This window comes from Halopseudomonas sp., assembly GCF_036961105.1.
Classification (GTDB): domain Bacteria; phylum Pseudomonadota; class Gammaproteobacteria; order Pseudomonadales; family Pseudomonadaceae; genus Halopseudomonas.
Genome location: NZ_JBALWW010000003.1, coordinates 1 through 224563, shown reverse-complemented (window position 1 = coordinate 224563; position 224563 = coordinate 1). Strand labels below are relative to the sequence as shown.

Sequence of the window (224563 nt, the reverse complement as noted above, 5' to 3'; positions counted from 1 at the left end):
AATTGCGCCTTCAATTGGGTATTCATAACAATTCTCCTGTGCCGGACTGGCGTCACCCCGCAGCAACCCCAGTCCTTGGCCTTTTTGTTGTAGTGGGTCAGTCGTCGGCAAACTCATCGGCAATGCCGGCTTTGGTCTCAAGTGTGTCGCTGATCTCGACGTACTCCTGGACCTGGGCGTCGTATTCGGGATACTCGATGGCGCCCTCGACACTCGGGTTGCCGGTTTTGGCGAAGTTGGTCCAGATGGTGAGCATGCGGTCGATAACCAGGTCATCGGTCTCATCAAAACCGGCGGAGGCGAAAATATCTGCCGGATCCCCCGCCGAACCACTGACGCCGTTTCCGTTCAGATCACCGATAACCAGCGATCTGCCGGTTGCCGGGTCCAGCACCAGGCCCAACTGGTAATGGGTAATCACGCTTTCCGGCATGTTGAATACGTAAGCCAGCTCAGCTGCGTGGTAGGCCTGCACCCCGCGCTCCTTCCAGCCAGCGGGCTGATGGCTGAACAGCGTGGCGTACGTGGGAGCATCGCGCAGGGGCGCCATCCACGGAAAGACCTCCTTGACGGTGTTGATGGGGTCTATGGTGTCGTTGGTGTTGACCACAAACATGAAGGGCACATCATTATCGGCGCCGGTCTCGAAGCTCACGCGCTCGGTAGTGGGCTGATAATAGTTGTCCACGTTGGTGTAAGGCACCAGCGCCGCAGCTGCGGAAACGACCTCCAGCCAGCTCTTCTCGCGCATTTCTGCCAAGGATGCAGCGTTGAGGTTATTTTGCAGATCGCTGCCTATCGCCTCGGCGGACGCCAGACTGCGAGTGTCCGGATAAAGCGTGCCGCTCTGGCTGATCGCCTTGTGGAACAGACCCTTCGCCTGCGGTGACGACATCAGCGACAACACCTTGCGACCGCCACCGGACTCACCAAAGATAGTGACATTGTCTGGGTCGCCACCGAAAGCCTCGATGTTGTCCTGCACCCACTCCAGCGCCATCACCAGATCCATCTGGCCATAGTTGCCCGAGCCGTTGTAACCGCTCTCTGCGCTAAGTTCAGGATGCGCGATGTAACCAAACGGCCCCAGGCGCTGGTTAACGGCTACCTGCACCACACCGCGACTGGCGACCGCCTTGGGATTGTTGAACGGCACAGTGTTGCTGGTCAGCGAAGTGAAACCGCCGCCATGGAACCACACCATGACCGGTAGCTTCTCTGCATCCTTGGGCGCGGTGACATTGAGATAGAGCGAATCTTCGCTCATGCCGCCTTCACCAAAGCGCTCCAGCCCCGGATTCTGCGCTGCCTGATCGCTCCAGGCGATGGCATCACGCACACCTTCCCAAGGCTCGGGCTGCTGCGGCGCTCGCCAGCGCAAATTACCTAGCGGCGGCTTGGCGTAAGGAATGCCCAGAAACTGCCAGGTGCTCTCGTCAGCCTCAAAGCCACTGAGCTCACCTGCCTGCGTGCTAACGATCAAACGCGGGCTGGTGGAGCGCGCAAAATGCGCCTGTGCATCGGCAGCGCTGACCAGCACACGGGCGCGCGGATCTGTATCGGAAAAGGCGCCGTCGGTTTGCAATTCGGCCACCAGCGTAGTGAGGCTGGCGCGGAAGTCGGCCGGCGCCTGGTCCAGCGTCAGACTGGCGGCATTGAGCGAGACTTGTTCGCTGATCGCCTCGGTGATCTGGATACCATTGTTCAGGTTGCCGTCCGCATCCAGGCTCTGCAGCAGCACCAGCATGTTGCTCACGCGCTGATCGTCGACCCCGCTGGCGCCATCGATGATGCTCAACGGAGTGAGCATCTCGGCGCCTACCGCTTCACCCAGCGCCAGATCGCCAATGGCGAAGCTGACCGTCTCGCCGCTGGCGTAAGTGAACTCTCCCGTGTCACTGGTCTTGCCACTGGCACCCCCTGCGGTCTGGTAATCCAGTCCCGCCACGGCGCTGTCGACGAAGGTGCCGGTGCGCGTGTTGTCATCGTCATCCGAGCCCGAGCCACCGAGACAGCCGGCCAACGGCAGCAGCAAAGGGAACAGCGATGCGGTCAGCACGGCCGAGCGCAGAGGAATCTTGTGGGTTGAAGCTTTCATGCAGATCTCCGGTTTGTTTTTGTAATGGAGGCATTCATGGCGCCTGTCCGGCAGGCCAGAATCAGCCGCGTTGTGCGACTGATTCCTGCAGTGCATGCTGGCAAGCTGCGTACAAACTGAACGATCGATTGCCACAACAAGACCACCAGCAGCACTCGATCCGCCCAGAGCATAGACCTCGATTTGGCAAGCGAGCAAAGCAGAAATTGCCAGAAAAAACGGGGGGGGCAGCAAGAGACTCTCACACGGCAGGGAGACACTTCGGCAAAATGACCAGCTGGTCATATTCACGTTTATCGGCGCGCCTGCCTCACGACAATATGTATACAAGTGTACACACAGGCCGCGAATTTATTCGTGCAAAGGAAAAACCCCAAGGCGCCAGAAACGCTGAAAAACAGAAAGCTACCAGACAGGTTTCAGCCGCATAAATGAGACAGAATCAGCTGCGGCTAAACCGGTAAAAACACTTTGATGGAAAGTCATTCACATGGCTTATGACTCGATTCAGGCGACGGTAACTCCCTGGCGGCGCATCAAACAGGGGCAATCGGAAATGGCGGAAGGACATGGGAGTCGAACCCACCAGACACGCGTTGCGCATCTCACCGGAGTTGAAGTCCGGGCGCCCCACCGGGGACGATGTCCTTCCTATGCGGTACCGGCTTGAGGCTCAGCCAGCAGCAAGAAAACGTTGGCCACCTGCGAAGCGGGTGACGCCGACGCGGTCCAGATATTCCAGCACCTGAATGGTCAGATTGCGGCCGATGCCTGATGCGTCGCGGTACTGCGCCGCGTTGAAGCTGTCGGTCGGCGAGTCTGCCACCAATTGCCGGGCTACGGCTACCAGGTCATCGACCTGTGATGGCAGGTAATAACGATTGGGCGCCACGGCAATCAGCTCCCCGGCGCGCTGCATGCGGCGCAAGAACACCTTGAGTAACTCAAGCTCCATACCCAGCTGGTTGGCCAACTCGCCAACAATGGGTGGGCGCAAGTCATGCGGCAACAGCGCAGCGCTTGTCCGCGCCAGCAGCAGTTGATCCGCCGCGGTGAGCTGCGGTCTATGCCCTGGCAGGTGCAGAGTCCAGGCCCTGCGCTGCAAGCGCCCTGCCGCGATCCAGCGCTGCAGCAAGGCGCGGGCTACCGGCAGGGGCAACCGCAGACACTGGGCGAGGCCTAGCTGGCCTTCGCCCGGACCGAGCAATTCGGGGTGCGCCTGATGCCAGGCAAACAGTCTCTCCTGCAGGCGTTTCCAGAGCGTTTCGGTCACCTCTGGTGTCAGGGCAATCTGCTGCCCACCAGCGTGCAGCAGTGTCAACGTCTCTGCGGCGAGCAAGGCCTGTAGTGCCTCAGCAGAGAGATTGAGCTTGAGCGCTGTGGCCTGCAGATCAACTGCCCCTTGCTGCAGCAAGGCACTCAGTACTTGCTGCGGTGTGCTCGCCAGGCACCAGGTGGCCAGCAGGGCCAACCGCTCGGGCTTGCTCCGACCGCGCCGCATACCCTGCGGGTCGAGTACCCGGCCGCCGCCGAGCGTGAGATTGGACGCCGGATCGCGAAGGATCAATCGGTCGCCCCACACGGCTTGCACCGGCTGTTCCAACATCAGTTGGGCAAGCCCCGCTGCATCATCGAGCACAATCACCCGCACCGGATACACGGCGGTGCCCAGATGCAGTTGCAGCACACCACGATGCCATTGACTGCCAGGCAGCTGCTGCAGACTCACATCGAGCCGGTCACTGAACGGTAAGGCTTGCTCATTCAGCCAGTCGCCGCGCTGCGGGTGATCAGCAGACAGAGCACCGGTCAGATTCAGGGCGCAGCGTTGGCCGGCGCGTATCCCGGCCACCTCGCGCGAGGCCACCTGAAGGCTGCGCACGCGCAGTGCTTCGCCACCCAGCAGCAACGACTGACCGGTGCGTAGCTCGCCGCTGACCAAGCTGCCAGTCACCACGCACCCCGCACCGGCCACGTTGAACCGGCGATCGACCATGAATCGCGCCAACCCACCTCCGGGCTCCGCCTGCCAAGCGCCGGCCTGCGTCAGTAAGGCCTGACGCAGCGCATCGATACCCTCGCCAGTCTTGCTCGACACGTGCCACAGCGCCGAATCGGGCCAGCCTGACTCCGCTGCCAGCGACTGCACCTGCTCGCCAACCTGCTGCCGCTGCGCCGCTTCGACCAGGTCGCAACGGCTGATCACCAGGGCCAATTGGCGAATGCCCAACAGCTGTAAAATCGCCAGGTGCTCGCGGGTCTGCGGCATCACTCCATCGTCGGCCGCCACCACCAGCAGCGCCATATCCACACCGGCCACACCGGCCAGCATGGTGCTGATAAAACGCTCGTGCCCAGGCACATCAATAAACCCGAGGGGCTCGCCGTTCTCGACGGGCAGCCAGGCAAAGCCCAGTTCGATAGTCAGACCCCGGCGCTGCTCTTCCGCCAGGCGGTCGGTTTCCACCCCGGTCAGCGCGCGGATAAGTGCGGTTTTGCCATGATCCACATGACCGGCGGTGGCGATAATCATGCCTCGGCAGCCAGCACCGCGCGCAGCGCATCAGGCTGTTCCAGACAACGGCAATCAAGCAGCAGGCTATCATCGGCGATACGTCCGATCACCGGTTGTGAGAGTTGGCGCAAGCGCTCACTCAACTGTCGCAACTCGCGGCTGCGAATACGCCGATTGCCGCTACGGCTGCGCAAGCGCAGGGCCGCACTGGGCAACACTTCCAATGGCAAGGAGCCAGACCCGATCTGGCTACTGACCTGACAGACATCCACCACGAATGCCTCACCCGCCCAGCATTGTAGAGCGGCCTGCAGCGCTTGGCAGGTCTGCTGAATATCATCCTGCGCGCGGGTCAGCAGGCGCAGCGTCGGCACCCGTTGCACCAGGGTGTCCGGGTTGGCGTAGAGCCGCAGCACCGCTTCCAGCGCCGCCAGGGTCATCTTGTCGCAACGCAGCGCGCGCTTGAGCGGACTCTTGCGAATCCGCGCAATCAGGTCGGCTCGGCCGGCGATGATGCCGGCCTGCGGGCCGCCCAGCAGTTTGTCGCCACTGAAGGTCACCACATCCACGCCCTGCGCCAACACCTGCGCCACCACTGGCTCGGCGGGCAGACCCAGCGCCTGCAGATCAACCAGCGACCCCGAGCCCAGATCCACCACCAGCGGCACCTGATGCGCGTGCGCTATCTCGGCCAACTGCGCCTCGCTGAGCGCCGCGCTGAAGCCTTCAATACTGTAGTTGCTGGTGTGCGCCTTGAGCAGCAGGGCGGTGCGCGCGCCTATGGCCTCAATATAATCCCTGGGATGGGTGCGGTTGGTGGCGCCCACCTCACGCAACTTGCAACCCGCCCGCGCCATGATGTCGGGCAGCCGGAAGGAGCCGCCAATCTCGATCAACTCGCCGCGTGACACCACCACCTCACGGCGCTGTGCCAGTGCATTGAGCACCAGTAACACGGCGGCGGCGTTATTGTTCACCACTGTGGCGGCTTCGGCGCCGGTCAACCGACAAATCCAGTCTTCCACATGGTCATCACGGTCACCGCGTTGGCCACTGGCTAGATCGTATTCCAGGTTGCTGGCGCCCAGGGCCACAGCGTTCATCGCTGCGATGGCCTCTGGCGGCAGGGGCGCCCGGCCCAGGTTGGTGTGCAGCACGGTGCCGGTCAGATTGAACACCGGACGCATTGAGGGCGCCAGCCTGGTTTCTATCTGGCGCTGCAGCCAATGCAGCAACTGCTGCTCATCGTCAATCTGACCCTCACGCCAACGCTGCAGACCGGTGCGCAGGCAGTCGAGCACCAGCGTCCGACCATGATCGACTATCAACTGCCGTACCAGCGGCCAGGCCAGTGCCCTGTCGACCGAGGGCGGGCGTGTGACAAGAGGAAGGGCTTCGGTCATGCCGCCGCCCTCCTCTGTGCTTCAGTCGCTCGCGCTCTGCGGTTCGGCACGCAGCAGGCGCAGGATGTCCGCCAGAGCGCCATCGGCCAGCGCGCGCATTTCATCGTCGGTGCGGTCCTGAATCGGATGCGGCACGAAGACCATGGCCGGATCAAAGCCAAGCGCCTTCGACTGCATGGCCGCAGCTTGTACAAATTCACTGGAGGCAACCCCTACTCCTGGGATCTGGCGTGACTCCAGGTCTGCTATGTCATGCATACAGCACGACGTGCAAGACCCTCAGTCAGCCAGCCCTTCTACCAGCAGATCAACCTCGGCGGCCATTTTCTGCTTGAGTTCAGTGGGGGCAACGCGGGTGAAGGTCGGCTTGCTGTAGCGTTTTACCTGCACACCCATGGCTGCCAGTTGCTCCTCGATGCGATCGAGAAAAACATTGCCGCGCGGCTTGGAAATATCCAGCAGCCCTACCACCTTGCCTTCGAGGCTGGCGGGGCGAGCCAGGCGCGCGCGCTGTGCCGGCGCGAGTTCCGCGGTCGGGTCGAGCACTATGCTGTCGTTCATGAATTTACCTCTCGTGTTACCGGAGACGAACCAACCGGACCGGATGCGGCCCAGCCGGCAATAATGGCGGAAAACAGGCCGGCAGTGCCGCCAGCCCGCACAATCAACAAGCCGCCGGGACGGAATTTGGGTACGTGCTGATCCTTGAAACGGGCCGGAATACCTTCGGCAATACCGCCGGCGCCTGCTACCAGTTCGGCACCGGGCGCCAGCAGCAGTCGCTCCAGCTCTTCGCGCAGGCGCTGCTTCGACCAGCCCGCGTCGATGAATACCCGCGCGTGCTCGGGCGAAACCACCAATACCGCATCACCGGCCATCGCCAGCTTGGCGTGGTCGACGGTGCGTAGCGATAATGCGAACGAGCGCGCCAGCGACTCGGGATCGCGTGACTTCTGATCAACAATGCCTTGCACGCCTTCGCCCGGGAATATGGTCACGGCGGAGCGCCCTTGTTCGACGCCACGCTCCTGCGCCAAGGGCACCCAGTCACTGTCTTCGGCCTCGGCAAAGCAGAAGCTGTACTTGCCCGGATTACCCAAAGTAGAGCGGTCTATCTCGCCCGGACGGCCGCCGCCCACGTTACGGATGATCAGTTGCAAGGCGCGGCCTATGGTGGCGTTGGCCCGGTTACCCTGCCCCAGCGCATTGACGCCCGAGTTCATGCCGATAGCCTTGGCGGCGGGACCGTTGACGATAATCATCGGGCTGCCGAACATGGTGGTGCAGATCAGTCCGTGCAGACCAAACTCATCGCTAAGCGAAGCCTCCAGCGCGGCCAGCAGCACCGGCATGTATTCGGGTTTGCAGCCGGCGAGCACGGCATTGATGGCAACTTTCTCAACAGTGCAGGGCACCAGATCCGGCGGCATCAGGCCCACCACTTCATCGGGCTTACGCTCGGTGCCCTTGAGCATGCGTAGCACCCGTACCGGTGTGGGCGGCACTACCGGCAGGCCATCACTCCAGCCACGTTCGAAACAGGCCTCCAGCGGATCTTCCGCGCTGCCCATATCGATTTCACGTGAACTGAGCTTGATGTCGCCGAAGGCCAGTTCCAGCTCCTCGGCAATACCCGGTTCCAGGGTTTTTGAACCACAGCCCGGGCGCATCACGGGCAGGTCTTCACCCAGCTCGGCGTGGGCAGAGATTGCCCGCCAGTCTTCCTTGTGCCAACCGTAGGTACGCTCGACTTCCTGGCCGTTCTCAACGCGAATCAGGGTAGGCACAAACTCGATACCGAGACGATAGGAATGCTCCAGCGTCTGGTCATAGAGCGCACCCGGCAGATCAGCGGCATAGTCCCTGGAATCCTGTACGTAGATCGTCAGAGGTCCGCCTTGGGCCATCTCGCTGAGCAAGGGCTCAACCAGCCGGCAGGTCGGACAATCGGCCTTGGCCACGACAATCAGACCATCGGGCAATGCTGTGCTCATGGGACGCCTTTTGTTGTCTTGTGTCTCTTGAATGACACAGCATAGGCCCGCAGCCGGGGGATGCCAACCAGCGAGGGCCTGTCATGCGCCCGCTGATTGACCCGCTATCAACGGGGCCGAGTTTGACCTTGCCAGTTGCTAAAAGACCACTTTTAACGCACCCGATCCAGGCTCTGCACCGTCAGATCCAGCGCCTTGTACATGTCCAGCCGGGCAGAATGGCCCACGTCCGGGTTGTTGAGCTCATTGGCACGTTCCGACGGCAAGATGGGCGCGGTCAGATCGTCACCCTCGGTGGGCTCGAAGTCGTACTCCTCGCCAATGGTCATGGCGCTGCGGCGCAGCAACATGCGCAGTTGGTCGGGCTCGAGGTCCGGGTTGATCGACAGCATGGCCGCCAGCAGACCAGCGACCAACGGCGTGGCGTAGGAAGTACCACAGTGCACCTCGCCCTCTTCGCCTTCATTAGCCATAGAACCATGCACGCAAGCGGCTGCGGTGATATCCACGCGCATGTCGATATTGGAGGCTTTGCGCTTGGTCGCGTACCGCGAATCGTCGACCGGCACATCCTCATCGCTGCGTTCGTGGCCGCCGACCACAAACAGCTGGTCGGTCACGAAAGACGAGGGCAGCCGGTACTCGTCGCGCCCGGAGAACGAGGAGCCATTGCCGGCAGAATTAACCACCACTACATCCGGATGCTCCTGACGCAACCACAGGAAGAACTCCTCCAGCAGCTCTTCATAGCCGCTCATGGCGATGCCGGAGCGCACCAGCGAATCAATGGGATCGCCATTCACATCAATCGCGCCCACCCGATGTATCCCCCAACTCCAATTGATGATTCGCGCGCCATCCTCTACCAGATTCACCGAAGCGGCGACATTGGCGGTAATGCCAGCGTCGGAATCACGCGCCACTATCACATCAAATCCTGGGCCTACCTTGTCCAGACCACGCAGAAATCCGCTGTTGCCGCCCTTGTTCCACGCGGCGGCAAGAATCCCGCTGACGGTGCTGCCATGGCCGTCTGGCCGGTCGGCATCACGCGCATAAAGGCAGGTGCGCTGGCTGTCCTTACGGCAGTCGCCCACATAGTCGGCAAAATCCGGACTGTCGAAATCCACATCGCGTTCGATGATGCCGATGCGCACCGGATGGGTTTGCAAGCTACTGTCATCCTTTTGCAAACGCCGTTGATAGAAATTGACCGCGTCGAGAAAGCGGTTGGAGGCCCACTCCTCATTGTCGGCCGGCGGCCCTTTGTCGGCATCGGTCTCTAACGCCTCCTCAGCCCCAGACTCCTCGATCACCACCGCATCGACGCTGACCTCACCACCCAGGCGCAATACGGTGGCGTCCCGTTCATCCAGATTCTTAGCTGGCAGGCGCAGTTGATACGTATTGAGCGGCGGGATGGCGCCAACCACTTTGGCGCCGTACTTTTCCGCCAGCCGCTGCGCCTCTTTCGCGCCGTCGTAGTCTTCCTCCACAATGACGCTCACCAGGTCTACATAGGAGGTCAAGCCATCCATGTTCTTGGCCACCTCGTCTGCCGTGGCCGCGACCACATGGCTACCGCCGAGGGTCAACCAGACCGGATTGCTCTGGCGGCCTGCCTGTTCCAGCAGCAAGGGACCGCTGTGTTTTCCCTCCGCATCCAGGTGCCACTGCAGCTTGTTGCCATCGCGGACTGCTTGCTGGGTCGGCAGAGCCTCGCCATTCAGCGTAGCCCTCCATTCACCCGCCTGCAGGCCAGAAACACGCAGGCAGAACTGCTGCCCGCTGGTAGCAAGCAGATCGCCGCAGCGCTGAAGCTGCTGAATGCGCAGCGGTTCCGCTGCCATGATCGGGCCGGCCAGCAACAACAACACCGACATACCCAAGCGCTGGGCGGTAACAAAAAACGTCATGATGACTCCGTTATTTCCGGTCAGGCAATGCAGCCGAAGTGGGTGGGTTTCGCACTTCTTCCGACCCGCCGATTGGCAAATGTTTCCGCAGCACGCCAACACCGAGACAGCGCACGATCATAGCTGAACAGCTGACGATCTTCTCGACCCACTACCACGCCATGCTGAGCGGCAGGTGGCAGGGTCCCGCTGACAGCAAAACACCCTGCGCGCTTTGGCTCGCAGGGTGTTTTGCCAGGGCACTGTCAGCGCATTCAGAAGCTCAAGCGCGCGCCTACCGTCAGGTTGCGCCCGGGCAGCAATACGTCATCCTTGATGAAGGAGCTGTGCTGGCGGGCTTCTTCGTCAAGCAGGTTGTTGCCACGCAGATACAACAGGTAGTCGTTTTCGCCCAGTTGACCACGCCAGTTCAGACCGGCACCCAGCAAGGTGTAACTGTCTGTCTCGCTCTCATAATCGGCGGTTTGGTCCTGTCGCATGACCCGGCTGGTTTCCACCTCGGCCGAGAGCGCGTAAGTCAGGCGTTGATCCAGCAGTAAGCCAACCCGATCGGCAGGAATACGCGGCAGATCACCGCCGGACTTCAGCTTGCCGCGCACGGAATCGCCAAACAGTGTCAAGCCGGTATTGCTTCCAGCCTGCCAGCGTACGCTGCCTTCCAGACCGTGCAGCACGGCATCGGCCTGCTCATAAGCCACCTCGCGGTAACCCGCGCCCGGCTCGTTGCCGGTATCGGCGGCGTAAATGAAGTCCGCCACCTCATTGCGATACACGCTGAAGTCAAAAGTCCAGGGGCCGTTCAGACGGCGTACACCCAACTCCAGGTTCCAGGCGGTTTCTTCATCCAGATTCGGATCACCCAGTTCGATGGTGCGCGTGGCCGCGTGCGGACCATTGGCATAGAGCTCTTCCGCCGTGGGCAGACGTTGCGAACGGGACAGCGAGCCATAGAACGCCAATTGCGGGCGCCACTGCCAACTCGCCCCCAGCGAAACCGAGGTGCCACGGTGCTCGGCATCGTCGGCGTCGCCGTCCACCTCGATATCCTGCCACTCCTGACGCACACCCACTTCGTAGCGCCAGTCGCCGGCACGGTACTCTTCCAGCAGAAACAGCGCCTGCGTGTGGGTCAGAGTCGGGGGCACATAGGCCTCCTCGCCTTCAGCGACGAAATCGCGCCGTGTCAGCTGCGTGCCAACAACGCCGCGCCAGCCGGCGATGGGCGCATGGGTAAGCTCCACGCGGCCGTCAGTGCCACGGTTCTTGAACAGGGTGCCTACTTCATCGCCTTCCATCTCGACGTGTTCATAATCGGTGTCCGCTACGCGCACGCGCAGACGTTCAAAACCACTGAAGGGGTCGCGGTAGTCGGCACGCAGATCCCAGCGCCGTTGTTTCATCTCGATACGCGCGTCAGCGTGCTCGTGTTCCCCTTCATGACCCTCTTCATCATGATCTTCGTCTTCTTCCTCCTCGCCATGCTCGTGCTCTTCTTCCACGCAATGCCAGTCGGTCGGCCCGTGGGTGTGGCAGTCGGCGTGCTCGTGCGCCAGCAGCCCGTACTCCCGATCTTGTCGGCTATAGGCCAGGCCTACATAACCCTGCTCAGTGATCCAGCTCAGCCCGAGGGCAGCCGAATCAGTGTCATTGAAGGAGCCCTCCTGGTAATTGGATTCGCCGGGGATGCGGTAGGGGTCGGCCGTGCTTTTGGCGCCTTCAAGGCGCGCGGCAACCCGGCCAGCACCCAGCGTCAGCCCGGCAGCCCCGCTGCGCTCATCGGCTACCGTGTTACCGCGCAGGTCAAGCTCACCCTCATAACCCTTCTCGGGAATATAGGTGGGCACCCGGCGATCAATCAGATTCACCACACCACCAATAGCCCCCCCACCGTACAGCAGCGTCGCTGGCCCTTTGAGTACTTCTACTCGCTCGAGCAAAGCTGTATCGGCGGTGACGGCGTGATCCGGGCTGATGGTGGACGCGTCGAGCACATCTGCGCCGTCGCTCAGTACCCGCACCCGCGCGCCATCCAGACCACGAATCACCGGGCGGCTAGCGCCAGCGCCAAAGTCACTGGCGCGAACACCGGGCAAGCGTTCCAGGCTGGTCCCCAGCCCGGTTTCCCGCTGGCTGTACCATTGCTCGCCCTGCAACACCGTTGCCGGCCGAGTCATTTCACCAACGTCCTCTCCTAGCGCGCTGGCACTGATAGTAATGTTCGGCAACTCCACCGATTGCTGCGTTGCTGCCCATGATTCCCCGCTCCCCAGCGCTGCGGCGGCCAATGCCAGCGCCAGCGGCGTCCTGTTCAATTTCATAGCTGATCCCTTGGATGTTTTGTTGGTTGCGACAGCCTCCATCGCAGCGGCGCATAATAGTTGTTATAACGTAACAAATAAACCGATAGTTGATGTTTGTGTTAGGTTGCTTGCGCTGATAGGAGCTGGTGGCAGGGGAATGTCTGCGCCCTTAACAGAAAGCGTGCCGTGCGAGTCGAAGACCCACTGGGTGTGGCGCCGTGCGGGCTGGAACCTCGTCAGGGATTATTCGGCACTTAGCGCCTCTGCGCTGCTGGAGGGCGGGCCAGCATACCGGTCAGGCTGAGGGGCATCGACGGTGCCGCGATGTTGCCTGCCCTATTGAACCTGTTTGGCGGACCACATCCCGCCGCACGAGGAATGGCCTATTACATGAATGCTCATGCAGCAGACGCTTGAACAAGGTGATTAATGTGGGGCTTTTCGCCATTGCGGCCAGCAACCCAGCAGCCAGGCCCGCGCCAAACCAGGCTCAGATACTGAAACGCTTCAGCCTGGACGCCAGCGTCGTGGGCTTGACGCCCAGTAGCGCTGCAGCGCCGTCCTTGCCGAACAGTTTTCCATCGCATGCCGCCAATGCTGCCTTGAGGTTATCCCGCTCAAGCGTACGCAGCTGCGTTTCAGTGAGAACGCCAGCGACCTGCGCAGAGTCTGCCTTGTGCGGCCCTTCCTGGACAGCCTGGCCTACCGGCAGGTCCAGCAGCAGATCCCGTCCCTTGCTGGTAATCAGTGCGCGTTCGATGATGTTTTGCAGTTCACGAATGTTACCCGGCCAACTGTAGCCCTGCATGCGCTCGACATCCGTCTTGCGCAACCGCGCTGGAAGCCGCCCGAGACGTGAACATATCTGCTGAACAAAGTGGCTGGCCAACAGAGGAATATCCTCCGGACGTTCGCGCAGCGCAGGCGATAGAATGGGGAAGACGTTGAGACGAAAGTACAGGTCCTCACGGAACCGCTTGGCTTTGACCTCTGCCAGCAGATCACGATTGGTGGCGGTGACAATGCGCACATCGACCTTGCGCGTGCGCTCTTCCCCTACCCGCTCGAACTGACCCTCCTGTAGCACACGCAATAGTTTGCTCTGTAGCTCCAGCGGAATTTCGCCGATCTCGTCAAGAAACAGGGTTCCGCCATCAGCCAGCTCAAATCGGCCAACACGGTCCCGCAGAGCTCCGGTGAAAGCCCCTCTGACGTGCCCGAAGAATTCGCTTTCAAATAACTCCGCGGGAATGGCGGCGCAATTGACCCGGATCAGCGGGTTGTCGCTACGGCGGCTGGACTGATGGATGGCGCGGGCTATCAGCTCCTTGCCCGTGCCCGACTCACCATGAATCAACACGCTGGCGTCGGTAGGGCCGACAACATCAATCTGCTTGACGATCGTCAGAATAGGCTCGCTCTGGCCAACAATCTCGCGGTAGTGATGCTCAATCAGAATCTCTTCCTGTAGATAGGCATTTTGCTGTTCGAGTCGCTGCTTAAGTACGCGCAGTTCTTCCATCGCGCTTTCCAGACGCTGCTGGGTCATATGCCGCTCGGTAATATCGCGGAACACCACCACCGAGCCAATAATTGTCCCGCCAGAGATCACCGGTGTACTAGTAAACTCCACTGGAAACATGCTGCCGTCGCGGCGCCAGAACACTTCCTGCTGACCTTCATGCACCATGCCGTCGTGTACGGCCTTGTAGATCGGACAGTCCTCCACCGGGTAATGGCTGCCGTCGGCATGACTATGGTGATGAATGCGATGAATATTCTTGCCGATCATTTCATCCACCTGCCAACCCAGCATCCTGGCCGCCGCCGGATTCACGTAGGTCGCCATACCTTCACTGTTGATACTGTAGATCCCATCTCCTACCGCACTGAGCAGCAACTGATTCTCGCGCTCGCTCTCCTGAAACAGCGTGAGTATGTTCTGCCATTCGATAAGGCCGCCACGCATGGTCCGCGCAACACTGGCCTGACTATGTCGGTAGCGTTCCTCATCACGCTCGCGCAACACCAGTATCAGGTAGACCACACCTTTGAGCTTCAGCGTCGATGCGGACAGCTCAAGCTCAACTCGCTCACCGTCCTTACGTGCACAAGTCAATGAGTCCGTCCAACCCCTTCCTTCCTCAAGAACAGCCTGGGTGAAAACGATCAGCTCCGGCAGCGCGTGCCCAAACAGCTTGGTGACGGTCAGTTTGAGAATCTCATGGCGAGGGTATCCCAGCAGCTTGCAGGCCGCGATATTGATATCGACAAAGCGATTTCCCACCGGATCAAACTGCACGATACCGGCACCGCAATGCTCGAAAACCAGGTGCCGCGAAGGGTAGGCCATGCCCGACCACCCTGATAAATAATCGACATCGTCCATGCTCATGACTACGGCCTTTCGTGACTAATCCTACGAGTTATCGTAGTTATACGGCATTTCGTAGACAGGCGACAGGATCAGTTTTAGCAAATAACGCCATACCAAAAAATTAAATCCATACAAAACAAAAGCTTAACAAAAACAGAGAATCTCTGGCACGGGCGTTGCTCTGAACAGGTTAACCGCAGCCCGCTGCTGCGTCGTTAACCCAACCGGAGAGTCAGAATGCCCACAGTAGATACAGCTCACTACAAAGACGGTGATTTTCTCGTCAATTATGAAGAGAAGGTTTTCGAAGACGTCAAAGCCGAGCCCGGCGAAAAGGCGCTGATGACCTTTCATACCATAGCCTTTGAAGGCTCCATCGGACTGGTCAATATGCTGCAAGCGAAACGCCTGTTGCGCAAAGGCTTCGAGACCAAGATGTTGCTGTATGGCCCTGGGGTTCAACTGGGAGTGCAGCGCGGCTTCCCTACGCTGGGCGCCGAGGCCTTCCCGGGCCACCTCGCTGTCAACAATCAGATCAAGGCCTTCATGGAAGAAGGCGGCGAAGTCTATGCCTGCCGCTTTGCCTTGCAAGCCCTCTACGGCCAGACAGAGAAAGCCCTGATTGAGGGCATTCGCCCGATCAACCCGCTGGATGTCATGGACTTGCGTCTGCTGATGCGCCGCGAAGGCGCTCTGATCATCGATACCTGGACCGCCTGAAACCCTGCCCTCCCGCCACCGCGGAAGGGCACCTCTCCTTTTTCAGCCCTTCCAGCCGAGGAACCGGTATGACCATCATCAAAGCCGCCGCCGTTCAGCTAAGCCCCGTGCTCTACAGCCGCGAGGGCACTGTCGAGAAAGTCTGCCAGACCATCGCTGAACTGGGCCGCGAAGGCGTTCAGTTTGCGGTATTTCCGGAAACGGTAGTGCCCTACTACCCCTACTTCTCCTATGTACAGCCGCCCTTCAAAATGGGCCAAGAGCATCTCAGATTACTCAATGAGTCTGTGGTGGTTCCTTCAGCGACCACTGCTGCCATCGGCGAAGCCTGTCGGCGCGCGGCAATGGTGGTCAGTATTGGCATAAATGAGCGAGACGGTGGCACCCTCTACAACGCGCAACTCTTGTTCGATGCTGACGGCACCCTGATACAGCATCGCCGCAAAATAACCCCCACTTACCATGAGCGCATGGTCTGGGGCCAAGGAGATGGCTCAGGTCTGCGAGCTGTGAACACCCGAGTCGGCCGGATTGGCTCACTTGCCTGCTGGGAGCACTACAACCCTCTGGCGCGCTACTCCCTGATGGCTGACGGGGAGCAGATCCACGCAGCCATGTTCCCCGGCTCGCTGGTAGGGCCGATCTTCGCCGAACAGATGGAAGTCACCATCCGCCACCATGCACTGGAGTCAGGCTGTTTTGTGGTGAACTCGACCGCGTGGCTCGACCCCGATCAGCAGCAACAGATTATCAGCGACACGGGCTGTGAGCTGGCGCAGATCAGTGATGGCTGCTTCAGCGCCATCGTCAGCCCCGAAGGCAAGCTGCTGGGTGAACCGCTGCGATGCGGCGAAGGTGTAGTGATCGCGGACCTGGATCTGACCCTGATCGACAAGCGCAAACGCATGATGGACTCGGTCGGACACTATAGTCGGCCTGAACTGCTCAGTCTGCTGATTGACCGACGCCCTGCCCCGCATGTGCATGAACGCAGCCTCGACTCCGAGAACGGCAGCCCGTTGACGACCGAGGAGTCTGACTATGCAAGCGTCTGAACTCGCCGCCAACCAATTGATCGTCACCGATCTGCTCAGTGAGCTGCAGTGCCACGGTGTGCGCTGGCACGACGACACCGGCTTGTCACGTCAAGGCGGCGCCGGACCCTCCGACCACAAGGCGCTGACCGTCGGTGAGCATACGGCCATGATCCCGATACTCAACCGGGCCTCTTTGAGCTCTCCCTACCTCGCCCGCCCGTCAGCGAACGGCAACGCAACAGAGATTCTGCGCGATGGCCAGATAGTTGGTCAGGTTAGCCTACCCGGAGTGCCCAACTTTTACGCCCTGACCACCGCGGACGGCACGCCCTACTGGAAAATCGCCACCCTGCACAGCAAGGACGTGCTGGCGACTACTATTCTGCAACACTGCGTACGCATGAATGACACCTCCAACGCGTGTCAATTTTGCGCCATCGACCAGTCACTCAAGAACGGCAAAACCATCGCCCGCAAACGGCCAGCGCAACTGGCCGAGGTGGCCAGAGCTGCAGTCGAGCTGGATGGCGTAAAACATATGGTGATGACTACTGGCACCCCACAAACCGCAGACCGGGGTGCGGCCATTCTTTGCGACTCAGCAGCAGCTGTTACCGCCGCAGTCGATTTGCCGATTCAGGCGCAATGCGAACCACCTGACGATGACCATTGGTTCCAGCGCCTTCGAGACAGTGGCGTGGTTTCGCTCGGCATGCACCTGGAGGCAGTCACTGACGAGGTTCGCGCACGCATCATGCCCGGCAAGGCCGAGGTACCGCTGGCACGCTATTTTTCAGCCTTCGAGGCCGCAGTCAAGGTGTTTGGCCGTGGCCAGGTCAGCACTTATATCCTCGCCGGCCTGGGCGACTCGGAAGACGCCATCGCCGAGGCCAGCGAACGGCTGGCGAGCATGGGCGTATATCCCTTTGTGGTGCCATTCGTCCCTATCGACGGGACGCCTCTGGCCAACCATCCAAAACCGAACAACGACATGATGCAGCGCCTGTACCCAAGAATAGGTACAAGCCTGCGACGCCACAAATTGCATTCAGATGACATCAACGCCGGTTGCGCCAAATGCGGCGCCTGCTCGGCACTGAAGCGACACGAATGAGGAAATGACCATGGCCGAACATTCCTTTGTCCTCACAGAAGACAGCTTTCCGGACTATCGCGCGGACGATGTTCTGGTCAAGGTAGCCAGCGAAGCCTGGGAAAAGGCGGAGTACTTCGGTTTGCGCCGTCAGGTCTTTTCCGCAGAGCAGCAACTGCTGCAGCAAGACAAGGATGAGCACGACTTTCAGGCAATCCCCATCGTTGCCCTGGCCAGTCAGTGTGGCATGCCCAATGCGGTCGTCGGCGCCGTACGTATCTATCAACCAGAACCGGGGCTGTGGTATGGCGGCCGACTGTGCGTTGCCCCAGCCTATCGACGCCATAGCATGATCGGAACCGCGCTGATTAACGAGGCCGTTTCACGCGCCAGGGACATCGGTTGCGACCGCTTTCTGGCCACGGTGCAAATATGCAACGAAGACTACTTTCGGCGTTTGCACTGGAATACGTTGGAGCATATAGCGCTACTTGGTCAGCCCCATGCGGTGATGCAGGTCTCGCTGCAGCACTATCCCTTTATGCCACGGCAAGTGTCCCTGCTGCCCCTGCGGGCTCGCCAACATGGTTAATCCAGCACAACTGCCTGTCGGGCAAGATCTGCACGCGCTGCTCGATGCATTGCGCGATACACCGGCCATGCGCTCAAAAATGTCCATTCAGACACCCGCCAGCAACCTCGATTTAGCGCGGCCAGCAGATCAGGACGCGTGCTACGCACTGCCCGGTGACGATACCGCAGCCATTCGCTGCGGTGATCACTATCAGTTGTTGGCCATCGAGGGGATGATTCCCCGCTTCGTTGAGCAAGCCCCATGGTTTGCAGGCTGGTCTGCAGTCATGGCCAATGTCAGTGACATCACGGCCATGGGTGGACGTGCCGTCGCCGTGGTCAATGCCTACTGGCACCACGATGCCGCCTGCGCAGCTCAAGTGCTCGCTGGTATTCGCGCAGCATGCAAGACGTACGGCTTAATACTGGCCGGCGGCCACACCAGCCAGACACCCGGCAATCCAGCGGCACTGGCAGTGGCGATCACCGGCATCGCCAGCCGCCTGCTATCTACCCTGCACGTAGCGCCAGGCCAGACCCTGGCGCTGGCGGTCGATCTGAACGGCCAGTGGCACGCCGATACCCCCTACTGGAGAGCCTTTGATCAGCACGCTGATGAGGTGCTACGGCGCCAACTTGAGGTGTTGCCATCTCTGGCAGAGGCCGGACTGCTGCACGCGGCCAAGGACATCAGCAACGCGGGCCTGCTCGGCACCTTGCTGATGCTGCTGGAGCCTACTGGTTGCGGGGCGGAGATCAACCTCGACTTATTGCCACGGCCGCCGGACAACGATTTGTTGCGCTGGCTGCAGGCCTTCCCCAGTTACGGCTTTTTGATAACCCTCAACCCGCAAGACTGGGAGTCGGTGCAAGCAGCCTTTGCCGCACAGCATTTGAGCTGCTCGCGCATCGGCAGCATCAATACCAGTGGTTGTCTGGATGTTCGTCAGGACGACCAGTTCAACACCTTCTGGGATCTGGCCTGCACCCCCTTTACCGGTTTCACCTACCCAGCACAGGAGCATTGATATGCCCGCTGTCACGTTCAGAGTTCGTTGGCCCGATGGCAACGAGACGCCCGGCTACTCGCCCTCCACAATCATCTATAAGCATCTGGAGCACAACGCCTCCTACGCGATTGACGATTTCCTGCAACGCGCGGAAGCCGCACTCAACGCGGCCTCTGAGCGGGTGCGGGAGGTAAAAGGCTTCTACTGCAGTGCCGCAATGGACACCCTCACCCAGCTACGCCAGACCTCTCAATCCTTCAGTCAGGGCGAAGTGCGCGTGAACTTCACGCCAGCCCCCTGACCCATACATCTGCTCAAAGGAGTGCATCATGACTTCAGCAACAAAAGCGCCGCACTACAGCGTGATCATCGTCGGTGGCGGACAAGCAGGCCTTTCCGCCAGCTACTACCTGCAGCAAAATGGCATCGACCATCTGCTGCTGGAAAAAAAAATCCTTACCAACGCCTGGCGCACGCAGCGTTGGGACGCCTTCAGCCTGGTTACGCCCAACTGGCAATGCACGCTGCCTGGTTACCCCTACGCGGGCGATGACCCTCAGGGTTTCATGAAAAAGGGCGAGATCATTGCCTACCTCGACGGCTTCATCGACATGGTCAAGCCGCCCGCCAAAACCGGCGTCACGGTCCTGCGAGTCAAACCCCGCCCCCAGGGAGGCTACCTGATCCACACCAACGATGGCGATTTTACCGCCGAGCAGGTGATCATCGCGTCAGGCGGGTACCAGGTACCGATCATCCCGCGCCTGGCCGAACGCGTTCCTGTCGAGATTCTGCAAATCCACTCCGAGCAGTACCGCAACCCAGACTCGCTGCCTGCAGGCAATGTTCTGGTCGTCGGCTCAGGACAGTCAGGCGCGCAAATTGCCGAAGACCTTCATCTGGCGGGCCGCAAGGTCTATCTGGCGGTAGGCGATGCGCCACGTTGCGCACGCTTTTACCGGGGCCGGGATGTGGTTGAGTGGCTGCATGATATGAACTACTACAACATCAGCGTGGAGAGTCACCCGCTTCGCGAAGGCGTGCGTGACAATACCAACCACTATCTCACTGGCCGCGACGGAGGGCGTGATATCGATCTGCGCCGCTTCGCCACTGAGGGTATGGAGTTGTTTGGCCTGCTTACAGAGCTGGAAGGTACTACCTTGCGGTTCGCCCCGGACCTGACCGCCAAGCTGGACGCAGCCGATGCCGTGTACGAGCGTATAAACCGCAGCATCGACAACTATATCGAAGAAAACGCAATTGCAGCGCCTTCCGGCACCGCTTACCGGCCGGTATGGCAACCAGAGGCCGAACGCGAAGAGCTGGACCTGCTGGCCGCCGGAATAACCAGCATCATCTGGTGTATCGGTTTTGCTCCGGATTTCCGCTACATCCAGGCCAGCGTTTTCAATGGTGAGGGGCATCCGGTTCACAAGCGCGGAGTCACCTCCCAGGAGGGTCTGTATTTTCTCGGCCTACCTTGGCTGCATACATGGGGATCAGGCAGATTTAGTGGTGTAGCCCAAGACGCAGAGCACATCGTCAGCTGCATCCTCCAGGCCAAACAGCTGGCAAAGACCGGCTGACAGGTAACAGGCGTGACACGGAAACGAGGTAGGCATGACGCCGTGCAAGCGGAGGCTCCGTCAGGGATTATTCGGCGCGTTGCGCCTCACCCTTCGGGCCGCCGTCGCTGCGCTCTGGCGTTCCTTCGCCTGCTGCGCAGGCTCGGTCGAACGAGGGTTCTCACCAAGAGCTCACCGAATAAAGCAAAAAGCCCAGCTAGGCTGGGATTCCGTGCAGGCTGCGCCTCCGTCAGGGATTATTCGGCGCGTTGCGCCTCACCCTTCGGGCCGCCGTCGCTACGCTCTGGCGTTCCTTCGCCTGCTGCGCAGGCTCGGTCGAACGAGGGTTCTCACCGAGAGCTCACCTGATAAAGCAAAAAGCCCAGCTAGGCTGGGCTTTTTGCTTTATTGGCGGAGAGTCAGGGATTCGAACCCTGGGTACGGTCGCCCGTACAACGGATTTCGAATCCGTCCCATTCGACCACTCTGGCAACTCTCCAAGTCGGTGCGCATGGTAGCAGCTTTCGCTGGTCTGGCGGAAGCTGCCGGTGCGCTTAAGGCAGTTCTACGCCGAGCCGCTGGGCAACTTCTTCGTAGGCTTCGATCACGCCGCCGAGACCTTGGCGAAAGCGATCCTTGTCCATCTTCTTGCGGGTTTCCTTGTCCCAGAGGCGGCAACCATCGGGGCTGAACTCGTCACCGAGGACGATCTCGCCCTTGAACAGACCGAACTCGAGCTTGAAATCGACCAGCATCAACCCGGCGTCATCGAACAGACTCTTCAGCACGCCATTAACCTGCAGCGTGAGCTCTTGCATGCGCGCCAACTGCTCGGCCGTGGCCCAGCCAAAGGTAACCACGTGAGACTGGTTGATAAAGGGGTCGCCCTTGGCGTCATCCTTCAGAAAAAGCTCGAAGGTGGGGGGTGTGAGCGCCATGCCCTCTTCCACGCCAAGGCGTTTGACCAGACTGCCAGCGGCGTAGTTGCGCACGACGCATTCCACCGGAATCATGTCGAGCTTCTTGACGAGGCATTCGGTGTCCGAGACCAGAGTATCGAACTGGGTCGGGATGCCGGCGTCCTGCAGTTTCTGCATGATGAAAGCGTTGAAACGGTTGTTGACCATGCCCTTGCGGTCGAGCTGTTCGATCTTCTTGCCGTCGAACGCAGAGGTATCATTGCGAAACAGCAGTATCAACCGATCCGGGTCATCCGTGGTGTAAACCGATTTGGCCTTGCCACGATAAAGTTCAGTACGTTTTTCCATTATCGGCTCCCGCTTTGCGCGCAATGGTGATGGGATAATCCCGAAATAGTCTGCCAGGGCAGCCCCTGATTCTGTTCCGCCAACAAGAGTTTGCCGGCCCACTCCGCCAAAACGCCATGCAATGCATCGCGTGCCAATTCCGGCCGGTTGTTCTTTTCGCTGATGTGGGCAACTGCAATATGTTGCAATTGCTGCAGATCGATCATGCCCAACAGGCCAGCGGCCTGTTGGTTACTCAAATGTCCGAGATCACCACCCACACGAGCCTTTAAAAAGCCCGGGTAGGGCCCGCTGGCGAGCATGTGCGGATCATAATTCGCTTCCAGAAAGAGTGCATCCAGGCCGGCGTACTGATTGACGATCCAGGGCGTGATGGTGCCGGTATCCGTCAGCACGCCAAGGCGTTGTTGGCCGTTATCAAAAATGAACTGGCAGGGCTCTCTGGCATCGTGCGGCACCGCCACCGGCGTGACCTCGAGCTCGTCGATTACCATGCGGCTATGCAAATCGATCCAGCGCAGATCCAGACCCTCGCCCCGCAGTGCGTAACCGGTACCCGGCGTGAGATAGACCGGCAACTGGTAACGTTTTGCCAGCTTGGCAACACCCTGAATATGGTCGGAATGCTCATGAGTAACCAGGATAGCGCTCAGCTGCTCGCCGCTCACGCCAGCCTGGCGCAAACGCTGTTCGGTGGAGCGCAGGCTGAACCCGCAGTCCACCAGCAGGCGGGTATCACCCTGCTCGATCAGCGTGCCATTGCCCTTGCTGCCACTACCTAGGGAGCAGTAGCGCACCGCCTTCCGGTCCTTCGTTCAGGTTGCTCTGAATCTTCTGCAGCAGGTCGTGCGCTACGGTGCGGTCCGCGGCGGTTTCTATGCCAGCATCCACGGTGACTTCAACGCGGTTGGACACCGGCGTCAAACGCACCTGAATCGGGCTTTCGTCCGCAGAGGCTTCCTCTTCCTCATCGTCGCCACCAAACCAGCCGGAGAAGAAGCCCGGCTCTTCCTTCTCACTACGGGTCTGGTCAAGATCGACGTAATACACCCCGGCGCTGCGGTTGAAGTCGGTCACCAGTACGTCGCCGCGCGACAGCGCATCGCCTACCTCGACCCAGGCACGGTTGAAATCGGTGCTCATGCTCAACACGGTATTGCCCGCGCCATCCTGCTCCAGCGTGGTCTGGGTGGGTCCGCTGTTGGCAAGACTGGAACCCTGGCCGCCGTTCTGGTTGGCAATGCTCTGGTTGAGATAGGTTTCCAATTCGGCCAACAGACCACGCTCAAAGCCGGCAATGTCGGAGCTGGCTGGCCATTCGCTGTCATCATCACCCAGATCACGGTTCTGATGTAGCACCCGTACTTCACTGGAACCGGTGTTCACGCCAGGCTCCAGACGTACGCGAAAACGCTGTTCTTCATCATCGATGCCACGCCCTTCTTCCAGCGTCGGCATGACACGGCGTACAAGCGGATTGCCTGGCACCTTGGCGAAGTCGATCCACTCAGTGGCAAACTGGCTCAGCGCGCGATCACTCTGCGCCAGGGGGATCTGGTAGTCAGACCAGAAGCGCGCCAGCAGTGGCCATACATCGGAGGCGGGCATCTGCGCCAGCAGCCAACGCTGCTTGCCATCCTGCTGCAGGGAAAACGCGGCCGTATCAGCGCTGGCCAGCAGCGGCTGAGGGCGCGGCGTTTCAAAGCCATCTTCAGAGACCGAACCGGCGGAGACCTGACCCGGCACCGGCAACAGGTCGCCAATCGGCTTGCTGCGCAGATCTTCTGGGACCGTCATGCGTGGCTCGATGCGCGCGTCCTGATAGTCACTGCCGCGATCACGGAAATAACCTTCATCGCCAATCAGATAACCACAGCCGCTGAGGCTGGCCAGTACACCCAGAGTCAGTGCGCTAAGCACAGGCTTCATAAACGTTTCCTTGGTAAACAGGTTTCCGGTTTGATCAAAGCAGCCCGCACTGACGCAAGGCTTCATGAACCGTATCGTGGCAGCGGGGGCTGAGGGGGGTCAGAGGTAGACGAATGCCATCGGCAATCAACCCCATCTCCAGCAGAGCCCATTTCACCGGAATGGGGTTGGATTCGATAAACAGTGTTTTGTGCAGCGGCATCAATGCTTCGTTCATTCTGCGCGCAGCATCCTGATCGCCTCGCAGGGCCGCAGCGCAAAGCTCATGCATGGCACGCGGAGCCACGTTCGCAGTGACCGAGATGTTGCCTTTGCCGCCCAGCAATATCAATTCGGCGGCGGTGGCATCGTCACCGGAATAAACCGCCATGCGATCGCCTACCCGTTCAATGACCTCGGCTGCGCGTTGCAGGTCCCCGGTCGCTTCCTTGATGCCGACGATATTGTCGATATCCGCCAGACGTTCAACAGTCTCCGGCAGCATGTCGCAAGCGGTGCGGCCGGGCACGTTGTACAGAATTTGCGGGATGGCAACGGTTTCGGCGATGTACTTGTGGTGCAGGTACAGGCCTTCCTGAGTCGGCTTGTTGTAGTAGGGGGTGACCAGCAGAGCGGCATCTGCCCCGACGCTGCGGGCGGCTTCGGTCAGCTCGACCGCTTCACGGGTCGAGTTGGCGCCAGTACCGGCGATCACCGGAATGCGCCCTGCCACCTGCTGCACTACACGGCGAATGGCCTCTTTGTGCTCGGCCATGTCCAGCGTGGCCGATTCCCCGGAGGTGCCCACGGCGACAATGCCGTCGGTGCCATTTTCCAGGTGGAAGTCAATCAGGCGTTCAAGCGCCTGCCAGTCCAGGCCCCCGCGTGAATCCATCGGTGTTACCAGCGCCACCAGGCTGCCTGAAATCATGCAACTGCTCCACTTGAAACATTAAACGACAATGGTACTTTCGCCATGCAGCCAGCACAAGGGACGCTCACACCCAAATAGCAGATGTGGGCAGCTAAAAACTGGCAGTTGAACCGCTTGGGTCAGACTGTGACAATAGCCGCTGAGTTTTGCGGCGCCATACGGCGCTTGCCGCCCCCATTTTCGAGGAACATCATGTCCAGTACCCCGAGTCAGCGCGACCAGTATCTGGTCATCAACGTCATGGGACAGGAAACCACGGCGCTGGCCAGCCTGCTTACGCGCCTGTGCACGGAACAGCGCTGCACCATTATCAACAGCCGGATGAGCCGACACGGTACCTGCGCCGTGCTGTTGCTACAGGTCAGCGGCAGTTGGGATGCCCTTGCCCGGCTCGAGACCCTGCTGCCGCCCCTGGCCAAGCGCGAGCACTTTGTACTGTCGATGCGCCGTAGCCAAAGCCTGGAAGAACGCCCCCAGGCGTTGCCCTACAACGTTTTCGTGACCGCCGCACAGCGCCCCGAGCTGGTCGGCGAACTCTGCACCTTTTTCCAGCAGCTCAGTATTGACATCGAAGACCTGCAAAGTTTCACCTACCTGGCGCAACATACCGGTACACCCATGCTCAACCTGACGCTGACCATCGCCATTCCAGCGCAGACCCAACTGAGTTGGCTGCGTGAGCAGTTCCTGGATTTTTGCGACGAATTGAACCTGGACGCCGTGATCGAACCCTGGCGCCCGCTGCACTGACCTGACGAGGCAAACATGCAAGTCGAAATCAATCAGCCCCTTCCCCCTTTCAATGCCAGCGCTACGGGCGAACAGTCGATAAGCCCCGATACCCTGGCCGGTCAAAAGGTGGTGTTGTATTTCTACCCAAAGGACAATACACCCGGATGCACCACTGAAGGCCAGGATTTTCGCGATCAATTCGACGCGTTCAGTGCTGCCGGCGCGGTGATTTATGGCGTTTCGCGAGACAGCCTGCGCACGCACAGCAACTTCAAGGCCAAACATGAGTTCCCCTTCGAGCTGATCAGCGATCCTGAAGAAGAACTGTGCAAGCTGTTCGATGTGATCAAGCTGAAAAAGCTCTACGGCAAGGAGTACGAGGGCATTGAACGCAGCACCTTCCTCGTCGATGCCAAAGGCGTGCTGCGTCAGGAGTGGCGCAAGGTCAAAGTCCCCGGCCACGTGGCCGAGGTACTGGCAGCGGTTCAAGCACTGGATTGAATCTGCCGGGTTACCCCGCCCGATTACTGCGGGGTAACTATCTGGCTTTTGGCAGGCGAGCTGTCCACCTCAAAGCCTCTTGGCCAGGCGTAGAGTACAGCCTTGAACAGCGTTGCCAGCGGAATGGCGAAGAACACACCCCAGAATCCCCAGAGCCCGCCGAAGATGAGCACCGCTGCAATGATGGCAATGGGATGCAGATTCACTGCTTCAGAAAACAGCACCGGCACCAGCACATTGCCATCGAGCATCTGAATCACCCCATAAACCACCATGAGCACCATGAACTCATTGCTCAGACCCCATTGAAACAGCCCGATCATGGCCACGGGGATGGTCGCCACAGTCGCGCCTATGTAGGGCACCAGCACCGAGAGACCTACCAGGACTGCCAGCAAGGCGGCGTAGTTGACGCCAAGAATGGCAAAACACACATAGGTCGCCGCACCCACGATCAGGATCTCGATCGCCTTACCGCGAATGTAATTGCCAATCTGCTCGTTCATCTCCAGCCAGACACGCTGCATCAGCCGCCGCTCGCGCGGTAGATGGCTTACCACCCAGTTGGTCAGTTGCTGGCTGTCCTTCAGGAAAAAGAACACCAGAATCGGCACCAGCACCAGGTACACCAGCATGGTGATGATAAAGGGCAGACTGGAGAGTGATTGCGACAACACCCACTGCCCGAACTCCCCCACCTCGCCATTGACCGAGGCAATCAGGCGTTCAATCTGAGTTTCAGTGACTATGGAAGGATAGAGTTCAGGCAGATGCATCAATTGCGCCTGCCACTCGCCAATCATCCGCGGCGCTTCGTTGAACAGATTCAGCATCTGCCGCCAGACCAGCGGCAAGACCACTCCCAGCAGGGCAGCCAGGGCACCGAGAAACACGAGGAAGACCAGCCACACTGCCATCCAGTGCGGCAAATGCCAGCGCTGCAGTCGCGACACCAGGCCCTGCAGAAGATAGGCAAGCACTACGCCGGTCAATAGTGGCGCCAGCTTGCCGCCAAAAGTGATGATGATGGCAAATCCGAGCGCGAGGACGACTGCCAGCACCACCGCCTCTTCATCAGAGAAGTAGCGTTGAACCCAACCTTGAAACACTTTTAACATGATGATTAATCTGCTTTGCGCAACCAATAATGGAATTCGCCGTCCAACTCGCGGGAGGCCAATAGCTGATGACCAGAGAGCTCGGCAAAGCGTTGAAAATCTCGCTTTGAACCGGCGTCGGTAGCCACCACATGAAGAGTCTGTCCTGCTAGTATGCTGTTGAGCGATTGCTTGGCCTTGAGCAAGGGCAAGGGACAGCTCAAACCCCGCGCATCGAGATAACAGTCAACAGGCAGGTTTTGTGTCGCCAAGATCATGCACCCCCTCCAGAACGAATGGGCGACAGTATAGCCTTGTCGACAGGCCGACAGACAACTTGTACTCATGGGTATGAAGCAAAATATGACAAGCACAAAAATACCCGCAGCGCGCTGGCTCTGTGCAGCGGTATTGGGCGCCGCCCTGGTAATGCCGGCGCTGCCGATCCAGGCCGATGACGGCTACAATCTGCCGACCCTGGGTGATACCAGTTCCTCCATCATGTCACGCGAGCAGGAATACCAGATGGGCCGCACCTGGCTGACCATGTTGCGCGGCGCCGTACCCACCCTGGATGATCCGCAGCTCAAGAGTTTTGTCGAAAGCCGCGTCTATGCGCTGGCCGAAACCAGCCAGTTGACTGATCGCCGACTCGCCTTCGTATTGATTGACAGCCCTCAGCTCAACGCCTTCGCCGCACCGGGCGGCGTCGTGGGGGTCAACGGCGGTCTGTTTCTGCATGCGCAAACCGAGGCCGAGTTTGCCTCGGTCATGGCTCACGAACTGGCGCATCTCTCACAGCGCCACTTTGCCCGCGGCCTGGAACAGCAGCAGCGCATGCAGGTGCCCTTCATGACCGCGATGCTCGCCAGTATCATTCTGGCGGCAGCCGGGGGCGGCGACGCCGGTTTTGCCGCCCTGGCATCAACCCAGGCGGCGGCCATCCAGGAGCAACGCCGCTTCTCCAGACAGAATGAACAGGAGGCCGACCGTATCGGCCTGACCAACCTGGTCGCCGCTGGCTATGATCCGCTGGCCATGCCCAACATGTTTGAACGCCTGGCACAGCTCAGCCGCTTCGACTCCAACCCGCCCGAATTTCTGCTGACCCACCCCGTCAGCCAGTCGCGGATGGCCGACACCCGCAACCGCGCCGCGCAGCTACCCAGCGGCGGGGAGGACGATACCCTGGAGTATCAGATGATGCGCGCGCGGGTGCAGACCTACTATGAAAGCAGCCCGGGTTTGTCGGCCAAACGTTTTCGCGCACTATTGGACGAACATGATGGCGACCACAAGGCGGCCCGCTACGGGCTGGCCCTGGCATTGACGCGCAGCGGTCAACACGACACCGCTGAGCAGACGCTGGCGCCATTGCTGGAGCAGCAACCTCACGACCTCACCATAGGCCTGGCTCAAGTCGAGATTGATAACAACCGCGGTCGCCTGGCCGCAGCGCTGACGCGCACCCGCAAGCTGATGCATCATTACCCTGGGAACTTCCCGTTGCAGTTCACCGAAGCCGACCTGTTACTCAAGCAACAGGACTATGCGGCCGCAGAAAAAGCCATCAACCGACTGGCTGCCAGCCGCACCGAGGATCCCGACGTATGGTATCTGGCTGCGGAAATACGCGGCCTGGCGGGTAATATTCTGGGTGTGCATCTGGCTCGTGCCGAATACTTCATGCTGACCGGCGATACCGAGCAGGCAGGTGAACAGCTCGAACTCGCGCTCAAGCGCACCAATGGCAACTTTGTAATGAGTTCGCGCATTCGTGAACGGCAGCAGGACTTATCACGCATGCGCAAGCAGATTGAGTCTTTGTAGTAGCTAGAGCGCAGCCAGAGCGGCCCAGCCGCCAGGCCGCAACAGATACCGCCAGCCGAGCCCCCGGCGACGACTGGAACGGCGCCGGGCCAGGTCCGGCCTCAGGCGTTACCCTTCACCGCCATGCTCGCCAACCGCGTGAAGTCGAGCATACGGTCCAGCGGCTGCACCGCACGCGGGATCAGCTGCGGGTCAACCAGAATCTCATCGGTACCATGCTCCAGGCTCTGCAATACCCGGGGCAGCGTATTCATCGCCATCCAGGGGCAGTTGGCACAGCTGCGGCAGGTAGCCCCGTTACCCGCCGTCGGCGCATCGATCAACAGGCGATCAGGCGCAGCCTGCTGCATCTTGTAGAAAATGCCGCGATCAGTTGCCACGATGAATGTGGGGTTAGGCAGCTCCTGCGTGGCACGAATCAACTGACTGGTCGAGCCAACAACGTCGGCCAGCTCCACCACCGCTTGCGGCGATTCCGGATGCACCAGCACAGCAGCTTCCGGATAAACCTTGCGCAGGTCTTCCAGCGCCTTGGCCTTGAATTCCTCGTGCACTATGCAGGAGCCCTCCCACAACAACATGTCTGCGCCTGTTTCGCGCTGAATGTAGTTGCCCAGGTGCTGATCCGGTGCCCACAGGATTTTTTCGCCCTTGTCCATCAGATGCTCGACAATCGGCAGTGCACAGCTGGAGGTTACTACCCAGTCGGCTCGCGCTTTGACCGCCGCCGAGGTATTGGCGTACACCACCACGGTGCGATCCGGGTGTTGATCGCAATAGGCTGAGAATTCGTCGATCGGGCAGCCGATGTCGAGCGAACAGGTCGCCTCGAGCGTGGGCATCAGCACACGCTTTTCCGGGCTGAGGATCTTGGCGGTTTCGCCCATGAAGCGCACGCCGGCCACCAGCAAGGTACTGGCCGGATGGTCACGACCAAAGCGCGCCATTTCGAGCGAATCGGAGACGCAGCCACCGGTTTCCTCGGCCAGCTCCTGCAGCAATGGATCGGTGTAATAGTGTGCGACAAGCACCGCATCGTGCGCCTTCAAGGACGCCGCTATGCGCGCCTTGTAGTCGGCCTTCTCGGCCTCGCTCAAGGGCGCCGGCGCCTTGGCATCCAGATGTGCCTGCACCAGCAGGCGTTCAGAAATCTGCGACATATTCTCATCCACTCAGAGAACAATAGTAGGGGCGCATTGTAACACGGCGCGCGCGCGCCCCAAGTCCAGCAGCAAATGGACTGAACTTGGCTTGGCTCTGGCTAGTCAACCGATTGCAACACAATGAATATTCAAGAAGAGGGCCTGACATGCTGCATTTGATCCCAGGGCTACTGACTTCACCTTCCAGCGGATGGAGCCCGATCCGAGATTACGCCGACCGCCATCCGTGGGGATTTGTGCCTTTTCTGGCGCTGCTACCCCTATTGCCGGCCCTCTGCGCCTATTTTGGCGCTACCAACGTGGGATGGGACCTCTTTGGCTCAGCACAAGAGCGTCGTTTGAGCAGCGCCAGTGCTGCTTCCCTGGCACTCATGCTCTATCTTACTTATGTAACCAGCGTGCTGGTCATGGGACTGGCGGTTCGCTGGGTGCTGTATCGCACGCCGCAACGGCCGGCCTATTCGGTAGCTACCACTTTTACGGCTGTACTGGCCGCTCCCTTGGCGCTGGCCGGAATAGTCACCGTGTTTCCCCTGCGCTGGTTATTGCTGCCAGCCCTTGCTCTGGGCGCGCTCTGTACCGTCCTGCTGCTGTATCGCGGCCTGCCCGCCTACCTGCACCTCAAGCGCAATGACCAGGAGCGCTTTTATGCTACCTGCATTCTGGCTGCCGGTATTCTGGTGGTGCTCACGCTGGCATTCTTCTTTATGGAATTATGGTGGCAGCCGCTGGACGGTGGCGGCTATGTTGCACCCGTGGAGTAACTCTTCGAGCCTGCGTGCTCTGCGCCGCCACTACCGCACCGTGAGACAGCCAGCACGAGTTCCGGATGTACGCGCGCAGGCACGGGTGAGCAATAAATAGGTGAGCAATAGGTGAACAAGCAATTCAGTATGGGAAGCTACAGACAGCGTACTGCGGAGGGGTAAGAAACGAGGGAGTCCAAAATGGTGGGTCGTGTAGGATTCGAACCTACGACCAATTGGTTAAAAGCCAACTGCTCTACCAACTGAGCTAACGACCCGTTTGGACGCGCGCTATATTACTGATTTATCTCTGAAACTCAAGCTTTTTTTGTACCCGAAGCAGCCCCCACTTGGGTGCGCTCAGCGGTATCTTGTGGGATCTGCCAGGCCGGCACCAGCAAAACCGGCGGCGCGCAAACGGCAGCTGTCACAGTCCCCACAGGCGAGGCCCTGAGCGGTAGCCTGATAGCAGGACACTGTCTGGCTATAGTCCACACCGAGCTTCAGGCCGGCCTGAATAATGTCGGCCTTGCTCATGTGCTGCAACGGCGCCTGAATATGAAAACGCTGCCCCTGCACACCCGCACGCGTCGCCAGGTTGGCCAGTTGCTCGAAAGCACTGACAAACTCTGGCCGGCAATCTGGATAGCCGGAGTAATCCACCGCGTTGACGCCGATAAAGATCTGCTGGGCACCCACCACCTCGGCCCAGCCTAGTGCCAGGGCAAGAAACACGGTATTGCGTGCTGGCACGTAGGTGATAGGGATACCTTCCTGCGCTTGCTCGGGCACAGCCAGAGCGGCGTCCGTCAAAGCCGAGCCACCAATGCCGTCCAGATCAAGCCGCACCACTTTGTGTTCCACCCCGGCCTGGCGAGCCAGGCGCCTGGCCGCATCCAGCTCGGCGCTGTGACGTTGGCCATAATCGAAGCTCATGGCATGGCACTGGTAGCCCTGCGCCTGAGCCATGGCCAGCACGGTTACAGAATCCAGCCCGCCCGAAAACAGCACTATGGCCTTGCCGGGATGGTCAGCGGTTGTCATGGCGATTTGCACCTGATTGAGTAGAACCGGCATAGGCTTGAAATAGCCCGTGCGCGCCGATGTAGCTCAGACGCGCCGGCCGGATATGACGACAGGCGCCAGCGAAAGGCAGAGCTGCCAGCGAGTGATGCAGTTGATTCAGTTCAGCGTATTCAGCTCGCGACCGGCCAACTGTGCAGCGGACGAATCCGGATACTTGCTGACGACTTGCTGAAACAGGTCGCGTGCCTTGTCATTGTGACCCAAGCGGCGCTCGACCTCACCCAGCTTGTACATCGCATCCGACTCCTTGCGATGATCGGGGTAACGACTGATGACCTGAGCAAAGGCTTTGCCGGCAGATTCCAGGTCGGACTGCACCAGATACACCTCACCGAGCCAATACTGGGCATTGCCAGCATATTGACTGTCGGGGTAACGACGCAAAAAAGCGGTGAAGGCCTGAGCGGCCTTGTCAAAATCGCGCGCCTTGACCAGATCAAAGGACGCGTCATACAGCAGTTTCTCGCGCTCCGGGTCTGCCGGAGCAGCGCCCTGGGAGGGAGTGGCACTATCAGCAGGCGGCGTTATCGTCTCGTCTGAAGGAGCAGCACCGTCGACCGGATTGGCCGAGGATGGAGAAGAATTCTGACTGGACAGCCTACGATCGATATCCTCGTAGCGCTCCAGTTGGTCACGTTCCATTTGTTTCAGCTTGTAGCCCTGCTCTTCCAGCAGGCCACGCAGCATGGATACTTCCTGCTGCAGCTGATACAGCTGTTGGTACAACTGGCCTTCACTGGAAAGGCCAGCCGTGGTCTGAGGGGCTACAGAGGAGCCCGGATAGTTGGTGCCGGTATTAGCCGAACCACCTTCTGACACCGGCACCTGTGCCATCGCTCCAATGGGCGCCAGCAAACAGGCGAATACAACTCCTCTGAAACCTTTCATAAGACCTCTTTTATTACTTGCGCAGCTCTACGCGACGGTTCTGAGCCATGCTGTCTTCGCTGGAACCCATGGCAGCAGGCTTCTCTTCACCGTAGGAAACCAGTTCCAGTTGGGCAGGAGAAACGCCTTGCAGAACCAGGTAGCGTTGAACGGCAGCAGCACGACGCTCGCCCAGAGCCATGTTGTATTCACGGGTGCCACGCTCATCAGTGTGACCTTCCAGAACAACGCGGTTGCCGGCAGACTTCAGATCCTTGGCGTGAACGTCCAGGGAGCGCATGGCTTCCTGCTTCAGCTCAGAGCTGTCGTATTCGAAGTAGAAAGTGGTAACGGCACGCAGAGCGGCTTCTTCGCTGCTCATGCCATTGTCCATACCTGCGCCAGAGGTGCCTGCGCCGTAACCGGCGTTAGGATCAACCGCGCCAGTGCCGGAAGCGTCGCCGCCCTTGGACGAACAACCTACAACAACGCCGAACGCGACAACCAGAGCAGCCATTTTACCGAACTTGATAACTTCCATCATGAACTCCTATTAACCCCATATGGTTTAGTGTTGGTGCGCCCTATGGCAGGTATGGGGACCATGACGGTACGCGCAAGTCTGTGAACTGCGTCGGAATCTCCGAACGTGCACGACCGTTTGTCGATACCAGCATGAGTACGCCCCGTCCCTGTTGACGGGTAGCATAAATTAACATAACGCCGTTGGGCGAGACAGTAGGTGACTCGTCCAACGACGTTTCTGTTAAAACCCTCAGATTGCCCCGTTTGAGGTCTTGAGTAGCAATCTGAAAATTACGGTAACCTTCCTGGCGATGCACCATGACCATGGTGCGTCCGTCGACGGAAAGTTTTGCGTTGGCGTTGTAGTTGCCAACAAAAGTCAGGCGCTCGGTAGAGCCGCCATTGATGTTCTGCTTATAGATCTGCGGCTTGCCACCACGATCCGAGGTGAAGGCGATGGTGCTGTCATCCATCCAGCTAGGCTCGGTATCGATAGAGAAATGGTTGGTGACTCGCTTCAACTGCTTGCTACCCAGGTCCATCACATAAATCTCGGGGTTACCGTCACGCGACAGCACAAAGGCTAGCCGATTGCCGTCCGGCGACCAGGCTGGCGCTCCGTTCAGCCCTTCAAAGCTGGTAATACGCTCGCGGCGCCCGGTCTGGATGTAGTGCACATAGATTTCCGGGCGTCCCGATTCAAAGGATACATAGGCAATACGTTGACCGTCCGGAGCGTAGGAGGGGCTCAGAATCGGTTCACGCGACTGCAGCAACGTCGATTGACGAGCACCATCGTAATCTGAGCGCTGTAGCGTATAGCGCGTGTTATCGGCAGAAAACCGCTCCGCCGCAACATACAGCAGCTTGGTATTGAATGCGCCCTGGATGCCGGTAATCTCCTGGAACACCTCATCAGACAGATGGTGCGCCATGTCGCGCAGTTGAGCCTTGGTTCCGCTCACTGTCTTGGCCAGCAGCACCTGCTCACGCAGAATGCTGTACAGACTGTAGGTCAGGTCGTAGCGATCGGTGCCAGGTTGATTGCTCACCTGCCCCACCACCACATAATCCACGCCGATCATCTTCCAGTCACGGGCGTTTATTTCTTCGCTGCGCACCGGGTAGCTCAACATGTTATTGCGCTCCATAGGCGCGAACATGCCGGTATTGCGCAGATCGTTGGCGCTGATTTGCGCCATGTCTTCCGACAGCGGCGTGCTGCCCTGCCAGCCAAAGGGCACTACGGCAATGGGGGTCGCCTTGTCGCTGCCCTTGGTGATTTCGATTGCTTCCTGTGCCAACGTCAGTTGCGCGGCGCACAGTGCAATCACTGCGATCAATGCTTGCGTAAATCGTTTCATCAGAATGCCAGATCCTCTGGTTTGAAGCGCAACAGCCGTTGTCTGTACATACGGTCGAATGCTGCAGGATTATCGCGTGACAGCGTTTGCATTTCCGGGATTCGGCCCACATTTCGTACAGCCTGCACCGCAGATTGATCAAACCCGGGGTCGCCGCTTGAACGCGTGACCACCACGTCGGTAATTTGCCCCGTAGGCAACATGCTCAACTGAACCTCAACCACCATGCCGTTACGTGCCGTCGGTGGCCTGCGCCACTGCTCGCTCACATAGCGACGAATAACGTCGTCATAACTGGCCGCGACCTGATCACCGGGCCGATCTGCCTGGGCTTGCTGATACTGGGTATCGTCCGCCAGCAGATCTGCCAGCGCCTTGGCCTTGGCATCTTCCTGCGCCTTACGCGCGGCGTCGGCTTCGGCGCGTTTCTTCGCTTCCGCTGCCTCGGCGGCCTTGCGCTTGGCATCGGCTTCGGCCTGCGCCTTGCGCTTGGCTTCCTCTTCCGCTTTCTTGCGCGCGGCTTCTGCCTCGGCGCGCTTTTTCGCCGCTTCTGCTTCGGCGGCCTTTTCGGCCTCTTCGCGCTTCTTGGCGGCTGCCACTTCGGCGGCCTTGCGCTGAGCCTGGGCCTTCGCCTCGGCTTCGGCTTTTGCTTCTGCCTCGGACTTGGCTTGTTCCGACGCTGCGGCTGCGGCGGCTGCAGCAGCAGCTGCCTTCTGCTCTTGCGCCTGCTCTGCCGCAGCGCGCTGCGCCTCTTGGGCCTGCTGTTGCTGCTTCTTGCGCTCCAGCTCTTCGGCCTCATGGCGCTGCGCGGCCGTGCGCTGCGCTTCACCGGCAATCTTCTGGTCCGTCTGCGTGGTCGCAGGACTCATGGAATCCAGCTGTACCAGCGTCGCCTGCACTATGGGCCGGGCCGGTTCGAACTTGGGCGCCGTCGCAAAGGAGGCAAACAGCAAGATGGCAATTGCCAGATGCACCGCCAGGGCCTTGAGCAATGGCGCTGAGTAACGCCCGGACGTATCTACCCGCCGGCGGTTCTCTGGTGTATTCACGGCGCCTCTGTGATCAGGCCAACGTTAGGCACACCGGCCTGCTGCAGAGCCCCCATCGCGGTCATGATGACGCCGTAGTTCGCGGCCTTGTCACCGCGGATGTACACCAGCGTATCGGGTTTGGCCCGCATGATCTTGGTAACCCCGTCGGTCATGGCCTCCAGCGACACTGCGCTATCGGTCTGATTCTCGGTATCCACCGAATCACCAAGGTTCCAGTAATAAGTACCATCTGCCAGCACAGACAGGGTCAGCACCTGCTGGTTGCTGTCCGAAGGCAGCACTTCGCTGGAGACCTGAGGCAAGTCTACTTTCACGCCCTGATTCAGCATGGGTGCGGTCACCATGAAAATCACCAGCAGCACCAGCATCACGTCGATGTAGGGTACGACGTTCATCTCGGCAACCGGCTTGCGCTTCTGACGACGGCCATGCATACGCATCGACATAATTATTCCGCCTTACTCATCGCGCGAGTGAACGCGGCGATGCAGGATGCTGGAGAATTCTTCAGCGAAAGTGTAATAGCGGCCAATCAGCATTTCCGAACGAGCGGCGAAACGGTTGTAGGCAACAACAGCCGGGATCGCAGCAAACAGACCTATTGCGGTCGCGATCAGGGCCTCGGCAATACCCGGCGCCACGGTTGCCAAGGTCGCCTGCTGCACGGTGGCCAGACCCCGGAAGGAGTTCATGATGCCCCAGACCGTCCCGAACAGGCCTACATAAGGGCTGGTTGAACCCACGGTCGCGAGAAAGGACAGGTGCTGCTCCAGCTTTTCTTCCTCGCGGGAGATGGCCACGCGCATCGAGCGCTGCACGGCGTCCATGATGGCATCCGGATCCACTCCAGACTGCTGACGCATGCGTGAAAATTCCTTGAAGCCGGCACGGAAAATCTGCTCCAGCCCCGAATCCTCGTCGGGCGAGCCAGTCACCTGACGGTAAAGCTGCGACAGGTCGACGCCAGACCAGAAACGATCCTCGAAATCATCCAGCGCATTCTTTGCCGAACGCATGAAGCTGCTGCGTTGAAAAATCATCACCCATGAAACTATGGATGCGGTCAACAGCGTCAGCATGACCAGTTGCACCAGTACGCTGGCGCCGGAAATCAGGTGCCACATCGACATTTGATCAGCTTGCACGCTTTACCACTCCTCGCTTACTCATGGGTTCCCTACATCAGTATCGGCTTGCGCCCAGTTTTCAAAGGCGGCGCGCATGCTCTCAGGTATCGCACGGGGCCGGTAGCGGTCAGCACTGACGCAGGCCACCAGAACTTCCCCTTCACACAGCAAATCATCTTCCGCCCGCATGACCTGCTGGCGAAAGCGAATACTTGCACGCTTGGTTTCCAAGACAGCCGCAGAGACGACAAGTTCATCATCGAGTCGAGCAGGCGCGTAGTAGCGTGCCGTCACAGAGTGCACAACAAAGATGACGTTCTCTCTTTGCAAGGCACTTTGATCGAACCCCAGAGTGCGGACCAGCTCCGTCCGCGCACGCTCCATAAACTTAAGATAATTGACGTAGTAGACGATGCCACCGGCATCGGTATCTTCAAAGTAGACGCGGGCTTTCAGCACGAATGGCGGCCCTGGACGTTCAACGCGCATAATGTAGAGCCAAGTCGGCGTTTTGCATAGTGGGCAACCTCGCTAAATGCAAAATATTTTTCAAGGCGAATCCGGCGCCGCCGGGTCGTCGAACAGATCGGCTGACAAGGAGACCATGCGGCTGGGCAGGTTCAGGCCGAAATGCAGGTAGGCATGCCGGGTGACGACGCGTCCGCGGGGCGTGCGCATGATGAAGCCCTGTTGAATCAGATAGGGCTCGAGCACGTCTTCAATGGTATGCCGCTCTTCGCTGATGGCCGCCGCCAGATTGTCGATCCCTACCGGGCCGCCGTCGAACTTGTCGATCATCGTCAGCAACAGCCGCCGATCCATATGATCAAAGCCCTGCTCGTCCACATCCAGCAAATTCAAAGCCTTGTCCGCTACCTCGCGGCTAATCACGCCCTGACTGCGCACCTCGGCAAAATCACGCACCCGGCGCAACAGGCGATTGGCTATACGCGGCGTACCCCTCGAACGGCGCGCAATTTCGCGGGCACCGGCCGGATCCATTTCAAGACCGAGAATGCCGGCCGAGCGGCCGACGATGGTGGCCAGATCATCCACACCGTAGAACTCGAGCCGTTGCACAATGCCGAAACGGTCGCGTAGCGGATTGGTCAGCATGCCCGCGCGGGTAGTCGCGCCCACCAGGGTAAAGGGCGGCAGATCCAGCTTGATGGAGCGCGCCGCCGGCCCTTCGCCGATCATGATGTCGAGTTGATAGTCCTCCATCGCCGGATAGAGAATTTCTTCCACCACCGGCGAGAGACGATGGATTTCATCGATAAAGAGCACGTCACCGGCTTCGAGATTGGTCAAGAGTGCAGCAAGATCTCCGGCCCGCTCCAGTACCGGCCCGGAAGTGCTTTTGATCTTGGCGCCCATTTCCTGGGCAATGATATTGGCCAGGGTAGTCTTGCCCAGACCGGGCGGGCCGAAGATGAGCACGTGATCCAGCGCTTCGCCGCGCCCCTTGGCGGCCTTGATGAACAACTCCATCTGCTCGCGCACCGCCGGCTGGCCAATATATTCAGCCAGCTTGAGCGGGCGAATCGCCCGATCTATTACCTCTTCCTGTTGCCGCGGGGTCGCGGCAATCAAACGGTCTTCTTCAAGCATGCGGTGTCCATCGTGGTATGACGTGCGAGCTGGTTACACCATGCCCTTGAGTGCGCGACGAATCAACTCTTCGCTGGAAAGCCCTTCTTCATCTACTGCCGCCACTGCCTTGCTGGCCTCCTGGGGCTTGTAACCCAGGGAAATCAGCGCACTGACCGCATCGACACTGGGCTTGGCAGTTGCCGTGGTAGCGGACGAAGAGGCTGCGAGCGGCACACTGCCGGGCAACGTTTCCCACACCTTGAAACGATCACGCAGCTCGATCAGCAGGCGTTCGGCGGTTTTCTTGCCGACACCGGGAACCCGCACCAGGGCGCTGACATCCTGATGCTGCACCGCCATAACCAGCTCGTCGACATCCATGCCGGACATCAGCGCCAGCGCCAGCTTGGGGCCAACGCCATTGAGCCGGATCAGCTCGCGAAACAGCTGCCGGCCGCGCTTGTCGGCAAAGGCATACAACAGCTGCGCATCTTCGCGCACCACCATATGTGTATGCAGGGTGACCCGCTCACCCAGGCCCGGCAGTTGGTAAAAGGTGCTCATGGGCGCGTCCAGCTCGTAACCCACGCCATGCACGTCCAGCACTATATGGGGCGGCTGCTTTTCCAGCAGCACTCCGGTCAGTCGGCCTATCACTCAGCTAATCTCCTTGTTTCAACGTCGGCGCAGACGGCCCGAGCGCATGGCCAGTGCAGCGTTGCCCATCTGCTGCTGCACGCCGCTGAAATGCGCATGGCACAGGGCGATCGCCAGGGCATCGGCGGCATCGGCCTGGGGCGTTCCGCCCAACCCCAGCAATTGCGTCACCATGTGCTGCACCTGCTTCTTGTCCGCCGCGCCTGTACCCACTACCGACTGCTTCACCTGTCGCGCACTGTACTCGTTCACCGCCAGACCGGCGTGCACCGCCGCCACAATGGCAGCCCCCCGCGCCTGCCCCAGCTTGAGCGCAGAGTCCGGGTTGCGCGCCATGAATACCTGCTCGATGCTGACCACCTCGGGGTGGTACTGAGTGATCAGCTCGGACAGATACTGAAAAATCTTCTGCAGGCGCTCGGGGAAGGGTCCATCACCCAAGCGAATGCACCCGGACGTTACGTATTCGGACCGCCCGGCCTGATGCCGCACTATACCGAACCCGGTAATCCGCGAGCCGGGGTCAATCCCCAAAATCACTGCCATTGCGCTGCTACCTTCACGGCCTGAGATGGCTATAAAAAAGGGAGGCACCAGCCTCCCTCGGGGTCGAGTCTACGCCAGGTTCACCCCAGCTGCTCGATGATTTCGTCACTGATCTCGGCATTGCTGTAGACGTTCTGCACGTCATCCAGATCTTCCAGCATATCGACCAGCCGTATTATCTGTTCCGCCGTATCCAGATCCAGTTCAGCCTGGGTTGAAGGAATCATCGTGAGGTCGGCGGACGCCCCAACAAAACCGGCCGCTTCCAGGCCATCACGCACCGCACCAAAATCGGCAAAGCTGGTGAAAACATCGAACGAACCGTCTGCGTTGGCGACCACATCTTCCGCACCCGCTTCCAATGCCGCCTCCATCAGTGCGTCTTCATCCGCGCCAGCGGCAAAGCTGATCTGCCCACGCCGGGTGAAAAGGTAGGCCACAGAGCCATCGGTACCCAGGTTACCACCACACTTGTTGAAGGCGTGGCGCACCTCACCGACGGTACGATTGCGATTGTCGGTCAGTGCCTCGACCAGAATGGCCACACCGCCAGCGCCATAACCTTCATAGGTCAGCTCTTCCATGTTGTCGGCATCATTGCTGCCGGCACCACGGGCTATCGCGCGATCTATGGTATCGCGGGTCATGTTGGCAGCCAGCGCCTTGTCTACCGCTGTGCGCAAACGCGGATTGTCCGCCGGACTGCCACCGCCTACCTTGGCCGACACGGTCAGCTCACGGATCAGCTTGGTGAAGATCTTGCCGCGCTTGGCATCCTGCGCGGCCTTGCGGTGCTTGATATTGGCCCATTTGGAATGACCGGCCATAAACCCTCGACTCCAGTATCCGGAATGCCTTGCCCTGCCCCGCCAGGGCGGGGCAGATATTGCCCGTTACTCTACCTTGGTCTGCTCGCGCAGACGGATGCTCAGCTCGCGCAGCGCCTTGTTGTCGACCAAACCTGGCGCCTGAGTCATCACACAGGCCGCACTCTGGGTTTTCGGGAAGGCGATGACTTCACGGATTGACTGCGCGCCAGTCACCAGCATCACCAGACGATCCAGACCAAAGGCCAGCCCCCCGTGCGGCGGCGCGCCGAACTTCAATGCATCAAGCAGGAAGCCGAACTTCTCCTGCTGCTCCTCAGGGCTGATACCCAGAATATTGAATACCGCCTGCTGCATTTCCTTGCGGTGAATACGAATGGAACCGCCACCCAGCTCGGTGCCGTTGAGCACCATGTCGTAGGCGCGCGACAGCGCAGTGGCCGGGTCGGCCTGCAGTGCCTCAGGCGAGCACTTGGGCGCAGTAAACGGGTGATGCAGCGCCGAGAGCGAACCGTCATCGTTTTCTTCAAACATCGGAAAGTCGACCACCCACAGCGGCGCCCACTCGGAAGTCAGCAATTCAAGATCATGACCCAGCTTGATACGTAGTGCGCCCAAAGCCTCGGACACGATCTTGGCCTTGTCGGCGCCAAAGAAGACAATGTCGCCATCCACCGCGCCAACGCGGTCCAGAATCACTTCCAGATTGTCTTCCGGAATGAACTTGACGATCGGTGACTGCAGACCCTCGAAGCCCTTGGCGCGTTCATTGACCTTGATATAGGCCAAACCCTTGGCACCGTAGATGCCGACAAACTTGGTGTAATCATCGATCTGCTTGCGCGGCATGCTCGCGCCGCCGGGTACGCGCAGCGCAGCAACACGCCCCTTGGGATCGTTGGCCGGACCGCTGAACACCTTGAACTCGACGCCGGCCAGCTGATCAGCCACATCGATCAGTTCCAGCGGGTTGCGCAGGTCCGGCTTGTCCGAGCCGTAACGACGCATGGCCTCTGCAAAGGTCATATGCGGGAACTCACCCAGGTCCACGTCCAGCACCTGCTTGAACAGCTGACGGATCATGCCTTCGGTCAGGCCCATGATATCGGCTTCATCCAGGAAACTGGTTTCGATATCGATCTGGGTAAACTCGGGCTGACGGTCAGCGCGCAGGTCTTCATCGCGGAAGCACTTGGCGATCTGATAATAGCGATCAAAACCGGCGACCATCAGCAGCTGCTTGAACAGCTGGGGCGATTGCGGCAGCGCGAAAAAGTGGCCGGGATGGGTGCGACTGGGCACCAGATAGTCGCGCGCGCCCTCAGGGGTGGCGCGGGTCAGAATCGGTGTTTCCACATCCAGAAAGCCGTTCTCGTCCAGATAACGACGGATGCTGCTGGTAATTTGCGAGCGCAACTTGAGCTTGGCTGCCATTTCCGGGCGGCGCAGATCGATAAAGCGATAGCGCAAACGGGTCTCCTCACCAACATCGGAGTACTCATTCAACGGAAACGGAGGTGTATCCGCCTGATTGAGCACTTCCAACTCATAACCCAGCACCTCAATGGCGCCCGATGCCATGTTGGGATTCACCGCGCCGGCAGGGCGAGCGCGGACCTTGCCGCGAATCCGCACCACGTACTCGCTACGCACACTGTCAGCCAACGCGAAAGTTGCTTCCCGATCCGGATCGAAAACCACCTGCGCCAGGCCTTCACGATCGCGTATATCCAGAAAGATCACTCCACCATGGTCGCGACGACGATGAACCCAGCCGCAAAGGGTGATTTCCTGATCCGCCAGCGTTTCGTTCAACTGGCCGCAATAGTGGGTACGCATCATGGTGAGGTGCTTCCTGTGATCGACAAATGGGTATCCGACGCTGTCGGCGTTTAGCGCTGGAACTGGCGCCCGGATAAAAACGGCATAATATACCCGAAAACCGAGCCTCGGGGGGAGACAAAAGCGCACCATTTCAACGGCGTGGCGCGCAGGCTGGCTGCCTGATGCAAGCCAGACAACTGCAGGCGCATCGCCCCTCCAGCTGCCACGACAACAATAAGGTGCACAGCTATCGTCCCGGCGGCAGCACAGCCGGCGTCAGCTCTACAAAACGGCAGCAATATCGGAACTGACGCACATTTTACTGATCTGAGTGGTAGATTAGTTTCTACATACAGCTCTGCCCTGCGGTATACCGCAGGCACGGCGAGTCAAACTGAGTCCAATCAAGGAGCCATGATGAAAATTGACATCGGCATTACCGAAAATGATCGCGCCAAAATTGCTGACGGCCTGTCGCACCTGCTGGCCGACACCTACACGCTCTATCTGAAGACCCACAATTTTCACTGGAACGTCAAGGGCCCGATGTTCCAGACCCTGCACCTGATGTTCGAGACCCACTACAACGAGCTTGCGCTGGCAGTCGACGACATCGCCGAGCGCATCCGTACGCTTGGCTTTCCGGCCCCAGGTACCTACAAACAGTTCGTCGACCTCAGTTCAATCAAGGAAGAGGATGGCGTACCCGAAGCCAAGGAGATGATCAAACTGTTGGTAGAGGGTCACGAGGCCTGCGTACGCACGGCGCGCTCTATCTTCCCGATCTGCGACGAAACCCACGACGAACCTACGGCTGATCTGCTCACCCAGCGCATGCAGACCCATGAAAAAACTGCCTGGATGCTGCGCAGCCTGCTGGAGAGCTGAGCACCGCGGGTTGGCGGCTGTACGGCCGCCAGCCTCCCCTGATATACCTTGGTAGCCATGCTGATTTCAGGTTAGAGTGCGCCGCGGCCAAACCAACGATCCGGCCGCTCCATCGACCTCACGGCATTTACCATCTAAGTATTCAGGGTGAACATTTTGAAAATCCTTCGTTACCTGCATTTGATCATCGGCCTGGCAGCTCTGCTTGCCGGCCTCTATAGCATCGTTCCCTTCCTTACCGAATCCAGCCCGATCGACCATATGGGCCTGCTCGCCCTATTGACGGGGCTGATCAACCTGCAACAGTACAATCAGGCTGAGCAGACCAACCAGGGCCTCTCTGGCGCGGTAGCCTTGCTGGCGTCAGCGTTACTGATAATCGCCGCCTGCGTCCCCTTTAGCGCCTTGCTGGTCGACAGTCGCATTGCTCCATACGCTACCTGGGCGCTCAGCTTCAGCATTGTTGGCGTCTGCCTGCATACCCTTCTCGTATTGGGTTGCCAACTGAAAGCCATGGCCGCGCGGCGTGCCGCAGCAGCGCCAACCATCAAGACCAAAAGCCCCAAGGCACCAAGGGGAGAGAAGCGCGAGAAAGGCACCGTCAAGTGGTTCAACACCAACAAGGGTTTCGGCTTTATCTCCCGAGACTCCGGATCGGACATCTTTGTCCACTTCCGTGCCATCCAGGGTGAAGGGCATCGTTTTTTGCAGGAAGGACAACGTGTCAGCTACGTGGTAGCAGAGCGCGAAAAAGGCCTGCAAGCCGAACAGGTCGAAGTTCTCGACTGAGGCCCAGCCAGGGTTGCCGCGCCAGCACCGCAACCCGCCATCTTTCTCGCACGCAAGCTGGCGAATCTTGTCTGCCGGGGTTCGCCAGTACTGCCTGGCAGCATTCAAAAGCCGCCCCGATGCAGTGCTATGACCTCTAGTAATGTGGAGGCGGCTGATCGTCGCCTTCGTCCCCCGGCATCAGCGCGACCATATCGGCCTGCCGCTTGGCAACCAGTTCGAGCGAGCGCCGCATGCGGTCCAGCGCAATCTGTTGCTGCCCCAGGGCATCATTCAGGCTTTGGATGGTGTCGTCCTGGAACGCCAGGCGCGTTTCAAGCTCATCCAGGCGCGCCCGAATCATTTGCACTTCATTGGTGCTCATGACGAGACTCCGACAAACTCGATACCCTCTTCCAGCGCCACGTGCACAGTTTTCAACACTTTTGCCAACCCCTCATTACTATAAGGACTTGCCGGCACCTTGCCCCAAACAGGTGCAGGCCAGGCAATATCATCGCGATAGCGGATGATGTGATGAACATGCAGCTGGCTGACCATATTACCCAGCGCCGCAACATTCAATTTATCTGCGTTAAATATACGATGCAGTATCCGCGACAAGTGCACCGACTCGCGCCCCAACTGCAACTGGTCCTCCTCGGTCAACTCGAACACCTCGGAGATGCCCGCGCGACGCGGTACCAGCACAAACCATGGGTAATGGGAATCGTTAATAAGTAGCAGCCGACTGAGCGGAAAGTCACCTACGCTAATGCCGTCTTTTGCCAATTGGGGATGCAACTCGAACATCGGGAACTCCACTTTAGTCTATGAACTAATCCTGAATGCGTCTCAGCAGACACACAGAAAGTCCAAAAGCATGAAATTAATTACAGGCCGTTCACAAAGATGAACGAAAAATGTCGATTTACCGACTCTTATGCTTTATAAAACCAACGCGACAAGGTACTGTTTTTCAAGCGCTTGCTTTCGCATACTATACTTCGATGCTTTAATGTATTGCGGAAAACATGTACCTGAGGCCAGCCAAGAGCCTAACGGTTATTTTTATCAAGGAGCACACCAATGAAAAACGCAGTTAAATGGAGTTCCCTCGCACTCGCAGTAGCCGCCGGTAACGGCATGCTGGCCAGCAGTGCCATGGCGGAAGGCGAAGGTTTTGTAGAAGGCGCGTCTGCCACCCTGTACAACCGCACCGTTTATTTCAACCGTGACTTCCGTGACCCCGGCCAGGGTCAGAGCAAGGCTGACGAAACTGCAACCAGCTTTTTGATGAACTTCGAGTCCGGCTACACCCAGGGCCCTATCGGCTTCGGCGCCGACGTAGTTGCCATGATGGGCGTCAAGCTGGATAGCGGCCGTGGCCGTTCCGGAACCCGCCTGCTGCCTGTTCGCGAAGACGGCAGCGCTCCGCCTGAGTACTCAGAGATCCGCGGCGCGGTAAAAATGGCCGTACTGGATGACACCGTTCTGCGTTACGGTGTGCACTTCCCGGAAAACCCGGTCGCGGCCTATGACGACGCTCGCCTGCTGCCTAACCACTATGAAGGTTATAGCATCACCAACAATTCCATTGATGGGCTGTTCGTTGAAGCCGGCCGTCTGACCGACCGTAGCGAGATGAACGGCTCTGGCGAAACCGATGGTGCGGTGCTCCCTGACGAAGATTTGACCTTTGTAGGCGGCACTTACGCCTTCACGGACAATCTGAGCACTACGCTATACGGCGCTAAAAGCGAAGATTCCTATAATCGTGGCTTCTTCGGTCTGGATTGGACGCTCCCCCTGAACGAAGGCTTGAGCCTTAACACGAACGTTGCTTATTACGACACCAGCGATGAACAATCTGGCGATACCGAGTTTGACAACCAAGCAGGCTCGCTGGCATTCACTTTGAACGCTGGTCACCACGCATTTGGCGTTGCATACCAGCAGATGGAAGGTGATGGTCGCTACGAATACCGCGATGGCGACATATTCATTGCCAACTCGGTTCAGTATCTCGACTTTAATGCCAAGGATGAAAAATCCTATCAAGCGCGCTATGACTATGACTTTGAAGGCTTGGGCATTCCTGGTTTGAGCTTTATGACTCGTTATATCGCCGGTTCCGATATCGATACAGCGTACGAAACAGCGTATAACGGCGGCACTACTGTTAGCCGTGACTCCCGCTGGGAACGCGACAGCGAACTGCAGTACACCGTACAAAACGGCACACTGGAAGGCCTGAACATTCGCTGGCGTAACGCCACCATCCGTCAGGATGCGGCGATTGACGGCGGCGACGTAGACGAAAACCGTCTGATCGTCGGCTACACCTGGAACCTGCTCTAAGCAGACCAGTAGTACCGCGAAAAAACCCGGCTTCGGCCGGGTTTTTTTATTCTCAGCCATCAACTGATCAAGTCTGCCGGGCAGGCTGTACGCCACCTCGGCACAATCGTACAATACCGCACATATCTGCCCGCAATTCCAGGACAAGCCCCACCCATGCGTACCAGCCAATATCTGATTGCCACCCTGAAGGAAACCCCTTCCGACGCCACCGTCATCAGCCACCAGCTGATGCTGCGTGCCGGGATGATCCGCAAGATTGCTTCCGGCCTCTATACCTGGCTGCCCATGGGGCTGCGCGTATTGCGCAAGGTCGAAGCGGTGGTCCGGGATGAAATGGACAAGGCTGGCGCGCTAGAGGTGCTGATGCCCGCCATACAGCCAGCCGAGCTGTGGCAGGAGTCGGGCCGTTGGGAGCAGTACGGGCCTGAGCTGTTGCGCCTGAAGGATCGCCATGACCGCGAGTTCTGTGTCGGCCCCACCCATGAAGAGGTGATTACCGATCTGGCGCGCAACGAGATCACCAGCTACAAGCAACTGCCGCTGAACATGTACCAGATCCAGACCAAGTTTCGTGACGAAATCCGCCCACGCTTTGGCTTGATGCGTGGCCGCGAATTTCTGATGAAGGACGCCTACTCCTTCCACCTGGGCCAGGAGTCGCTACAACAAACCTACGACGACATGTACCAGGCCTACTGCAATATCTTCACTCGTCTGGGCCTCGACTTCCGCCCTGTGGTTGCCGACAACGGCTCCATTGGTGGCGAGGGCTCGCACGAATTTCACGTGCTGGCCGAATCCGGCGAAGATGCCATCGTATTTTCCGACAGCGGCAGTTATGCCGCCAATATGGAGAAAGCCACCGCACAATTGCCCCAGGGCGAGCGCGCCGCACCAAGCCAGGCAAAGACACTGGTCGATACACCCGAGCAGTTCACTATCGACGCAGTGAGCAGCTTCCTCAAGCTACCCGCCAGCCAGTCGGTTAAAACGCTCATCGTGCTGGCCGCAGAGGAAGAGGAAAAGCCGCAGGCGCTGGTAGCGCTGGTGCTGCGCGGTGATCATGAGTTGAACGAGATCAAGGCCGAGAACCACCCTGCCATCAAGTCCCCCCTGACCTTTGCCGCAGAGAGTCAGATCATTGAAGCCATCGGCTGCAAACCCGGCTCCATCGGCCCGGTCGGCATGGACATCAAGGTAATCGCCGATCACAGCGCTGCCCATCTGGCCGATTTTGTCTGCGGCGCCAATCAGGACGGAAAGCATTTTACCGGCGTCAACTGGGAGCGCGACGCGCACTTTGATGAGGTAGCCGATCTGCGCAACGTGGTGGAAGGTGATGCCAGCCCCGATGGTGATGGCACACTGGTGATCAAACGCGGTATAGAAGTCGGCCACATATTCCAGCTTGGGCAGAAATACAGCCAGGCCATGAACTGCACCGTACTGAACGAGCAGGGCAAAACCGCCACCCTGACCATGGGTTGCTACGGTATCGGTGTATCGCGCGTGGTAGCGGCAGCCATTGAACAGAATTACGACGAGCGCGGCATCCTCTGGCCGGACGCGCTGGCGCCTTTCCAGGTAGCGCTGATCCCGCTGAAGCTGGAAAGCTCCGAAGCCGTGCAACAAGCGACTCAGGCGCTCTACGAAGGCTTGCAGCAGGCAGGCATCGAAGTACTGCTGGATGACCGGGACAAGAAGGTTTCCCCTGGCGTCAAGTTCGCCGACATGGACCTTATCGGCATTCCACATCGGGTAGTTATCAGCGACCGGGGCCTGGCTGAAGGTCAGCTGGAGTACAAGTTCCGCCGAGACCAGGAACCCACCACCGTCGCCGTTGATACCATGCTGGACCACCTGCTGGCCAGACTGCGGAAAGCCTGATGGACGCCGCCGTTAGCGTTATCAAATATGCGCGTATAGCCTGGGCGGGTGCAACCCTCGCACTGCTGCAGGCATGCGCCAACCAGATACCCGCCACCGAGCCGACCAGCGGCCGGATGGAGCGTGAACTGGTCAGCCATAGTTTGCATATAGACGTTGGCGAACCGCGTGTGCTCGCCAGCCCGCATCGCAGCATCAAGGTAACAGAAAGCCGCCTGTTCACCCTGACCCAATTCGACTCCGCCGGTAACCAACTCGACCAGCAGGATCAGTTTCAAAGCCTGCCCTGGGCCAATCAGCAGGTCGAGCTCGTAGTCGGCAAGGTACGCGTCAGCCGGCAGACGGATCAAGACGGCCAGTTACGCCTGAATTTGCTGGATGAGGATTTTGTTGGCCTCGACTTCGACGAGGTTCGTATCATTACCTTGAGTGTCAGCGCCGGCCCCGGCGTGCAAACGGACGCTACGCTGCTGGTTGGCCGCGAGTTGCGCAGCAAACTGCGCGAGGCCGAGCAACTGATCTACGACAACCTGGAAGAAGACGACGTCAATCAGTGGGTTTATCGCGTCCAGCGGCTCGCCGCGCTGGGCCTCGATGAGGAATCCAGTCAGCTGGAAAACATGCTTATTCTGTTGACCACCGGCGATCCGCAGCTGCAGGGCGATTTCATTCAGGCGCTGGGTGAAGCCACCACCCAAGAGTGAGCCAGATGATCACAAGGACAGTGATACTGCTGCTTCTGCTATTGCTCGGCAATCAGGCACGAGCCGCCGAGCAGGTAGATCCCGAGCTCAAGGCCGCGCTCATGCGCACCATAGCTCAGGCCGATAGCTTTCAGGACAGGTTTGATGCCGAGGTATGGCTGCTCGACATGTCTACCCGGCTCGCGCCCTTCATCAAGGATGAGAACGAGCGCCTCACGCTGCTTCGCCTGGTGCACCAGCAAGCGCGCCAGGCCAAGCTCAAACCTGATCTGGTCATCGCGGTGATGCACGCGGAAAGTCTGTTTGATCGCTATGCGCTGTCGAGCGTGGGCGCCCAGGGCGTCATGCAGGTAATGCCATTCTGGAAGGCGGAACTCGGTCGCCCGGAAGACAATCTGATCGACCTGGCCACCAACCTGCGCTACGGCTGCGCCATCCTGAAGTTTTATCTCGACAAGGAACAGGGCGACCTGCGCCGGGCTCTGGCGCGCTACAACGGCAGCCTGGGCAGCAGCCGCTATCCCGACAAGGTACTCGATTACTGGTATACCTACTGGTACGTCAACGAGTGATCACAGTTGCACAAAGCCAGCTATGTCCTGCCAGGCACAAGCGCTGATTTCGACCTGGTCTACCTCGGCTTTCGCCGGCCCCTTGCCCAGCCATGACACCATGGCCTCCACTGCCTCGGTATCACCGCACAACAGCGCACTGACACTACCATCGTCCTGGTTGCGCACCCAGCCATCCACCGAAAGCCGCGTTGCCTGCCGCACCGTGGCCTGCCGGAAGCCCACGCCCTGTACCTTGCCTGTCACCTTCACCTGCATGCAAATTGTGCTCACAAGCACCTCGCTAACGGAATCTCAATGGGTTGTACTCAAGAAGGGCGCGAGATCCTGGTAATGTTGCGGCCCGCGCAATGTGTGCAGCACCTCGCCCTGTTCATCCAGAATGTAAGTGGTAGGTAGCACCTCGGGTTTGGCCAGCCCCTTGGCAGCGGCAAAATCCGCTCCCAGCACCGCAAACTCGATATTCATCTGCTCGGTCGCCGCCAGCAACTCCTCGCCCGTGGCGCCGTCAAAGTCGATACCTATCACTCGCGCCTGAGGAAAATCACGCGCCAGGCGGTTCAACTCTGGCAGCTCATCCCGGCAGGGCCCGCACCACTGGGCCCAATAGTTGACCACAACCCGCTTGCCTTCAAGGTCTTGTGCCAAGACCTGGTTACCATGCTGATCTGGCCAACCCGCAGGACCACAAGCGCCGAGCAACAAACAAAAAGCAAACAGAAGCACACTGCGACAGAAAAACATCAGCCCCCCTCGACGGTCGAATTTTCCGGTTCGGTGGTGACCGACGGCGGGCCGATCAACCACTGTTTCACGCTACCCTTGAGAGCGCTACGGCGCTGCTCGTCCGCCTCGGCCAGGGCCTCGCTGAATGCTGGAAACCAGTCGCCAGCACCAACCACAGCGGCGGGCAACTGTTCATTGACCAGCATGGGCTCGGGCATGCGTTCAAGCAAGGTAGCCAGCTCCATGGCTCCCATATCGCGGCAGAGCACGTAACAGCCCTGCTGCGTGCGAGTAATGATGCGCTCGGCCTCAAGCCACTCGGTCAGACGCACCCATTGCTCTTCGTGCAAGATCCATCCCGCATCATTGACGCGCACCAGGTCCACCTGCTGACCTTCACGCTGGGCCTGCAGAAACACCCGCATCACTACCAGCAGATTGATCATCCAGGGGTGATCGGGACGCCGCCAGGCCGAACCGCTACCCAAATTACTGACCACTTCCGCGCCAAGCAGGATGATCATCCAACTGACGTAGATCCACAGCAGAAAAATCGGCACCGCAGCGAAGGCGCCGTAGATCAACTGATATCCGGGAAAGAGTTTCACATAGAGTGCAAAACAGGCTTTGGCTCCTTCAAACAGCAAAGCCACCAGTACCCCTCCAATCAAGCCGTGGCGCAGGGGTACCCGGGTATTGGGTACGGCGACGAACAGCAGGGTGAACGCGGTAATACTCAATAGCAGCGGCAGCCAATAGAGCACCGCCTGCCAGGCAAACTCCAGCACCACCCCTTCACGCAGAAAGGACATGGACGCGAGGAAGGTGCTGATGACGAAACCGGCGCCCAGCAGCAATGGTCCCAGACTGAGCACCGCCCAGTACAGCAGGAAACTCGACAGGCCGCGCCTGGGCTGCCGAATACGCCAGATCGCATTGAACGCCTTCTCGATGTTCACCAGCATCATCAGCGCGGTGATCATCAGCAGCGCAACACCAACGCCGGTCAGCTGTCGAGCCTGATTGGAAAACTCACCGAGATACTCGCGCAGCGCAGCGCCAGTGGAAGGTACAAAATTGTCGAAAATGAATGCTTCAACCTGCCCACCTACCTGATCAAACGCCGGGATGGCGGCGAGCATGGCATAGGCAACGGTCATTACCGGTACAACCGCGAACAGGGTTGTGTAGGTCAGCGCTGCGGCATTCTTTACACAGTGATCTTCACTGAAGCGGCGCAGAAGGTGGCGACAAAAGTGAAGAAACACATTTAGGTGACGCGACATTCAAGCTCCCTGACAGCCCGGTGCATTAACGCTTAGAATAAACCCCATCATTCGCTTAGACCATCGGCGTCAGGCTACAGCGTCTTCAGCCAAGGAGAAAAAAGCATGTCTCAGGTTACCATCTACCATAACCCACGCTGTTCCAAATCCCGCCAGGCGCTCGAGTTGCTGGAAAACCAGGGCGCCGACATTCAAGTCGTGCGTTACATCGAAGAGCCATTAAGCAACGCTGCCCTCAGCGAGCTGCTACTGATGTTGGACATCAGCGCGCGCGAGTTGATGCGCAAGGGTGAAGATGTTTACCAGGAACTGAAGCTGGACAATCCCGAGTTGAGCGAAGCGCAGCTGGTCCAGGCACTGGCAGATTACCCGCGTCTGATAGAGCGGCCGATCGTGGTACGTGACGGCAAGGCAGTGATTGGACGGCCACCGGAAAAAGTACTGGAGCTGTTCGCATGAGCGCGGCTTTGCCTTATGTACTGGTGCTCTACTACAGCCGCCACGGCGCGACCGCAGAGATGGCCAGACACATCGCCAACGGCGTGGAGCAAAGCGGTCTGGAAGCCAGGCTGCGCACAGTCCCACCGGTGGCAGCGGAAACCAGCAGCAGCCTGCCGCAGGTGCCCGCCGAGGGTGCTGTGTATTGCACCGAAGAGGATCTCAAACACTGCGCTGCGCTGGTGCTCGGCAGCCCTACCCGCTTCGGCAACATGGCCGCGCCACTGAAATACTTCATCGATGGCACCAGCAATCTCTGGCTGGCCGGCAGCCTGTGCAACAAGCCTGGCGCCGTGTTCACCTCCACGGCCAGTCTGCATGGCGGCCAGGAAGCGACGCTGCTGTCCATGCAGCTGCCGCTGCTGCATCACGGCATGCTGCTGGTAGGCCTGCCGTATACCGAGGCAGCCCTGACCGAAACCCAGGGCGGCGGTACACCTTACGGCGCCAGCCATCACGCCGGCGCCCAGGGCAACCGCAACCTCGACAAGCACGAAACCGGGCTGTGCGTTGCCCTGGGCAAGCGGGTCGGCAGTATCACCCGCCAGCTGGCTGCGGGGGCATCCAGTGGCCAGTAAAGACAAACCCTTGCCGCCCTTGCACTACCTTCAACCGCGCATTCGGATCAGCCGCTTAATCGCGCTGGCTGGCTATCTGGGCCTGATGCTCGGCATGCTGGCCTATAATCTGTTGGTGGCCGATATGCACGGCGCCAATCCCGTGATCATCATCGGCGTTCAGCTTTTTCCCTTGCTGATCTTTTTGCCAGGCATGCTTACCGCACACGTGCGTACCCATGCCTGGCTGTGCTTCGCCATCAATCTCTATTTCATTCAGGGCGTATTGATCTGCTTTCAGCCGGGACGGCTGTATTACGGGCTGTTCATGAGTGGCTTCAGCGTGCTGTATTTTCTTGCCGCGCTCTACTTCGTGCGTTGGTCATTTCAGGCCCAGCGCGTGCAGCTGGGCGAGACGACCCGCTGAATCACCAACCCATCTCGCGCTTGACGAAGGGAATCGTCAAACGGTGCTGGGCTTGCAAGGAGGCTTGATCCAAACGTTCCAGCGCGGCAAACAGCTCCACCATGCCGCGGGCGCCACGGCTGAGGATATAGCGCGCCACCTCATCGTTGAGCTGCAGGCCCCGTTGGGCGGCGCGCAACTTGAGCACTTCCTGTTTGCCCTGGTCGTCCAGCGTCTGCAGCTGAAATACCAGTCCCCAGCTCAACCGCGAGGCCAAGTCAGCCAAGCCCAGCGCCAATGCCCGAGGCGCGGCGCCAGCGGCAATCAGCAAACGGCCACCCTGCTCGCGCAGGCGGTTGTACAAATGAAACAGAGCTTCTTCCCAATCGGGGCGACCGACCACGGCGTCCAGTTGATCAATACAAAGCAGTTCGACCGACTCCATGCCTTCGAGCAGCGCGGGAGACTCATCAGCCAGTTCGTCCAGCGGCAGATACATAGCCAGCGCACCGGCGTCGGCCATCGCGTGGCAGGCGGCCTGCAGCAGGTGCGAGCGACCGGAACCCTCCGCGCCCCAGAGAAACAGACAATTGTCCTGCGGCTCGATCTGGGGATCAGCGAAGCTGCGTACGGCGGTCACCACCGCCTGGTTAGGGCCATGGAAATAGTTTGCGAAGGTCGCCTCATCGCGCAGCTTGATACCCAGGGGTAATTGTACCGGTTGCCCACCTGCCATTACTTCTGTTCCACCTCGTTGGTTTCCACATCTTCAGCCACATCGGCCGCGACCGGTATATGGCCGTACGCGGCCGATTCACGGTAGCGCTGATAGAAGTAACGCACCAACACCATCGCAACTGCTGCCAGCGGCAGGGCGAGCAGAATACCAACAAAGCCGAACAGCTGTCCGCCGGCCAGAATAGCGAAGATCACCGCTACCGGGTGCAGGCCAATGCGATCGCCCACCAACAGTGGCGTAAGCACCATACCTTCGATCATCTGCCCCACGCTGAATACCGCGACCACCGCCACGAGATGAAAGATGTCGCCAAACTGGAAGATGGCCGCGATCAACGCTGCCGCAATGCCGACAAAGAAACCGAGATAGGGAACGATGCTGGCCAGCCCGGCCAGCAGCCCGATCAGCAGTGCCAGCTCCAGACCGACCATCCACAGGCCCAGCCAGTAGATAACGCCCAGACAGGTCATCACCAGCAGTTGACCGCGTATGAAGGCTCCCAGAACCTCGTCGCAGTCGTGCATCAGCCTGACTACCAGTGGCTCGTGGTGACGCGGAATCATGTCGCGGCAGCGCGCCACAATCAGATCCCAATCACGCAGCAGGTAAAAGCCGACGACCGGGATCATCACCAGATTGGCAGCCAGGGTCAGCAGGGCCATGGTTGACTGAGTCGCCTTGGCCACCACCATGGCTACGATACTGGTGGTTTGACCCAGATGTTCCTTCAGCCCTTCCTTCACGCTATCCAGACGAAAATCACTGACACTGATGCCCACTCGCCCTTCTACCCAGGGCAGAGCGCTATTGTGAAACCAGTCGATCATCGCCGGGATGTTATCTCGCAGCGTGGAAATCTGATGCCCCAACATGGGAATCAGAATAATCAGAGCGATTACCAGCACGCTGGTCGCCACCGCAAAGACCACCACCACTCCGAGCGTGCGCGACAGACCCTTGTTCTCCAGACGATCAACAATGGGATCGCCGAGGTAAGCCAGCAGCATACCGATCAGAAATGGCGAGAGAATGGGCTGCAGAAAGTAGACCAGCGCCAGAAACGCGGCCAGGCCAGCGACCCAATACCACCGATAATCAGAAGTCATATTCCATCCTTAGCAACTGGTCGAGAACCCGAAATCCGCTTGCACGTGCGGCATTGCCCGGCAGAATAACCTATCGCCAGCGGTAGTAAAGTGACTTGCGGTTATCCGCTGGCGCCGCCGGGACCAAATCCTGCGGCTTGTCTGCGGCAGCATTCTGCGCGGCCAGCGGGGCGTCCGCATCTGCGGTTTCGGGCGTGGCCGTTTGCGTCGCAGACTGCTCCATCGGCTCGCTGCCAGTCTCCGCGGCTGCTGGCCCGGCAGGTACAGCAGCATTGGTCATAGGTATTTCTGCCGGCTGGGCCGGGGGCTCGACCGATACCAGGCGCTGGTCCAGCATCAACATGCGTTGCAATTGAGACTCGTCGCCGGGGAAGTCGAAGGTGAAAATCACCTCATCGCCGCGCATCGATACCAGTTGCGGGGTGGCCTGGGTGCCCATCTGCTGCAACATGCGCTGCAGCCGCGAGAACTGCTCCAGACTGTTCACGCCACTGATATGCAGGCGCCAACCGGTGAGTTGATCGCTGGGCAGGCTGGTCACCGCGTACTGCTCGAAAACCGCCTGGGCCAATGCCTGCATCAACTCGTCCGCCGCTGCCCAGGGATCAGCCGCCTGCGCCTTGCCGGTTGACGCCTTGTCGTTCAACCAGAAGGTCCACTGCAGAGCCCAGGACTCTTCGCCCTGCTGAGCCTGCAAAGCCAACACACCTTCGGCCGGGTAACGTTTGCTGGCCTCGCTTAGCACTGTCTGGTCGGCCTTGAGAATGTCCGCCTCGGCGACGCTGGTGCGATCCTGCAGATCCGCCAGCGGTTGCGTCAGGGCCACACCACGGTAGGCAGCAGCGGCGCGCAGGGCTTGCCCCATTTCACCGCCCGATGACAAAAAGTCTTCGCCCAGGGGGCTCGTCTGCACTGCCCAAACCAGGACGCCAGGGCGGTTACGGCCCAGCATCGGCACATCCGCCTGAGCCAGCGCATCGCGCAGCAACACAGGGTCGAACTCCACCCGCATACCGCCCTGGTCGTCGAGGGCCCCGATCTGCCGGGTAACTTTGCTCGGCTCGGCCATGATTGCCGCCAGAGGACCCTTGTCCAGCACCACATCAGGGCCCGCCAGCCGTTGCAGCATGACGCGGGTAGCGGTATCCAGCTGGACGGATTGCTGCGCGCCCTCGGCAGGCGGCACCTGCACCTGATAAAGCGACTCCAGCACCGCCGCATGGGTACACAGAGGCAGGGCAGAAAACAGGCTGATCAGCAGGGTTCGCAGCAAAGGCATGGGGCAATTCCGTCGAAGTGGCAATGCGCCGGCAGTGGATGGTTCCGGCGGTTTCAAACAGCCTACATTAAACAAGGCCGGGTAGCGCAGCAACCACAGCGCAGAAACTCGCGTCGGCATGGCTCTGACCTGCATGAATTGCTAAACTAGCGCGCTATCCCGGCCCAAAGGCGGCAATCCCCGCCTCGGCCTCTTTTTTTGCCCAGCTTGAGACCACGCCATGAGCAGCCAGACGCCGTCCAAACCTTCTATCAGCTACAAAGATGCCGGCGTGGATATCGCCGCTGGCAACGCGCTGGTTGACCGCATCAAGCACGTCGCCAAACGCACTTCAAGGCCGGAAGTCATGGGTGGCCTAGGCGGCTTTGGCGCGCTTTGCGAGATCCCCGAGGGCTACCGCCAGCCGGTGCTGGTATCCGGCACCGATGGCGTGGGTACCAAACTGCGCGTAGCGATGGATTTGGGCGTCCACGACAGCATCGGTATCGACCTGGTGGCCATGTGCGTCAACGATCTGATCGTCTGCGGCGCCGAGCCGCTGTTCTTCCTTGACTACTATGCCACCGGCAAACTCAACATCGATATCGCGGCCCAGGTAGTCACCGGCATCGGTGCCGGCTGCGAGCTGGCTGGTTGCGCGCTGGTCGGCGGTGAAACCGCCGAGATGCCCGGTATGTATGAAGGTGAAGACTACGATCTGGCCGGTTTCTGCGTCGGCGTGGTGGAAAAGGCCGAGATCATCGACGGCAGCAAGGTTGCCGCCGGCGATACTCTTATTGCGCTGCCCTCTTCCGGCCCGCACTCGAACGGTTACTCGCTGATTCGCAAGATCATCGAAGTGGCGGGCGTCGACATCAACAGCACCAGCCTCGACGGCAAGCCGCTGAGCGAGCTGCTGATGGCCCCTACGCGCATCTACGTCAAAGCATTGTTGCAGCTGATCAAGCAAACCGGCAGCGTCAAGGCCATGGCGCACATCACCGGCGGCGGGCTGTTGGAAAACATCCCTCGCGTGCTGCCTGCCGACAGCCAGGCCTGTATCGATCTGGATAGCTGGCAGCGCCCTGCCGTGTTCAACTGGCTGCAGGAACAGGGCAACGTGGATGAAACCGAGATGCACCGCGTGCTCAATTGTGGTGTGGGCATGGTCATCTGTGTAGCCGCCGACGCCGCGGACGAGGCCCTCAAGGTACTGCGTGATGCCGGCGAGCAGCCGTGGGTCATTGGCCGTATCGAAGCCGGCAAAGAGGGCGGCGAAGCCGTCGTACTGCAGCGCGGTAACTGAACCGGTGAGCTGCCGTATCGTGGTACTGATCTCCGGATCGGGCACCAACCTGCAAGCCTTGATCGACAATCTGGCCGTCCCCGACTCGCCCGCGCGCATCGTCGGGGTGATATCCAACAAGGCTGATGCCTACGGCCTGCAGCGCGCCGGCGCAGCAGGCATCCCCTTCGACACCTTGAATCACCGCGATTTCATCGATCGCGAGAGCTTCGACCGCGCCCTGCAGCAGCAGATTGATGCCTTCCAGCCGGACCTGGTACTGCTGGCCGGCTTCATGCGCATTCTCACGCCCGGTTTTGTCACACATTATCGTGGCCGGCTGTTGAACATTCATCCTTCTCTGTTGCCCAAGCACAAAGGTTTGCAGACTCACCAGCGCGCGTTAGACGCTGGCGATGCCGAGCATGGTGCTACAGTGCATTTCGTTACCGAAGAACTGGACGGCGGCCCCTTGATCCTGCAAGGCCGCGTGCAGATCACGCCCGGCCAGGAGGCAGCCAGCCTCGCAGCCGAGGTTCAGCAACTGGAATATCGCCTGTATCCGCTGGCCGCTCGCTGGTTCGCCGCGGGCCGTTTGCAACTGAATGACGACCGGGCGTGCTTCGACGGCAACCCGATACCACCCAGTGGACTAAGACTGGAAGACCTTGAATCCGGCATATGAGACGACACTGATGCATCAAACTCCCGCTTTTTCTCGCCGCCTCTCCCGCTCGCTGCTGGGGCTGGCTCTGGCTCTGAGCGCCGGCTTCGCCAGCGCTGCACAACTGGTCCCCTTCAGCGCCAGTTATGCTGCCGACATGAAACGCATCCCAGTCAACGGTGAAGCCGTGCACAGCCTGGAAGCCAATCCCGATGGCACCTGGCACCTGTCTTTCACTGCCAGCATGTTTGTCGCCAAGCTGGTTGAGCAAAGCACCCTGCGCCAGCGCGATGAGATGATTCAGCCTCTTAGCTACCACTATGAGCGAAAGGGCCTGGGCAGCGGCAAAGAAATCCGCCAACGCTTTGACTGGGAACAGGGCCTGGTCAGCGGTACCTACAAGAAAGAAGCCTTTGAGCTACCCACCGAACCCAACCTGCTCGACAAAACCACCTATCAGCTCGCGCTGCAACAGGACCTGATCGCCGGCAAGCAGGACATGCACTACCGCGTGGTGGATGGCGATGAGGTAGAGGATTATCATTTTCGCGTGGTGGGCGACGACCGGGTGACCACCCGTGTCGGTCAGTTCGACGCAGTTGAGGTGGAGCGTGTGCGCGAAGCCGATGCCAAGCGCGAGACCACACTCTGGTTTGCCAAGGACTGGAATTACCTGCTGGTGCGCCTGAGCCAGATCGAAACCGATGGGCAGCAGTATCAGATCATGTTGAAAGAAGCCACGGTCGACGGCCAGAACGTAGTGGGCACGCCGGTCAAGGCTGACTGAGCAAACCGCATTCAATGCCGCCCGGGCAAACACCCGGCATGAAAAAACCGCATCAAGCCTCAGGCCTGATGCGGTTTTTTTTTGCCCAGGGATCAGGCTTTGGTAAAGCGTCCGCCGGACTCGGCCAGCTTGACCAGACCGGCCGCCGGCTTCCAGAACTCGCCGCGCTCGGCTTCCAGCGTACGAATCTCGGCCAGCACCTTGTCCAGGCCCAGGCTGTCAGCGTAAGCCATCGGACCACCGCGCTCGGCCGGGAAGCCGTAGCCGAAGCGGTAAACGCGGTCGATATCTTCAGCAGACTCGGCGTAGCCTTCATCCAGAATGCGCGCGCCTTCGTTGACCAACGCCAGAATGCAGCGGGTGACGATCTCGTCGGCGGACACGTCGCGCGCGGTGTAACCGGCTTCTTCGGCAACTTCGCGGGCCATCATGTCGGTTTCCGGATCGTGGATCGCCTGACGGCTGCCGGCTTCGTACTTGTAGAAGCCATGGCCGCTCTTCTGACCGAAGCGCTCCATTTCACACAGCTTGTTGTCCAGCCAGACAATCGGCTCGCCGCGACCGATACCGGCCAACTGACGTGAACGCCAGCCCAGATCCACACCCACTACGTCGTACATGCGGTACGGGCCCATGGCCATGCCAAAACCCTGGAGCGCCTGATCCACTTCCCATGGCGTGGAACCTTCCAGCACGACTTCACGCGATTGGCGCGAGTATTTTTCCAGCATGCGGTTGCCGATGAAGCCATGGCAGTTGCCGGCCAGTACGGCCTCCTTGCCGATCTTCTTGCCGACCGCCAGACAAGCGTCCATGACGTCCTGGGCAGTGGCTTTACCACGGACTACTTCCAGCAGCTTCATGATGTGCGCAGGGCTGAAGAAGTGCAGGCCCAGGACCTGAGTCGGGCGCTGAGTCGCCGAGGCAATCTCGTCGATATCCAGGTAAGAAGTATTGGTCGCCAGAATGGCTGAAGCCTGCACTGCCTGATCCAGCTCGGCGAAAATCTTCTTCTTCAGGTCCATATTTTCGTAGACCGCTTCTACCACCAGATCCATCTCGGCCAGATCGGCATAATTCTGGGTAGTGCTGATGCGACCGATGCGTGCCTGTGCTTCGGCATCATCAAAACGCTCTTGAGCCACCGAGCGCTTGTAGACGCTGGCGATGTCGGTCAGGCCTTTTTCCAGCATCTCGGCGTTGACGTCGAGCCAGGTAACGGGATAACCCGCATTGACGAAGTTCATCACGATACCGCGGCCCATGGTGCCCGCCCCGATAACGCCAACCCGCTTGATACCCTCAAAAGAAGCCATCGCAGCTACCTCCAAAATGAAATGAATGACCGCCTGGCGGTCCGAATGTGCGACCCGTGGGTCTGTTTTCCGAGGAGCGATACATTACGCAAAATATCGCCCGATTAAAAACCCTATACGCTGATGTGCACCATTCACAGAATGAATCGAGGCGACTCCTACCGGAGGTCGCCTCAAAGTGCCGGCAGCGGCGTGTTCAACTGCCACTGCGCCGCCGCACGCTGCGCTTCAGCCAATTCTTTCTGGCTCAGGCGCTTGCTCATCAAATCCCGCGCTTCACGGGCGTCCGGTAGCCCCTGCGCGGCACACAGCGAAAATAGCAGATAGGCCATCCGCGGATTCTTGCCGACGCCCTCACCGTTCATGTACATGATGCCCAGATTGAACATGGCGCTGGGCTCCCCCTGCTGGGCGGCTGCGCTGTACCACCTGATCGCGCTCTGGTTGTCTTCGCGCGTACCTTCGCCCTCGTCAAACATGATCGCCAGGTTGTACTGGGCGTCCTTGTGGCCTTGCTCGGCGGCCGCGACATACCATTTTATCGCGCTCTGGTTGTCTTCCTCGGTGCCCTCGCCCTCGTCGTACATCAGCGCCAGATTGTATTGCGCGGCCGCATGCCCCTGCTCTGCTGCAAAGGCGTACCAGTTGAGCGCCTCGGCGTCGTCTCGGGCTACGCCTTCGCCTTCGTCGTACATCAAGGCCAGATTGTATTGAGCATCCTTGTCGCCCTGCTCGGCAGAGCGGCGATACCACTGCGCGGCGAGCTGGTCATTCACCGGCACGCCTTCGCCCTCGTCGTACATCAGGGCCAGGTTGTACTGCGCTGTCGCATCGCCCTGTTCGGCAGCGGCGGTATACCAGCGCACCGCTTCAAGGTCATCTACCGGCGTGCCCTCACCCATGTCGTACATCAGCGCCAGATTGAACTGCGCATCGGCGTGACCCTGCTCAGCCGCGCGGTGATACCACTGCAGCGCCTTCTCGTCGTTGACTGGCACACCCTCACCCTCGTCGTACATCAGGGCCAGGTTGAACTGGGCATCGGCGTGCCCCTGTTCGGCGGCACGCCAATACCAGTCGATCGCCTTCAGGTCATCTACCGCCACACCCTCGCCGACGTCATACATCAGGGCAAGGTTGTATTGAGCGCCCGCGTGGTTCTGCTCGGCGGCCTGGGTATAGAGCGCTATCGCTCGAGTGTCGTCCAGTTCAACACCTTCGCCTTCGTCGAACATATAGCCCAGCGCAAACTGGGCCACGGCGTCGCCCTGCTCCGCCGCCCTGGCGTACCATTTGGCCGCTTCGGTGAAGGATTTTTCGACGCCCTCACCATCGTAATAGCGGTCTGCCAGTTCACGTTGTGCCCCCGCGTTCCCGGCCTCGGCTTTGGGCAGCAGCTGGGCGGCAGTGGCGCCGCTGGTAGGGTTCTTGGCATGTTCGGCTGCATGCACCGCCGTCAAGCTCAGGGCACTACTGAGCAGAGCGGCGACAAACAGTGAGGTTATCTTCATAAAGGCAAATCCCTGTGACATGTTCAGTAAGCGCCCGGCGAACCACGCCGGGCGCCTGCGGATAATAACGCAGCAAGTCGCAGAATGAAGCCTGCGCGCCGCACGCGCTCAAGCAAACCGCAACTGGCGCACCTTGCACCCGGCAACAGGCAGCGGCGCTTGCGCCACCGCCTCACGCCACTCACCGCCCTTTGGCGCGGTCGTTGCCCATGCCAGCGCAAGGCAGTGATCATCCAACAGGGGGGGGTGCGCGAACTGCCAGCAGCGGCTGTCGGAGTACGGGCTGGCGCGCAGGGCGATGCCGTTGGCTTGCAGACCAAACGAGAGCGCCGGCAGGTCCGCCGCGATACCGCGCCCCAATGCTTTGAGATACGCTTCCTTGAGGGTCCAGTGGCGAAGGAAGGCCTGCTCTGGCGAAGCCTGCCCGAGGCACCAGTCGGCGTCATCCTTGCTCATGCAGCCAGCGAGCAATTGCTGCAGCCGCAAGGGTCGCGACCAGGCTTCGACATCTACGCCTATGGCCTGTCCGGCGGGCGCCAGCGCAACTGCGACCAGTCCTGCGGTGTGGCTAATGCTGAGATTGATCTGCTCTGCGTTGCTGCGCAGCAACGGCTGACCGCCCCGCTGAACTACCAGTGCCCAGTCTGACGCGCCTGTAAGCAGTTGCTGTGCGGCGCGCTCCAGCAACAGGCGACTGAGCGCAAACTGGGTGCGCACTGCGGGTCTGGCGAGCTGTTGCAAGCGCTGCTGCGCCTGCGCGTCAGACAGTTGCCAGCCACCACAAGGCTCAAGCTCGTGCGCCGTGGGGTATTCGCACAACAACACAACCGGAGCTGCCAGCATTTCAGCCGATCAGCTCATAAACGTGCTCATCCGCGCCAGGCCCGGCCACCGGCTGCACGTCCCAGGCCTTCAGCGGGCGGCCATCACCTGAGAGCACCTCGGCGCCATGAATGGGTTGGCCGGTGGTTTTTTCCAACAGCAGCATCCGCTGGCCACGATCGTTCGGACGCCACTTTTCACCCCACTGCATCAGGCCAATCAGCACCGGATAAAGATCCATTCCAGCCGGTGTCAGGCGATACTCAAAGGAGCGCTTGTCTTGACTGCAGGGAACTTTTTTCATCACTCCGGCCTCGGTCAGTTTTTTCAGCCGGGCACTGAGAACGCTGCTGGAAATCTCCAGCTGCTTTTGAAAGGCATCAAAGGTGCGCATGCCGTGAAACGCATTGCGCAGAATCAACAACGACCACCACTCGCCAACGATATCCAGCGTCTGAGCGACGCTGCAGTCCATATGATTAAGCGGTGTTCGGGACATGTGTTTCTCCAGCAGAGCCTGTGGTGAGCAACCAGCCCACCACAGGTCGGTTTAGCCGGGCGGTTGTTACAGCATGCCAGCCAGGCGCGCGCGAATAATGTCTTCCGCCTGGCTCATGATGTTGTCAATGAGTTGCTGACAGGTCGGCACGTCATGAATCAGGCCGGCAACCATACCGCAGGACCACGCGCCCAGCTCCATGTCACCATCCTTCATGATCTTGGGGTAGACCCCGGCCACTTCATCAATGATGTCGGTGAACTTCAGATCCTTGCCCAGGCGCGCTTCCTTCTCGAGGATGCGTTCGACTGCAGCGTTGTTCAGCACGCGCTCGGTGTTGCGCAGCGGGCGCATGACCAGGCGGGTATCCAGCTCGGAGGCAGCAACAATCGCCTGCTTGACGTTCTCGTGCACCGGCGCTTCCTGAGTGGCGATAAAGCGCGTACCCATGTTCATGCCTTCCGCGCCGAGCGCCAGGGCTGCAACCAGTGAGCGACCGTCGGCCATGCCGCCGGAGGCCACGAAGGGGATTTCCAGCTCTTCAGCTGCGCGCGGCAGCAGAATCATGTTGGGGATGTCATCTTCGCCCGGATGACCGCCGCACTCGAAACCGTCGACCGAGACCGCGTCGCAGCCGATGGACTGGGCCTTGAGCGCGTGGCGTACCGAGGTGCACTTGTGAATCACCTTGATCCCGGCATCCTTGAGTGCAGGCATGTACTCCTGCGGACTGCGCCCAGCGGTTTCCACGATCTTCACGCCGCCCTTGATGATGGCGTCGATATAACCGGGATAGTCAGGCGAGTTGACCGTGGGCAGGAAGGTCAGATTGACCGCAAAGGGCTTGTCGGTCATCTCACGGCACTTGGCGATTTCATTGGCCAGGTCCGCTGCGGTGCGCTGGGTCAGCCCGGTAATGGTGCCCAGACCACCGGCATTGGACACGGCCGCAGCCAGCTCGGCAAAGCCGACAAAGTGCATGCCGCCCTGGATGATCGGGTGCTGAATGCCGAAAAGTTCTGTTATGCGGTTTTTCACTGTGGTCCTGCCTCTATTAATGGAAAAAGCATGGCAACTGCCCTGCAGAAATAGCTTCGGATAAAGAAGCTAATTTCTAACAAGGTTAATTGCAAGTCTGGTAACAATTTATGTCGCAGCTTCACCTAGTACCGCATCGGCCGTCGTCCCCGACCCAGCCGGCTCAAATACCTGCGCCAGAGCCGTAGGACCCTATATCGCGGCAATCTGCCGCGACGTACCGAAGGCCCCCGCCCGCGTGCCGCCGGTAGCGCATGGCCTGGGTCATCCGAATAAAAGGTGAACTCTGCGGCATCAACATGCCTCTACAGAAGTGCACCCTCATAAAGGAGAAGTTGCAAATGAATATGCATTTGAAATTGTTGAGCACTGCCCTTTTTTCCGTTGCGCTGCTGGGCGCCCTGCCCGCCTCTGCCGGTGACCATGGCGATGAGCACAAAAAGGGATATGAGAACGGCGTCAACACCGGACAGCAGGGTGAAGACAAAACTCACGAGCGCCTGCCAACCCAACGTGACGGCGGCGATGAAGTCGAAGCTGGCACTGTAGGCAGCGACAAGGAAACCAGCCCCAATAAGCGCCCGGATGCAACCGTTGACGGCCCCGACGGCCCGACCGGCGGCGGCGCTACCGCGCAATAAGTGCTTCCGTAACTCCATGCCCGCCTGTGCAAGCAGGCGGGCATAGTGTTTTAGCCAATCCTAGTGTTTTAGCCAAACATCTTGTTTTCGAATGAACCAGCACGGAATTTGTCCGCAAGGAGAACACCATGGCCTCATCCCATCTTCTTAATCCACTGCGAGTACCCGCTACGGCCCTATTGCTCAGCATCGCAGTAAGCACGGCGCATGCCGCCGAAAGCGCTGAAACGGAACGCATGGTGGGTGGCGATGACCGTGTCGAGCAGAGTGGTCCAACCGGTTTGCCGGGTACTACGGGTAGTGGTGGCAGCGCCGACACCAAGGGCACATTCAGCGACTCTGGTGCCGAAATGGGAGTGGGCGTAGAGACTTTCTTCAGCCAAGCCAGCGCGCAGAATCTGGCAGAAATCGAAGCCGCCGAACTGGCTCTTGAAAAAGGCTCGCCGACCGTGCAGAGCTATGCTCGCATGATGCTGGACGAGCACACCGCCAGCAATCGCAAACTGACCGAACTCGCCGCTGGCATGCAGGTGAAAACAGAAGAAGATCCAGAACTCAGCGCTCAAGCCAAACAATGGATTCTTGAGCTGCGCGATGGCGAGGATTTTGATGAGGCCTATCTGAATAATCAGATAGTGGCGCATCAGCAAGCCATCGAACTTTACACTCGTGCAGCGCAAATAAAAGAAGACAGGATTGTCAGCTTCGCCGAAAAGACCCTTCCCAAGCTGCAAGAGCATCTCGCTCAGGCGCAAAAGCTCGCTGGGCGCACCCCTGAACAGCCCAAATAACTTGTTTTCTTCAGCATGGCCGTTAACTGCCTGACCGCTCGTTTCGGCTGCAGGGCGTCTTACCCCGGCGCCCTACGCAATACACTCGGCGCGACAGCGCGTGTTCCTTTCAGCGCTGCATCTCCACCCGTTACGCCATTGTGTAACCCTTCTGCCCAACAAATCCCTGGATCCGCGCCCAGGTCTGTACCGCCACATCATCTTTGGCGCTGCGCTGCCACCAGCAGGCAGCAGACCTCCGGCCATTTCAATCAGGTGTGCAACGCCGCAGCCAGGCAGCCAGGGAGAGCAGGCAAGCGCTCAGGGCCCGGGCAATGCACGGCCTCAAGGGGCTGGATGGATACCCCATCCGGGTCGGCTGATTGCCTACGTGCCGTTTGGTATCGGCGCGCTGTAACGCTCTCATCAAACGTTCATCTATATTTTTTTTGACCCCTTACCCGTCGCTCCACGGCATGCGAACATGCCTCGCTCGACTCCCCATCGTACCACCTTACGAGATCACCGCATCATGGAATGGCTCTCAAGCCCGGATATCTGGGTAGCTTTTCTTACGCTAACGGCCCTGGAAATCGTCCTGGGCATCGACAACATCATTTTTATCTCGATTCTGGTCAGCCGCCTGCCCCAGGAGCAACAGCCACGGGCCCGCTTCATTGGCCTCGCTCTGGCCATGGGCACCCGTATTCTGTTGCTGCTGAGCATCGCCTGGGTCATGCGCCTGACCGCCGACCTGTTCGAGGTGATGGACGAAGGTGTCTCCGGCCGCGACCTGATACTTTTCTTTGGCGGCCTGTTCCTGTTGTTCAAGAGCACCACGGAAATCTGGCACAGCATGGAAGGACCGGACAACGAGGGCCCCGCTGCCAATCCCAAAGCTGCCGGTTTTCTCAGCATAGTGCTGCAGATTGCGGTCATCGATATCGTCTTTTCGCTCGACTCGGTGATTACCGCAGTAGGCCTGGTGGATGAAGTGTCCGTGATGGTCGCTGCCATCGTGATCGCCGTCGGCGTGATGATGCTGGCGGCTGGCACCATAAGTCGCTTCATCGACAAGCATCCCTCACTCAAGGTGTTGGCGCTGTCGTTCCTGATGGTAGTGGGCACGCTGCTGATCGCCGAAGCCTTTGATGTGCATGTACCCAAAGGGTATGTTTACTTTGCCATGGCATTCTCGCTTGCCGTCGAGGCGATCAACATTCGCGTGCGCACTGCAGCGCGGCGCAACAGTGACGCCCCGGCTGATCAAACACATAACTAAGGAGCCGGACCACTGTCATCGCCAGACCAAGTGCACCCGTTTCTCCAGCACAGCCGCCTACCAATTCGGGACGGCGATTGATGTCCGCGCTGGTGAGGTTTGGCTGGCGCCTGCTGGCGCTCCTGTTTGTCGCTCTCGGGATCATTGGCGCTGTGCTACCTGCGATCCCCACCACCGTTTTCATGCTGCTGGCGGTGTGGGCCGGTGGCAAAGGTTGGCCACCACTGGCGGCCTGGTTACTGAATCACCCCCGCTTCGGTCCGCCGATTCAGCAATGGCAGCAGCACCGCGCCATTTCCAGGCGGGCCAAATATCTCGCTGTGGTGGGCATGCTCTTCAGCATGCTGATCATCTGTGTGACAGCTCCGAGCCCTTGGATACAGTGGTTGGTGCCCGGCGCCATGACGCTGGTATTGCTATGGTTATGTACTCGGCCAGAGCCCCCTCGCCCAGGCATTTGAAACACCAGAGCGCTGCGTAGGCAAGCACCTCAGGGCAGTACATCTGATAGCTGATCGCGGCATCAAATGGCTCTATCTCGGGCGTTATGTCACGATCTGGCGCGCTTAAGAAAAACCCTCACCGCAACAGGAACGTCACACCCCGGCACTATCCTCACTCGCTCCGGGCGGGCTGATTAAGGCTTTCGCCGCAGAGTTTCGCCCGGCACTCACCCTTCTAACGTTCCTGGATGAAGCGAGACTAGCATGCATTCTTATCAACAAGCGGCCGCGCTGCCGATGCGCCTGGCGCTGGCTGCAGCCATTGCTCTGGCCCTGGCTGGCTGCAACGACAGCAGCTCCGATAAAGACGACTCTGCTGGCAACCCCGTTATCGAAAAACCGGCAAAACCGGCTGGCCTTGGCAGCGAACAGACCGTAGCGGTGCCTGAAGCAGCCTACCCTGCGCCGGTCATTGTCAATGCAGAGAACAACGCCGACGGCACTCTGCGCTGGGTACTGGATGACAACCCCGTCGCCTATCTGCTGCGCGACATCAATCAGATCTGGAAAGGCACGGCAGACAGCTATCAGCAAGGCGCCTCCGGTGACGGCCCAGCTGACTATCTGGATGATCCCATCGTGGATGCCGCAGCCTGGAAATCCAACATCGGCTATGTGATTGACGTAACCAAAGAGCGTACCGATGATAAGGCCATCCTCGCCTTTCTCGATGATGTACGTTCCAAGAATTACAGTGTGATCGACGGTTATGGCCCACTGTCCGAAGCCTATGTCGCCAGCTCGGGCGCTTACGTGGATGTACCTGTCCCAACGGTCAATCAGGTACTGCAGGACGTCAACTTCAAAGCCGGCAACAACGACGGCATCGCCTGGGCCGGCAGCAAGACATCCGAACTGGGCGCTGTGGTTACCCTGGTCGATGCCTTTCGCCAGCGTGCTCCAGCCTCGACCAACGCCGCCAAGTACATATTCTCCACCCCGCGCCCCTGGCGCATGGATGACAACGGCGCCATCGATTTTCTCGGCACCGCCAATCACAACTGTTACGACGTTAACGGTAACCTGACGGTGCAACTGACCGATCAGTACACCACCAGTGTCAGCCTGGTACCGGGTCTGACCTGCGCGCAGCGCCCGCATAGTAACGGCGATCACGACAAGGGCCTGTACACCGAGAACGGCGAGAACCGTCGCAAGGACGGCGGCTATCCCAGTGGCCACACCAACGCCGGTTACCTTGCCGCAATGGCCTACGCCTATGCCCTGCCCCAGCGCTACGCGGAAATGCTCACCCGCGGTTCGCAGCTTGGCGAAAACCGCATCGTTGCCGGCATGCATTCGCCAGTGGACGTGATCGGCGGACGCATCCATTCAATGATGGTCGCCAGTGCAGCCTTGGCCCGTCCGGAGATCCTGGATGAAGCTACCGCCGCCTATAACCAGGCGCAGGATTTCTTTGGTCGCCTGGCCGAACAGCAAGGTACTGACCTGTACAGCTTCGCCCATGAGCCTGTGGCGAGCGAGAAGGGCTTGATCGATGGCAGCATGATCAACACCCAGGTCTACAACACCAGCCAGTACGATGATCATGCGCTGAACAAGGAACAATTCGCTTCCGCATGACTTACGGCCTGCCGCAGGACGAGTCCAAGGCGGGTCAGGACCCAATCGTCCCGGAGGGCGCCGAAGCCCTGCTCGCCAGCCGCCAGCCCTACCTGAGTGCCGAGCAGCGCCGCGCTGTGCTCTACACCACCTCGATCGATTCTGGCTACCCGTTGCTGGATGGAACCAACGGCTGGGGCCGGCTGGACCTCGTCACCGCAGCTGATGGCTACGGCGCCTTCCTCGGCGATGTCGCCGTCGAGATGGATGCCAGCCAAGGCGGCTTCAACGTACAAGACTGGTGGAGAAACGACATCAGCGGTGAGGGTATGCTGACCAAGACCGGCAGCGGCCACCTGAGCCTGACCGGTGAAAACACCTACACCGGCGGCACTCTGGTGCAGCAAGGTGTACTTGAAGCCAGGTCTGCGGCTGCTTTCGGTGAAGGCGACCTGTATGTCGAGGGCGGTGGCGTGTTGGTTGACGTCGAGGGCGCATTGCAGTTGCAGGGCAACCTGACCATTGAAGGCGGTACCCTGGACCTGCAGGTCGAAGAACAGGCAGCGCAAGTGACCATCGCCGATACGCTGTATATCGACGGCGGCGAGTTGAAGCTGGGCTTCTCCGACTTCACGCCGGCAAGCGGCAGCACGCTAACGCTGCTCACCGCCAGCAACCTGAGCGGCACCTTCGACAGTGTCGACTCTGAAGTAGCGGTAGAGCTGGTCTACAACAACAACAGCATCAGCGCGGTCGTTCAGTAAGCAGGCAGTTTATCGATAACAGAGCCCAGTGCTCTGTTATCGATCCCAGCAAGCAACGCCCGCAGCACGCTTACCTCGCCCTTGAAAAAAGCTGCACAAGTAGCCATTCCTCCGCTGCGCCTACGTATATAACACGAGCTCAACTTACACTCTTGGCCCAGCCGGCTATTGGGAGCGCTCATGGCGTTGCCGGCGGCGAGCATCCATCAAATGCCACAGCCCCGCCGCAGTATTGACGCCCTTCGGCCGCCCCGCCCGACCAGACATGCGCTGAAAATCCGCCGATCCTGGCTCTCACCTGTCAAACCCGCTGACACCGCAGGCATCTGGTTATAACCATAGGCGGATAAAGATTTTTACGGCATGAAGCGCGGCAGGTAAACTAGCCTGCTTTTCCGACCTGGGTTAGCGGGTCGCGCCGCGCAGACTGGATGGTTATTCGTGATTGATTTCAAGCAGGTTCACAAAGCTTATCGCGTAGGTGGTCGCTCAGTGCCAGCGCTGCAGGCGACCGACCTGCATATCGCCAAAGGCGAGGTGTTCGGCATCATCGGGCACTCCGGCGCCGGCAAAAGCACCTTGCTGCGCCTGATCAATCGTCTCGAGGAGCCTTCCAACGGCAGCATCGTGATTGATGGCGAAGACGTCACCCGGCTTGATGCCAAGGGCTTGCGACGCTTTCGCCGGCAGGTTGGCATGATCTTCCAGCATTTCAACCTGCTGTCGTCCAAGACCGTTGCCGATAACGTGGCCCTGCCGCTGAAGCTGGCCGGTGAATTGAGCCGCGCCGAGATCAGGCAGCGCGTGACCGAACTGCTGGCACGGGTGGGCCTGAGTGACCACGCCGACAAATACCCCGCGCAATTGTCTGGCGGGCAGAAGCAGCGCGTGGGTATTGCCCGCGCCCTGTCGACCAATCCCAAAGTGCTGCTCTGCGATGAAGCCACCAGCGCGCTCGACCCGCAAACCACCGCCTCGGTGTTGCAACTGCTGACGCAGATCAACCGCGAACTGGGCCTCACCATCATCCTGATCACCCATGAAATGGACGTCATTCGCCGTGCCTGCGACCGCGTGGCAGTGATGGATGCCGGCGCCATTGTCGAGCTGGGTGCGGTCACCGATGTCTTTCTGCATCCCCAGCACGCCACGACCAGACGTTTTGTGCGTGAAGATGAAGCGCTGGACGAAGGTGAGCAAAGCGCGGACTTTGCCCATGTTGATGGGCGCATCGTGCGCCTGACCTTTGCTGGTGAGTCCACTTACACGCCGCTGCTGGGCAGCGTGGCCAGAGAAACCGGCGTGGATTACAGCATCCTGGCCGGCCGTATCGATCGCATCAAGGATACGCCCTACGGCCAACTGACCCTGGCCCTTACCGGTGGCGATATTGCGGCCGCCATGGGCTGCTTCGAGCGCGCCGATGTACACCTGGAGGTATTACGCTGATGGAGGCTCTGCTGCCGAATGTCATCTGGCCGGAGATCTGGCAGGCCACCCTGGATACGCTCGCCATGCTCGGCGGCTCGATGCTGTTTACCCTGCTGCTGGGCTTGCCGCTGGGTGTGCTGCTGTTTCTCACCGCGCCCCGGCAAATGTTTGAACAGAAGTGGTTCTATCAGTCATTGTCGCTGCTGGTGAACATCTTCCGCTCCGTGCCCTTCGTGATTCTGCTGATCGTGATGATCCCGGTGACCGTGGTAATTGCCGGCACCTCATTGGGCGTAGCCGGTGCGATTCCACCGCTTGTGATTGGCGCTACGCCCTTCTTTGCGCGGCTGGTAGAAACCTCCCTGCGCGAAGTCGACCGCGGCATCATCGAGGCTACCCAGGCAGCCGGCGCCACCCCGCGCCAGATAGTGACCAGCGCGCTGCTGCCCGAAGCCTTGCCGGGCATCATCGCCGCCATCACGGTCACCGCGATCACGCTGGTGTCCTACACTGCCATGTCGGGCCTGATTGGCGGCGGTGGGCTGGGTGATCTGGCGGTGCGCTATGGTTACCAGCGCTACCAGCCGGATGTCATGGTGGTTACCGTGGTGCTGTTGTTGATTCTGGTGCAGGTGCTGCAGAGCACCGGTGACCGGCTGGTAGTGCACTTTTCGCGCAAATGATGTTGAACGCAATAAAAGGCAGGCTGCCGGCTATCCGCCGCACGCCTGCGTGTAATCCCACAAGGAGCCTCAAGATGAAAAAATTACTGACTGCCTTTGCTGCCGCTGCGGTGCTGACCTCTCTGCCCGCCTTCGCCGCCGAGAAAATCTCCGTCGCAGCCACTGCCGTGCCGCACGCCGAGATTCTCGAGTTTGTTAAACCAACGCTGGCAAAAGAAGGGGTCGAGCTGGATGTGCGCGTCTTCACTGATTACGTGCAGCCGAATATACAGGTTGCCGAAAAACGCTTGGATGCCAACTTCTTCCAGCACCTGCCCTACCTTGAAGAATTCAACAAGAGCCGTGGTACTGAGCTGGTCAGCGTCACCGGTGTGCACGTAGAGCCCTTCGGCGCTTACTCCAGCAAGATCAAGAGCCTGGACGAGCTGCCTGAAGACGCCAACGTAGTGATCCCCAACGACGCCACCAACGGCGGTCGTGCTTTGCTGCTGCTGCAAAAAGCCGGCGTGATCACCCTGAAAGATGCAGGCAACATTCTGTCTACCCCGCGTGATATTGCCGAAAACCCCAAGAGCATTCGCATTCGCGAGCTTGAGGCCGCCACCCTGCCACGTGTACTGAACCAGGTAGACCTCGCGCTGATCAACACCAATTACGCGCTCGAAGCCGGACTGAACCCGAGTGAAGATGCGCTGATTATTGAAGGTGCCGACTCACCTTACGTAAACATTCTGGTCGCCCGTGCCGACAACAGCGAAAGCGATGCGATGCAGAAACTGGCCGCGGCGCTCAATAGCCCTGAGGTGAAAGCCTTTATCGAAGAGAAATACCAGGGTCAGATTCTGCCTACCTTCGAATAAGCAGGGCGCAGGCTTGGCTTGCACCGCTTTACTGTTACCCCAAAGCCCGGCGTATTGCGTCGGGCTTTTTCGTTTCTCGCGCCGCGCTGGACGCTATATCCGCACTGACCGGGCCCAACCACCGATCAGATACAAAGACGCCGGGCGGGATTTGCCAGCCGCGCACCTTGGTGCGTGCGCCGGTCATATACAGAAACGACCTGTCACCTACCCACCGCGGTGGCGTTGTTATACTCCAAAATCAAACCGAAAACGCACCGCCAGGGCCAACACCGTGGCGGCAAGCCAAGGAGTCCCGCTGTGCACAAATTCGCCCTTGTTTCCCTCTGCGCCAGTTTGTTACTGCCCGCTGCCAGCCTGCATGCCGATACCTCCGTCAACTACGGGCCGGAACTGCAAGGCTTCGAGTATCCCTATCCGCTTGAACGCTTCGCCTTCAGCTCGCAGCAACAAGACCTGGAAATGGCCTATATGGACGTCAAACCGACCGGTGATGCCAACGGCCGTACGGTCGTGCTGCTGCACGGCAAGAACTTCTGCGGCGCCACCTGGGAGCAGAGCATCAAGGTGTTGAGCGAGGCGGGCTACCGGGTGATTGCGCCTGACCAGATTGGTTTCTGCAGCTCCACCAAACCACGCGGCTATCAGTTCAGCTTTGCGCAACTGGCCGAGAACACCCGCGAGCTGCTGGAAGAGCTTGGCGTGGATAAAACCACCGTCATCGGCCACTCGATGGGCGGCATGCTGGCGGCGCGCTTTGCCCTGCAATTTCCTGAACAGGTCGAGCAACTGGTGCTCGCCAACCCCATAGGGCTGGAGGACTGGCAGAAAAAAGGCGTGCCCTACGCCACCATCGACCGGCTCTACCGCGGCCAGTTGAAAACCACCTACGATGGCATCAAGAACTACCAGCTGAAGTACTACTACAACGGTGCATGGAAGCCCGAGTACGACCGCTGGGTCGAAATGGCCTACGGCATGTACGCCGGTCCCGGCAAAGAGATAGTCGCCTGGAATCAGGCGCAGACCGCCGAGATGCTGTTCACCCAGCCGGTGGTGCACGAGTTCCCGAATATCAAAACGCCTACCCTGCTGCTGATTGGTGGCAAGGATCGCACCGCCCCCGGCGCCAACCGTGCGCCCGAGGCCATCGCCGAGCAGTTGGGGCACTATCCGCAGCTGGGCCGCGCAACCGCCGAGGCGATCCCCAACTCCACCCTGATCGAGTTTCCGGAGCTGGGGCACTCGCCACAGGTCGAAGCGCCGGAGCAGTTTCATGATGCCTTGTTAAAGGGCTTGTCGAAGCTGAACCCGTAACGCAGTTCACCAATAGCATTCTCATCCGGGGCGCCGCCGGCGCCTCCTTCAAGGCGACGAAGACCCCAGCAACACGTCTCTACCCGTCTGGCTCATTGTTCAGGCGGGCCGCGCGCGGGTATCATTTCTGTCCGGTCCCGCCAAAGCCCTACTTACCACTGCACTGCTGCGCGGCAGGATCCAAACAACAAAAGGGACAAAGCAGGCGTGCCCTGAGCTGACGCCTGTCAGGAGCAACGGATCAATGCATTTCCGTAATCACCTGTACGTCTGGGACGACCGTTTTCTCTACGTCACGCCCGGGATGATCTCCGACCTCACCCAGCGCCATACCGTGACCTTGCTGGTTGCGCTTGACGAAGCCGGGTTTGTGTTGGGCGATACCGACGGCCAGCAGCAGCGCTATCAGGCGGCATTGATTGCCAGGCACTGCGCCCGCTCGCTGGATGCCAGCCAGACGCGCCTGCTGTCACTCAACTTTGATCCGCAAAGCTACGAGCACCATGGGCTCAGCCATTTTCTGGGCGAGCACCCGGTGCGTTCGGTCATTCTCACACCGAATGCATTGGATGCCGACTGCATAAGCAACCTCGGTGCCGGCCAACTGGACGGCGCCGCCCTGTTCAAGCTCACCACCCCCCTGCCGCGCGCCATCAGTGGTTATCGACCCATAGCGCTCAACCTCGACATGCGCGCCATGCACGTGGCGCAGAAGGTCAAGAAGGAACTGCCACTGACCAGCACTGTCGCCGAGCTGGCCAGCGACGTGGGGCTTTCGCCTGATCGCCTTTCGCATCTGTTCTCAGCCAAACTGGGCATTCCCATCAAGAGCTATATTCTGTGGGCACGCATGCGCCGTGCGGTACAGTTGATTGCCGAAGGTGAGCCGCTGAGTTCGGTCGCCTACGACGCCGGCTTCTCTGACTCCGCTCACTTCACGCGCACCCTCAAACACTTTTTCGGGCTGACGCCCTCCTTTATCGTCAAGGACGTAACACTGCGCATGCTCTAAAAAGAGCGCAAATAGCCGTTACGTTCAATCACCTCTCCTTGTCGTTGACCTATGCTGTCTGCTGATCACCCAAACGGGTGGCAATACAACAATAAGAGGAAAGCATCATGCAGCAGCTATTCCAGCGCCGCGGACTCAGCCAACTGAGCCTGCTGGCCCTTGCCCTGACACTCAGTGCCTGCAAGATTGGAGGCGGCGGCAGCGACAACGACGACGCCCCAGCCCAGGCCAGCTACAAAGCCACCATCGAACGCACCAGCTTTGGCATTCCGCACATTACCGCCGACACCATGGGCGGCGCCGGCTACGGCCACGGTTACGCCATCGCCGAAGACAATCTCTGCGTACTCGCCGATGCCTTTGTGACCTTCAATGGCGAGCGTTCACGCTACTTTGGCCCAGAAGCCTCAGCCGCCGTGATGGGCACCTTCGGTTCGCCGCCGAACCTCGAGGCCGATTTCTTCTTCCGCTTGCTCAACAACCAGGACGCCGTGGATGCCTTCAAGGAAGACCAACCCGCTGACCTGATGGAACTGACCCGCGGGTTTGCCGCCGGCTACAGCCGTTACGTTGAAGAGATCAAGGACGGTGAACACCCTGACCGCCACGCCGATTGCCGCAACGCCGAGTGGCTGCAAACCATTGATGAAGACGACGTCCTGCGCCGTCTGATCGCCTTAAATCTGGCCGCCAGCAGCGCCAACTGGGTCACCGAAATAACCAGTGCCCAACCACCCGCGCCTGCAGGAGCCGCTGCGGCCCGCACGCTCAGCGCGCCGCTGGCAACGGACAACGACGAACTCACCACAGACCGCTTTGCCGTGGGCCGCGAAGAAGGCATCGGTAGCAACACCCTGGCCTTTGGTGCAGACAGCACCGAGGATGGCCGCAGCCTGCTGTTCGCCAACCCGCACTGGTATCTGCTGGGCGTGGATCGCTTCTATCAACTGCACATGACCGTGCCCGGCGAGCTGGATATTTCCGGTGCTTCCATCATGGGCGCGCCCATGGTTCTGATGGGCTTCAACGATAACGTGGCCTGGGCGCACACCGTTTCTACTGCGCGTCGCTTCACGCTGTACCAGCTACAACTGAAATCCGGCGACCCCACCACTTACATAAAAGATGATGAAGAGAAGTCCCTCACGCCGCATGAGATAACCGTGCAAGTGAAGGGTGAAGACACCAACCTCAGCGAGGTAACCCGCACGCTTTACACCTCCGAGTACGGCCCCATGATCAACCTCAGTGGTCTTGGCCTGCCAGGCTGGAGCAGCGCTGCAGCTTATACTCTGCGCGACGCCAACCTGGAAAACACCCGCGCCTTCCAGAACTTCTTTGCCTTCGACAAGGCCGATTCGCTGGAAGACTTCTATACCAGCATCAAGGAGTTAGTCGGCATTCCCTGGGTGAACACCACCGCCATTGGTCGTGACGACGGTCGCGCGCTCTACTCCGACATCACCGTAGTGCCCAACGTGCCGGACAGCATGCTCGCCGGTTGCCTGGTGCCCGGTCTGGGGCAGGCGGTACTTGGGCTCGTTCCTGGTTTGCCACTGCTGGACGGCAGCCGCGCCGCCTGCGACTGGAAAACCGATACCGACTCGGTACAGCCCGGCGCCTTTGGCCCCACCAATCTGCCCAGCCTGCTGAGCACTGATTACGTCGCCAACATGAACGACAGCTACTGGCTGAGCAACCCCGAGCAGCCACTGACCGGCTACGACGGCATCATCGGCCGTGAAGACTACGCCCAGAGCCTGCGCACCCGCATGGGCCATACCCTGGCACGTGAGCGCCTGCATGGCACCGACGGCCTCAATGGCTTCCAGGCCAGCAGCGAAAACATCCGCGACATTACGCTGAACAGCCGCAACTACAGCGCCGAATTGCTCAAGACCGAAGTGCTGGCTGAGGTCTGCAATCCGGCACCGGTAGGCGCTGAGCTGCAGGCTTGCCAGGTACTGACCGCCTGGGACAACACCGGCAATCTGGATGCCGTCGGCGCGCATGTGTGGACGGCGTTCTGGGAAGCACTGCTGGCCAAGCTTGAGGAACAGCCGGCGCTGAACCCCTACGCGGTCGCCTTTGACGCTGCAGACCCTATTAATACCCCACGAGGCCTGAGCAACGACGCCACCGTACGCAACCTGGTGCAGGATGCCTTCAGCGAAGCCGTTGCCCAGTTGCAGAACGATGGCATAGCGCTTGATGCCCGCCTAGAAGAGGTGCAGTTCTACCTCAAGCCCGGCGAGCAGATCTCGCAGTTTGGTGGCGAAGGTTACGAGGGCTATTTCACCGTGCTGCGCAATAGCTACATGCACGTGGTGGACTTCCCTGAAGGTGAGCCGGTACGCGCCTACACCTTCCTGACCCACTCCCAGTCCAGCGACCCGGCCAGCCCGAATTACTCGGACTACACCAAAGCCTATTCGCAGAAACAATGGCACCCCTTCCCCTTCACCCGTGAACAGATCGAAGCCGATCTGGTTTCCGAGATCGAGATCAGTCAGTAATACCGCGCAAAAGTCGCGAAGAGCATGGCCCCGGGTGCAGCATTGACCCGGGGCTTTTTCTTGGCCGCCAGCCTGAGAGTGGCTCACTTGCCTGTGCCTGCACCTTGCCCGGCAAAGAAAAGCGAACCATAAACCACATGAATACATCTTTATGGCGCTGCTTCTCGCCCCAGAACAAAATCGATTTATGTCCCTTGCCCGCCTTGATACTCGCCCTCGCCTGTTCAGAGGTGGGCAGCAACCGAGATAATCACAACGCTGAAGTATACATACGTATACGCATTTTCTCGCCGCCCGGCTTTTGTCCAGGAAGCATAAGCCGTTCCGTGACCTGCGGGTCACTTCAAAAAATTGTCTTCACCACGAGCCAGCAGGTTTCGACAAACGACGCCCTTTTCAGCGGCCTTTGTCGCTTGGCGAGCTGCCCCCGTGCGCCCTATTCTGGCGGCGATGACGATCACAGTCACTCGCACGAACGGCCCTGAACGGCTCGGGAAACGGCGCCTGAAGAAGGCCGCCATAACGGGCGAATACTTTGAGCAACCGGGCCACACCAGTTCATTCCAATAACAAAAGGTGGAATATGAAACAGCGCCAAGGCAGATTGGCAAGGCAGCGTAACCCTCTCCCGCTCATCGCCCTGAGCGCCCTGATGCTCGCTGGCATCAGCGGCTGTAATGACGGCGATAGCAACGATGACAATAACCAGGCACCCGCCACCCGTACCGGCGTCTTTACCGACAGCCCGGTGGCAGGCCTGGGTTACCAGACCGAGACCCAAGAGGGTGTGACCGGGGCAGATGGCAGCTTTCAGTATCAGGATGGCGAGCAGGTCAGCTTTCACTTGGGCGAGCTGGAGCTGGGTAGCGCGCTGGCGGCCGCACAACTAAGCCCACTCGATCTGGTTGAGGGGCCACCCTCACCGATAACGGCGTCACCAACCGTCTGGTACTGCTGCAAAGCCTGGACGCAGACCGCAATCTCAATAACGGCATCCAGATTTCCGAGGCCATCGCCGAGGCCGTGTCGGTCTGGGCCAGCGCCATCGTGTTTGATCAGGACCCCACCAGCTTCGCCAGCAGCACGCCGGTTCAGTCACTGCTGGCAGACCTCAACGCGGCCGAGCCGCCGGTCTTCACTGAGAGCGATCCGCGGCCACGCAAGCTGCGTAGCGCAGGCGATGCCCGTGAGCACCTCGAGAACACCCTGAGTGAACGCAAGATTGTCAGCACGCAAAGCGGCGATGTGGCCGGTTTCTCACCGGATGACGACGGCTGGGCCTGGTACGGCATTCCTTACGCCAAACCACCAGTGGGGGAGCTTCGCTGGAAGCCACCCGTCGCGCCCGAGCCCTGGGAAGGCGTGCGCGAAGCCACTGCCTGGGCTGACCAGTGCGCGCAGCCTTCCTACCTGGAAGCCTTCGGCAAAGGCAGCATGAGTGAAGATTGCCTGTACCTGAACGTAGTCGTGCCCAAGGGTTATGAAGGTGAAGCGCTGCCGGTGATGGTCTGGCTGCACGGCGGGGGTTACGCCATCCTGACCTCCAACAGCCTGTCTTACAACCACACGGCCCTGCCCAGCCAGGGTGTCATCGTGGTGACGGTGAACCATCGTCTTGGCGCCTTTGGCTACATGGCACACCCTCAGTTGACCGCCGAGTCGGAGCACCAGTCCTCCGGCAACTATTCACAGCTGGACCAGATAGCGGCGCTGGAATGGGTACGTGACAACATCAGCGAATTCGGCGGTGACCCGGATAACGTCACTATCTTCGGCCAGTCGGGCGGCGGCATGAAGGTCATCTCGCTGCTCAACTCGCCGCTGGCAGAGGGCCTATTCCATCGGGCGGCCATCATGAGTGCGGCGCCACCACCGGACGATACCATTCGCCCGATCTACAACCCCCTGGCCACCGAAGAGCAAGGCGGTATCTCACTGTCGGAGCGCCTGGGGCTGCAGGACGAGCCAGATGTCATCGCGGCCATGCGTGACGTGCCCTGGGTTGACCTGGCCAATGTTGCCAGCGGTTATGGCGTGGACTTCTTCAAGCCCAACGTCGATAACTGGTACGTCAAAACCGATATCCGCGAGAACGGCTTTCACAATGACGTGCCGATCATCCTGGGTACGCCGCGCAATGATGCCGAATGGGTCATTCGCGGCATGAAGTGGTACCTCCCCTTCCTGCAGGAAAATAACGAGTCGGACGTATTCGCCTACGTTTATGACCACGTGCCCGAGAACTGGGCCAACCGCGGCGTGGGGGCTTACCACAGCATCGAGCTGACCTCGGTCTTCGGCTATCCGGACACTTACTACAACCATTACGTGCTTGGTTTGACCGGTCTGCCCAATGCCAACGCTGGTAACTACGCCGACAACCTGCCCGGCTATGGCCCGATCGACCAATCGATCGCGGATGACAGCATGGCGTTGTGGGCGCAGTTTGCCAAAACCGGCAATCCCAGCACCGACGAAATCACCTGGCCCGCCTACAGCAATGCCGGCGAGGAATTCCTGCTGATGAATTACGACATGCAGACGCGGGATGATTTCATGAGCTTTTTCCCCGACTAAACCATTCTCCCAGCTGGCTACCCGCAGCCAGCGAACACACTCAAACCCGGTGACCTGCAAAGGTGCCGGGTTCTTTTTACCCCATATCCCGCAAAACTATTCTGTGTACTGGCAGAAGCCGGCAGCGCTCAACATCGCACTGGATATTGCCATCAGCGGTGCCATCACGCTTAATAGTACGTATCTATTTCATTGTCGCGCGCTGGACTAGCCTGCTGAGCATCAGAACTCGGCGGCCCGGCCGCTCGTTTTCTTATCCGAATTTGGACGCCTATGAACACGCCAGACGCCGCAGATAGAACACTGCAGGCAGAAGAACGTTACCGCTTGCTGGTCGACGCCATCATCGACTACGCCGTCTATATGCTCGACCCCGACGGCACAGTCGTCAGCTGGAACACCGGTGCGCAACGCTTCAAGGGTTACACCGCAAACGAGATCGTCGGCTCGCATTTTTCACTGTTCTACACCGACTCCGATCGCAACGCCGGATTGCCCGAACGCGGACTGAAGAACGCGGCCGAAAAAGGGCGCTTTGAAACCGAAGGCTGGCGCGTGCGCAAAGACGGCACGCGCTTCTGGGCACACGTGATCATCGACCCGATTCGCACCGCCGAAGGCACCCTGCTTGGCTTCGCCAAGGTTACCCGCGACCTGACCGAAAAACGCGCCGCCGAAGAAACCCTGCGTCAGAGTGAAGAACAACTGCGTCTGCTGATTGAGGGCGTGACCGATTACGCCATTTACCTGCTCAGCGCAGAAGGCTGCGTCACCAACTGGAATGCCGGCGCGCAGCGCATCAAGGGCTACGCCCCGCAGGAAATCATCGGCGAGCATTTCTCGCGCTTTTATACCGATGAAGACCAGGCCGCCGGCCGGCCCAACATCAATCTGGCCCTTGCCGCCCGTGAAGGGCGCCTGGAAGAGGAAGGCTGGCGCGTACGCAAGGACGGCACCCGGTTCATGGCACACGTGGTGATCGACGTCATCCGCGACGATAACGGTCGGGTCACGGGATTTGCCAAGGTCACCCGCGACGTGACCGAACGCTACGAAACCCAGAAGGCACTGGAGCAAACCCGCGAAGAACTCTTCCAGGCACGCAAGATGGAAGCCGTCGGCCGCCTCACCGGCGGCGTGGCGCACGACTTCAACAACCTGCTCACGGTCATCCTCATCAGCCTGGAGCTGGCGCGCAAACGCCTGCCCGGCTCGCCGGTGCTCGAGCTGATCGATAACGCCATACAGGGCGCGGAACGCGGCGCCTCCATGACCCGGCGCATGCTGGCATTCTCCCGCCGGCAGCCTCTCAAGCTCGAAGCCGTATCAGTGCCGGAACTGGTGTTGGGCATGCACTCGCTGATCAAGCAGTCGATCGAAACCAATATCACCGTCAACACCCACTTTGCCCTGGGACTGCCGCACATCAAGGCCGACGCCCACCAGTTGGAGTCGGCCCTATTGAACCTGGTGTTCAACGCCCGCGACGCCATGCCCGAAGGCGGCACCATTACCCTCTCCGCCCGCCCCACCAACCCAGCCGACCTGCGCAAAAACGAAGCGGCCACCCCCAGTGTATTGCTGGAAGTGACCGACACCGGCGAAGGCATGGATGCAGACACCCTGGAAAAGGCCATAGACCCCTTCTTTACCACCAAGGGCGTGGGCAAAGGCACCGGCCTTGGCCTGTCCATGGTGCACGGCATAGTCGAACAACTGGGCGGCAAGCTGCGACTGAAAAGCATCAAGGGCAGCGGCACCACCATACAACTCTGGCTACCGATAGCCGACGCGCCCAGCGGCCACACACCTGAAACTGCCGAGCAACCCGACAACCACCCCGAGCTGGCGTCACTGCGCATTCTGGTAGTGGACGATGACGAACTGGTACTCATCAACACCTGCGCCCTGCTGCAGGAACTGGGGCACCAACCCCTGCGCGCCGCTTCTGCCGCCGGCGCACTGGCCATACTGCAAACAGCCGAAGTAGACCTGGTCATCACCGACCACGCCATGCCGGGCATGACCGGTAGCCAACTGCTGGCAGAACTGGCCAAAACCCACCCCACCCTCCCGGTCATCCTTGCCTCCGGCTACGCCGAAGTCACCGACGGGGATGCGACTGCGGTGCCAACCTTGGCCAAGCCGTTTGATGAGCGGGGCTTGTCGTTGGCGATTCGGCGGGCTATGGGGTGAGGCCGTCTGGCAAGTAATGGGGTGGGACATGTGACGGGCGATATGACTTTGACCTGGCTCTTGCAGCCAGCATAGCCACGCGTTACGCGGCCAATAAAAGGGGCTTTCTGGCCCCTGCCACTCAGGGGCACGCTTGCTTGCGACGCGCGCTTGGACACACCCCACGGCCTGCTTTATGCTTCAGCCCACCAGGGATGCAGTCATACCGGCAACGGAGTACCTGCCCCGCATTTTTCAGCCCCTCGCAAAGCCGAATTACATGAGCAAGCAAGCAGCCAGCAAGAAAACAAGATCCTTCGAACAGACCCTCTGGGACACCGCCGACAAACTCCGTGGAAGCGTTGAGTCCTCCGAATACAAGCACGTAGTGCTGAGCCTGATCTTCCTCAAGTTTGTCAGTGACACCTTTGAAGTACGCAGGCAAGAGCTGCTCGACCAAAGCATGGGCGACTACGTGGACAGGGCCGAGTTTTACACCATGCGCAACCTGTTCTATCTGCCAGAGAAATCGCGCTGGTCGCACATTCAAAAGCACGCCAAACAGGATGACATCGCGGTAAAAATCGACACCGCGCTGCACACCGTAGAGAAGCACAACCCCTCCCTGCGCGGTGCCCTGCCGGACAACTACTTTTCCCGTCTGGGGCTGGACTCCGCCAAGCTGGCCGCGCTGATCGACTCGATCAACAACATCGACACCGTGGTAGCGCGGGAAGACGGCGCGGCCAGCGAGCAGGATATTGTCGGCCGGGTCTATGAATACTTTCTCGGCAACTTTGCCGCCACCGAGGGCAAGGGCGGCGGCGAGTTCTATACGCCCAAGTGCGTGGTCAACCTGATTGCCGAGATGATCGAGCCTTACCAAGGCAAGATATATGACCCCTGCTGCGGCTCGGGCGGCATGTTCGTGCAGTCCATCAAGTTTATCGAGAACCACCAGGGCAACAAGAAAGACATCTCCATCTACGGCCAGGAGCAGACCGCCACCACCTACAAGCTGGCCAAGATGAACCTGGCCATTCGCGGCATCGCCAGCAATCTGGGCGAAGTACCGGCCGATACCTTCTTCAAGGATCAGCACCCGGACCTGAAGGCCGACTTTATCATGGCCAACCCGCCCTTCAACCTGAAGGAATGGCGCGCCAGCACCGAGCTGACCGATGACCCGCGCTGGGCCGGGTATGAAGTACCGCCCACCGGCAACGCCAACTACGCCTGGATTTTGCACATGCTGGCGAAGCTCAGCGCCAACGGCGTGGCCGGTTTCGTCTTGGCCAACGGCTCCATGAGCAGCAACACCAGCGGCGAAGGCCTGATTCGCCAGAAGCTGATCGAGAACGATCACGTCGATTGCATGATCGCCCTACCCGGCCAGCTGTTCTACACCACACAGATTCCTGTGTGCCTGTGGTTTATTACCAAGAACAAGACCGAGCAGCACTTCCCCGATGCGCGCGAGCCGTTCCGCAACCGTAAGGGCGAAACCCTGTTTATCGACGCACGTAACCACGGCAGCATGGTCGACCGTACCCACAAGGAACTCACCACTGACGATATCGCCGAGATCGCCCGCACCTACCATGCCTGGCGGGGCGAGGCGAAAGACGGTCGCTATGAAAATATACCCGGCTTCTGCAAATCCGCCACCCTGGAAGAGATCAAAGCCAACGACTACGTACTCACGCCCGGCCGCTATGTCGGTGCGGCGGAGGTGGAAGATGACGGCGTGCTCTTTGAAGAAAAGATGGCCGAACTCAGCCAGACGCTGTATCGACAGATGAAGGAATCGGCGGAGTTGGATGCGGTGATTCGGCGGAATCTGGAGGGGTTGGGTTATGGGGAGTAGAGACTCTACGTTCTCGTTGGATGATATATGTCTGGGTGTGTTCGACTGCCCTCACTCCACGCCGCAGTTATCGGATGAAGGCCCATTCATGGTGCGAACTCAAGATATTCGTGGTGGATACTTTGATACTTCTTCAGCCGTTCGTGTAGATGAAGAAGTGTATGCAGAGAGAACGAAGCGAGTAGAGCCAACATCCGGCGATGTGCTGTTCAGCCGCGAGGGCACCTATTTTGGTGACGCTGCAGAAGTGCCTAGCGGCATCCGCGTCTGCCTCGGGCAGAGAATGGTCCTTATTCGTCCAGACCCCGAGAAAATAAGATCGAGTTATCTCCGCATGCAGATTAACTCCGCCGAGTTTCAATCGATGCTTCGACAGTTTCGGGACGGCACAGTTGCGGAAAGGCTAAACCTCCCTGTTATCAGGTCTCTGCAGTTGAAGGTGCCGTCTCTGTCAGAACAGGATTTCATTGTTAAAAATATCTCATCCATAGAACGGAAAATCGAACTCAACCGCCAGATAAACACAACGTTCGAAGCCATGGCCCAAGCGCTGTTCAAAAGCTGGTTTGTGGATTTCGATCCGGTGATCGACAACGCTCTGGCCGCCGGTAACGAGATTCCGGCAGAGCTGGCCGCCCGCGCCAAACGCCGTGCCCAGGTCGCGCAATCAACAGCATCAGAACAAACCCACACCCTCCCCGCCGCCATCCGCCAGCAATTTCCGGATCGTTTTGTGTTTACCGAAACCATGGGCTGGGTGCCGGAGGGGTGGGAAGCAGTTTCGCTAGAGGATGTGGTCGAGCTAATTGGCGGTGGCACGCCCAAAACCACGACAGAAGAGTACTGGGGTGGCGATATTCCATGGTTTTCAGTGGTTGACGCGCCAGCGAAGTCAGACGTTTTTGTACTCAAAACGGAAAAAAATATAACGGAACTTGGTCTTTCGAATTGCTCGACCAAGCTCCTACCAGAGGGTACTACCATCATCAGTGCACGCGGCACAGTGGGCAAGTGTGCTCTGGTAGGAAAAGCGATGGCCATGAACCAGTCATGTTATGGCATACGAGGTAAGTCCGGCATCGCTGACTACTACGTGTATTACACGATATTGCTACGGGTATCTGACCTACAGCAGCGTGGCCATGGTTCTGTGTTTAATACAATAACCCGGGACACTTTCAAGTCCATATTAACTCCGCGCTGTCCTGCAAGCCTGACTGCTATTTTTCATACTCAAATCGGCGATTCGTTCTCAAGAATACGTGCGAATAATCACCAAAACGACAGTCTCGCACACCTCCGCGACACCCTCCTCCCGAAACTCCTCTCCGGCCAACTGCGCATCCCCGACGCCCAAGCCGCTGTAGACGAAGCTATGGCTGAAACATGATCCAGCTGCATTGCACACAAAAGCTCTACGCCAAACTGCCGGTCAACACTCAGGGGCGGCTGCCGAATACCCGAGCACGTCCGGTTGCAGCCAACGACCCAGCCGAGAGTCTGCTGAGCGGCTGGCATGCCAACCTGGTTACCCTGCAGCGGCGCAACTGCGTGCTCTTTGTGCACAGCGCCACGCGCTTTCCAGTGCTGCTCACCTGTCTGACCAAGCCTGACTTTGCCGAGCTGGATTATCATTTTCAGGATGGCCTGATGAATACCCTGCTCAAGGCCGGCGCCAATCAGGCGCAGCTGGATGCTGCTGCCAACGCCCTCACGCCACTGCACTGCGATACCCAATGCAACCGCTCTGTGCAAGGCACCCTGAACCACATGAAGCAGGACCTGGATCACCTGCTCTGGTATGACCAGCTGCCCATCACTGACCTCGCCCCCTATAGCGCCAGTGCCTGGCTGGCGGAAAGACCCTGCATGGCCAAAGGCGTTAAAGGCTGCATCTGGCCAGTGCGCGCCATGCTTGCCTTGCTGGACAGCGCCAACCAGTCGCCCCACTTGCCCGCCTCCGACGTCTGAGGGCAGCCCTCGCCGCTTTTGTTACCGTAATCAGCCGGTTTAATTTATCTAGATTAGTCATACCCACAGGGTTGCTATTGCAAATACTACAAACCAATGCAGAAAACGGGGTCAGATGACTGGTTCGATCCGCACGGCGGTAGCGCCTATACGCTAGCCAGCCGATCAACCATATCAGGGTACTGCTCCACCAATTTAATCAGCAACGCCGCCTGAGCGTTGGGCTTGGCCTTATTCTGTTCCCAGTTGCGCAGGGTTTCGACACTGGTTCGTACGCGCATGGCAAAGACCTTTTGCGACATCTTCATTTTCTTCCTCAGGGCGACGATTTCATCAGCCGTTACCTCGGGCGCGGGCCGGCTCTCGACCGTCACTTGGCGCAGGGTGATCTTGCCCTCCCGCTGAGCCGCCATCTCGTCGATGCCCTGCATCATTTCGTCGAACAAATTGCGCTTGCTCATTTGGCACCTCGCTTATTCAACTCAACCATGATCGCCTGTTTGAGTTGTTTCTCTTGGTCGGCAGTCAGATTTTCCATTTCGTCTTTATCGTAGATCGAAAACATCCAGAATTGACCGTCCCCCATCAGCCAGTAATACACCACGCGCAGACCGCCGCGCTTTCCTTTCCCTCTTCGGCTATCAGCCCAACGCAATTTACGAAAACCACCCGTTCGAGGCATCACGTTACCGCACTCAGGGTTCGCCAGCATCTCAATCTGCAACTGCCGATACTGGTCGTCCGTCAGATAGTTGCCGACCCGTTCGGTGAAAATAGTGGTTTCAATGAAGAGTCCTTTCATGGCATGAAGTGTAGGCATACTGCCTATACTTTTCAAGCAATGGCAACCCCGCCAGGCGGCTCTCTCTAGTCCAAGGGATGCCTGGCAGCTACTGCGGCTTGAAGGGCGGCAAGGGCTTTATTTGGCCAATCAGGACAATGCTGGCACTATTGGACCAGATGGCTGGAAGAACCTGATAGTGCGGGATAAGGGAGTACCCAATGAGCTTCAACGAAGCCAAACTGGAACAAGCGATTATCGAGCTGCTGGGGCAGCAGGGTTACCCGCACTTTACCGGCGATAGCCTCAAGCGCGGCAGTAACAGCGAGGTGCTGCTCAAGGATGATCTGCGCCAGTTTCTAGCGGCGCAGTATGCCGCCGACAACATCACCCCCGGCGAAATCGAAGCCGTTATCCAGCAACTGGAAAGCCTGCCCGCGCTGGACCTGTACGACTCCAACAAGACCATTCACAAGCGCCTAGCCGATGGCTTTCTGCTCAAGCGCGAGCACTCCCAACAAAGCCAAAAAGACCTCTACATACAGCTGATCGATTACGCGGGGCTGCCAGAGCAGCGTGTGCCGGCCGCTGACGAGGTTGAAACACTGGTGGTGGAACCTGCTGCCGCTTACCACACCGGCAACATCTATCGACTGGTCAATCAACTGGTAATTGAAGGTACGGAAACACGCATCCCAGACGCCATTCTGTACGTGAACGGTTTGCCGCTGGTGGTGTTCGAGTTCAAGAGCGCAGTGCGCGAAGACGCGACTATTTATAACGCCTGGGAACAGCTCACTATCCGTTACGTACGCGATATCCCGGAGTTGATGAAGTACAACGCCCTGTGTGTGATCAGCGATGGCGTGAATTCACGCATGGGGTCGCTGTTTGCGCCTTACGAGTATTACTACACCTGGCGGAAGATCACCGGTAACGAAAGCATCGAGCAGGACGGCATCAACGCTCTGCATACGATGATCGAGGGCTTGTTTCATCCGGACCGGCTGCGCGCGGTTATTCGCCACTTTATCTACTTCCCGGATGTGTCGCGCAAGGAGGATAAAATCCTCTGCCGCTACCCACAGTTTTACGCGGCCAACAAGCTGTATGACAACATCCTCCAGCACCGCAAACCGTTGGGCGATGGCAAGGGCGGCACCTATTTTGGTGCCACCGGCTGTGGCAAAAGCTACACCATGCTGTTTCTCACCCGCCTGTTGATGAAGAGCGTGGCGTTCGAGAGCCCCACCATTGTGCTGATTACCGACCGCACCGATCTGGACGATCAGTTGGCTGGCCAGTTTACCAACGCCAAGGGGTATATCGGCGACCAGACGGTAGCCAGCGTGGAAAGCCGCGCCCAGCTGCGCGAGCTGCTCAAGGGCCGCAACAGCGGCGGTGTATTTCTGACCACCATTCACAAGTTCACCGAAGACACCCGACTGCTCACCGAGCGCAGCAACGTGATTGTGATATCGGATGAGGCGCACCGCAGCCAGGTGAACCTGGACCAGAAAGTACGGGTAACCGACAAAGGCGTAAAACGCACCTTCGGTTTCGCCAAATACCTGCACGACTCGCTACCCAACGCCACCTACGTAGGCTTTACCGGCACGCCCATCGACGCCACTCTGGATGTGTTTGGTGAGGTAGTGGACAGCTACACCATGACCGAGTCGGTGAAAGACGAGATCACCGTGCGCATCGTTTACGAAGGCCGCGCTGCCAAGGTGCTGCTGGATAACGACAAGCTCAAAGAGATAGAGGCCTACTACGCCAAGTGCGCGGAAGACGGCACCAATGAATATCAGATAGAAGAAAGCAAAAAAGCCAGCGCCAACATGACCGCCATCCTGGGTGACCCGGATCGTATCAAGGCGCTGGCCATCGACTTTGTGCATCACTATGAGCGGCGCATCGAAGAGGGCTCAACGCTCAAGGGCAAAGCCATGTTCGTGTGCAGCAAGCGCGAGATTGCCTACGCCTTCTGGCAGCAGGTTATTGAGCTAAGGCCGGCGTGGAACGAGGTGCTAGCGGCTGAAGCCGGGGTGGAGCTGACCGAGCAGGAGCGTAAAGACATAAAGCCGATGCAACGGATCAAGATGATCATGACGCGCGGCAAGGATGATCCCAAAGCGCTCTACGACATGCTTGGCAGCCAGGAGTACCGCAAGGAACTGGATCGCCAGTTCAAAAACGCAAAGTCCAACTTCAAGATCGCCATCGTGGTGGATATGTGGCTGACCGGTTTTGATGTGCCCTTTCTCGACACCCTGTATATCGACAAGCCGATCCAGCGCCATAACCTGATCCAGACCATCTCACGCGTCAACCGCAAGTTCGAGGGCAAGGAAAAGGGCCTGGTGGTCGACTACATCGGCATCAAGAAGCAGATGAATATGGCGCTGGCGCATTACAACAAGGCAGACCAGCAGAACATCGAAGAGATAAACCAGTCGATCGTGGTGGTCAGGGATCATTTGGACCTGCTCAACAAACTGTTTCACCGCTTTGATGCAACGCTCTATTACTCCGGCACGCCCTTGCAGCAGTTGAACTGCCTGAACATGGCAGCTGAATATGCACAGATTACCGATAAGATCGAAAAGCGCTTTATGGCATTGGTTAAACGCTTGAAAGCTGCCTACGACATTTGTTGCGGCTCGGAGGCCGTGAGCCAGAACGAGCGTGACCAGATTCACTTTTATCTCGCCGTGCGCTCTATCGTGTTCAAGCTCACCAAAGGCAGCGCGCCGGATATCGCCCAGATGAACGCCCGCGTGCGTGAGATGGTGGCTGAAGCGCTGAAAGCTGACGGCGTTGAGGAAATCTTCAAACTGGGCGAAAGCGGCGCCGGCGAGATGGATATCTTCGATGATGACTATCTGGCCAAAATCGAGAAGATCAAACTGCCCAATACCCGAATCAAACTCTTGCAGCAGTTGCTGGCCAAGGCAATCGAGGATTTCAGAAAGACCAATAAAACCAAAGGCGTCGATTTTGCCAAGAAATTCAAAGCGCTAGTAGAGCATTACAACGAGCGCAATGAAGACGATGTATTGGTGAGTAACGTGCTGGAGGATTTTTCCGATGAGATTGTCGATTTGATCCAGGCGTTGAAGAAAGAACGTGAGTCCTATGCTGATCTAGGCATTGATCTGGAAGAAAAGGCCTTCTACGACATCCTGAAAGAGCTTGCCGTAAAGTACGATTTTACTTACCCCGAAGACAAACTGCTCACCTTGGCCGCTTCGGTGAAAGTCGTTGTGGACGACAAGGTTCAGTACACAGACTGGAGCCAACGAGCCGACATCAAAGCCGAGCTGAAGGTAGAACTCATTCTGGTCCTGGCCAAATACGGCTATCCGCCGGTAGACCGTGATGAGGTGTACAAAGAAATTTTCGAGCAGGCGGAAAACTTCAAAAAACACAGGCAGCCTGCCCCAGTTCCTGGGTGAATGAGGGCACCATTGGTGCCATCAAGTGCTTTCGCGCCTAGTCTCCTCGGAGCTTCCTCCGCAGGGCGGCACAAACAAAACAAAACAAAACAAAACCATTGACCTTCAAGTTCGCTTCAACCTTACCGTCATCTCGCGCTGATCGTCCCATACCTGACGGGACCAGGAGTGTCAGTCGCACCACTCTCAATTGGCGGAGACATGACAAAAGTGAAGACCTTGAAAGCCACTGCATTGTTTGCAGTACTCATCCTTGGCACGCCCATAGCGCCAACTCTGGCCGACCCTAAAAGTCAGACCAACGAGGTCACCATCGACCTCGCCGGCCACAAAGTACCTGTGGTCGCCGGCGGTCTGTATGACCGCTACCACTCCAATCCGCCACTGAGCGTGATTGCTGAGGAAGACCCAAGCCTGGATCTGAGCTGGTTCAAAACACTGGACAAAACCCGGGTAGACATGGGCTTTGAGTCCTATTCTCCCAACTTCTACTACCGCAACAGCCGCGTGACCCTGGTGTTTACCGCCGACATTGATCGGCTCACCGCGTTGATGCCCGCCGAGGTGCTGGCGCAGGTGCAACCGCTGCAGATCTGGCCCGGCCGTGGCCTGATTGCGCTCACCGCTTACGCCTATCACTACTGCGATAACGACAGCTATAACGAGATTGCCCTGTCGGTGGTGACCAGCAAACCGGGCAGCGCCAACCTGGGGCCCATCAGCCTGATTGGCCAGTCGTTGTCAGCTGATCTGTGGGGCTATGTGTTCAAGTTGCCGGTTGATACCGAGCTGGCCCGCGTGCGCGGCGTGGTGGGTTACAACCTGCCGAAGTGGCTGACCAGAATCGACTACCGTGAGGACGTTGAAGCCCTCAGCTTCGATGTGTACGACAGCGAATCCGGTGAGCTGGATTTCACCCTGCGGGCCAATCGCCTGGAGGACGTATCAACCGAGCCAACGCTGGTCACCAACAGTTTTACCAATCTGGATCACGCAGGTCAGCTCAGTTGGGGGCACGCGGTTTCCCGCCAGTTGCGCCACGCCTCCACCTCCGACGCGGACTCTGCCACCCTGACCCTGGGCGATGGCAGCCTGTCGAACTTTATCCGTTCGCTGGACCCGGGTCGCATGATCAAATACGAGTATGTACCCGAGTTTCAAGGCGCTCTGTATGCGCCCGAGCCGCTGGCGACGCTGTTAAGCAAAGAGTGATAACGCGTATTTGATCAGGCTTCGAGCTGGCCAGACGTGCTGCGGCCGGCTCGGTAGCTGCAATGCTAAAGTGAACACAAGTTAAAAGACCGGAGCAGATACCCATGAAGATTGGCGAGCTGGCAGAGCAAACCGGGCTGGCGCCCTCGCGGATTCGCTTCTATGAACGCATCGGTTTGCTGAAAACGGTGCGGCGCCTGGCCAATGGGTATCGCAGCTATCCGCCCGAAGCCGTGACGGCGCTGGGTATGATTACGGCGGCGCAGAAGGCCGGTTTCAGTCTGGATGAGTTGCGCACTCTCCTACCGTCGGACCTTGCCCAGTGGAATCACCAGGCTCTCACCGACGCACTGCGGCAGAAAATCCACGATATCAACCTCATGCAGCAACGGTTGGCCGACAGCAAAGCCCAACTGCAGCAGGTGCTCGATCAGGTGGAAGCCAAACCGGACGACATCGACTGCGCCACCAACGCCAAACGCGTCTGGTCAAAATTCAGCCTGGCTGAAGCAACAACCACTGATGCGCCACCTCAGCATAACCAAGACCTGAACCGGTAAGCAGCGGGCCAACGCGCGCCATAGCTCATAAGCTTGGGCAGAGACTTGACATTCAATACAGCTTCAACCTTAGCCTGAGCATCCAACACACATCCGGCCCCCGGCCGTAGAGGAGAGACCCGATGCAGACCATCCTTGGCGCCAGCGGCCAGATTGGCGAAGAGCTGGCCCGCGCGCTGCATAAAGACTTTACCAGCGACATCCAGTTGGTAAGCCGTAACCCGAAGAAGGTCAACGAGAGCGACCAGCTGTTCAGTGCCGACCTGCTCGACGCCCGCCAGACCCTATCTGCCGTTGAGGGCGCGCGCACCGTCTATCTGACCGCGGGCCTGCCGATGGATACCCAGCGCTGGGAGGCGCAATGGCCGGTGATGATGCACAACGTGATTGAGGCCTGTTCGGCCCAGGGCGCGCGCTTGGTGTTTTTCGACAACACCTACATGTACCCGCAAACCAGCGAGCCGCAAACCGAAAATGCGCCTTTCAAGCCCTACGGCCCCAAAGGCAAGGTGCGGGCGCAGATCGCCACGCAACTGCTGCAGGCCATGGATCAGGGCAAGCTTGAGGCGATGATCTGCCGGGCACCGGAGTTCTATGGGCCCGGCAAAACCCAGAGCATCACCAACGCCACCATCATCAACAATGTAAGAAGTGGCAAGACCGCGCGCGTTTTCCTGCGCGACGACACCCTGCGCAGCCTGATCTATACCCCCGATGCCAGTCGCGCCATGGCGCTGCTCGGCAACACCGCAGACGCCTGGGGCCAGACCTGGCACCTGCCCTGCGATGATCAGCGCCTTACCTATCGCCAGTTCATTGCACTGGCAGCAGAGGTGTTTGGCACTCAGGGGGACTACAAGGTGATCAAGCAATGGCAGATGAAACTGGCCGGGCTGTTCAACCAGACCGCACGTGACGCTGCAGAGCTCCTGTCCCGCTACAAGGTGGACAACATCTTCGTTTCCGACAAATTCAAGCAGCGCTTTCCAGAGTTTGCGGTTACGCGTTATCGCGAGGGATTGCTTGCCATGCGAAATGAATGATGCAAAGCGCACGGCGAGCCACCGCTGGCTTCACCCGTAGGGTGCGCAACGCCGCAGGCTTGCGCACCAGAGCGGCCTCCGCTGATACACGCCTCGACCCAAGAGAAGCAAAGAAATAGCGAATATCCCCCACCCGAACGCAACAGCAACTTCGGGTTGAATTCCCAGCGAAACGGCACTGGTTCACACTTTGAGCGGCTGCCCAGGGAACTTATTTTTTGCGCGATAGGCATTAGGTACAATTTGGGCGAGGTATTTAACGGAATATCAATAATTTAAGGAAAGCGACAATGTCTAAAGGGGCTGCAAAAGGCAAAAAATCCACCTCGCTCGCCGACGAAGCGGTCGAAAAATACACCAAGAACCGTTCAGTCGCCTCTTCCAAGCAGACGGAAGAAAGCGCAGTTTCCAGTCAGTTTTCCCAGATTGAAAGCAATCCGTTTCACCAGATCGTCGTGCAGTCAGACGCTTCGCCTACGGAAAAGAAAGACGCCGTTGCCAGAGCCCTGGCCTATAGCGAGGCTGAATCCAAAGAAGAGAACGAAGCGAGACTTGCCTCCTTTGAAGAGTTCAAGGAATACCTGATGGCGTACCGCAAGGAGATGTCGAAAGAGATCATCCGCCTTGCCGACACTGAAGCCTTTTCCGAGCTACAAGCCGTGTTTGCCGACATGAACTCGGCCTTGCTGGATTTTGAGACACAAATCACCCCCCTTATTGAAATTATTGACGCCGTACATCGCCTCAATATGGCCAGTGATGGCGCCATGTACGACGTATTCAAGGAAATTCAGGAAGACAAGGAAGAAGAAGAGCGCATCAAACAAGCTCGCGCCGAGCAGGAAGCGGAACTGAACGCGCTTGAAGCCGGGATTCTGGAGCTGAACCAGGATATCGCAGCCTTGAACGAAGAACGTTCATGGTTCGGCTTGGGCGGAGTCAAGACAAGCGCCTTGCAAGACATCGCACGCAAGGAAGTGCTGATTGAAACCCGCAAAGGCGAGATTTCTGCACTGCGTGAAAAGATAGAAAACACGACCTTTACCCGAGAGTCCCGGTTTGCCGAATTTGCGGCAGAAAAAGAGCAGCTCCGCGAACTGCTGGATATCACCTCTGACGAACACAAGGACCGTCAGGAAAGCCTGGTGAAAGCTGCGCTCAACTTTGTGAACACGACCGACGAGCGCACCGGCTCCGTTCTGGGCCGCATGGATAAAATCAAATCGCAGATCAAGAATGTCGATACCGTAAACGGCAACATGAAGCGCATTTTCGCCGTGGTCAGCGACGGCATAAAAGATGCTGAAGTCAGCAACGCCGATCTGTTAAACAACTTCAATGTCGCGCCCGAGGCCGAATCGACCCTGGCGCAGTATGAGCGCGAAGACAAGATCGAAGCGGTGAATGAACATATCGAGGCGCTGACCGCCTCCAAGGTCGACACCTTGAGCACCTTGGGCGAACTGCAGGAAGAAAGCATGAACATCAAGTCCATGCGTGACACCAACAATCAGCAGATCAGCCACACCCGCAAGATGCACACCAGCGGCACCGCTGGCATCGCAAGCCGCCTGAGCACCGTGTTGACTGCGGTCTCCTCCGCCGCCTTGAACGAGGCGCGTACAACAACGCAAAACACCCTCAACAACATGAACACCATCACGCATGAGATTGCTCAGAACGAAGCCATCAAGAATGCGACCAACATGCACCTGCAAAATGACGAGCTGTCCAAAGCCATTGAGCAGTTGGCTACCTACAAGGACATCAGCGATAAGGCCACGGAAATTACGCGCTCAGCACTGGAAGAGCAGAAAGTGTTGCAACGTGAAATTGAAGAAACGGCGACAAACCTGGCCAACTCTATCAAGAAGGCAAAAGGCGTCACCGCCGAAGTGATGAACGAAGGCGCAACGAGCCACACTGATAACGTCGTTGACATCCCGCCCAAGGACCTCAAAACGCCTTTCTCTGATTTTAAAATCTGAGTTCAGCAGAGCTATCCCTCAGCAACCCCTGCATCGTGCCTTAACCATTGCATCCGCTCTGGTTAAGGCACCTGCCAGATAAAAGCGCGCGAGCTGACATTCGGGTCAGCGACTGCAAAACGGACGCGAGATTCCAATGCACGGACAGCCCAATACCCCGATACACGACCACCTGATACGCGGCGATGCCTACCTGGCACAACGCCCGGAATTCTCGCTGGTTGGCCGCACAGACACCATACAACAGCTGACAGCTATCCTGACCAGGCGGCACGCCAACAGCATCCTCCTGGTCGGTTCCGGGGGCGTAGGCTGCTCGGCTTTGTGCCTGGGCCTGGAGGAGCGAAAGTCAGCCCAGGATGCACCCTACGACCTGATCAGCAAACGCTTTTATTGGCTCGATAGCGATGGTTTGTTCGCATCAGGCAACCCCAGCATCATCAATGACAGCTTTCAGAAAACCTTAAAGATACTTGCCCGCACCCCCGACAGCGTACTGATCATTGAAGACATGCGGGACTTCATCGAGGCGTCCCGAAGCAACGGCGCTTCCAACCTGATCAACGCGCTAATGCGCGCTGTGCGCAAAAAGGACACCCAGGTTATTCTGGAAAGCCGGGATGCAGATCTGAATATCGTTCTGAGTGCCCACTCGGACATGCGCGAATGCTATACCGTATTCGACCTGGGGGAGCCTGCTGCCGATGAATTGAAGGCAATAGTCGAGCAAACCGCCCGCCGCCGGTTGGAGCCGTTTCACAAAATCCGCATCGCCGATTCGGCAATAGCCACGGCGCTTGACCTCACTGAAAAGTACCGTGTGCGTGACATGGGCTTGAACCGGGCGCAACCGGAACGCTCGCTCACCTTGCTGGATCGCGCATTAACCAGCTATCGATTACGCGCGCACTCCAAAGATCCGAAATTGGTCGCGTTGGAAGCCGAGCTCGAATCACTAACCAAGGAAGAGGCTAGCTCTGCACGTATCGATACGCTGAAAGCGAACATTCAGGCCACCGCCGAGAGCTGGCAAGCACGACAGCACAGTATCAAAACGCTGTTTCAGGAATTGCGTGGCGGCGAAGAGGGTATTCGCCGGTTGGAAGACGAGCTGGAAACGCAGCTTGTAAAGGAAGCTGAAGCCAGACAGAGCGCGGCCGGTGACCAGGAAGCCAAAAGCAGCACCTCTGCAATGAATCGATTCATGCTCGACACGGTGAATCTCGACTCCGAGATTGTGACGCGCATCAAACAGAAGATGAATCAGTACGAAGCCCTGGTAAAAGAGAAGAAAGCCGAATTTGAAGCCCAAACCAGGGAAATCAACGATCAGCTTGAGTTGCAACAGGAACAGGTGCTCATTGAATTCAGCGCCATTTCCCGAATACCGGTAACCAAACTCACGCAGGATGAGCGCAAGAAACTGCAGCACCTCAACTCCCAACTGGCCAAACGTGTGTATGGTCAAGAGGTCGCCATTACCAAGCTCGCCAACCAGGTGCGTGTTGCCAAAGCGGGATTGCAGGCGCCGAACAAACCGCAAGCCTCTTTCCTGTTTTTAGGCCCATCGGGTGTCGGTAAGACCGAGATCGCGAAAGCATTGACCGCAGAGTTGTTCGACGACGAAAACGCCTTGCTGCGCTTCGATATGTCCGAATACATGGAGAAGCACGCTGTTGCCAAGCTGATTGGCGCCCCTCCGGGTTATGAGGGCTACGAAGCGGGCGGCATTCTCACCAACGAGTTACGCAAGAATCCCCGCCGCATCATTCTCTTTGATGAGATTGAAAAGGCACATCCGGATGTTTTCAATGTGTTTCTGCAGATCCTGGACGACGCACGGCTGACCGACAACCGCGGGCTGACGGTGTCGTTCAGAGACACCATCATCCTCATGACCACGAACATTGGCACCCAGCATTTCCTGGGCGAAGACAATTTCTCGGTGGCAGAAGAGCTGGCGCTGGAAGACCTTGAAAAACAATATCGCCCTGAGTTTCTCAACCGCTTCAATGGTCGGCAGAACATTGTCTGCTTCAACACCCTCGGCCTTTCGATCATTGAAATGATTGCGACGCGGGAAATCAGCAAGCTCAATGAAATGGTGCAAAGAACCCTGCCTGGTCTAACCATTGAGATGAACCATACCGCGCTGGCTGCCATGTGCCGCGACCACTACAAACCAGTCAACGGCGCACGGGGCATTACCGGGTATATCGAGGGCGTCATCAAGCCCGAGATTGCCAATACCGTACTCTTCGCCGAGCAATCAGATGGCACCATTACCATCGGTTACGATGAGGCACAGCGCCGCGCAGTGATGAGTTTGCCGGAGAGTGCAGGTGCTGAATAACCAGCAGGTTGGCGGAGCGTGACGATGCCAGAACAGGATCCTTTGGTTGAACGGGCACGTAGACTGGAAGCAGCAACCAGTAAGCGAACAAATACAGTGGATACCCGACCTGCATGGGTCGGCAGGCTTGACCGCGCACTCAAGCTCAACGGCGGGCTGATCAAAACCTACGATGCGTGCGCCTTTGTTCTGAGCAAGCTGGCGCTGCTTCTGACCTCTGTATTCAGCTTCATCTCCCGCCTGTTCAAGTGGGCCGCCTACGAGCGCGAAGACGGCAAAGTGAAGCTACAGGCAGACGGCAGGCCAATGTATTCAGCCAAGCGATTGAGCATTCGCTTGGCTGCTTTTTTTGCACTGGCCTGGCTGCTGCACATTTCACTCTCTGCGGTGTACTTCTACTCAACCACCTTCGAAGAACTGGTTTACACCACCGGCAAGCAGGAAATACAAAATGGCGAGCTGTACCAGTTTACCGGCTGCACCTCGCTACCCTGCAGCACCGCGTTGGAGAACGGCAAGTTCTACCAGATCAAGGAAAGCTGGTATTTTCCGTACCTGGTGTATCCGGAAGAAAACGTGTTTGCCAACATTCCCCAGCAGGATGCCGCTTGCCTGGTAAAAGGCTACGGCCTTTATTTTCGTCGGCTGAAGTTCATTCACCGCGGGCTGCAGTGGTACCAGAACGTGTTCAGCGTAGCTTGCCGACCTTATACCGATGAAGAAAAGCAAAGGGCCATAACGTCAGGGCAGGTTAGTTCGGTGACTGAATAGGGGGAAGTGATTTGCAAGCCTATGCCAGGGGGTCGGCGCATCATCGCGCATAAACGGTTCCTGTGCGGGTAATGTCCTCCAGCAAGCCCGCTCGCGCCTCATCCAGGGCGGTTTTCGCACTGAGGATGAAACATTCATACAGCCCCGGAGCGATGCCCTGTGCCCACAGGCGCTTGCCAGTGGTGATAACTTGGTATTGCATTACGGTAGAAGCAGCCCGCAGATCGAGCAGATCTACGTCGCAACCGGCAATATCCGCGAGCTGCCCCGCCAGTTCCCACAACCCCACAGCATCTGGCGGCGTATCTGCAAGAATCGCCAGGTCCAGATCGCTTCCTGGCCCCGCCTGCCCGCCAGCTTGACTACCGAACACATAGACGGCGGATAAGCTGGGGATGGCGTTGAGCAAGAGATCGAGGATGGCTTGGATGTTCATGTTGGCTTTCTGCGGCGTTACGAGAATCTCAGAGTATCGTTGTCGCTGACAGCGGGCTAGCAATGCACGAAGCAGAATAGCTGTCTTTAACGGCAGTGAGAACGTCGATGATTTGTGGACGGCTTTCCCGGAGAGCTTTTCGACACTTTTTCGACACCTTGCGAATTGGCGGAAAAAGACCGCACCATCGAATGCTTTGCGCTGAGATGTAAACTGCCCCGCGAGAGGATTATTCGGCGCTGCGCGCCTCACCCCTTCGGGCTGGGCCGGCGGCAGTCCGGCCGTCGGCATGAATGCCGACGTTCTTCGCCTGCTGACGCAGGCTCGTCGAACCGCGAGGGTTCTCAGCCGTCGTTTCACCGCACAAATGAAAAAGCCCCAGCTTCGGGATGCACCTTGCATGCTGAGACTTCGAGCGGGATTATTCGTCGCTGCGCTCCTCACCCCTTCGGGGCCGTTGTCGCTTTGCGACAACGTTCTTCGCCTGCTGGTAGCAGGCTCGTCGAACCGTGAGGGTTCTCGTCCGTCTTTCACCGGACAAAGAAAAAGGCCCCAGCTTCGGTATGCACCTTGCATGCTGCGATTCCGAGAGGGATTATTCGGCGCTTTGCGCCTCACCCCTTCGGGGCCGTTGCCGCGTTGCGGCAACGTTCTTCGCCTGCTGGCGCAGGCTCCGGTCGAACCGTGAGGGTTCTCGTCCGTCGTTTCACCGCACAAATGAAAAAGCCCCAGCTTGCGCTGGGGCTTTTTCATTTGTCTGGCGGAGAGAGAGGGATTCGAACCCGTTTTTCCGGGTGCTGGTTGTTCCTCTATGTTCCGCAACACATTGATTTTAAAGGCCGCCAGCAATTAAAAACGCTTGGTTGTTCCGCTACGTGCCGCTACGTTTTCGACACTTTATCGACACTAGCAGTTTTCATTGACCTTCCTATTGTTTTCTTCTGATGGATTGATTTTTCTTTGGTCAATCCAGAATCTGCATCTGTCGCTGTTGGCTCTTTCTTCCTGTTGGTATTGCTTTCTTCTTTCGGTATCTCTCGCCGCCTGCGCTGCTCGCGCTGCTTGCCTTTCCGCCTCGACCTGCCGCTGGCGTTCTTGCATTTCCCTTATTTCGTACTGTAGTGCCATTTTTGTCAGTACTATCCTCGTGCCGTCGTGCAGTAGCCCCCCAATCAGCACACCTATTGAGATTATGATTACCCAGCTTGTTCCGCTCCTACCAGCTCTTCTCCTGGGGCTTCTGATTACATCTTCTTCATCTACTCTCATCGGTCCTATTACTCTCCCTGTTTTCGGGCGTACCAGCGCCTAGTGACTTCCGTTGTGATCGCTATCCCGCGTTGTGATTGGTCAAGTTTCGGTTGGCTTCGTCGTATTCGGGGCTTGTCTGTCCAGTTGCAGGCATTACTTCGCCAGTCATTAGCCACCATCTATAAGCTGGAAAAACTTTTCCAAGGATCTCTATTTCTTCCGCACCTACCCTCGCCCTGCCGCGCTTGATGTTTGTCCATCGCGGATAGTCGGTGCTTCCTGCTCTGGCTAGCTCTGTAATGCCTGCCAATCCAATCAATAGCATCGCTCTATCAGTAATGCTCGCGCTCATTGAAAAATTCAACTCTCTATACTATGTACAGGCACATAGTATACCTGTAGTATTTGTACATAGGGCAGATACATAGTATCCGCCAATTAACGGCTAATTAAACAGGAACATACAGGCGCAACGATGGAACAACAAGCCCCTATAGCCCCGGTTGCTACCCCTATTCCCCCGCTTATGCCATGGCGTGAATTCGCCGATTGGATTCGTATGCCTCAGTCGATTGTTCGAGGTTGGCTTGAGTCGGGTTATCTGCCGTTTGAGCGCATTGGTAAACACAAGCTTGTGAACGTCGCGCTTCTATCCAAGCAGCTGCTTGAAAGGGAGACCTACTGATGAATCAGCTTTTTATAGCCCGTTTGGTTCATGCCCTGTGGCTTGTTCGGAGTTCTTCTGATTACGACATCATGAAACAGAATTGGGAATTTGCCCTTGGCATGATTGAAGGTGCTGCTGCGCTGGGTGTTATCACTTGGAATCAGTCCTCTGATCTTCAGCGTCTTGCTCATAGTGCACTGCTCTCAAGCCGATCCGTTTACGTTGGTCAGTACATATGAGTGGCAATCGTAACGAAGTCGAGTTCTTGAAGGGGTTGGAGTGCATTAAGCGCCGTCACAAGCCTTTCTGTTCTTGCTGTCTGTCGCAGTCGGTTGCGGACGCTATCGAGTCTTCTCTTTTGGCCGTTCGCTCTGCTACTGACCTCGATGACCTGCAATTCCGTGCTGGTATCGCCTTTGGCGCACTCGAAGCCTATGTGCACGTTGGGGCTATCAGCACTGCGCATAGCCTTAATGCTCACCGGTTGCTTGAGTCTGCTTTTAATTTTGCGCCCGCGCGGGTGGCCGCATGAATGCCATCCGCAACTACAAGCCCCGTCATGAGCCTGGCTGCAACTGTGCTGTCTGCACTACGGCTGAGTACGTCGCCAAGATGCGCACCCGCGCTGAGATTCGCCGTCAGCGCTGCCATGAGATTTTGAACAATCCCTTTGGCTACCGCCGGGAGTCGAGCGGCTGGATGGAAGAACGCCCAGCCAAGCCCATTGATTACCGCAAAGCCTCTGAAGGTGAGGTGTAACCATGACCTGCAACAGCGACCGCCAGCTAACCGATGGCTATGTGCTCTGCCAAGAGTGCGGCCACGTTGAGGAATACACGGCTGACCGGGCGGAAGGCCGTGAAACCTGTATTCGTTGCAGTGCCAAGTTCTGCGGTTGCGAGTGCTGTAACGGTCTGGCCCGGCTGAATCTTCAGCTGAAAATTCATGAAGCTAATGATGGTGAGGGTTGATTAGATGGCTGCGATTGGTATCGCCGTATGCTTTGTTAGTGCCATGTTTCTTGTCTACGTGGTTGCTTGCTTCGTGGCCCCGTATTTAGCCGCTTATGTCGTGTCGCCTCAGCCGGCTCATTCAACTGGCAAGCCCGCTGCGCTCCCAGGCTTTAGGTTGGCGCGCTATCTGGCCCGTCTTTTATGGCATTGGACATTGCCTTTCGTATTCGGCGTCGTCGCTGCCTCTGTTGTGTCCCTGTACGGAATCCAGTCCAGCGTTGAAATGATTGATCACGCCCTTGACGCCTCCATGCAGCGAATGATCGATAGCTGTGCCAATCAAGCTCCTGAGACTGAGGAAATTAGCGAAGCGAAGCGAAGTCTGTTTCCTCCGGCTCGGGGGCCAACAAGCCCAAAGGGCGCGTTAGCTGCGCACCCGCCGGAAACACAGTTTTAACGCATACAGCCCGCGTAGTGGCTGAAACGTAAAACCCCTGCAGTACCGAGAAGCGCCCCTCAGGCGGTTGGCGAAAGATGGGCTGTCTGTTGGGATTCGTTCGGCCTGCAGAAAGGTAAAAACCGCGCAATCAAGCGCACCACAACTGAGGTAATACCCATGGCACGTACCACAATGGAAGTCGCGTTTCTGAGCACACAAAAACTGGAGTTCACCTCCAATGGCAACCACGTCAAACAGGTAAAGCTTTTCTACGGTGATGAGCCAGACGGCGAAACCGAGAACGGTCTCTCTATCGTCAGCATGGATGTCCCCTTGGAGGTGGCAGATGAAGTGTTTGCTGCTGGGGCTAATTTCGCCCCGCTCGAACAGGTTCGCATCAGCTTTGAGGTATCACGGGCAGGTAAGCAGAAAGGCAACAACCTCTGTATGCATGTTGAATCCGTCAAGGCTCGATCCGACAAGCCAGCAACCGCTGCACCCTCAACCGCTCAACCCAAGCCATAAACAGGACGGGCCTAGATAGTGGAAACCTACCTTTCACAAGTCACCCTGGGTGATATCTGGGCCCTGATGTTTATTCAGAACTCCATTCTGATTATCGCCCTCGGGCTTATTCACGGACATCAGCGATGAACCCAGATGACTCTTTCTTTGGTCCAGATACTGACCGCGTGCTCACTCGCAGCTACATGCTGATTCTTCGGGCGTTGGTCCACATCCTGATCCCTGTTTGCATGTTGGTCGGCTTTGTCTTGGGTGGTCACTTCGATGGGCATCTTGGTCTAGCTGTGCTGTTCGGTTTCTGTTCCCTGTTGCTGTCGGCCTGCCTATTTGTGGCATTTGAAGATGCGGAAGGGCGCTTCTGATGGCCTTCGCCTGGACAACCTATCTCTACATCGCCGGGGCGTCCCTCGGCTGTCTTGGCCTCGGTATTTCGTGGGGTCAGTTCCGCCTCGGCTGGAAGGAAATTATAGACGCGTCTGCATAGCGTCCCGTCTCTTGATGCATTTGCATCAGAGCGCCTCGCGGTTATCGGTGCCGCTGCGGGGTTGCAATCAAAGGCACTCTTTACTGGAGACACGATCATGAATCGTAAAACCCAACTGGCCGAAGCTGTACAGCTCGGCTCCGTTACCGGGCAGCAAGACACCAGTGTCGGTAAAGCACTGGGCGGCAAAGCTGCTGTTGTTATGGCTGTTGCGAGCGGTACTGCAATGTCCTCGGGCATGGCCAATGCGGCCATCACTGTTCCGCCTGAAATGCTGGAAGTGTTCGTTGATCTGGCGACTGCCTTCGGAACCCTGATGGCTGCTGGTGCCGTGCTGTTCGGCGTCATCCGTGGTGGTGTTGCGCTGTTCAAGATCGCCAGCCGTATCTTCTCGGCTGCTGGGGCGTAACGGGCGGCGGGCAGGTGGTATTTACTGCCCGCTGTTTTGGTTGGTCTGGCAACAAGGTCGGCCAGTACCAATAACGACTAAGGGGCCTTCGGGTCCCTTTCTAGTTTTGGTGTCTCTATGCGTAACTTCTTGCTGTTTTTTCTTGTCTTTGCTTCTTCTGCTTATGCGGAGGATTATTATTTTATTTTGCAGTCTGATCCAACTAATACGCGATATCCGTCTGCACCTGCGGCTTGCCTTTCGCTGGGCACTGTCAATGGGTCCACTACTATAACTGTATATACAGGGGGTGTTCGCAAAGACGGGCCTGTTAATTTTTTTTGTGAGGCTAGGAATTCTCCCAAGCCGCCTGGAACCTGGGCACCTTATTATGCTTATTCAAAGCTTGTCTATGGTTATGGCGATTCCTGCCCAAATCCAACCGATGCCTATAATTCTGAGACTGGCGCGTGTGAAGTTGATTGCTCCACCAAGTCTGGTCAGTCTGTTTCGTGGGCTGTAACTGTTCCGGGCTTTGTCTCTTCGGGTAATCACGGCCTTTTAGAGTTTGGTTCTGTCGATGGTTGTCGTGTTGATCTTGGCACGTTTTCTTGTGGTGCTGCTGATAATGGTGAGGATGTCGGTTATTGCACTGGTACCGGTTCTTTTACTGGTACTTCTCCTTCTACCGGTGATACTTCTCTCGGTGTTTCTGAGCCTACTGATCCAGTTGACCCTACTGATCCGACCGACCCGACCGACCCGACCGACCCGACCGATCCCACTGATCCCACCGATCCCACTGATCCCACTGATCCCACTGATCCTACCGATCCCACTGATCCTACCGATCCAACCGATCCCGGTGGCGGTTCTGATGGTGACTCTGATGAGCCTTTTGATCCCTCCGGTATTGAGGATCGTATAGATGAGTCGAACCGGTTGCTGAAAGGTGTTCGCGATGCCGTCGAGGGTATCAAAGAGTCTCTTGGTGATCTGGCTGAGGGGTTGTTCGGTGATCCTGGTGAGGGCGATAACACTGGGCCTGAAGGCGTTGAGGCCGGGTCTCCTGATGGTGATTTCGGTGATGAGGATGCGTCCGGGCTTGGTAGGGGTGTCGGTGATGAAGTCTCTGAGTCCGTTACTGATGCGATAGACGCTCAGGTTGAACAGGAGCTTGAAGAACTTAGTTCCTTGCTTGATGAGTTGCCAGATGAAGTTGAACAAGCCTTTGACACTCCGAAGTTTAATGATGTCAGCGGTTATTTGGATGATTTGTTGCCTCGTAGTGCAGGTTGTTCTGCTTTCGTGTTGCCTATAAGTGCTATGGGTTACAGCTTTGTTCTCAATCTCGATTTCTGCATTCTTTCCCGATTAAAAGTTCTCCTTGAGTGGATGATCTGGGTTTTTACCGGCGTTGGCGTGTGGCGAATATTCTTTTCTGGGCTGCGTCTTGAAGATGTTAAAGCCGCTAAAGGAGGCTTCTGATGCTTGTGCTTATTAGGCTTTGTCTTTCGTTCCTTCGCGCTATTTTTAAGTGGCTATTTAGTTTTTTTCCTGTTTTTTTTAAGCGTCTATCTGCCTGGTCCAGTGGTTTTCTTACTGCCATGCTTCCAGGCTTGTTGGTTTCTATAAAGCAACTTTTTTCCGGTCTGGCCAAGTATATGCTCGGTGTGGCCGCAATCTTTGTTGCGATGACGGCGTTTATATCCGCTATTCACTTCATATTGGGAGGCCTTATCAGAATGTCTGTTCCGGCTGATTTGATTCAGATTGGCGCTATGTTTCTGCCCTCAAACTTATCAGCCTGCATCAGCGTTCTTATTGTTGCTCGCATCAAGTCCCTTGTTTTCTTTTGGGTATCGAAACTTTCTTCTGAGATGGCCAAGGCCTAATGGCGGTCTATATCGTTACCGGCAAGCTCGGGGCAGGTAAAACCCTGCTGTGCATCATCAAGATACTGGAGTACCTGAAAGCCCGTCGCCGGGTCGCCGTGAACGTCGATGTGTTCATGGACAAGCTGTGCAAGCCCAATAACAAACACTCTCGCGTTGTGCGCCTGCCCGATCTGCCCACCGCTGATGATCTGCTGGGCTTGGGCTTCGGTCACGAAACCTATGATGAAGAACGGTTCGGCGGCATCTTCCTTGATGAGGGCGGGGTGTGGCTGAACTCGCGTGACTGGAACCAAGGTGGCCGCACCGATCTACTGAAGTTCTTTCTGTTCCTCAGAAAGCGCCGTTGGGATCTGTGGCTTTGCGTCCAACACGTGGGCGTGATCGACAAGCAGGTCAGGGAATCCATCGCGGAACACGTGGTGTACCTCAACCGCTGGGACAAAATGAAAGTCCCCTTTCCCTTCGGCCTGCTCGGCCGCATCTTCTCGCTCGGTTTCTACAAAGGGCGCCTGCCAAAGCTGCATCAGGCGGTAGTGAAATACGGCGCCAAGTTCAACTCGCCCAAGGTGGAAGATATCTTCTACCGCGGCGAGCAGTACTACAGCTATTACGACACTACTCAGGAATACAACAAGGATTACGACAAGGGTTCGTACTCCATGCTGCCGCCTGGCTACTGGCGTCGCTCCCTTCCTCGTGCCCCGCGCAATCTGAGGTTCTACATGCGAACAACCAAAATATTCTTCCGTCGCTTCCGCATTGTTAACGCCTTCTTTCTTGGTGGGGCTGTGGCTGCGGTGGTCGCGTTTCCTGTCTTCGCTGCTATCGCCTTTATTGCCCAGCCTGATGCGCCTGCTGTCGTGGCTGAGGCTAAAGCAGCTGAGACCATATCGCCTTTCGAGGCATTAGGTCCGCTGCAGATCGCGGGCTATATCCGCACACCTGATGGCGTCTCTTACTCCTTCACCGACAAGGACGGTCGGCGCATTCGGGGCTCTGACCTTGCCGCTAAATCCATTGAGGTGGTCGACCACGGCCCAACTGAGGCGGTGCTGCAGTCCGGCCCGCATTCCATCACTGTTTACCGTTGAGATACCGCCATGCTGACTGAAAAGCACTATCTGCGGTTGTTCTACGCGCTACTTCTGTTCTTTCTTATTACCTTTGCCATGGCGCTGTTCGGCTCCCGGCAATGTTCCGCTGTTGAGCGTGTCGAGTTTTACGATGCCACTTTGCAAGACTTCGTTGATTTCGCCTCAACCCAGCTAAACAAGTCGATAGTGGTCGGTGCTGAAATTGGGCAAACGCCTATTTCGGTGTTTGCCACCTATGACTCACCGGCCCAGCTGGAACGCTTGCTGGCTGACTCTGTGGTGTCATCGGGTCTTTACTTCTCGGCCACCGCTTCAACCCTGCGTATTAGCGCCGCGCCTGTCATAGAATCGCCGGAAATTGCTACCCGCGTGTTTCAGTTGCGCCACCTGCAGTCCGACTTTGCCTATCAGGCGGTGCGTGATGTGTTGACCTCTCGTACCCAGGGTGCTGAGTCTGCCAATGTTTCAACGGTTACGCCTTCGCCGACCTCTAACGCCGTTATCGTCTCCGGCACGGAATCCCAGTTGGAAACGGTCGCGGCAGTACTGGCTGAGATAGATCGGCCGAGGCGCCAGGTGCTGATAACTGCAGTTGTCGCTGAGCTCGCTGATGACGACTTTGAAGCGCTTGGCCTGAATGTGGGGCTTGATGGCAGCCGTACCAGTATCGCCGGCACGACCGTTAGAAGCTCCGACCGATCCGACCTTGGCTTTAGCGTTACGTTCTCCGGGCCGACCTTGTCCGCGTTCCTCCAGGCGGTGAAATCCACTGGCCGCAATCGCATTCTGTCGACGCCTCAGCTGCTTACGCTGAACCGGGAAAAGGCCTCTATCGTCGTCGGCCAGAATGTCCCGTTCGTGACCGGCCAGACCACCAGCGGCTCGACTCCGGCCAGCGATCCCTTTCAAACCATCGTGCGTCAGGATGTGGGCGTAACCCTTGAGGTCACCCCCTTCATCACGCCCGCCGATGCCATAGAGCTGCAGGTGATGCAGTCGGCCTCTACGGTCTCCGATGACACCACCGCTGCCGACATCATCACGAATACCCGCAAGGTGGCCACCCGCATACAGCTGCAGGACGGCGACGGCGTATTGCTTGGCGGTCTCCGGTCGCAGCAGACCGATAGAAGCGTCTCCCGCGTTCCTATCCTCTCTGATGTGCCTTTTATCGGTCGGGCCTTCCGCAGCACCTCTGAGCGCACCCGAACGACAAACCTTGTCGTCCTGATCAGTGCCCGCATCCACACCGAGGCAAACCCGGTCGGAGCCGATGTGCTTGATGAATACGGTATGGGCGCAGGCGCGACCGGCGAGGGTTTCGGCGCAGCCGGTGCGCTCGCCGGTAGCGCTGCGCGCTGACGTCCCTGTAGCACGTCAGATAAAAGTCATCAAAAACAGTTGTTAGACCATCGTTAAGGGTTCGTTATGTCAAAGCCGGTTTTTCAGAGTCGTGTTGATTTTCTTGGTTTGCCTGCTGATCAGGGGCGAGTATTTGTTTGTCCTCAAACTTCGGCTATCACTGATCTCTCTTGCCTGCGTGTTCTCCATTCTGGCGTTGATACGGTCCGTCAGTTGTACCGTGGCAAGCTGCGCGCTGGCATTCTCTCCATGTTTGAATCTACCAAACTTCTCACTTTTGCCGGGTATCAGTGGTTCCCCGGGCGTGTAGGTCGTGATTCGGGTTATCAGTACCGTTTGCAGAATAATGACCTTGGCCTGATCCTGCTTATCAAGAATTTCAACGTTTCTGAATACGATAACGGGCCTCATCTGAAGATTGAGGCTTCGCCTCACCTCATCGGTTCTATCGCTCCTACCGAGCTTCAGACGCTGATGAATACCTTGGCGATCGACATTCTTGAGGATTTGCAGCCCAATCAGTGCGCTGTTCATCTTGCCGTTGACCTTCAAGGTTGGGTTCCACCTTCTGACTTCATTGATCGCATGCATTGCCGTTCTCGTAGAACGCGTGATACCTCTGGCATTTCACAGATAAATTGGGATTCTGAATCGACCGTTTACGGTCGTGGTCAGTCCTTCCTTTTTGGGTCGGCTTCTTCTGTACAGCTCGCTATTTATAATAAGACTCTTCAAGCCAGAGCTATCGACAAGCTCGATTACTGGCAACGTGTCTGGCGTCAATCTGATAACCCTTTTGATGATGCCGATCCTCTGAATTATGACCCTTTGCAGGACGTCTGGCGGATTGAGATTCGATATCATCATTCCGTGGTCAACCAGTTTGCTAGCGGCTCCGTTGACCTTTCTACTAGTGCTCCCATTGATACCAGCATGTTTAACCAGATCGCTCCGCACCTTGATGGTCTCTGGCGCTACGGCCTTACCGCATTCAAGATGCTCGATGTTAACCAGGCCCGATCTACCAAGGTCTATTCAGCTATCTGGACCTTGCTGTCACAAGATGTCTATTTTTTCAGCTCTACTGCTCTTCACGACACTGACTACCGCCGTGCTTATAAAACTGCGGGGGGCTTCTCTGGTAAGAATGTAGAGCTGTTCATGGGGAATATGGTTAGCCTTTTGGCTCGGGAACGTATCGGAGCAAAAAAAGCGTTTGACCGTCTCAAAGAGTGGGAGTGCTGGCCGGTCATCAGTGAACATTTCAAGAACAAAGGCAAGTCTGAGCGTGACGTCTATCGTTGGCTTCGAGACAAGCTTGCCGAGCGTACTATTCGTTATGGTGTGGCTGTCTGATGCCAGTCCAGTTAATGCCTAATGGCCGCTGGAAGGTCGATATAGAGCCTGTCAAAGGTCGGCGCTTTCGTAAGTCATTCAAGACGAAGTCTGAGGCCCAGCGTTTCGAATTGGCTTGTCGTGCCAATGTTGCCTCTGACTCATCATGGTCTCCCAAGCCTAAGGACAAGCGCCGCCTGCTGGAGTTGATCCAAGTCTGGTTTGATATGCACGGTGCATCGTTGTCAGATGGTAAGCGTCGTCATGCCATCTTGATCACTGCAGCTAATCAGCTCGGTAACCCTGTCGCCCTGTCTGTCTCTGGTTCGAGAGTTGCAAGCCTGCGCGCTAGCTGGCTGCAGTCTGGCGTTTCTGGCAAAACTGCTAATAATCGCTTGTCCTACCTCAAAGCTGTTTATAACCAGCTTCATCGCCTGGACGAGATTGATTACACCTGTCCTTTTGATAAGGTGCCTTCTCTCAAGTTGCAGGAACGCCCCCTCTCCTACCTAACCAAGCCTCAGATCGTGGAATTGCTCGCCGCTCTTGATGCTCGCTCGACATCACCTCACCCTGCGATGATGGCCCGTCTCTGCCTTGCTACTGGGTGTCGTTGGGGAGAGGCGCAAGCTGTTGGCCCGGATCAGGTTCGAGGTGGTCAGGTCACCTTTCATAACACCAAGGGGAAACGTGTCAGGGTTATCCCTATTTCCAAGCTTCTGGAATCTGAACTACTTAAACACTGGCGTCATCATGGGCCTTTCACAAATTGCCTTATGACTTTTTGCCGGGTGCTTGAATCGACGTCTATAAAGCTACCGGCTGGGCAGGCTTCGCATGTGCTCCGGCATAGCTTCGCCAGTCACTTCGTTATAGCTGGGGGTAACATTCTCGTTCTGCAGAAGATATTGGGGCATGCGTCGCTGGCTATGACCATGCGCTACGCTCACTTAGCGCCAGATCACCTGCAGGATGCTCTAGCGTTCAACCCTTTCGACACTTTATCGACACTTCCTTGACCCATAAAGCAAAAACCCCTGAAAACTTTAACGTAATCAGGGGTTTAGCTTAACTGTCTGGCGGAGAGAGAGGGATTCGAACCCTCGATACGGATTAACGTATACACACTTTCCAGGCGTGCTCCTTCAGCCACTCGGACACCTCTCCGGAACCGCTATGCGGCTTGATGGCTGGGCGTAGCCCGGCTACCAAGGCGCGCTAATTTACAGAACAAGCCGGTGTTTGGCAAACGCTTTTTCGGCTTTGTGCCATGCTGATTCAGTTCTGCACGCAAGACTCGTCAGTCAGTATTAAGTTGATAAACTGCGGGTTTCCCCGGCCGGCCCTGCCGCCTGACTTTGATATAGAGGACTGCCTCATGAGTGACCTGGTTTCCTATCGTTTTGCCGACGGCGTGGCCCACCTGGGCATGGACAATGGCAAGGTCAATGCCGTTTCGCCGGACATGGTGGTGGCGTTGAATGCGGCGCTGGATCAGGCTGAGAAAGACCGCGCCGTGGTGGTATTGAGCGGCAAGCCGGGAATTTTGTCTGGCGGTTATGACTTGAAGGTGATGACGTCCAGTGCGGATGCGGCCAAGGCATTGGTGGCCTCCGGCTCGACCCTGGCGCGGCGTATGCTGTCGCACCCCTTCCCGATCATCACGGTGTGTACCGGGCATGCGGTGGCAAAGGGCGCATTTCTGCTGCTGTCTTCCGACTACCGGTTGGGTGTTGAAGGGCCGTTCAAGATCGGTTTGAACGAGGTGCAGATCGGCATGACCATGCACCATGTGGGTATTGAGCTGGCCCGTGCGCGACTGACGCCCAGCGCCTTCAACCGCTCGGTGATCAACGCCGAGATGTTTGATCCAGCCGATGCGGTGGATGCCGGCTTCCTCGACAAAATAGTAGCTGCTGAGGAGCTGGAGGCCACTGCCCTGGCAATGGCCAAACAACTGGCCGGGCTGAACATGACCGCGCACCGCAACACCAAGCTGAAGACGCGCAAGGCCCTGCTGGAGCTGCTGGATGCCTCCATTGAGCTGGACAAGCAGCACAGCCTGAGCTGAGCCGCGCGGCCTTCGGTAACAATGCGAATCGATTGCGCCGTGCTCTGCACGGCGTTTTTGCATTAGGCTGTAGGGCTGCAAAAATGCCGGAGTAACTGCGTTGGATTCAGTAACCCAGATAGTGTTAGGCGCCTCTATTCAGGGCGCCATGCTTGGCCGTTGGCAGGGGCGCAAGGCGCTGGTATATGGCGGCCTGCTTGCCACCCTGCCGGATATGGACGTGCTGCTGGACTACGGCGACGCCGTCGCCGACATGACCTATCACCGCGGCTTCAGCCATTCGCTCTTTGTGCTGGCGGCATTGGCAACGGCGATGGCGCTGGTGATTCGCCGCTTTGGTCCATCGGTGGCCTACAGCGGCCGACGATTATGGCTTACCTTGCTGCTGGTGCTCTGCACCCATCCGCTGCTGGACAGCTTCACCAGCTATGGCACTCAGCTGTTCTGGCCGCTGGATACGCCGCCGGTAGCTATTTCCAGCATTTTCATTATCGACCCGCTCTACACTTTTCCGCTGCTGGCGGCGATGCTGGTGGGGCTGTGCATTGGCCTGCAGCGCAGCGGCATGCGCTGGCAGTACGCGGGCTTGGCGCTCAGCAGCCTGTATCTGGCCAGCACCCTGGGTGGAAAATGGATGGCCGAGTCGCAGCTCAATAACGCGTTGCAGGCGCAGGGGATTGAAGCGCAGCACACCTTCAGCTCACCCACGCCATTCAATACCCTGCTGTGGCGCGTGGTGGCGATAGACGGCGACCAGTATTACGAAGGCCTGGTCAGTTGGCTCGACAGCCGCCCGCCGGAGCTGGAGGCCCTGCCGCGACATGCCAGCGCCGCAGCTGCAGTGCTGGCTGGCTCGACCCAGTACGAGCGGCTGCGCTGGTTTACCGAAGACATGCTGCGCTTTGATCTGATTGATCGGCAGTGGGTCGCAACCGATCTGCGTCTGGGCATGACGGGCTATCACCCTTTCCGCTTCGCCCTGGCGGAACAGGTGCCCGGCAGTGATGGCACTCGCCTGATCAATCACACCGAGCTCTGGCCCACCCCGCCGGCCAATATAGCCAGCCTGCGCGCATTGGGCGCCCGCGCGCTGGATGCACATTACAATATTTCGCTGGCGGAGCTGGCCGCGCCGCTGTCACTGCCGCCCCATCAGCAGCAGTGATGCAACAACCATCACCCCTTGGGGGTGGTTGTTTGCGATAATGCCGCTCTTTCAATCAGCGGGAGCAGAACATGGCCGGTGCAAGGCAGACCTCAGGGGCTACGGATAGCCGCACAATGGCGATGTCGGCTGCGCTGATGGCCATTTTCACCACCATTTTTGCCTCCAACCTGCCTACTCCGCTGTATTCGGTGTGGCAGGCGCAGTGGGGGTTCTCCTCTACCGCGCTGACCGCCGTATTCTCGATTTACGTGCTGGGGGTCGTCAGCACCCTGCTGACACTGGGCGCGCTGTCCGACAAGCTGGGCCGACGGCAGATGATGATTCCGGGCCTGCTGTTTATTTTCGCCGGAGCAGTAATGTTCTATCTGGCGACTGATATCTACGCCCTGGGTGCAGCGCGCGTGCTGACCGGCATTGGCACCGGCATTGTGACCGGCGCCTCATCTGCCGCATTGGTGGAACTGGAGCCCAACGAGAACTGGACCCGCGCAGCAACCCTCTCGGCACTGTTTTTTACGCTGGGCGCCTTTGCCGGCCCGACGGTCAGTTCGCTGGCGCTCAAATGGGGTGCCAGCAGCGCCCTGGGCTGGCCCTTTATCGTGGTAATGATACTCACGCTGGCAACCATAGCGCTGCTGTTGCGAGCGCCCTGGCCTTCACACATCGGTCAGCGTCACCCTGAGTTTCGCTGGCGCGCCTGGCGGCCCACACCCGTCAAGGTGCCGCGCGAGTTGCTGGGTGCCTTCGCCTTTGCGGCGGCCGCGATTTGCCTGGCCTGGTCGACCGGTAGTCTGTATGCCTCGCTGGGCCCTTCGCTGGCAACCAAGCTGATCGGCATCAGTGATCGCGCCACTGCGGGTCTGTTTGCCGCTGCCTGGCAGTTGATGGCCGGCTTCAGCCAGTTTGCGTGCCAGCGCCAACCGGTGAATCGTTTGCTGATTGTCGGCCCCATGACGCTGATCATCGGGCTGGGCGTGATGGCGGTGGCGGTGGTGACCAGCTCGCCGTGGATGTTTGCCCTGGCTACCATGGCGACCGCCAGCGGCGCCGGCGCGACCGGGGTGGTGGCCATTGCCTCGATCAGCAACGTGGCGCCGCCAGAACAGCGCGGCGGGATTATCTCGGCGTTTTACCTGATGGCTTATCTGACCATGGCGACTGTGGTGTTGGGCGTGGGCTTTGTCAGCGATCTGATCGGTTTTGCCTCCACCGTTATCGGCTTTACCAGCATCATTTCGGTGGCGGCGCTGAGCCTGCTGATTGTGGCGATCCGTACCAAGCGGGTCTCGCTCTGGTAGCCAAGCGTCAGCCCAGCAGCCAGCGCCAGAGAAAAAACACCAGCATGCTGCCAAAGATGGTCGCCAGCAGGTTGCGCGTAAGCGCCGCAATCAGCATGGCCGCCAGTCCGCCCAGCAGATAGGCGTTGTGCCACGTCAGCTGCCAGCCACCGTCGCCCGGCATCAGCATGGCTGGGGCGATGATGGCGCTGAGCACCGCCACCGGCACATAGGTCAACGCGCGACTTACCAGCGGATTGAAGTGCACCCGGTGACCGACGGCAAAGAGCCCGTAGCGAATGCCAAAAGTGATCAGCGCCATGCCGCTGATCAGCGCAATTTCAAACGCACTCATTGCTGCCTCCCGGTTGCGAACTCCAGCGCTCCGCCCACACCGCCACGCTGACGCCAGCCAGCGCCGCGAGCATCAGCCCCAGTTTGTACGGCAGAGCGTGCGCGGCCAGTGCTACGGTCGCCGCGACCGCCGCAGCCAGCAGCATGGGCCGGGTGCGCAATAGCGGCACCACAATGCCGACAAAGGTGGCGACCATGGCAAAGTCCAGGCCCCAGCCAGCCATGCCCGGCAGCGAACTGCCCAGCGCCGCGCCTATCAGGGTGCAGAGAAACCAGTTGCTGTACATCGCCACGCAGGAACCCAGAAAATACCAGTGTTTGTGGGTGTTCGCTGTCTGCACGTCCAGATAGTGTCGATGCACCACGGCAAAGCTTTCATCGGTCAGCCAGAACGCCAGCGGTACTTTCCAGCGTTGCGGCAAATGGCGCACATAGGGCAACAGACTGGCGCTGTAGAGCATATGCCGCAGGTTGACTACCAGGGTGGTGGCCAGCAGCACCACCAGCCCGGCGCCGGAGGCAATCAGGCTGACTGCAATGAATTGCGCCGAGCCGGCAAATACCAGCGCCGACATCAGCAGCGTGGCCGGCAGCGAGAGGCCGGCGGCGATCGCCAGGGTGCCGAAGATGATGCCGAATGGCAGCGCGCCCAGCAGCATCGGCAGGGTGTCGCGGGCGCCGCAGGCAAAGGCTTTGAATTGCGCCGACATAGGCAGATAACTCGTTGACCGGCCGCATCGCAGCCAGGATAAAAACCGGCACACTACGCTGTGTCCGGCGGCCCCACAAGATACAGTTGTGGGGCAACAGTTGCGCCCTGGGCGGCATCAACCCAGGGTGATGTGACGGCTGATCAGTGCCCGTAGCGCTGCGGGTTTGACCGGTTTGGGCAGATATTCCAGACGCGCCAGCTCGATCTGGCTGATCAGCTCCTGGCGCCCATCGGCGCTGATCACCACGCCCGGCAAGTCGGCGCCCAACTGTTCACGCAGCCACAGCATCAGCTGCGTACCGGTATCGCCGGCGTCTAGGTGATAATCCACCAGTACCAGTTGCGGTACGAAGCCTTGCGCCAGCACGGCCCGCACCTCCTCGCGGTTGCGCGCCACAGCGACCCGGCACTGCCAACGCCCCAGCAGACTTTGCATACCGGTAAGAATGCTGCTTTCGTTGTCGATACAGAGCACGGTTGCACCCTGCAAGCCGGGTTGGCTTTCGGCCGGAACCTCGGCTGGCCGTTGCTGACGGCTTTGCTGGGACAAAGGCACGGTGACACTGAAGACGCTGCCCTTGCCCGGCCAGGAACGCACGTTGAGCGGATGCCCCAATACCCGGCACAGCCCGTCAGCGATCGCCAGGCCCAGGCCCAGGCCCTTCTCGGCCTGGGTTCGATGGCTGTCCAGGCGCTGAAACTCCTCGAAGATGACCTTGAGCTTGTCCTGCGCGATGCCAGGCCCCTGATCCCACACCTCAAGCCGCACGGCGCCCTGCTGCAGACGCACGCCCAATACCACGCGCGCCGAACTGGCATAGCGGAAGGCATTGGTAAGGAAGTTCTGCAGCACCCGGCGCAGCAGGCGGATATCCGACCGCACGCGCAGATGGCTCGGATGCACGCGCAGGTCTACGCCCTGTTCCGCCGCCATGGCGCTGAATTCGATGCGCAGGGGTTCGATCAACTCACTCAAGGTAAAATCGGCCAGCTCCGGTGTGACCCGCCCGGCTTCGATCCTCGAAATATCCAACAGGTCGGTAATCAGTTCTTCTGCCGAGCTCAGAGCGCTGTCGAGATGGCGCACCAGTTGCGGCGCTTCGCCACTCAGCCCTGGCTGGTGCGACAAGGACGCGGAGAATAGCCGCGCGGCGTTCAGCGGCTGCATCAGATCGTGGCTCACGGCGGTAAGAAAGCGGCTCTTGGATTGGCTGGCGCGCTCGGTCTGAGCCTTGGCCTGCAGCAGCGCCTGGTTCAGTGTGGAGAGCTCCTGGGTGCGCTCTATCACCCGCTGCTCAAGACTCTCATTGGCATCCTGCAGGGCCCGCTCGGCGTTACGAAAATCCGAAATATCGGTAAAACTCATGACAAAGCCGCCGCCCGGCATCGGGTTGCCGATGATCTCGATCACGCTGCCGTTGGGGAACATGCGCTCGGAGCGATGCGCGGTACCTTGCTGCATCCAGGCTATACGCTTGTTCACGTGCGATTGCGGATCGCCCGGACCGCAGAGCCCGCGCTGAGCGTTGTGCAAAATGATGTCGGCAATCGGCCGGCCAATGGTAATCAGCCCCTCGGGGTACTCGAACATCTCCAGATAACGGTAATTCCAGGCAACCAACCGCAGCGACTTGTCGACCACGCTGATGCCCTGGGTAATATTCTCGATGGCACCCTGCAGCAGCCCGCGGTTGAACTGCAACACCTCGGACGCTTCATCGACAATGCGCACCACGTCATCAAACTGCATGTCGCGGCCTTCGATAGCCGCCTTGACCACGATACGCGCGGAGGAGGCGCCCAGCACACCGGCCAGCAGGCGCTCGGTCAGGGTTATCCAGCCGGAGTCGGCCGTGTGGCTGCCGACAAATCCGTTTCCCTGACTGCGCGCATAGGCGTCAAAGCTGGCCTCGGCGCGCTCGCTACCCACAAAACGCGCAGCCAATTCCAGCAGATCGTCCAGGCGCACCCGCAGCAGAACTCGGCTGGGACTGTCGCTCCAGGGCTGCGCGTCCTGGCTGACAAAGCGGCTGGCCTGCCAGTGCTCCAGGACGCGGGTGCGGCTGAACAGCGAGCCGGCCATGAAAGCGGCGAAGTTGCAAGCCAGGGCCAGCAGACTGCCCAGGGTCAAGACATCCAGGTCCCAACGCAGCGCGGCCTCGCGCATGCCCTCGACCAGCGGCAAGCCCTCCACATGCCAGTTCAACCCGGCGCCGACCAGGGGCAATACCAGCAAATAGAGCCACAGGCAGACGCCGACCAGCAGGCCGGCCAGCACACCTGTGCGGTTGGCCTGCTTCCAGAACAGCGCGCCGAACATGGCTGGTGCCAGTTGCGCGATGGCCGCGAAGGCCACCTGGCCAATGCTGGCCAGGCTGGTGTCCGAGCCAATCAGCCGATAGACCACATACGCCAGCAACAGGATGATGAGGATGCTGGTGCGCCGTACATTCAGCAGCCAGCCGCGAAACTGCTCGTAGGAGTGTTCCGGCCGGGTCTTGCTGCGCAGCAGCACCGGCAGCACCACGTCGTTGGATACCATGGTACTAAGCGCAATGGCCGCGACAATCACCATGCCCGAGGCCGCAGAAGCGCCGCCCAGGAACGCCAGCAGCGCCAGTTCGGGATGCCCCTGCAACAGCGGCAGACTGATCACGTAGGAGTCGGCCGACAAGCCCGAGCCCAGCGTCATCTGTCCGGCCAGGCTGATGGGGATGACAAAAAGCGCGGCCAGAATCACGTAAACCGGAAATACCCAGCGCGCCAGTCGCAGGTCACCCGGCTCGCTGTTTTCCACCACCGCAACCTGAAACTGGCGCGGCAGACAGATGAAAGCCAGCATGGCAATAAGGGTCTGGAACAGCAGGCTAAGCACCGGCGTATCGCGCTGCCAGTAGCCGGCCAGTGCGGCGTTGTTGCGCGCGTCGGTAAACAGCTCGGCAGCGCCACCGAAGAGGCCGAAGGTGACAAAGATACCGACCGCAAGAAACGCCAGCAGCTTGACGATGGACTCGAAGGCGATGGCCAGCATCATGCCGCGATGGTGTTCGGTCACATCCAGGCTGCGGGTGCCGAACAGCACGGTGAAGAGCGCCAGTACCAGGGTGACTACCAGGGCGGTGTCTTCCGCCCCCACCGCGTCGGTGGGCACACCGCCCACCAGAGGCGCCGCGCTGAGCAGGTTGTAGCCCAGCACTATGCCCTTGAGCTGCAGGGCAATATAGGGCAGCACGCTAACCAGGCAGAGCAGGGAAACCACCACGCCCAGGCTCTGGGATTTACCATAGCGCGAGGCAATGAAATCAGCGATGGAGGTGATGTTTTCCTGCTTGCTGATGGCGATCATGCGCGCATACAGGCGCCAGCCAAACAGAAACAGCAGGACTGGGCCAAGGTAGATGGGCAGAAAGCCCCAGAGCTGATCGGCAGCCATGCCCACGGCGCCGAAGAAGGTCCAACTGGTACACCAGACCGCCAGAGACAGGCTGTATACCCACACCCGCAGGCGCGGGCTGAGTTCGGTACGGCGACGGTCACCCCAGAAGGCAATGACAAACAGCAGCGCCATGTAGAGCAGAAATATCAGGGCGACCAAACCGCCGGAGAGCATCATTGCAGGGTAATCATCTCATCTCTTGCCTGAGCTGCAGTCTGGCAGCGCGCTGCGGCTTTGCCCAGCGCAAGAGGCTCAGACTTCAGTCGTAGAGCTGTAGTCCAGAGCCCGCTCAGCCAGTCCTGCTGAGCTCCATCTGCTGCAATGCGAGGGCTGCCTGCGTGCGAGTGCGCACCTCGAGCTTGCGAAAGATGGCGGTAACGTGAGCCTTGACGGTGGCCTCGGACACGTCCAGCTCGTAGGCTATCTGCTTGTTGAGCAGACCGTCGCAGACCATGGTCAGCACCCGGAACTGCTGCGGCGTGAGGCTGGCCACCCGCGAGCTGATCTGCTGCTCTTCACTGCTCATGCCCTGAGGATCATCCAGCCCGGCAGGCCAGCAGACGCCACCTTCCAGCACCGCCTGTACCGATTGCTGGATGGCCTCCAGCGTGGCTGATTTGGGAATGAAACCGCTGGCGCCAAAATCCTTTGATCGGCGCACGACCGATGGTTCTTCCTGGGCGGAAATCATGATGACGGGAATATGCGGAAACTGGCCGCGCAGCTGGGCCAGCCCGGAAAAACCGTAGGCGCCAGGCATGTTCAGATCCAGCAGTACCAGATCCCAGTCTGCGCGCGTGGCCAATTGGGTCTGCAGGCCCTCAATGCTGCCAACCTCATTAAGGCTGATGGCATCGCCCAGACCGGCATGCAAGGCCTGACGCAGGGCACTACGGAACAGCGGGTGATCGTCAGCAATCAGGATGTCGTAGCTAAGACCCATGCGTGTTGTCCCAAGGAGTCGTTATTCTTATGGTTTTTGTATCAGACTGAGACTGCCAGCCGTCGCAGTCGCCGTCAATGCGACTTTGGCCAAGGCAGCACAGTAGGCGCGCTCAACTGTATCTGGCTTTCGCCCGCGCGGAAACAGGATAATGGCGGTTTTTCCTCTCGAGTTTCCCGCATGAACCTTCGCCACTACCGCGCCGACGCCCTGATGCTCCTGACCGCCATGATCTGGGGCAGTACCTTTGTCGCGCAGCGACTGGGCATGGACCATATCGGCCCCTTCCTTTATACCGGGCTGCGCTTTCTGGTCGGAGCACTGGCGGTCATGCCGCTGATCTGGCTGTTGCGCAAACCCGTCAAGATCGGCGAGCCAGGGCGTTTGAGCAAACCCATGCTGCTCGGCAGCCTGGTGCTGGGCTGCGTGCTGACCCTGGGCATCAACCTGCAGCAGATCGGCCTGATGTTCACCACAGTGACCAACTCAGGCTTCATTACCGGTCTCTATGTGATTCTGGTGCCGGTGTTCGGGTTGTTTATCGGCATGCGCACACAGAAAGGTACCTGGGCTGGCGCCCTGCTGGCTTTGGTCGGCATGGCGCTGCTCAGTATCGGGCCTGGCTTCAAGGTGGCTTCCGGTGACTGGCTGCAATTGATCGGCGCTGCCTGTTGGGCCGTGCATGTACTCATGGTGGGCGCGCTCGCCAGCCGATACGACGCCATCCTGGTGTCTTTTATCCAGTTTGCCGTTTGCGCGGCAATCAGCCTGGCGCTGGCAGCCGCGCTCGAGCCCATCCAGTGGCCGATGGTGCAACAGGCATTGCCAGCGATTCTGTACGGCGGCGTATTGGCCGTCGGCGTAGCCTTTACTCTGCAGGTGGTGGCGCAGAAGGATGCGATCACCTCGCACGCTGCCATCATTCTAAGCCTGGAAGCGGTCTTCGCTGCCCTGGCCGGCTGGCTGATTCTGGGCGAAACCCTGAGCCCACGCGGCTTGCTGGGTTGCGCGCTGATGCTCGGCGGTATGCTGATTGCGCAATTGGTGCCTATTTACCTGGAGCGCCGCAAGCAACCGGCGCCAGTACAGCAGGAGCCAGCCGGGCACCATTGATCATTCCTCACTTGTTCGCAGTCGAATGGCGCGCAGGTAGGCATCGCTGAACAGTTCGAAATACTCATTCAACTGCGCTGCCGCCAGCTCCTCCCCAGCCAGGACCAGGCAGGCCGCAGCCACCTCTACGGTGCACAGATGTTCCTCACGCTGGGAGCGACGCAGCCGATAGCGGGAGAGCTGTGCGGTTTCCAGACTCAGAACGGGCAAATCACTCAGATACGGGCTCTTGCGAAACATCTTGCGCGCCTGAGTCCAGGTTGCGTCGAGAATAATCAGCAGCGGCCGTCGCGCCGAATCCTTAGGCAATTCACGGCACACCTGCTGACTCGCCAGCGCATACTCACCCGGAAACACCACAAAGGGCTGGTATCGCTCATCAGCCAGAAGCGCCAGCAACGCCGGATCCACTTCGGTTCTGGCCCAGACAAAAGCCTGGGTATCAGGCAGGCACTCGGCAATCAGCCGTCCGGTGTTGGTCGGCTTGAGTGGCTCCAGAGAATGCATCAGCAGGCAGAAGCTCACCTCGGCGTGTACCTCTGGCCGTTGCTCGCAGATACAGGCTGTCAGGGCCAACTGACAGGCCGCGCAACGCTTGACGCGCGCACCGCGAGCCAGAAAGGGCCGGGTGGATCGGGCTATGGCTGCCTGACGCAGCCGCTGTACCGCATTGTCTTCTGAAGCCGCCATCATTTTTCCTGCCTGTCTTGTATATCTTGCTGCGCCGCTGCGTCGCCATCGGTTGATTGTGTGGCATTCTAACTGCGCGTCGGGCTAGCGCTAAGCGAAGATATTCCGCTGCCGGCGAACCTGCGCCGAGCTGCGCGGTCAGAATCCCTGAGTCAGGACATATCGTCATCTGAAATGGAGAATTTACATGCGTTGGTTACCCCTGCTAATTGCCTTTTTTCTGGCTGCCCCCGCCGAAGCCGCGTCGCTGCGGGACATACAACTGGAAGAAAGCCTCAAACAGGTTGCCAAGCAAAGCAGCGAGGGGACGCCGCGTGCGATCAACGAATATATTACCGATCTGGGCTTTGAAGCCCAGGGTGAGGAGCTGATCAACCGGCTGGCAGTGGATCCGGCCTATGCCGAGCGCATGCAGGAAGATCCGCTGCTGATCCGCAACCAGTTGCAGGCCAGCGTCTGCGCCGATTTGCGCTTCCGCAGGCTGCTCGACATGGGCGCGACCCTCACCTATCACTTCATCATCAAGGATAGCGAGCAGCCGGTGGTCACCCAGAGCTTCATCGCCGAGCACTGCCAGACCATGTAGCCGGTGAGGTACAGAACCCAGCCATGAATGAGGATATAGAGCCGGCTGACTACCTTTCCAGTCATTGGCAAACCGGCAGCAGTCAGATTCCCGACAAGGTAGAAGAGCTGGTTCGACTCTGCGCCGGCAGCAGCGAGAACGCCCAACTCTACCGTGACATGCTGCTGGAAGTGATTCGCATGGCGCAGGCTGACCGCAACCGCTGGGATGCCAAGATTCTCTTGCAGACCATTCGCGAACTGGAACGCAGCTTTGCCCGTCTGGCCCTGTTCAAACGACGCCGCAAGGTAACCGTTTTTGGCTCTGCCCGCACCGCCCCCACCCATGCCTTGTATCACCTGGCCAAGAGCATGGGCCAGACACTCAGCCGAAACGACTACATGACCATCACCGGCGGTGGCGCGGGCATCATGGCCGCAGCGCATGAGGGCGCTGGCGTGGACAACAGCCTGGGTTTCAATATCACGTTACCCTTCGAGCAGCACGCCAACACCATTGTGCGCGGTACCGAACACGAGCTGGGGTTCAAATTCTTCTTTCTGCGCAAGCTGTTTTTCGTCAAGGAAGCCGACGCACTGATCCTCTGCCCTGGTGGCTTCGGCACCCTGGATGAGACTCTGGAAGTGCTGACGCTGATTCAAACCGGCAAGAGCCCACTGGTACCCGTTGTGCTGCTGGATGAGCCGGGAGGCCGTTACTGGGAAAGCCTGCTCAACTTCTTCCGCGAGCAGCTACAAAGCGCTGGTTATATTCGCGCTACCGATTTCCACCTGCTCAGGCTGGCCAAGAGCAGCGAAGCTGCCATGCAGGAAATTCTCGATTTCTATCGCAACTTCCATTCGGCGCGCTGGCTGGGGCAGGACTATCTGCTGCGCCTCAATCAGCCGTTGCACCAGCAGGCTTTACAACAGCTGCAGACGCGCTTCGCAGACGTGTGTCGAGACGGTGGGTTTATTCAGCAGGAGGGAGACCGAGGGGACGAAATGCAGGAGCCCGATGCGGAGTTCAGCCATTTGCCGCGGCTGCGCTTCAGGTTCAACGGCCGCGACCATGGCACCTTGCGCACTTTGGTCGATTTTATCAACCAGCCTGAAAACCTGAAAAACCCCGGTACTGCATGAACCGTTGCTGCTTGGCGCGACCAAGAGCATCGCTGGCCTGTCCCTCAGGGAAGCGCTTACAAAAAGCCTTGCGCGCCAAGGCGGGCCAATCCCATTCCCCGGCTGCGAGCGTTTCCTCAACCAGCGACTCGGCAACGCCACGCTGACGCAACTCTTCGCGCAAGCGCACAGGCCCATAACCCCGCTGGCTGCGTGCGTGAATATAGGCTTCGCAAAAACGCTCATCGCTGAGCAGACCATCGTATACCAGGCGATCGAGCTCAATCTCGGCGGCCGCGGTAGTCGCACCGCGCTGGCGCAGCTTGCGCAATAACTCGGCATAGCTGTGCTCACGCCGCGCCAGCAGATCCATGGCTGAGCGGCGTATAGCAGCAGGGGTTTCCAGCTGAGTTCGCGAAAACATACAGCCTGGAGATTAGCCTTCCAGCTCGGCGTCAGCTTCTGCTTCAGCCTTGGGCTTGCTTGGTTTGGCCAGCAGCTTGTCGCGGATGGCTTTTTCGATCTCATCGGCAATCGCGGGATTCTCTTCCATGTACTTGGCGGCATTGGCCTTGCCCTGACCAATCTTGTTGCCCTGATAGCTGTACCAGGCGCCGGACTTCTCGACCAGGCCAATCTGCACACCCAGATCAACGATCTCGGCGTTGTGATAGATGCCGGCGCCGTACAGAATCTGGAATTCGGCCTGACGGAACGGCGGCGCCACCTTGTTCTTGACGACCTTGACGCGGGTTTCGCTGCCAACTACCTCATCACCATCCTTGACGGCGCCAGTGCGGCGAATATCCAGACGGACCGAGGAATAGAACTTGAGGGCGTTACCGCCAGTGGTAGTTTCCGGGTTGCCGAACATCACGCCGATCTTCATGCGAATCTGGTTGATGAAGATCACCAGGCAGTTGGCGTTCTTGATGTTGCCGGTGATCTTGCGCAGCGCCTGTGACATCAAACGGGCCTGCACACCCACGTGGTGATCGCCCATCTCGCCTTCGATTTCTGCCTTGGGTACCAGCGCAGCCACCGAGTCGACGATGATCACGTCCACGGCGTTGGAGCGTACCAGCATGTCGGTGATTTCCAGCGCCTGCTCACCGGTATCGGGCTGCGACACCAGCAGGTCGTCCACATTGACGCCCAGCTTGCCGGCGTATTCGGGATCGAGCGCGTGCTCGGCATCGACGAAGGCGCAGGTGGCACCGCTCTTCTGCGCCTGGGCGATAACCGACAGCGTCAGCGTGGTTTTACCGGACGATTCCGGACCGTAGATTTCAACGATCCGGCCCTTGGGCAGCCCGCCCAGACCCAGAGCAATATCCAGTCCGAGCGAGCCGGTGGAAATGGAAGGAATCGCCTGACGTTCGTGATCGCCCATGCGCATGACCGCGCCTTTGCCAAATTGACGTTCAATCTGACTCAAAGCAGCGGAAAGCGCCTTTTTCTTGTTGTCGTCCATTGTGCATCCTCTTTGGCTAGGCGGGAGCCGCGGCGCCCGATAAGTGAAAGTACTGTATATTTGGTCAGTATTGTTCCACAGAAGTCTCCCCTTGCCTACCCCCTTTTTGGTTCAGAGTGATAACCGGTTGGCAGCCTGTTTTTCCGCTTCGGCAACCAGCCGCTCAAGCGCGTGCAACACGGTCTGGGCACGCACCTCGCGCCGTCCCCCGTGAAAACGCTTGCGCTCGGTCAGCACCTGGCCATCGGCCAGTGCCCAGCCAAACCAGACCGTTCCTACCGGTTTCTCCACACTGCCACCGTCCGGCCCGGCAATACCACTGACTGCCACCGCAAACTGCGCGTCGGCCGCCGCGCGCGCGCCAATGGCCATCGCCTGCACCACAGGTTCGCTTACCGCGCCGTGCTCTGCCAGCACCCCCGGCTCCACTCCCAGCCAGCGCTGCTTGCTGCTGTTGGCGTAGGTAACAAAACCGGTCTCGAACCAGGCCGAACTGCCCGCCACGCGGGTGATGGCCTCAGCTATACCGCCGCCGGTGCAGGATTCAGCCGTGCTTACCCGGCCACCAAGGTGATCCAGTACACGACCCAGGCGGGCAGCTGCCGAGTCTATAAGGGGGTCATAGTGCGACATGGGTTACCTCGTTGATTGATGAAAACAGCCTGCCATTGACCGAGCACGCTACGCACTCCTGGGACCACGGCTGCCCGGCTTGGTGCCGCGACCTTGTAACCGCACGAATAGCAGGAAAAATTGGCGCGCCACCTGCTGCCGCCCGGGTCAGCATGATAACCTTGCTGCCATTCTGCGCCCGGGCCAAACATAGTTGCCAAACGCTGTTCTGGCCGTGCCATTCGCTATTGATGAACAAGCTATACATTCGATGAAAAAAGATAAAGCCGCCGCCAACCAGCACACCCCCATGATGCAGCAATTTTTCGGCATCAAGCAGCAGCATCCGGACCAGTTGCTGTTCTATCGCATGGGGGATTTCTACGAGCTGTTCTACGACGATGCGAAAAAGGCCGCGCGCCTGCTCGATATCACCCTGACCGCACGCGGCCAGTCCGGCGGCCAGCCCATCCCCATGGCGGGTATTCCCTACCACGCGGCTGAAGGCTATCTGGCCAAGCTGGTCAAGCTGGGCGAGTCGGTGGTGATCTGCGAGCAGATTGGCGATCCCGCGACCAGCAAGGGGCCGGTCGAGCGTCAGGTGGCGCGGATCATTACGCCGGGCACCGTAAGTGACGAGGCACTGCTGGACGAACGCCGCGACAATCTGTTGGCTGCCCTGGTGGGTGGCGAGAAGTGTTTTGGTCTGGCCACGCTGGACATCAACAGCGGTCGCTTCGTGGTCATGGAGCTCGGCGGCTGGGAAACCCTGCTGGGTGAGCTGGAACGTTTGGCTCCGGCTGAACTGCTGATCCCCGACGACTGGGAAAGCAACACACCCATTGAGCGCCGCCGGGCAGTGCGCCGCCGCGCACCCTGGGAATTTGATCAGGACAGCGCGCACAAGGCGCTCACCTCGCAATTCGGCACCAAGGATCTGGCCGGTTTTGGCTGCGCCTCACTACGCCTGGGTCTGGGCGCAGCAGGCGCGCTGCTGAGCTATGCCAAGGAGACTCAGCGTACCGCCCTGCCGCATATTCGCGGCATCGCCCAGGAGCGCTTTGAAGACAGCGTGATCATCGATGGCGCCAGCCGCCGCAACCTGGAGATAGACCAGAACCTTGGCGGCGGGCGCGACAATACGCTACTGGAAGTGCTGGACCACAGCGCAACCGCGATGGGCAGCCGTCTGCTGTGTCGCTGGTTGAATCGCCCGTTGCGCGACATGCAGATTCTCAGTGCGCGACAGGCCAGCATCAGTACTCTGATCGACCAGCAGTTTTATCTCGACCTGCAGCCGCAACTCAAGGGCATTGGCGATATCGAACGCATTCTCGCCCGCGTGGCCTTACGCTCGGCACGTCCGCGTGATCTGGCCCGTTTGCGCGACGCGTTGCTCGCCCTGCCCGATTTGCAGGCCTGCATGCAGGGTTTGGAATCCGCCCACCTGGTGGCGCTGGCGCAGCAGATCAGAACCTATCCCGAGCTGGCAGAGCTGCTCAATCGCGCGGTGATCGATAATCCGCCTGCGGTACTGCGTGACGGCGGCGTGATCAAGGCCGGCTTTGATGCCGAACTGGACGAGCTGCAGAACATCAGCGAGAACGCCGGCCAGTACCTGATCGATCTGGAAACCCGCGAACGCGAGCGCAGCGGCCTCAGCAGCCTGAAGGTCGGCTACAACCGTGTGCATGGGTACTTTATCGAACTCTCACGCAGCCAGGCCGAACAGGCACCGGCTGACTATATTCGTCGCCAGACGCTCAAGGGTGCCGAACGCTTTATCACGCCAGAACTGAAAACCTTTGAAGACAAGGCACTTTCGGCCAAAAGCCGTGCATTGGCGCGCGAGAAGCAATTATACGAAGAATTGCTGGATCGCCTGAACCAGAATCTGGCCGAGCTGCAGACCACCGCCGCCAGTCTGGCTGAGGTCGATGTGCTCAGCACGCTCGCCGAGCGAGCCAGCACCTTGGGCTACAGTCGCCCGCGCTTTGTCGAAGACAGTCGCCTGGAAATCCAACAGGGTCGTCACTCGGTCGTCGAGCAGGTGCTGGAAACACCCTTTGTCGCCAACGATCTGACGCTGGACGACGACACCCGCATGCTGATCATTACCGGCCCTAACATGGGCGGTAAATCCACCTACATGAGGCAGACTGCGCTGATCGTATTACTGGCGCATATCGGCAGCTTTGTGCCGGCGGCCGAGGTCGAGCTCTCCTGTGTCGATCGCATCTTCACGCGTATCGGCTCCAGTGATGACCTGGCCGGCGGGCGTTCCACCTTCATGGTGGAGATGAGCGAAACCGCCAACATCCTCAACAACGCCACCGCCGACAGCCTGGTGTTGATGGACGAAGTTGGCCGCGGTACCAGTACCTTCGACGGCCTGTCGCTGGCCTGGTCGGCGGCGGAATATCTGGCCAGGGTGCGCGCCTTCACTCTGTTTGCCACTCACTACTTCGAACTCACCGGCATGGCCGATACCGATCCGGGCGTAGCCAACGTGCACCTCAATGCCACCGAGCACAACGAACGCATCGTCTTCCTGCATCAAGTGCAGCCTGGCCCGGCCAGCCAAAGTTATGGTTTGCAGGTGGCGCAACTGGCTGGAGTGCCGCGCTCGGTTATCCTGCGCGCGCGTGAACATCTGGCCAAGCTTGAACAAAGCAGCCTGGAACAACACAGCGGCGCCCGCGCGCGGAATGAGCAACCGGTGCAGAACGATCTCTTCGCCAGCGCAGCTCATCCCCTGGTGGAGCAGCTGCAAGCCCTGCAGCCGGATGAATTAAGCCCCCGCCAGGCGCTTGATCTGCTATATCAGATGAAGAAGGAGTGGTTGTAACGGCGGCACTTGGCCGGTAAATGATACTTATTTTCATTAAACGTGCAGCAATCACCGCTTAGTTTGCGCAAACCTCTGGCGCGCTCTGTACCGAGGCGCAAAAGCTGATAGACTACGCGCCAGATTTTGTTCGCCTGATTCTGATGGAGACCCCACCATGACTTTTGTTGTTACCGACAACTGCATTAAGTGCAAGTACACCGATTGCGTTGAGGTCTGCCCGGTTGACTGCTTCTATGAAGGCCCGAACTTTCTGGTCATTCATCCGGATGAGTGCATTGATTGTGCGCTGTGTGAGCCAGAGTGCCCGGCCACCGCCATCTTCTCGGAAGACGAAATCCCGGAAGACATGCAGGAGTTCACCGAGCTGAATGCCGATCTGGCGGAAGTCTGGCCGAACATCACCGAGAAGAAAGACGCCCTGGCCGACGCCGAAGAGTGGGATGGCGTGCCAGACAAGCTGCAGTACCTGGAGCGCTGAGTTGCGCGAGCGATCCAATGCTGCAAAAAAACCGGCCCAGCGCCGGTTTTTTTATGCGCGAAGTAGCGGTAACTGCTACGCAGCGCAGAACGAAGACTTGAGGTTGAGGCTTTTTTACTTAGGGCTTGAAGCTTGAAGCTAAATTTTAGACAAAAAAAGGGGCGAGTAAACTCGCCCACTCTTTAGTCCGTTTGCCATCCTTGTCCAGCCGTCCTGGCTTTATCATCCTGAAAATCCCTGGCTCAAGCTCCCTGCCGAGCAGCGCTGTCCGTTGCGCATGGGTGTATCTTACCCAATCGCCTGGCGCGTGCAACTGGCCAACCTTGCTTCCTGCACATTCGGCGACAGATTAAAAACCTTTAAATACAATAGACTAGCTATTAACCCAGTACAAAACACCCATTCCACCCACAGCCTCATGTGCGAATCACTTACATAACCTGCAGGCGATCTCTTACAAAACTTCTGCAAAATAGCGCGGTCAAAGCCGCTCCTTTACCGCAGATATAAAAAAACCCGGCTACCAAGAGCCGGGTTTCGGTACTGCTAGTGCCGTGGAGGCAGCGGCCTTACATCATGCCGCCCATGCCACCCATACCGCCCATGCCACCCATATCAGGCATCGCCGGAGCGCCGCCTTCTTCTGGCAGGTCAGCGATCATGGCTTCGGTGGTGATCATCAGGCTGGCTACCGAGGCAGCTGCCTGCAATGCAGCGCGAGTCACCTTGGCCGGATCGAGAATACCCATTTCGATCATGTCACCGTACTCACCGGTAGCAGCGTTGTAACCGTAGTTGCCTTCGCCCGCCTTCACGGCTTGCAATACGACTGCAGCTTCGTCACCCGCGTTGGTAACGATCTGACGCAGCGGCGCTTCAACGGCGCGACGCAGCAGCTTGATACCCACGTTCTGGTCTTCGTTGTCACCCTTCAGGCCTTCGATAGCGGCCAGAGTGCGAACCAGAGCAACACCACCGCCAGGTACCACACCTTCTTCGACTGCGGCACGGGTAGCGTGCAGCGCGTCTTCTACGCGGTGCTTCTTCTCTTTCATTTCCACTTCGGTGGCAGCGCCCACCTTGATCACGGCAACACCGCCAGCCAACTTGGCCAGACGCTCTTGCAGCTTCTCACGGTCGTAATCGGAAGAAGTATCTTCAACCTGCTTGCGGATCTGGGTAACGCGCGCTTCGATGTCAGCCTTGGCGCCAGCGCCGTCAACGATGGTGGAGTTGTCCTTGTTGATCTGTACGCTCTTGGCTTGACCCAGGTGCTCCAGGGTTGCGGTTTCCAGGCTGAGGCCGATTTCTTCGCTGATGACGGTACCGCCGGTGAGTACAGCGATGTCTTGCAGCATGGCTTTACGACGGTCGCCGAAGCCCGGTGCCTTGACGGCAACCACCTTGACGATACCGCGCATGTTGTTGACAACCAGAGTCGCCAGCGCCTCGCCTTCAACGTCTTCTGCCACGATCATCAGCGGACGCCCAGATTTGGCGACAGCTTCCAGGACCGGCAGCAGCTCACGAATGTTGGAGATTTTCTTGTCAACCAGCAGGATGTACGGCTGATCCAGATCGGCAGACATCGTTTCTGGCTTGTTGACGAAGTAGGGAGACAGGTAACCGCGGTCAAACTGCATGCCTTCTACAACTGACAGCTCGTTGTCCAGGCCGGAACCTTCTTCAACAGTGATCACGCCTTCTTTACCAACACGATCCATGGCTTCTGCAATGATGCTGCCGACAGACTCGTCAGAGTTGGCGGAGATGGTGCCTACCTGGGCAATCGCCTTGGAGTCGGCACAAGGCTTGGCCAGGTTTTTCAGCTCGGCAACGATGGCGATTGTAGCCTTGTCGATGCCGCGCTTGAGGTCCATCGGATTCATACCGGCAGCAACCGCCTTCAAACCTTCGGTGACGATGGCCTGAGCCAGCACGGTGGCAGTGGTAGTACCGTCACCAGCGTCGTCGTTGGCACGTGAGGCAACGTCTTTAACCAGTTGGGCGCCCATGTTCTCAAACTTGTCTTTCAGTTCGATTTCCTTGGCTACGGATACACCATCTTTGGTGATCAGCGGCGCGCCGAAGCTGCGCTCGATCAATACGTTGCGACCTTTCGGTCCGAGAGTTGCCTTGACGGCATTGGCAAGAATATTGACGCCGTCCAGCATCTTGTTGCGACCAGAGATACCAAATTTAACTTCTTTAGCAGCCATTTTTGCTTTCCTTCAAATGAGTTCGTAAGGGGTACGAGGCGCAGCCGTATCAGGCTTCCAGCACACCAAAGATTTCGGTTTCGCTCATGATCAGCAGATCTTCACCATCAACCTTGATGGTGTTGTTGCCGGAGTAAGGACCGAAAACAACCTTGTCGCCTTCTTTGACGGCCAGCGGACGCACTTCGCCGTTGTCCTGCAGACGCCCGGTACCTACAGCAACGATAACCCCGGTGTTCGGCTTCTCGGCAGCCGAGCCGGGCAGAACGATACCACCAGCGGTCTTGGTCTCTTCTTCGCTGCGACGAACGACTACGCGATCGTGTAACGGACGAATTTTCATCGTTAGGTGTCTCCCAATAGGTTAAGTCAATTGCCGAAAAATTCGGCTATTCCAAGTTAAAACGAGCCCTTACCGGACCCGAAGGACGGGCCAGAAGCCGCGTCACTGTTCTGTAGCTTCCCATCCGGGGAAGCGCGTCAAAACCGGTGCAATCTAGATGGGGCCCGCAGTCGCCATTTCAAGGGCCATGTACAGATTTTTTTCATTGACGGTCGATGCGTTGCTCGAGTTCTACCGGCTTCTCTTCACCCGGCTTCCACTCCCCTTCGATGATGGTATTACCCCCTCGTTGGTAAACGCCGGGACCGCCCGGCTCACCCGGAGCTGGACGACCCTTGTTGAGCAACGCCATGATCAGACAGGGAACCGCCAGGGCATCGGTGATCAGGCCTGGGATCATCAGCAGCACCCCGGCCAGCAGCCACCACATGCCAGTCTTGAGCACGGCGAAGGGGGAGCGATTCTCGGCCATTTTCAATTGCAGTTGCTGCAGCATGCTCCAGCCCTGACGCTGAATCAGCAACAAGCCCAGCACCCCGGTGCCCAGCACCCACAACAGGGTTGCGCCGACGCCAATCTGGCCGCCAAGCACAATCAGCGATGCCAGCTCAAGCAGCGGTAGCGCCAGCATCAGTAAACGTAACAGGGGCATGCGCACCTCTCATAAAAATGTCTGTCCTGACTATATGGGTATGACTGGACAGAGTTTCAAGTATCTGCGGCAGGAGAGCAGCACGACCCGGAAGATGAGTCAGATAGTGACCGGCATACTCCGGGAGGTATTCAAAAAACCCGCAAACTCGGGCATTCTTGCGCTCGGATTTCTCTATTCATCTTTCCGAGGAGCACCTCATGCAGTTGAAAGACAGCGTTATCATCATTACCGGTGGCGGCCAGGGTCTGGGTCGCTCCATGGCTGAATTCCTTGCTGCAAAAGGGGCCAGGCTGGCGCTGGTAGACCTGAATCAGGAAGCTCTGGACAGCGCTGTGGCAGCGTGCAAACAGGCCGGCGGCGATGCCCGTTCCTATATTTGCAACGTGGCCAATGAGGAACAGGTAACCCACATGGTTGCACAGGTCGCCGAACACTTTGGCGCCATTAATGGCCTTATCAACAACGCCGGAATTCTGCGCGACGGTCTGCTGCTCAAGGTGAAGGATGGCGAAACCCAGAAGATGAGCCTGGCGCAGTGGCAGTCGGTTATCGACGTCAATTTGACCGGCGTATTCCTGGGTACCCGTGAAGTCGCGGCAAAGATGATAGAGCTGGGCAATCAGGGCCTGATCATCAATATCTCCTCCATTTCTCGCGCGGGCAACGTGGGCCAGTCCAACTACTCCGCTGCCAAGGCCGGCGTAGCCGCCCTGACGGTCACCTGGGCCAAGGAACTGGCACGTTACGGTATCCGTGTTGCCGGCATCGCCCCCGGCTTCATCGAAACCGAGATGACCGGTAGCATGAAACCCGAAGCGCTGGAGAAAATGACCTCCGGCATTCCGTTGAAGCGCATGGGCAAGCCTGCGGAAATCGCCCACTCAGCTGCCTATCTGTTTGAAAATGACTATTACAGCGGCCGCGTGTTGGAGCTGGACGGCGGTCTGCGCCTCTGATGCCAGAATCGGAACAAAAACGGGCGCCAGCGGCGCCCGTTTTTTTTTGCGGCGAAAACTCTACCAGCCTACGCCCAGACCCATGGTGTAACGGGTGTCCCGATAACCCGTGTCGTCTGATGTATTCAGGTAATCCAATTCGGCTTTCAGGCTAAGCGCTGCCCAACTGGTCAGGCTGTAGCGCACCCCGGCTTCGGTATCGATCTGATAACGCACATTGGGATCGTCCGGAATCTGGGTTTCAGCCTTGTGAAACAGCTCAAAGCGCTTGCCGACGAGGAACCTGCGGTAGTCCCACTGCAGACCCAATGCGTTGTACTTGTTCTTGTTGCCACTGCGCTCCTCGGTCCAGATGCGATCCAGCCGCGCAGAGGTTTCAAAGCGCCCGAGCGAGTTGTTCCACCACTCATAACCCGGACCCATACCAAACTGTTTCTGTTTGGCGATTTCATTCAGATAATCACGCTGATAACGAAAGCTGGTCATCCAGAACCAATTCTCGGTCAGGAAGCGGTTGATATCGTAATCGGTCTCCCAGGCGTGCCGGCTCTTTACGTCGTCGCGGTAGTCGCGCTCGTAATCCAGCGCCAGGTCGTGGCGCCAATCACCGTGGCGCAGGCGCGTGGACAGGTCCAGGTCAAGATCTTCGGTTTCGGTGCCAGAGGTATCCTTCAACTCCAGCGCAGCGGAGGCATCGCCCTCCCACACCATGTCCTGAATCACCGGCTTGGGCACCAGCAGTTGGCTAATCTGTTGGACTGGCACGGAACGGTTCTGGCCGCCCGATTGATCATCTTGCTGATCAAAAGCCAGAGTGACCTGGCCTTTTTGCTCGGAAGCCTGCAGGCGAGTGATATATTGCGCCTTGTCACCCAGCTTGAGCAGCAGGGGCTCCCCGGTTTCAAAGGTAACCACCCGATCCGTTTTGACCGTTATCAGACCGGCAAACTCGGTCTTGATCGACATTTTTCCAGCTTCGAGAAATTCGATCTTGCCGGTAATGCGGTCGCCATTGTCCAGCCATAGCGTATCGGCGAAACTGCTCAGCGGTATCAATGAAAGACTTAACGCCAGCGCTTTGCGTGCAAACAGCATGCTTTTACCTTCCATAAAGAGCATCGGATAAACGAGTGATTATCCATGAAAGACCCACAGAAGGCAGCTGCGTTCCCAAACGAAGCTGCAAAGCTTGGCCAAAACGTACACAAAGAAGCCTTTTTTCAGGTACTGGCGAGCATCCCACCCGGCCGCGTCACCAGTTATGGCAAGGTGGCAGAGCTTGCCGGCATGGGACGTGGCGCGCGTCTGGTAGGGCGTTGGCTCGGGCAGCTACCCGATGGCACCCGCCTGCCCTGGCATCGGGTGCTCAATAGCCAAGGCAAGCTTTCATTGCCGGCAGACAGCCCAAGCGGCGCGCAACAGCGCGCGCGGCTACTCGCAGAGGGCGTTCTGGTGCGCGACGGCCGGGTCAATCTGCGACAATATGGCTGGCCATGAGCCGCACACTTCCCTTACTCCAAGGACATTCATGAGTTCGTCGTCCCCTGCCCCACAGGGCCAGAGTCAATCCGAAGGCCTGAAGGTCTATCTGCAACCCCGCGTCATCGGCATGCTGTTTCTCGGCTTTTCCGCTGGCTTGCCGCTGCTGCTGGTGGGCGGCACCTTCAGCGCCTGGCTGCGCGACCTGGGAGTGGAGCTGGCTGCAATCGGCTTTCTCAGTTGGGTGGGTATGGCGCACTCCATAAAGGTGCTCTGGGCACCGCTGATAGACCGATTGCCCGTGCCCGTGTTGACGCGATTGCTGGGCCGGCGGCGCAGCTGGATGCTGCTGGCCCAACTGGTGATTGCCGGTGGTCTGTTCGGCATGGCCATGACCAATCCACTGCAGCAACTGGAGCTGGTGGCACTCTGGGCAGTATTGGTGGCCTTCGGCTCCGCCACTCAGGATGTAGCGATAGACGCCTATCGCGTCGAGGCCGAAGCCAAACACCGTCAAGCTGCCATGGCCGCTACTTACGTCACCGGTTACCGGGTAGCCATACTGGCGGCTGGCGCGGGAGCCCTGCATATCGCCGCACTGGATAGCTGGAGCCTGGCCTACACCGGCATGGCCGCGCTCATGCTGGTGGGCCTGGTCACCACCTTGTGCATCGCCGAGCCTAAGGTGCATATCACCAGCGATACGCTGGCGCAGGAGGAGCGTCTTACCCGCTTCCTCGGTCAATCCCGCCACCAGGGCTGGCGTCTGGGATTGTCGAGCTGGTTTTTCAACGCCTTCGTGGCGCCCTTTACCGAGTTTTTCGAACGCTACGGCATGACCGCGCTGGTGATCCTGCTGTTTGTGGCCACCTTCCGGATCAGCGATATCTTCATGGGCACCATGGCCAATCCTTTCTACCTGGATATCGGTTTCAGCAAGGAGCAGATAGCCAATATCGCTGCCGCCTTCGGCCTGGCCATGACGCTATCTGGCGCGGCGCTTGGGGGCCTGCTGGTCGCGCGGTTCGGTATTGCGCCCATACTGATACTCACGGCCTTCATGGCACCGGCGACCAATCTGGTGTTTGCGTGGCTGGCACACATCGGCCCGCAACCGGATGGCCTGATAATCGCGATCATTGCCGATAACATCACCGGCGGCCTGGCCATCTCGGTGTTTATCGCCTATCTCTCCAGCCTGACCAACACCGCTTACACGGCCACACAATATGCGCTGTTCAGCTCCTTGATGACGCTGCCGGGACAATTTGCTGCGGGCTTCACCGGCTTGTTGGCCGAGCGCGTGGGATGGGAAGAGTTCTTTATGCTGACGGCCCTCACCGGGCTGCCGGCAATCGTGCTGGCGTTCCTGCTTCTGAAGCTTGCTCACCCGGACCGACTGAGACGCCCCGGCATTGATTGAAGTTGACCCGCATCAGGTAGCAGCGGGAACCGCACGATTCAGCAAAGGGACAGGTAGAAAGATTGCGGAGAAACAAAAAAGCGGCGCCCGGGCGGGCGCCGCGATCCGGGCTCAGTAGTTGAAACCGACACCCACGCTGTAGAAGATAGCGCCGTCGTCATAGTTGTCGCTGGCGCCGTCACCATTCTTGAACAGGAACTGGTATTCCATCATACCGGTGATGAAAACGTCATCCTTGACCCAGTACTTCAAACCGACTTCCGGACCAGCCATGAAGCTGTCGTCCACGCCGTCACCGTAGATGCCACCAATGCTGGCACCGATGAAGGGCTTGGCCGGACCACTACCGAAGTGGTAGTCGTAGAATACGCGGGTCGAACCGCTGAAATTGGTGCTCTCACCTTCGGAATCGGAAACGCCGACGCTCTGGCGCAGGCCCCACAAGGAAGAGTCACTCAGGTACTCGCCCCAGCTACCCTGGAATGAAATGTTGTTGTTGTCGAAGTCATTGTCGCTGGCCCCGGCACCGCTCAACGTGATTTCGTTGTCGCCAGTGGATGGCGCGGCCATACCGATAGCCGGCACCATGGCGGCAACGAGCAGGGAGGTTCTCAAGACGTGCTTCATAACGTTCACCTTCATGTAGTTGGTTAAGTAACGCACCTAAGGGTGTGCTGCCCATACATAACGACAAGAGAGAGTGCTGGTCGTTCAAGTTTCCTGACCACTGTGTCCGATAACTGCGACCTGATCGACGCAAGCAACGGCCTGAGACAAAAAACCCGGCATCGGCCGGGTTTTTCTGAGCCCACAGGGAACTTATTCTGCGGATGATTCCTGCGCCGCCTGCGTGACCACATGCACGGTGCGCTGCGGGAAGGGAATGCTGATGCCCTGCGCATCGAAGGATTCCTTGGCCTGTTCCTGCAGATCCCAGAACACGCCCCAGTAATCTTCGGTCTTGGTCCACATGCGCAGCGACAGGTTGACCGAGTTGTCACCCAGAGATACCAGCCAGACCACCGCAGCCGGATCCTTGAGCACACGGCTGTCCGCTTCTGCCAGCCCCAGCAGGATAGAACGCGCCAGTTTGACGTCATCGCCATAATCAATGCCGATGTTCAGGTCCACACGGCGGGTTGGCTGACGGGAGTAATTGATGATGTTGCCATTGGACAGGCTGCCATTGGGAACAATCACCGTCTTGTTGTCCGGGGTTTTAAGAATGGTATTGAAAATCTGGATGCTGTCGACCGTGCCCGAGACGCCCTGCGCCTCGATATACTCACCCGCTCGAAACGGACGCAAGAACAGGATCAGTGTACCGCCGGCAAAGTTGGCCAGACTGCCCTGCAACGCCAGACCCACCGCCAGACCGGCAGCACCCAGCACGGCAATAAAGGAAGTGGTTTCTATGCCGATCATGCCGGCAACGCTGATCACCAGCAGAATTTTTAGACCAATGCCCACCAAGGTGGCCACAAAGCCGTGCAGGGTGGGCTCGACGTTGCGCTTGTGCATGACCTTGTTCAGCGCGGCAATGATTCGACCAATAACCCACCAGCCCACGGCCAGCGTCAGCAGCGCCAGCAGCAACTGGCTGCCGTATTCGATTACCAACGGCAACCAGGCCTCTTCCAGCCCTTCCATCTTTGCCATCAATTCGTCCATCCTGACCCCCAATTGGTTGTAAATAGTTCAATCACGAAAGTTGTTGAACTGCAGCGGCATATCCAGTGAACTGCCACGCAGCAATGCCATGACTTCCTGCAGGTCATCGCGCTTCTTGCCGGTTACCCGAACCTGCTCACCCTGAATGGCGGCCTGCACCTTGAGCTTGGCGTCCTTGATCAGGGCAACGATTTTGCGTGCCAGTTCCTTATCTATACCTTCCTTGAACACCACATCCTGCTTTACTTGTTTGCCCGAGGCAAATGCGTCCTTGATTTCAAGACACTGAATATCGACCTGCCGCTTGACCAGCGAAAGCTTGAGAATTTCGAGCATCTGCTCCAGCTGAAAGTCGGCCTCGGCGCTGATGGTGACCTGCAGCGCCTTCTGATTGAAGGTGAAGTCCCCCTTGCCGCGCAAATCGTAACGCCGCTCCAGTTCTTTCGTGGCATTATCCACAGCGTTGGTTACTTCATGTTTATCAAGCTCGGAGACAACGTCAAAAGATGGCATTGGGATAACCTCAAACAAAACTTAAAAATTATGATGTTCAATACAAAACAACAGTATAACCTCGTGGCATTATAACGGCAGTCAGCCAACGAACAGCAGGGAGCACCTTCTATGCCAAACCCCCAACTCAGCATTATGGTGGTGGACGATACGAAGTTCAGCAGCGCCGTTATCGGTCACACGCTGAGTCAGGCCGGGTACAACGACATTCGTTTTGCCAGTTCCGCCATGGATGCCCTGCGCATGCATGAAGAGCGGCCAGCCAGCGTCATGGTGGCCGACTGGCTGATGCCCGAGATGGACGGTCTGGAACTGACCACCCGCATCCGGCAAATGGACGAGCAGGACGACCACTACACTTATGTGGTGCTGCTGACTGCCCGCGAAGGCGACAATGTGCTCAGCGAAGCCTTCGACCGGGGCGTCGACGACTTCATCAGCAAATCCTCCATGAACGAACAGTTGCTGCCGCGCATCTTTGCCGCTGACCGCACCTCGCAACTGATCAATCGCCTGCTGGATGAAAACCACCTGCTGGCCAATAACAATGCCCAGCTCGAAGAATGCAATCTGGTCGACACCCTCACCGCGATTGGCAACCGTCGCTATCTGCTGCAACGCTTGAGCGATGCACTGCGCAATGTCGACTCGCGCGGCGGTGCCTGCTGCGTGGTGGTGCTCGGCGTGCAGAACCTGGCTTCACTGGGCGAGCGCTTTGGCGAGGCGGTCCAGCAAGAGGTATTGCGCGGCACCGCGCGCCGTCTGCAGCAGTTGGTACGACCTACCGATGTGATAGCACGGGTAGGCAGTAATGCCTTTGCGGTGGTCACCCTTGCCGATGATGCCAGCGACTGCAAACCCAACAGTTTCCGCCGCCTGCACGACGGTTTGAACCTCAAGGCATTCAAGACCACCGAAGGTTATCTGTCGATCCGTGCTGGCATGGCGCTGAGCACGGTCACCAACAAGCACGACCTGCCCAGCCCCGAAGCGCTGCTCGAACTGGTGGAAGAGCACCTGCAGGAAGCCTACGAAACCAACCTGATCACCGAAGTGCGCGCCAAGTAACCCTGGCATGCTGCATGTCCTGGGTGCCGGTAGCCTGGGCCTGTTGTGGGCGGCACGCCTGCAACAGGCAGGCCTGACGTGCCAACTATTGCTACGCGACGCCAGCGCACTGCAGGCCTGGCAGGATGCCGATCAGCAATTGCTGTTCGAACAGGCGGGCAAACCCACCAGATTGCAGCTTGATACCGAGATAGCGCACAGCAACACCTGCGCAATAGAAAATCTGATAGTCGCAACCAAGGCCTACGCCGCCATGCCAGCAGTGGAATCGGTGCGCCATCGTCTGCGCCCCGGCAGCCAGATCCTGCTGCTGCAGAACGGCCTGGGTGCCCAGCAACAGATTGCCGACGCCTTCGCCGATCAGCGTGTTCTCTTTGCCAGCGTCACCGACGGCGCCTGGCGCCCGCAACAGCGGCATCTGATCTGGGCCGGCCGCGGTCTCACCCTGATCGGCGACCCACAGCGCCAGCCACCGCCAGATTGGCTGACACAACTGAATGATGGCATCCACTGGCAGTGGGACGACGACATCATGGCGGTGCTGTGGCGCAAGCTGGCGGTCAACTGCGCGATCAATCCTTTTACCCTGCTGTTCGACTGCAACAACGGCGCGGTGCCAGAGCGCGCAGGCAGCTGGTTGGAGGACTGCATCGGTGAGCTGCAACTGTTGCTCGCAGCCCAACGGCTGCCCGGCACCGACACATTACACGCGAGCATTCATGAGGTGATCCGGCGAACGGCGGACAACAGTTCCTCCATGCGGCAGGACTTGCACGCCAGACGCCGCACCGAAATTGATTACATACTCGGCCATGCCTGCCGCGAAGCGCAGCGTCAGCAGATACCCACGCCAGCCCTGACCCGGTTGTGGCTGGCCAGCCAACAGCGGCTGCGCGAGTACGACTTGCCCGTGGACTGAGCGGCCGCTTGTCGCTAGCATCTGCGCAGTCAGCCATAGCTGCCGTCATATCTTCACCACAGCAGAGAGCACGCAACCATGGGCTACCGCCTGAGCAAAGTCTATACCCGTACCGGCGACCAGGGCGAAACCGGCCTGGCCAACGGCGAGCGCATTGCCAAGGACCACCCGAGGGTGGCTGCCATGGGCGATGTCGATGAGCTCAATTGCCATCTGGGCTTGCTGATCACCGAGCTCACCGACTACCGCCTGCACCCGCTGCTGGCGACGCTGACACCCATCCAGCATCGCTTGTTCGACCTCGGCGGTGAACTGGCGGTGCCTGGGTACGACATTATCGACGCGGGGGACGTGTCCCTGCTGGAGCAGGCGATAGACCAATTGAATGCCGAGCTGGAGCCGCTGAAGAATTTCATCCTGCCCGGCGGATCGCGCGCCATAGCGCAGGCCCATCTGGCGCGCAGCGTGTGTCGGCGGGCAGAGCGTCAGTACCTGAGTCTGGCCAAGGAGGATGAGGTAAATCAGCAGGCGCTGATCTACCTCAATCGGTTGTCGGATCTGCTGTTTGTGATGGCGCGGTCCATTGCCCGCCTGGAAGAGACGCCCGAGGTACTCTGGGCGCCCAAGCCCAAGCCCGCGGCCTGAGCCCGAGCCTGAGCGGCACCAACTGCCTCAAACCTTGAATGCGCTGATGATCCCCTGCAGCGTCTGCACCAACTGAGCCATACGGCCGCTGGATTCCTCGGCCTGACGCGCGCCGGCAGCGGTACGCTCGCCGGAATGGTTGATCTCGACGATATTCTGATCAATATCGTGGCTGACGGCGGTCTGCTCTTCCGCCGCCGCAGCGATCTGCTGGCTCTGATCCACAATGTGGGTCACCGCCTTGAGAATATTGTCGAGGCCTGCCTGCACCTTGAGCGAGGCCTCCACGGTTTCCGCGGTCATGCTGTGGCTGCTGCCCATGGCTTTTACTGCCGCACCCACGCCATCCTGCAGCCGCACTATCATCTGCTCGATCTCTTCGGTGGACTGTTGAGTCCGCCGTGCAAGGGTGCGCACCTCGTCTGCGACCACGGCAAAGCCACGACCCTGCTCACCCGCACGAGCAGCCTCGATGGCCGCATTCAGCGCCAGCAGGTTGGTCTGCTCGGCAACGCCCTTGATCACATCCAGCACCCGGCTGATCGAAGAGCTGTCATCCGCCAACTGATTGATGACGCGCACCGAGTTCTCGATCTCGCCGGAGAGTCTCTCGATACCGTCCACCGAGGATTCCACCAGACGCCGGCCATTCAGCGTCTGGCTGTTGACCTGTTCGGCATTGGTTACCGCCAACGCCGCACTGCGCGCGACTTCCTGCGAGGTCGCGGCCATTTCGTTCATGGCGGTGGCTACCTGCTCGATCTGGCTGCGCTGCGAAGTGGCAGCATGACTGCTTTCGGTGGCAATGCTTTCCACCTGGCGAGACTGCTCCTGCACCTGGTCCGAGGTGGCGCTGACCTGGCGAATCAGCTCGCGCACCTTGAGCACGGTATTATTGAAATCGACCGCCAGATCGCCCAGCTCATCGCGGCTGTCCACGTCGATCTGTACCGTCATGTCACCGCCGGCTACCTGACCCATCAGCGAAGACAGGCGTTTGAGCGTGCGCCGCGTGGCCATGTAGAAGCCGGCGTACAGATAGATGATCAACAGGCCGACCAGTGACAGTGAAACGATCAACACCAGCATTGAGCGCTGGTTTTCACCCAGGCGGTGACTCAGACGATCATCCAGGGCATTGAAGACAGCTGTGTTAAGCGCGTAGGTCTTGTCGATTTCTGCGGTGAGCCGCTGGAAGTAATCGTCCCACTGGCCTTCGAGCGAATTGGCCATGATGATTTCTTCATCAAATATGGTCTGCGCGATGTCCAGGCTTTCGAGGCTGGCATCGGCGGCCGGCTTGATGCTCTGCAGGTCGCTGCTGGCGAGCGTTTGCTGCAACACCTGCGCGTAGTTGCTGTTGAGTTTCTGCAACAGCTCGAACAGGTCATCCATTACGCGGCTGGCATCGGAGTTGATAAAGCCCAGCCCCATCGAATAGGCACCCACCGCGCGGCCTTCGCCCAGCGCCGAGGTTACCTGCGGAGTAACCCCGATCAACAGTTCGGTCAGTTGGCGCACGTCACGGTCAAAGTCCTGCGGCAGACCAGCATAGGCGGCGCAGAAGTTGAGCAGCGTGGTTGCTTCAGCCAACCCCTGCACCGCAAGCACCTGCTTGCCGCTGACCGACTCGTTCGCCAGGCCTTCATACAAGGCAACCAACTCATCCCGCTTTGCGATTACATCCTTGGCTGCCTCGTCGTCGGCATCCAGCGGCAAGGCGCGCAGCTTTTCCAGCGCCTGCTTGCGCAGCTCGGCACCACGCGCTTCCAGCTCGGCGGCAAACTGACCCTGGCCCAACAACGCATTGACCTGCTCCATATCGCGGATCAGCTCGGCGTCGCGCACGATATCGGAGGCGGCACGTACCAGCGCCAGGTTATCCTGAGCGTGCTGCGTTACCTTCACGCGTTCGTAGGCCTGATGCACGACCATACTGCTGACAATGCCCAGGGGTACGAAAAAGAGCACACTGATCAGACAGAACTTCATGCCATAAGTGAGGCGGTTCATCAAGGCAATGGCAGGCGCAAGAAGACTATTCACCCAGTTGTTCTCCTAATAAATAGTTGGCCTGCAGCGGGGCCTATCAGATCGCCATTACAACGACCCTTGTTTTATTTTATGTGTCTGCCGCGTTCGGGAGCTGGATCCTCGTCAAGCTCCCTTGTCTCATGCTGATTCTATCGGCCAAGCCAGAGACAACTTTACCGCTCGCGCGAAATCTACCCGAGTAAAGCCAACAATGCCACGGGTACCGCCCACACCAGCATGGCGCGAAACAGTAGCGCACGGATGGGTGCCAATACCGTCTCATCTTCACCGGGCTGCTCTGACGTCGACAGCGCTGCTTCAGCAGCTGTCACCAGTAGCGGCTCGATAGCCGAATCCCAATCCCCCCAGAGACCACGCAGTGCGCCAAATACCTGGTCAAAATGACCTACCAGCGCAAAACTGGCAGCCAGCAAACGCGCCGGCAACCATTCCATGGCGTGCACCAGACTGGTGATGTAGGTGCGGTCATCCGCCGGTAGGCGTTCTACAAACAATCTTAGTAGACGGTAGCCCAGTGCGCCCAGCGGCCCCAGCAGCAAAAACCAGAGCACTGGCACAAAATAGCCCCTTAGCGCGTCCGTCAGCATGCGACCTCTGACGCGTGCCAGGAGGCTGACCTCGTCTTCGGCCAACAGGCCCATCTCGTTTTCCGCCACCATGGCCGCCGCTGCCTTGTCGCCGCGCGCCCAAGCCTGCTCGAAACGCTGGCCAAAGCTGTGCAACAGGTCATTCCCGCCCAGACCCAGCAACAGCACAAATACTCCCAGCAGCAGTACAAAGAAGCCATGGGCCACGCCATTCAGCAACCAGAATGCCAACTCCAGCGGCACCAGCGGGAGCAACAGCATTGCCACCCCAGCCCAGCCGGGCCGGCGCTGGGCCAGGGCTGCACTGTAGGTAGCCCAGAGTCGCGCCGGGTCGGGATGAATGCCGCGACGCAGCGGCGTAAAACGAACCAGCAGAGCAGTCACCAGGAGAATCAGAAAACGCATTGGCGGGCCTTCAGTGGTTGGAGAGGGGCAGCAGGCTGCGCAGATAGCGGTGCCAGTCGAAGGCTACACCAGGATCGGTCTTGCGCCCCGGCGCGATGTGTTCGTGACCTGTCACCCGGCAATTGGTAATGGTCGGGTACGCTGCCTGCAAGGAGCGGGTCAGCTCACCGAGCGCGGCGTATTGCGCATCGGTGTAGGGAGTCTCATCTGTGCCTTCGAGCTCCACGCCAATCGAGAAATCATTGCAGTTGTCGCGCCCGGCGTAGCGGGAAACTCCAGCATGCCAGGCGCGCTGTTCGCAGCTGACAAACTGGGTGACAGCGCCGTCGCGCTCAATGAAAAAGTGGGCAGAAACGCGCAGTGGGGCAATTTCCGCAAAATAGGGATGCGCAGAAACGTCAAGCTGGCCACAAAAGAAGGACTGCACATGCCGGCCACCGAACTCGCCGGGCGGCAGGCTGATGTTGTGGACCACGAGAAGCGAAACAACCTCACCCTCTGGGCGGGCGTTGCAATGCTCTGAGCGGCAGATTTGCGCACTCTCCAACCAGCCCTGTTGCAGGCGCATGGTGCCCGCCTCCCCTCAGCAAAAGGCCTATGCTAACAGGAGCGCTGGCCGCGCGACTACTGCATCACTCAGGGCTTGCCGGCCTGCAGGCGACGCAGATTGCCGATGACCGACTCCAAGGCGCGGTCAAACAACTGGTTTTCGTCCAGCAGGGTAATCAACCCCTGCTCGAAGCGCTGTGCCAACTCGGTCTTGCCGAACTCGGCGACTTTCATGCCGCCGCGATTGACGAAAATGTACTTGCCGCTGAAGCTGATAATGGCGGCCAGCTTGCAGCGCTGCTCGGGCTGCCCCTCGGTGGCGCCGAGCTGGAACCAGCAACCCGCGCGCAAGCCTTCGATCCAGCGCAGCGCGCCCACGCTGGGCAGATCCTCCACTGTCTCTACTACAGGCTCGGATTCCGCGACCTCCAGTACCGGCGCCTGTATGTGCACCTGCTCAATCGGCTCGACGCCGGGAGCGGCGTTCTGAGTTGCCAAGGGCTCAGCCGCGCTCTCTGCTGCTGTCGGCTGTGCATCGGCCTGCCCGGCATCCGCTGGGACGGTGTCCTCCGGCACTGGCGCAGGCGGCTCCGCAGCTGCCCGCTCTATCGGCAGGGGAGCGCTCTCCACCGACGCCTCAACTGCGGGTATATGCACTCGCTGCTGTGCGCTCGCCTGCTCGGCACGCGCTGCGTGCTGTTCGTCGAGCAGGCGCTGCGCCGCCGCCTGCTTCTGCGCCACCATCAATACCGCCAATTGCGGCTTCGCCAGCAGCGCCACCTGTGCGGCCACCGCCGAGGCGTCCAGCCCGAGTGTTTCCAGCCCGGCACGCAAAGCATCCCGCACGGCGTCATTGCTGCTTTCGCGCTTCGCCCGGTGTTCTGGCGTCACCGGCTCGACACTTTCGATCATCTGTTGCGCGGTCAGCATGGTCTGCGTCCACGCGGCAGATTCACTGCCCTCGCGAAGACACACCATCTGCAGTACCTGACTCCAGCCATCACGCAGCAGATCCACCAAGGTCACCGGCAGGGTACGACCGGCCAGTAGACTGTTGATCGCCCGAGCGACATCATTGCGCGCCGCCTGCATGCGCGCGCGACCTTCCTCGGCGTCGCGGGTACGCTGCTCGATGCGGTCCGAGCGGCGCTGCTCATTGCGCAGAAAGTCCGTCAGCTCGGCGTACAGTGTCTCGAACAGAGCATCCTGCGGCTCGCTCACCGCCAGCAAGCGCTCCACGATATCCTGCAGCAAGGCGTGCAACTGGTCGCGTCGCAGGTCGTCCTGGTCATTCCAGCCCATGGTGGCACGGGCCAGCTCATTCAATAGCCGGCGTGCCGGGTGAGATCCCCGGCTGAAAAAACTCTTGTCGGCGATGGCTACCCGCAAAATGGGTAACTGCAAGCGACCAATCATCGCCTTTACCGCTGCGGGTAACGCCGGATCCTCGAGAATAAAGTCGAACAACATGGATACCAGGCTGATGACATCGTCATCCACCCGGCCAAGCATCTTTTGCTCACCCTCTCCCTGATGACTCTGCTGCCTCAAGGCGTGCTGAATACGTTGCCGCATTCCGGGCAAACGATCACCCGCTGCGGTATCTGAAGCCTCATCCATGGGCAGCTCGGCTAACACCTGGAGCAACTCGTTGCTGCGCAGGGGTCTGCCACCGCCGCCGGTCAATCCGGACAGCGCCATATCACCGCTGGCGTGACGCCAGTTGCCGATCAGCTCGCTGAACATGCTCAGCACTTCCTGCTGATCGGCAGCCGAGGCAGGAGTACCGCGCGAGCTGTCAGCAGAGCCGGAACCGGTACCCGCCGCAGGCGCCCGGCGCGGCGCGGCAGTCACTTGCGCCAGACGCAGATCAGGCATGACGCCGGCGTCTATCAACAATTTATTGAGCGCCTCGTATTCGGCATCGATGCCATTGAAGACATAACGCTCGAATAGTTTGAGCACAATCAGCCGCACCTTGATTTCCAACGCCAGGGGTTTCAGCGCCTCGGCGAAATAATCTGCCAGTGCGGCGGGCGCCAGCGGGTTGGTGCGCTCATCCACCAGCCCCTTAACCAGACTGTTGCAGCGGATAGCCAGGTGCATCAGCGCCTGCTGATTGCGACTGTTAACACGGCTGATCATGCCATCCAGCGCCACCGACTGCTCCAGCTCGTCCGGCTGCACCAGGGTCAGGCTGTCGAGTTCGAAGGCAACATGGGCAGATGCTACCGGGACAGGGTTATCGCCGTTCAGACGCTCGGTAGCCTGCAGAAGGCTTTGGCTGATGCTCTTGAGCATGGCGCCACGCTGCAGACGAACGGTGCGCATGGCTTCGAAGAAGAGGGTTTGCTCGGCATTACTGGATGCGCGATCCGCCATCTCGAAGAGGTTATCGTCGGCGTTGTCGAAAAGACTGTTGAAGGCGGTGTCCAGGTACCCTTGCAGATGGTCACGCACGCCGACCAGAGGCACCGGCAACAACGATGCAGCCGCGCTCGTGACCGGCTTGCCGCGGGCCGCGAGATTCGGTTTGATCGATACCACCTTCGGGTCCTGGGACATGCTACCTCTCCTGATAAGCCGAGCTTATCGCCTTCAGTGCCTGGGGTGCTTATCCTGCTGGAACATCAAGCCTTCCTTGGGTTAAAGCGCAGCCTTGGAGCTGCGACTATTTTTTGGCGTCAAAATTTTTCATCAGTATACCGATTTTACTCTCAAGCGCATCCGTACCGACCGCTTTTCTTGACGTGCTTCACATTTTCGATAGTGCTCGCAGATCAAGGTTCCTGCCACCCCTTCCGGGCAAACGGCTTTGGTTATCACGCAAATGCCAATACTGGTATATCCTGACCCTGGACCAGCCCAAAAGGCACTCTAATAACAGTGATGTGCACCAATCACATCAGAAAAAAACTGCAGGAGCAGCGTCAAATGGAAGCAATCATCAGCCTGATCGGCGATATCAACGGCGTAGTCTGGGGGCCGGCAATGCTGGCACTACTTGCCGGCACCGGCCTCTATCTCACACTAGGCCTCAAACTCATCCCGCAACGTAAGCTGTTCTACGGTTTCAGCATGCTCTGGCGTGGTCGCAAGAGTACCGAAGAGGGCGATATCAGCCCCTTCAACGCGCTCATGACCGCCCTCTCCGCAACCGTAGGCACCGGTAACATTGCCGGCGTGGCCACCGCCATTTTCTTTGGCGGGCCCGGCGCATTGTTCTGGATGTGGGTCATCGCCCTGGTGGGCATGGCCACCAAGTTCGCCGAGGCGGTACTGGCGGTGCGCTTTCGCGAGAAAGACGCCCTGGGCAACCACGTTGGCGGCCCGATGTACTACATCAAGAATGGCCTGGGCACCAAGTGGAAATGGCTGGGGATCCTGTTCGCCATCTTCGGCATGCTGGCCGGCTTCGGCATCGGCAACACCATTCAGTCCAATTCGGTCGCGGACGCGCTGAGCAGCAGTTTCGGCATTCCGCCGTTGGTGACCGGCATCATCATCGCGGTACTGGTTGCCCTGGTGCTGCTGGGCGGCATCAAGCGCATCGGTGAGGTCGCCGGCCGCCTGGTACCCATCATGGCGCTGTTCTACGTCGGTGGTGGTCTGATCATCCTGATCATGCATTTCGACCGCATTCCGGCTGCCTTCGGCGACATCCTCTACTACGCCTTCAATCCTGCCGCTGCGGCGGGTGGCTTTGCCGGCGCAACCGTCTGGGCCGCCATGCGCTTTGGTATTGCCCGCGGCGTCTTCTCCAACGAGGCGGGTCTGGGCAGTGCGCCCATCGCCCACGCCGCCGCACAAACCAACAACCCGATCCGTCAGGGAACGGTCGCCATGCTGGGCACCTTTATCGACACCATCATCATCTGCTCGATTACCGGCCTGGTGATCATGGTGACCGGCGCCTGGCAAAGCGGCGAGAACGGCGCACCGCTGTCGGCACTGGCCTTCAGCCAGGGCCTGCCGGGTGGTTGGGGGCAGTACATAGTGAGCATCGGGCTGGCGGTATTCGCCTTCACCACCATCATCGGCTGGAGCTTCTACTCGGAAAAGTGCACCCAGTTCCTGTTCGGTGAGCGCTCCAATGTGCCTTTCCGCGTACTCTGGATCATTGCTGTACCGCTGGGCACCCTGCCAGGCATAGACCTGGGCAGCCTGTGGCTGGTGGCCGACACGCTCAATGCCATGATGGCGATTCCCAACCTGATCGCCTTGCTGCTGCTGAGCCCGGTAGTCTTCCGCCTGACCCGCGATTACTTCAAGGATCCGGCGAATTACCTGAACAAATAAAGCCGCACGGCAGTCGTAACTTGCAGGACCAATACCCGCCTCCCCGGCGGGTATTTTTTTAGCGATGGGGTATACTCGCGCCCATCCAGATTGACTGTCAGACCTGCCGGAGCCAGCATGCCAAACCTCACCCTCGACAGCCTGCAAAGCATCATAGTTGACGACGTACGCCGCGCCCTGCACGAAGATGTTGGCGATGGCGACATCACCGCCAGCCTGATACCCGCCGAACATCAGGCCGAGGCCAGCATCATCACCCGCGAGCCAGCCGTCTTCTGCGGCCGCGCCTGGGCTGATGAAGTAGTGCGCCAGGTCGATGCGCAGATACAGATCGAATGGCTGGTCAAGGATGGCGACAAATTGAGCGCCGACCAGACTCTGTGCCGCCTGCGCGGCCCGGCCCGCGGCCTGCTGACCGCCGAGCGCTGCATGCTCAATTTCATCCAGACCCTGTCCGCCACGGCCACCCGCAGTCATCACTTTGCCGAACTGGTGAAGGACACTTCGGTGAAGCTGCTGGACACGCGCAAGACCCTACCTGGCCTGCGCATGGCGCAGAAGTACGCGGTAACCTGCGGCGGCTGCCACAATCATCGTATCGGGCTGTTTGATGCTTTCCTCATCAAGGAAAACCACATTGCTGCCTGTGGCAGCGTCGCCGCCGCCATTCGCGAAGCCAAGCACATCGCACCCGGCAAACCGGTGGAAATAGAAGTAGAGAATCTGGATGAGCTGCGCCAGGCACTGGCCGCGCATGCCGATATCGTCATGCTGGATGAGCTCAGCCTGGAAGACATGCGCACCGCCGCGGAGCTCGCCATGGGCAAGGCAAAACTGGAGGCATCCGGAGGCATCAATGAGAGCACCCTGCGCGAAGTCGCTGAAACTGGCGTCGACTTTATCTCGATCGGCAGCCTGACCAAGGACATCAAGGCAGTGGACCTGTCCATGCGCCTGCGCTACCAGGCGCGCTGAGCGCAGATTCAGTAAAGCGCCAGCAGCCGCTGGCAATCCGCCGCGTACCAGTCGGCCAGCTCAGGCCACTGATTCTGCGCATGAACCAGGCAGGTGCGGCTGCCGGCCGCCCTGCCCGCTTCCAGATCAAAACGAAAGTCCCCTACCATGACGGCTTGAGCCGGCTGCAATTGCCAGCGTTCCAGCAACAGGTGAATGCCTTCCGGGTGGGGTTTGGGCGCCGCTTCTTCGCGGCCCAGCACATCCTCTGCGGCAAAACACTCGAGAAGCCCCAGATGTGCCAGCGTCGACTGCGCCACAGCCTGCAAATTGCGGGTTAGGATGCCCAGCCTCAACCCGCGTTCATGCAGATGCCGAATCAGCTCGACGGCCCCCGGCGCAGCCTCTACCTGCGCCGCCAGACGCAGCTCGATTAAGTCCAGCTCGGCCTTCATCGCCAGACGCTCATCATCCGGCAAGGCCGCCATGCAAGTCAGAATGTCGGCCTCGGCGGGCACACCCAGCTCGCGGCGTATCGCCGGAAAATCATGCTGCGCCAGCGTGAGAGTTCCGTCCAGGTCGAACACCCAGCCCTGCAGATGACGCATGCTCAGCTCTTCATCTTGCGCATGAGCGATTCCTGCGCCACAGATGCAACCAGCTCGCCCGCGCGGTTGAAAATCTGTCCGCGTGACATGCCACGTGAGCCCGCCGCCGACGGGCTGTCCATGGCGTACAGCAGCCAATCGTCCATGCGCAGCGGGCGGTGATACCAGAGCGCGTGATCCAGACTGGCCACCTGCAGCTTGGTCGACCAGCTGGAGATCGCGTGCGGCTGCATGGCCGTGCCCAGCAGGTGGAAATCCGAAGCATAGGCCAGCAGATAGCGGTGCACCTGAGGGTCGTCCGGCAACTGACCATCGGCGCGATACCACATGTAGCGCACCGGCTCGGATACCTTGGGCTCGAAGGGATTGAACTCACCAACCGGCCGAATCTCGATCGGCTTGCCGCAGAGCACCTTGTCGCGCACCTTCTCGTGAATCAGGTGCTGGTACTTGCGCGTCCAGTCGGTTTCATTCGGTAGATCTTCAGGGCCGGGTACGTCTGGCATTTGCACCTGGTGATCGTAACCCTCTTCATCACCCTGGAAGGAACAGATCATGGTGAAGATCGGCTTGCCCTTCTGAATCGCCTGCACCCGCCGAGTGGTAAAGCTGCCGCCGTCGCGCAGCGGGTCGACCTGATAGACAATAGGATGGGTAGCATCGCCCGGACGCAGAAAATAGCCATGCACCGAATGCACGTGCCGCTCAGGGTCGACCGTCTGGCTGGCAGCCGAGAGCGACTGCCCCAGCACCTGACCACCAAACAGCTGCTTGAAGCCCAGATCCTGGCTGCGGCCGCGGAACAGGTTCTCTTCGATCTTTTCCAGCGCCAGCAGGTCAACCAGATCATCCAGCAATTGGCTCATATTCCTTCCTCACAATCGGCGCGACCACGGCTGTCGCTCTACTTCGGTTCTGCGGCAGCGATCCTGGTCACCACCATAATGGCGGCAAGTTTAACCCGGATTGTCCCAAGTTAGCAGGTCAGCGACTGCCTGATTCACCCGTGAGACTTGTTCGCGCAGCAACGGCTCCAGCATACTCGGACTCTTCGCACAGCAAGGGGAAAGCAGGTGGACCTGCCACTGGTATATCACCCCGACTACAGCTTTGCCTTCCCGGCGCCGCATCGCTTCCCGATGGACAAGTTCGTGCGTCTGCATGACCATCTCAGCGCGAGCGGGCTGCTGCACTCGCGTAACCTGCATCAACCGCAAGCCGCCAGCCATGAGCTTCTGCTACTGGCGCACGATGCGGACTATGTCTCGCGTTTCTGCCACAACGAACTGGACGCCGCTTCGCAGCGCCGCATGGGCCTACCCTGGAGCGAACGCCTGGTGGCTCGAACCAAACGCGCAGTCGGCGGCACCCTGTTGACCGCCAAGCTGGCTTTGCAACACGGACTGGCCTGCCACCTGGCCGGGGGCACCCACCACGCGCACTACGACTTTGCCTCAGGTTTCTGCATCTTCAACGACCTGGCCATCACCAGCCGCTACCTGCTCGCCGCTGGCATGGCACAACGCGTACTCATCTTCGACTGCGATGTGCACCAGGGCGACGGCACAGCGCGCATCCTCGAGCAGGATGATGAGATCATCACCGTGTCACTGCACTGCGAAAACAACTTCCCGGTGCGCAAGGCGCACAGCGACTGGGATATCCCGCTGCCGCGCCAATTGGGCGATGCCGGCTATCTAAAGGTAGTCGCAGATACCCTGGATTACCTGCTGCCGCTGTATCAGCCGGATCTGGTGCTCTATGACGCCGGGGTGGATGTGCATGCCGCCGATGCGCTCGGCCATCTGGCGCTGAGCGATGCCGGTATTGCCGCGCGTGACAGCCAGGTGATCAACGCCTGCCTGACCCGCGATATTCCCGTGTGCGCGGTAATTGGTGGTGGCTACGACACGGACCGTGATGCCCTGGCCAGGCGCCACGGCATACTGCATCACAGCGCCGCGCAGATATGGCAGGCGCGGGCTTTGGGGTAAACTGCGCGGCTTGCAGACCAGGGGCAACGTGATGACCAAGCAACAGCCGTACACCGACAGCATTGCCGTGATAGGTGGCGGCCCTGCCGGTCTGATGGCCGCAGAAACCCTTGCCAATGCGGGTTACCGGGTAGACCTGTTTGACGCCATGCCCTCGGTTGGGCGCAAGTTTCTGCTGGCCGGCGTCGGCGGCATGAACATCACCCACTCCGAGGCCAAGCCTGATTTTCTCGCGCGCTATCGCGAGGCAACTCCCTGGGTCGGCGACTGGCTTGATGAACTGGATGCGGACCAGTTGCAGGCGTGGATTCACGGGCTGGGGATAGACACCTTCGTCGGCAGCTCCGGCCGCGTCTTCCCCACCGACATGAAGGCAGCGCCCTTGCTGCGCGCCTGGCTCAAGCGCCTGCGTGAGGCCGGTGTGCAGCTGCATACACGGCACCGCTGGCTGGGCTGGACGGCAGAGGGCGCACTGCGCCTGAAAGGCACTCAAGGTGAATTCCAGCTAAGCCCCAAGGCCTGCGTGCTGGCCCTGGGCGGCGGCAGTTGGCAGCGCCTGGGGTCCGATGGCAGTTGGGTCGAACCGCTGCGCGCGCAGGGCGCTGCGGTGCGCGACCTGCAGCCAAGCAACTGCGGCTTCATCTGCGACTGGAGTGCCTTTCTCAGCGAGCGCTTTGCCGGCCAGCCATTGAAACCCGTGATCGCAAGCGTATCGGACAGCGACGGCCCACTGATCAGCCGCCGTGGCGAATGCGTTCTTACCCACGATGGACTGGAAGGCAGCCTGATTTACGCTTTGTCTGCCCCGCTGCGTGAGCAACTCAGTCAAACAGGCGAAGCCCGGCTGATGCTCGATCTGGCCCCCGACCGCAGCGAAGCCCAGCTAGTCGCCGCCCTGAAAGACAGTCGCAAGGGCCAGTCGCTGGCGACCTTGCTGCGCAAGAAAGCCGGACTGGATGCGCTCAAGGTGGCGTTGTTGCACGAATGCTTCGATAAAGGCCAACTGGGTAGCGCCGAGCAACTGGCCAGCGCGATCAAGCAACTGCCGCTGAGCTTCCACGCCACCCGCCCGCTGGATCAGGCGATCAGCAGCGCCGGCGGCGTGCAGCAGCAAGCTCTGACTGCAGACCTGATGCTCAAGCCGTTGCCCGGTGTTTTTTGCGCCGGTGAAATGCTCGACTGGGAAGCCCCCACCGGTGGCTATCTGCTCACTGCTTGCTTTGCCAGTGGCAAACGCGCCGGCGAAGGGGTTATTCGCTGGCTCGCGTCGGCTTGACGCCAGACAGCCGGGGCACCATCCAGCGCTCGAACAGGCGTGGAAACAGCCGCGCCACCAGCCGCGCCTGCCAATCCACGTTCGACAGCACCAACAGACGCTTGCGCTTGCACGCACCCTGGTAGATGGCGTCCGCTACATCCGCTGGCGAAGAGACCTTGAACGGCAGATTGACCGTGCCTTGGTTGATCGAGCCATCACCCACCAGAGCATTCTTGCGAATGTCGGTGGCGGTAAAGCCGGGGGTCACCAGCATGACGTTGACGCCCTGCTCACGCACCTCCATGCGCAGGGTCTCGAACAGCCCGTGCAACGCATGTTTGCTGGCGTTATAGGCACTGCGATAGAGCAGCGGCGCAAAGCCGGATAGCGAGCTGAGCACTATTACCTGGCCGCCCCGCGCCAGCAGGCTGGGCAAGGCGTGACGCGTACAGTTGAGCGCACCGAAGTAGTTGACCGCCATGATGCGCTGGAACACTCCAGCATCAGTTTCGGCGAAGGTGCTGCGGTGGGTGATGCCGGCGTTGTTGATCAGCAGATCAATGCCGCCAAAGCGCTCGACCACCTGGCTGATGGCCTCGGCGCACTGTTGATCGTCGGACACATCGCAATGGATCGCCATGACGTCGGCATTGAGCTTGTCCTGCAGCTGCTGGCGAAAGGCAACCAGAGACTCGTCCTGAATATCCAGTATGGCGATATGCGCGCCCGCCTGGGCAAAGCGCAGTGCCAGTGCCCGCCCAATGCCGGCACAGCCTCCGGTAATCACCACCACTTTCTGCTGAAAGACTCGCCGGCCCATAGCGCCTCCTTGTTAACCGCTTTGCTTCAGCCTAAAGCCAGCGGTGCACGGCGGCAAGCCCATTAAGCTGAGGGCTCAGGGCGCCAGACGTTCGCGCACCCATTGACCGTCCTGCAGGCGATAGCGCAGACGATCGTGCATGCGACTGGAGCGGCCCTGCCAGAACTCGATCAGATTGGGAATCAGCCGATAGCCACCCCAGTGCGGCGGGCGCGGCGGTTGCTCCTCGGCATATTGCACCTGCAGCGCAGCCAGGCGCTGGTCCAGCACCTCGCGACCGGCGATCACCTGGCTTTGCGGTGACGCCCAGGCGCCCAGCCGGCTGCCTGCGGGCCGGCTATGGAAGTAAACGTCGGACTCCTCGTCGCTGACCCGTTCCACCTGCCCTTCAATACGCACCTGACGTTCCAGGTCGTGCCACCAGAAGGTCATGGCCGCCAGCGGCTGAGCTGCAAGCTGTTCACCCTTGGCGCTCTGGAAATTGGTAAAGAACACAAAGCCGCGCTCATCAAAGCCCTTGAGCAACAGAGTGCGCAAGTGCGGCTGGCCCTGCTCATCCACCGTGGCCAGCATCATGGCATTGGCTTCGGTGGTTTCAATTTCCACTGCCTGGGCAAACCAGGTGGCGAAAAGCAGATGCGGCTCGTCCGGCGCCTGGGCTTCGGTCAGCCCGTCGCGGGTATAGTCACGCCGCAGGTCGGCAATGGTGGGTTTCATCAGCGTCGCTCCTTCAAACCTTCAAGCCAGTCATCTATAGGCCAAGCCTAGCATTCCCTGTTACAGACACCTTGACCTGCAGCAGTGTTCAGTCCAGCTCGCGCAGGCACTCATAGACCGCGTTGCTCAAGGCCAGCGCGCGTGGGTCCATCAGCACATAGGGACCCATGGTGTTGGTAACGTAACCAAAGCCGACGCGCGCCTCCGGATCACAGAAGCCCAGCGAGCCACCCGCACCCGGATGACCAAAGGCGTGCGGCCCCATACCGAAACCACCACCCGGAGTGCCTTGCTCCAGCATCACGCCGAGACCAAAACGCGTGGGACACAGCAAGGTGCGATCCTGACCCTGGCTGTGCTCCTGCTGCATCAGGGTCACCAATTCGTCATCGAGCAATCTCACCCCATCCAGCTCACCGCCGTGTGCCAGCAATTGCCAGAAGCGCGCCAGCGAACGGGCGTTGCCGGTGCCGTTGGCCGAGAGGATTTCCACCTGCTGCCATTCGCGTTTATTGGTGCTGGTCATCATGCTGGCCGGGTTGCCAAAGGCCTTGGCGGTGAGTGCTTCCGGTTCGCCCATGGCAGCAAACAGGGCGCGGGCGCCTTCGTCACCGTATTGATTGCGCAGGCGCGAGACATGCGCCACACGCTCAAGATCCTGATCCGGCACGCCCACATAAAAGTCCATGCCCAGAGGCGCGCAGATCTGCTGCTGAACATAGCGGCCTGGGCGCTCTCCGCTGAGCCGCGCCAGGGGTTCTCCCAGCAGCCAGGCGTAAGTCACCGGCGCATAGCCATGGGCAGTGCCCGGCGGCCACCAGGGCGCCTGTTCGGCCAGGGCGTTGCTCATGGCAGCCCAGTCGAACAGCGCCTCCGGAGGCAGAGATTTGGATACGGCAGATACGCCGGATTGATGGCTGAGCAACTGGCGCAGGCTGATGTTCTGCTTGCCGGCCTGGGCGAACTCCGGCCATACCTCGGCGATAGGCGCATCCAGCTCGATACGCCCGGCAGCAACCTGCTGCAACAACGCCACTGCGCCCAGCGGCTTGGTGCAGGAGAACACATTGACCAGGGTATCCTGCTCCCAGACCTGCTGATTTTCCTTGTCCATCACGCCCTGCCAGAGATCCAGTACGGTGTCGCCACCCACGGTCACGCAGAGCGCGGCGCCACGGGCCTGCTCATCCTGTTGCTGCTCGGCAAAGAGCTCGCGTACCCGCTCGAAGCGTGGATCAAAGTAGCCCTGCACATTGCTCATGGAAGTTGTCCTTGGGTCAGTGTCTTGTTGTGTTGCCATTGAATCCTGTCGCGCCATCGAAAGCAGCGACCATAAGGCGCTGCGTCAGCGCAGTATCGAGCAGACTGATGACACTAGTCGATCTGCTGTCGAAATGGCGGCAGCGCCTTGAGGATCGCCTTGCCGTAGCGCTGGGTGACCAGCCGGCGGTCCAGCACCGTGATGGTGCCGGTATCCTGCTCGGTGCGCAGCAAGCGTCCGCAGGCCTGGATCAGCCGCAGGCTGGCGTCCGGTACGGCAATTTCCATAAAGGGGTTGCCGCCGTTCTTTTCGATCCACTCGGCCAGCGCTGCTTCGACCGGATCATCCGGCACGGCAAAGGGGATCTTGGCGATCACCACGTGCTCACAATACTTGCCGGGCAGATCCACACCTTCGGCGAAGCTGGCCAGGCCAAAGATCACGCTCTGTTTGCCGTCGTCCACCGCGCTGCGATGCTGGCGAATCAGTTCCTGTTTGGACAGATCGCCCTGCACCAGCACCCGCGTGCGAAAGGCTGCCGGCAAGCCAGCGTAAACCTCCAGCATTTGCTTGCGCGAAGAATAGAGCACCAGGCTGCCGCGCTCCTCGGCCAGAATCGCGGGCAGGTGTTCGGTAATGGCCGCCGTGTGGCCGGCGCTGTCACGCGGATCGGCGCCGTGGTTGGGCACGTGCAGCAGCCCTGCTTCGCCGTGTTTGAATGGGCTTGGCGCCAGGGTGCAAACAGCGCTTTTCGGCAGGCCGGCACGGTGGCTGAAACGATCGAACTTGCCCAGCGCGGTCAGCGTGGCCGAGGTGGCCAGCGCGGCAAAGGCGCTATGCCAGAGATACTGGCGCAGGGTATCGGCGGCCAGAATCGGGCTCACGTGCACTTCGATGTCGTTGGTATCGGTCAGGGTCAGCCAGCGCGCGGTCGGCGGCCGGCCCTCCGGGTCCTGCAGGCAGAACTGGGTCCAGAGCGTCCAGTTGGCCTCAGCGCGCGCCAGCAGGGCACCAAACAGGGGGTACCACTCCTCCGCCTGGGATTCCGAAACGCCTATGGTCGCCTCGCCATCCATCGCTTCCTTGAGCATATCCACCATACGCTGCAGCAGGTCGGTGATGCGGCCAAAACCAGCCTTGAGCTCCAGGCCCATATCCACCAGCTCTTCAGGCACCACACCGTGCTCGAAGCGGTGCTGCGGGCGCACATTGCCGCGCAGGTCTTCGGCGCTGGAGAAGTCGGCCACCTCGCCCATCGCCTGCTGCATGAACTGCTGGTGCGGCTTCAGTTCGCGTGCTTCCAGCGGCACCTTTTCCAGTACGCGACCCAGCTCGCCAGGCAAGGGATGCTGCGCCAGCAGCTTGCTCAGGTTCTTGTCCAGCTGCTCCAGCCAGTCGGCGGTCGCGTGCAGACGCGTGTTGTGGGCAAAGTGCGAAATGGCCTTGTCGGGCAGGTGGTGGGCTTCGTCGAAGATGTACAGACAATCGCGCGGGTCGGGCAGAATGGCACCGCCGCCCAGCGCCAGATCGGCCAGCACCAGATCATGGTTGGTGACAATCACATCGACTTTCTGCACGCCTTCGCGCGCCTTGTAGAACACGCACTGCTGAAAGTGCCCGCAGCGGCGGTTGCTGCACTGGATATGATCGGTGGTCAGGCGCGACCAGTCCTGATCCTCCAGCGCCTCGGGCCAGGAATCGCGCTCGCCATCCCATTTGTTGCCGCCAAGGGCTTCCACCATGCGGGTGTAAAGTTTGAGTCCCGCTTCGTCTACATCCAGCTTGAAGCCGTCGTCGGCAAAGATCTGCTGCTGATCGGCCATCGACTGGTTTTCACGCAGCAGGTTGTCGAGCTTGGACAGGCACACATAGCGTCCGCGCCCCTTGGCGAGCGAGAAGCCGAATTGCAGCCCGGCGTTGCGCTGAATATCGGGCAGATCCTTGAGCACGATCTGCTCCTGCAGCGCAACAGTGGCAGTGGAGATCACCAACGGCTTGCCCAGATGCTTGGCAATCGGAATGGCCGCCAGACAGTAGGCCACCGTCTTGCCGGTACCGGTGCCGGCCTCGATGACCGCGACCGCCGGGTCGCCATCGCGATGGCCGTCGTCGTCCAGCTTGACGCCGCCAAACAGCTTTGCCACCTCGGCAATCATCACCCGCTGGCCGTAGCGCGGCTTGAGGGATTTGTTTTCGAGAAAGGTGCGGTAGGCCGTTTGAATCTGGCCTTTGAGTTCATCGTTCAGCATGCGGGCTCCGGGCTAGCCGGCGATGATAACATTGAACCGCCCGGCAACCGACTGCCAACGGGCTTGCATCGGTCGGCAACTGGCTCTAGCCTCCTGCCAACCATAGTCCGCGCTGTTTGCCCAATTACCTGTGTGATCAAGGAGCCCCATGACGGCCACGCCCAACGCAACCCTGCTGAGCATTCTGGAGCATTACCAGCCAGCACGCCTGCTGTGCGTCAGCCAATCGCGGATACCCGCCGTCGAAGCCTTTTGTGCGGCGCATGGCGCAACGCGTCTTACCTTGAGCGATCAGGTGCCATTGCCCGAGGCGGTGGCCAATCAGCGCTACGACCTGGCGATCATCGCCGATCAGCTGGAGCACCTGCCCCAGCGTCTGGGCGTGGAACTGCTGGCGGGCCTGCGTAACCTTTCGGCGAGCCGTCTGGCGGTGCTGGTGGATCTGAAGCAAACGCCAACCTGGCAGGAAAACGACTTTTTCGCCCTGGCCTTGCAGCGACATGCCAGCTTTACCCAGAGCGGCGATGAAGACGTCGGCGCCAATCACAAACGCACCCTGGCGCTCTATACCTACGACCTGGCTGACTACAAGCAGGTGCCTGACTGGCTGAATGCCAAGTACTGGGCCAACCCCGAAAACTTCGACAAATACTGGTGGTAAGCGTGGCGCCCGAGATGCCGGTCAACAATATCCAGCGCAGCGACCTTTGCCCCTGCGACAGCAGCCTGACCTATGGCGACTGCTGTCAGCCGCTGCACGCCGGTGCGCCAGCTCCAGGCGCAGAACAACTGATGCGCTCGCGCTACTGCGCTTATACCCTGGGCCTGATTGATTATCTGGTGAGTACCACCCTGCCCGCCCAGCAAGAGCTGTTGGACGTCGAACCCATGCGCCTGTGGAGCGAGCAGAGCCGATGGCTGGGCTTGCGGGTTGAGCAGGTAAAGGATGGCGCTGGTGGTAATCGCGCTCAGGTGACGTTCGAAGCGCACTGGGCCGACCCCGATGGCAGCCGGCACAGCCACCGGGAGTGCTCGGATTTCAAACAAGTCGGCGCGCGCTGGTTTTTCATCGACCCCAACCACCCGATCAAGGCCGGGCGCAATGAGCCCTGCCCCTGTGGGTCTGGACGCAAGTTCAAGCAGTGCTGCGCACTCTAAACAGCCGAGCCGTCAGTCGTCCTGCAACTTGAGGTGATCGGTATCGGGCACCACCTCCGGCAGGTCGCGCTTGAGCTCGCCCATGTCGCTGCCCACCGGCGCCAGACTCAGGGCACTGAGATCAATCGGCAAGGGTGGCTGCTGCTGGTAGTCGTCCTGCATGTCGGCGCCCAGGGGCGCAATCTCGAAGTCCGGCGCGTCTACATCGGCAAAGGCCGCCATGTATTCATCGCGCGGTATCACCTTGCCGGAATGGGTGTTGGCCGCGGGTACTGCCACTGGCTGGCGCTGTTCGGGCGCGGGCTCAGATTCGGCTGCCGCAGGCGCAGCGGGCTCTACCGGCTCCATCAATTCCACGCTGCAGAGCGCGCCGGCACGTTCGATGGCCGCGCGATACTTGGCCGCAGCAGCCTCGTCGAGCCCCTGCTTGATCACGATGCGACGGCCGGAAAACAGCGTCTCCAGCTGCTCGCCCGCCACCTGAAACAGCTGGCCGATGCGCGCGCGGGCCTCTTGCTCGGGCACACCCGGTTGCACCTGACCTAGAAAAACAATCTCGAAACGGGCCATCTTGTCACTCCCTGTACGTCAATTAAGGTTAGTATGGTCCGAGCCAGGCTGATCGACAACTCCACTTATAAGTCAGCCTGTATCGATCGCGGAGGGGAGACAATGAAGTCGCGCGTGCTGGGGATGCTGGTGCTGTTGCCCTGCCTTTTTCTGCAGGGCTGCGCCATGTTGATGCCGTCATACAACAAGCCGGATGTGCGTCTGGCCAATGTCGAAATGCTCAAGTCGAATCTGTGGGAGCAGTCCTTCCGCCTGCAGCTTCGGGTCGACAACCCCAACAGCAAACCGTTGCCGATTCGCGGCATGCAATATCAGGTGTATCTGAACGACACACGCCTGGCCACCGGCGTCAGCAACAATCGTTTTGATGTGCCGGCCTACGGTTCGGAAACCTTCGAGCTGGAAGTGCGCTCCAACCTGTGGCGGCATCTGGCCGATCTGGTCAAGCTGGTGGAGAAACAGCAGGCAGTCGACTACCGTATCGAGGGCCATATCAGCACCGGGCTGTTTTTGGCGCCCAATATTCATCTGAAAGAAAAGGGGACTCTGGACCCTTCGCAACTGAGTTTCTGACCTATGCAAACCCATCACTGGCTGCTGCTTGCCGGCCTGCTCGTCATCGTCGCCCTGTCGGGCTACGCCTGTTATCTCTGGCGCCGCGTTTGGCGCATCCGTGCTGAACAGCAGGCCCAGCAGGAAGAGCGCAACGCCCGCCTGGCGGCCGATATCCAGTTTCTTGCGCAAAGCCTGGTGAACGGCCAGGTGCCGTTGATCGAGGGCTCGATTCGCATCAAGGTACTACTAGACAACTACAGCGGCCCGCGCCGCGACGATCTCGAGCTGAGCATATTCACCGAACTGTATGATCAGACCGCGCACATTCCCACCCACGCCGGCTGGAAACAGCTGAGCGCCGCCGAACGCAAGCTGCATCAACGCCTGATGGAAACAGTGGAACGGGATCACCAGACCCAGGTCCAGCAGACCGCCAGCCAGTTGGCCAACGGCCTGTACTAGTGTGGGCAGCCTCGCGCTGCCCCACTTGCTTCAGACGACGGAGTTGCCGCCATCCACTGCCAGTGCCTGGCCGCTGACGTGGCGTGAGGCCTCGCTAGCCAGGAAGACAGCCGCTCCCTTGATATCTTCTTCACCACCAATACGACCCAGCGGCGTGCCCTGCTTGATCAGCTCGGTGACTTTCTCCAAGCCCTTGGCCATTTTGGTCGGGAAGTAACCCGGGCAGATGGCATTGACGTTGATGTTGTACGGGCCCCACTCGCCAGCCAGCGCGCGCGTCAAGTTGATGGCAGCTGCCTTGGAGGTGTTGTAGGCCACGGTGTGAATGCCGGAGTTGGCGCGGTTGCCCTTGAAGCCGGCAATGGAGGCAATATTGATGATCTTGCCGGACTGGCGCGGAATCATGAAGCGGCGCGCCACTTCCTGTGCCACCAGAAAGCAGACATCCACGTTTAGGGTCATCACTTTCTGCCAGCCTTCATAGCTGTGCTCTTCAGCGGGCTGACCCCAAGTGGTACCGGCGTTGTTAACCAGTACGTCGACGGTACCGAAAGCCGCCTCGGCAGCGTCCACCAGCGTCTTGACCGGGTTGGTATCCAGCTTGCCCAGATCACAGGCCACACCGGCAGCCTCGATACCCTGTGACTTCAGCTCGGCGACCACAGCGTCGATCTCTGCGGCATTACGCGCACTGATGAATACCTTGGCACCCTGCTCGCCGAAAGCTTCAGCCATCTGCAGGCCCAGGCCCTTGGTGCCGCCAGTGATCAGGGCGACCTTGCCGGTCATGTCGAACAGTTGCTTGACGCTCATGGAATATCCTCTTTGTGTCTCAATGGATGACAGTTCAACCTGGGAGCCTGTCGGACTTAACCGTCCGTAGCGAGGGGAAGTCCGATTGGAGGCAGTTTTTGTGGTCTTTTGAGGCGAATAGTCAGTCTATTCAACGAAAAAGAGCGCAGAAAATGACCCAATACGGCTTTTCCGCAGTAGGACAGCGTTAAGTGCGAAAGGCTCCTAGGCATCATAAGACACCCGAGCGCCGCAGGCCGACCATCAGTGATCCGGGTGATATGCCGCCCCACACTGGTGTTATCATGCGCGGCTTTAGCAACGCGGACCCCAGCCATGGCCGAACACGACTTCAGACGTACCGCCTTCAACCCCTCACACACCCTGGTCGAGTGCCGCACTCTGGGCGCCGGGCTCTATCAGGTGACAGGGCAAGGCGGTGGCGTACAACCCGGCGATCTGCTGATCTGCACTGTTAAGGGTAGTCGTGATTTACCGCTACGCCTGAATGTGGAGAAGGTTCGCTATCTGATCAATCCGCCCGGCCAGTGGACCGCCACTGCCAAAGGCCCTGACCTGCGTGGTCAAGCGGTGCTGGGCTGGTCGATTACCTGTGATCAGTGCGCACGCGAGCAGGCCTTCGAGTTTCTCGCCGCCGAACGGGACGACCTGCCGGCACGCACGCTGAAAGCCGTGGCGCGCATTGCCGAGCTGGGCTGGCAACCGCACGGCGACAACCATCTGTGCCCTGCCTGTGCCCGCCAGCAGAGCAACAGCTAAAACAGCGCCAACTGCTCACCCATGGGCGAGTGCGCGTTGTCTAGCCGCACGCCCACACCTATCAGTCGTACCGCACGGCCGCCACGTGCGTAGGCCTGGGTGCAAAGTTCCGCGTAGCCTTCGGGCGTAACCGGGGCGCCCGCCTGCTCCAGGGTGGTCTGCGTGAAGTCGTGGAACTTGAGCTTGATAAAGGGCTTGCTAACCCGGTAGACGCTATCCAGCCGCCCGAGTCGTTCGGCCAGTTTGTCGAGCAATGGCGGCAAGGCAGCCAGGCAAGCAGCAAGGTCGGGTAAATCGTGCTCGTAGGTATTTTCCACACTGACCGACTGGCGCCGGCTTTCTACTACCACCGGTCGGTCATCGATACCGCGCGCCAGTTGCCACAAGCGCTCGCCAAAACTGCCGAATTCACGCGCCAGATCCTGCTTGCGCCAGGGCAGCAGCTCACTGCACACATCCACACCCACGCGCTTGAGCCGCTCCGCCGTCACCTTGCCCACGCCGTGCAGCTTGGTTACCGGCAAATCATGCACAAAAGCTTCCACCTCATGGGGCAGTATCACCTTTAGCCCATCCGGCTTGTTCCAGTCGCTGGCGATCTTGGCGAGAAACTTGTTGGGCGCCACGCCGGCGGAAACGGTAATGCCCTGTGAGGCCTGCACCCGCTGGCGGATTTCCTTGGCGATCAGGGTGGCGCTGCCGCGGCAGGCCTGGCTGTCAGTCACGTCCAGATAGGCTTCGTCCAGCGATAGCGGCTGAATCAGTTCGGTGTAATCGGCAAAGATCGCCTGAATCGCAGCGGACACCTCACGGTAGACTGACATGCGCCCCGGCACTATCAACAGATCCGGGCAGAGGCGCTTGGCGTAAGCCGACGCCATGGCCGAATGCACGCCGTAGGCGCGGGCTTCGTAATTGCAGGTGGATATGACCCCGCGCTTGCCCGGGTCACCGCCCACGGCCAGCGGGCGACCACGCAGGCGCGGGTCATCGCGCATCTCTATGGCGGCGTAGAAGCAATCGCAATCGACATGGACGATCTTTCTTTGCACGTTATCTATTTGATTTAATTTGGTTAATTAAAATTTTCAGCCCAATGATACCCGCTCTAATACCCGCTTTTCCCGCCGCTGGAAATGGCTGGTTATACCACCGCATCTATATTGAACGAACACGTACGGACACGCACTTTCAATTTTAACTTGCCACAAATACACTGTATGCATAACCAGTTACAGGTGACCCTATGGCCGTGCGAATCATCGTTTGCGGGGGAAGGAATTTCAATGACAGGCGGGCGGTCTACCGCGTGCTGGATCATATCCACACGCATAGATCGATCAGGGAAATTATTCAGGGGGACGGCCCAACGGGCGCGGACCGGTGGGCCAGGGAATGGGCTATTAACTGCGGTCAGACACTGACCGGGTACCAGCTAGGCGGCACAAAGAACACTCGCTACCCGGAGCAGATGCGAGCAAGACAGATGCTGAAAGACCTTCCTGATGGGCTGGTGGCCTTCCCAGGCCACGGCGAGTGCATCGCGCTGATTGCCGCCGCCCGCGCGGCGGGTGTGCCTATCTACATGCCATTTGGCTAGCGCCATCCGCGATCAGAACCAGCAAACAGACTAAATCGGAAAGCGCCCCGATAGCACCCATTTCGACCGCCCCAGTATATGCCTAAGCATGCCAGCGCTTGCGGAGAGCATCAGGCTTGCCCAGATGCGAAGACATATACTGAAGAGGAACAACCCAATGACGCGGTTGAAACACGCAAACGAACTACTGGAACTGCTCAATAACATGCTGCAGCTGTGGCTTCTAATACAGGACATTGCCCTGCCCTTGCTAGCCTAGCGCGGCCACTGGCTTGCTGAAACAGCATCCGCCCAGCCCTGCAGCCCGGTTAGCCGCGCACGGCACTCATCCGCCCTGGCCGTCACTCTGACAAGGCCTGCCGCAGTTGCTGGGTGTATGTCTGCTCGGGCTCCGGCTCCATCATCCAAGCCGGTGGCGGCGTTACCGGTGGGCACTCTACCGGTACCGGCTGCAGGGCTGGCGAGACGGACTGACAGCCGCTGCTCAGCAGTAGCGAGGTCAGCAGCAAGCTGGGCATTGTCTTGTTGAACATCGGTCATCTCCGCGTAGTGTTTGTTGTCCAGCTCGCCGAGCTGCTGCTGCAGCTCATTGGCCCGTTGTTGTTGGCGTTGCAGCTGGCCGGCAGCAGCGCGGCTGATTTCGCCCAGCGTGGCCGCGTGCAAGCTTTCCGCTTCCGCCAGTGCCGCCGCCCCGTTTGCTGCTTGCCATTGCCAGCCGGCAGCAAAGCCGCCACCCACCAGCGCTGCGATCAAAGCCAGCGCTGCGCCGATCTGCAGCAGCCATTTGTATTTAGTCAGCACGCATCACCTCCAGCGCTTGCGCGTACAGCTCCGGCCACGTCTCCGGATGGGGCTTGCCCGGACGCCAGATGCCGTTGTAACAATCCCACGCCTCCTGCACCTCACCGAGCGCGGGCAACGGGCGGGGATCGGTCCAGAGCATTAGCCGGGCCACGCCGGCGGCAAGTACGTCGTCATGCTCTAGCCGGGCGTAGATATCGGCGGGATTGAACGCTACCCCGCGCGCGTCGCACAGTCGCCGCAGGTGGTCGCGGCTGGCGTGATGAAGGAATACGCCCCACACGCCGCCCCGACTCGCTTGAGAGCCCTGCTCAAACTGCCAGAAGCCGCGCGCGGGGCCGCGAATCTGCCGGCGATAAATGAAGCGGGATTCTTGCAGCCCGATGGCCAGCAGCATCAGCTCTGCCTCAAGGCTTTTCATGCGCGCAGGCAACAACGCAAACGCCGGGGCGATGGCCACGGCGCGTACCGTCGATAAATTCATGGTTTCTCCAGGCACAAAAAAACCGCCAGCAGGCGGTTGTGTGAAATGAACAGCACTTTTAACCAGCAGTTACAGACAGCGCAAAACAGGCACTGCAGTATTTTGCGTGCACAAAACATCAGCACAGCACACGAGAAGGAATCTCAATATGCTTTTAATAACCTGCAGCCTGGGCGAAGCAATCAACATTGGAGACGACATCAGCATCGTCATCGTTGACGCCGAATCAAACCGCTGCCAGCTGGGTGTTGATGCCCCCAAAACCGTTAAAGTCATGCGTGGTGAACTGGTAGAGAGCGACGCCATGATTGACAGGCTCGAAGAGCGACACGGCTAAAGCCGGCGTTAAAGCACCCTCTACACCTCCACGTCATACTGCGGCAGGCTCGGTGCCTGGCCGGTGATCTGGCCGTCTGACACGAACGCCTTTTGCCCTACGCCCACACTGGTGCCCTGCACCACCACGGCCACTCCGTTGCGCAGGGTGAGTGTTGTGGTGCCGGCGCTGGTGTTGATGCTGGCGACGGTGCCGACTGTGCGGGCACCGCCGGGCAGCAGGCCAATGAAGCGCTTCCAGGGATTGACCGTTGCCATTACGCGCCCTCCCGGTGATGCCGCTCTAACCGCAGCGTTTGTTTAACTCGGCTTGCGCCCACGCCCTCTGCGGTGATCTCTGTGCTCAGGCAGAGGCCGCGCCAGGTTTCCTCGACGTCGCGTACCTCACACAGCTGCGCGGGCGTTACCAGGCCGGGCGCAGTCTCTGCTGGGAACAGCGGCAGGTTCAGGGTGACTATCTCCTGGTTGCCGCCTTTGCACAGTTCAGCAATTCCTCGGCTGCGGGCCGGGTCGGTACCGGTCATCCAATCCGTGAATACATCCGGGGCGGGATTGTCGCCGGCGGTACCGGCGCGGCGCACGTCGACAGATACGCCGTAGTTGGTACCGCTTACATAGCAGCTGTTCCACTCCGGCTGCGGCTGCCACTCACTGCCCCAGTCGCTGATGATGGCCGCCGGGATGATGCGATCCATGATTGCGCTGGACCACTGCCAGACCGGTTCGCGATAGCGCGGCAAAATGCTCAGTTCATCGCTGGCCATCGCGGGGCTGACGACGCCGCCGGCGGTCTCGGCCAGCGCGGCGATCACTTGCATTGGCGTTTGGCCCTGATAACTATAAGCGCCGGCCGGCATAGTCCAGTCTGGCGGGCCTAGCGTCCAGGTGTCCCATTCGAGGGTAAAGCCGGTGTTGATCAGCTCATTGCTGGCCGCCAGCTCGGCATTGATATCTGCCGTGTTCACCTTGCTGCGGGCCGGCGCGTAGGGCGCGGCTAGCAGCTGGGTGCGGCTTACACCGGTGAGGGTGTAGCGTTCGTCTGCCAGCTTGCCGGTGCCGCTGTAACGCTCGATGAGGAATACCCAGGTGTGGCCGTTGATGGTCACCTCTACTTCCTTGGGGCCGGCTGCATCTGGCCGCACCTGGTTGAGCGATGTGCGGCCAAACAGCTGCGCGGTGAGCGTCCAGGCAAAGCTGTCGATATCGCGCCCGATGCGAATGCCCGTTGCATCCAGCGGTACGCGGGCAGGCAGCACCACAACGCTGACGCTGTTGGCGATCATGTAGGTCTCCAGAATATCCGGCTCGGCCGGCGGGGTGATGATGGTGATGGGGCCTTCATAGTCTGGGTACTCGATGCCGGTTGGCACCGGGTCCAGCGGGGTGGCTCTACCCCATAGCAAGCTGCGGAACAGGTTCAGCTGTCGGGCCGGGCGGATCGGCAAGCTTGTGCCCGCATCCACCGGCGCGATCTGGCCTGCTTTTACCGCCGGCAAGGCGAAGGAGAAGAACACCGCCCCGCTAGTGCGCGGCGTGTACAACCCACCTTCAAACACGAATGCCAGGGGTTGCTGTTGTGGGGCGTAAAGCTGGTCGCTCTGCTGCTCCACCACGCGCGGCCGGTATTCGTTGCTACGCTGAAAGCGGCCCGCCAGCCCCTGATCCTTCTCTGGCACACGGGGGCGATAAACCAAACGCACGTGCACCTCGGCAGGCTGAATGCTCTGATCCCACCCCGGCGCCGCGCCTTGGTCCTTCGCAGGTAGATCACCCCAGGCCGAAGCCGCGTTCTCGCCCTGGGCGGCGACCTGATCCCAACCGACGCCCTGCACGCCATCCTTGGCCGGGACGCCCGACCAGACGCCACCACGTTGCAGATCTGCAGCTGCGGCGGCGCCCCATGCTGCTTTGCGGTCTGTGTCGTGGGTGGCGGGCGTGCCCCAATCGACGCCGGCAAGGCAGGCGCGCTGCAATGATGGACGAGACCAGGCGCAGGATGACGACACGACCAACTGCGGTGGCGATACATGACGAGTGCCCTGTATAAAATCAAAATATGCCGCCAACTCAGGCACATACGGAGCACTTCTACCTCCTCCCCCTAATTCGAATACAGCTAGCATCGCGGCACCTTAGCTTTTCTAGTTGAGCATCCAAGTTCGGCTCTCGCTCACACCCCACGCTGGCTCCTCAGAAAAGGTTGCTCTCTCTACCCAGGTAATTCCGTCCGAAGAGCACTCCACAACAAAGGCAGCCGGCGCTCGGTTCGCCCTTATTGCATTGTCGCCAGCACGCAACGAAACTTCACTCACGTCAACACTGTCGTCAAACATAAATCCTACCCATTGGGGTAAAGCCGATCCCGAGGCGCAGGTCCAGGACGTAGATGCTAGCCCATCAAAAGCAACCGACGCCTCATATCCGTCACCAAGGTCGCTTGATGAAAATGCGCTCCCACCTACAACTTTTCCGGTCAGCTTGAACTCGATTTCTGCGATAGCGGCTTTAAAACTTCCCGCATCCCTGGTGCTTTGGAAAGCAACGCGCCAGTACCGATACGTCAAACCAGTAGATAGCTCGATTGGCAGCGGGCCATGCGCAATCGGCTGGTAGTAGCGCTCCGCCTCAAGAGCCGCATCCCCGACCGGTTGCGGCCCCATAGACGAACTATTCCACCATTCGGGCTCAGCTGTAGGCAAAGTGCCGGATTGAGTGACACGGTACAACCAACCTGTAAAGTTAGTCGGACGCACCAGGCCACCCACGGCAACAACCAAATCCGATTCCCATGGCTGGCCCCAGTCATCGACAGCCAGAGCATAGATGTCAGACGTTGACTGAGCCAAAATAGTGAGATCCGCCAGACCATCCACACCACTTTGCGCGTTACCACAAACCCGCCAAGTCCCATCCAGCTGACGCTCTACCGCGACAATCTGGCGCGCTGCGGGCAAGCTCTCCACCCGCACCTGCGCCTGTAGCACGCCACCCAGCAGATTATCTTCACTCATCAGTCAGCATCCCCACGAATCTGAAGTTTGAACTGGTCATCCTCGACCGTGCCTTGTCCGCTAATCACAGTGCGCACCACCCACATCGGCCCCAGGCATGCATCTGTGTTGAAGCGCACGGCGTTGCCAGCGGCCCAGCCAGTACCCCAGCCCGCCGCGCGGATAACAAAGTAAGGCGAGCCGGTAGCTGGGTTGATGGGCGCGCAATCACTGCCGGTGCTGCCAGTGGTGAGCACGCCCAGCTTCTCTTCAACCACGTTGAAGGTGGTGGAGCCGGTGAAGATGATTGCCCACTTGCCGCTGATCGAGCCGATGTTGGTGATCTCGACCGGGTAGTTCAGCAGGTTGAACTGCGCAGTGGTGCTGTTGCCCTGCTGGGTGTCGGTCCAGTTGGGCGCGCCGGTGTTCCAGGTTTGCTGGGTGAACCAGTTGTATACCCGCGCTTGCAGGTCGCCCCAGGTCACAGCGCTGCTGACGACCGTTTCACCCGCTGGCATATCCCAAGGCACGGGCGAGCCGATGCCCAGGGCGCCGGTGATTTGCACCTCGGTACATACGGTCATGTGCTCTATGCGGTCACGGATTACCAGGGGCCCCGTCAGCGGGTTGCCTTCGGCGTCTTCCAGCAGCAGCGGATCTGCCCATTTCAGGGTGCCCAGCTCGCGGTCAGTGGTGTACTGATCGGGGCGCAGGGCCACGCCGCTAGCGTCGAACACCTCAATGGCCGCCTGGTAGATGCGCGGCAGCTGCACCGTATCGCCAGCCACTGGGGTGGCCTCGGCCTCTGCAGTGTGCTGAATCACCAGCACGTCGCCATCGCGGTAGATGGGCACGCGACCATCCGCCGGCAGGCGCACAGGGTCGAGGCCCAGCAGCTCTGCGGACATGGGCAAGCTGGTTTGCACTACGGCGTTGTACTTCAGCAGGCTCGCAATCACCGGCACGTCACTGGCGCCGGTTTCGTCGCCAGGGTCTGTGGTGAAGCGCAAGCGCACAATGCCGGTTTGGCTATCAACAGTGCCGCGCACAATGCCCTCGTTTATGTCGCCATTGAGGGCTGCGGTAGCGGTGATGATCTCCGCTGTATCTGCCCGAACCACCGTCACCTGCACGCTTGCCGGCCGCAGCGGGGCACCTGGTGTGCGAAATACGGCATCAGTGGTGCTGAAGCCGGCCCGCGCGGTGAGGCAGGCCACGCGGGTTACCGCGCCACTCTGGCCGGCCGGGTAGCTGGTGAGCGTGGCCACGCCGCTGGCGTAATCCACTGTGCCCACGGCTGTGCCGGCGTTTGTGGTGGTGCTGAGCCCGCGAAACAGAATGCCGGAGCGGTCCACGTAGGTCTCTGCACCCCATTGCAGTATCAAGCTGCCGGGCACAATGGGGTCACCCACCGCTGGCAGCAGATCCCATTGCAGGCCGGGCGCTGCCACGCTGTCGGTTTGCGCCTCAAAGGTCGCGCCGGATTCCTGCGCGCGCACCATCAGCGTGCCGCCGAATATCTCTTGCCGTGGCTGAACGATGCTGGCCATGTAGGGCACGCGGTCCGGCCGGGTAAAGGTGCCCTCTTTGTATGCCGTGTAAAACTCGGTGTAGTCGTACTGCTGCTCTACCTTGAGGCTGAACGCGCCGGTGCTGTAGTTGATGCTGCCAGTGAAGCCAACCCAGTTGCCGGCGCCGTCGTCGTTTGCTTCGTAGTCCACCTGGGTGGTGCCAACAAAGGTGCCCTCTCCCGCTGGCACTTTTTCATCCTGGCTGGATTGCCAGCGCACTTGCACAGAGCCAGGCTGCAGCGGCGCGCCGGGAATGGTGCCGGTGATGATGCCGCCGCCGTCCGGGCTGCCGGTCAGGGGTACGTCAATATCAACGTCTGCCCGCTCGAAGTCGAACACGATTGCGCTGCCCTGGTCTGGCGTGCTGTTCAGCACCAGGCTGATCATGCCGTTGGCATAGGCAATGGTGCCGGTGCCGGCATCACCGCTCAGAGTGCCGTCGCCGTTATCGGTCAGGGTTTTGCTCCCGCCGCCCTGCATCACCGTGGCAACAACACTACCGGCCTCGATCCCGTCGAACGGCAGCTGATGCGCTATGCGGATGATGGGTGCGCCACCGCTACCCACGTGCGTCTGCAGGTTGTCGTCATCCTGGCCCACATAGGTGTAAATGAGACTGGTGTTCACATCCGGCAGCGCGTTGAGGCTGATGCTTACGGCGCCGGTAGCAAAATCTACCGTGCCACTGCCCTCGCCGCTCAGCTCGCCGTTGCCCAGGTCGAGCAGCTCATACCACTTACCCAGCGCCATGAAGCTGACAGACAGCGTACCGGGGCGCGGCTTGGCATCTGCCAGGTTGAGTGTGTACGCAAAGCCACGGCTTGCCAGGGTGATTTCAATTTCACCCGTGATCGACTGGCCAGTGACCGCCGCAGCGGGCTGATAGGTCAGGCTTGCGCTGCCAGTGAAGGTGCTGGCCCGGTAGGCGTTGAGCTCGCCGGTTTCGTAATCGATGGTAATGCGGGTGAAGCTGTTGGTGCCGCTGCGCCAGGTGAGCTCGCCTTGGCCTTCATCGGCATATACGCCGCCGTTGATGCTGAGCGACAGACTACCCAGGGCTGCGCCGTGGGTGATGAAGCTGCGGCTCTGGCCGGCCACCACCTGCGCAAACGTCAAGTTGATGGTGCGGCTGTTGGGGCTGGCCGGCACGATGAAGCGCTTGCGGGCCCCGCCGATCTGGTTGACCAGGGCGCTCTCTTTTACGGCACTGGGTACCAGTTGAGAGTAGACCGAGGCTACATCAATGCTCAGGTCACCTGCGGTGATGTCTGCCGCCAACGCACTGATGCCGTAGTAACGGGCCGAGTCTGCTACTTGGGTGGCCAGCACCAGGGCTTTATCTTCCCCGGCCAGGTTCTTGGCCGTGGTGCCGGCAGGCACCGCTTGCCCGCCCGGAAATTTGGCAGACAGCGGCGCGCTGATGGTAATGGCCAGGCGGCGACGGGTGAAGTTTACAAAGTTGCCGTTGCCGTAGTCATAGATAAACTCTTCCAGCGTGGGCTCCAGCGCTTGCACGCGCACATACTGGCTGCTGGCACCCGCAACCAACTGGAACACATCGCCCACCTCGGGCACCCGTGCCTCTACGCGCTGAATGCCGGTGATGGCACGCTGGCCAGCGAACTGGTCACCCAGCAGCTCAAACTGCGCAACTGTCGACGGCACCACATAGCCCTCAATGACCGAGCGGGCATCAGAACGCACATCGGTCTGGCTGCCGGAGTTGAACAGCAACACAGCCACACGCGGGTCAGCCGGGGCCTGCGTGACAATGGAGTGCGCGCCCAGGTATGGGTCTGCATTCTCGGTCAGCACGCCGGCAAACACCTTACGCAGCGCGATGCGGCCCAGGGTGCGATCCAGTCGGCTGATATCAGAGAATAGGTTGTTCACCTCGCCATCTACAACAGCTTCGCCGGTGGCGCGCCCGCCGCCATCGTCTTCATCAGTCAGGCGCTGGGATTTGAGGATTTTTACGTCATCGACGTTGATGGTCATGCTTTTCTCCGGGCATAAAAAAGCCCGCACGCGGCGGGCTTCTGGGTCATGTTGTTCAGGGCTCTGGGTCTGGCTCAGGTGGTGGCGCCACGGTGATCAGCCGCAGGGTCAGCTCATAATCAGTGGCCTCAGGGTCCAGCTCCCTGAACACTTGCGTGGCCTTGAGCGGTGGCCCGTCTGCCCGGTTCCAGGCTACGTAGTGCTGATCGCCACGCGGCAGGGTCAGCAGCATGATAGTGCCCAGCTGATCCCGCAGCGCCTCCAGCGCGCGCACGGTAGCCAGGTTGAACCAGGCGCCGCCGTTGCTCTGCAGGGTGATGGGCCGGCCGTATAGCTTCACGCCCTGCTGAATCATCAGCGAGCCGGTAAGGCCGCGCTCCTGGCTTTGCTCGATGGCGTCCCATTCGTACTCGTCCACCCATTCCATCTGTTCGCCGGCCAGCGCCGGATCTGCCGCCAGGTCGATGCCTGCGAGTGTCAAAGGCATTACACAGTCCTCAATCCAGCTTGCTCAAGAATGCCCAGGAGCGCATCTTCCTGCCCTTCGCCCACTGCCACATCCACCGCGCTGCCGCGCGCCGACTCCAGCCGGATCACCCGGCTGGGCTGGGCAGACTGCTGCGCAGCAGGCGCGGTACCGCCCGGTGGGGCCGCCGCCGCTGGCTGCTCGCGCTGGGCGCGGCGCGTCTCGTTGTTGATGGCCTGCAATACGCTCATGGCTTCCCCGAGGTTGCGCAGCGCCTCATCATTGCCAGCTGCGCGGGCCTCGGCCATTTGTGCTTGCAGCTCGCGCTGGCGGCTTTCGAGCCGGCGTTTCTCAATGGCCTCGGTGTTGCCCTGTAGCCGGTCCAGCTCATCGCGCAGACCATCCAGCGTGGTGCGGCTGTTGTTGCCCAGCTCCTGCATGCGCTGGGATGCGCTGGCAATGGCCGCATCCAGCTGCTGCAGCTCGGCATCTTCCAGCAGATCGAGATCCTGCCGGGCCTGCTTGGCTTCGCGCGTGAAGTCAACCAAGGTCTGGGTGCCGGCGTCATACCCCTGCATCAGGGTTTGCAGCGCGGCGGTCTGCTCAAGAAAGCGCTTTTGCAGCTGACGGCTGGCGAACAGCGTTTCATCTGCCCAGCGCGCGAATGGCCCACGGAACTGGTCATCGAGCCCGGCCTGCAGCTCGCCCACCTTCTCATTCACCAGGGCGAGCGATGCCGCCGTACCTTCCAGGCTGCTGGTGTCCAGATCGATATCAACGCTGCTGATGCCCTTGAGCGAATCGAACGCCTCCAGCGCCTTACTGCTCAGCTCGGCCAAGGGCGACCGGGCGGCGGTCATCACGTCGTCAAAGAAGGTGCTGAAGGCGTCGCGGAAGACGGCTTGCTGTTCTTCTCGCGCTGCTGCGGCTGCCGCCTCGGCCTCGGCCTGCGTGGCCAGGGCGTCACTCACGCGCTGCAGTTGTTTCTCAAGATTGCTCTGCGCGTCTGCCTGGTCGCCGGTGGATTGGGTCAGCTTGGCCTGCTGCTTATCCAGATCCGCGACGGCCTTGGTGTACTCGTCAACGGTGAGCTTGCCATCCTCATACAGTTTGGTGATGGCAGAGCGCAGCTTACTGATATCAACATCGGTTTTGGCGTTGCCAATGGCCTTTTGTACGCCGGCGAAGTCTTCCAGTTCGGCGATCACATCAGAGAGTGATTTGGCTGTGTTGGCGGATTCGCCTCCGATGGCTTCCAGCTTGTCGGCAACAATGCCAAGGCCGGCTGCGTATTCCTGCTGGGTGATCGCCCCTTCCTGGTATGCGCGGCGCATAGCGGTGCGCAGGCCTTCCAGCTGGGCAACGGTGCTGGCGGTATCGATCAGCTTTTGGGCTTCGGCGAAGCTGGCTATTGCTTTGACACCGGTGTTTGCGGCCTCAATCGCTGCGTTCTTTACCACCTGGTGGCCGATGATCATCTCATCGACCAACGCCTGATTCATCATGCGCTGCTGATCGGTAGCCGCCTTGGCCACTTCGACCCGCTCGGACTGCGCTTTCTGCTCGGCACGGACCGCGTGGTCAGCATTGGTATCCCAGGCATTGCGAATGTCTTGGCCATCCTGCTCTACCTGAGCCAGCATCGCGGCTGACATTGCCTGCAAGCCCGCTTGAGTCTCATCCAGCTTGGCGCGTATCTTGTCGCCACCCAGCATGGCCGGTATCGCATCAGCAATCCGCTGGAAGAAGCTCAGTTGGCGCTCGGCAAACTTGGCACCGGCAGCGCCTACTACCGCAAACGCAGAGGTCAAGCCGTTGAAGAAGGTGCGGAACGGCGCGATGAACAGCTTGACCCGCAAAGCCGCATCGTCGATAGCAGCGCCAAAGTTGTTCAGAAACCCCGTGGAGTCGTCGGTCAACGACTTGAAGTCAATCCGAACCAGCTCGGTAATAAACTCCCTGACCTTCTCAGCACCCTGCACAAAGGCAGTACTTAGAGATTGGGCCAGCTTGTCCAGCCGGCCATCCTTGTCCATTTCATCCAGCGTATCAGCCACCGCCCGCAGCTGATCCTTGACGTATTCCATCGCACCGCTTTTGGCGATGCGATTCATAAAGTCTACTGCCACATCTTTCAGGTTACTGACGATGCCAGTCAGGCGGGTCATGTTGGCAGCAGCCGAGCCTTCCGCTGCGTTGCCAATCTCTTTGATCAGGTCACTGATAACATCGCGGCCTAGCTTCCCGGCGCTGCTGAGCTTTTGCAGCTGCTCGGTATTCTTGCCCGTCACCTTCTCTAGCAGATCCCACACCGGCACGCCACGCTCAACCAGCTGCAGAATCTCTTCACCCTGCAGCTTCTGCTTGGCCCATGCCTTGCCGAGTGCCGAGCTGATGCCGGTCAGCTTCTCCATACCGCCGCCCAGTTTCTCGGACTGGTCGGTAATGGCCTGCAGCGTGCCATCCATCGGGTCAAGACCAAACGCTTTGAGCAGTGTGAACGCTTGGGTCACATCCTCCAGCTGCAGGGGCGTGTCACGGGTGAACTGCTTGATCCACTCGGTAGCTTTCTCGCCTCCCTCAATGGAGCCCATCAGCGCGGTAAGCTGGGTCTGCATGCCTTCAAACTGGTCGCCAGTAGCAAGCATCGAGTAGATGCCGTCGCGCACCAGGTTCAGGCCGCGCTGCACCACACCAAAGGCAGCATTGAGCGAGATATAAGCGGCGGCGAAGGCCAGCACCTGCTTTGCACCGGAGGACATGGCAGAGCGCACACTGTCGACGCGCCCGCGATGCTCCTCAGCCGCCTTGGCAGCGGCGCGCTGCTGCCGTTCCAACTGGCGGAGCTCGGTTGTATTATCGCTAACGGCCCGCTTGGCCTTGTCTACCTCTAAAGCCAGGCGGCGCTCTTCGTCAGCCAGGTTGTCGGTATCTACTCCCGCGTCCTTGGCCGCCTTCTCAACGTCCCGCAGATCTGCCGTCAGCTTATCCAGCTGACGAGCAGCGCCGGCAGCTTCCTTCTCGGCCGCCTGCAGTGCTACTTCCAGCCCTTTGCTGCCAGGGCTGGCCGAGAGCTCGTCGCGCAACTCTGCCGCGCGTTTCTCTGTGCGCTCAAGGGTTACCCGCACACGCTCGGCCTGGCTGGTGGTATTGCTCAGAGCCAGCGCCAAGCCTTGCGCGGTTTTGGCTTTCTCTAGCTCATCGCGCAGACCCTTGCCGCTTTTCTTGACTGCATCCAGCGATGCTGCCGCTTCGTCAGCCGGCGCGGACAGATCGTTTTTGCCGCGAAGGATGAATTGAATCAGGCGGTCTTTGATGCCTGCCATAGGTTTTCTCCGGGCAAAAAAAACCCCGCAAATGCGGGGTGGGTTCAAAGCTTTCGGAAGTCAGTTCCACGACTCCACGCATCCTTGCTTGTTCACATAGATATACAGTCGACCAGGGTAAACCCACTGATCATTACCATAGGAACTATCATTAATGGTCAATGGCGATCCAAGAGCGGCCTGTAGCTGCTTAGTATTCATGCCAATCAATGCCCGCTCCTGAACGGTGGCGGTGCGTATTTCCTGTGCCGACAAATCACTGCACTTGAAGCCACCACCAACGACATTAACTCGCGACGATGAGCGCTCCTGCCTATCCGGCAACGCGCTAACATCACCCCAAGGTATGTAATCTGAGTCCCCGCTTGGCGGGCGATTGGTAGCGTTCACCGGCTCTCCCGCGCCGCCATCATGGCACGCTTGCTGGCTGAATACTGTAGAACCATCCGGCCCCGCGCAACGGTATACCTGAGCCAAAGCACTGGTGCCCCAGAGCGTTGCCGCCAAAACCACTAAGAGCCCTATTGATTTCATGATTGCTCCTCCCTGATCAAGTCAGGGAGAAGCATAGCCTAATGATGGCCTGGGTTTAAGCCGCCTTGGTCACCAAATCCATCTGGCAGAACTTGGAAATGTCGTTACTCAGCACCAGCGGATCGGCCAGCAGCTCTGCCGGGCCTTCCAGCTTCAAGTACTCTTGCCCCAGCACTGGCAGCTCGCTGAGCATGCCAAACTTCACGCGGCGCAAGCGCAGCGCGTAGGGCTCGCCGCTTTGTGCATCGTTGAGGCCGGCAATGAACATCTCCAGCTCCACCTGGCTGCCATTGAGAATCTGCACCGCGCTGGCCGCCAGCTTGGTGTAGGTGGCTTTGATGCCAGCCGAGGTGATGGCCGTGCTGCCAGTGACGATCACACCATGCGGGGTAAGCAAGTAGTCGGTGCCAGCCGCCAGGGCTTCATCCGCCGCCGTCACTATGGTGACCGGCGCGCTCAGATCGGGCAGGTGCTTAAAGGGGATAAGCTCCCCCTCCACGCCAGCACACGCCACTGGCTCTGCCACCACTTCGCCGGCGGCGACAGCCTGAATGGAAGAGCGGGTAACGCGCGCCAGGTTGGTGGCAGTCAGGTCGAACAAGCCGATGGTGGCGGTAACGTCAGTCACCTTTTCATTGACGTTGCGATTACCTCCGCCGCCCCGGTAGTTGGGCAAGGTTACGCGATTGGTGGCAAAGCCAAGATTGAAGGCATCACAGTTGCCGATATCAATCAGCGGATCCTGCGAGCCATAGGCGCGGGCATACGGGATACCCTCGCCAATAAACGAACGGTCGATTTGTGCCATTGCGGTGTTACTCCTGAGCTATGGTTACTTGGTTGCTTTGTCAGCGGCTACCAACGCGGGTTCTGCCTTTGGCTTTGCTGCTGCCTTGGGCTTATCAAAGCCCTGCTTTGCAGCGTGATCTGCTACCGGCTGAGGTACGTCTTGCTCACCGACCTTGTAATGCTTGGTGACGCCGCCACAGGTGAAGTTGAACGGCTGCTTTACATTGATCTTTGTCATGCGGGGTCTCGCTTTGCGGGGTTTATGGCGGGGCACGTGGGGCTAGTAGTTCTCCACGTAGTTCACAGCTATTTCGCACACCAGCCCCTTGAGGGTGCTGCCTTCCTGCGCGGGGCTGTATTCGGTTTGTTCATCCTGAATGGCGGCCAAGCCAAACTGTTTGCGCGGCACCAGCTGGTCGTAGCCCAAGGCCTTCAGAATGTCGTGATGGCACAGCTGCACATCGCGCACCGTTGCTGAGCGCGAGAAGAAGGCTTCAATCCGGTACTGCACCACCCGCTTGGCAGTCTTGCCTTTGCGCTCCTGCGTGAGGTCGGTGCCCAGCTCAAAAAGCAGGCAAGGCAGTGGGGCCTTGTCTGGCTTGCCGTTGCCATCGGCATACACGTGCTGAATGTTCGTGTGGTAGCCGTTTGCCTGAGAGATGCCCTGCAGGCATTGCTCAAGCGCATCAGTAAGGTCTGCGCCACGCGTCATCGCTTGCCCCTTTGTTTATCTCGGCATTCAGCCGGCGGTCGAACTCAGCCAGCATGAATTCGTTAACTCGCTTGATCGCCCCCTGACTCACTACGCTCTGAAACCAGTAAGCCAATGACGGCCCCAGGGCTGTCTCAGGTCGCGCCGTGTTGTAACGGTAGTCGCGCTGCGCGCCTCCAAGCTTGGCTACCTTGGCTTTGCGGGAACTGCGCGTGCGCAATGGCGCGCGCTTGCTCCCTGCCGGGTTAACAAAGCCTGCGGCCACCTTGTGCCCGTTGAGGCCAGCCACCCACACCACCGCGCGAGTTGGCGATATAGGGGTGTAACCCCAGCGCGCGTACTCGGGCACCTCCACACCGGAAGACGCCGCAATGATTCGTGCTTCATGACGCTTTGTGCCAGCACGCTTGAGGGCCAACCCGCGCGATACCCGCCCCTTGCGCCTGAACAATTTGCGCAGCGGCGGGCCAAATTCGTTGGTGCGGGCGTAAGAGCCGGTGCTGTTCAGCGTGCCACGCAACACAGGGTCAACAGAACGGCCCAACCCACGCAACACATCCTCGGCTTCCTTGATTTGCTTAACATCAAGCGAAAGCCTCATACCGCCTCCAGCCACAGACCACGGATCACGCCATCATCACTTTCATCGGCGTAATCAATTACTACAAACGACCGTGCACCAACCTGCAGCGTGTCGCCTTGCTGCGGGCGGCCCACCTCGATCAGCGCCACCTCTGCCCGCGTCTTGTAATCCACCACCTGCCCGATCTCGCCAAGCACCGGCGCCTCATACTGCAAGAACGCACGGCAGGCTATGGCGGTACCACCCTGCGGCGTATACATGGCCGGGGCACCAACCAGCTCAGTGGCTGAAATCTGCACCTCAACCTGACTACCCAGCAGATCCCGCACGTTGTCGATGTGCAGCAACCGCCCATCCGCTTGCAGGTAACGCCCCTGCAGCAATCGCTCATCCCACCAGGCACGCACAGTCACTTGCGCGCTACTGCGCAAGCCTGCCGGTGCAGGGGTGGTGCCTTCCTTGGCGCGGATCCCAACCCACAGCCAGTCGATGGTGACGGGCTGCAGATCAGGGCTTAGCTCCAAGAGGTCGGCGGGGGTATCTATCGCTCCAATGCGCATGGCTACCTCGGCACAACAAATGGATTGAGCAAGTCGTCAACGAACGTCATCCGCCCGGAGATAGTGCCAATCACAATCGCGTTGGGGTTGGCATAGGCGTCAGCCACGTGAACCAGCATCCAGTCACGCAGGCCGGCCGGCACATCGCCGGGATCATCGCCATAGCCGGCCTGATAACTGATCACCACCTCTTCGCCCGGCCAATGCCCGGACTTGGCAGTCACGCTGGCCTCTTCCCCGGTATTGACGCGGTAGGCGCTGGGGTCCAGCAGAGCGCCATCAACATGCACTGACAGCACCTCTTGCACGGGCCAGCGCTGCAGCGGAATGCTGCATGCCGCACCAGGGCATTGTGATTGCTCCCACTGCTGGGTAATCAGCGCCCGCCGCGTGCGGCCTTCTGCCTGCTCACGGGCTGACGTAATAAGCCGGGCCAAGCGTAAGTCAGCCTGTGAATGCCGCACCCGGCACTGTTCCTTTGCCTCTGCCTCGGTGACCGGCTCAACAGCCGGCGCTGCTGTGCGGCTCAGTCGAATATGCATGGCAAGTTACTCGGTGGGTGACGTCTCTGGTGGGGCAGGCTCTACAGGCGCGGGGGCAACGTCGCCCAGCGTAGGATCACCGGCAGCTGCAGGGCCAGTCTTGGCCGCAGCCTTGCCGCCCTTGCCTTTGGTCTTGCCGGTATCGTCCGACGCTTCCGGCTCAACCAGCTCGGCCTTGCGAATACGCACCAGTAACTTGGCGTCGGCCTCGCTCAGATCCTTGGGCGCGGTGTAGGTTTTGCCCTTCTCGATATCCTTGCCGGATGCCGAGGTATTGCGTAGTGCTTTGATTTTCATGTGCTCACCAGTCATCAGGCCGCAGGGAGCCCCTGCGGCCTTGGAGGGAAGTACCGAGGCTTACTCGGTGATGGCGTCTTTCATGGCGGCAAACGACTCAGCATGGCGCAGAGCGAAGTCAACCGACTGGAAGGCCACCACGCGGATCTTGCCAGCGCCGGCCCCGGTGTAAGGATCCACCAGCAGATCCAGGCCGCCCCACAGGCCCATCACCAGGTCGGCCCAGTTGCCAAACAGAATGGCGCTCAGATCGGTACCAGTGCCTTTGGTCAGGTTGCCCGGCACCTGGTTGCTGACCGCTGCGCGGTAACCGTTCAGCGGGGTGTTGGGGCTCATGCGATCCCACACAAACATGCCGGAGCCATCATCAACCTTGGTGGTTTTCAGCTTGCCACGCACCTTGGCGTTGGTGAGGTAACCCAGCGAGCCAATGTCGGCGTTATCCACCGCCACCTCAGTTTCGAGCTGCACGATGTTTTCCCAGCTGGGTGCGGCGCCATTGGTACCGCCCAGCACGCTGCCGATGCCGCTTTGATTCAGTACACCACGCGGCTGGTTGGAAGCACCCGAACCAGCGATGCCTGCCAGATCAATGCCCAGCGCCAAGGAACGCATCAGATCCATGCGCACAAAGGATTCCACACTCATGCTGGATTGCTGCATCAGCTGCCGGCTGTAATCGGTCAGCGCCCCGATGGTCTTGGGCGTCAATGCCACCTGGCCTACGCTCGCACCGGAAGGCGTCACCTCATCATCTTCGGCGAGCCAGTAGGTTTGCGCAGAGCCGGTTTTCTTGGGGATCTGCACATTACCCACCAGACCCGACAAGGTGGTGATGCCCAGGCCGGTGAGAGCCAGCTGGTTTTCCAGGCTGTCAATAAAACTGCCGGTCAGCAGATCTGTCGCCACAAGATTACCGCCAGCGGTAGGCGTGCCTGCGTTCAGCTGGGAGCGCTTGCTCAAAACCTCCACCGGGATCAGCATAGAGCGGCCTTCGCGCTCCAGGCGGGCCATCACACCCGGCGCCATGCCCATATCAGAAGGGATGACGATGCCGCGCGTAGAGCGGCCCTGCAGCTTGGCGGCCTCTTGGCAGGCTTCAATCTCAAAGCCCGCTTCTTTCTGAGCGCGCGCGTCCTGCGGATTGGACAGCGCACGAATCAGGCGCACCACGCTGAAGCGGTTGATCTCGCGCTCATCCAGGCCCAGCTCGGCGCCAGTAACACCCTTCCCGGCCTGCTGACGGCGTTGCTCGTCCAGCTGCTCATGTCGCTTAATATCCGCCGCGATGGTCTCGGCGTCCTTCATGAGCGCATCAAACTGGCCGCGCTCCTCATCGTTGAGTTGACGTTTTGCGGATTCAGCAGCATCAACGATGCCTTGCGCCTCTTCCAACTTCTGGTTGCGCTGGTTGCGCAGTTCTTTCATGTCTTTAGACATATCATCCTCGCGGGCACAAAAAAGCCCGCTGATGCGGGCCGGTATGGGTTTAGGGTTGGCTTAGCTTGCGCGCTGCAACTGCAGGCGCAGGCGGCGGTGCTCATCCTGCATAATGCGCGGGTCGGGCGGCGGGCTTTCAGAGCCTTGCGCCTCTTTCCAGTTATCCATGCTGCGCGCCGAGATAGTCGTCTGGCCGTAGGCCGGGAAGGTGACGGGGCTCACTTCGTGCAGCTCCACCTCCATCAGCGTGCGCACCCACACGTCCCCGATCTTCTCCCAATGATCCTGCAGGGTGAGAAAGCCGAACGACATTTCACGAATGTCGCCCCGCCCCATGCTGATCAGTAGGTCACGCGCGTAGCTGGTGTCGGGCGTGTCGATCTCGATATTCAGACCCACATCATCCTCTACCAGCCGTAAGGTGCCAGCGGTGGAGCGCCCCAAGATCAGATCCGCGTTGTGGTTCAGCAGAGCGCGAATATCGCGGCTGGCAATGCTGCTGGCAAACGCACCTGGTGCGATCTGCTCAACAAAGCCGCCCAGGTCTTCGGAGCGCTGGTTGAACACTGCAGCATGGCCACCAATCAGCGTGGGCTGGCCCTCATCGGGCACCTGCAGCCGCATTTCCTGCGGCTTGTAAAAGCGCCGCTCAAAGTCTTTTTTCATGCTCCCCCCTCTTTGGGCTGGCTTTTGTAGGCGGCCGGGTCAACAAACTCATCAAGTCCTTCACGCCAATTGAGATCTTCCAGGCCGCGCACTTCGTTGCGATCCATCCAGCCGGGGCCGTTGTTGCCACCGATGGCCGCCTTGTAATACTCGGCCTTGGTTTTCATATCAACCCGCAGCAGCGCGTTATCCGTAAAGCGCAGGTAATGGCCGGTATTCAGATCACGCTCGCTAAGCAGGTCGCGCTGCATTGCCTGCTCGATCATGCGCAGCAGAGGCGACACAGTGAACGTCAGGTGACCGATAGTAATCTGCTCAACGCCGGTGCCCCAGGTTGAGGTTTTGTCGCCGTGGCCGATCAACAGCGGGTTCATCCGCCAGATGCTGCACACCTCAGAAACCTGATGCACCCGCGTCTGCAGCATCTGCACCTCGTCGGCACTCATGCTGAGCTTTTCAAAACTCATGCCCTCTTCAAGCAGCAGGGGCTTATGGTGGTTGGCCAGCCCCACGTACTTCTCTTCAAAGCTGGCACGCAGGCGATTGAAGGCCGGATCACTCAGCGTTTTGGGGTGCTTCAACAACCCCGTGCTGATAGCGCCGTTCTTGAACACACGCGCGCCGTGCTCCAGCGCCGCCAGCGATAGCCCAATGGTCTCGGCATGCAGTTGCACAGGCGATGGCGCCGCCAGCAGGTCGCCGCCAAAGGCGCGCCAGTGGTGTACCTCTTCGCGCAGCAGCGTGAGCGCCGGGCCACGCAAGGGCTGGTAGTGGTAATAAATATCGCCATCTTCACCCATGAACGGGATGGTTCGATCCGGGTGCATTGGGATCAGCTCATCCACCCCGCGCTGCTGGCTGATGATCCGGCTGTACCCGTTCCCGCGCAGCAGCATGTGGCCAGCCATCATCCGGCGCCATTCAAACGAGGTCTGCCAGCGGTTCGGCCGATGCTTGACGATGTGGTACAGCGGATTGTTTCGCGCCTGCTCGGCATTCTTGCGGCCGTCGTCAGAGGCGTCCTGGTACAAGTTCAGCGGCAACATAGCGATGCTGTCTGCCAGGTGACTCACGCAGGCATAAGCCGTGCTGAGCTTCATAGCCAGGTCAGCGGTGACGGTCATACCAGAGGCGGTGCCACCACCCAGCAGGCTGCGCCATACCTCTTTCGGCACAACCGAAACCGAGCGGCGCTCGGATCGGCGCAGGTTGTTGAAGATCGCCATTAGCCTTGCCCCTCATCCAAGGACGCCGGGTCATCACGCACACCTCCCATCAGCCAGGCAAACGCCAGCAACAGTAGGCCACACACAATGAAGCCTGCAGGCTGGTAGACCAGCCACGCGCCATAAGACAGGGCACCCGCACCGATCACACCGCCTGCATCAGCAACCAGGTCTCGCGCTTTCATCTTCATAGTGAACGGACTCCTCGGGTCTCGTAGACGGAAGGGCCGTCAGATTCATCCTCACGGATGGTTAAGCCTGTGGCCATGATCGACGCCACAATGCCGTCCACGCGGCCCGTGGCCTTGTCTTTGGCCACCTTGCGGTTGCCGGCCGGGTCGCTGGTGGTGACGGCGTTGGCGGCGTTCCAGGTCAATACCGGGTTGCCGTTGTGCCGCACTCGCTCATTCACCAAACGAATCTCAAATTCATCAAGCGCCGGGCTCATGTCCTTGAAGCCCTGACCGAACGGCACCAGGGGTGGCAGGCTGCAGCCTTCCTCTTCAATCAGCATCTTGAGATCTTCAATCCGCCAGCGGTCGTAGGCGATGCCCTGCAGGTCGAACTGGTCAGCAACTTCCACCAGCTTGTGGATGACGTGCAGCTTGTTGATTGCGCGCCCCGGCGTGGTGAGCAGCCAGCCCTCTTCCTTCCAGGCCAGGTAGGGCACGCGGTCGCGCTCGGCCTTCTCGTGCAGCCCGTCTTCGGGCAGCCAGAAGAACGGCAGCACCCGCCAGAACGGATCGTCGTCGGTGGGCTCAAACGTGAGCACCAGAGAGGTGAGATCCTGCGTGCTCGACAGGTCAAGCCCACCCCAGCAGCGCCGGCCCAGCAGATGCTCGATGCCGATAGGATCCTGCGCAGCCTCCCACGGTTCGCGGCCAATCCAGGGGCTTGCCGATTCCACCCACTGGCAGAAGTTAAGGCGCCGCACTGTGGCCACTTTGCTGGGCATGCCCTTGGCTTCGGTGACCTGCTCGCGCAGATACTTGAGGCCCGGTATCCCATCCATCAGGCTGGGGTTTACCTTGTACCAACAGGCCTCATCTTTGAACGGGTCGTCCCCTTCATCCAGATCGCAGATGAAGCTGAAGAAGCTGTCGTCAAAGTGGCCATCGCTGGGGCCAGCACCAGCAGCACCAGCGCGGCATACACGCGCGCCGTACTCGTGGTATTCCCAGCACACGCTGTGCTTATCGTTGCCGCTGTTGGTGATCATCAGGATCAGCGCTTGCCGGCGGGACTTGGTGCCCGCCCGCATCATGCCAACCACCGTGCCGTTCTTGTGCTCGTGGATCTCATCGAGCAGCGCGATGTGCGGGCGCGGGCCAGACTGCCCATCATCCGCACTCACCGGCCTGAAGAAGCTGCCAGACTCGTGGTGCGCCAGGTTCCATTCCCGGCCAGTAGCACCTGACTTGTCGATTCGCGTAGCCAGCAGCGGCGACTGATCCACCATCGCCACCGCATCACGAAACAGGATCTGCGCCTGATCTTTCTTGGTAGCCGCCGCGTACACCTCGGCACGGGCCTCACCGTCAGAGGTCAGGCCATACAGACCAATGCCCGCCGCCAGGGGCGACTTGCCGGAGCCCTTGGCAGTCTCGATGTAACCAGTCCGAAAGCGCCGATACCCGTCAGGCCCTTTCCAGCCAAACAGCGAGCCGATGACGAACGCCTGCCAACCCAACACCCTGAACGGCTTACCTTCGTACTCCCCGCCGTTGAGGCGCAGCACGTCCTTAAAGTAGCCAATGGCGTGGTTGGCGGCCTCAAGATCCCAAGCCAGCCCACGCTTGGGGCCAACCTCCAGATCCTTGAGGTGGCGGCGGCAGGCGTTGCGTACCGCTGGCCCTGCCACCACTTGCCCGGAATCAACCGCACGGGCAAACGCCGTGGCCGCGTCAGAAGTATTTGAGTGCTGCGTCCTTTTGCTCATTGGGGAATAACTCGCCTTGCGGGGGTGCCGTCACCCGTAGGTTGCGGCGCGCCATCGGAGAAAAGCCGAACTGCGCGCCAGCTTGGTTTGCGCGCTTCTCCGCGTCGTTGCGCAGCTGCCGCCAGACGCTGATCTGCTTGGCGCCGGTAGCGAACGTCTGCACATCGCCCCGCCCCTGCATAGCAGCGTTACGCTCAGCGATCTGCGCCGAGAACATCTGGTAATCCGCCACCGCCTCGCAGTACGAAGCCAGCGCCATCATATCCAGCGTCGAGATCAAGCCCAGCGTCAGCAGATCAGGCAACACCCGATCCCACTCCTCACCCGCCAGCGGCGTCAGCCAATCGGGTTTTGGTGGCGCGCCCACCGGCACCGCCGGGCTGTTCATCTCATCCTGCAGCGCAGCTTGTTTGCGGCGCCCCGGATTGCCGTTCACCAGGTGGACGATAGCCGGCTTTCCGGTACGCCCCGAGTTTCCGTTTCCGGCCATAAATCACCTCAGATTTCACACAGGAGCGCATCAGTCAGTGATACCCCCCCCTACCCATTTTTCGCGCTCTTGCAAGAAAGGATCCCCCCGTCGTTCGAGAGTCGATCCTTTGGAGACTTTTGGGTGCCCCCTCCCCCTGAAATTTTCACTGATTCCAGTGGTGCAAAGGGTTGCGCGGTATGCCTTCAGCGCTGCAGCCAGGCTCGCCAGACTTCTCGACTCGCTGCTTGTACGAGTCGTGGCACAGCTTGCAGAGTGACTGCCAGTTCTTCCGGTCCCAGAACAACTTGCGAGCTGCAGCAATCAGAACCTTGCAGCCTGACTCCAGCGCGTGACCCAGCCGATGCGGGATCTTGTGATCCACCACCGTGGCCGGCGTTACCTTGCCGTGCCGTTTGCACTCAGCGCAAAGCGGGTTCTCGCTCAACCAAACCAGTCGCGCCTTCTGCCACCGGTAGTCGTAGCCCTTAGCCGCGCTGCTGGTGATCTTATTCGTCTGAGCTGGGGCGGCCATGCTGCTGCACCTCACACACACCCAGTCGCCTGGACGCCCAGCGCTCAAACAAGCTACTTGCCACGTCACCGCCCACCATTGACGAGAATATGCACAGCGCTGCAGCCACGTATGGGTGGGCCTCATACGCAAAAGCGAGCATGAACACCGCAATACCCGCAAACCCAGCCGCCCCGAAGCGCATACCTATGCGGGCAGCCAGCTGCCTCCATGTGAGGTTCACCAGGGTGGACGCTCGCAGCATCTCACCACTCAGGCCCGACGCCAGCGCCAGGAGAATGGCCATCCACAGCTGGATCTCGGCAATAGCCTTGCCCAGTGGTGCAGGGTTACTCGGATCAGACATGCGGCCTCCAGCGGTTGAATAAAAAACCCCAGCCTTTGAGCTGGGGAAGGAGCCCATCAGGGCTGCCGTGACAGGTGGCGTCGTATCCTTGGCAGGGTGGCCGCCCGCCAGACGCCAGAAACAGAAAACCCGGCGCGGCGGCCGGGTTAGTTGCATCCCCTTGGGACGCACGAATACAAAGATGACACCTTTTTACCCCTCCATTCCCATGGCAGCAAGCGGGACTTAATGCCACCAGTGAATAACCTATCAACCCAATGCAAATAACCTACAAACGCCGGGCAAATATCTAAAACCGTCACCATTACCGGCTTTGTTTGTCCTGCTGGCCCGCTACGCAAAATCAGTGAAAGTCCACGTAACCCCATGATATTTATATTATTGTCTGACTGTCTCACTATTAATATATAAATGTGCGCGTAAGGGTGCGCGTGCGCGTGAGCGCGCATCTATGCGGGTGTGTACCTGCGGGGGAAAAGTGCAGAAACAGATGGACAGTAAGACAAAGCCTTGCAGGCTGCGGCCTCGCGCTGACCTGCTGGGCAAAAACCCGGCAGGACAGCAACGGGACCGAGAGACAGGCTAGCGCGCATCAGGCCGCCATTCTCTGCGCCAGAGCGTCACGAATGTGCTCATGTGCCAGATCCAGCGCCCGATAGTATGAGGTGCGACCACCATAACCAAGGCGCTGCACGTTCCCCAGGTAGTCGCCCGGATGCCGAAGATAGTGCTCATAAACGATACGCCACAAGTCATAGCGCAACATATTAACCACCAGGTCCGTCACCGGGAAGCGCGGATCACCCTGATAGCCACCCTTGCGCGTTGAAGGTATCACCACACCCTTTGAATCGATTGCTGCCGCCAGGCTGCACTTCACGGCCTGCGGCCCTATCGGCTCGCCTCGGGCAGCTCGCCGGTGCTCCTCTGCCCACGCTTGCAATAGCTCATCAATGGCTTTAATCAAAAGGGATCCTCCTTCTTCCGCTCCACCTCTTTCTCATCGGCCGCCAGCCCTGCGGCTGTCCAGCTGGCCGGCTTGACGTAACCCCACGGCCTGATGCCGCTGCGCCCGGCAGCGGGCAAGCGCTTACGCCGCCAACCCAGCCGGTGCATGATGTGGCCAACACGCATCTGCTCTGGCTTGCCCCAATGGCCAAGGTCCAGCTTGAGCGCGTCCGCGAATATTTCGTCACCCTTTACAATCTCAAGCCGGCTAGGATCCTCCAGCCACTCACGGATGGGGTGTTCCCAGGCATCGACCATGTAGCGGGCATCCTGCTGTTCGGCAAAGTCGCCGGCCTCGTCACGCTCAACCCACCAGCGCTCGCCTGCCTTGTACCGACACACGGCCTCAGCCCACAGCTGTTCGCGCATTTCCTTCAGGGCGGGGATGTCGACAGACGTACAGAGCACCGGCCAATAGCGGCGGTTGCCCGTAGTGTCTTTGAGGTATTCATCCTGGTTGGTAGTGCCTGCGAACACACACTGGCGTGGCACGTCCACCGTTCTGCGGCCATAGCTCTCGCGGTAGGTATCGATGTAAGCAGAGAAAAATTGCTTGGCCTTGGTACTCTCAGCCTTGTTAAAGCTATCAAGCTCGCCCAGCTCGATGATCCACTTGCCCCGGATCGCCTGATAAGCGTCCTTGTCGCCCAGGCTGAATGGCGAATCCATGAACCACGCACCGCCCAGCACAGACAGGGCCGTAGACTTACCCTCGCCTTGCCCTCCCTCAAGTATCAGCACGCTGTCAGCCTTGCAGCCGGGGTTCATCACCCGCGCCACGGCACTGATCAACCAGCGCGCCGCCACCTTCTGCGAATACACCGTGTGCTCAACACCCATTGCCGTAGTCAGCCAGAAGTCGAGCCGGCCTTTGCGGTCCCATTCCAGCGATTCAAGGTACTCACGCACCGGGTGCCAGGCATTGTTAGCCGCCACCACTGCCACCGCCTCAACCACTGCCGTAGCTCGCACGCGCAGGTTGTACTGCTCGGCCAACCACATAACCACCCGCGCATCATCCAGATCGCTCCATTCGCCAGGGGCACCGCCATAGGGTGGCGTACGGCGCTTGAGGATCTTGCTGCTGAACTCGTTAAAGGCAATCACGCCCTGCCAGCGCTCATCGTTACCCAGTATCAGCTGCACGTTGTACGCATGCGGGTGTAGTGCCCCGCTCTCTGCGCGCTGCAGCTTGTCTTTCCAGCCACCAGCTGCCGCCGGGCGTACCACCGCCATCACCTGCCGGTTGACCTCATCCAGACCAGCGGACTGCTGCAGATCGTTAAAGTCGGTCTCTTTGTCGCCCCGCTCACCGAGCCAGCGCGGCACCACCGTCTGGCCACCCAGAATGGTGGCAGCTTTCTCGGCCTTCTCAACACCAGGGTTCCAGGGGTCGCCGTTGGGACGCTTGGTCTTCCAGTCATCATCTGCGCAAAACAGCAGCTGCCGGCCCGGGAACAACTCGCGGATCACCTTGCCCACCGGCAGCAGGTTGCCAGCATCAAAGCAGATAGCCGTGGCAAGCCCGGTAGCCGTGTGCAGGCTTGCGCCCGTAGCGTAGCCCTCTGCAATCAAGATGGTCTCACCCGGCTCAGGATGCGGGCCAATCAAGTGATAAGCGCCCTCTTTGGCCGCACCGTAAGGCCAATAGGTTTTGTCGCGCCCCAGCTTCTCTTGCACCTCGGGGTAAATTACCTGCAGGCCAACAATCTTGCCCTTCGCATTACGCATGGGCACCAGGCACGTGCCTGACCGTGGCGCATACCGCAGCCCGTAACCCACAATATTCTTGCGCTGCAGATAGGCGCTCTGGCCCTTTGTGGGCATACGCTCAAACATGCCGGCGGCGCGCTTGGCAGCACGAGCGGCGGCGCGCTCGATGGCCTCCGCTTTCTTGGCCTTGGCCTGATCCATCCGGGCTTTCATCAGCTGGCGATCTTCATCACTCAGCTTCACACCCTTGGGCTTGATCTTCTGCGTCTCACCAACACGCCAACTGCCGTATGACCCAAAAATGATGGTTTCACCGCTCTCGGTGCGCTCGTCGTACGCAATGTACCAACCGGTTTTCTCCCCTGCCTTGTCGTCCTCAGCCTTCACCCTGGTCAGCTTGCCGAACACCAGGGGCGCTTTGACATGCAGCCCGTATTGCTCAAACTGCGCAATCACATCATCAATAACCTTATCCACGCGGACGGCCCTCCATCAGCGAGAGTGCCGCATCCAGACGCAACAGATCAGCATTGGGCGGCAGCGGCATTTCCAGCACGGCGTCGTCGTTGGTCAGCACCAGAGTGCCTCTTATAATCGGCTCACCCACCCGCCAATCATCCTCAACGCCCACACAGCCAAAGTGCTCCTTCAACCGTTCAGCGTTCCGAGTCTTGCCCTTACCTTGTTCTGCATAGATGATGATGGTTCTCATTGTTCTACCCTCAGGAGTTACACATGCTGCATGGAAACTTGCGCTATACCCACTTCCCTTACTGCCTCAAACGCCAGGAAGATGGCCGCTACGTACTGTTGAACCGCAACTACAAGCCAGTCGGGTTCTTTACGGGTGAATGGATTGATTACGAGAATTACCCAATAGGCGTGAAGCTCAAAGGCATGACCCCCGCCAAGGCGGCCGAGCTCGATCACGCTGGCCGAGACAATGTGGAAGCCATCTTCCTCTACAACGATGGCTGCATTCCCACCGACAGCAGCGAGCACATGCAGAGCTATTTGCAACGGCTGGCTATTCTGATGACGATCAAAACAGACGAGCACGAGCGGTAATTTACCCATTACGGCCACCCCGCTTGCGGTGGTCCGACTCGCAAGGCATGCAGCGCGTACACCCCGGTACAGCTGCGCGCCGCGCCTCGGGTATGTCGTCGTCGCAGTCAATGCAGATAGTGAGTGAGGGGCCTACTGGTGCTGCGGGCCGAGCGGCTGCAAGGCGAGAAGCCAGCCATTCATCTTGGTAATCGGTGGCGCGGTCGACGGTATCAGTCATCGTCTGAGCCCTCCGCGTCACGCTCCAGCACCCGCTCCAGCATCAACAGCGCCGCATGCGCGTTACGGATCTGCAGCTTGCAGGCCGCCAGCTCGCGTTGATCAATCCGGTTGTCATTCGCCAGGCCGGCGGAAATCACATTCATCAGCGCCGACTGCTTGGCCAGCGTCTCACCGGTGGCAGCGATCACCGAGCCTACCGTCTGCTCATCCAGGCTTTCACCGTGCAGCAGCTCGCGCAGGTCTACCCAACAGGCATCGCCAAAGGCCTCGCACATCGAATCCAGAATGCGGGGATCCCGCGTGGCGGTGGTGACCTCTTCAATGTCGTCAGGGTTGGCAGCGTGGGTGGGCTGAGTGGGGCTCAATTTGTGCTGCAGGGTGGTAGCGTTGCGCCCGTAGATGGCGGCGATTGCTTTGGCACCGCCGGGATAATCCCGGCTGGCATGATAAAGGGCCAGCGCGAGTGGTAGCACCTCACGCTTGGCCCTTTCAGTACAGCTCATTGCTGCTCGGCTCATGGCATTAACTCCAAAAGTCTGCCAGTGCCACAGCCCTGCTGTTTTGATACAGTCAGGTCCGTGAGCACTCCTCGTGGTCACAAGTAGGGGCGCTCTTATCGGAAAGCCCCTGCACCAGGATCAGCGCGCTTACCTGCGCGCCAATCCAAAAACGGCCAGCCCCTCTGTGGTGGAGAAGCTGGCAAGCCCCGGCATCCGTGCCGGGACGAGCGCGCAACAGGTGGTCTACCTCGTGGTGCCACCTGATGCGTATGCAGTGAGCCAAGACTGTGGCGGTCACTCACTGCACCAAACGGCCGGTAACTCTGTGGTGGAGATACCGGCAAGCCCTGCTCAAACAGGACGGACTGCAAGGCTCAGCCGTCTGGCTGGGCCTTCGCTCTCTTACGCCGCCTGACTGTGCTGATAATCGTCAGACGGAGGGAAAACATCATCAAGCGTGCAACCAGCCCCCAGCCGGTTAAGAGCCGAAACAATCGCCCGCGACTCTGCCAGGCCAGGCACCCTGGAATGGTTTTCATAGTTACCCAAGCGGCTCTGCTTCCAACCCAGCTCGCGTACCAGCTCCGCCTGCTTAATGTCATGTTTCTTTCTTACTTCAGCTATCAGGTTCATGGCTTGTCCTCGCTCTGCCCGCATATTAATCACGTTGCGCAATATATAGCAACCTCAGATAACCCGAAAAGTGAAAATCATCTTTCACACTGCGTGATATAAAAAAGCATGAACACACTTGGTCAGCGCATTGCGCACTTCCGCAAGAAAATGAATCTCAGCCAGGCCCAGCTTTCAGAGCTGTGCGGCTGGGGCGCACAGTCACGCATTGGGAATTATGAAAAGGACAACCGGGAACCCAACCTGGCGGATCTGAGAAAGATTGCGAAACAGCTACGTATCTCTTTAGCCGAACTACTCGACATAGGCGGCAAGGCCATTAATGAACCCTCCGAGGGTTACGATGTATTAACAGCCAAGGAAGGAACTGTGCCAGTGGTAGGCAAAGCAGAACTAGGAGCGGATGGATTCTTTGAGGCGATGGACTATCCCGCAGGACACGGGGATGGCGTGCTGTTGATAAATAGCGACGACCCCAACGCCTATGGCTTGCGCGTAGTAGGTGACAGCATGCACCCACGCATCAAGAACGGGGAGTTCGTATTGATCGAGCCTAACAAGCCTTACTGCACGGGCGATGAAGTGATGGTCCGGACCGCCAGCGGCCGAAGCATGATTAAAGAGTTTATCTACCACCGCGACGGCATGTACCGTTTCGACAGCGTCAACCAAGATCATGCCCCGATTCACTTGAACGAAAGCGAAGTGGAGAAAATTCACCTAGTCGGAGGTATCCTCAAATCGTCCAGGTTTTTCGATACGTGATTTTTTAATCACCCATTGTGTTGACAATTTAATTTCATTGCGTGATATTCGCCTCATCTCCACCACAGATGAGGCAACGTCATGTCCCAACCTGCAACCATCCACGTCTTACCAACGTGCGACATCTTCCGCATCTTTGAGCTACGCAACGCCCTGCGGGGCACCGGCGGCAAGCTGGTAGTTCAGAAGCCGAAACCAGTTCCCGCACCCACCACCTTCAGCCCGAACGATGGCGGGAGGGCTGCATGATGAATCACCTCAATTTCACCATCCCCGAAACGAGCCGCATCCTGCTGGGCGCTCAGCTCAAGCTCAACGGCACCTTTCACCACAAGTGCCAGGCCTTGGGCGCTGGCGTGATCCCGGTGGTGGTCGAGTTCGAGCAGGGCGACAACGAAGCGCACGTCACCGTGCGCAGCGGTGACAGCACCAATCGCATCACGCTGGAACGGCACATCGGCTCACACCCCAAGCTGATCCGCTTCATTGAAGACGCGGTAAACGAGCGGCTGGATAACGCGCGGCCTGCCCCAGCGCAGGTGATCCCCCTGCCGGCAGAGCAACACTGCCTCAGCCGCAAGCAGCAGCTGCAGGTGGCCGAGCTTGCCGAGAATGGCGGCTTTGCAGACTTTGCGGTAGATACCGTCATCATCAAGGTGGCGGTCAACCCCATCTCTATTGGCGGCTTACCCCACGCGATTCTGGCGTGCGGGCAGGTAGTCATGTCGCTGCAGGCCGGGCCAGATCAGCACACCTGTACCCGCCGCCTGGTGGATGCCATCAACAACCTTGCCAGCGCAATGCTGACGCAAGCGGCAGCCTAGGGGGTGAACCATGATCCGCGACCTACAGAAAGCCGCCCGCCAGCTGGGCACCACCCGCCCAAAGCTCATTGCAGCAATGAAAGAAGCCGGCCTGCTGAATGCGCAGAACCTGCCAGCCCACCCGCTGCGCGACAGGTTTTACCTGCAGGTGAAGCGCGGCAGCTGGTACCACGAAACGCTGGGCATGCAGTACAGCGAGTCTACCCGCGTCACGCAGGCCGGCATCAACTGGCTGGCCGACAAGCTGGGGCTGGAGCGTCCGCCGGTACCGGAGGACAACCGAGGTGTGGCCTAGACAGTACGCGGCCAAGATTCAAGCGCTGCCAACCAAGGAAGAGCGCCAGGCAGCGCTGGCCGAGGTGCCAGAAGACTACCGCGATCTGGTGAAAACCCACGTGAAGAACGCCTGGTACCACCCACGGGCAAACAAGAAGAGCAAGTGACCATGAGTGACCACGACAACCAGCGCCCTATGCGCTTTCGCTTACCGCCCGCCGCCGACACCCTGGAACGCCTGTTCCGGGTGTTTGGTGACGAGCTGCTGCCGGTGGAAGAGGTGCGCACGCGCTACTTCCGCACGACCAATGAAGACACATTTCGGGCGGTGCTCGGTACCGAGCGCATCCCCCTGCCGGTGACCACGCTGGATAACAGCCAGAAGGCCGGCCGCTTTATCCACATTCGCCACCTTGCCGCGTACATCGAAGAGCGCGCCTGGGAGGCAGACCAGCAACAGGCCAGCCGGGCGGAACCGGCAGACCAAACCCACTGACTGCCACCACCAGTCAGCAAACCACGAGGAAGCAACCCATGAACCAGCAAGACATAGTGTTGGCGGTATCCATTGGCATCTGCGCGCTTGCCTACCTTTTCGGCATGCTCACCGGGCGGGTTGTCGCGAACGAAAAGCACCGGCAGCTGATCGAGCCACTGCGCAACCAGGTGTTCAAGCAGCGCCGGATCGCCCATGAGCATGAACAACGCTGCGCCAACCTGCAGGCCGAAGTCAGCAGCCTGCGTGCCCAGCTCACCACCCAGCGCGCGCGCACCAAGCATGAGCGCTACACCCTGCTGCGCGCCGGCCATGAGCTGCGCCTGGCCGGCCAGACCTTTGCCGGCTTGCAGTCCATCGAACACGCCGCCACAGCGCAAACGCTCAGCACCGAGCTGCTGCAGATGGCCAATGCCGTAGGCGACCCGGACTGGGCCGAGAAGAACCAGGACAAGGGCCAACCGATGGAGGCTGCAGCATGAAACCACTTACCGCTACTGCCGCGCTGGCCAGTGTTCTGGCAGCCACGGACGAAGCTGAAACCGCGCGGGCCCACGCATACCAGCAAGGCATGCCCGCCTTGATTCGACTACTGGACGTAGCCCGCCGCCACAGCGGCCAGAGCGCTGTTGTCGGCCGCTTCCTGCTGGGCTTGTACAACGGCCCGGAGAACCCCTTTGACCTCACCAGCCTACGCGCATTGGATCACAGCCTGCTTGAAGACTGCCTGCTGTTGCTGCGCATGGACAACCAGCCCGCGAGAGAGATCCACGAATACCTCTCCAACGGATCCGTCCTCTTTGCCGAGCTGCACCAGGCCTACGGCCAAGGCGGTGCGCAATGACGTGGATACTCACCCACACCGGCATCAAGTTTGACCTGCTGGAGCCAACGGCCGACATGATCCACCCACGCGACATAGCGCACGCCCTGTCGCAGCTGTGCCGCTTCAATGGCCACACCCACAAGCACTACTCAGTGGCCGAGCACAGCATCCGCGTCGCGCAGATCGTGCCGGTGCAGTACCAGCTGGTAGCCCTGCTGCACGACGCCACCGAGGCCTACGTGGGCGACATGGTGCGCCCGCTCAAGCAGGTAATGCCGGAGTTTCGCACCGTTGAAAAACGGATATGGCAGGCCATCTGCGAGCGCTTCGACCTGCCCGAGATCCTGCCCACCTCAGTGCATGCAGCAGACATGACGCTACTGGCCACCGAGCGCCGCGACCTCATGCCAGAGCACCCCGGCCAATGGGATTGCCTGCAGGGCGTCACCCCGCTAACCGCCCGCATCGTGCCCTGCAACGCCGTCACAGCAGAGGTGCAGTTCCTCACCCTGCTGATGGAGCTGCTGGCCACCACCCACCGCGCCAAAGTGCAAGGCGGTGCAGCATGAGCGCCTATGTACTGCAGGGGCTCAGCGCCAAACGCCGCGCCCACCTGGCTAATGTTGATCTGCTTAAAGCCGCCCTCCCCAATCTGGAGCCAGACGCCGCCGCCCGCGCACACCGGACGATAGCCAACCTGCAGAGCCAGATTGTGCAACTCGACGCGCAGTTGCTGCGCAACAACCAGAGGGCGGCCTGATGACCCACAACACCACAAAAGCCGGTGCTGGCCGCCACGCCAGCAGCACGACAACAAAGAGTCACTGCCCCGCAGGGGCAGGCCTTATCAACCAGGGTGAAGCCACAAAAACCGCGCATACCCCACCACAAGCGTGCGCCACGCCCGCCCATGACCGAGCTATCGCAACAACAAGCAAAGCGCCGCACGCGCAGCTTGCCGAGGGGTATAAGCAGGTAGACGAGCCCCAAATGCACAGCTGCCCGGACTGCGGCCACACTTGGCAGCACGGGCAGCACGGCGGCCACAGCTGCGTTAAGCGCCTACGCCAGCAACTGGCGGAGAAGAGCCAGGAGGTGCCCGTTGTCCCGTTCGGTCAAGGCAAGAACGTCACCGTAAATTCTCGCTACCACCTGCCAACCGATGACACCGCCGCATCGCTGACCATCAGCGAGAACGGCAAATCAGCTGTCACGCTGACATTTGCCTCCCAAAGCCATGCATCAGACGTGCTAAAAGCCCTGGTTACACAGCGCTACGCGAGGCCTGCCGTGCCCACTATCCACATTGGAAGCGGCCACGAATCAGTAATAACCCTGCCCGGCAGCATGATCAGCCCGCAAGGCGAAGAGGTCACCACCCTAACCATTATCCAGGGCGAGACGACTGTACGACTGACGTTCCCTACCGACCGACGCGCTACCGAATTTTTGCGGCTGCTGATCAACGATCCCTCAACTCCCCCACTCGCGACCGCGCATGCAGCTGCCGCCCCGGACCCAGACACACAAGTCACCGTCTCACGCACCGCCCTCAAGCAAGTGCTGAACGCACTGGCCAACGCTCCAGCGCACCACATCCGTGAAATGCAGGTAACGCGGATGCCAGCAGACATGTTTCCCGATAACCCAATCAACATCCTGATTGCGGAGTTCAACGGCACGACTGATCAGCTTGGGGGTGATCTATGAACCTGGACCCACAGTGCGGATTTCAGATGCCAAAAGCCTGCGTAAGCTGCGCCCACTACACCGGCCAGGGCTTCGCCAACGATGAACACTGCCCGTTCCAGGACTGGAAAGGCCAGAAGAACCGCACTCCGTTTGGCAGCTGCAGCCAGCACAAGCAAGAGGTGTTCGCCACCGAGATCTGCGGCAGCTACCGATGCGAAGCCGGCGTAACCAGCTACCCGGTACCGAACCGGCCGCAGCCACGCCAGCCCCTGCAGGAACAGCTGTTCATCCAAGGCGGTGCCGCATGATCAAGCGCGAATACAAACACTTCGGCTTCTGCTGCGGCCTCGGATCCGGCCAAGCCGGATTCAATGACAGCGTGCTGCGCCTGCACAACATGCAGGGCAGCTGGCGTTGCCTGGGCGGTATCGACGTAGATCCGGCCGGCCTGGCCGACTTCGAGAAAGCCACCGGCGTGAAAGGCACCCTGCAGGATCTGTTCACCCGCGATCAATACACCCGCTTTCACGGCGTCGAGCCGCCACCAGGCTGGAAGGAAGCAACCATTGAAGACGTGCGCCGCGCGGCCAGCAGCGTGACGCCCGACGCCGTGTTCATCAGCAGCCCGTGCAAGGGTGCCAGCGGCTTGCTATCGCAGAGCCTAAGCCTGACGCCCAAGTACCAGGCGCTGAATGAACTGACGCTGCGCTGCGTCTGGCTGATGCTGGAGGCATGGAAGGCCGACCCGGTAAAGCTGATTGTTTTCGAGAACGTGCCACGGCTCGCCAGTCGCGGCCGGCACTTGCTGGAGCAGATCAAGCAGCTGTTCAGCTTCTACGGGTACGCCGTGGCAGAAACAGTTCACGACTGCGGCAAGATCGCAGGCTTGGCGCAGAGCCGTAAGCGCTTCCTGATGGTCGCGCGCCACGTCGAGCGCGTGCCGGCATTCTTGTATCAACCCCAAACGCACCGGCTCAAGGGCGTGGGCGAGATCCTTGAACGCATGCCGCTGGCCGGCGACATTGAACTGGCCGGCCCGATGCACCGCGTGCCTGCCCTGCAGTGGAAAACGTGGGTGCGCCTTGCCCTGGTCGAAGCCGGCGGCGACTGGCGAAGCCTCAATCGGTTTGCAGTAGAAGATGGCCACCTGCGCGACTATGCGATTGTGCCGGAATACCAGAGCGGCTACCTGGGCGTAAACAGCTGGGGCGAACACGCCGGCACCATCGCCGGCCGCAGCGGCCCAACGAACGGCGCTTTCTCTGTGGCAGATCCCCGCTTTGAACAGTCCGCCAAGTGGAAGGATGGCCAGCAGTACGGCGTTGTGCCCTTTGCAGAACACGTGGGCGCGATCACAAGCCAGAAGTCACCAGGGCAAGGAAAGTTCAGCGTGGCGGATCCACGGCCAGCCGGCGTACGGCATAACAATGTGTACCGCGTCGTTAGCAGCGAACAGCCTGCCGGCACCATTACCGGCGGCCAGTCCCCGAGCTCTGGCGGCCAATGCATCGCCGATCCTCGACCGAACTGGAACAGGCATTCCGGCAACTATCGTGTTGTGCCTTTCGACCAGGCTGCAGCCACCATCATAGCCGGAGGTAAAGGGGTACAAGGTGGCTGGCAGTCCGTCGCAGACCCGCGCGTCCTCGATCGCAGGCAGGGCGACGCGTACCTGACCGGCGGCCACTATGGCGTAGTTGGTTGGGAGCAACACAGCGGCGCCGTCTCCGCCCGGGCGAAGCACGACAACGGCCGTTGGTCGGTAGCAGATATACGCATGCCGGCAGCCAGCGACCACCTGACCTGCGTTATCCGCAGCCTCGACGGCACCTGGCATCGCCCGTTCACAACGCTGGAATGCGCCGCAATTCAAAGCATGCTGGATCCAGAGGACATCTGGCGGCCATGCGAACAGACAGGCGCGCTGCAGCTGGTAGGTGAGCAGTTCATTCTGCACGGCAACAACGACAGCGCATGGCGGGAAAGGATCGGCAACGCGGTACCGAGGAAGGCAGGCAAGGCAATAGCAGACGTGATGCTCAGCACCCTGATGCTCTCGGAAATGGGCGAGACCTTCACGCTAAACACCATGCCAGTTTGGGTGCGGCCGATGGCCATAGCGATCAGTTTGAGCAGGCAGGAGGTGCGGGTATGAGTGGGATCAAAGCAGAACAGCTTGAAATGCTCAGCGTTACCGGCCTGCTGCCCTGCCCTTTCTGCGGCTCCACAGAGCTGGAGCACGTAATAAAGAAAGAAACCGAAGAGCAGCCAGAGAAGTTTCTGTTCATCCAATGCTGCAACTGCGGCGCAACCGGGCCGCACCTGGGCTCGAAGGACCAGCACCGCGCACTATGGGACGTAAGAGCATGAAGCCAACCAACTATCTGTTTTCTACCGGTCACGTCGACGGGATCAAGCCAGAGCACGCCGCCCGCCGCTTCATCGCCGTACCGGCCAAGCAGACGATCCATGCCGCCCCGCTCGATCTGCCACAGCTATGCGATATCTGCGGCCGCCGGCGCAACCAGGGCAATCACCAGCGCTGCTCCAAGCTGCGCCAACAGATCCGCAGGAGGCAGCAGCAATGACTACGCAAACCGCCACTATCGACCGGCTGCTGACCATCAAGGAAGTGATGGCCATGGTCGCGATACGCAAAACAAAGCTGTACGACATGATTCAGTTAGAGGAATTCCCGGAGCCGATCAAACTGGGCAGCTTGTCCCGGTGGTCACTGCTTGAGGTCCAGGAGTGGATCACACAACAGAAGATGAACCGGGCAGCTTAGGCCGCCCGGTACCTTTCCTCTGCCGCAAAGCAGTAGTTTTGCCACCACTGCATCAGCGCGGCTCGCTCTTCTAGATACTGCGCATGGTTGTAGGCCGCCTTGGTTTTGTTGTCCTCAGCATGCGCCAACTGCATCTCGATCACCTCACCCCGAAATAGCCCCGAGTCGTATAGGTGGGTTGATGCTGTCGCTCTAAAGTCGTGGCACGTAAACCCCTTGAACCCCAACCGCTCAAGTGCCCTGTTGAGGGTTGAGCCATCGATGGGTTTGTCTGGATGGCGCAGGCCAGGGAACATCAGCGACCCGCCGCCGGTGATAGTCTTCAGCTCTCGCAGCAGATCTAGCGCGCGAGCCGGCAGCGGCACCAGGTGCCGGCGGCGCTTCTTCATCAACTCTGGCGGTATATCCCACACTGCCGCGTCTAGGTCGACGTGCTCCCACCGGCCACGCCGCAGCTCTACCGTGCGCACGAACAGAAGCTGCAGCAGCTCCAAGGCAATCACGTTTGCTCTGAAACCACCATAGCCGGCCAGCTCAACACGGAAGCGCCCGATCTCATCAGCGGTCATTGCAGTGCTGTGCTCAACCGGCGGCCGCACAAACGCTCCATACAGTGCCGCTGCCGGATCAGCATCAGCCCGCAGCGTGCGCACAGCATAGCGGTACATCTGCGACACCCAGTTGATCATCGAAATAGGGTAATACCGCGCCCCGCGCTTCTCCATCCGCTTGAGACATTCCAACAGCATGGCCGCCGTAACGTCACGCGCCGGCACCTTGCCAATGTAGGGGAACAGGTTACGTTCAAATGCTCGAGTAAGCTGCGCGCGGTAGCCCTGGCTGATGCCTTCCTTGCTGGCGATCCACTCCAGAGCGACCAGCTTGAAGGTGCTGCCGTTTTCGGCCATCTGCTTGGCGCGTTCTGTCTGCCGAACATGCGCCGGATGCCTACCCTCTTTGACCAGCACCCGCGCCTTGTCGCGCTCGGTGCGCGCATCCGCTAGACTCATCTCCGGGTACTCGCCCAAGGCGAACACGTTTTCTTTGCCGTCCAGCTTGTAGCGGTACCGCCAGAACTTGGCACCCGTAGGCCGCACCTCAACATACAGGCCGCGCGCATCGCTCAGCTTTCGGGGTTTCTCACCTGGCTTGGCCTGCCTGATTTGCACATCCGTGAGGGGCATAGCGGGTATCGTCTCCGACTCAAAATACCCCGCTTTTATACCCGCTTTTTTCCCGGCTGTCTGCGCATTAACGCGAACAGTTGCGAACAGCAAACCCGCATTGCACGTGGCTTGCGTTCATAAAACGGGTATCAGCGAACAGCCGCGAACCTGCGTCACATTCAACATGGATAATCTTGCGCACAGGGGGACCGAATCAGACCGAAGCAGGGAGCTCCAGTGTAACCGATCAGGCGGTCATTACCCGATTGCGACCTGCGCCCTTGCCTTCGTAAAGGCCCTTGTCCGCCCGTTTGATCACCATTTCGATACTGTCCTCGCTTCCCTCCACCTGGGTGACGCCAAAAGTGGCGGTGAGCTGAATGCTTCCCTGCGGTGTAACTAATGGCCGGCTAGCCAACTCCTCGCGCAACCGACTGACGACCGCGACTGCCTGTTCCAGATCAGTATCGGGCAGTATCAGCACAAACTCCTCACCGCCAAAGCGCCCGACCACATCGGATTGCCGCAGCAGGCAGCTGAACAGGTCGGCCGCGTGGCGCAGGGCCAGATCGCCAATATCGTGGCCAAACTGATCATTGATGCGCTTGAAGTGATCCAGGTCGGCAACCGCCAATGAAATGTGCTTGTGCTGCCGAGTACAACGTTCGCGCTCACGATGAAACAGCATTTCATACTGACGACGATTGAACAGCCCGGTGAGCGGATCAGTGGTGGCCTGGCGCTTGAGCTCTTCTTCCAGCGCCTCCCGGCGTTTGATCTCGTTCTGCAGATTGCGGTTGATCGAGCTGACCTGCTGAAACAGCGCATATTGCTGCCGCTGCCCCGTTTGCCGCCGCAAGGTGGAAAAGAACCCCACCACGGCCGGCAACGAGAGGATGAACAGAAGACCTATCAGCTCAGGGGTGCCAAAGCCATTCAACCACACCGAATAAAGCAAGCCGCTGATGCCGAATACGGCAGTGGCCGTGGACAGGTAGACGCGATTGGGGATGAAGATATACAGGCTGATGATCATCATGGCCGCCACGCCGATTACCCAACTGACGATATCGTGACGAATAAAATACAGAAAGAAGAAGAGTACGAAGCCAAAGATCTCGATCGCGGTCACCGCATAACCTGCGGTCGCCAGGGAAGGCTTGCGTTTGACTTGAAAAAACAGCATCACCAGCAAGGCGGCAGTGGCCAGACGCAAACTGACCAGGATAGCGAAGCCGACACTGTTGCCCAGGATCGGATAGTCCAGCAAGCCAAACAGCAGCAACAAGACTATCCAAACGACCAAGCCCCTCCGCAGATTACGCGCGGTAGCAACTTCGGTGTACTGGCGGTAGGCCTGCTCGATTTGGGGGTCAGAGAACTCACCACGCCAGGTTGAAATCTTGTACGTCGGCTGTGTCGTTTCCACGTGCGCTGTCTACCTGTTCTGCCTGTACGGTTTGAACCGCTTTATTAATGTGTGTTCCAGCTAATCTGCCAGGAAAGCCAAGAGGCTACCCGAAGTGCAGAGTATGTCAAAAAAATGCATGATGTCATTATGCTTTCACATTTCTCTGAATGCCTCTCGTACAAGCCATAAAATCAGCCTCGGGCGGTAATAAAAAATCTTTTCTCTTCAATCGCTTGACAGAAAACTTTCTGTGAGTAGAATGGCCACCTCTGACGCGGGGTGGAGCAGTCTGGTAGCTCGTCGGGCTCATAACCCGAAGGTCGTAGGTTCAAATCCTGCCCCCGCAACCACCATTACAGCCATCGGCCCCGACTGCTATTTGCAGGGCGGGGCCGGTTGCTATCTGGGCCCATATTTCGCGGCCTTTCAGCTCCAGATTCACGCTGCCCAATATCTCACTCATTGCCCTGCGCGCTTCCATGGGGCTGGCTTGTAGTGAAGTGTTCAGATCCAGCAGCAGCGCTTTGAACTCTCCTTTTATATCTCCCAGCTTAGTGCTGGATCGCTGTGCCTGCTCGATTTCGGCTTCCAGGGTGCGCAGCTCGCGCTCGGCCTGGCGTATGCGTTGCTCGATCGCGGCCGACAGGCCGATGCGGCTGATGGCGTCGACGAGGCGGCCGATCTCGGCTTGCAGCTCGTCGCGGCGGGATTCCAGCGCGCCGGCGTCACTCTCTGTTGCAGATTCTTTGACCAGTTGCTCCCAGAGCGCGGCCACGTCTTCGGTCAGTACCTGGTCACGCACGGCAGACAGCAGCCGGCGCTCTACCCTCGCACGGCCGATGGTGAACCCCTTACAGACAGTTGGCCCGCGGTCCCTGCTGCGCGAGCAGCCATAACGCGTGCTGCCGAATGAGCTGAGCGGGCCAGAGCAGTGCGGGCAGTGCAGGATGCCGCTGAGCATGGCCGTGCGCGGCCGAACCTCGCTTTTGCGGCCGTTACTGTCGCGGCCGTGGTCGATGCGGTAACGAACGCGCTCCCAGGTGTACTGATCGATGATGCGCAGCTCCGGCAGATCTGCCTCGCGCCACTCATGTCGCGGCCGGTCGACGCGCTGACGCTTGCCGGTGTCTGGATCCTTGATCCACTGCGATCGGTTCCAGACGTAGTGGCCAATGTACAGCTGGTTGTTGATGATGCCGGATCCCTTAACCGGGCTACCGTATAGCGCCGAGACTGCCCAGGTATTGCCCCGGGGCGATGCGATGCCCTTCTCATTGAGCTCGGTAACAATGTGCCGGTATGCCCTGCCCTTGGCCACCTGGGCGAAGATCCAGCGCACCCAGTGCGCCTCGAGCTCGTTGATCACGTAGCGGCTGCCACCCTCTTCCTTGAGGATGTCGTAACCATAGGACTTGCCGCCGGCGATGTAGCCGCGGTCTACCTGGCCATGCATGCCACGCTGGGTTTTGTGGCGTAGGTCATCGAGATACAACTCGTTGATCAGGCCACGCACGCCGCGCATGACCTTGCGGCCCTGGTGCTGCGAATCGTAACCGTCTGACAGGCCGATGATGCGGATCCCGCGATGCTCCAGGCGCCTGACAACAGACTCTTGCTCTACTTGGTCGCGCGCCAAGCGGTCGAGCCCTTCGAGCAGCAGCACCTCGAAGCGGCCGGCCAGTACGTCGGCGAGCAGCGTTTTGCCGCCCGGGCGGCTGGCTACCTGAGTGGATCCGGATAGAGCTGTATCGGTGTGGGTGGCCACCAGCTGCCAGCCCTCGCGCAACGCGCGGGACCGGCAAAGGCTGATTTGGTCAGTGAGGGAGGTTTCGCTCTGTTTGTCTGAGCTGTAGCGGGCGTAGATTACTGTTCTCATTATTAGACCGGTCAGAGTGGGTTGCCCTGGCGCGCTGCTTGGCCTTGAAGGCCTCCGCGAGTATTTCCGCCAGCATAATCTGCCCAGGGCTGAGCCTGGACATAATAGCTTCTTTCTCGGTCATGAGCCGTCACCCGGCTGCAGCCACTCGGCGCGCCGCTTCCACTGCCGGCGCATTTCGTCGACCAGGGTGAGGATGTTGGATTCCGATCGCTTTTTCTCTTTCAGCATGGCTTGCAGCTGCTCGAGGCGCTCCGGCGTGCGATAGCCGCGGCGGATCCATGAACGGGCTTCCGCTTCGAGCAGCTGCTGTTTGATGGGCTTGGCATCGGGGTTGCTTGGCTGGAATGAGATATGGTCAGGCATTGCCGCTGCACTCCTCTGCGCCAAACAGCAGCGGCTGCACGACGCCATTGCCATATTCGATATCCATCGGCGTATCAGCGGTGGGCTCGTCACCGGCCCAGCCATCTGGCCAGGTCTCGGCTGCGATCAGCTCGCGGATCCGCGCTTCTTCTTCCTGGTCCAGAATATCGATTGCTGGGCGGCCGAGATGTGCGGCCGCTGCATTTACCCGCGCCTGAATACCCAATATCCGCTCCAAGGCATCGAGACGTGCGGCGAACGTCAGCGGCCCCATGCGCTGGGGGTTCGCTGCCTCTTTGCCACTTTTAAGGATCTCGACGCCGGCCTTCCTCAAACGGTTCTGCGGGAGCCGCAGCTCGCGGTAAATGGGCTTGAGCTCTTTGAGTGGTGCAAGGTAGGCCCATTGCGGGTTGAGCAATATGGTGTCGAGCGCCATGTCTTTATCGGTCAGCGGGCACCCGGTACAGCCGGTGCGCGCATTGACCTCTTCAGCTTCATCCCCGCCATAGGCATCAGCCAGGGCCTCGGTGTCCCAGGCGCCATAGCGGGCCATGGGGGCATAGATCTTGAGCCAGTCCCAAACCAGGCACACCCGCCAATGCAGAATGGGCGCGAGGGTGGCCAGCCGGCCTTTGATGCCTTTGGCTTCTGGCAACAGCTTCTGGTACCAGCCTTGCCCGCATTCGGCACCGTCTTTGCCACAGCTCATTTCAATACGCCGATCGCGGATCGCTGATTCACCCTGGCGCACGCCGGTGATCATGAGCGCGGTACCGTCGAGCTCGTTGAGCTTTTGCTCGAGCGCGGCCGTCATAGGGTCGACCTTGATCTGCCGGGTGCACCAGCGCAGCGTGTTGTTGTTGGGCGGCGGCACCCCGCGGCCGAGGATGTACACCAGAAAGCGCTTATCGAGCGGCGCACGGACCACCTGCAGGTTGATGCCCAGGGTGCGCAGCTTGGCCATAATCTGTAGCGACGCGATATATAGCGGCGGCAGCTCCTGGCGCGTGTCGGCATAGAACACCGTGAGCGTCCTGGGCCGCTTGATGTCGCCGCTCTCGATCAGGGCAATGATCAGGGTGAGCGTGGCGGTCGAATCCTTGCCGCCTGACCAGGCGATTGCCCAGTGGTCATGCTCGTCGCCGTGGGCAATCAGTGATTGCACCGTGAGCTCCATGGCTTCGCCGACTTCCATGCGGGGGCTTCCGGAGAATATGTCTGTCTGGCTGTGTGAATTGGGTTTGGTGTGCACCTGGGTTTGGTTCATGGTTTCTTACCCCCTGAGCAGTAGCGGCAGCCGGTGATCCCGTCTGTTTCCGAAAGGAACCCGCCGCAGGTTTCGCAGAGGTATGGAGTCGCTGGAAAGGCTTTTGGCTCGGTGGGGATGCAGGACTCGGCATGGTCGGAGGCGTCGGCGCAGCCTCTGATCATTGCCCAGATGACGATGATGCTGGCGAGCAGACACAAGACACTGAGACCGACCAGCAAAGTCAGGACTATTACTCCGATAGCTGTGTTCATCTGGCCGCGCCTCCCTTGCCCGGTTCTGGCAGAGCCGGCCTGGATTCGATAAAGCCGGTTGAGTGCTTGCTGCCCATAGCATTGAGAAAGCCGACCTCGACCTTCGCGGAATCGACTAGCACCTTGCTGATCTCGGTCATGGCCTTCACGCGCTCGAGGTCGACCTTGGTCTGTGGATCGGACAGGTTTTCCAGTTGGGCGAACAGGTGGTTTCTGAGGTCTTGCATTTTATTCTTCATCTGAACGCTCCTTTACCTTGCGCTCCAGCTTGCGCTGCAGACGGATAAGCTGTTTCACCTCCGGCGGGTACCGGTGGATGGTGTTGCGGCTGGCCAGCTCGCCGCGGGTGATGAGCTCAAGCCGATTGATGGTGATGTTCTCGTGCTTGGGCAGCGCGTCTTTGAAGACGACGACGTGGCCATCGGGGATGGGGCCGTGGTGCTCGATCCACAAAAGGCGGTGCGCTGCCTGGTAATCACGGCGCGTACAACCGGTATCAGAGATCTTGCGCTCCAGGTAGCCATCGCGGGTGATGCGCTCGGTGCCGATCGGCGTCCAGGTGTGCGGGCGGTTGCCCTTTTTGAACTGGGTTTGCGGCGCGCGGCCGCCTGCCTGAAAACCCTTCATGCCGTGGTTCCAGGGCTTCTGGCCTTTAACAAAGCGGGTGGCCTTGCCCTCGGTTCCAGTGAGACGGCCAGACAGCTCACCGGTGAGGAACTGCTCAGACTTGACCAACCCCAGGCGCTGCGCCATCTGGTAGATATGCTCTACCGGACGGCCCAGCACCATGGCGATCGCCTTGGCCGGGATGTGCTCGTAGCGCTGGGTGAGCAGCTGTTTCTCGCGCTCGGTCCAGGTGCGTGGTGTGCGTTTAGGCATTGCACACCCCCTGTATTTCCAACAAGGCGACCAGTAGCAACAGAGCAGTGAGAAACCGCCAGTACGGCAGGGTCCATACCGCCCAGAGAAAGCCGAGGTACAGCAGTAGGTGGATGAGCATCATGGGGCCACCTCCGGATCTGCCAAGCTGGCAAACAAGTCATCCAGCTTCTGAACCATGCTCTCAGGAATCCAGGAACAGTCGGCCTTGATCACCTCCCACTCTCCTTGGGTTAGCGCCATTTCACTTGCCAGGGAGAACAGGTCGTATCCGCTGCCGGCATGCAGAAAACCTGTCAGTTGCTGTTTGGCTTTTTCGATGGCTGCCAGATCCACACATAGGCTGAATTTCCGCTTTACCTCGTCGACATCAGATATCCACTGCGGCGGATAAAACCCTTCCGCCAGTTCGTGTGCAGTGAGCCGCATCTCCCGACCAGCATCAGTCAGGCAGGTATAGACGGTTTTGGCTTCATCCCATTTGGCTCGGTCAGCCGCGATGATGTGCGCGTTGCCAAAACGCCTGCCATCGCGGGTTGGCAGATGAGCACCCATAACGTATTCACCATGGGCGTGACCAATGGCCCACTCTGGGCGAGGTTCGTCGATGCTCAAGTCAGTGATGGTTGGCTTATGCATTGGCCACCTCCCTGAGCTCAAACTCGTCAAAGCCGGGCATTTCAACATCGGCGCCAATGATGCGGATCCCGCACCAGCCAAAGGGGGTGTCTTCTTCGCCGCCCCAGCCTTCCTGGGCGCGGAACTGCTTTGACCAGATTTCGCCCGCCTCAGGCTTGCCGGTACCGAAACTAGCACCGCCCCAGCCGTCGCAGAGAATCATGGCGGCAGCGCGGGAACCTGCCAGGCGGATGACGGCTTTGACCTCGTCGCCTTTTTCGGCGGCGATGCGATCTTCTGGGCTCCCCCAAAACTCGTTAATCTCTTTGGCGCGCGCCGGCGTCAGAATGTTGTGGTCGACCTCAAGCCTTACCTCGAACTCACCGAACGTCTCGCTAACCTTGTATCGCTTGATACAGCTCGCGCTGGTACTCTCTACCGCGCTGCTGCCTTGATCTTCATGCTGTTGCATGGGGTTCTCTCCTTTGGTGGTAGCAGGCGCTGGGGGGTTGCCGCCCCCTGGCGCCACCTCTTTATGCCTGGCCGGTGCGTTTGAGCAGGCCCAGGCGACGATTCAATGCAACGACAACACCCTTTTGCAGATCTGGCAGGGCCAGCGCCGTGCGGCATTGTTCTGCGTCGAAAGTGCACACACAGCGGAGGCGATCCTCCGCTGCCAGACTGAAATAAGGCTTGCCGTCGTAGCTGCCGGCGTAGAACGGGTTGGCCTTGGCTGCGGGGTGAATGCTCTGTGCTTCAGCCATGTGTGCGATCCCCCCACAAGTGAGCGAGCTGGTTCCAGACCTGCTGGCCGCCGTGGATGTATTCGTGCACCTCTTTAACCGGGCTGGCGTCCAGCGTGAGCACGCGCAGGCAGTCCTGGTGCAGCTCGTCGTCCAGGCCGCGCAGGCTGACCAGGTTGAAGGGAAAGGCCTCGCCGTTGTAGAGGCCCAGCAGGAAGCGGCCGCAGATGCGCGATTGGCCGCTGTTACGCAGGGCGACGGTGACCAGGCGCGACAGCGCCGGCAGGCCTTCGCGGTGGGCTTGCTCTCGCTTGGTTTGTTGCTCCTGGATGATGCCGGCCAGCGCGGCCGCTGCTGTATGCCGCGGCCGCAGGGCCGCAGAGCGCTGCGCCTCGGCCAGATCTGCTGGGCCTTGGTCTTTCCCTACCGGGTGATTCAACTTCGTTTGTGCTGCCATGGGGTTCTCTCCTTTGGTGGTATTAGCAGGCGTTGCCGCGCCTACTTCTTGAATACCCAGCATTTGAGGCTGCTGGGTTTAACCGGGGCGAATGCATCGCGGGGTGCGGCAGTGCGGATGGCGCTGTGCACGGTGCGGGTGTCGATGTATTTGTGTGTTCGGCTGTCTTTGAGCAGCTTGCGCAGATCCTTGAGTTCGGGGATCTGCTGGCGGTGGTTGGCGGCCAGCTGGGCGAACTCGTTGAGGTTGATGGCGATGAGTGTGGGGTCTGCCGAATGGTTAACCTTGGGCTCGTCGCTGAGCGATTCGAGGTACTCGTAGGCCTCCCAGAATTCCGCCACCTGGCTGTTGTCGGCGTTGATCGCCTCTTGCCGCTCTACCGCCATGCGCTTGAGGGTGAGCTCTACCTCTATGCGTTGGGCGTCGGTGAGGTGCACCACGTGCGCCAGGCAGTCGACCAGGGCCAGCAGCTGGGCGTGGTTCTTGGCGATGCGCTCAACGCGGATCTCGCGCATGGCGCGCAGCTCGCGCTCGTACTCGGGGACCCGGGCGCCGAAGGTCTCCAGCACCTTGTTCTCGGCCTTGAGCGCCTTGATCAGGTAATGGCTGACGTCTTCTGTCTGCAGCATGTTGAGCGCGTCGGCCGCGGCGCGGCTGGCGTCTGTAGCCATTGGCCGCACAAAGTGCAGTTTGATGATGCGCGTGAGAATGGCCTCGGACGCCGAGACGCTGGCGTTCTGGCTGATAACGATGGTGGCGCGAAACGGCGGCTCGTAGGTTTCATTGCCGGCAGTCTTTACGCCCCGGGTACGCAGGGTGCCGCCGCCGTAGAAGTCTTTGAGCTCGTCCCAGTCGAAGGTTTTGGCGTGGGCGCGGTCTGGGTCGTTGCGGTCGCCCTCGATCAGCACCACGGGCATGCCGGAGACCTGCCCCATCAAACGCGAGCGGCCGGCCACCGATGATTTGCTGGGGTCGAAGCCTTCATAGTCGCGGCCGAACAGCTTCCAGAGAAACTGTAACAGGGTGGACTTGCCCGCGCCGGCCTCGCCGGTGGCTTCCAGGAAGGGGAAGGATTTGTATTTGCCGCGGATCTGCTCGGCAAAGAGCGAGCCGGTCCAGAACGCCAGCGCGATGATGCCCTTAGGGCCAAAGCAGGTCCAGAGATGGGCGAGCCACTCTTGTTTGTAGCCCGCATCGCTGACGTTGATGTCCATGGGGATGGTTTTGAGCAGGGTTTTGAGGCGCAGCTTGCCGAACTCGAAAAAGTCTTCATCGTTGGCTTTGTAGAGCTGGCCATTCTTTACGGCCAGGTCGCCCAGCAAATACACCTGGTGCTCTTTGCTGTAGCCGATGTAATCCATGGTTTGCACGGTTTTGATGTTGTAGAGCTGGGACTGCATGATGCGCACCAGCTGCTGGCCGGTACCGGTGAACATGGCGCCGGCGGCGACGCCCAGCAGGCGCTTAGTGAACTCGCTGGAGGCCGACAGCTGGCCACCGGTAAAAGTGTTTTTAACGCTGCCGCCGTCGTGCGGGAAGTCGATCCGGAAGTAGTACCAGGATTCGTCGGTTACCTCGTTGCGCTGGAAGTACAGGGCCTGCGGGTAACAGTTGGCGATCTGCACCACGCCGCCCGACTGTTTTAAAGCCTCTTCACGCAGCTGCTCGCTGTTGAGGGCCCGGGCGTTGGGCTCTTCTGAATTCTGCAGCTCTTCCATCGCTTTGTTGTACTTGCCCATATCGAGCCGGAACCAGTACAGCCGGCTGTTGAACGCGAAGTGAAACTCGTGCGTCTCTTCCCATGTGTACATGAGCAGGCCTTTCTCTGCGGCCGTTTTGGCCAGCAGCAGGTCGCCCTGGTAGCGGTACTCTTTGATGTGCTCCGGTTCGAGCTTTTTAAGCTGGAACAGGTCATTCCAATCGCGCTTGACACCGCGCTGCGGGATCTGCGCCGCTTTGCACGTCCAGTCTTCCTTATCCGCTTGCTCTGCCCATTTGCGGGTGTAACGACGGCCGGCGCTATCACCATCAAGCGCCCATAGCAGTTTTGGCTGGCGGCAGTTATTGGCTTTGCAATCGGCGGCCAGCTTGGCCAATGCGTCTGCCGGGTAGTTGTTGCAGCTCATGATGGATACAGCGGCGATGCCCTTATGCACCAGGGCGATCGCATCAAAGATGCCCTCGACAATCCACACCTCTTTGGCCTGCAGCAGATCCACGTTGGGCGGGCACCACCACTGCCCCTGGTACTTGGAATTGAAGTTGAAGCGTGCCTTCTTTTTGCCGAAGCGGTGGGGCTGGTCTATCAGGCGCTCCCAGTAGCCACCGCCGGGCAGCGCAAAGCGCACTGTTGCCGAGCCAATGCCGAGCTGGGTGTCGTGGTAGCTCTCTTGGGTGTACCAGCCTTTGACGAGCTCCGGATCAAAGCCGCGGGCGTACATGAGATAGGCCCGGGCGGCGGCGATCGGGTCTTGCTCGGTGCGCTCGTAGCGCTTGGACCAGTCGTTGAAAATGTCGTCGTAGATCTCTTTAACGTGCAGCTCTTCACCGCAGTTATTCAGCCGGCCGCAGCGCAGAACCCAGGGTTCATCGGCGTGGGTGTATAGCTCTTTTTTATGGCACTTGGGGCACTCACCGCCGCGCAACCACTTGCCCTTTACGTTCTGCAGGCCGTAGTCGGCCGCGATCCGCTGGCGGACCTCTTTAAAAATATCGTGTTGCATCAATTCGCTCGGTCGGCGGGGGCTTGGGGTTCGCTCTTGGCCATCTGCAGGTGCAGTGCGCCGAGCAATTTCTTGTTGGCTGCCAGATCTGGGCAATGCGCCAGAATGCTGCCGTGGCGCAGGTCGTGGGGGATGAGGTGGTAACGATCCTTCCAGAACTCATCCTGCAGGCGGATGCGGTAGTTCTGGCGCAGGGAATCAAGCAGCGCTGCTGCCTGTTTGTCTGTGAGCTCGAGCTCTATACGAATCGTCATGGCCGCTGCCCCTTTGCTCAGTGCACCAGGTGCAACAGGCGGCGTTGCCGGCTGTGCTGGATGATGAGCGCCACGATGCTGGCCACCGGCACGGCGTACACCATATTGCTGCCGGCATCGCGCAGCATGGCCAGCTCGCCGGTGCTGCGGGAGGCATCCAGGTACAGGTTGCCGTAGTGGATCTGATGCGCGTAGGCCTGGGCGGCGGCGTCTTCTGCCTGGGCTTGGGTGAGGTCAAACCGGCCGGCAAGGTATTGCGCGGTGGTAAAGCAGCGCACCTGGGCAGACTGCCCCGGGGCCATGTTTGCCATGAAGCGGCGGGCGGCCTGCTCGATGTCGCTTGCCTGTGGCAGCTCAGCCGGCTTGCACTGGGCGCGGCCGACGGCGTTCTCTGCCTCTGCCTGGGTGGCGTTGAGGCTGGCCACCAGATGCGCCACGGCGCGGCTGAACAGGCGCTGATCATCGCCCAGGTGCTCTGCCTGATGGCGCTGGATGAAGGCCACGGCGGCGGTCTGCAGGGTCTGCTGGTGGTCGTTACGCGCTGTGTTCATGTGCCGATTCCTCAAACAGGTCTTGTTGGTCGGTTGCAGGCTGCGAAAACCGCAGGGCCCGCATGCGCTCCATGTGCGGCGCCAGGGGCAACTGCAGCAGGGGCTTATCCAGCCCGGAGGGGCTGAGCTGGTAATCGATGGTTTGCGAGCCGGCGAACTTGGCACCGCACACCAGGCTGGTGCACTCGTAGTACACCGAGCGAAAGCACGGGGTTTGCCCCTCTGAGGTGCGGATGCGCAAACGCGACCGGCAGGCGGGGCAAACCTGGTTGTAAACACTCACTGCTCGTTTCTCCCTACGGGGTACAGGGCGCGGCCGCGGCCGGTGAGCCGCAGGGCAGCTCTGCGCAGGCGCGCCTTGATCAGCCACTCGGCGGCCTGATCACAGTCCTGCAAGCCTTGCTGGATGCGGATGCGCTCCAGCAGGCTGCGTTCTGTGTCGTCGTACTCAAACAAGGCCTGAGGCATTTTTCAGTTACTCAAAAGGAACTCGTTTGCCGCGCCTGTCTGGTGCAGCATTGGTTCTGCCAACAGCAGATCACGCGCTTCGGCCATGGCCAGCTGGCGCAGCACGGTGGCGCGGTCCAGCCCGGTATACGCAACCAGGGCCTCGATCAGGGCCAGCTCGTAATCGTCCAGGTTCAACGTGGCGCGGTGCTTCTTGATTCGCTTGGGGTCGGCATACATGGCGGTGTGTCCCTACTGCTCAGCTTCGGATGCGGTTGATTCTTCAGCTGCCAGGATGCCCGGCAGCACTTCGCGCTCTATCTCGCGGGAAAGGTCGCGGAGGATCTGGAAGGAAAGGCGACCACGCGGCAAACCGTCTTGGCCGGCCCAGCGCGCCACTACCTGAGTGACGGTGCGGGGTATGTAGCCCTTGGCGATGGCGAACTTGCGGAAGCTGCTACCGCGTTCGACCAAGCGAGCCTGGATTTGAAGCTTATTCATTGCGGCGCTCATGAGGAGGCACCTATGTCGTGGAAGAAGAAATGCCCCAGCTGGCCTGCATCATCGATAAACGCCTGCAGGGCACGGTTGAGAATGGCGGAGTTGACGGCTTCATCGGACAGCGCCTGGCTGAGCCCGCCCGGGAGAGCGAAAAACTCGCCGAGCTCGAAAGCGGTAGCGCTGATCGAGACGGAGTTGATTGGCATCGAGCGGATAGCTGCATCGGCACGATCAATGAGCAGGGTTTGCTCTGGGGTGGGCGATTCGCCTAGCACAGCAACCAGTTCATTGCGTAGATCTTCGATCAGATTTGAGGTTGCGTTCATGGCTAGGCTGTTCTCGCTTGGTTAATATGTACGCATTGCGTGTAAATCTAAATCCGCACAATGCGGATGTCAAACGGAAAATTCGCGATATGCGGAAAGAATCTATCGCAGATGTCATCAGCAGACTGATGGAGCTGACGGAAACAAAGAAGAAATCAGCCATGGCAAAGGCTCTAGGCGTGAGCCCGCAGGCGGTCAGCAGCTGGGAAAGTCGCGACTCCATACCGTACGCACTTTGCGTACAAGTAGCGCGAGACAAGGGTGTTTCCTTGGAATGGTTGCTAAGTGGAAGTGACGCGATGGCACGAGAGGACCGCGCGCATTACCACCCTGCGCCTTTGTCACCTCAGGAGCAGGCGCTTTTATCCCTGTTCCGCAGCCTCGAAGATGATGCTCAGCGAGAAATACTCAGCGCTGCTCAAGAGAAAGAACGGATGCGACGCCTTGAGCAGCGCCTCGAAGAGCTAGCTGCAAGTGTCGCCGATATCAAAAAGCCAGCCTAAGCTGTACCCATTGAGAACGAAAAGGGGTAGTTTATGAGACAAATGTCACAGCCCACGGCCCGCCGTTATGGCGAGCTGATTGTTGAAGAGCGTGAGCGGCTAGGCCTCAAGCGCGAACAATTGGCAGAACTGATCGGCTACAAGCGCGCCGCGATCGAGGCGGTTGAAGGCAGCAGCCAACGCCAGCAAACCTACGGCTTGTTGGCCAAGCTTGCCGTCTGCGGCGGGTTGGACGCGCACTACATTGTTACCGGCCAGCGGTACGCGCCGCTTGCCGCCGATGAACAGAAGCTGCTGGAGCACTACCGCAGCTTGGACGAGACGGACCAAGCGACAGCGCGGCGGGCTATATCTGCGCTGGCTTCGACCTAGCCATGAATGCGCTGGCCGAGACCAAGACAATAAGGACGTTGACGACATGGTTAGAAGGAAAAGTGCAGCTTGGGCCGCCCTGGTAGTCGCGATCGTTTTCGGTCTGAGCGCGTGCTCACCCAGCGAAAGTCGTGAAGAGAAGCTCGCAAAAGCCAAAACGCTGAGTGAAGTAGTCGAAGTAATCGCACTCGAGGCTCCAGCTGAAGCTTATACGGTCGCCGGTACCAAGTACCTTGCCGTCCTCTTTGAAACCAGCAATGTCACCCGCGACTACCACTTGCTGACGACCAAACAGCTGATGCCAGTGCTGTTGGAACGCTACCCGGAGATAGATCAGTTCTTCATCGCGTGGGCACAGGATGGAGTTCAATTTTTAAAAATTCAGTTTGAGCGTTCAGAAGTGCAAACCGCGCCCTGGGACAGACTCATGATCAAGGAAGGCGAGCTGCAGCAGCTTGCCTCTATGTACTGGGCAATCCCGGCCCTACGGTAGCAGCGCTACTACATTCCAAGGAGAGGAAAGATGACGGACCTACACAACGAGTTTGCCAACAGTCGGTTTTTCAACCAGACCCGCATGGACCGGCGCTCAGCTGATGCCCTGGTTGGCCTGGCCGCCGGCATTGTGGCCGATGGCACAGTGAACCACTCCGAAGCCAGGTTTCTGCACAGCTGGCTGGAAGCCAATCTGGCGCACTTGGATGACCCCGTGGTGAACCTGCTGTACCGACGCTTAAACCTGATGCTGGCGGACGGTGTGTTTGACAGTGACGAGGCCAGCGAGCTGCTGGGCATGCTGCACAGCTTTGCGGGGCTGAGCATAGCCAAGCCGTTACCTACTGAGCACACCTTTACCGCACCCAATGACCTGCCGCTGTGCGACCCGGCGCCAGAAGTCATCTGCGCTGCCCGCTCTTTTGTATTTACCGGCGTTATGGCCCTTGGGCCCCGCAAAGAATGCCAGCAGATCGTGCTGGACCGGGGCGGCGAAATCGCCAGCGGTGTGAGCAAGAAAGTGCATTACCTGGTGATTGGTAGCGTAGGCAACGAGCAGTGGCGACACAGCAGTTACGGACTGAAGATCATGAAGGCGGTGGAGTTGAGGGAGGCTGGGGTGCCAATAGCGATTATTGGGGAAAATCACTGGCAAACGGCTGTGCTGCCGTAGCGAATCGCTCATTACAAAAAGACAATTCAATATCTGCCAAGGAAAAAGATGAAAATCCATGCGTTCAAAGTCGAAAAGAATGACGGTAGCGATGACCTTAATGATGTCCTTAAAGCGATCGATGCCGAACAAGACCTAGAAAAGCGGATGCGCTTGATTAGCCAATCTGAAGTTAGAGTAGACTCTATAGAATATAATGGAGGACTCTGGTACTTGGATTTTGTCAAGTTCAGGGCAACGCAAGGGCCCGGAAAGGCCAGACGGAAAGCACAGGTTGAGGGATTCGCTTTTGCGAAGGGTGAAAGCTTTGGTGAAGAAACCGCCGCAATGTATGACCCGCATACTGGGTATATGCTTGTTCAATATAATCATGCGGGGGTAAGAGGCGGCACCATTGAGCGCTATTTAAGTGAGTATGAAGAAAGAAGCAATAATGTCTATACTTTCTGCCCTAAGTTTGACACTGACACAGAACGCAGGCTGCTCAAAAAGGCTATTAAAAAGAAACTTTCTTTTAAGATAGATGTTACTGAAATGGATGCAGAAGATATTAAGCGTGGAGTGGCGCTGTCGGACGCTGTCGCTTTAGGGCGAGATTGCGAGGCTGGGATGGTAACGATAGAGCTAGCTGCTGGGGGCGACAAGCGAAATGGCCTGCGGGGTACAGTGGCCGCCAAGCTAACCGCTTTAAAAGATTTGGCCAGCCGCAACCCCGCAGCAGTAAAGAGTTTAAAGGTCTCTGGAAAAAATGACGTAGATGACGCGGTGGAGGTCCTGGATTTGCTCAAGCAACGTCTTTACATACAGTTTGACGATATCCGACCTGGTGCGGATCTTCGGTTGCCTCTTGCCGAACGCTGGAAAGGGTTAGATCGCGCCAGAAATGGCTGGAAAAAACTCCTAAAATGAAACTCCTATTTGAGCGGTTTTACCCTTATATTTTTATGGGTTTAGCTGCGTATTTTTGGGTTTATTTAGAAGTGACCTTCCCCGCCAAGGACTCATTGTTGTCTGCGACTCTTGGCGTTTCAGGGATATTTGTCGGTTTTTTGGCTACAAGCAAAGCTATTTTAATGAGCATGAGCTCAGCGATCATAGATAAGCTGCGCGAAACCGGATATATGAAAATTCTCGCGTCTTATATTGCAGAGGCGATCTGGTTAAACCTATCGTTTGGTATTTTTAACGTGATAGGTTTTTTTGGCAACCAAGAACAAAGTTGGTTTTCAGTGCTATGGGTTCCGTTGGCCGTAGGAGCTCTCTTTTCATTTGTACGTGTGACGCACACGATGCTCCAGATATTCCGGCATCACTAGCGCGGAGCGATATCAAGTCTTCCAAACTCCCGCTTAACCGCCCTCTCCGCACTCGCCTTACTCGCATACAAGTGAGTAAGGCGCAGTGGGCTGGCCTGATCCCCTTCTGTGACTTTCTCCTGGGTGCCGTCTTTGCCGCGGTACCAGGCCACTACACCGGTGTATTGCGTTTCTACCAGGGCGGCCAGGTCGTCATCTTCAGCGAGCTGGTTTTCAAGCTCGAGGGCGACGGTATAGCCCGAGTCTGTGAGGTTGTGAGTGACCTTGCTACAGAGCCAGACCACCTCTGAAATCTCCGGCTTTATGCCGCTGAGGCTGTAGGTCATTTCCGGTATGAGGTCCGCGCGGCCGCGTGCCAGGTTATAGCTGAGCGTTGAGGTGCCACGCTGCAGGCGGCGCCATTCGCTACGTACGGCCTGCAGGGCGCTTTGCTGATCGGTGTAGACGTGGCGCAGGGTTTTGATGTTGTCATCCGTGCCGATGATGGCTTCTAACCGCTCTGCGCTGTTGGGGTTGTAGTAGTAGGCCCGCACGCCGGTATAGGTGTTGCGATCTGCTGCCAGCCAGCGGTGGCCATCGCCATCGAGCCGCGTGTAGCTGATGTGCGGCAGGTTGATACCGCTGGCGGTCTTACTCCCGCCGATGGGCATCAGCAGCAGGTGGCCAGCCTTTACGCTGGCGATGGCGTCGTGCTCCTGGGCTACGCGGGTGAGCAGGTTGGCGTCAGATTCGTCTGTTTGGTCCAAGTGCGGTACCAGAATACCGCCGAGCACGATATCGATGACCGGGCTCAGGCTGTAAGCAGTGGCCACCGTGTTGATGATGTCGGCCAGATCCACCTGGTGCCAGCTGCGCTCACGCTTACGGGTGAGACCGGCACGCAGATCTGCGCTGCGGGCGCGGATGCTGAGCACGTCTGGCGTGCCGCTGTGTTCTACCTCGTCTACGGTGTAGCTGCCTTTGTACACCAGGCCGGTATCGCTCCAGCCCAGCCAGAGATCGACCAGCGCGCGCCGTGGTGGAATGCTTAGCAGGCCGTCATGGTCTGACAGGGTGATGTCGAGCTGGTCGGCCTCGAGCCCGCGGTTGTCTGTGAGCGTGAGGCTGATGAGCCGGTTGTTAATCTTGGGCGTGATGTCTTGCCCGTCGACCGCCATGCGAAATGCCGGGCTTGGTTGGCGTGTGGGTAGCTGGATCATCTGAGGATGTCGCCCACGGTGCTGAGAATGTCGCCGAGCAGCTCGATCTGGCTGTCGTCAACGCGCTGCAGCGTGAGGCTGAACTCGATGCGGCGCGGGGCCCCATCGCGGAAAAACAGCGTGTGGGTCTGGCTCATGCTCTCGATGATCCAGAGGCCATAGATGCGGCCCGTGCCCTCTACCAACGGCCAGGCCTTGCCGGTATCTGCCATGAGCCGCAGAGCATCAAGCGATAGCCTGCTGCCGGCGAGCTCGGGCACCAACAGCCCGCTCAGGGTGATGGTGTCTTCCCCTTTGCCTACGAACTGGCGCGCGGGCGCTGCGCCTACCCGCGAGCTGCTGGGGTGACGCCAGTTGGTTTGGCGTTGAAAGTCCTGGTAGGCGGCGGTGTGCAGGCTGAATACAAACAGCCCCAGGGCCATCATCATGTGCAATTACTCCAGATCGAAAAGGCTGCTGCGGACCCGCGCGGCCTTGTTGCGTTCGCGCTGATCGAACAGGCGATTGAACATCTGCTCCATCTGCTGCAGGTCGGTACCTGGGGGTACGGTGATTTGATAGTGGTTGGTGTCGCCCTGCACAACGATAGACGCCTGAGCGGTGTTACTGATTGGTGGGCGATTGTCGAGCGCAATGGCCTGCCCTGCCCCACCGACGCCGAGGGCGAGAGCGCCTGTTCTTGCAATAGCCTTTCCGGCATCAATCACAGCGGCGAGCGGCCCGCGCTGGCTCCGCTCGAGGCCAACGCGCAGGCCGGCCATGGTGTCATCACCCAAGCCGGCAAAGACGCGGCTGGGCGAGTGAATGCCGAGTTTGTCTTTGAACCAGCCAATCATCTGGCTGCCGGCGCTGCTGATAACCGATTTGACCTTGCCCAGGGCGCTGGTTATGCCGCTGATCAGGCCGTCGATGAGCATCTTGCCAAACCCTGTGAACGTGCTTGGTAGCTCAACGCCAAACCAGTTCAATACGCCGGCAAACACGCGATAGAACAGGCCCAGCGGCGACCAATCTGCTATCAACCTGGCTACGCCGAGAATGCCGCCGTCAAAAGCACTGGTGATTTCGCCCCAGACCGCCTTAGCCGCATCAGTGAGGTTTTGCCAGATAGCTTTGAGGCCACCCACAACGCCATCCCAATTTTTGTAAAGCATGAAGGCTGCGGTCGCGAGCAGGCCTATAGCGCCGATTACCAGTAGCACTGGCGCTAGGGAAGCTCCCGCAGCAACACCGAACAGCGTCAGCCCATAGCGCAGCAGGGCAAGCGGCCCGATGATGGACGAGAGCATTACCAGCAGCGTGCCGCCCACGGCGACCACCCCCGCGATGACGGCTGCGGCCATCGCCAGATGGCCAACCAGTTTGGGGTTCTCTTTGATCCATTGGCCTACATCGCGCAGCACTGCTGTGAGGTTCTGGATCAGCTCACGCAAGGGGCCGTCGTTGGTGTCGGTGATGCTGATACCGATCTCTTCCCACGCACTGCGCAGGCCCTTGAGGTCGCCACTGGCGTTGTCGGCCATTGTGGATGCCATGCGGGCGCTTTCACCCTGTACGTTTTGCAGCTGCTCAAGCAGGCGATCAAGGCCGCCATCGGCCATCTGGCTGACGAGCTCTGCGCTACCTGATCCAGCCTCTACGCCGAAGATATCCGTGAGAACGGCTTGCCGATCGACGTTACCCATGTTGCGGGTGGCGTTGTTGATATCGCGGAGGATCGAGGGCAGGTCGCGCATGTTGCCTTTTGCATCAGCGACCTTCAGCCCCAGAGACTCCATAGCCTCTGCGCCCGCCTTGGCCGGCGCAGTAAGCCGGTTTATCAACCCCCTGGTGGTGGTACCTGCTTGGCTACCCTGAATACCGATATTGCCCAACAAGCCGGCCATGGTTGCAGCTTGCTCGAGCGTAAAACCGAGGTCGGATTTGCCACCCAGATACTTCATGGTGTCGCCGAGCATTTCCAGATCGACGTTGGCGCGCGAGGCGGTACCGGAGAGTACGTCGGCTACGCGGGTTATATTGCCGCCCACCTCTGCGTCTATCTTGAACGCGCTGCTGATGTTGGAGGTGATATCAGCGGTGCGGGCCAGATCGGTGTTGTTGGCCAATGCCAAGTTGAGCACGTCTGACATCGACGCCCGGATAGCCTCAGGGGAGAAACCAGCGCGCGCCAGGAAGGTTTGCCCCGCCCCCACTTCGCTCGCGCTGAATGCTGTGGATCCGCCGAGGCCGCGCGCCTGGTCTTTGAGCATCTGAAACCGGGGGTCATCCTTGGCAAGCCGTGCGACCGATTGCAGCTCGCTCATCTGCGCGCCGTAGTCCAGCCCTGGCATAAGCACTCGACTCGCACCGTAGAAGCTGGCAGCGCCCAGCGCCATGCCCCGCACGCCCACGCCAGACATATTGCCGGCCAGTTGCTGTGAGCTACGCAACTTGCCTACCGCTGTGTGGTGGGCGCGGTGTTGCTGCGTCAGCCGCTTGAGGCGATCGCCTTGCGCGCTGATTGAGGTGTTGGCTTCGTTGATCTGGTTTTTTAGGCGGCGCTCGTCTTCGCCCAGGTTATGGGTGCTGATACCGGCCTCACCCATTTTGTTGCGCAGCTGCTGGAGTGCGGTTTGTTGCTGGCCGTGTTTATCCTTCAGCTCGCCGGCGCGACGCTTGGCCTTGTTGAACTCGTCACGTAATTTTTTGGAGGCGGTTTCGGTGCTGCCCAGCTGACGCGCCAGGTCGCGGACCTTGTCTTGCTGCTGCTTCAGGGCGTCGGCGGTTTGACCTGATGCAGTCTTTAGGGTGCGGAAGCTCTGAACGTCCTTTTGGCTGCTCTGGAGCTGCTTCAGCTGGTCACGGGTTTGCTTCAGCTGGTCGGCAAGCCCTTTGCTGCGATCATTCATCCGCTTGAAGGGCTTGCTGAGTTTGTCGATTGTGTCCAGCACGACACGGAGCTTGAGGTCACCCGCCATGTTTATCTGCTCCTGTCCGTTTGCGCGCCAACTCTCGCCACTCCATTAGCTCCGCCAGGGTGAAGTGCACCATTTCTTCCGGTGCCCAGTGGAAGACGACGGCAAGGTCTGCCATCGCTTCCTCTACCCTGCGCGGTAGCGCTACTCCGTTGCTGCTTTCGGTGACAAAAAACCGACCACCACCATTCCCAGCTGGATAGTGTCTGCGGGATCCAGCTTGGCGACCTCCTGCTCGGTTAGCGTTGGGTCAGAGATACGCGGGATCACACGGCAGAGGCTGCCCACGTCGAGCTGAATCAGTTCAGCCAGGTGAACGCCGCGCAGCTCACCGGTGCCAGGTTTGCGCAGGGTTACTTTCTTGATCAGTTGCTCGCCGCGCTTGAGGGGCGTCTCAAGGGTGACGCTGTTGGGGTTGTCTTCGCCTGCGGGCTTGGCTTGGGGCGCCGATGCCGCTTCGCTTTGTTCAGTTGCCATGGGTGTTCTCTCCTTTGCACTACGGGAATCACTGCCCGGCTGACCGGGCAGTGGGTTTACAGGCCGATGGCAGCACGCTGCTCGGCCAGGCGATCGGTGCCGTCGACGATCTCGATCATGTTGATGATGTCGATCTCGACAAGGACTTCACCGTCTACGGTCAGCTTGTAATAGGTACAGGTGGTGGTGATGGTCTCTTCGGTGTCTTCACCTGGTGAGGCGTCGCCGGGGTTGATCTCTTCATGGCGGCCGCGCACGACGATCTCGACCGCTGAGACTTCGCCGGTGTCGTCGCGCTGGTAGGCGCCGGCAAAGCGCAGCTGTACGCCGTCTGCGGTGGTCATGCCCCATTGGCGATAGACCTGCAGGTCCATGCCGCCGGTGGTCCATTCAAACTGGATGCCATCGTCTGACAGGCCGTGGTCGACCTTGACCGGGCCGTTCATACCGCCGGCGCGATAGCCTTCCATCTTGCGGCTGAGCGGGGGCGGCGTGACGGTTTTGGCAACGCCGGCGTAGCTGATGCCGTCGTTAAATACGTTCATGTTCTTGAGTTTGCGGGGCAGTGCCATGGCTGTGCTCTCCGTGAATTAGGCCAGTGCCCCGGTTGCGGCCGGGGCTTTCGGGTCAGGCGTTAATACGCGCTGCGAAGTCGAGCAGGTAGCGATCGGTAATGCGCTGACGCAGGGTGAGATCTTCCAGCGGGGGCACTGGGGTGTAGTCGTAATCGAGCAGCAGACGGCCTGACTTGAGGCTCTCGACGGTATTCACGGCTGGGTCATACCAGCAGCTGCCATCGATGAGGTAGCCCAGGGCCTTCCATTGGCGGAATTTGGCGTTGATGCCCTCGATGATGTCTTTCACCAGGCTGGGGTGCATGGGCTTGTCTACGGCCCACATGTGCGCCTCGGCGATGGTGTCGGCGATTACCTGGGCGGTGCGGGTGTAGCTCTCGAACGCGAACAGGGGATCATCTGAGCAGGTGCGCGAGCCCCAGAAGCGGAAGCCGTTCTGCTGTACCAGGGTGGTGATGTCGTTTTCATTCAGGTAGCCGGCATCGGTGCTGCTGCTTTGCAGATCAAAGAACACGTCTTTGTCGATACCGGTCACGCCGTTGACGGCTACGTTACTGAGGGTCTTGTGCCAGCCGGTCTGCTGATCGATCTTTGCGCGCAGCCCCAGAGCGCGGGCGGTGGCATAGGCCATTGCCTCGGTGCTGGTTGCAGTGTCCCAGCTCAGGAACTCGGGCCAGATGAGCATGAGCTCACGCGCGGCGAAGCTGTCGCGGTAGGCCACGGCGGCTTCTTTGTCTGCACAGTTCCAGCAGCTGGCGTACACAAACGCGCGCAGCTGCTGGGCGATGGTGACCATCTCAGCCGTCACAGCCTCGGTATCGAGCCCGGGGGCGCCGATGATGCGCGGCGTAACGCCCAAACGCGCCTTGGCTGCGAGCAACGCCTTGAGGCCGGTGTACTGGCCGGCGGCTACGGTGCCGATGACGTTGGTGGTGGTCTCTGCCTCGTCTGCGCCCTGCTCTACCCGCACGACGACCACAAAGGGGCTGGCCTGGTCTGCGATGGCATCCAGGCAGGCAGCGAGCGTGCCCTCGGTGCCGGCATTGGCGATGGCGCTGAGCGGGTCGGTAATCAGTACCGGGGTGTTAAGCGGAAATGCGGTGGCGTCTGCATCGGATGCGGTGCACACCATGCCGATCACTGCGGTGGCAATAGTGCGGATCGGGCGCGTGCCCTCGTTGATCTCGATGACGCGCACGCCGTGGTGATATGAATCGGGCATGGTTGGCTCCCTGCAGGGCGATAGTTGCTGTCAGGGGTCATGCTGTCGCGCTTGCGCGGGGAGTTGTAGCGGCAGGGCTTGTAGCGTGGGGGCTTACAGGGTGAAAGGCTGACACCCCGCCGAAACGGGGGGCTGATTCGACCCAGCGGTTTGATGCTACACCGGGGCGGGCGGCTCGACCAGCTCGGCTACGTCCGGGTTGGCTGCGAGGAAGGCGGCGAGCTTTTCTACTGCGGTGGGCTCGGCTGACTGTTCTGGCTTGTTTGCCAGAGACCATGCGGCGCCATTCCAGCGCGGCCATTTGTCCTCTGGCCAGCCGGTGGGCGGCGGCTCGGTGGTGCAGCGTGCCGGCAGCAGGTACACGCCTGGTTCGAGCGGGCTCTCGTCTGCCAGGGCGCTGCCGGTGAGCAGGCCGGCGTGGTCGTAGTTGTAGATGAGCATGTGGGCCTCTCAGTACTTGATGCAGGCGAGCAACGCGCGGTTGCGGGGATGGTTAATACCGGTAATTTCACGAGAACCGGTGCCCTGCCGCACGCTTTCCAGAATCTCGCTAATTTCGCGCGTGCCCGAGCCGGTGATGAGAGTGCCCTGCGTTGCTGTTCCCAGTCCGCCAGGTACGCTATCCCAACCCGCGGTCGGGATGGGTGGGCTGGCTGCGTTTTGCCAGCTGCCCAGCAAACGCCCGGCATCTACACCGCGCCCATCATCCCAACCACGAACAAACTCGCCGCGCAGATCCGGCAGATTGAAGGTGTTGAAACCGTCGCCGGCGCCGAAGGTGGTGCCGATGGCTGCGAACAGATCCGCATAGGCCACACGCCCCACAGCGGCGCCGTTGGCCTTGAGCCAGCCCGTGGGCGCACTGCTGCGGGCGAAGTGCGCGACAAGGCCAGAGGGTGCCATCTGCCGTGCTTCAGCGCGGCTGAACACGTCCAGGTTGTTGCGTGAAGCTGACTTGCTTTCCACGTCACCCAAGTTCTTGCTGCGCTCCAGCGGCGCCGGGGCGCTGCCGGTGGGTTCGTTCTGTGCGCAGATCAGCTCATGGGTGCCGACGATAGCGGTGTTGAAGGTGAACTCGGTGGGATCAGTTGGATGTGGCGTCCATTCGTCATTGGGTATCCGATCGCCATCCACATACAACGCCAGGCCGCGTGTGGTGCACACGGCCAACGTGACCACGGTTTGACCGTCGACGAGCTCCTGTTTCTCTTCGATTGTGTCGATGGTGATATTGGCCTGGTCCGGATCTGCCCACTCAGTATCGCCGTCGGCATTCGATAACTTGCGTAGTGTCTGACCTGTCGTGCCGCCAGGTATCAACGTGGATCTGGTGACGTTGTTGAGGATCCACGACTGGGTGGCCACCGCGACGTTCGGGTCCACCTGCAGGGTCACCACGCTGGCGTTTGTGACCAGGAACTCGAAGCGCACGATGGTATCGGCAAAGGCACCCTCGCCCTCGGCCGGCTTCACCGACGCAGGAACGTTGCCGATGGCGAAAAGGTGGCCGTCCACATCGAACAGCCCCATCTCGCGGATCGTAAAGCCGCCCACGCTGACAGGGATCACCAGCTCGGCGGTGTATTTGGAGTTGCGCTCCGGATCCTGGTAGACCCTGTTGATTGCAGCGCGAAAGCGCTCATTCACCAGGGCGGTCATGGTGTCGAACAGATCCACAAAGTTGCCATTACCATCACCCACGGCCATGTGGGTCAGGTTGATCGGCGTGCCCGCCGCCTCGGCAGCCGCCATGGCCTGGAGACCGTAGGCGGTGTGAATAGAGTTGTAGGTTGGCATGGCTATGCTCCGATTATTTCGAAGTACGCACGGGCACTGCTACCCCACAAAGAACCATCTGCCAGCGTTACGGTGAACGATGTGGTGTTAGTAGTCACCCGGCAGCCCTTCATGTCGAAATTGCTCTGGAGCAAAGACACAAGGAATGTGGCTGCGGCGGGACTGGGAAAGCCTAAATCAGCCAAGTTGAACGTGTTGACCTGGCTAGGGAGCGTCAATCGAACAATACGCTCCATGCGCATCGCCCCAGCATTGACTACCTCTGGCACAACCTCTCCAAACCCTGCAGCTGTCCAGTCGACGTAATAGGTAATTGCCGTGTCAGCCCGCGTAAAAATGGTAAAGGCTGCCGCATTGCCCGCCACTCCAGAGGAAGGGGTGCGAGTTTTAAGACGATTGAACAAAAGGACCGGCATGGTCTGC

General features: G+C 59.4%; 240 protein-coding genes and 5 tRNA genes (1 of these 245 cut by a window edge). 106 read left to right on the top strand and 139 right to left on the bottom strand.

Translation table 11 applies throughout. The features are described 5' to 3' along the window. The 10 genes from V7756_RS05735 to V7756_RS05690 form a co-directional block, all read right to left on the bottom strand. Positions 1 to 26, bottom strand: partial view of a carboxylesterase/lipase family protein gene (locus V7756_RS05735; protein ID WP_335609192.1) — the 5' end (the start) only. Its footprint begins 2008 nt before the window's first position; only the first 26 of its 2034 coding nucleotides appear in the window; the start codon lies at positions 24 to 26; its stop codon lies off the left edge, out of view. Between the two features lie 71 nt (positions 27 to 97). Beyond that, a complete protein-coding gene (locus tag V7756_RS05730) occupies positions 98 to 2098 on the bottom strand; it encodes a carboxylesterase/lipase family protein (protein WP_335609191.1) in 2001 nt (666 codons plus the stop codon). Positions 2099 to 2655: 557 nt separating this feature from the next. Then, a tRNA-Sec gene (locus tag V7756_RS05725) sits at positions 2656 to 2750 on the bottom strand. Positions 2751 to 2771: 21 nt separating this feature from the next. Then, on the bottom strand, positions 2772 to 4631 hold the full coding sequence (selB, locus tag V7756_RS05720) for a selenocysteine-specific translation elongation factor (RefSeq protein ID WP_335609190.1): 1860 nt from the start codon (positions 4629 to 4631) through the stop codon (positions 2772 to 2774). Next, a complete protein-coding gene (selA, locus tag V7756_RS05715) occupies positions 4628 to 6016 on the bottom strand; it encodes an L-seryl-tRNA(Sec) selenium transferase (RefSeq protein WP_335609189.1) in 1389 nt (462 codons plus the stop codon). Before selA ends, selB begins: the two co-directional genes overlap by 4 nt. Before the next feature lie 21 nt (positions 6017 to 6037). Then, a complete protein-coding gene (locus tag V7756_RS05710; protein WP_335609188.1) occupies positions 6038 to 6577 on the bottom strand; it encodes a UGSC family (seleno)protein in 540 nt (179 codons plus the stop codon). Continuing rightward, on the bottom strand, positions 6574 to 8010 hold the full coding sequence (locus V7756_RS05705) for a thioredoxin family protein (protein ID WP_335609187.1): 1437 nt from the start codon (positions 8008 to 8010) through the stop codon (positions 6574 to 6576). The genes V7756_RS05710 and V7756_RS05705 overlap by 4 nt, the downstream gene beginning before the upstream one ends. A 152-nt stretch (positions 8011 to 8162) precedes the next feature. Further along, positions 8163 to 9926: a S8/S53 family peptidase gene (locus V7756_RS05700; protein WP_442908959.1), complete on the bottom strand. Its 1764-nt coding sequence runs from the start codon at positions 9924 to 9926 to the stop codon at positions 8163 to 8165. A gap of 254 nt (positions 9927 to 10180) precedes the next feature. After that, positions 10181 to 12244 (bottom strand): TonB-dependent receptor, encoded by a 2064-nt coding sequence (locus tag V7756_RS05695; RefSeq protein ID WP_335609186.1) that lies wholly within the window; start codon positions 12242 to 12244, stop codon positions 10181 to 10183. Positions 12245 to 12716: 472 nt separating this feature from the next. Next, positions 12717 to 14615 carry a sigma 54-interacting transcriptional regulator gene (locus V7756_RS05690; protein WP_335609315.1) on the bottom strand — a complete coding sequence of 633 codons (1899 nt, stop codon included), beginning with the start codon at positions 14613 to 14615 and terminating at the stop codon, positions 12717 to 12719. A gap of 225 nt (positions 14616 to 14840) precedes the next feature. Between V7756_RS05690 and V7756_RS05685 the strand changes: the two genes are divergently transcribed. From V7756_RS05685 to V7756_RS05655, 7 genes are all read left to right on the top strand, one after another. Then, a complete protein-coding gene (locus V7756_RS05685) occupies positions 14841 to 15323 on the top strand; it encodes an MSMEG_0572/Sll0783 family nitrogen starvation response protein (RefSeq protein ID WP_335609185.1) in 483 nt (160 codons plus the stop codon). 68 nt (positions 15324 to 15391) lie between these two features. Next, on the top strand, positions 15392 to 16378 hold the full coding sequence (locus V7756_RS05680; RefSeq protein WP_335609184.1) for a Nit6803 family nitrilase: 987 nt from the start codon (positions 15392 to 15394) through the stop codon (positions 16376 to 16378). After that, positions 16365 to 17474 (top strand): MSMEG_0568 family radical SAM protein, encoded by a 1110-nt coding sequence (locus V7756_RS05675; RefSeq protein WP_442908958.1) that lies wholly within the window; start codon positions 16365 to 16367, stop codon positions 17472 to 17474. Before V7756_RS05680 ends, V7756_RS05675 begins: the two co-directional genes overlap by 14 nt. Before the next feature lie 10 nt (positions 17475 to 17484). Next, positions 17485 to 18045, top strand: coding sequence for an MSMEG_0567/Sll0786 family nitrogen starvation N-acetyltransferase (locus tag V7756_RS05670; RefSeq protein WP_335609183.1), 561 nt, complete (start codon positions 17485 to 17487; stop codon positions 18043 to 18045). Further along, complete coding sequence (locus V7756_RS05665) at positions 18038 to 19054, top strand: sll0787 family AIR synthase-like protein (protein ID WP_335609182.1); 1017 nt, start codon at positions 18038 to 18040, stop codon at positions 19052 to 19054. Before V7756_RS05670 ends, V7756_RS05665 begins: the two co-directional genes overlap by 8 nt. Before the next feature lies 1 nt (position 19055). Continuing rightward, on the top strand, positions 19056 to 19337 hold the full coding sequence (locus V7756_RS05660; protein WP_335609181.1) for an MSMEG_0570 family nitrogen starvation response protein: 282 nt from the start codon (positions 19056 to 19058) through the stop codon (positions 19335 to 19337). A 28-nt stretch (positions 19338 to 19365) separates the two neighbouring features. Continuing rightward, positions 19366 to 20625: an MSMEG_0569 family flavin-dependent oxidoreductase gene (locus V7756_RS05655; protein WP_335609180.1), complete on the top strand. Its 1260-nt coding sequence runs from the start codon at positions 19366 to 19368 to the stop codon at positions 20623 to 20625. Between the two features lie 388 nt (positions 20626 to 21013). Here V7756_RS05655 and V7756_RS05650 read toward each other — a convergent pair. From V7756_RS05650 to dapA, 5 genes are all read right to left on the bottom strand, one after another. Next, positions 21014 to 21103, bottom strand: a tRNA-Ser gene (locus tag V7756_RS05650). Positions 21104 to 21158: 55 nt separating this feature from the next. Continuing rightward, positions 21159 to 21872, bottom strand: coding sequence for a phosphoribosylaminoimidazolesuccinocarboxamide synthase (gene purC / locus V7756_RS05645; RefSeq protein WP_335609179.1), 714 nt, complete (start codon positions 21870 to 21872; stop codon positions 21159 to 21161). Further along, complete coding sequence (locus V7756_RS05640) at positions 21872 to 22669, bottom strand: MBL fold metallo-hydrolase (RefSeq protein ID WP_335609178.1); 798 nt, start codon at positions 22667 to 22669, stop codon at positions 21872 to 21874. The genes purC and V7756_RS05640 overlap by 1 nt, the downstream gene beginning before the upstream one ends. After that, complete coding sequence (bamC, locus tag V7756_RS05635) at positions 22647 to 23801, bottom strand: outer membrane protein assembly factor BamC (RefSeq protein WP_335609177.1); 1155 nt, start codon at positions 23799 to 23801, stop codon at positions 22647 to 22649. Before bamC ends, V7756_RS05640 begins: the two co-directional genes overlap by 23 nt. Before the next feature lie 34 nt (positions 23802 to 23835). Next, positions 23836 to 24711, bottom strand: coding sequence for a 4-hydroxy-tetrahydrodipicolinate synthase (gene dapA / locus V7756_RS05630; RefSeq protein ID WP_335609176.1), 876 nt, complete (start codon positions 24709 to 24711; stop codon positions 23836 to 23838). A gap of 195 nt (positions 24712 to 24906) precedes the next feature. On the opposite strand from dapA, the gene V7756_RS05625 reads away from it, so the two are divergent. Next, positions 24907 to 25464, top strand: coding sequence for a glycine cleavage system protein R (locus tag V7756_RS05625; RefSeq protein WP_335609175.1), 558 nt, complete (start codon positions 24907 to 24909; stop codon positions 25462 to 25464). A gap of 15 nt (positions 25465 to 25479) precedes the next feature. Further along, positions 25480 to 25947 (top strand): peroxiredoxin, encoded by a 468-nt coding sequence (locus V7756_RS05620; RefSeq protein ID WP_335609174.1) that lies wholly within the window; start codon positions 25480 to 25482, stop codon positions 25945 to 25947. Between the two features lie 23 nt (positions 25948 to 25970). Here the strand turns inward: V7756_RS05620 and V7756_RS05615 are convergent, their stop codons facing one another. Next, positions 25971 to 27065: an AI-2E family transporter gene (locus tag V7756_RS05615; protein ID WP_335609173.1), complete on the bottom strand. Its 1095-nt coding sequence runs from the start codon at positions 27063 to 27065 to the stop codon at positions 25971 to 25973. 5 nt (positions 27066 to 27070) lie between these two features. Then, positions 27071 to 27322, bottom strand: a complete 252-nt coding sequence (locus V7756_RS05610; RefSeq protein ID WP_442908957.1) for a sulfurtransferase TusA family protein — start codon at positions 27320 to 27322, stop codon at positions 27071 to 27073. A 151-nt stretch (positions 27323 to 27473) separates the two neighbouring features. Here V7756_RS05610 and V7756_RS05605 point away from each other — a divergent pair, with 151 nt between their 5' ends. Further along, a complete protein-coding gene (locus tag V7756_RS05605; protein ID WP_335609313.1) occupies positions 27474 to 28874 on the top strand; it encodes a M48 family metalloprotease in 1401 nt (466 codons plus the stop codon). Positions 28875 to 28975: 101 nt separating this feature from the next. On the opposite strand, the gene nadA is transcribed toward V7756_RS05605, so the two are convergent. Continuing rightward, on the bottom strand, positions 28976 to 30034 hold the full coding sequence (gene nadA / locus V7756_RS05600) for a quinolinate synthase NadA (protein ID WP_335609171.1): 1059 nt from the start codon (positions 30032 to 30034) through the stop codon (positions 28976 to 28978). 149 nt (positions 30035 to 30183) lie between these two features. On the opposite strand from nadA, the gene V7756_RS05595 reads away from it, so the two are divergent. Continuing rightward, a complete protein-coding gene (locus V7756_RS05595) occupies positions 30184 to 30801 on the top strand; it encodes a YIP1 family protein (RefSeq protein ID WP_335609170.1) in 618 nt (205 codons plus the stop codon). Between the two features lie 184 nt (positions 30802 to 30985). On the opposite strand, the gene V7756_RS05590 is transcribed toward V7756_RS05595, so the two are convergent. The 14 genes from V7756_RS05590 to aspS form a co-directional block, all read right to left on the bottom strand. Then, a tRNA-Lys gene (locus V7756_RS05590) sits at positions 30986 to 31061 on the bottom strand. Positions 31062 to 31143: 82 nt separating this feature from the next. Then, positions 31144 to 31827, bottom strand: coding sequence for a 7-cyano-7-deazaguanine synthase QueC (gene queC / locus V7756_RS05585; RefSeq protein WP_335609169.1), 684 nt, complete (start codon positions 31825 to 31827; stop codon positions 31144 to 31146). A 138-nt stretch (positions 31828 to 31965) separates the two neighbouring features. Further along, a complete protein-coding gene (gene ybgF / locus V7756_RS05580; protein WP_335609168.1) occupies positions 31966 to 32757 on the bottom strand; it encodes a tol-pal system protein YbgF in 792 nt (263 codons plus the stop codon). A gap of 13 nt (positions 32758 to 32770) precedes the next feature. Continuing rightward, entirely contained in the window at positions 32771 to 33277 is a 507-nt protein-coding gene (pal, locus tag V7756_RS05575) for a peptidoglycan-associated lipoprotein Pal (RefSeq protein WP_335609167.1), read from the bottom strand. Positions 33278 to 33320: 43 nt separating this feature from the next. Continuing rightward, positions 33321 to 34625: a Tol-Pal system beta propeller repeat protein TolB gene (gene tolB, locus V7756_RS05570; RefSeq protein WP_335609166.1), complete on the bottom strand. Its 1305-nt coding sequence runs from the start codon at positions 34623 to 34625 to the stop codon at positions 33321 to 33323. Continuing rightward, positions 34625 to 35674 (bottom strand): cell envelope integrity protein TolA, encoded by a 1050-nt coding sequence (tolA, locus tag V7756_RS05565; RefSeq protein ID WP_335609165.1) that lies wholly within the window; start codon positions 35672 to 35674, stop codon positions 34625 to 34627. The genes tolB and tolA overlap by 1 nt, the downstream gene beginning before the upstream one ends. Continuing rightward, on the bottom strand, positions 35671 to 36123 hold the full coding sequence (tolR, locus tag V7756_RS05560) for a protein TolR (protein WP_442908956.1): 453 nt from the start codon (positions 36121 to 36123) through the stop codon (positions 35671 to 35673). Before tolR ends, tolA begins: the two co-directional genes overlap by 4 nt. A 12-nt stretch (positions 36124 to 36135) precedes the next feature. After that, positions 36136 to 36807, bottom strand: a complete 672-nt coding sequence (tolQ, locus tag V7756_RS05555; RefSeq protein ID WP_335609311.1) for a protein TolQ — start codon at positions 36805 to 36807, stop codon at positions 36136 to 36138. A gap of 36 nt (positions 36808 to 36843) precedes the next feature. Beyond that, positions 36844 to 37293, bottom strand: a complete 450-nt coding sequence (ybgC, locus tag V7756_RS05550) for a tol-pal system-associated acyl-CoA thioesterase (RefSeq protein ID WP_335609164.1) — start codon at positions 37291 to 37293, stop codon at positions 36844 to 36846. Positions 37294 to 37353: 60 nt separating this feature from the next. After that, the gene (gene ruvB, locus V7756_RS05545; RefSeq protein ID WP_335609163.1) at positions 37354 to 38415 is read right to left on the bottom strand and encodes a Holliday junction branch migration DNA helicase RuvB; all 1062 of its coding nucleotides are present in this window, start codon (positions 38413 to 38415) and stop codon (positions 37354 to 37356) included. A 33-nt stretch (positions 38416 to 38448) separates the two neighbouring features. After that, complete coding sequence (gene ruvA / locus V7756_RS05540; RefSeq protein ID WP_335609162.1) at positions 38449 to 39054, bottom strand: Holliday junction branch migration protein RuvA; 606 nt, start codon at positions 39052 to 39054, stop codon at positions 38449 to 38451. Positions 39055 to 39072: 18 nt separating this feature from the next. Continuing rightward, positions 39073 to 39600 (bottom strand): crossover junction endodeoxyribonuclease RuvC, encoded by a 528-nt coding sequence (gene ruvC, locus V7756_RS05535; protein WP_335609161.1) that lies wholly within the window; start codon positions 39598 to 39600, stop codon positions 39073 to 39075. 80 nt (positions 39601 to 39680) lie between these two features. Further along, complete coding sequence (locus tag V7756_RS05530; protein WP_335609160.1) at positions 39681 to 40427, bottom strand: YebC/PmpR family DNA-binding transcriptional regulator; 747 nt, start codon at positions 40425 to 40427, stop codon at positions 39681 to 39683. A 66-nt stretch (positions 40428 to 40493) separates the two neighbouring features. Next, positions 40494 to 42269, bottom strand: a complete 1776-nt coding sequence (gene aspS, locus V7756_RS05525) for an aspartate--tRNA ligase (RefSeq protein ID WP_335609159.1) — start codon at positions 42267 to 42269, stop codon at positions 40494 to 40496. Positions 42270 to 42668: 399 nt separating this feature from the next. Between aspS and V7756_RS05520 the strand changes: the two genes are divergently transcribed. Next, on the top strand, positions 42669 to 43139 hold the full coding sequence (locus V7756_RS05520) for a Dps family protein (RefSeq protein ID WP_335609158.1): 471 nt from the start codon (positions 42669 to 42671) through the stop codon (positions 43137 to 43139). Positions 43140 to 43295: 156 nt separating this feature from the next. Beyond that, complete coding sequence (locus V7756_RS05515; RefSeq protein WP_335609157.1) at positions 43296 to 43928, top strand: cold-shock protein; 633 nt, start codon at positions 43296 to 43298, stop codon at positions 43926 to 43928. A gap of 136 nt (positions 43929 to 44064) precedes the next feature. On the opposite strand, the gene V7756_RS05510 is transcribed toward V7756_RS05515, so the two are convergent. After that, positions 44065 to 44292 carry a SlyX family protein gene (locus tag V7756_RS05510; protein WP_335609156.1) on the bottom strand — a complete coding sequence of 76 codons (228 nt, stop codon included), beginning with the start codon at positions 44290 to 44292 and terminating at the stop codon, positions 44065 to 44067. Continuing rightward, positions 44289 to 44720: an HIT domain-containing protein gene (locus V7756_RS05505; RefSeq protein ID WP_335609155.1), complete on the bottom strand. Its 432-nt coding sequence runs from the start codon at positions 44718 to 44720 to the stop codon at positions 44289 to 44291. The genes V7756_RS05510 and V7756_RS05505 overlap by 4 nt, the downstream gene beginning before the upstream one ends. 276 nt (positions 44721 to 44996) lie before the next feature. On the opposite strand from V7756_RS05505, the gene V7756_RS05500 reads away from it, so the two are divergent. From V7756_RS05500 to V7756_RS05485, 4 genes are all read left to right on the top strand, one after another. Then, positions 44997 to 46268, top strand: a complete 1272-nt coding sequence (locus tag V7756_RS05500) for an OprD family porin (RefSeq protein WP_335609154.1) — start codon at positions 44997 to 44999, stop codon at positions 46266 to 46268. A 156-nt stretch (positions 46269 to 46424) separates the two neighbouring features. Further along, on the top strand, positions 46425 to 48158 hold the full coding sequence (locus tag V7756_RS05495; RefSeq protein WP_335609153.1) for a proline--tRNA ligase: 1734 nt from the start codon (positions 46425 to 46427) through the stop codon (positions 48156 to 48158). Continuing rightward, positions 48158 to 48862: a hypothetical protein gene (locus V7756_RS05490; protein ID WP_335609152.1), complete on the top strand. Its 705-nt coding sequence runs from the start codon at positions 48158 to 48160 to the stop codon at positions 48860 to 48862. Before V7756_RS05495 ends, V7756_RS05490 begins: the two co-directional genes overlap by 1 nt. Before the next feature lie 5 nt (positions 48863 to 48867). Continuing rightward, positions 48868 to 49434, top strand: a complete 567-nt coding sequence (locus V7756_RS05485; RefSeq protein WP_335609151.1) for a lytic transglycosylase domain-containing protein — start codon at positions 48868 to 48870, stop codon at positions 49432 to 49434. Here V7756_RS05485 and V7756_RS05480 read toward each other — a convergent pair whose 3' ends face one another. Genes V7756_RS05480 through V7756_RS05470 form a run of 3 tightly spaced genes read right to left on the bottom strand, consistent with a single transcriptional unit; the run spans position 49435 to position 51446 of the window. Further along, on the bottom strand, positions 49435 to 49707 hold the full coding sequence (locus tag V7756_RS05480; protein WP_335609150.1) for an acylphosphatase: 273 nt from the start codon (positions 49705 to 49707) through the stop codon (positions 49435 to 49437). It lies immediately after the preceding gene. Between the two features lie 21 nt (positions 49708 to 49728). Continuing rightward, positions 49729 to 50178 carry a TlpA family protein disulfide reductase gene (locus V7756_RS05475; RefSeq protein ID WP_335609149.1) on the bottom strand — a complete coding sequence of 150 codons (450 nt, stop codon included), beginning with the start codon at positions 50176 to 50178 and terminating at the stop codon, positions 49729 to 49731. Continuing rightward, the gene (locus tag V7756_RS05470) at positions 50178 to 51446 is read right to left on the bottom strand and encodes a YihY family inner membrane protein (RefSeq protein ID WP_335609148.1); all 1269 of its coding nucleotides are present in this window, start codon (positions 51444 to 51446) and stop codon (positions 50178 to 50180) included. The genes V7756_RS05475 and V7756_RS05470 overlap by 1 nt, the downstream gene beginning before the upstream one ends. Before the next feature lie 105 nt (positions 51447 to 51551). Between V7756_RS05470 and arsC the strand changes: the two genes are divergently transcribed. From arsC to V7756_RS05455, 3 genes are read left to right on the top strand one after another with little or no spacing between them, the layout of a single operon-like run. Next, complete coding sequence (arsC, locus tag V7756_RS05465; RefSeq protein ID WP_335609147.1) at positions 51552 to 51905, top strand: arsenate reductase (glutaredoxin); 354 nt, start codon at positions 51552 to 51554, stop codon at positions 51903 to 51905. After that, positions 51902 to 52522, top strand: coding sequence for an NAD(P)H:quinone oxidoreductase (wrbA, locus tag V7756_RS05460; protein ID WP_335609146.1), 621 nt, complete (start codon positions 51902 to 51904; stop codon positions 52520 to 52522). Before arsC ends, wrbA begins: the two co-directional genes overlap by 4 nt. Then, positions 52512 to 52928 carry a DUF2069 domain-containing protein gene (locus tag V7756_RS05455; protein ID WP_335609145.1) on the top strand — a complete coding sequence of 139 codons (417 nt, stop codon included), beginning with the start codon at positions 52512 to 52514 and terminating at the stop codon, positions 52926 to 52928. The genes wrbA and V7756_RS05455 overlap by 11 nt, the downstream gene beginning before the upstream one ends. Position 52929: 1 nt before the next feature. On the opposite strand, the gene hda is transcribed toward V7756_RS05455, so the two are convergent. From hda to V7756_RS05440, 3 genes are all read right to left on the bottom strand, one after another. Continuing rightward, complete coding sequence (gene hda / locus V7756_RS05450; protein ID WP_335609144.1) at positions 52930 to 53643, bottom strand: DnaA regulatory inactivator Hda; 714 nt, start codon at positions 53641 to 53643, stop codon at positions 52930 to 52932. Then, a complete protein-coding gene (locus tag V7756_RS05445) occupies positions 53643 to 54752 on the bottom strand; it encodes an AI-2E family transporter (protein ID WP_335609143.1) in 1110 nt (369 codons plus the stop codon). The genes hda and V7756_RS05445 overlap by 1 nt, the downstream gene beginning before the upstream one ends. 70 nt (positions 54753 to 54822) lie before the next feature. Beyond that, complete coding sequence (locus V7756_RS05440; RefSeq protein WP_335609142.1) at positions 54823 to 56031, bottom strand: DUF2066 domain-containing protein; 1209 nt, start codon at positions 56029 to 56031, stop codon at positions 54823 to 54825. 220 nt (positions 56032 to 56251) lie between these two features. On the opposite strand from V7756_RS05440, the gene purM reads away from it, so the two are divergent. From purM to V7756_RS05425, 3 genes are read left to right on the top strand one after another with little or no spacing between them, the layout of a single operon-like run. Then, a complete protein-coding gene (gene purM / locus V7756_RS05435; RefSeq protein WP_335609141.1) occupies positions 56252 to 57316 on the top strand; it encodes a phosphoribosylformylglycinamidine cyclo-ligase in 1065 nt (354 codons plus the stop codon). Positions 57317 to 57320: 4 nt separating this feature from the next. Continuing rightward, positions 57321 to 57980: a phosphoribosylglycinamide formyltransferase gene (gene purN, locus V7756_RS05430; RefSeq protein ID WP_335609140.1), complete on the top strand. Its 660-nt coding sequence runs from the start codon at positions 57321 to 57323 to the stop codon at positions 57978 to 57980. A gap of 10 nt (positions 57981 to 57990) precedes the next feature. Then, entirely contained in the window at positions 57991 to 58746 is a 756-nt protein-coding gene (locus V7756_RS05425) for a DUF3108 domain-containing protein (RefSeq protein WP_335609139.1), read from the top strand. 92 nt (positions 58747 to 58838) lie between these two features. Here V7756_RS05425 and V7756_RS05420 read toward each other — a convergent pair whose 3' ends face one another. The 5 genes from V7756_RS05420 to V7756_RS05400 form a co-directional block, all read right to left on the bottom strand. Continuing rightward, positions 58839 to 60062, bottom strand: coding sequence for a 3-hydroxyacyl-CoA dehydrogenase (locus V7756_RS05420; RefSeq protein WP_335609138.1), 1224 nt, complete (start codon positions 60060 to 60062; stop codon positions 58839 to 58841). A gap of 173 nt (positions 60063 to 60235) precedes the next feature. Beyond that, positions 60236 to 61573 carry a tetratricopeptide repeat protein gene (locus V7756_RS05415; RefSeq protein WP_335609137.1) on the bottom strand — a complete coding sequence of 446 codons (1338 nt, stop codon included), beginning with the start codon at positions 61571 to 61573 and terminating at the stop codon, positions 60236 to 60238. A gap of 108 nt (positions 61574 to 61681) precedes the next feature. Then, positions 61682 to 62416: a 4'-phosphopantetheinyl transferase family protein gene (locus V7756_RS05410; RefSeq protein ID WP_335609136.1), complete on the bottom strand. Its 735-nt coding sequence runs from the start codon at positions 62414 to 62416 to the stop codon at positions 61682 to 61684. Position 62417: 1 nt separating this feature from the next. Beyond that, positions 62418 to 62894, bottom strand: a complete 477-nt coding sequence (locus tag V7756_RS05405) for a winged helix-turn-helix transcriptional regulator (protein WP_335609135.1) — start codon at positions 62892 to 62894, stop codon at positions 62418 to 62420. A gap of 66 nt (positions 62895 to 62960) precedes the next feature. Further along, a complete protein-coding gene (locus V7756_RS05400; RefSeq protein ID WP_335609134.1) occupies positions 62961 to 63932 on the bottom strand; it encodes an NAD(P)H-dependent flavin oxidoreductase in 972 nt (323 codons plus the stop codon). A 341-nt stretch (positions 63933 to 64273) separates the two neighbouring features. On the opposite strand from V7756_RS05400, the gene V7756_RS05395 reads away from it, so the two are divergent. The 17 genes from V7756_RS05395 to V7756_RS05315 all read left to right on the top strand — a co-directional run bounded on the left by V7756_RS05395 (position 64274) and on the right by V7756_RS05315 (position 85864). Next, positions 64274 to 64573 (top strand): hypothetical protein, encoded by a 300-nt coding sequence (locus tag V7756_RS05395; RefSeq protein ID WP_335609133.1) that lies wholly within the window; start codon positions 64274 to 64276, stop codon positions 64571 to 64573. A 128-nt stretch (positions 64574 to 64701) separates the two neighbouring features. After that, on the top strand, positions 64702 to 65364 hold the full coding sequence (locus V7756_RS05390; protein ID WP_335609132.1) for a DUF4142 domain-containing protein: 663 nt from the start codon (positions 64702 to 64704) through the stop codon (positions 65362 to 65364). Between the two features lie 511 nt (positions 65365 to 65875). Then, positions 65876 to 66625, top strand: a complete 750-nt coding sequence (locus V7756_RS05385) for a TerC family protein (protein ID WP_335609131.1) — start codon at positions 65876 to 65878, stop codon at positions 66623 to 66625. An 80-nt stretch (positions 66626 to 66705) separates the two neighbouring features. Next, on the top strand, positions 66706 to 67086 hold the full coding sequence (locus V7756_RS05380) for a YbaN family protein (RefSeq protein ID WP_335609130.1): 381 nt from the start codon (positions 66706 to 66708) through the stop codon (positions 67084 to 67086). 246 nt (positions 67087 to 67332) lie between these two features. Beyond that, entirely contained in the window at positions 67333 to 68712 is a 1380-nt protein-coding gene (locus tag V7756_RS05375; protein WP_335609129.1) for a phosphatase PAP2 family protein, read from the top strand. After that, positions 68709 to 69455, top strand: a complete 747-nt coding sequence (locus V7756_RS05370) for an autotransporter-associated beta strand repeat-containing protein (protein WP_335609128.1) — start codon at positions 68709 to 68711, stop codon at positions 69453 to 69455. Before V7756_RS05375 ends, V7756_RS05370 begins: the two co-directional genes overlap by 4 nt. Positions 69456 to 69896: 441 nt before the next feature. Then, positions 69897 to 70904, top strand: a complete 1008-nt coding sequence (locus tag V7756_RS05365) for a methionine ABC transporter ATP-binding protein (RefSeq protein ID WP_335609127.1) — start codon at positions 69897 to 69899, stop codon at positions 70902 to 70904. Continuing rightward, the gene (locus tag V7756_RS05360; protein WP_335609126.1) at positions 70904 to 71569 is read left to right on the top strand and encodes a methionine ABC transporter permease; all 666 of its coding nucleotides are present in this window, start codon (positions 70904 to 70906) and stop codon (positions 71567 to 71569) included. The genes V7756_RS05365 and V7756_RS05360 overlap by 1 nt, the downstream gene beginning before the upstream one ends. Positions 71570 to 71643: 74 nt before the next feature. Further along, entirely contained in the window at positions 71644 to 72429 is a 786-nt protein-coding gene (locus V7756_RS05355; protein ID WP_335609125.1) for a MetQ/NlpA family ABC transporter substrate-binding protein, read from the top strand. A gap of 300 nt (positions 72430 to 72729) precedes the next feature. Further along, entirely contained in the window at positions 72730 to 73746 is a 1017-nt protein-coding gene (locus V7756_RS05350) for an alpha/beta fold hydrolase (RefSeq protein ID WP_335609124.1), read from the top strand. 244 nt (positions 73747 to 73990) lie between these two features. Then, positions 73991 to 74758: a helix-turn-helix transcriptional regulator gene (locus V7756_RS05345; protein WP_335609123.1), complete on the top strand. Its 768-nt coding sequence runs from the start codon at positions 73991 to 73993 to the stop codon at positions 74756 to 74758. Positions 74759 to 74865: 107 nt separating this feature from the next. Further along, positions 74866 to 77274: a penicillin acylase family protein gene (locus V7756_RS05340; RefSeq protein WP_335609122.1), complete on the top strand. Its 2409-nt coding sequence runs from the start codon at positions 74866 to 74868 to the stop codon at positions 77272 to 77274. A 1023-nt stretch (positions 77275 to 78297) separates the two neighbouring features. Beyond that, complete coding sequence (locus V7756_RS05335; protein ID WP_335609121.1) at positions 78298 to 79851, top strand: carboxylesterase/lipase family protein; 1554 nt, start codon at positions 78298 to 78300, stop codon at positions 79849 to 79851. A gap of 273 nt (positions 79852 to 80124) precedes the next feature. Further along, positions 80125 to 82047, top strand: coding sequence for a hybrid sensor histidine kinase/response regulator (locus V7756_RS05330; protein WP_335609120.1), 1923 nt, complete (start codon positions 80125 to 80127; stop codon positions 82045 to 82047). Between the two features lie 259 nt (positions 82048 to 82306). Continuing rightward, positions 82307 to 83893 carry a class I SAM-dependent DNA methyltransferase gene (locus tag V7756_RS05325; RefSeq protein WP_335609119.1) on the top strand — a complete coding sequence of 529 codons (1587 nt, stop codon included), beginning with the start codon at positions 82307 to 82309 and terminating at the stop codon, positions 83891 to 83893. 88 nt (positions 83894 to 83981) lie between these two features. Next, positions 83982 to 85283, top strand: coding sequence for a restriction endonuclease subunit S (locus V7756_RS05320; protein WP_335609118.1), 1302 nt, complete (start codon positions 83982 to 83984; stop codon positions 85281 to 85283). Then, complete coding sequence (locus V7756_RS05315; RefSeq protein WP_335609117.1) at positions 85280 to 85864, top strand: DUF6933 domain-containing protein; 585 nt, start codon at positions 85280 to 85282, stop codon at positions 85862 to 85864. The genes V7756_RS05320 and V7756_RS05315 overlap by 4 nt, the downstream gene beginning before the upstream one ends. A 146-nt stretch (positions 85865 to 86010) precedes the next feature. On the opposite strand, the gene V7756_RS05310 is transcribed toward V7756_RS05315, so the two are convergent. Together V7756_RS05310 and V7756_RS05305 are read right to left on the bottom strand one after the other, a co-directional pair. Beyond that, a complete protein-coding gene (locus V7756_RS05310) occupies positions 86011 to 86325 on the bottom strand; it encodes a helix-turn-helix domain-containing protein (protein ID WP_335609116.1) in 315 nt (104 codons plus the stop codon). Beyond that, positions 86322 to 86666 carry a toxin gene (locus V7756_RS05305; RefSeq protein WP_335609310.1) on the bottom strand — a complete coding sequence of 115 codons (345 nt, stop codon included), beginning with the start codon at positions 86664 to 86666 and terminating at the stop codon, positions 86322 to 86324. Before V7756_RS05305 ends, V7756_RS05310 begins: the two co-directional genes overlap by 4 nt. Before the next feature lie 200 nt (positions 86667 to 86866). Here V7756_RS05305 and V7756_RS05300 point away from each other — a divergent pair, with 200 nt between their 5' ends. The 7 genes from V7756_RS05300 (at position 86867) to V7756_RS05270 (ending at position 98033) form a co-directional block, all read left to right on the top strand. After that, positions 86867 to 90106, top strand: a complete 3240-nt coding sequence (locus V7756_RS05300) for a type I restriction endonuclease subunit R (RefSeq protein WP_335609115.1) — start codon at positions 86867 to 86869, stop codon at positions 90104 to 90106. Between the two features lie 201 nt (positions 90107 to 90307). After that, positions 90308 to 91318 carry an acetoacetate decarboxylase (ADC) gene (locus V7756_RS05295; RefSeq protein ID WP_335609114.1) on the top strand — a complete coding sequence of 337 codons (1011 nt, stop codon included), beginning with the start codon at positions 90308 to 90310 and terminating at the stop codon, positions 91316 to 91318. A gap of 104 nt (positions 91319 to 91422) precedes the next feature. Next, the gene (locus V7756_RS05290; protein WP_335609113.1) at positions 91423 to 91878 is read left to right on the top strand and encodes a MerR family transcriptional regulator; all 456 of its coding nucleotides are present in this window, start codon (positions 91423 to 91425) and stop codon (positions 91876 to 91878) included. A 122-nt stretch (positions 91879 to 92000) separates the two neighbouring features. Continuing rightward, positions 92001 to 92921 (top strand): NAD-dependent epimerase/dehydratase family protein, encoded by a 921-nt coding sequence (locus tag V7756_RS05285; RefSeq protein ID WP_335609112.1) that lies wholly within the window; start codon positions 92001 to 92003, stop codon positions 92919 to 92921. Positions 92922 to 93211: 290 nt separating this feature from the next. After that, the gene (locus V7756_RS05280) at positions 93212 to 94909 is read left to right on the top strand and encodes a hypothetical protein (RefSeq protein ID WP_335609111.1); all 1698 of its coding nucleotides are present in this window, start codon (positions 93212 to 93214) and stop codon (positions 94907 to 94909) included. Positions 94910 to 95231: 322 nt separating this feature from the next. Beyond that, entirely contained in the window at positions 95232 to 97262 is a 2031-nt protein-coding gene (locus V7756_RS05275) for an AAA family ATPase (protein WP_335609110.1), read from the top strand. Between the two features lie 96 nt (positions 97263 to 97358). Beyond that, the gene (locus V7756_RS05270; protein ID WP_335609109.1) at positions 97359 to 98033 is read left to right on the top strand and encodes a hypothetical protein; all 675 of its coding nucleotides are present in this window, start codon (positions 97359 to 97361) and stop codon (positions 98031 to 98033) included. A 40-nt stretch (positions 98034 to 98073) separates the two neighbouring features. Here the strand turns inward: V7756_RS05270 and mntA are convergent, their stop codons facing one another. Together mntA and V7756_RS05260 are read right to left on the bottom strand one after the other, a co-directional pair. Beyond that, positions 98074 to 98469: a type VII toxin-antitoxin system MntA family adenylyltransferase antitoxin gene (gene mntA / locus V7756_RS05265; protein ID WP_335609108.1), complete on the bottom strand. Its 396-nt coding sequence runs from the start codon at positions 98467 to 98469 to the stop codon at positions 98074 to 98076. 906 nt (positions 98470 to 99375) lie between these two features. Further along, a complete protein-coding gene (locus V7756_RS05260) occupies positions 99376 to 99738 on the bottom strand; it encodes a hypothetical protein (protein WP_335609107.1) in 363 nt (120 codons plus the stop codon). 666 nt (positions 99739 to 100404) lie between these two features. On the opposite strand from V7756_RS05260, the gene V7756_RS05255 reads away from it, so the two are divergent. From V7756_RS05255 to V7756_RS05205, 11 genes are all read left to right on the top strand, one after another. Beyond that, on the top strand, positions 100405 to 100626 hold the full coding sequence (locus V7756_RS05255) for a hypothetical protein (protein WP_335609106.1): 222 nt from the start codon (positions 100405 to 100407) through the stop codon (positions 100624 to 100626). Between the two features lie 289 nt (positions 100627 to 100915). After that, complete coding sequence (locus V7756_RS05250; protein WP_335609105.1) at positions 100916 to 101146, top strand: hypothetical protein; 231 nt, start codon at positions 100916 to 100918, stop codon at positions 101144 to 101146. Positions 101147 to 101956: 810 nt separating this feature from the next. Further along, on the top strand, positions 101957 to 102304 hold the full coding sequence (locus V7756_RS05245; RefSeq protein ID WP_335609104.1) for a hypothetical protein: 348 nt from the start codon (positions 101957 to 101959) through the stop codon (positions 102302 to 102304). Between the two features lie 125 nt (positions 102305 to 102429). Further along, positions 102430 to 102666 (top strand): hypothetical protein, encoded by a 237-nt coding sequence (locus tag V7756_RS05240; RefSeq protein WP_335609103.1) that lies wholly within the window; start codon positions 102430 to 102432, stop codon positions 102664 to 102666. A 219-nt stretch (positions 102667 to 102885) separates the two neighbouring features. Further along, positions 102886 to 103197, top strand: a complete 312-nt coding sequence (locus tag V7756_RS05235) for a hypothetical protein (protein ID WP_335609102.1) — start codon at positions 102886 to 102888, stop codon at positions 103195 to 103197. Positions 103198 to 103314: 117 nt separating this feature from the next. Beyond that, positions 103315 to 104664 carry a hypothetical protein gene (locus V7756_RS05230; RefSeq protein WP_335609101.1) on the top strand — a complete coding sequence of 450 codons (1350 nt, stop codon included), beginning with the start codon at positions 103315 to 103317 and terminating at the stop codon, positions 104662 to 104664. After that, complete coding sequence (locus V7756_RS05225; protein ID WP_335609100.1) at positions 104664 to 105071, top strand: hypothetical protein; 408 nt, start codon at positions 104664 to 104666, stop codon at positions 105069 to 105071. Before V7756_RS05230 ends, V7756_RS05225 begins: the two co-directional genes overlap by 1 nt. Then, a complete protein-coding gene (locus V7756_RS05220; RefSeq protein WP_335609099.1) occupies positions 105071 to 106165 on the top strand; it encodes a zonular occludens toxin domain-containing protein in 1095 nt (364 codons plus the stop codon). Before V7756_RS05225 ends, V7756_RS05220 begins: the two co-directional genes overlap by 1 nt. Positions 106166 to 106174: 9 nt before the next feature. Beyond that, positions 106175 to 107530, top strand: a complete 1356-nt coding sequence (locus V7756_RS05215; RefSeq protein WP_335609098.1) for a type II secretion system protein GspD — start codon at positions 106175 to 106177, stop codon at positions 107528 to 107530. 66 nt (positions 107531 to 107596) lie between these two features. Then, positions 107597 to 108886 (top strand): hypothetical protein, encoded by a 1290-nt coding sequence (locus V7756_RS05210; protein WP_335609097.1) that lies wholly within the window; start codon positions 107597 to 107599, stop codon positions 108884 to 108886. Then, the gene (locus V7756_RS05205) at positions 108886 to 109884 is read left to right on the top strand and encodes a phage integrase (protein WP_335609096.1); all 999 of its coding nucleotides are present in this window, start codon (positions 108886 to 108888) and stop codon (positions 109882 to 109884) included. The genes V7756_RS05210 and V7756_RS05205 overlap by 1 nt, the downstream gene beginning before the upstream one ends. A 58-nt stretch (positions 109885 to 109942) precedes the next feature. Here the strand turns inward: V7756_RS05205 and V7756_RS05200 are convergent. After that, positions 109943 to 110032: transfer RNA gene (locus V7756_RS05200), tRNA-Ser, on the bottom strand. Between the two features lie 211 nt (positions 110033 to 110243). Between V7756_RS05200 and V7756_RS05195 the strand changes: the two genes are divergently transcribed. The 3 genes from V7756_RS05195 (at position 110244) to V7756_RS05185 (ending at position 113402) form a co-directional block, all read left to right on the top strand. Next, complete coding sequence (locus tag V7756_RS05195; RefSeq protein ID WP_335609095.1) at positions 110244 to 110936, top strand: crotonase/enoyl-CoA hydratase family protein; 693 nt, start codon at positions 110244 to 110246, stop codon at positions 110934 to 110936. A gap of 100 nt (positions 110937 to 111036) precedes the next feature. Further along, positions 111037 to 112101 (top strand): metal-dependent hydrolase, encoded by a 1065-nt coding sequence (locus V7756_RS05190; RefSeq protein ID WP_335609094.1) that lies wholly within the window; start codon positions 111037 to 111039, stop codon positions 112099 to 112101. A gap of 116 nt (positions 112102 to 112217) precedes the next feature. Next, complete coding sequence (locus tag V7756_RS05185) at positions 112218 to 113402, top strand: MFS transporter (protein WP_335609093.1); 1185 nt, start codon at positions 112218 to 112220, stop codon at positions 113400 to 113402. 7 nt (positions 113403 to 113409) lie between these two features. Here the strand turns inward: V7756_RS05185 and V7756_RS05180 are convergent, their stop codons facing one another. From V7756_RS05180 to V7756_RS05165, 4 genes are all read right to left on the bottom strand, one after another. After that, entirely contained in the window at positions 113410 to 113736 is a 327-nt protein-coding gene (locus V7756_RS05180) for an AzlD domain-containing protein (protein ID WP_335609092.1), read from the bottom strand. Continuing rightward, positions 113723 to 114445 carry an AzlC family ABC transporter permease gene (locus V7756_RS05175; RefSeq protein WP_335609091.1) on the bottom strand — a complete coding sequence of 241 codons (723 nt, stop codon included), beginning with the start codon at positions 114443 to 114445 and terminating at the stop codon, positions 113723 to 113725. Before V7756_RS05175 ends, V7756_RS05180 begins: the two co-directional genes overlap by 14 nt. A 117-nt stretch (positions 114446 to 114562) precedes the next feature. Beyond that, positions 114563 to 118060: a hybrid sensor histidine kinase/response regulator gene (locus V7756_RS05170; RefSeq protein ID WP_335609090.1), complete on the bottom strand. Its 3498-nt coding sequence runs from the start codon at positions 118058 to 118060 to the stop codon at positions 114563 to 114565. A gap of 112 nt (positions 118061 to 118172) precedes the next feature. Next, a complete protein-coding gene (locus tag V7756_RS05165) occupies positions 118173 to 118826 on the bottom strand; it encodes a response regulator transcription factor (RefSeq protein WP_335609089.1) in 654 nt (217 codons plus the stop codon). A gap of 180 nt (positions 118827 to 119006) precedes the next feature. Here V7756_RS05165 and V7756_RS05160 point away from each other — a divergent pair, with 180 nt between their 5' ends. After that, positions 119007 to 119939, top strand: a complete 933-nt coding sequence (locus tag V7756_RS05160) for a DMT family transporter (RefSeq protein WP_335609088.1) — start codon at positions 119007 to 119009, stop codon at positions 119937 to 119939. Here V7756_RS05160 and V7756_RS05155 read toward each other — a convergent pair whose 3' ends face one another. Beyond that, the gene (locus V7756_RS05155) at positions 119940 to 120629 is read right to left on the bottom strand and encodes a tRNA-uridine aminocarboxypropyltransferase (RefSeq protein ID WP_335609087.1); all 690 of its coding nucleotides are present in this window, start codon (positions 120627 to 120629) and stop codon (positions 119940 to 119942) included. A gap of 187 nt (positions 120630 to 120816) precedes the next feature. Between V7756_RS05155 and V7756_RS05150 the strand changes: the two genes are divergently transcribed. Both V7756_RS05150 and V7756_RS05145 read left to right on the top strand, forming a co-directional pair. Further along, complete coding sequence (locus V7756_RS05150) at positions 120817 to 121215, top strand: PA3611 family quorum-sensing-regulated virulence factor (protein WP_335609086.1); 399 nt, start codon at positions 120817 to 120819, stop codon at positions 121213 to 121215. 23 nt (positions 121216 to 121238) lie between these two features. Beyond that, a complete protein-coding gene (locus V7756_RS05145) occupies positions 121239 to 122336 on the top strand; it encodes an LOG family protein (RefSeq protein ID WP_335609085.1) in 1098 nt (365 codons plus the stop codon). On the opposite strand, the gene V7756_RS05140 is transcribed toward V7756_RS05145, so the two are convergent. The 4 genes from V7756_RS05140 to V7756_RS05125 form a co-directional block, all read right to left on the bottom strand. Further along, positions 122296 to 122739: a regulatory protein RecX gene (locus tag V7756_RS05140; RefSeq protein ID WP_335609084.1), complete on the bottom strand. Its 444-nt coding sequence runs from the start codon at positions 122737 to 122739 to the stop codon at positions 122296 to 122298. The two genes, V7756_RS05145 and V7756_RS05140, sit on opposite strands and share 41 nt — an antisense overlap. A 12-nt stretch (positions 122740 to 122751) precedes the next feature. Further along, positions 122752 to 123789 carry a recombinase RecA gene (gene recA, locus V7756_RS05135; RefSeq protein WP_335609083.1) on the bottom strand — a complete coding sequence of 346 codons (1038 nt, stop codon included), beginning with the start codon at positions 123787 to 123789 and terminating at the stop codon, positions 122752 to 122754. Between the two features lie 111 nt (positions 123790 to 123900). After that, on the bottom strand, positions 123901 to 124422 hold the full coding sequence (locus V7756_RS05130; RefSeq protein ID WP_335609082.1) for a nicotinamide-nucleotide amidohydrolase family protein: 522 nt from the start codon (positions 124420 to 124422) through the stop codon (positions 123901 to 123903). Continuing rightward, positions 124409 to 124747 carry a hypothetical protein gene (locus V7756_RS05125; protein ID WP_335609323.1) on the bottom strand — a complete coding sequence of 113 codons (339 nt, stop codon included), beginning with the start codon at positions 124745 to 124747 and terminating at the stop codon, positions 124409 to 124411. The genes V7756_RS05130 and V7756_RS05125 overlap by 14 nt, the downstream gene beginning before the upstream one ends. Here V7756_RS05125 and mutS point away from each other — a divergent pair. Together mutS and fdxA are read left to right on the top strand one after the other, a co-directional pair. After that, a complete protein-coding gene (gene mutS / locus V7756_RS05120) occupies positions 124673 to 127249 on the top strand; it encodes a DNA mismatch repair protein MutS (protein WP_335609081.1) in 2577 nt (858 codons plus the stop codon). The genes V7756_RS05125 and mutS overlap by 75 nt on opposite strands. 157 nt (positions 127250 to 127406) lie before the next feature. Continuing rightward, the gene (gene fdxA / locus V7756_RS05115; protein ID WP_092288098.1) at positions 127407 to 127730 is read left to right on the top strand and encodes a ferredoxin FdxA; all 324 of its coding nucleotides are present in this window, start codon (positions 127407 to 127409) and stop codon (positions 127728 to 127730) included. Positions 127731 to 128299: 569 nt separating this feature from the next. Here fdxA and groL read toward each other — a convergent pair. The 3 genes from groL to V7756_RS05100 all read right to left on the bottom strand — a co-directional run bounded on the left by groL (position 128300) and on the right by V7756_RS05100 (position 130944). Continuing rightward, a complete protein-coding gene (gene groL / locus V7756_RS05110; protein ID WP_335609080.1) occupies positions 128300 to 129949 on the bottom strand; it encodes a chaperonin GroEL in 1650 nt (549 codons plus the stop codon). Between the two features lie 49 nt (positions 129950 to 129998). Next, a complete protein-coding gene (locus tag V7756_RS05105; RefSeq protein ID WP_335609079.1) occupies positions 129999 to 130292 on the bottom strand; it encodes a co-chaperone GroES in 294 nt (97 codons plus the stop codon). Positions 130293 to 130494: 202 nt separating this feature from the next. Continuing rightward, positions 130495 to 130944, bottom strand: a complete 450-nt coding sequence (locus tag V7756_RS05100; RefSeq protein ID WP_335609078.1) for an FxsA family protein — start codon at positions 130942 to 130944, stop codon at positions 130495 to 130497. A 200-nt stretch (positions 130945 to 131144) separates the two neighbouring features. Here V7756_RS05100 and V7756_RS05095 point away from each other — a divergent pair, with 200 nt between their 5' ends. After that, positions 131145 to 131903, top strand: coding sequence for an SDR family oxidoreductase (locus tag V7756_RS05095; protein ID WP_335609077.1), 759 nt, complete (start codon positions 131145 to 131147; stop codon positions 131901 to 131903). A gap of 60 nt (positions 131904 to 131963) precedes the next feature. Here V7756_RS05095 and V7756_RS05090 read toward each other — a convergent pair whose 3' ends face one another. Beyond that, complete coding sequence (locus V7756_RS05090) at positions 131964 to 132998, bottom strand: DUF481 domain-containing protein (protein WP_335609076.1); 1035 nt, start codon at positions 132996 to 132998, stop codon at positions 131964 to 131966. Between the two features lie 45 nt (positions 132999 to 133043). On the opposite strand from V7756_RS05090, the gene V7756_RS05085 reads away from it, so the two are divergent. Both V7756_RS05085 and V7756_RS05080 read left to right on the top strand, forming a co-directional pair. Then, complete coding sequence (locus tag V7756_RS05085; RefSeq protein WP_335609075.1) at positions 133044 to 133400, top strand: MGMT family protein; 357 nt, start codon at positions 133044 to 133046, stop codon at positions 133398 to 133400. A gap of 31 nt (positions 133401 to 133431) precedes the next feature. Further along, entirely contained in the window at positions 133432 to 134805 is a 1374-nt protein-coding gene (locus V7756_RS05080) for an AmpG family muropeptide MFS transporter (protein ID WP_335609074.1), read from the top strand. Between the two features lie 111 nt (positions 134806 to 134916). Here V7756_RS05080 and V7756_RS05075 read toward each other — a convergent pair whose 3' ends face one another. The 3 genes from V7756_RS05075 to V7756_RS05065 form a co-directional block, all read right to left on the bottom strand. Continuing rightward, on the bottom strand, positions 134917 to 135393 hold the full coding sequence (locus V7756_RS05075; protein ID WP_442908963.1) for a hypothetical protein: 477 nt from the start codon (positions 135391 to 135393) through the stop codon (positions 134917 to 134919). A gap of 231 nt (positions 135394 to 135624) precedes the next feature. Beyond that, positions 135625 to 136476 (bottom strand): mechanosensitive ion channel family protein, encoded by an 852-nt coding sequence (locus V7756_RS05070; protein ID WP_335609072.1) that lies wholly within the window; start codon positions 136474 to 136476, stop codon positions 135625 to 135627. 27 nt (positions 136477 to 136503) lie between these two features. Continuing rightward, positions 136504 to 136989 carry a YajQ family cyclic di-GMP-binding protein gene (locus tag V7756_RS05065; RefSeq protein ID WP_335609071.1) on the bottom strand — a complete coding sequence of 162 codons (486 nt, stop codon included), beginning with the start codon at positions 136987 to 136989 and terminating at the stop codon, positions 136504 to 136506. A 111-nt stretch (positions 136990 to 137100) separates the two neighbouring features. On the opposite strand from V7756_RS05065, the gene V7756_RS05060 reads away from it, so the two are divergent. The 3 genes from V7756_RS05060 to V7756_RS05050 all read left to right on the top strand — a co-directional run bounded on the left by V7756_RS05060 (position 137101) and on the right by V7756_RS05050 (position 139621). Beyond that, positions 137101 to 138057, top strand: coding sequence for a GGDEF domain-containing response regulator (locus tag V7756_RS05060; RefSeq protein WP_335609070.1), 957 nt, complete (start codon positions 137101 to 137103; stop codon positions 138055 to 138057). 7 nt (positions 138058 to 138064) lie between these two features. Next, on the top strand, positions 138065 to 138976 hold the full coding sequence (locus tag V7756_RS05055) for a 2-dehydropantoate 2-reductase (RefSeq protein ID WP_335609069.1): 912 nt from the start codon (positions 138065 to 138067) through the stop codon (positions 138974 to 138976). A 78-nt stretch (positions 138977 to 139054) separates the two neighbouring features. After that, positions 139055 to 139621: a cob(I)yrinic acid a,c-diamide adenosyltransferase gene (locus V7756_RS05050; protein ID WP_335609068.1), complete on the top strand. Its 567-nt coding sequence runs from the start codon at positions 139055 to 139057 to the stop codon at positions 139619 to 139621. A gap of 27 nt (positions 139622 to 139648) precedes the next feature. Here V7756_RS05050 and V7756_RS05045 read toward each other — a convergent pair whose 3' ends face one another. The 4 genes from V7756_RS05045 to V7756_RS05030 all read right to left on the bottom strand — a co-directional run bounded on the left by V7756_RS05045 (position 139649) and on the right by V7756_RS05030 (position 145782). Next, a complete protein-coding gene (locus V7756_RS05045; protein WP_335609067.1) occupies positions 139649 to 141667 on the bottom strand; it encodes a methyl-accepting chemotaxis protein in 2019 nt (672 codons plus the stop codon). Positions 141668 to 141846: 179 nt separating this feature from the next. Further along, a complete protein-coding gene (gene ampE / locus V7756_RS05040; protein WP_335609066.1) occupies positions 141847 to 142668 on the bottom strand; it encodes a regulatory signaling modulator protein AmpE in 822 nt (273 codons plus the stop codon). A gap of 10 nt (positions 142669 to 142678) precedes the next feature. Beyond that, entirely contained in the window at positions 142679 to 143236 is a 558-nt protein-coding gene (gene ampD / locus V7756_RS05035; protein WP_335609065.1) for a 1,6-anhydro-N-acetylmuramyl-L-alanine amidase AmpD, read from the bottom strand. 68 nt (positions 143237 to 143304) lie between these two features. Continuing rightward, positions 143305 to 145782, bottom strand: coding sequence for a DUF1631 domain-containing protein (locus tag V7756_RS05030; protein ID WP_335609064.1), 2478 nt, complete (start codon positions 145780 to 145782; stop codon positions 143305 to 143307). A gap of 369 nt (positions 145783 to 146151) precedes the next feature. Here V7756_RS05030 and V7756_RS05025 point away from each other — a divergent pair, with 369 nt between their 5' ends. Further along, positions 146152 to 147516 (top strand): alanine/glycine:cation symporter family protein, encoded by a 1365-nt coding sequence (locus V7756_RS05025; RefSeq protein WP_335609063.1) that lies wholly within the window; start codon positions 146152 to 146154, stop codon positions 147514 to 147516. A gap of 117 nt (positions 147517 to 147633) precedes the next feature. Next, positions 147634 to 148491, top strand: a complete 858-nt coding sequence (gene nadC, locus V7756_RS05020) for a carboxylating nicotinate-nucleotide diphosphorylase (RefSeq protein WP_335609062.1) — start codon at positions 147634 to 147636, stop codon at positions 148489 to 148491. 8 nt (positions 148492 to 148499) lie between these two features. On the opposite strand, the gene V7756_RS05015 is transcribed toward nadC, so the two are convergent. Next, on the bottom strand, positions 148500 to 149084 hold the full coding sequence (locus V7756_RS05015; RefSeq protein ID WP_335609309.1) for an HAD family hydrolase: 585 nt from the start codon (positions 149082 to 149084) through the stop codon (positions 148500 to 148502). Then, complete coding sequence (gene tesB / locus V7756_RS05010; protein WP_335609061.1) at positions 149081 to 149944, bottom strand: acyl-CoA thioesterase II; 864 nt, start codon at positions 149942 to 149944, stop codon at positions 149081 to 149083. Before tesB ends, V7756_RS05015 begins: the two co-directional genes overlap by 4 nt. A gap of 207 nt (positions 149945 to 150151) precedes the next feature. Here tesB and V7756_RS05005 point away from each other — a divergent pair, with 207 nt between their 5' ends. After that, the gene (locus V7756_RS05005; protein ID WP_335609060.1) at positions 150152 to 151072 is read left to right on the top strand and encodes a histone deacetylase family protein; all 921 of its coding nucleotides are present in this window, start codon (positions 150152 to 150154) and stop codon (positions 151070 to 151072) included. A 31-nt stretch (positions 151073 to 151103) separates the two neighbouring features. After that, positions 151104 to 152348: a TIGR03862 family flavoprotein gene (locus V7756_RS05000; protein ID WP_335609059.1), complete on the top strand. Its 1245-nt coding sequence runs from the start codon at positions 151104 to 151106 to the stop codon at positions 152346 to 152348. On the opposite strand, the gene V7756_RS04995 is transcribed toward V7756_RS05000, so the two are convergent. The 4 genes from V7756_RS04995 to dinG form a co-directional block, all read right to left on the bottom strand. Beyond that, positions 152323 to 153150, bottom strand: coding sequence for an SDR family oxidoreductase (locus tag V7756_RS04995; protein WP_335609058.1), 828 nt, complete (start codon positions 153148 to 153150; stop codon positions 152323 to 152325). The genes V7756_RS05000 and V7756_RS04995 overlap by 26 nt on opposite strands. A gap of 75 nt (positions 153151 to 153225) precedes the next feature. Further along, complete coding sequence (gene pdxH / locus V7756_RS04990) at positions 153226 to 153867, bottom strand: pyridoxamine 5'-phosphate oxidase (protein ID WP_335609057.1); 642 nt, start codon at positions 153865 to 153867, stop codon at positions 153226 to 153228. Positions 153868 to 153955: 88 nt separating this feature from the next. Continuing rightward, entirely contained in the window at positions 153956 to 155128 is a 1173-nt protein-coding gene (locus V7756_RS04985) for a serine hydrolase domain-containing protein (RefSeq protein ID WP_335609056.1), read from the bottom strand. Between the two features lie 113 nt (positions 155129 to 155241). Then, complete coding sequence (gene dinG / locus V7756_RS04980; RefSeq protein ID WP_335609055.1) at positions 155242 to 157377, bottom strand: ATP-dependent DNA helicase DinG; 2136 nt, start codon at positions 157375 to 157377, stop codon at positions 155242 to 155244. A 148-nt stretch (positions 157378 to 157525) separates the two neighbouring features. On the opposite strand from dinG, the gene V7756_RS04975 reads away from it, so the two are divergent. Continuing rightward, positions 157526 to 158038 (top strand): DUF6231 family protein, encoded by a 513-nt coding sequence (locus tag V7756_RS04975; RefSeq protein ID WP_335609054.1) that lies wholly within the window; start codon positions 157526 to 157528, stop codon positions 158036 to 158038. Positions 158039 to 158052: 14 nt separating this feature from the next. Beyond that, positions 158053 to 158535, top strand: coding sequence for a YchJ family protein (locus tag V7756_RS04970; RefSeq protein ID WP_335609308.1), 483 nt, complete (start codon positions 158053 to 158055; stop codon positions 158533 to 158535). 12 nt (positions 158536 to 158547) lie between these two features. Here V7756_RS04970 and V7756_RS04965 read toward each other — a convergent pair whose 3' ends face one another. Further along, positions 158548 to 159105, bottom strand: coding sequence for a hypothetical protein (locus tag V7756_RS04965; RefSeq protein WP_335609053.1), 558 nt, complete (start codon positions 159103 to 159105; stop codon positions 158548 to 158550). A gap of 102 nt (positions 159106 to 159207) precedes the next feature. Between V7756_RS04965 and V7756_RS04960 the strand changes: the two genes are divergently transcribed. Then, a complete protein-coding gene (locus V7756_RS04960) occupies positions 159208 to 159678 on the top strand; it encodes an LEA type 2 family protein (RefSeq protein WP_335609052.1) in 471 nt (156 codons plus the stop codon). A gap of 3 nt (positions 159679 to 159681) precedes the next feature. Beyond that, positions 159682 to 160122 (top strand): DUF2489 domain-containing protein, encoded by a 441-nt coding sequence (locus tag V7756_RS04955; protein ID WP_335609051.1) that lies wholly within the window; start codon positions 159682 to 159684, stop codon positions 160120 to 160122. A gap of 30 nt (positions 160123 to 160152) precedes the next feature. On the opposite strand, the gene V7756_RS04950 is transcribed toward V7756_RS04955, so the two are convergent. Continuing rightward, positions 160153 to 160935, bottom strand: a complete 783-nt coding sequence (locus V7756_RS04950; RefSeq protein WP_335609050.1) for an SDR family oxidoreductase — start codon at positions 160933 to 160935, stop codon at positions 160153 to 160155. A gap of 315 nt (positions 160936 to 161250) precedes the next feature. Here V7756_RS04950 and V7756_RS04945 point away from each other — a divergent pair, with 315 nt between their 5' ends. Then, complete coding sequence (locus V7756_RS04945; RefSeq protein WP_335609049.1) at positions 161251 to 161694, top strand: hypothetical protein; 444 nt, start codon at positions 161251 to 161253, stop codon at positions 161692 to 161694. Here the strand turns inward: V7756_RS04945 and dinB are convergent. Then, positions 161691 to 162746: a DNA polymerase IV gene (gene dinB, locus V7756_RS04940; RefSeq protein ID WP_335609048.1), complete on the bottom strand. Its 1056-nt coding sequence runs from the start codon at positions 162744 to 162746 to the stop codon at positions 161691 to 161693. The two genes, V7756_RS04945 and dinB, sit on opposite strands and share 4 nt — an antisense overlap. Before the next feature lie 194 nt (positions 162747 to 162940). Between dinB and V7756_RS04935 the strand changes: the two genes are divergently transcribed. Then, positions 162941 to 163294, top strand: coding sequence for a DUF2493 domain-containing protein (locus V7756_RS04935; RefSeq protein WP_335609047.1), 354 nt, complete (start codon positions 162941 to 162943; stop codon positions 163292 to 163294). A gap of 255 nt (positions 163295 to 163549) precedes the next feature. Here the strand turns inward: V7756_RS04935 and V7756_RS04930 are convergent, their stop codons facing one another. Then, on the bottom strand, positions 163550 to 164095 hold the full coding sequence (locus V7756_RS04930; RefSeq protein WP_335609046.1) for a lysis system i-spanin subunit Rz: 546 nt from the start codon (positions 164093 to 164095) through the stop codon (positions 163550 to 163552). Then, entirely contained in the window at positions 164085 to 164579 is a 495-nt protein-coding gene (locus V7756_RS04925; RefSeq protein WP_335609045.1) for a hypothetical protein, read from the bottom strand. The genes V7756_RS04930 and V7756_RS04925 overlap by 11 nt, the downstream gene beginning before the upstream one ends. A 148-nt stretch (positions 164580 to 164727) precedes the next feature. On the opposite strand from V7756_RS04925, the gene V7756_RS04920 reads away from it, so the two are divergent. Then, positions 164728 to 164916 (top strand): carbon storage regulator, encoded by a 189-nt coding sequence (locus V7756_RS04920; RefSeq protein ID WP_335609044.1) that lies wholly within the window; start codon positions 164728 to 164730, stop codon positions 164914 to 164916. 20 nt (positions 164917 to 164936) lie between these two features. On the opposite strand, the gene V7756_RS04915 is transcribed toward V7756_RS04920, so the two are convergent. The 25 genes from V7756_RS04915 to V7756_RS04795 form a co-directional block, all read right to left on the bottom strand. Further along, complete coding sequence (locus V7756_RS04915) at positions 164937 to 165173, bottom strand: hypothetical protein (RefSeq protein WP_335609043.1); 237 nt, start codon at positions 165171 to 165173, stop codon at positions 164937 to 164939. Further along, entirely contained in the window at positions 165173 to 166921 is a 1749-nt protein-coding gene (locus tag V7756_RS04910; protein ID WP_335609042.1) for a hypothetical protein, read from the bottom strand. The genes V7756_RS04915 and V7756_RS04910 overlap by 1 nt, the downstream gene beginning before the upstream one ends. A 135-nt stretch (positions 166922 to 167056) precedes the next feature. Next, positions 167057 to 167926 carry a discoidin domain-containing protein gene (locus tag V7756_RS04905; protein ID WP_335609041.1) on the bottom strand — a complete coding sequence of 290 codons (870 nt, stop codon included), beginning with the start codon at positions 167924 to 167926 and terminating at the stop codon, positions 167057 to 167059. Next, entirely contained in the window at positions 167926 to 171474 is a 3549-nt protein-coding gene (locus tag V7756_RS04900) for a hypothetical protein (RefSeq protein ID WP_335609040.1), read from the bottom strand. The genes V7756_RS04905 and V7756_RS04900 overlap by 1 nt, the downstream gene beginning before the upstream one ends. 55 nt (positions 171475 to 171529) lie before the next feature. Continuing rightward, a complete protein-coding gene (locus V7756_RS04895) occupies positions 171530 to 171961 on the bottom strand; it encodes a hypothetical protein (protein ID WP_335609039.1) in 432 nt (143 codons plus the stop codon). After that, positions 171961 to 175266, bottom strand: coding sequence for a tape measure protein (locus V7756_RS04890; RefSeq protein ID WP_335609038.1), 3306 nt, complete (start codon positions 175264 to 175266; stop codon positions 171961 to 171963). The genes V7756_RS04895 and V7756_RS04890 overlap by 1 nt, the downstream gene beginning before the upstream one ends. Positions 175267 to 175326: 60 nt before the next feature. Continuing rightward, positions 175327 to 175800 carry a DUF4124 domain-containing protein gene (locus V7756_RS04885; protein WP_335609037.1) on the bottom strand — a complete coding sequence of 158 codons (474 nt, stop codon included), beginning with the start codon at positions 175798 to 175800 and terminating at the stop codon, positions 175327 to 175329. 55 nt (positions 175801 to 175855) lie between these two features. Beyond that, positions 175856 to 176608, bottom strand: coding sequence for a hypothetical protein (locus tag V7756_RS04880; protein ID WP_335609036.1), 753 nt, complete (start codon positions 176606 to 176608; stop codon positions 175856 to 175858). A 24-nt stretch (positions 176609 to 176632) separates the two neighbouring features. Then, positions 176633 to 176827: a hypothetical protein gene (locus V7756_RS04875; RefSeq protein ID WP_335609035.1), complete on the bottom strand. Its 195-nt coding sequence runs from the start codon at positions 176825 to 176827 to the stop codon at positions 176633 to 176635. A gap of 42 nt (positions 176828 to 176869) precedes the next feature. Further along, positions 176870 to 177301: a hypothetical protein gene (locus tag V7756_RS04870; RefSeq protein WP_335609034.1), complete on the bottom strand. Its 432-nt coding sequence runs from the start codon at positions 177299 to 177301 to the stop codon at positions 176870 to 176872. Next, positions 177276 to 177902 (bottom strand): hypothetical protein, encoded by a 627-nt coding sequence (locus V7756_RS04865; protein ID WP_335609033.1) that lies wholly within the window; start codon positions 177900 to 177902, stop codon positions 177276 to 177278. Before V7756_RS04865 ends, V7756_RS04870 begins: the two co-directional genes overlap by 26 nt. Beyond that, positions 177899 to 178444: a head-tail joining protein gene (locus V7756_RS04860; RefSeq protein WP_335609032.1), complete on the bottom strand. Its 546-nt coding sequence runs from the start codon at positions 178442 to 178444 to the stop codon at positions 177899 to 177901. Before V7756_RS04860 ends, V7756_RS04865 begins: the two co-directional genes overlap by 4 nt. 2 nt (positions 178445 to 178446) lie before the next feature. After that, a complete protein-coding gene (locus V7756_RS04855; protein WP_335609031.1) occupies positions 178447 to 178986 on the bottom strand; it encodes a head-tail connector protein in 540 nt (179 codons plus the stop codon). Between the two features lie 6 nt (positions 178987 to 178992). Beyond that, on the bottom strand, positions 178993 to 179283 hold the full coding sequence (locus V7756_RS04850) for a hypothetical protein (RefSeq protein WP_335609030.1): 291 nt from the start codon (positions 179281 to 179283) through the stop codon (positions 178993 to 178995). Between the two features lie 60 nt (positions 179284 to 179343). Next, positions 179344 to 180723: a phage major capsid protein gene (locus tag V7756_RS04845; RefSeq protein ID WP_335609029.1), complete on the bottom strand. Its 1380-nt coding sequence runs from the start codon at positions 180721 to 180723 to the stop codon at positions 179344 to 179346. Between the two features lie 60 nt (positions 180724 to 180783). After that, a complete protein-coding gene (locus tag V7756_RS04840) occupies positions 180784 to 181389 on the bottom strand; it encodes an HK97 family phage prohead protease (protein WP_335609028.1) in 606 nt (201 codons plus the stop codon). Continuing rightward, positions 181386 to 182615, bottom strand: a complete 1230-nt coding sequence (locus tag V7756_RS04835; protein ID WP_335609027.1) for a phage portal protein — start codon at positions 182613 to 182615, stop codon at positions 181386 to 181388. Before V7756_RS04835 ends, V7756_RS04840 begins: the two co-directional genes overlap by 4 nt. Beyond that, entirely contained in the window at positions 182615 to 182806 is a 192-nt protein-coding gene (locus V7756_RS04830) for a hypothetical protein (RefSeq protein ID WP_335609026.1), read from the bottom strand. The genes V7756_RS04835 and V7756_RS04830 overlap by 1 nt, the downstream gene beginning before the upstream one ends. Then, a complete protein-coding gene (locus tag V7756_RS04825; RefSeq protein ID WP_335609025.1) occupies positions 182803 to 184554 on the bottom strand; it encodes a terminase large subunit in 1752 nt (583 codons plus the stop codon). Before V7756_RS04825 ends, V7756_RS04830 begins: the two co-directional genes overlap by 4 nt. Continuing rightward, a complete protein-coding gene (locus tag V7756_RS04820) occupies positions 184520 to 185044 on the bottom strand; it encodes a phage terminase small subunit P27 family (protein ID WP_335609024.1) in 525 nt (174 codons plus the stop codon). Before V7756_RS04820 ends, V7756_RS04825 begins: the two co-directional genes overlap by 35 nt. Before the next feature lie 145 nt (positions 185045 to 185189). Beyond that, positions 185190 to 185558 (bottom strand): HNH endonuclease, encoded by a 369-nt coding sequence (locus tag V7756_RS04815; protein WP_335609023.1) that lies wholly within the window; start codon positions 185556 to 185558, stop codon positions 185190 to 185192. Continuing rightward, positions 185533 to 185904, bottom strand: a complete 372-nt coding sequence (locus V7756_RS04810) for a phage holin family protein (RefSeq protein WP_335609022.1) — start codon at positions 185902 to 185904, stop codon at positions 185533 to 185535. The genes V7756_RS04815 and V7756_RS04810 overlap by 26 nt, the downstream gene beginning before the upstream one ends. Positions 185905 to 186496: 592 nt before the next feature. Continuing rightward, positions 186497 to 186871, bottom strand: coding sequence for a hypothetical protein (locus V7756_RS04805; RefSeq protein WP_335609021.1), 375 nt, complete (start codon positions 186869 to 186871; stop codon positions 186497 to 186499). Continuing rightward, a complete protein-coding gene (locus tag V7756_RS04800) occupies positions 186868 to 189102 on the bottom strand; it encodes a VapE domain-containing protein (protein ID WP_335609020.1) in 2235 nt (744 codons plus the stop codon). Before V7756_RS04800 ends, V7756_RS04805 begins: the two co-directional genes overlap by 4 nt. After that, on the bottom strand, positions 189095 to 189337 hold the full coding sequence (locus V7756_RS04795) for a hypothetical protein (RefSeq protein ID WP_335609019.1): 243 nt from the start codon (positions 189335 to 189337) through the stop codon (positions 189095 to 189097). The genes V7756_RS04800 and V7756_RS04795 overlap by 8 nt, the downstream gene beginning before the upstream one ends. Positions 189338 to 189360: 23 nt before the next feature. Here V7756_RS04795 and V7756_RS04790 point away from each other — a divergent pair, with 23 nt between their 5' ends. Then, positions 189361 to 189693 (top strand): hypothetical protein, encoded by a 333-nt coding sequence (locus V7756_RS04790; RefSeq protein WP_335609018.1) that lies wholly within the window; start codon positions 189361 to 189363, stop codon positions 189691 to 189693. Between the two features lies 1 nt (position 189694). Here the strand turns inward: V7756_RS04790 and V7756_RS04785 are convergent, their stop codons facing one another. The 3 genes from V7756_RS04785 to V7756_RS04775 form a co-directional block, all read right to left on the bottom strand. Next, positions 189695 to 189913, bottom strand: a complete 219-nt coding sequence (locus V7756_RS04785; protein ID WP_335609017.1) for a TraR/DksA C4-type zinc finger protein — start codon at positions 189911 to 189913, stop codon at positions 189695 to 189697. Next, entirely contained in the window at positions 189906 to 190418 is a 513-nt protein-coding gene (locus V7756_RS04780) for a phage regulatory CII family protein (RefSeq protein ID WP_442908955.1), read from the bottom strand. Before V7756_RS04780 ends, V7756_RS04785 begins: the two co-directional genes overlap by 8 nt. A 399-nt stretch (positions 190419 to 190817) precedes the next feature. Then, entirely contained in the window at positions 190818 to 191048 is a 231-nt protein-coding gene (locus V7756_RS04775; RefSeq protein WP_335609015.1) for a helix-turn-helix transcriptional regulator, read from the bottom strand. A gap of 108 nt (positions 191049 to 191156) precedes the next feature. Here V7756_RS04775 and V7756_RS04770 point away from each other — a divergent pair, with 108 nt between their 5' ends. The 15 genes from V7756_RS04770 (at position 191157) to V7756_RS04700 (ending at position 198715) form a co-directional block, all read left to right on the top strand. After that, on the top strand, positions 191157 to 191813 hold the full coding sequence (locus V7756_RS04770) for an XRE family transcriptional regulator (protein ID WP_335609014.1): 657 nt from the start codon (positions 191157 to 191159) through the stop codon (positions 191811 to 191813). A 245-nt stretch (positions 191814 to 192058) separates the two neighbouring features. After that, entirely contained in the window at positions 192059 to 192637 is a 579-nt protein-coding gene (locus tag V7756_RS04765; protein ID WP_335609013.1) for a hypothetical protein, read from the top strand. A gap of 10 nt (positions 192638 to 192647) precedes the next feature. Further along, positions 192648 to 192932 (top strand): phage antirepressor KilAC domain-containing protein, encoded by a 285-nt coding sequence (locus V7756_RS04760; protein ID WP_335609012.1) that lies wholly within the window; start codon positions 192648 to 192650, stop codon positions 192930 to 192932. After that, the gene (locus V7756_RS04755; protein ID WP_335609011.1) at positions 192922 to 193080 is read left to right on the top strand and encodes a hypothetical protein; all 159 of its coding nucleotides are present in this window, start codon (positions 192922 to 192924) and stop codon (positions 193078 to 193080) included. The genes V7756_RS04760 and V7756_RS04755 overlap by 11 nt, the downstream gene beginning before the upstream one ends. A gap of 2 nt (positions 193081 to 193082) precedes the next feature. After that, complete coding sequence (locus tag V7756_RS04750; RefSeq protein WP_335609010.1) at positions 193083 to 193409, top strand: pyocin activator PrtN family protein; 327 nt, start codon at positions 193083 to 193085, stop codon at positions 193407 to 193409. Between the two features lie 38 nt (positions 193410 to 193447). Next, on the top strand, positions 193448 to 193891 hold the full coding sequence (locus tag V7756_RS04745) for a hypothetical protein (RefSeq protein WP_335609009.1): 444 nt from the start codon (positions 193448 to 193450) through the stop codon (positions 193889 to 193891). Further along, positions 193888 to 194253, top strand: a complete 366-nt coding sequence (locus V7756_RS04740; RefSeq protein WP_335609008.1) for a DUF7673 family protein — start codon at positions 193888 to 193890, stop codon at positions 194251 to 194253. Before V7756_RS04745 ends, V7756_RS04740 begins: the two co-directional genes overlap by 4 nt. After that, complete coding sequence (locus V7756_RS04735) at positions 194250 to 194804, top strand: phosphohydrolase (protein ID WP_335609007.1); 555 nt, start codon at positions 194250 to 194252, stop codon at positions 194802 to 194804. Before V7756_RS04740 ends, V7756_RS04735 begins: the two co-directional genes overlap by 4 nt. Further along, a complete protein-coding gene (locus tag V7756_RS04730) occupies positions 194801 to 194995 on the top strand; it encodes a hypothetical protein (RefSeq protein WP_335609006.1) in 195 nt (64 codons plus the stop codon). Before V7756_RS04735 ends, V7756_RS04730 begins: the two co-directional genes overlap by 4 nt. After that, the gene (locus tag V7756_RS04725; protein ID WP_335609005.1) at positions 194995 to 195945 is read left to right on the top strand and encodes a hypothetical protein; all 951 of its coding nucleotides are present in this window, start codon (positions 194995 to 194997) and stop codon (positions 195943 to 195945) included. The genes V7756_RS04730 and V7756_RS04725 overlap by 1 nt, the downstream gene beginning before the upstream one ends. Before the next feature lie 26 nt (positions 195946 to 195971). Then, on the top strand, positions 195972 to 196235 hold the full coding sequence (locus V7756_RS04720; protein ID WP_335609004.1) for a hypothetical protein: 264 nt from the start codon (positions 195972 to 195974) through the stop codon (positions 196233 to 196235). Then, entirely contained in the window at positions 196232 to 198082 is a 1851-nt protein-coding gene (locus tag V7756_RS04715) for a DNA cytosine methyltransferase (protein WP_335609003.1), read from the top strand. The genes V7756_RS04720 and V7756_RS04715 overlap by 4 nt, the downstream gene beginning before the upstream one ends. After that, positions 198079 to 198297, top strand: coding sequence for a Lar family restriction alleviation protein (locus tag V7756_RS04710; protein ID WP_335609002.1), 219 nt, complete (start codon positions 198079 to 198081; stop codon positions 198295 to 198297). Before V7756_RS04715 ends, V7756_RS04710 begins: the two co-directional genes overlap by 4 nt. Then, on the top strand, positions 198294 to 198515 hold the full coding sequence (locus V7756_RS04705; RefSeq protein ID WP_335609001.1) for a hypothetical protein: 222 nt from the start codon (positions 198294 to 198296) through the stop codon (positions 198513 to 198515). The genes V7756_RS04710 and V7756_RS04705 overlap by 4 nt, the downstream gene beginning before the upstream one ends. After that, positions 198512 to 198715 carry a helix-turn-helix transcriptional regulator gene (locus V7756_RS04700; protein ID WP_335609000.1) on the top strand — a complete coding sequence of 68 codons (204 nt, stop codon included), beginning with the start codon at positions 198512 to 198514 and terminating at the stop codon, positions 198713 to 198715. The genes V7756_RS04705 and V7756_RS04700 overlap by 4 nt, the downstream gene beginning before the upstream one ends. Here V7756_RS04700 and V7756_RS04695 read toward each other — a convergent pair. Together V7756_RS04695 and V7756_RS04690 are read right to left on the bottom strand one after the other, a co-directional pair. Further along, the gene (locus V7756_RS04695) at positions 198712 to 199899 is read right to left on the bottom strand and encodes a tyrosine-type recombinase/integrase (RefSeq protein ID WP_335608999.1); all 1188 of its coding nucleotides are present in this window, start codon (positions 199897 to 199899) and stop codon (positions 198712 to 198714) included. The two genes, V7756_RS04700 and V7756_RS04695, sit on opposite strands and share 4 nt — an antisense overlap. Before the next feature lie 229 nt (positions 199900 to 200128). Beyond that, positions 200129 to 201187 (bottom strand): GGDEF domain-containing protein, encoded by a 1059-nt coding sequence (locus tag V7756_RS04690; RefSeq protein ID WP_335608998.1) that lies wholly within the window; start codon positions 201185 to 201187, stop codon positions 200129 to 200131. A gap of 378 nt (positions 201188 to 201565) precedes the next feature. Between V7756_RS04690 and V7756_RS04685 the strand changes: the two genes are divergently transcribed. Further along, a tRNA-Met gene (locus V7756_RS04685) sits at positions 201566 to 201642 on the top strand. Here the strand turns inward: V7756_RS04685 and V7756_RS04680 are convergent. The 18 genes from V7756_RS04680 to V7756_RS04595 form a co-directional block, all read right to left on the bottom strand. Continuing rightward, positions 201621 to 203168, bottom strand: coding sequence for a recombinase family protein (locus V7756_RS04680; protein ID WP_335608997.1), 1548 nt, complete (start codon positions 203166 to 203168; stop codon positions 201621 to 201623). The genes V7756_RS04685 and V7756_RS04680 overlap by 22 nt on opposite strands. 120 nt (positions 203169 to 203288) lie before the next feature. Next, entirely contained in the window at positions 203289 to 203534 is a 246-nt protein-coding gene (locus tag V7756_RS04675) for a hypothetical protein (RefSeq protein ID WP_335608996.1), read from the bottom strand. Beyond that, complete coding sequence (locus V7756_RS04670; protein ID WP_335608995.1) at positions 203527 to 204729, bottom strand: phosphoadenosine phosphosulfate reductase domain-containing protein; 1203 nt, start codon at positions 204727 to 204729, stop codon at positions 203527 to 203529. The genes V7756_RS04675 and V7756_RS04670 overlap by 8 nt, the downstream gene beginning before the upstream one ends. Positions 204730 to 205051: 322 nt before the next feature. Beyond that, positions 205052 to 205294, bottom strand: coding sequence for a hypothetical protein (locus V7756_RS04665; protein ID WP_335608994.1), 243 nt, complete (start codon positions 205292 to 205294; stop codon positions 205052 to 205054). Continuing rightward, on the bottom strand, positions 205284 to 205934 hold the full coding sequence (locus V7756_RS04660; RefSeq protein ID WP_335608993.1) for an HNH endonuclease signature motif containing protein: 651 nt from the start codon (positions 205932 to 205934) through the stop codon (positions 205284 to 205286). Before V7756_RS04660 ends, V7756_RS04665 begins: the two co-directional genes overlap by 11 nt. Beyond that, positions 205927 to 206058 carry a hypothetical protein gene (locus V7756_RS04655; protein ID WP_335608992.1) on the bottom strand — a complete coding sequence of 44 codons (132 nt, stop codon included), beginning with the start codon at positions 206056 to 206058 and terminating at the stop codon, positions 205927 to 205929. Before V7756_RS04655 ends, V7756_RS04660 begins: the two co-directional genes overlap by 8 nt. After that, a complete protein-coding gene (locus V7756_RS04650; protein WP_335608991.1) occupies positions 206055 to 206549 on the bottom strand; it encodes a hypothetical protein in 495 nt (164 codons plus the stop codon). Before V7756_RS04650 ends, V7756_RS04655 begins: the two co-directional genes overlap by 4 nt. A gap of 16 nt (positions 206550 to 206565) precedes the next feature. Beyond that, complete coding sequence (locus V7756_RS04645; protein ID WP_335608990.1) at positions 206566 to 207024, bottom strand: DUF2528 family protein; 459 nt, start codon at positions 207022 to 207024, stop codon at positions 206566 to 206568. A 61-nt stretch (positions 207025 to 207085) separates the two neighbouring features. Beyond that, the gene (locus V7756_RS04640; protein WP_335608989.1) at positions 207086 to 207316 is read right to left on the bottom strand and encodes a hypothetical protein; all 231 of its coding nucleotides are present in this window, start codon (positions 207314 to 207316) and stop codon (positions 207086 to 207088) included. After that, on the bottom strand, positions 207309 to 207752 hold the full coding sequence (locus V7756_RS04635) for a DUF7673 family protein (RefSeq protein ID WP_335608988.1): 444 nt from the start codon (positions 207750 to 207752) through the stop codon (positions 207309 to 207311). Before V7756_RS04635 ends, V7756_RS04640 begins: the two co-directional genes overlap by 8 nt. A 41-nt stretch (positions 207753 to 207793) precedes the next feature. Beyond that, complete coding sequence (locus tag V7756_RS04630) at positions 207794 to 210475, bottom strand: toprim domain-containing protein (RefSeq protein ID WP_335608987.1); 2682 nt, start codon at positions 210473 to 210475, stop codon at positions 207794 to 207796. Further along, positions 210475 to 210729: a hypothetical protein gene (locus V7756_RS04625; RefSeq protein WP_335608986.1), complete on the bottom strand. Its 255-nt coding sequence runs from the start codon at positions 210727 to 210729 to the stop codon at positions 210475 to 210477. The genes V7756_RS04630 and V7756_RS04625 overlap by 1 nt, the downstream gene beginning before the upstream one ends. Positions 210730 to 210746: 17 nt before the next feature. Beyond that, on the bottom strand, positions 210747 to 211280 hold the full coding sequence (locus V7756_RS04620) for a hypothetical protein (protein ID WP_335608985.1): 534 nt from the start codon (positions 211278 to 211280) through the stop codon (positions 210747 to 210749). Next, positions 211264 to 211563: an ogr/Delta-like zinc finger family protein gene (locus V7756_RS04615; RefSeq protein WP_335608984.1), complete on the bottom strand. Its 300-nt coding sequence runs from the start codon at positions 211561 to 211563 to the stop codon at positions 211264 to 211266. The genes V7756_RS04620 and V7756_RS04615 overlap by 17 nt, the downstream gene beginning before the upstream one ends. Further along, positions 211560 to 211748 (bottom strand): hypothetical protein, encoded by a 189-nt coding sequence (locus tag V7756_RS04610; RefSeq protein WP_335608983.1) that lies wholly within the window; start codon positions 211746 to 211748, stop codon positions 211560 to 211562. The genes V7756_RS04615 and V7756_RS04610 overlap by 4 nt, the downstream gene beginning before the upstream one ends. A gap of 3 nt (positions 211749 to 211751) precedes the next feature. Next, positions 211752 to 211967 carry a hypothetical protein gene (locus V7756_RS04605; protein WP_335608982.1) on the bottom strand — a complete coding sequence of 72 codons (216 nt, stop codon included), beginning with the start codon at positions 211965 to 211967 and terminating at the stop codon, positions 211752 to 211754. A 12-nt stretch (positions 211968 to 211979) separates the two neighbouring features. Next, positions 211980 to 212228 (bottom strand): hypothetical protein, encoded by a 249-nt coding sequence (locus V7756_RS04600; RefSeq protein WP_335608981.1) that lies wholly within the window; start codon positions 212226 to 212228, stop codon positions 211980 to 211982. An 8-nt stretch (positions 212229 to 212236) separates the two neighbouring features. Next, entirely contained in the window at positions 212237 to 212554 is a 318-nt protein-coding gene (locus V7756_RS04595) for a hypothetical protein (RefSeq protein WP_335608980.1), read from the bottom strand. 26 nt (positions 212555 to 212580) lie between these two features. On the opposite strand from V7756_RS04595, the gene V7756_RS04590 reads away from it, so the two are divergent. The 6 genes from V7756_RS04590 to V7756_RS04565 are packed head-to-tail and all read left to right on the top strand — an operon-like array spanning position 212581 to position 215913. Next, entirely contained in the window at positions 212581 to 213057 is a 477-nt protein-coding gene (locus V7756_RS04590; protein ID WP_335608979.1) for a helix-turn-helix domain-containing protein, read from the top strand. A 33-nt stretch (positions 213058 to 213090) separates the two neighbouring features. Continuing rightward, the gene (locus tag V7756_RS04585; protein WP_335608978.1) at positions 213091 to 213429 is read left to right on the top strand and encodes a helix-turn-helix domain-containing protein; all 339 of its coding nucleotides are present in this window, start codon (positions 213091 to 213093) and stop codon (positions 213427 to 213429) included. A 46-nt stretch (positions 213430 to 213475) separates the two neighbouring features. Beyond that, positions 213476 to 213922: a hypothetical protein gene (locus V7756_RS04580; protein ID WP_335608977.1), complete on the top strand. Its 447-nt coding sequence runs from the start codon at positions 213476 to 213478 to the stop codon at positions 213920 to 213922. A gap of 30 nt (positions 213923 to 213952) precedes the next feature. Beyond that, positions 213953 to 214597 (top strand): BRCT domain-containing protein, encoded by a 645-nt coding sequence (locus V7756_RS04575; RefSeq protein WP_335608976.1) that lies wholly within the window; start codon positions 213953 to 213955, stop codon positions 214595 to 214597. Between the two features lie 48 nt (positions 214598 to 214645). Beyond that, the gene (locus V7756_RS04570; RefSeq protein WP_335608975.1) at positions 214646 to 215506 is read left to right on the top strand and encodes a DUF6731 family protein; all 861 of its coding nucleotides are present in this window, start codon (positions 214646 to 214648) and stop codon (positions 215504 to 215506) included. Next, positions 215503 to 215913, top strand: a complete 411-nt coding sequence (locus V7756_RS04565; RefSeq protein WP_335608974.1) for a hypothetical protein — start codon at positions 215503 to 215505, stop codon at positions 215911 to 215913. Before V7756_RS04570 ends, V7756_RS04565 begins: the two co-directional genes overlap by 4 nt. On the opposite strand, the gene V7756_RS04560 is transcribed toward V7756_RS04565, so the two are convergent. From V7756_RS04560 to V7756_RS04515, 10 genes are all read right to left on the bottom strand, one after another. Then, positions 215910 to 217112: a phage late control D family protein gene (locus V7756_RS04560; RefSeq protein WP_442908954.1), complete on the bottom strand. Its 1203-nt coding sequence runs from the start codon at positions 217110 to 217112 to the stop codon at positions 215910 to 215912. The two genes, V7756_RS04565 and V7756_RS04560, sit on opposite strands and share 4 nt — an antisense overlap. Beyond that, on the bottom strand, positions 217109 to 217540 hold the full coding sequence (locus V7756_RS04555) for a phage tail protein (RefSeq protein WP_335608972.1): 432 nt from the start codon (positions 217538 to 217540) through the stop codon (positions 217109 to 217111). The genes V7756_RS04560 and V7756_RS04555 overlap by 4 nt, the downstream gene beginning before the upstream one ends. Before the next feature lie 6 nt (positions 217541 to 217546). Next, complete coding sequence (locus V7756_RS04550; RefSeq protein ID WP_335608971.1) at positions 217547 to 220072, bottom strand: phage tail tape measure protein; 2526 nt, start codon at positions 220070 to 220072, stop codon at positions 217547 to 217549. Then, the gene (locus V7756_RS04545) at positions 220062 to 220187 is read right to left on the bottom strand and encodes a GpE family phage tail protein (protein ID WP_335608970.1); all 126 of its coding nucleotides are present in this window, start codon (positions 220185 to 220187) and stop codon (positions 220062 to 220064) included. The genes V7756_RS04550 and V7756_RS04545 overlap by 11 nt, the downstream gene beginning before the upstream one ends. Positions 220188 to 220213: 26 nt before the next feature. Further along, a complete protein-coding gene (locus V7756_RS04540; RefSeq protein ID WP_335608969.1) occupies positions 220214 to 220546 on the bottom strand; it encodes a phage tail assembly protein in 333 nt (110 codons plus the stop codon). A gap of 56 nt (positions 220547 to 220602) precedes the next feature. Then, a complete protein-coding gene (locus V7756_RS04535) occupies positions 220603 to 221118 on the bottom strand; it encodes a phage major tail tube protein (RefSeq protein WP_335608968.1) in 516 nt (171 codons plus the stop codon). 55 nt (positions 221119 to 221173) lie between these two features. After that, positions 221174 to 222343, bottom strand: a complete 1170-nt coding sequence (locus V7756_RS04530; protein ID WP_335608967.1) for a phage tail sheath protein — start codon at positions 222341 to 222343, stop codon at positions 221174 to 221176. A 156-nt stretch (positions 222344 to 222499) separates the two neighbouring features. After that, complete coding sequence (locus V7756_RS04525) at positions 222500 to 222784, bottom strand: phage tail protein (RefSeq protein ID WP_335608966.1); 285 nt, start codon at positions 222782 to 222784, stop codon at positions 222500 to 222502. 9 nt (positions 222785 to 222793) lie between these two features. Further along, positions 222794 to 224140, bottom strand: coding sequence for a phage tail-collar fiber domain-containing protein (locus V7756_RS04520; protein ID WP_335608965.1), 1347 nt, complete (start codon positions 224138 to 224140; stop codon positions 222794 to 222796). 2 nt (positions 224141 to 224142) lie between these two features. After that, a partial coding sequence (locus V7756_RS04515) for a hypothetical protein (protein ID WP_335608964.1) occupies positions 224143 to 224563 on the bottom strand: 421 nt, incomplete at its 5' end.

Bases quoted from the DNA above. Each gene is read 5' to 3' on its own strand.
- V7756_RS05730 (WP_335609191.1), bottom strand. From the start codon at position 2,098: ATGAAAGCTTCAACCCACAAGATTCCTCTGCGCTCGGCCGTGCTGACC.
- selB (WP_335609190.1), bottom strand. From the start codon at position 4,631: ATGATTATCGCCACCGCCGGTCATGTGGATCATGGCAAAACCGCACTT.
- selA (WP_335609189.1), bottom strand. From the start codon at position 6,016: ATGACCGAAGCCCTTCCTCTTGTCACACGCCCGCCCTCGGTCGACAGG.
- V7756_RS05705 (WP_335609187.1), bottom strand. From the start codon at position 8,010: ATGAGCACAGCATTGCCCGATGGTCTGATTGTCGTGGCCAAGGCCGAT.
- V7756_RS05700 (WP_442908959.1), bottom strand. From the start codon at position 9,926: ATGACGTTTTTTGTTACCGCCCAGCGCTTGGGTATGTCGGTGTTGTTG.
- V7756_RS05695 (WP_335609186.1), bottom strand. From the start codon at position 12,244: ATGAAATTGAACAGGACGCCGCTGGCGCTGGCATTGGCCGCCGCAGCG.
- V7756_RS05690 (WP_335609315.1), bottom strand. From the start codon at position 14,615: ATGGACGATGTCGATTATTTATCAGGGTGGTCGGGCATGGCCTACCCT.
- V7756_RS05685 (WP_335609185.1), top strand. From the start codon at position 14,841: ATGCCCACAGTAGATACAGCTCACTACAAAGACGGTGATTTTCTCGTC.
- V7756_RS05680 (WP_335609184.1), top strand. From the start codon at position 15,392: ATGACCATCATCAAAGCCGCCGCCGTTCAGCTAAGCCCCGTGCTCTAC.
- V7756_RS05675 (WP_442908958.1), top strand. From the start codon at position 16,365: ATGCAAGCGTCTGAACTCGCCGCCAACCAATTGATCGTCACCGATCTG.
- V7756_RS05670 (WP_335609183.1), top strand. From the start codon at position 17,485: ATGGCCGAACATTCCTTTGTCCTCACAGAAGACAGCTTTCCGGACTAT.
- V7756_RS05665 (WP_335609182.1), top strand. From the start codon at position 18,038: ATGGTTAATCCAGCACAACTGCCTGTCGGGCAAGATCTGCACGCGCTG.
- V7756_RS05660 (WP_335609181.1), top strand. From the start codon at position 19,056: ATGCCCGCTGTCACGTTCAGAGTTCGTTGGCCCGATGGCAACGAGACG.
- V7756_RS05655 (WP_335609180.1), top strand. From the start codon at position 19,366: ATGACTTCAGCAACAAAAGCGCCGCACTACAGCGTGATCATCGTCGGT.
- purC (WP_335609179.1), bottom strand. From the start codon at position 21,872: ATGGAAAAACGTACTGAACTTTATCGTGGCAAGGCCAAATCGGTTTAC.
- bamC (WP_335609177.1), bottom strand. From the start codon at position 23,801: ATGAAGCCTGTGCTTAGCGCACTGACTCTGGGTGTACTGGCCAGCCTC.
- dapA (WP_335609176.1), bottom strand. From the start codon at position 24,711: ATGATTTCAGGCAGCCTGGTGGCGCTGGTAACACCGATGGATTCACGC.
- V7756_RS05625 (WP_335609175.1), top strand. From the start codon at position 24,907: ATGTCCAGTACCCCGAGTCAGCGCGACCAGTATCTGGTCATCAACGTC.
- V7756_RS05620 (WP_335609174.1), top strand. From the start codon at position 25,480: ATGCAAGTCGAAATCAATCAGCCCCTTCCCCCTTTCAATGCCAGCGCT.
- V7756_RS05615 (WP_335609173.1), bottom strand. From the start codon at position 27,065: ATGTTAAAAGTGTTTCAAGGTTGGGTTCAACGCTACTTCTCTGATGAA.
- V7756_RS05610 (WP_442908957.1), bottom strand. From the start codon at position 27,322: ATGATCTTGGCGACACAAAACCTGCCTGTTGACTGTTATCTCGATGCG.
- V7756_RS05605 (WP_335609313.1), top strand. From the start codon at position 27,474: ATGCCGGCGCTGCCGATCCAGGCCGATGACGGCTACAATCTGCCGACC.
- nadA (WP_335609171.1), bottom strand. From the start codon at position 30,034: ATGTCGCAGATTTCTGAACGCCTGCTGGTGCAGGCACATCTGGATGCC.
- V7756_RS05595 (WP_335609170.1), top strand. From the start codon at position 30,184: ATGCTGCATTTGATCCCAGGGCTACTGACTTCACCTTCCAGCGGATGG.
- queC (WP_335609169.1), bottom strand. From the start codon at position 31,827: ATGACAACCGCTGACCATCCCGGCAAGGCCATAGTGCTGTTTTCGGGC.
- ybgF (WP_335609168.1), bottom strand. From the start codon at position 32,757: ATGAAAGGTTTCAGAGGAGTTGTATTCGCCTGTTTGCTGGCGCCCATT.
- pal (WP_335609167.1), bottom strand. From the start codon at position 33,277: ATGGAAGTTATCAAGTTCGGTAAAATGGCTGCTCTGGTTGTCGCGTTC.
- tolB (WP_335609166.1), bottom strand. From the start codon at position 34,625: ATGAAACGATTTACGCAAGCATTGATCGCAGTGATTGCACTGTGCGCC.
- tolR (WP_442908956.1), bottom strand. From the start codon at position 36,123: ATGTCGATGCGTATGCATGGCCGTCGTCAGAAGCGCAAGCCGGTTGCC.
- tolQ (WP_335609311.1), bottom strand. From the start codon at position 36,807: ATGTCGATGTGGCACCTGATTTCCGGCGCCAGCGTACTGGTGCAACTG.
- ybgC (WP_335609164.1), bottom strand. From the start codon at position 37,293: ATGCGCGTTGAACGTCCAGGGCCGCCATTCGTGCTGAAAGCCCGCGTC.
- ruvB (WP_335609163.1), bottom strand. From the start codon at position 38,415: ATGCTTGAAGAAGACCGTTTGATTGCCGCGACCCCGCGGCAACAGGAA.
- ruvC (WP_335609161.1), bottom strand. From the start codon at position 39,600: ATGGCAGTGATTTTGGGGATTGACCCCGGCTCGCGGATTACCGGGTTC.
- V7756_RS05530 (WP_335609160.1), bottom strand. From the start codon at position 40,427: ATGGCCGGTCATTCCAAATGGGCCAATATCAAGCACCGCAAGGCCGCG.
- aspS (WP_335609159.1), bottom strand. From the start codon at position 42,269: ATGATGCGTACCCACTATTGCGGCCAGTTGAACGAAACGCTGGCGGAT.
- V7756_RS05520 (WP_335609158.1), top strand. From the start codon at position 42,669: ATGAAAATTGACATCGGCATTACCGAAAATGATCGCGCCAAAATTGCT.
- V7756_RS05510 (WP_335609156.1), bottom strand. From the start codon at position 44,292: ATGAGCACCAATGAAGTGCAAATGATTCGGGCGCGCCTGGATGAGCTT.
- V7756_RS05505 (WP_335609155.1), bottom strand. From the start codon at position 44,720: ATGTTCGAGTTGCATCCCCAATTGGCAAAAGACGGCATTAGCGTAGGT.
- V7756_RS05500 (WP_335609154.1), top strand. From the start codon at position 44,997: ATGAAAAACGCAGTTAAATGGAGTTCCCTCGCACTCGCAGTAGCCGCC.
- V7756_RS05495 (WP_335609153.1), top strand. From the start codon at position 46,425: ATGCGTACCAGCCAATATCTGATTGCCACCCTGAAGGAAACCCCTTCC.
- V7756_RS05490 (WP_335609152.1), top strand. From the start codon at position 48,158: ATGGACGCCGCCGTTAGCGTTATCAAATATGCGCGTATAGCCTGGGCG.
- V7756_RS05485 (WP_335609151.1), top strand. From the start codon at position 48,868: ATGATCACAAGGACAGTGATACTGCTGCTTCTGCTATTGCTCGGCAAT.
- V7756_RS05475 (WP_335609149.1), bottom strand. From the start codon at position 50,178: ATGTTTTTCTGTCGCAGTGTGCTTCTGTTTGCTTTTTGTTTGTTGCTC.
- V7756_RS05470 (WP_335609148.1), bottom strand. From the start codon at position 51,446: ATGTCGCGTCACCTAAATGTGTTTCTTCACTTTTGTCGCCACCTTCTG.
- arsC (WP_335609147.1), top strand. From the start codon at position 51,552: ATGTCTCAGGTTACCATCTACCATAACCCACGCTGTTCCAAATCCCGC.
- wrbA (WP_335609146.1), top strand. From the start codon at position 51,902: ATGAGCGCGGCTTTGCCTTATGTACTGGTGCTCTACTACAGCCGCCAC.
- hda (WP_335609144.1), bottom strand. From the start codon at position 53,643: ATGGCAGGTGGGCAACCGGTACAATTACCCCTGGGTATCAAGCTGCGC.
- V7756_RS05445 (WP_335609143.1), bottom strand. From the start codon at position 54,752: ATGACTTCTGATTATCGGTGGTATTGGGTCGCTGGCCTGGCCGCGTTT.
- V7756_RS05440 (WP_335609142.1), bottom strand. From the start codon at position 56,031: ATGCCTTTGCTGCGAACCCTGCTGATCAGCCTGTTTTCTGCCCTGCCT.
- purM (WP_335609141.1), top strand. From the start codon at position 56,252: ATGAGCAGCCAGACGCCGTCCAAACCTTCTATCAGCTACAAAGATGCC.
- V7756_RS05425 (WP_335609139.1), top strand. From the start codon at position 57,991: ATGCATCAAACTCCCGCTTTTTCTCGCCGCCTCTCCCGCTCGCTGCTG.
- V7756_RS05420 (WP_335609138.1), bottom strand. From the start codon at position 60,062: ATGGCTTCTTTTGAGGGTATCAAGCGGGTTGGCGTTATCGGGGCGGGC.
- V7756_RS05415 (WP_335609137.1), bottom strand. From the start codon at position 61,573: ATGAAGATAACCTCACTGTTTGTCGCCGCTCTGCTCAGTAGTGCCCTG.
- V7756_RS05410 (WP_335609136.1), bottom strand. From the start codon at position 62,416: ATGCTGGCAGCTCCGGTTGTGTTGTTGTGCGAATACCCCACGGCGCAC.
- V7756_RS05405 (WP_335609135.1), bottom strand. From the start codon at position 62,894: ATGTCCCGAACACCGCTTAATCATATGGACTGCAGCGTCGCTCAGACG.
- V7756_RS05395 (WP_335609133.1), top strand. From the start codon at position 64,274: ATGAATATGCATTTGAAATTGTTGAGCACTGCCCTTTTTTCCGTTGCG.
- V7756_RS05390 (WP_335609132.1), top strand. From the start codon at position 64,702: ATGGCCTCATCCCATCTTCTTAATCCACTGCGAGTACCCGCTACGGCC.
- V7756_RS05385 (WP_335609131.1), top strand. From the start codon at position 65,876: ATGGAATGGCTCTCAAGCCCGGATATCTGGGTAGCTTTTCTTACGCTA.
- V7756_RS05380 (WP_335609130.1), top strand. From the start codon at position 66,706: ATGTCCGCGCTGGTGAGGTTTGGCTGGCGCCTGCTGGCGCTCCTGTTT.
- V7756_RS05375 (WP_335609129.1), top strand. From the start codon at position 67,333: ATGCATTCTTATCAACAAGCGGCCGCGCTGCCGATGCGCCTGGCGCTG.
- V7756_RS05370 (WP_335609128.1), top strand. From the start codon at position 68,709: ATGACTTACGGCCTGCCGCAGGACGAGTCCAAGGCGGGTCAGGACCCA.
- V7756_RS05360 (WP_335609126.1), top strand. From the start codon at position 70,904: ATGGAGGCTCTGCTGCCGAATGTCATCTGGCCGGAGATCTGGCAGGCC.
- V7756_RS05355 (WP_335609125.1), top strand. From the start codon at position 71,644: ATGAAAAAATTACTGACTGCCTTTGCTGCCGCTGCGGTGCTGACCTCT.
- V7756_RS05345 (WP_335609123.1), top strand. From the start codon at position 73,991: ATGCATTTCCGTAATCACCTGTACGTCTGGGACGACCGTTTTCTCTAC.
- V7756_RS05340 (WP_335609122.1), top strand. From the start codon at position 74,866: ATGCAGCAGCTATTCCAGCGCCGCGGACTCAGCCAACTGAGCCTGCTG.
- V7756_RS05330 (WP_335609120.1), top strand. From the start codon at position 80,125: ATGAACACGCCAGACGCCGCAGATAGAACACTGCAGGCAGAAGAACGT.
- V7756_RS05325 (WP_335609119.1), top strand. From the start codon at position 82,307: ATGAGCAAGCAAGCAGCCAGCAAGAAAACAAGATCCTTCGAACAGACC.
- V7756_RS05320 (WP_335609118.1), top strand. From the start codon at position 83,982: ATGGTGCGAACTCAAGATATTCGTGGTGGATACTTTGATACTTCTTCA.
- V7756_RS05315 (WP_335609117.1), top strand. From the start codon at position 85,280: ATGATCCAGCTGCATTGCACACAAAAGCTCTACGCCAAACTGCCGGTC.
- V7756_RS05310 (WP_335609116.1), bottom strand. From the start codon at position 86,325: ATGAGCAAGCGCAATTTGTTCGACGAAATGATGCAGGGCATCGACGAG.
- V7756_RS05305 (WP_335609310.1), bottom strand. From the start codon at position 86,666: ATGAAAGGACTCTTCATTGAAACCACTATTTTCACCGAACGGGTCGGC.
- V7756_RS05300 (WP_335609115.1), top strand. From the start codon at position 86,867: ATGAGCTTCAACGAAGCCAAACTGGAACAAGCGATTATCGAGCTGCTG.
- V7756_RS05295 (WP_335609114.1), top strand. From the start codon at position 90,308: ATGACAAAAGTGAAGACCTTGAAAGCCACTGCATTGTTTGCAGTACTC.
- V7756_RS05290 (WP_335609113.1), top strand. From the start codon at position 91,423: ATGAAGATTGGCGAGCTGGCAGAGCAAACCGGGCTGGCGCCCTCGCGG.
- V7756_RS05285 (WP_335609112.1), top strand. From the start codon at position 92,001: ATGCAGACCATCCTTGGCGCCAGCGGCCAGATTGGCGAAGAGCTGGCC.
- V7756_RS05280 (WP_335609111.1), top strand. From the start codon at position 93,212: ATGTCTAAAGGGGCTGCAAAAGGCAAAAAATCCACCTCGCTCGCCGAC.
- mntA (WP_335609108.1), bottom strand. From the start codon at position 98,469: ATGAACATCCAAGCCATCCTCGATCTCTTGCTCAACGCCATCCCCAGC.
- V7756_RS05260 (WP_335609107.1), bottom strand. From the start codon at position 99,738: ATGAGAGTAGATGAAGAAGATGTAATCAGAAGCCCCAGGAGAAGAGCT.
- V7756_RS05255 (WP_335609106.1), top strand. From the start codon at position 100,405: ATGAATCAGCTTTTTATAGCCCGTTTGGTTCATGCCCTGTGGCTTGTT.
- V7756_RS05250 (WP_335609105.1), top strand. From the start codon at position 100,916: ATGAATGCCATCCGCAACTACAAGCCCCGTCATGAGCCTGGCTGCAAC.
- V7756_RS05245 (WP_335609104.1), top strand. From the start codon at position 101,957: ATGGCACGTACCACAATGGAAGTCGCGTTTCTGAGCACACAAAAACTG.
- V7756_RS05240 (WP_335609103.1), top strand. From the start codon at position 102,430: ATGAACCCAGATGACTCTTTCTTTGGTCCAGATACTGACCGCGTGCTC.
- V7756_RS05235 (WP_335609102.1), top strand. From the start codon at position 102,886: ATGAATCGTAAAACCCAACTGGCCGAAGCTGTACAGCTCGGCTCCGTT.
- V7756_RS05230 (WP_335609101.1), top strand. From the start codon at position 103,315: ATGCGTAACTTCTTGCTGTTTTTTCTTGTCTTTGCTTCTTCTGCTTAT.
- V7756_RS05225 (WP_335609100.1), top strand. From the start codon at position 104,664: ATGCTTGTGCTTATTAGGCTTTGTCTTTCGTTCCTTCGCGCTATTTTT.
- V7756_RS05220 (WP_335609099.1), top strand. From the start codon at position 105,071: ATGGCGGTCTATATCGTTACCGGCAAGCTCGGGGCAGGTAAAACCCTG.
- V7756_RS05215 (WP_335609098.1), top strand. From the start codon at position 106,175: ATGCTGACTGAAAAGCACTATCTGCGGTTGTTCTACGCGCTACTTCTG.
- V7756_RS05210 (WP_335609097.1), top strand. From the start codon at position 107,597: ATGTCAAAGCCGGTTTTTCAGAGTCGTGTTGATTTTCTTGGTTTGCCT.
- V7756_RS05205 (WP_335609096.1), top strand. From the start codon at position 108,886: ATGCCAGTCCAGTTAATGCCTAATGGCCGCTGGAAGGTCGATATAGAG.
- V7756_RS05195 (WP_335609095.1), top strand. From the start codon at position 110,244: ATGAGTGACCTGGTTTCCTATCGTTTTGCCGACGGCGTGGCCCACCTG.
- V7756_RS05185 (WP_335609093.1), top strand. From the start codon at position 112,218: ATGGCGATGTCGGCTGCGCTGATGGCCATTTTCACCACCATTTTTGCC.
- V7756_RS05180 (WP_335609092.1), bottom strand. From the start codon at position 113,736: ATGAGTGCGTTTGAAATTGCGCTGATCAGCGGCATGGCGCTGATCACT.
- V7756_RS05175 (WP_335609091.1), bottom strand. From the start codon at position 114,445: ATGTCGGCGCAATTCAAAGCCTTTGCCTGCGGCGCCCGCGACACCCTG.
- V7756_RS05170 (WP_335609090.1), bottom strand. From the start codon at position 118,060: ATGATGCTCTCCGGCGGTTTGGTCGCCCTGATATTTCTGCTCTACATG.
- V7756_RS05165 (WP_335609089.1), bottom strand. From the start codon at position 118,826: ATGGGTCTTAGCTACGACATCCTGATTGCTGACGATCACCCGCTGTTC.
- V7756_RS05160 (WP_335609088.1), top strand. From the start codon at position 119,007: ATGAACCTTCGCCACTACCGCGCCGACGCCCTGATGCTCCTGACCGCC.
- V7756_RS05155 (WP_335609087.1), bottom strand. From the start codon at position 120,629: ATGGCGGCTTCAGAAGACAATGCGGTACAGCGGCTGCGTCAGGCAGCC.
- V7756_RS05150 (WP_335609086.1), top strand. From the start codon at position 120,817: ATGCGTTGGTTACCCCTGCTAATTGCCTTTTTTCTGGCTGCCCCCGCC.
- V7756_RS05145 (WP_335609085.1), top strand. From the start codon at position 121,239: ATGAATGAGGATATAGAGCCGGCTGACTACCTTTCCAGTCATTGGCAA.
- V7756_RS05140 (WP_335609084.1), bottom strand. From the start codon at position 122,739: ATGTTTTCGCGAACTCAGCTGGAAACCCCTGCTGCTATACGCCGCTCA.
- recA (WP_335609083.1), bottom strand. From the start codon at position 123,789: ATGGACGACAACAAGAAAAAGGCGCTTTCCGCTGCTTTGAGTCAGATT.
- V7756_RS05130 (WP_335609082.1), bottom strand. From the start codon at position 124,422: ATGTCGCACTATGACCCCCTTATAGACTCGGCAGCTGCCCGCCTGGGT.
- mutS (WP_335609081.1), top strand. From the start codon at position 124,673: ATGAAAAAAGATAAAGCCGCCGCCAACCAGCACACCCCCATGATGCAG.
- V7756_RS05125 (WP_335609323.1), bottom strand. From the start codon at position 124,747: ATGCTGCTGCTTGATGCCGAAAAATTGCTGCATCATGGGGGTGTGCTG.
- fdxA (WP_092288098.1), top strand. From the start codon at position 127,407: ATGACTTTTGTTGTTACCGACAACTGCATTAAGTGCAAGTACACCGAT.
- groL (WP_335609080.1), bottom strand. From the start codon at position 129,949: ATGGCTGCTAAAGAAGTTAAATTTGGTATCTCTGGTCGCAACAAGATG.
- V7756_RS05105 (WP_335609079.1), bottom strand. From the start codon at position 130,292: ATGAAAATTCGTCCGTTACACGATCGCGTAGTCGTTCGTCGCAGCGAA.
- V7756_RS05100 (WP_335609078.1), bottom strand. From the start codon at position 130,944: ATGCCCCTGTTACGTTTACTGATGCTGGCGCTACCGCTGCTTGAGCTG.
- V7756_RS05095 (WP_335609077.1), top strand. From the start codon at position 131,145: ATGCAGTTGAAAGACAGCGTTATCATCATTACCGGTGGCGGCCAGGGT.
- V7756_RS05090 (WP_335609076.1), bottom strand. From the start codon at position 132,998: ATGCTGTTTGCACGCAAAGCGCTGGCGTTAAGTCTTTCATTGATACCG.
- V7756_RS05085 (WP_335609075.1), top strand. From the start codon at position 133,044: ATGAAAGACCCACAGAAGGCAGCTGCGTTCCCAAACGAAGCTGCAAAG.
- V7756_RS05080 (WP_335609074.1), top strand. From the start codon at position 133,432: ATGAGTTCGTCGTCCCCTGCCCCACAGGGCCAGAGTCAATCCGAAGGC.
- V7756_RS05075 (WP_442908963.1), bottom strand. From the start codon at position 135,393: ATGGTGCCGGCTATCGGTATGGCCGCGCCATCCACTGGCGACAACGAA.
- V7756_RS05070 (WP_335609072.1), bottom strand. From the start codon at position 136,476: ATGGACGAATTGATGGCAAAGATGGAAGGGCTGGAAGAGGCCTGGTTG.
- V7756_RS05065 (WP_335609071.1), bottom strand. From the start codon at position 136,989: ATGCCATCTTTTGACGTTGTCTCCGAGCTTGATAAACATGAAGTAACC.
- V7756_RS05060 (WP_335609070.1), top strand. From the start codon at position 137,101: ATGCCAAACCCCCAACTCAGCATTATGGTGGTGGACGATACGAAGTTC.
- V7756_RS05055 (WP_335609069.1), top strand. From the start codon at position 138,065: ATGCTGCATGTCCTGGGTGCCGGTAGCCTGGGCCTGTTGTGGGCGGCA.
- V7756_RS05050 (WP_335609068.1), top strand. From the start codon at position 139,055: ATGGGCTACCGCCTGAGCAAAGTCTATACCCGTACCGGCGACCAGGGC.
- ampE (WP_335609066.1), bottom strand. From the start codon at position 142,668: ATGCGTTTTCTGATTCTCCTGGTGACTGCTCTGCTGGTTCGTTTTACG.
- ampD (WP_335609065.1), bottom strand. From the start codon at position 143,236: ATGCGCCTGCAACAGGGCTGGTTGGAGAGTGCGCAAATCTGCCGCTCA.
- V7756_RS05030 (WP_335609064.1), bottom strand. From the start codon at position 145,782: ATGTCCCAGGACCCGAAGGTGGTATCGATCAAACCGAATCTCGCGGCC.
- V7756_RS05025 (WP_335609063.1), top strand. From the start codon at position 146,152: ATGGAAGCAATCATCAGCCTGATCGGCGATATCAACGGCGTAGTCTGG.
- nadC (WP_335609062.1), top strand. From the start codon at position 147,634: ATGCCAAACCTCACCCTCGACAGCCTGCAAAGCATCATAGTTGACGAC.
- tesB (WP_335609061.1), bottom strand. From the start codon at position 149,944: ATGAGCCAATTGCTGGATGATCTGGTTGACCTGCTGGCGCTGGAAAAG.
- V7756_RS05000 (WP_335609059.1), top strand. From the start codon at position 151,104: ATGACCAAGCAACAGCCGTACACCGACAGCATTGCCGTGATAGGTGGC.
- V7756_RS04995 (WP_335609058.1), bottom strand. From the start codon at position 153,150: ATGGGCCGGCGAGTCTTTCAGCAGAAAGTGGTGGTGATTACCGGAGGC.
- pdxH (WP_335609057.1), bottom strand. From the start codon at position 153,867: ATGAAACCCACCATTGCCGACCTGCGGCGTGACTATACCCGCGACGGG.
- V7756_RS04985 (WP_335609056.1), bottom strand. From the start codon at position 155,128: ATGAGCAATGTGCAGGGCTACTTTGATCCACGCTTCGAGCGGGTACGC.
- dinG (WP_335609055.1), bottom strand. From the start codon at position 157,377: ATGCTGAACGATGAACTCAAAGGCCAGATTCAAACGGCCTACCGCACC.
- V7756_RS04975 (WP_335609054.1), top strand. From the start codon at position 157,526: ATGACGGCCACGCCCAACGCAACCCTGCTGAGCATTCTGGAGCATTAC.
- V7756_RS04970 (WP_335609308.1), top strand. From the start codon at position 158,053: ATGCCGGTCAACAATATCCAGCGCAGCGACCTTTGCCCCTGCGACAGC.
- V7756_RS04965 (WP_335609053.1), bottom strand. From the start codon at position 159,105: ATGGCCCGTTTCGAGATTGTTTTTCTAGGTCAGGTGCAACCGGGTGTG.
- V7756_RS04960 (WP_335609052.1), top strand. From the start codon at position 159,208: ATGAAGTCGCGCGTGCTGGGGATGCTGGTGCTGTTGCCCTGCCTTTTT.
- V7756_RS04955 (WP_335609051.1), top strand. From the start codon at position 159,682: ATGCAAACCCATCACTGGCTGCTGCTTGCCGGCCTGCTCGTCATCGTC.
- V7756_RS04950 (WP_335609050.1), bottom strand. From the start codon at position 160,935: ATGAGCGTCAAGCAACTGTTCGACATGACCGGCAAGGTCGCCCTGATC.
- V7756_RS04945 (WP_335609049.1), top strand. From the start codon at position 161,251: ATGGCCGAACACGACTTCAGACGTACCGCCTTCAACCCCTCACACACC.
- V7756_RS04935 (WP_335609047.1), top strand. From the start codon at position 162,941: ATGGCCGTGCGAATCATCGTTTGCGGGGGAAGGAATTTCAATGACAGG.
- V7756_RS04925 (WP_335609045.1), bottom strand. From the start codon at position 164,579: ATGAATTTATCGACGGTACGCGCCGTGGCCATCGCCCCGGCGTTTGCG.
- V7756_RS04920 (WP_335609044.1), top strand. From the start codon at position 164,728: ATGCTTTTAATAACCTGCAGCCTGGGCGAAGCAATCAACATTGGAGAC.
- V7756_RS04915 (WP_335609043.1), bottom strand. From the start codon at position 165,173: ATGGCAACGGTCAATCCCTGGAAGCGCTTCATTGGCCTGCTGCCCGGC.
- V7756_RS04905 (WP_335609041.1), bottom strand. From the start codon at position 167,926: ATGAGTGAAGATAATCTGCTGGGTGGCGTGCTACAGGCGCAGGTGCGG.
- V7756_RS04900 (WP_335609040.1), bottom strand. From the start codon at position 171,474: ATGACCATCAACGTCGATGACGTAAAAATCCTCAAATCCCAGCGCCTG.
- V7756_RS04895 (WP_335609039.1), bottom strand. From the start codon at position 171,961: ATGCCTTTGACACTCGCAGGCATCGACCTGGCGGCAGATCCGGCGCTG.
- V7756_RS04890 (WP_335609038.1), bottom strand. From the start codon at position 175,266: ATGGCAGGCATCAAAGACCGCCTGATTCAATTCATCCTTCGCGGCAAA.
- V7756_RS04885 (WP_335609037.1), bottom strand. From the start codon at position 175,800: ATGAAATCAATAGGGCTCTTAGTGGTTTTGGCGGCAACGCTCTGGGGC.
- V7756_RS04880 (WP_335609036.1), bottom strand. From the start codon at position 176,608: ATGGCACAAATCGACCGTTCGTTTATTGGCGAGGGTATCCCGTATGCC.
- V7756_RS04875 (WP_335609035.1), bottom strand. From the start codon at position 176,827: ATGACAAAGATCAATGTAAAGCAGCCGTTCAACTTCACCTGTGGCGGC.
- V7756_RS04870 (WP_335609034.1), bottom strand. From the start codon at position 177,301: ATGACGCGTGGCGCAGACCTTACTGATGCGCTTGAGCAATGCCTGCAG.
- V7756_RS04865 (WP_335609033.1), bottom strand. From the start codon at position 177,902: ATGAGGCTTTCGCTTGATGTTAAGCAAATCAAGGAAGCCGAGGATGTG.
- V7756_RS04860 (WP_335609032.1), bottom strand. From the start codon at position 178,444: ATGCGCATTGGAGCGATAGATACCCCCGCCGACCTCTTGGAGCTAAGC.
- V7756_RS04855 (WP_335609031.1), bottom strand. From the start codon at position 178,986: ATGCATATTCGACTGAGCCGCACAGCAGCGCCGGCTGTTGAGCCGGTC.
- V7756_RS04850 (WP_335609030.1), bottom strand. From the start codon at position 179,283: ATGAAAATCAAAGCACTACGCAATACCTCGGCATCCGGCAAGGATATC.
- V7756_RS04845 (WP_335609029.1), bottom strand. From the start codon at position 180,723: ATGTCTAAAGACATGAAAGAACTGCGCAACCAGCGCAACCAGAAGTTG.
- V7756_RS04840 (WP_335609028.1), bottom strand. From the start codon at position 181,389: ATGAAAAAAGACTTTGAGCGGCGCTTTTACAAGCCGCAGGAAATGCGG.
- V7756_RS04835 (WP_335609027.1), bottom strand. From the start codon at position 182,615: ATGGCGATCTTCAACAACCTGCGCCGATCCGAGCGCCGCTCGGTTTCG.
- V7756_RS04830 (WP_335609026.1), bottom strand. From the start codon at position 182,806: ATGAAGATGAAAGCGCGAGACCTGGTTGCTGATGCAGGCGGTGTGATC.
- V7756_RS04825 (WP_335609025.1), bottom strand. From the start codon at position 184,554: ATGAGCAAAAGGACGCAGCACTCAAATACTTCTGACGCGGCCACGGCG.
- V7756_RS04820 (WP_335609024.1), bottom strand. From the start codon at position 185,044: ATGGCCGGAAACGGAAACTCGGGGCGTACCGGAAAGCCGGCTATCGTC.
- V7756_RS04815 (WP_335609023.1), bottom strand. From the start codon at position 185,558: ATGGCCGCCCCAGCTCAGACGAATAAGATCACCAGCAGCGCGGCTAAG.
- V7756_RS04810 (WP_335609022.1), bottom strand. From the start codon at position 185,904: ATGTCTGATCCGAGTAACCCTGCACCACTGGGCAAGGCTATTGCCGAG.
- V7756_RS04795 (WP_335609019.1), bottom strand. From the start codon at position 189,337: ATGAGAACCATCATCATCTATGCAGAACAAGGTAAGGGCAAGACTCGG.
- V7756_RS04790 (WP_335609018.1), top strand. From the start codon at position 189,361: ATGCTGCATGGAAACTTGCGCTATACCCACTTCCCTTACTGCCTCAAA.
- V7756_RS04785 (WP_335609017.1), bottom strand. From the start codon at position 189,913: ATGACTGATACCGTCGACCGCGCCACCGATTACCAAGATGAATGGCTG.
- V7756_RS04780 (WP_442908955.1), bottom strand. From the start codon at position 190,418: ATGAGCTGTACTGAAAGGGCCAAGCGTGAGGTGCTACCACTCGCGCTG.
- V7756_RS04775 (WP_335609015.1), bottom strand. From the start codon at position 191,048: ATGAACCTGATAGCTGAAGTAAGAAAGAAACATGACATTAAGCAGGCG.
- V7756_RS04770 (WP_335609014.1), top strand. From the start codon at position 191,157: ATGAACACACTTGGTCAGCGCATTGCGCACTTCCGCAAGAAAATGAAT.
- V7756_RS04765 (WP_335609013.1), top strand. From the start codon at position 192,059: ATGATGAATCACCTCAATTTCACCATCCCCGAAACGAGCCGCATCCTG.
- V7756_RS04760 (WP_335609012.1), top strand. From the start codon at position 192,648: ATGATCCGCGACCTACAGAAAGCCGCCCGCCAGCTGGGCACCACCCGC.
- V7756_RS04750 (WP_335609010.1), top strand. From the start codon at position 193,083: ATGAGTGACCACGACAACCAGCGCCCTATGCGCTTTCGCTTACCGCCC.
- V7756_RS04745 (WP_335609009.1), top strand. From the start codon at position 193,448: ATGAACCAGCAAGACATAGTGTTGGCGGTATCCATTGGCATCTGCGCG.
- V7756_RS04740 (WP_335609008.1), top strand. From the start codon at position 193,888: ATGAAACCACTTACCGCTACTGCCGCGCTGGCCAGTGTTCTGGCAGCC.
- V7756_RS04735 (WP_335609007.1), top strand. From the start codon at position 194,250: ATGACGTGGATACTCACCCACACCGGCATCAAGTTTGACCTGCTGGAG.
- V7756_RS04730 (WP_335609006.1), top strand. From the start codon at position 194,801: ATGAGCGCCTATGTACTGCAGGGGCTCAGCGCCAAACGCCGCGCCCAC.
- V7756_RS04725 (WP_335609005.1), top strand. From the start codon at position 194,995: ATGACCCACAACACCACAAAAGCCGGTGCTGGCCGCCACGCCAGCAGC.
- V7756_RS04720 (WP_335609004.1), top strand. From the start codon at position 195,972: ATGCCAAAAGCCTGCGTAAGCTGCGCCCACTACACCGGCCAGGGCTTC.
- V7756_RS04715 (WP_335609003.1), top strand. From the start codon at position 196,232: ATGATCAAGCGCGAATACAAACACTTCGGCTTCTGCTGCGGCCTCGGA.
- V7756_RS04710 (WP_335609002.1), top strand. From the start codon at position 198,079: ATGAGTGGGATCAAAGCAGAACAGCTTGAAATGCTCAGCGTTACCGGC.
- V7756_RS04705 (WP_335609001.1), top strand. From the start codon at position 198,294: ATGAAGCCAACCAACTATCTGTTTTCTACCGGTCACGTCGACGGGATC.
- V7756_RS04700 (WP_335609000.1), top strand. From the start codon at position 198,512: ATGACTACGCAAACCGCCACTATCGACCGGCTGCTGACCATCAAGGAA.
- V7756_RS04695 (WP_335608999.1), bottom strand. From the start codon at position 199,899: ATGCCCCTCACGGATGTGCAAATCAGGCAGGCCAAGCCAGGTGAGAAA.
- V7756_RS04680 (WP_335608997.1), bottom strand. From the start codon at position 203,168: ATGAGAACAGTAATCTACGCCCGCTACAGCTCAGACAAACAGAGCGAA.
- V7756_RS04675 (WP_335608996.1), bottom strand. From the start codon at position 203,534: ATGCCTGACCATATCTCATTCCAGCCAAGCAACCCCGATGCCAAGCCC.
- V7756_RS04670 (WP_335608995.1), bottom strand. From the start codon at position 204,729: ATGGAAGTCGGCGAAGCCATGGAGCTCACGGTGCAATCACTGATTGCC.
- V7756_RS04665 (WP_335608994.1), bottom strand. From the start codon at position 205,294: ATGAAGAATAAAATGCAAGACCTCAGAAACCACCTGTTCGCCCAACTG.
- V7756_RS04660 (WP_335608993.1), bottom strand. From the start codon at position 205,934: ATGCCTAAACGCACACCACGCACCTGGACCGAGCGCGAGAAACAGCTG.
- V7756_RS04655 (WP_335608992.1), bottom strand. From the start codon at position 206,058: ATGATGCTCATCCACCTACTGCTGTACCTCGGCTTTCTCTGGGCGGTA.
- V7756_RS04645 (WP_335608990.1), bottom strand. From the start codon at position 207,024: ATGCAACAGCATGAAGATCAAGGCAGCAGCGCGGTAGAGAGTACCAGC.
- V7756_RS04640 (WP_335608989.1), bottom strand. From the start codon at position 207,316: ATGGCTGAAGCACAGAGCATTCACCCCGCAGCCAAGGCCAACCCGTTC.
- V7756_RS04635 (WP_335608988.1), bottom strand. From the start codon at position 207,752: ATGGCAGCACAAACGAAGTTGAATCACCCGGTAGGGAAAGACCAAGGC.
- V7756_RS04630 (WP_335608987.1), bottom strand. From the start codon at position 210,475: ATGCAACACGATATTTTTAAAGAGGTCCGCCAGCGGATCGCGGCCGAC.
- V7756_RS04625 (WP_335608986.1), bottom strand. From the start codon at position 210,729: ATGACGATTCGTATAGAGCTCGAGCTCACAGACAAACAGGCAGCAGCG.
- V7756_RS04620 (WP_335608985.1), bottom strand. From the start codon at position 211,280: ATGAACACAGCGCGTAACGACCACCAGCAGACCCTGCAGACCGCCGCC.
- V7756_RS04610 (WP_335608983.1), bottom strand. From the start codon at position 211,748: ATGCCTCAGGCCTTGTTTGAGTACGACGACACAGAACGCAGCCTGCTG.
- V7756_RS04605 (WP_335608982.1), bottom strand. From the start codon at position 211,967: ATGTATGCCGACCCCAAGCGAATCAAGAAGCACCGCGCCACGTTGAAC.
- V7756_RS04600 (WP_335608981.1), bottom strand. From the start codon at position 212,228: ATGAATAAGCTTCAAATCCAGGCTCGCTTGGTCGAACGCGGTAGCAGC.
- V7756_RS04595 (WP_335608980.1), bottom strand. From the start codon at position 212,554: ATGAACGCAACCTCAAATCTGATCGAAGATCTACGCAATGAACTGGTT.
- V7756_RS04590 (WP_335608979.1), top strand. From the start codon at position 212,581: ATGTACGCATTGCGTGTAAATCTAAATCCGCACAATGCGGATGTCAAA.
- V7756_RS04585 (WP_335608978.1), top strand. From the start codon at position 213,091: ATGAGACAAATGTCACAGCCCACGGCCCGCCGTTATGGCGAGCTGATT.
- V7756_RS04580 (WP_335608977.1), top strand. From the start codon at position 213,476: ATGGTTAGAAGGAAAAGTGCAGCTTGGGCCGCCCTGGTAGTCGCGATC.
- V7756_RS04575 (WP_335608976.1), top strand. From the start codon at position 213,953: ATGACGGACCTACACAACGAGTTTGCCAACAGTCGGTTTTTCAACCAG.
- V7756_RS04570 (WP_335608975.1), top strand. From the start codon at position 214,646: ATGAAAATCCATGCGTTCAAAGTCGAAAAGAATGACGGTAGCGATGAC.
- V7756_RS04565 (WP_335608974.1), top strand. From the start codon at position 215,503: ATGAAACTCCTATTTGAGCGGTTTTACCCTTATATTTTTATGGGTTTA.
- V7756_RS04560 (WP_442908954.1), bottom strand. From the start codon at position 217,112: ATGATCCAGCTACCCACACGCCAACCAAGCCCGGCATTTCGCATGGCG.
- V7756_RS04555 (WP_335608972.1), bottom strand. From the start codon at position 217,540: ATGATGATGGCCCTGGGGCTGTTTGTATTCAGCCTGCACACCGCCGCC.
- V7756_RS04550 (WP_335608971.1), bottom strand. From the start codon at position 220,072: ATGGCGGGTGACCTCAAGCTCCGTGTCGTGCTGGACACAATCGACAAA.
- V7756_RS04545 (WP_335608970.1), bottom strand. From the start codon at position 220,187: ATGGCAGACCTTGCCGTCGTCTTCCACTGGGCACCGGAAGAAATGGTG.
- V7756_RS04540 (WP_335608969.1), bottom strand. From the start codon at position 220,546: ATGGCAACTGAACAAAGCGAAGCGGCATCGGCGCCCCAAGCCAAGCCC.
- V7756_RS04535 (WP_335608968.1), bottom strand. From the start codon at position 221,118: ATGGCACTGCCCCGCAAACTCAAGAACATGAACGTATTTAACGACGGC.
- V7756_RS04530 (WP_335608967.1), bottom strand. From the start codon at position 222,343: ATGCCCGATTCATATCACCACGGCGTGCGCGTCATCGAGATCAACGAG.
- V7756_RS04525 (WP_335608966.1), bottom strand. From the start codon at position 222,784: ATGCTCATCTACAACTACGACCACGCCGGCCTGCTCACCGGCAGCGCC.
- V7756_RS04520 (WP_335608965.1), bottom strand. From the start codon at position 224,140: ATGCCAACCTACAACTCTATTCACACCGCCTACGGTCTCCAGGCCATG.